The sequence below is a fragment of the Arthrobacter sp. NPDC093128 genome, assembly GCF_040683875.1.
In the GTDB taxonomy this organism is placed as follows: domain Bacteria; phylum Actinomycetota; class Actinomycetes; order Actinomycetales; family Micrococcaceae; genus Arthrobacter.
The window spans coordinates 168,921-399,606 of sequence record NZ_JBFBEY010000001.1 but is presented as its reverse complement, the minus strand read 5'-3'; the positions used below and the strand labels follow the sequence as shown (position 1 = coordinate 399,606).

Annotated in this window: 205 protein-coding genes, 3 tRNA genes, 1 pseudogene and 1 riboswitch (2 of these 210 only partly in view); of the genes and pseudogenes, 79 read left to right on the top strand and 130 right to left on the bottom strand. The window is 65.7% G+C overall.

Going from position 1 to position 230,686, the window contains the following annotated elements; translation table 11 throughout:
- On the top strand, positions 1–213 hold the final stretch of the coding sequence (locus tag AB0N24_RS01915) for an FAD-dependent oxidoreductase (RefSeq protein WP_364119646.1). 1,038 nt of this gene lie to the left of the window's left edge; 213 of the gene's 1,251 nt are visible here — the last part of the coding sequence; its start codon lies beyond the left edge, outside the window; it ends in the stop codon at positions 211–213.
- On the opposite strand, the gene AB0N24_RS01910 is transcribed toward AB0N24_RS01915, so the two are convergent.
- On the bottom strand, positions 192–1,421 hold the full coding sequence (locus AB0N24_RS01910) for a cysteine desulfurase family protein (protein WP_364119643.1): 1,230 nt from the start codon (positions 1,419–1,421) through the stop codon (positions 192–194). The genes AB0N24_RS01915 and AB0N24_RS01910 overlap by 22 nt on opposite strands.
- Positions 1,422–1,478: 57 nt before the next feature.
- Here AB0N24_RS01910 and AB0N24_RS01905 point away from each other — a divergent pair, with 57 nt between their 5' ends.
- Positions 1,479–2,357, top strand: coding sequence for a DMT family transporter (locus AB0N24_RS01905; RefSeq protein ID WP_364119640.1), 879 nt, complete (start codon positions 1,479–1,481; stop codon positions 2,355–2,357).
- On the opposite strand, the gene AB0N24_RS01900 is transcribed toward AB0N24_RS01905, so the two are convergent.
- Positions 2,344–3,006, bottom strand: coding sequence for a transcriptional regulator (locus AB0N24_RS01900; protein WP_364119637.1), 663 nt, complete (start codon positions 3,004–3,006; stop codon positions 2,344–2,346). The two genes, AB0N24_RS01905 and AB0N24_RS01900, sit on opposite strands and share 14 nt — an antisense overlap.
- A gap of 89 nt (positions 3,007–3,095) precedes the next feature.
- On the opposite strand from AB0N24_RS01900, the gene AB0N24_RS01895 reads away from it, so the two are divergent.
- Positions 3,096–3,518, top strand: coding sequence for a hypothetical protein (locus AB0N24_RS01895; protein WP_364119634.1), 423 nt, complete (start codon positions 3,096–3,098; stop codon positions 3,516–3,518).
- A 10-nt stretch (positions 3,519–3,528) separates the two neighbouring features.
- Here the strand turns inward: AB0N24_RS01895 and AB0N24_RS01890 are convergent, their stop codons facing one another.
- Together AB0N24_RS01890 and AB0N24_RS01885 are read right to left on the bottom strand one after the other, a co-directional pair.
- Positions 3,529–4,182 (bottom strand): hypothetical protein, encoded by a 654-nt coding sequence (locus tag AB0N24_RS01890; protein WP_364119631.1) that lies wholly within the window; start codon positions 4,180–4,182, stop codon positions 3,529–3,531.
- A gap of 160 nt (positions 4,183–4,342) precedes the next feature.
- Positions 4,343–5,104, bottom strand: a complete 762-nt coding sequence (locus tag AB0N24_RS01885; protein WP_364119628.1) for a diacylglycerol kinase family protein — start codon at positions 5,102–5,104, stop codon at positions 4,343–4,345.
- A gap of 123 nt (positions 5,105–5,227) precedes the next feature.
- Here AB0N24_RS01885 and AB0N24_RS01880 point away from each other — a divergent pair, with 123 nt between their 5' ends.
- The 4 genes from AB0N24_RS01880 (at position 5,228) to AB0N24_RS01865 (ending at position 8,438) form a co-directional block, all read left to right on the top strand.
- Positions 5,228–6,175: a J domain-containing protein gene (locus AB0N24_RS01880; protein ID WP_364119625.1), complete on the top strand. Its 948-nt coding sequence runs from the start codon at positions 5,228–5,230 to the stop codon at positions 6,173–6,175.
- Between the two features lie 48 nt (positions 6,176–6,223).
- On the top strand, positions 6,224–6,691 hold the full coding sequence (locus tag AB0N24_RS01875) for a tRNA (cytidine(34)-2'-O)-methyltransferase (protein WP_364119622.1): 468 nt from the start codon (positions 6,224–6,226) through the stop codon (positions 6,689–6,691).
- Positions 6,692–6,946: 255 nt separating this feature from the next.
- Entirely contained in the window at positions 6,947–7,552 is a 606-nt protein-coding gene (gene sigK / locus AB0N24_RS01870) for an ECF RNA polymerase sigma factor SigK (protein WP_364119619.1), read from the top strand.
- A 1-nt stretch (position 7,553) separates the two neighbouring features.
- Positions 7,554–8,438, top strand: coding sequence for an anti-sigma factor (locus AB0N24_RS01865; RefSeq protein WP_364119617.1), 885 nt, complete (start codon positions 7,554–7,556; stop codon positions 8,436–8,438).
- A gap of 140 nt (positions 8,439–8,578) precedes the next feature.
- Here the strand turns inward: AB0N24_RS01865 and AB0N24_RS01860 are convergent, their stop codons facing one another.
- The 6 genes from AB0N24_RS01860 to AB0N24_RS01835 all read right to left on the bottom strand — a co-directional run bounded on the left by AB0N24_RS01860 (position 8,579) and on the right by AB0N24_RS01835 (position 15,073).
- Positions 8,579–9,991 carry a gluconate:H+ symporter gene (locus AB0N24_RS01860; RefSeq protein WP_364119614.1) on the bottom strand — a complete coding sequence of 471 codons (1,413 nt, stop codon included), beginning with the start codon at positions 9,989–9,991 and terminating at the stop codon, positions 8,579–8,581.
- A 29-nt stretch (positions 9,992–10,020) separates the two neighbouring features.
- Entirely contained in the window at positions 10,021–10,554 is a 534-nt protein-coding gene (locus AB0N24_RS01855) for a gluconokinase (protein ID WP_364119611.1), read from the bottom strand.
- Between the two features lie 73 nt (positions 10,555–10,627).
- Positions 10,628–11,404 carry a PIG-L deacetylase family protein gene (locus tag AB0N24_RS01850; protein ID WP_364119608.1) on the bottom strand — a complete coding sequence of 259 codons (777 nt, stop codon included), beginning with the start codon at positions 11,402–11,404 and terminating at the stop codon, positions 10,628–10,630.
- A 4-nt stretch (positions 11,405–11,408) separates the two neighbouring features.
- Positions 11,409–12,362: an electron transfer flavoprotein subunit alpha/FixB family protein gene (locus AB0N24_RS01845; RefSeq protein ID WP_364119605.1), complete on the bottom strand. Its 954-nt coding sequence runs from the start codon at positions 12,360–12,362 to the stop codon at positions 11,409–11,411.
- 13 nt (positions 12,363–12,375) lie between these two features.
- Positions 12,376–13,176, bottom strand: a complete 801-nt coding sequence (locus AB0N24_RS01840) for an electron transfer flavoprotein subunit beta/FixA family protein (protein WP_364119602.1) — start codon at positions 13,174–13,176, stop codon at positions 12,376–12,378.
- 265 nt (positions 13,177–13,441) lie between these two features.
- On the bottom strand, positions 13,442–15,073 hold the full coding sequence (locus tag AB0N24_RS01835) for a trypsin-like peptidase domain-containing protein (RefSeq protein ID WP_364119600.1): 1,632 nt from the start codon (positions 15,071–15,073) through the stop codon (positions 13,442–13,444).
- 299 nt (positions 15,074–15,372) lie between these two features.
- Between AB0N24_RS01835 and AB0N24_RS01830 the strand changes: the two genes are divergently transcribed.
- Positions 15,373–17,439 (top strand): TPM domain-containing protein, encoded by a 2,067-nt coding sequence (locus AB0N24_RS01830; protein WP_364119597.1) that lies wholly within the window; start codon positions 15,373–15,375, stop codon positions 17,437–17,439.
- Between the two features lie 111 nt (positions 17,440–17,550).
- On the top strand, positions 17,551–18,339 hold the full coding sequence (locus AB0N24_RS01825; protein WP_364119594.1) for a PspA/IM30 family protein: 789 nt from the start codon (positions 17,551–17,553) through the stop codon (positions 18,337–18,339).
- 89 nt (positions 18,340–18,428) lie between these two features.
- Here AB0N24_RS01825 and AB0N24_RS01820 read toward each other — a convergent pair whose 3' ends face one another.
- A complete protein-coding gene (locus AB0N24_RS01820; protein ID WP_364119591.1) occupies positions 18,429–19,451 on the bottom strand; it encodes a hypothetical protein in 1,023 nt (340 codons plus the stop codon).
- Positions 19,435–19,668, bottom strand: coding sequence for a hypothetical protein (locus AB0N24_RS01815; protein ID WP_364119588.1), 234 nt, complete (start codon positions 19,666–19,668; stop codon positions 19,435–19,437). The genes AB0N24_RS01820 and AB0N24_RS01815 overlap by 17 nt, the downstream gene beginning before the upstream one ends.
- A gap of 211 nt (positions 19,669–19,879) precedes the next feature.
- On the opposite strand from AB0N24_RS01815, the gene AB0N24_RS01810 reads away from it, so the two are divergent.
- On the top strand, positions 19,880–21,304 hold the full coding sequence (locus AB0N24_RS01810) for a deoxyribodipyrimidine photo-lyase (protein ID WP_364119586.1): 1,425 nt from the start codon (positions 19,880–19,882) through the stop codon (positions 21,302–21,304).
- A 49-nt stretch (positions 21,305–21,353) separates the two neighbouring features.
- Here AB0N24_RS01810 and AB0N24_RS01805 read toward each other — a convergent pair whose 3' ends face one another.
- From AB0N24_RS01805 to AB0N24_RS01785, 5 genes are all read right to left on the bottom strand, one after another.
- Positions 21,354–22,292: a hypothetical protein gene (locus AB0N24_RS01805; protein ID WP_364119583.1), complete on the bottom strand. Its 939-nt coding sequence runs from the start codon at positions 22,290–22,292 to the stop codon at positions 21,354–21,356.
- 343 nt (positions 22,293–22,635) lie between these two features.
- Positions 22,636–22,712: transfer RNA gene (locus AB0N24_RS01800), tRNA-Met, on the bottom strand.
- 264 nt (positions 22,713–22,976) lie between these two features.
- Positions 22,977–23,050 (bottom strand) — tRNA-Met (locus AB0N24_RS01795).
- 228 nt (positions 23,051–23,278) lie between these two features.
- On the bottom strand, positions 23,279–26,296 hold the full coding sequence (locus AB0N24_RS01790; RefSeq protein WP_364119580.1) for a UPF0182 family protein: 3,018 nt from the start codon (positions 26,294–26,296) through the stop codon (positions 23,279–23,281).
- Positions 26,297–26,444: 148 nt separating this feature from the next.
- Positions 26,445–27,608 carry a S16 family serine protease gene (locus AB0N24_RS01785; protein WP_364119577.1) on the bottom strand — a complete coding sequence of 388 codons (1,164 nt, stop codon included), beginning with the start codon at positions 27,606–27,608 and terminating at the stop codon, positions 26,445–26,447.
- A gap of 220 nt (positions 27,609–27,828) precedes the next feature.
- Here AB0N24_RS01785 and AB0N24_RS01780 point away from each other — a divergent pair, with 220 nt between their 5' ends.
- A complete protein-coding gene (locus AB0N24_RS01780; protein WP_364119574.1) occupies positions 27,829–29,280 on the top strand; it encodes a zinc-dependent metalloprotease in 1,452 nt (483 codons plus the stop codon).
- Positions 29,281–29,417: 137 nt separating this feature from the next.
- Here the strand turns inward: AB0N24_RS01780 and AB0N24_RS01775 are convergent.
- From AB0N24_RS01775 to nudC, 3 genes and pseudogenes are all read right to left on the bottom strand, one after another.
- A pseudogene (locus tag AB0N24_RS01775) lies at positions 29,418–29,981 on the bottom strand (M48 family metallopeptidase); the annotation flags it as partial.
- Entirely contained in the window at positions 29,981–32,083 is a 2,103-nt protein-coding gene (locus AB0N24_RS01770; RefSeq protein ID WP_364119738.1) for an ATP-dependent DNA helicase UvrD2, read from the bottom strand. The gene AB0N24_RS01770 and the pseudogene AB0N24_RS01775, both read right to left, overlap by 1 nt.
- 134 nt (positions 32,084–32,217) lie before the next feature.
- Positions 32,218–33,195: an NAD(+) diphosphatase gene (nudC, locus tag AB0N24_RS01765; protein ID WP_364119571.1), complete on the bottom strand. Its 978-nt coding sequence runs from the start codon at positions 33,193–33,195 to the stop codon at positions 32,218–32,220.
- A gap of 290 nt (positions 33,196–33,485) precedes the next feature.
- On the opposite strand from nudC, the gene AB0N24_RS01760 reads away from it, so the two are divergent.
- Positions 33,486–34,820, top strand: coding sequence for a phosphotransferase (locus tag AB0N24_RS01760; RefSeq protein ID WP_364119568.1), 1,335 nt, complete (start codon positions 33,486–33,488; stop codon positions 34,818–34,820).
- On the opposite strand, the gene AB0N24_RS01755 is transcribed toward AB0N24_RS01760, so the two are convergent.
- The 3 genes from AB0N24_RS01755 to AB0N24_RS01745 all read right to left on the bottom strand — a co-directional run bounded on the left by AB0N24_RS01755 (position 34,792) and on the right by AB0N24_RS01745 (position 42,313).
- Entirely contained in the window at positions 34,792–38,463 is a 3,672-nt protein-coding gene (locus AB0N24_RS01755; RefSeq protein WP_364119565.1) for an ATP-dependent DNA helicase, read from the bottom strand. The genes AB0N24_RS01760 and AB0N24_RS01755 overlap by 29 nt on opposite strands.
- Positions 38,460–41,810 (bottom strand): ATP-dependent DNA helicase, encoded by a 3,351-nt coding sequence (locus AB0N24_RS01750; protein ID WP_364119735.1) that lies wholly within the window; start codon positions 41,808–41,810, stop codon positions 38,460–38,462. The genes AB0N24_RS01755 and AB0N24_RS01750 overlap by 4 nt, the downstream gene beginning before the upstream one ends.
- An 86-nt stretch (positions 41,811–41,896) precedes the next feature.
- Positions 41,897–42,313: an MGMT family protein gene (locus tag AB0N24_RS01745; protein ID WP_364119562.1), complete on the bottom strand. Its 417-nt coding sequence runs from the start codon at positions 42,311–42,313 to the stop codon at positions 41,897–41,899.
- A gap of 146 nt (positions 42,314–42,459) precedes the next feature.
- Here AB0N24_RS01745 and AB0N24_RS01740 point away from each other — a divergent pair, with 146 nt between their 5' ends.
- From AB0N24_RS01740 to AB0N24_RS01725, 4 genes are all read left to right on the top strand, one after another.
- Positions 42,460–43,221 (top strand): 3'-5' exonuclease, encoded by a 762-nt coding sequence (locus tag AB0N24_RS01740; RefSeq protein WP_181038737.1) that lies wholly within the window; start codon positions 42,460–42,462, stop codon positions 43,219–43,221.
- A 297-nt stretch (positions 43,222–43,518) separates the two neighbouring features.
- Positions 43,519–44,568 (top strand): ATP-binding cassette domain-containing protein, encoded by a 1,050-nt coding sequence (locus AB0N24_RS01735; RefSeq protein WP_364119558.1) that lies wholly within the window; start codon positions 43,519–43,521, stop codon positions 44,566–44,568.
- Positions 44,565–45,236 (top strand): methionine ABC transporter permease, encoded by a 672-nt coding sequence (locus tag AB0N24_RS01730; protein ID WP_104172205.1) that lies wholly within the window; start codon positions 44,565–44,567, stop codon positions 45,234–45,236. The genes AB0N24_RS01735 and AB0N24_RS01730 overlap by 4 nt, the downstream gene beginning before the upstream one ends.
- 144 nt (positions 45,237–45,380) lie before the next feature.
- Positions 45,381–46,223 carry a MetQ/NlpA family ABC transporter substrate-binding protein gene (locus tag AB0N24_RS01725; RefSeq protein ID WP_364119555.1) on the top strand — a complete coding sequence of 281 codons (843 nt, stop codon included), beginning with the start codon at positions 45,381–45,383 and terminating at the stop codon, positions 46,221–46,223.
- Between the two features lie 106 nt (positions 46,224–46,329).
- Here AB0N24_RS01725 and hemL read toward each other — a convergent pair whose 3' ends face one another.
- The 10 genes from hemL to hemE form a co-directional block, all read right to left on the bottom strand.
- A complete protein-coding gene (gene hemL, locus AB0N24_RS01720) occupies positions 46,330–47,670 on the bottom strand; it encodes a glutamate-1-semialdehyde 2,1-aminomutase (protein WP_364119552.1) in 1,341 nt (446 codons plus the stop codon).
- Positions 47,671–47,683: 13 nt separating this feature from the next.
- On the bottom strand, positions 47,684–48,841 hold the full coding sequence (locus AB0N24_RS01715) for an LLM class flavin-dependent oxidoreductase (protein WP_364119549.1): 1,158 nt from the start codon (positions 48,839–48,841) through the stop codon (positions 47,684–47,686).
- A complete protein-coding gene (gene hemB / locus AB0N24_RS01710) occupies positions 48,841–49,821 on the bottom strand; it encodes a porphobilinogen synthase (protein WP_364119546.1) in 981 nt (326 codons plus the stop codon). Before hemB ends, AB0N24_RS01715 begins: the two co-directional genes overlap by 1 nt.
- Positions 49,818–50,747, bottom strand: a complete 930-nt coding sequence (locus AB0N24_RS01705; RefSeq protein ID WP_364119543.1) for a uroporphyrinogen-III synthase — start codon at positions 50,745–50,747, stop codon at positions 49,818–49,820. The genes hemB and AB0N24_RS01705 overlap by 4 nt, the downstream gene beginning before the upstream one ends.
- Before the next feature lie 18 nt (positions 50,748–50,765).
- The gene (gene hemC / locus AB0N24_RS01700; RefSeq protein WP_364119540.1) at positions 50,766–51,764 is read right to left on the bottom strand and encodes a hydroxymethylbilane synthase; all 999 of its coding nucleotides are present in this window, start codon (positions 51,762–51,764) and stop codon (positions 50,766–50,768) included.
- Positions 51,761–53,038: a ferrochelatase gene (locus AB0N24_RS01695; RefSeq protein ID WP_364119537.1), complete on the bottom strand. Its 1,278-nt coding sequence runs from the start codon at positions 53,036–53,038 to the stop codon at positions 51,761–51,763. Before AB0N24_RS01695 ends, hemC begins: the two co-directional genes overlap by 4 nt.
- A complete protein-coding gene (gene hemQ, locus AB0N24_RS01690) occupies positions 53,035–53,736 on the bottom strand; it encodes a hydrogen peroxide-dependent heme synthase (protein ID WP_364119534.1) in 702 nt (233 codons plus the stop codon). The genes AB0N24_RS01695 and hemQ overlap by 4 nt, the downstream gene beginning before the upstream one ends.
- Positions 53,737–53,864: 128 nt before the next feature.
- Positions 53,865–54,638 (bottom strand): hypothetical protein, encoded by a 774-nt coding sequence (locus AB0N24_RS01685; RefSeq protein ID WP_364119531.1) that lies wholly within the window; start codon positions 54,636–54,638, stop codon positions 53,865–53,867.
- A 201-nt stretch (positions 54,639–54,839) separates the two neighbouring features.
- Positions 54,840–56,351, bottom strand: coding sequence for an FAD-dependent oxidoreductase (locus tag AB0N24_RS01680; protein ID WP_364119528.1), 1,512 nt, complete (start codon positions 56,349–56,351; stop codon positions 54,840–54,842).
- 4 nt (positions 56,352–56,355) lie between these two features.
- Complete coding sequence (hemE, locus tag AB0N24_RS01675; RefSeq protein WP_364119525.1) at positions 56,356–57,477, bottom strand: uroporphyrinogen decarboxylase; 1,122 nt, start codon at positions 57,475–57,477, stop codon at positions 56,356–56,358.
- A 158-nt stretch (positions 57,478–57,635) separates the two neighbouring features.
- Between hemE and AB0N24_RS01670 the strand changes: the two genes are divergently transcribed.
- Entirely contained in the window at positions 57,636–58,976 is a 1,341-nt protein-coding gene (locus tag AB0N24_RS01670; RefSeq protein WP_364119523.1) for a glutamyl-tRNA reductase, read from the top strand.
- A gap of 179 nt (positions 58,977–59,155) precedes the next feature.
- On the opposite strand, the gene moeB is transcribed toward AB0N24_RS01670, so the two are convergent.
- Positions 59,156–60,355, bottom strand: coding sequence for a molybdopterin-synthase adenylyltransferase MoeB (moeB, locus tag AB0N24_RS01665; RefSeq protein ID WP_364119520.1), 1,200 nt, complete (start codon positions 60,353–60,355; stop codon positions 59,156–59,158).
- Between the two features lie 84 nt (positions 60,356–60,439).
- On the opposite strand from moeB, the gene AB0N24_RS01660 reads away from it, so the two are divergent.
- From AB0N24_RS01660 to AB0N24_RS01650, 3 genes are read left to right on the top strand one after another with little or no spacing between them, the layout of a single operon-like run.
- On the top strand, positions 60,440–61,108 hold the full coding sequence (locus tag AB0N24_RS01660) for a TetR/AcrR family transcriptional regulator (RefSeq protein WP_104172191.1): 669 nt from the start codon (positions 60,440–60,442) through the stop codon (positions 61,106–61,108).
- Positions 61,109–61,159: 51 nt separating this feature from the next.
- Positions 61,160–61,384 carry a DUF3107 domain-containing protein gene (locus AB0N24_RS01655; RefSeq protein WP_104172190.1) on the top strand — a complete coding sequence of 75 codons (225 nt, stop codon included), beginning with the start codon at positions 61,160–61,162 and terminating at the stop codon, positions 61,382–61,384.
- A 47-nt stretch (positions 61,385–61,431) separates the two neighbouring features.
- On the top strand, positions 61,432–61,734 hold the full coding sequence (locus tag AB0N24_RS01650) for a hypothetical protein (protein WP_364119516.1): 303 nt from the start codon (positions 61,432–61,434) through the stop codon (positions 61,732–61,734).
- 25 nt (positions 61,735–61,759) lie between these two features.
- Here AB0N24_RS01650 and AB0N24_RS01645 read toward each other — a convergent pair whose 3' ends face one another.
- The 4 genes from AB0N24_RS01645 to thiO all read right to left on the bottom strand — a co-directional run bounded on the left by AB0N24_RS01645 (position 61,760) and on the right by thiO (position 64,816).
- Complete coding sequence (locus AB0N24_RS01645; RefSeq protein ID WP_364119514.1) at positions 61,760–62,425, bottom strand: 4a-hydroxytetrahydrobiopterin dehydratase; 666 nt, start codon at positions 62,423–62,425, stop codon at positions 61,760–61,762.
- 29 nt (positions 62,426–62,454) lie between these two features.
- Positions 62,455–63,270 (bottom strand): thiazole synthase, encoded by an 816-nt coding sequence (locus AB0N24_RS01640; RefSeq protein ID WP_364119512.1) that lies wholly within the window; start codon positions 63,268–63,270, stop codon positions 62,455–62,457.
- 5 nt (positions 63,271–63,275) lie between these two features.
- Positions 63,276–63,512 carry a sulfur carrier protein ThiS gene (thiS, locus tag AB0N24_RS01635; protein WP_104172186.1) on the bottom strand — a complete coding sequence of 79 codons (237 nt, stop codon included), beginning with the start codon at positions 63,510–63,512 and terminating at the stop codon, positions 63,276–63,278.
- Entirely contained in the window at positions 63,509–64,816 is a 1,308-nt protein-coding gene (thiO, locus tag AB0N24_RS01630; RefSeq protein ID WP_364119508.1) for a glycine oxidase ThiO, read from the bottom strand. Before thiO ends, thiS begins: the two co-directional genes overlap by 4 nt.
- A riboswitch (TPP riboswitch) is annotated at positions 64,803–64,922 on the bottom strand. (Overlaps the previous gene by 14 nt.)
- Before the next feature lie 26 nt (positions 64,923–64,948).
- On the opposite strand from thiO, the gene thiE reads away from it, so the two are divergent.
- Entirely contained in the window at positions 64,949–65,668 is a 720-nt protein-coding gene (gene thiE / locus AB0N24_RS01625) for a thiamine phosphate synthase (RefSeq protein ID WP_364119505.1), read from the top strand.
- Here thiE and AB0N24_RS01620 read toward each other — a convergent pair.
- Positions 65,665–66,339 (bottom strand): ferritin-like domain-containing protein, encoded by a 675-nt coding sequence (locus AB0N24_RS01620; RefSeq protein WP_364119502.1) that lies wholly within the window; start codon positions 66,337–66,339, stop codon positions 65,665–65,667. The genes thiE and AB0N24_RS01620 overlap by 4 nt on opposite strands.
- Positions 66,340–66,380: 41 nt before the next feature.
- Here AB0N24_RS01620 and AB0N24_RS01615 point away from each other — a divergent pair, with 41 nt between their 5' ends.
- From AB0N24_RS01615 to AB0N24_RS01605, 3 genes are all read left to right on the top strand, one after another.
- Positions 66,381–67,853, top strand: coding sequence for an RNB domain-containing ribonuclease (locus AB0N24_RS01615; RefSeq protein WP_364119499.1), 1,473 nt, complete (start codon positions 66,381–66,383; stop codon positions 67,851–67,853).
- 289 nt (positions 67,854–68,142) lie between these two features.
- Positions 68,143–69,873, top strand: a complete 1,731-nt coding sequence (locus AB0N24_RS01610; protein ID WP_364119496.1) for a DEAD/DEAH box helicase — start codon at positions 68,143–68,145, stop codon at positions 69,871–69,873.
- An 8-nt stretch (positions 69,874–69,881) separates the two neighbouring features.
- Entirely contained in the window at positions 69,882–70,754 is an 873-nt protein-coding gene (locus AB0N24_RS01605; RefSeq protein WP_364119493.1) for a site-specific DNA-methyltransferase, read from the top strand.
- 74 nt (positions 70,755–70,828) lie between these two features.
- On the opposite strand, the gene AB0N24_RS01600 is transcribed toward AB0N24_RS01605, so the two are convergent.
- Entirely contained in the window at positions 70,829–71,677 is an 849-nt protein-coding gene (locus AB0N24_RS01600) for a PHP domain-containing protein (RefSeq protein WP_364119491.1), read from the bottom strand.
- A gap of 29 nt (positions 71,678–71,706) precedes the next feature.
- Complete coding sequence (locus AB0N24_RS01595; RefSeq protein ID WP_364119488.1) at positions 71,707–72,132, bottom strand: ester cyclase; 426 nt, start codon at positions 72,130–72,132, stop codon at positions 71,707–71,709.
- 179 nt (positions 72,133–72,311) lie between these two features.
- Here AB0N24_RS01595 and AB0N24_RS01590 point away from each other — a divergent pair, with 179 nt between their 5' ends.
- Entirely contained in the window at positions 72,312–73,904 is a 1,593-nt protein-coding gene (locus AB0N24_RS01590; RefSeq protein WP_364119485.1) for an aminopeptidase P family protein, read from the top strand.
- Between the two features lie 61 nt (positions 73,905–73,965).
- Here AB0N24_RS01590 and AB0N24_RS01585 read toward each other — a convergent pair whose 3' ends face one another.
- Positions 73,966–74,850, bottom strand: a complete 885-nt coding sequence (locus AB0N24_RS01585) for a general stress protein (protein WP_364119483.1) — start codon at positions 74,848–74,850, stop codon at positions 73,966–73,968.
- A gap of 76 nt (positions 74,851–74,926) precedes the next feature.
- Here AB0N24_RS01585 and AB0N24_RS01580 point away from each other — a divergent pair, with 76 nt between their 5' ends.
- Genes AB0N24_RS01580 through AB0N24_RS01570 form a run of 3 tightly spaced genes read left to right on the top strand, consistent with a single transcriptional unit; the run spans position 74,927 to position 78,052 of the window.
- Positions 74,927–76,210: a CBS domain-containing protein gene (locus AB0N24_RS01580; RefSeq protein WP_364119480.1), complete on the top strand. Its 1,284-nt coding sequence runs from the start codon at positions 74,927–74,929 to the stop codon at positions 76,208–76,210.
- The gene (locus AB0N24_RS01575; RefSeq protein ID WP_104172175.1) at positions 76,191–76,913 is read left to right on the top strand and encodes a DUF1003 domain-containing protein; all 723 of its coding nucleotides are present in this window, start codon (positions 76,191–76,193) and stop codon (positions 76,911–76,913) included. Before AB0N24_RS01580 ends, AB0N24_RS01575 begins: the two co-directional genes overlap by 20 nt.
- A gap of 11 nt (positions 76,914–76,924) precedes the next feature.
- The gene (locus tag AB0N24_RS01570) at positions 76,925–78,052 is read left to right on the top strand and encodes an Mrp/NBP35 family ATP-binding protein (protein ID WP_364119477.1); all 1,128 of its coding nucleotides are present in this window, start codon (positions 76,925–76,927) and stop codon (positions 78,050–78,052) included.
- A 37-nt stretch (positions 78,053–78,089) separates the two neighbouring features.
- Here the strand turns inward: AB0N24_RS01570 and AB0N24_RS01565 are convergent, their stop codons facing one another.
- The 3 genes from AB0N24_RS01565 to sigE form a co-directional block, all read right to left on the bottom strand.
- Positions 78,090–78,491, bottom strand: a complete 402-nt coding sequence (locus AB0N24_RS01565) for a Sec-independent protein translocase TatB (protein ID WP_104172173.1) — start codon at positions 78,489–78,491, stop codon at positions 78,090–78,092.
- A gap of 81 nt (positions 78,492–78,572) precedes the next feature.
- Positions 78,573–79,706, bottom strand: coding sequence for an anti-sigma factor (locus tag AB0N24_RS01560; protein ID WP_364119473.1), 1,134 nt, complete (start codon positions 79,704–79,706; stop codon positions 78,573–78,575).
- A gap of 8 nt (positions 79,707–79,714) precedes the next feature.
- Positions 79,715–80,344 carry an RNA polymerase sigma factor SigE gene (sigE, locus tag AB0N24_RS01555; RefSeq protein ID WP_309975721.1) on the bottom strand — a complete coding sequence of 210 codons (630 nt, stop codon included), beginning with the start codon at positions 80,342–80,344 and terminating at the stop codon, positions 79,715–79,717.
- Positions 80,345–80,656: 312 nt separating this feature from the next.
- Here sigE and AB0N24_RS01550 point away from each other — a divergent pair, with 312 nt between their 5' ends.
- Complete coding sequence (locus tag AB0N24_RS01550; RefSeq protein ID WP_104172170.1) at positions 80,657–81,289, top strand: O-methyltransferase; 633 nt, start codon at positions 80,657–80,659, stop codon at positions 81,287–81,289.
- 52 nt (positions 81,290–81,341) lie between these two features.
- Here AB0N24_RS01550 and AB0N24_RS01545 read toward each other — a convergent pair whose 3' ends face one another.
- The 4 genes from AB0N24_RS01545 to AB0N24_RS01530 form a co-directional block, all read right to left on the bottom strand.
- Positions 81,342–81,509, bottom strand: coding sequence for a DUF3117 domain-containing protein (locus AB0N24_RS01545; RefSeq protein WP_009357720.1), 168 nt, complete (start codon positions 81,507–81,509; stop codon positions 81,342–81,344).
- Positions 81,510–81,752: 243 nt separating this feature from the next.
- Entirely contained in the window at positions 81,753–82,982 is a 1,230-nt protein-coding gene (locus AB0N24_RS01540; RefSeq protein ID WP_364119732.1) for a hypothetical protein, read from the bottom strand.
- Between the two features lie 50 nt (positions 82,983–83,032).
- Positions 83,033–83,392, bottom strand: a complete 360-nt coding sequence (locus AB0N24_RS01535) for a DivIVA domain-containing protein (protein WP_364119468.1) — start codon at positions 83,390–83,392, stop codon at positions 83,033–83,035.
- Positions 83,393–83,415: 23 nt separating this feature from the next.
- Positions 83,416–84,237: a TIGR00730 family Rossman fold protein gene (locus tag AB0N24_RS01530; protein ID WP_364119466.1), complete on the bottom strand. Its 822-nt coding sequence runs from the start codon at positions 84,235–84,237 to the stop codon at positions 83,416–83,418.
- 164 nt (positions 84,238–84,401) lie between these two features.
- Between AB0N24_RS01530 and AB0N24_RS01525 the strand changes: the two genes are divergently transcribed.
- The 4 genes from AB0N24_RS01525 (at position 84,402) to AB0N24_RS01510 (ending at position 87,717) form a co-directional block, all read left to right on the top strand.
- Entirely contained in the window at positions 84,402–85,157 is a 756-nt protein-coding gene (locus tag AB0N24_RS01525) for an amino acid ABC transporter ATP-binding protein (RefSeq protein WP_043429919.1), read from the top strand.
- Between the two features lie 70 nt (positions 85,158–85,227).
- A complete protein-coding gene (locus AB0N24_RS01520) occupies positions 85,228–86,115 on the top strand; it encodes a glutamate ABC transporter substrate-binding protein (protein ID WP_364119463.1) in 888 nt (295 codons plus the stop codon).
- A gap of 97 nt (positions 86,116–86,212) precedes the next feature.
- Complete coding sequence (locus AB0N24_RS01515; RefSeq protein WP_364119460.1) at positions 86,213–86,863, top strand: amino acid ABC transporter permease; 651 nt, start codon at positions 86,213–86,215, stop codon at positions 86,861–86,863.
- On the top strand, positions 86,860–87,717 hold the full coding sequence (locus AB0N24_RS01510) for an amino acid ABC transporter permease (protein WP_364119457.1): 858 nt from the start codon (positions 86,860–86,862) through the stop codon (positions 87,715–87,717). Before AB0N24_RS01515 ends, AB0N24_RS01510 begins: the two co-directional genes overlap by 4 nt.
- Positions 87,718–87,781: 64 nt before the next feature.
- Here AB0N24_RS01510 and dapE read toward each other — a convergent pair whose 3' ends face one another.
- The gene (gene dapE / locus AB0N24_RS01505; RefSeq protein WP_364119454.1) at positions 87,782–88,906 is read right to left on the bottom strand and encodes a succinyl-diaminopimelate desuccinylase; all 1,125 of its coding nucleotides are present in this window, start codon (positions 88,904–88,906) and stop codon (positions 87,782–87,784) included.
- Between the two features lie 50 nt (positions 88,907–88,956).
- Here dapE and dapD point away from each other — a divergent pair, with 50 nt between their 5' ends.
- A complete protein-coding gene (gene dapD / locus AB0N24_RS01500) occupies positions 88,957–89,988 on the top strand; it encodes a 2,3,4,5-tetrahydropyridine-2,6-dicarboxylate N-succinyltransferase (protein WP_364119451.1) in 1,032 nt (343 codons plus the stop codon).
- A gap of 56 nt (positions 89,989–90,044) precedes the next feature.
- Positions 90,045–90,896 carry a hypothetical protein gene (locus AB0N24_RS01495; protein ID WP_364119448.1) on the top strand — a complete coding sequence of 284 codons (852 nt, stop codon included), beginning with the start codon at positions 90,045–90,047 and terminating at the stop codon, positions 90,894–90,896.
- A 40-nt stretch (positions 90,897–90,936) separates the two neighbouring features.
- Here the strand turns inward: AB0N24_RS01495 and AB0N24_RS01490 are convergent, their stop codons facing one another.
- Entirely contained in the window at positions 90,937–91,548 is a 612-nt protein-coding gene (locus tag AB0N24_RS01490; RefSeq protein ID WP_364119445.1) for a hypothetical protein, read from the bottom strand.
- 58 nt (positions 91,549–91,606) lie between these two features.
- The gene (locus tag AB0N24_RS01485) at positions 91,607–92,242 is read right to left on the bottom strand and encodes a TetR family transcriptional regulator C-terminal domain-containing protein (protein WP_364119442.1); all 636 of its coding nucleotides are present in this window, start codon (positions 92,240–92,242) and stop codon (positions 91,607–91,609) included.
- Between the two features lie 81 nt (positions 92,243–92,323).
- On the opposite strand from AB0N24_RS01485, the gene galE reads away from it, so the two are divergent.
- Complete coding sequence (gene galE / locus AB0N24_RS01480) at positions 92,324–93,340, top strand: UDP-glucose 4-epimerase GalE (RefSeq protein ID WP_364119439.1); 1,017 nt, start codon at positions 92,324–92,326, stop codon at positions 93,338–93,340.
- Between the two features lie 55 nt (positions 93,341–93,395).
- Here the strand turns inward: galE and AB0N24_RS01475 are convergent, their stop codons facing one another.
- The 3 genes from AB0N24_RS01475 to fdxA all read right to left on the bottom strand — a co-directional run bounded on the left by AB0N24_RS01475 (position 93,396) and on the right by fdxA (position 96,424).
- Positions 93,396–94,679, bottom strand: a complete 1,284-nt coding sequence (locus tag AB0N24_RS01475; protein ID WP_104172158.1) for a citrate synthase — start codon at positions 94,677–94,679, stop codon at positions 93,396–93,398.
- A 259-nt stretch (positions 94,680–94,938) separates the two neighbouring features.
- On the bottom strand, positions 94,939–96,087 hold the full coding sequence (gene dapC, locus AB0N24_RS01470) for a succinyldiaminopimelate transaminase (protein ID WP_364119436.1): 1,149 nt from the start codon (positions 96,085–96,087) through the stop codon (positions 94,939–94,941).
- A 10-nt stretch (positions 96,088–96,097) separates the two neighbouring features.
- On the bottom strand, positions 96,098–96,424 hold the full coding sequence (fdxA, locus tag AB0N24_RS01465) for a ferredoxin (RefSeq protein WP_055796733.1): 327 nt from the start codon (positions 96,422–96,424) through the stop codon (positions 96,098–96,100).
- A 151-nt stretch (positions 96,425–96,575) separates the two neighbouring features.
- Between fdxA and AB0N24_RS01460 the strand changes: the two genes are divergently transcribed.
- Positions 96,576–96,821, top strand: coding sequence for a hypothetical protein (locus tag AB0N24_RS01460; RefSeq protein WP_364119432.1), 246 nt, complete (start codon positions 96,576–96,578; stop codon positions 96,819–96,821).
- Here the strand turns inward: AB0N24_RS01460 and AB0N24_RS01455 are convergent.
- Positions 96,818–98,137, bottom strand: a complete 1,320-nt coding sequence (locus tag AB0N24_RS01455; RefSeq protein WP_364119429.1) for an MFS transporter — start codon at positions 98,135–98,137, stop codon at positions 96,818–96,820. The two genes, AB0N24_RS01460 and AB0N24_RS01455, sit on opposite strands and share 4 nt — an antisense overlap.
- 61 nt (positions 98,138–98,198) lie before the next feature.
- On the opposite strand from AB0N24_RS01455, the gene AB0N24_RS01450 reads away from it, so the two are divergent.
- On the top strand, positions 98,199–98,708 hold the full coding sequence (locus tag AB0N24_RS01450) for a helix-turn-helix domain-containing protein (protein ID WP_364119426.1): 510 nt from the start codon (positions 98,199–98,201) through the stop codon (positions 98,706–98,708).
- 7 nt (positions 98,709–98,715) lie between these two features.
- Here the strand turns inward: AB0N24_RS01450 and AB0N24_RS01445 are convergent, their stop codons facing one another.
- Complete coding sequence (locus tag AB0N24_RS01445) at positions 98,716–99,084, bottom strand: hypothetical protein (RefSeq protein ID WP_364119423.1); 369 nt, start codon at positions 99,082–99,084, stop codon at positions 98,716–98,718.
- Positions 99,085–99,132: 48 nt separating this feature from the next.
- Positions 99,133–101,061: a translational GTPase TypA gene (gene typA, locus AB0N24_RS01440; protein WP_364119421.1), complete on the bottom strand. Its 1,929-nt coding sequence runs from the start codon at positions 101,059–101,061 to the stop codon at positions 99,133–99,135.
- A 275-nt stretch (positions 101,062–101,336) separates the two neighbouring features.
- On the opposite strand from typA, the gene AB0N24_RS01435 reads away from it, so the two are divergent.
- Positions 101,337–102,290 carry a GDSL-type esterase/lipase family protein gene (locus AB0N24_RS01435; protein WP_364119418.1) on the top strand — a complete coding sequence of 318 codons (954 nt, stop codon included), beginning with the start codon at positions 101,337–101,339 and terminating at the stop codon, positions 102,288–102,290.
- Positions 102,291–102,389: 99 nt separating this feature from the next.
- Here the strand turns inward: AB0N24_RS01435 and AB0N24_RS01430 are convergent, their stop codons facing one another.
- The 5 genes from AB0N24_RS01430 to AB0N24_RS01410 all read right to left on the bottom strand — a co-directional run bounded on the left by AB0N24_RS01430 (position 102,390) and on the right by AB0N24_RS01410 (position 109,880).
- The gene (locus AB0N24_RS01430) at positions 102,390–104,105 is read right to left on the bottom strand and encodes an ABC transporter ATP-binding protein (protein WP_364119415.1); all 1,716 of its coding nucleotides are present in this window, start codon (positions 104,103–104,105) and stop codon (positions 102,390–102,392) included.
- Positions 104,106–104,116: 11 nt separating this feature from the next.
- The gene (locus tag AB0N24_RS01425; RefSeq protein WP_364119412.1) at positions 104,117–105,067 is read right to left on the bottom strand and encodes an ABC transporter permease; all 951 of its coding nucleotides are present in this window, start codon (positions 105,065–105,067) and stop codon (positions 104,117–104,119) included.
- Positions 105,057–105,986, bottom strand: coding sequence for an ABC transporter permease (locus AB0N24_RS01420; protein ID WP_364119409.1), 930 nt, complete (start codon positions 105,984–105,986; stop codon positions 105,057–105,059). Before AB0N24_RS01420 ends, AB0N24_RS01425 begins: the two co-directional genes overlap by 11 nt.
- 133 nt (positions 105,987–106,119) lie before the next feature.
- Positions 106,120–107,805 (bottom strand): ABC transporter substrate-binding protein, encoded by a 1,686-nt coding sequence (locus AB0N24_RS01415; RefSeq protein ID WP_364119406.1) that lies wholly within the window; start codon positions 107,803–107,805, stop codon positions 106,120–106,122.
- 239 nt (positions 107,806–108,044) lie between these two features.
- Positions 108,045–109,880 carry an ABC transporter ATP-binding protein gene (locus AB0N24_RS01410; RefSeq protein WP_364119403.1) on the bottom strand — a complete coding sequence of 612 codons (1,836 nt, stop codon included), beginning with the start codon at positions 109,878–109,880 and terminating at the stop codon, positions 108,045–108,047.
- Between the two features lie 77 nt (positions 109,881–109,957).
- Between AB0N24_RS01410 and AB0N24_RS01405 the strand changes: the two genes are divergently transcribed.
- Entirely contained in the window at positions 109,958–110,587 is a 630-nt protein-coding gene (locus AB0N24_RS01405; RefSeq protein WP_364119400.1) for a PH domain-containing protein, read from the top strand.
- Between the two features lie 24 nt (positions 110,588–110,611).
- Here AB0N24_RS01405 and AB0N24_RS01400 read toward each other — a convergent pair whose 3' ends face one another.
- From AB0N24_RS01400 to ychF, 4 genes are all read right to left on the bottom strand, one after another.
- Positions 110,612–111,712: an ABC transporter permease gene (locus AB0N24_RS01400; RefSeq protein WP_364119397.1), complete on the bottom strand. Its 1,101-nt coding sequence runs from the start codon at positions 111,710–111,712 to the stop codon at positions 110,612–110,614.
- Complete coding sequence (locus AB0N24_RS01395) at positions 111,709–113,250, bottom strand: ABC transporter permease (protein WP_364119394.1); 1,542 nt, start codon at positions 113,248–113,250, stop codon at positions 111,709–111,711. Before AB0N24_RS01395 ends, AB0N24_RS01400 begins: the two co-directional genes overlap by 4 nt.
- 175 nt (positions 113,251–113,425) lie before the next feature.
- The gene (locus AB0N24_RS01390; protein WP_364119391.1) at positions 113,426–115,204 is read right to left on the bottom strand and encodes an ABC transporter family substrate-binding protein; all 1,779 of its coding nucleotides are present in this window, start codon (positions 115,202–115,204) and stop codon (positions 113,426–113,428) included.
- Between the two features lie 334 nt (positions 115,205–115,538).
- Entirely contained in the window at positions 115,539–116,624 is a 1,086-nt protein-coding gene (gene ychF, locus AB0N24_RS01385) for a redox-regulated ATPase YchF (RefSeq protein ID WP_364119388.1), read from the bottom strand.
- 102 nt (positions 116,625–116,726) lie between these two features.
- On the opposite strand from ychF, the gene AB0N24_RS01380 reads away from it, so the two are divergent.
- Positions 116,727–117,938 (top strand): DNA recombination protein RmuC, encoded by a 1,212-nt coding sequence (locus AB0N24_RS01380; RefSeq protein ID WP_364119384.1) that lies wholly within the window; start codon positions 116,727–116,729, stop codon positions 117,936–117,938.
- Positions 117,939–117,967: 29 nt separating this feature from the next.
- On the opposite strand, the gene AB0N24_RS01375 is transcribed toward AB0N24_RS01380, so the two are convergent.
- On the bottom strand, positions 117,968–119,047 hold the full coding sequence (locus tag AB0N24_RS01375; protein WP_364119382.1) for a 4-hydroxy-3-methylbut-2-enyl diphosphate reductase: 1,080 nt from the start codon (positions 119,045–119,047) through the stop codon (positions 117,968–117,970).
- A 9-nt stretch (positions 119,048–119,056) separates the two neighbouring features.
- Entirely contained in the window at positions 119,057–119,914 is an 858-nt protein-coding gene (locus tag AB0N24_RS01370) for a hypothetical protein (RefSeq protein WP_364119380.1), read from the bottom strand.
- A 184-nt stretch (positions 119,915–120,098) separates the two neighbouring features.
- On the opposite strand from AB0N24_RS01370, the gene xseA reads away from it, so the two are divergent.
- Positions 120,099–121,385, top strand: a complete 1,287-nt coding sequence (gene xseA, locus AB0N24_RS01365) for an exodeoxyribonuclease VII large subunit (protein ID WP_364119378.1) — start codon at positions 120,099–120,101, stop codon at positions 121,383–121,385.
- Between the two features lie 66 nt (positions 121,386–121,451).
- The gene (locus AB0N24_RS01360; RefSeq protein WP_104172140.1) at positions 121,452–121,682 is read left to right on the top strand and encodes an exodeoxyribonuclease VII small subunit; all 231 of its coding nucleotides are present in this window, start codon (positions 121,452–121,454) and stop codon (positions 121,680–121,682) included.
- 74 nt (positions 121,683–121,756) lie between these two features.
- Here AB0N24_RS01360 and AB0N24_RS01355 read toward each other — a convergent pair whose 3' ends face one another.
- The 7 genes from AB0N24_RS01355 to rsgA all read right to left on the bottom strand — a co-directional run bounded on the left by AB0N24_RS01355 (position 121,757) and on the right by rsgA (position 128,998).
- Positions 121,757–122,611: a polyphosphate kinase 2 family protein gene (locus AB0N24_RS01355; protein WP_364119375.1), complete on the bottom strand. Its 855-nt coding sequence runs from the start codon at positions 122,609–122,611 to the stop codon at positions 121,757–121,759.
- A 104-nt stretch (positions 122,612–122,715) separates the two neighbouring features.
- Entirely contained in the window at positions 122,716–123,936 is a 1,221-nt protein-coding gene (locus AB0N24_RS01350; RefSeq protein WP_104172138.1) for a pyridoxal phosphate-dependent aminotransferase, read from the bottom strand.
- A gap of 146 nt (positions 123,937–124,082) precedes the next feature.
- On the bottom strand, positions 124,083–125,039 hold the full coding sequence (locus tag AB0N24_RS01345; RefSeq protein WP_364119371.1) for an ABC transporter substrate-binding protein: 957 nt from the start codon (positions 125,037–125,039) through the stop codon (positions 124,083–124,085).
- On the bottom strand, positions 125,036–125,782 hold the full coding sequence (locus tag AB0N24_RS01340) for an ABC transporter permease (protein WP_104172136.1): 747 nt from the start codon (positions 125,780–125,782) through the stop codon (positions 125,036–125,038). Before AB0N24_RS01340 ends, AB0N24_RS01345 begins: the two co-directional genes overlap by 4 nt.
- Positions 125,779–126,489: an ABC transporter permease gene (locus AB0N24_RS01335; RefSeq protein WP_364119367.1), complete on the bottom strand. Its 711-nt coding sequence runs from the start codon at positions 126,487–126,489 to the stop codon at positions 125,779–125,781. The genes AB0N24_RS01340 and AB0N24_RS01335 overlap by 4 nt, the downstream gene beginning before the upstream one ends.
- On the bottom strand, positions 126,489–127,589 hold the full coding sequence (locus AB0N24_RS01330; RefSeq protein ID WP_364119364.1) for an ATP-binding cassette domain-containing protein: 1,101 nt from the start codon (positions 127,587–127,589) through the stop codon (positions 126,489–126,491). Before AB0N24_RS01330 ends, AB0N24_RS01335 begins: the two co-directional genes overlap by 1 nt.
- A gap of 233 nt (positions 127,590–127,822) precedes the next feature.
- Positions 127,823–128,998 carry a ribosome small subunit-dependent GTPase A gene (gene rsgA, locus AB0N24_RS01325; protein ID WP_364119361.1) on the bottom strand — a complete coding sequence of 392 codons (1,176 nt, stop codon included), beginning with the start codon at positions 128,996–128,998 and terminating at the stop codon, positions 127,823–127,825.
- Positions 128,999–129,369: 371 nt separating this feature from the next.
- Here rsgA and AB0N24_RS01320 point away from each other — a divergent pair, with 371 nt between their 5' ends.
- Positions 129,370–130,419 carry a pirin family protein gene (locus AB0N24_RS01320; RefSeq protein ID WP_364119358.1) on the top strand — a complete coding sequence of 350 codons (1,050 nt, stop codon included), beginning with the start codon at positions 129,370–129,372 and terminating at the stop codon, positions 130,417–130,419.
- A 4-nt stretch (positions 130,420–130,423) separates the two neighbouring features.
- Here AB0N24_RS01320 and AB0N24_RS01315 read toward each other — a convergent pair whose 3' ends face one another.
- Complete coding sequence (locus tag AB0N24_RS01315) at positions 130,424–131,323, bottom strand: BadF/BadG/BcrA/BcrD ATPase family protein (RefSeq protein WP_364119729.1); 900 nt, start codon at positions 131,321–131,323, stop codon at positions 130,424–130,426.
- Positions 131,324–131,434: 111 nt separating this feature from the next.
- Between AB0N24_RS01315 and AB0N24_RS01310 the strand changes: the two genes are divergently transcribed.
- Positions 131,435–132,484, top strand: coding sequence for a nitronate monooxygenase (locus AB0N24_RS01310; protein ID WP_364119355.1), 1,050 nt, complete (start codon positions 131,435–131,437; stop codon positions 132,482–132,484).
- 14 nt (positions 132,485–132,498) lie between these two features.
- Here AB0N24_RS01310 and AB0N24_RS01305 read toward each other — a convergent pair whose 3' ends face one another.
- On the bottom strand, positions 132,499–133,482 hold the full coding sequence (locus AB0N24_RS01305; RefSeq protein ID WP_364119352.1) for a LysR family transcriptional regulator: 984 nt from the start codon (positions 133,480–133,482) through the stop codon (positions 132,499–132,501).
- Positions 133,483–133,573: 91 nt separating this feature from the next.
- Between AB0N24_RS01305 and AB0N24_RS01300 the strand changes: the two genes are divergently transcribed.
- Positions 133,574–134,839, top strand: a complete 1,266-nt coding sequence (locus AB0N24_RS01300; RefSeq protein ID WP_364119349.1) for an MFS transporter — start codon at positions 133,574–133,576, stop codon at positions 134,837–134,839.
- A gap of 9 nt (positions 134,840–134,848) precedes the next feature.
- Here the strand turns inward: AB0N24_RS01300 and AB0N24_RS01295 are convergent, their stop codons facing one another.
- The gene (locus AB0N24_RS01295; protein ID WP_364119346.1) at positions 134,849–136,012 is read right to left on the bottom strand and encodes a PLP-dependent aspartate aminotransferase family protein; all 1,164 of its coding nucleotides are present in this window, start codon (positions 136,010–136,012) and stop codon (positions 134,849–134,851) included.
- 132 nt (positions 136,013–136,144) lie between these two features.
- On the opposite strand from AB0N24_RS01295, the gene AB0N24_RS01290 reads away from it, so the two are divergent.
- Positions 136,145–136,648: an Lrp/AsnC family transcriptional regulator gene (locus tag AB0N24_RS01290; RefSeq protein WP_104172127.1), complete on the top strand. Its 504-nt coding sequence runs from the start codon at positions 136,145–136,147 to the stop codon at positions 136,646–136,648.
- Between the two features lie 23 nt (positions 136,649–136,671).
- Here AB0N24_RS01290 and AB0N24_RS01285 read toward each other — a convergent pair whose 3' ends face one another.
- The 3 genes from AB0N24_RS01285 to AB0N24_RS01275 all read right to left on the bottom strand — a co-directional run bounded on the left by AB0N24_RS01285 (position 136,672) and on the right by AB0N24_RS01275 (position 139,129).
- Positions 136,672–136,911 carry a 2-nitropropane dioxygenase gene (locus AB0N24_RS01285; protein ID WP_364119343.1) on the bottom strand — a complete coding sequence of 80 codons (240 nt, stop codon included), beginning with the start codon at positions 136,909–136,911 and terminating at the stop codon, positions 136,672–136,674.
- On the bottom strand, positions 136,908–137,726 hold the full coding sequence (locus AB0N24_RS01280; protein ID WP_364119340.1) for a helix-turn-helix domain-containing protein: 819 nt from the start codon (positions 137,724–137,726) through the stop codon (positions 136,908–136,910). Before AB0N24_RS01280 ends, AB0N24_RS01285 begins: the two co-directional genes overlap by 4 nt.
- Before the next feature lie 161 nt (positions 137,727–137,887).
- Positions 137,888–139,129, bottom strand: coding sequence for an MFS transporter (locus tag AB0N24_RS01275; RefSeq protein ID WP_364119337.1), 1,242 nt, complete (start codon positions 139,127–139,129; stop codon positions 137,888–137,890).
- Positions 139,130–139,286: 157 nt separating this feature from the next.
- Between AB0N24_RS01275 and AB0N24_RS01270 the strand changes: the two genes are divergently transcribed.
- Genes AB0N24_RS01270 through AB0N24_RS01260 form a run of 3 tightly spaced genes read left to right on the top strand, consistent with a single transcriptional unit; the run spans position 139,287 to position 141,292 of the window.
- Positions 139,287–139,799, top strand: a complete 513-nt coding sequence (locus AB0N24_RS01270; protein ID WP_364119724.1) for an Lrp/AsnC family transcriptional regulator — start codon at positions 139,287–139,289, stop codon at positions 139,797–139,799.
- A 15-nt stretch (positions 139,800–139,814) separates the two neighbouring features.
- Complete coding sequence (corA, locus tag AB0N24_RS01265; protein ID WP_364119334.1) at positions 139,815–140,810, top strand: magnesium/cobalt transporter CorA; 996 nt, start codon at positions 139,815–139,817, stop codon at positions 140,808–140,810.
- An 11-nt stretch (positions 140,811–140,821) separates the two neighbouring features.
- Entirely contained in the window at positions 140,822–141,292 is a 471-nt protein-coding gene (locus AB0N24_RS01260; protein WP_364119331.1) for a hypothetical protein, read from the top strand.
- Here the strand turns inward: AB0N24_RS01260 and AB0N24_RS01255 are convergent.
- Entirely contained in the window at positions 141,289–143,949 is a 2,661-nt protein-coding gene (locus AB0N24_RS01255) for a PEP/pyruvate-binding domain-containing protein (RefSeq protein ID WP_364119328.1), read from the bottom strand. The genes AB0N24_RS01260 and AB0N24_RS01255 overlap by 4 nt on opposite strands.
- A 156-nt stretch (positions 143,950–144,105) precedes the next feature.
- On the opposite strand from AB0N24_RS01255, the gene AB0N24_RS01250 reads away from it, so the two are divergent.
- Positions 144,106–144,462: a hypothetical protein gene (locus AB0N24_RS01250; protein ID WP_364119325.1), complete on the top strand. Its 357-nt coding sequence runs from the start codon at positions 144,106–144,108 to the stop codon at positions 144,460–144,462.
- Here AB0N24_RS01250 and AB0N24_RS01245 read toward each other — a convergent pair.
- From AB0N24_RS01245 to galU, 7 genes are all read right to left on the bottom strand, one after another.
- Positions 144,437–145,276, bottom strand: a complete 840-nt coding sequence (locus AB0N24_RS01245; RefSeq protein WP_364119322.1) for a S1 family peptidase — start codon at positions 145,274–145,276, stop codon at positions 144,437–144,439. The genes AB0N24_RS01250 and AB0N24_RS01245 overlap by 26 nt on opposite strands.
- A 180-nt stretch (positions 145,277–145,456) precedes the next feature.
- Positions 145,457–147,049 carry an ABC-F family ATP-binding cassette domain-containing protein gene (locus AB0N24_RS01240; protein WP_364119319.1) on the bottom strand — a complete coding sequence of 531 codons (1,593 nt, stop codon included), beginning with the start codon at positions 147,047–147,049 and terminating at the stop codon, positions 145,457–145,459.
- 102 nt (positions 147,050–147,151) lie between these two features.
- Positions 147,152–147,224 (bottom strand) — tRNA-Ala (locus AB0N24_RS01235).
- 57 nt (positions 147,225–147,281) lie between these two features.
- A complete protein-coding gene (locus AB0N24_RS01230; RefSeq protein WP_364119316.1) occupies positions 147,282–148,082 on the bottom strand; it encodes an SDR family oxidoreductase in 801 nt (266 codons plus the stop codon).
- Between the two features lie 22 nt (positions 148,083–148,104).
- Positions 148,105–149,070, bottom strand: coding sequence for a hypothetical protein (locus AB0N24_RS01225; protein ID WP_364119314.1), 966 nt, complete (start codon positions 149,068–149,070; stop codon positions 148,105–148,107).
- Between the two features lie 166 nt (positions 149,071–149,236).
- The gene (locus AB0N24_RS01220; protein ID WP_364119312.1) at positions 149,237–149,854 is read right to left on the bottom strand and encodes a GNAT family protein; all 618 of its coding nucleotides are present in this window, start codon (positions 149,852–149,854) and stop codon (positions 149,237–149,239) included.
- A gap of 6 nt (positions 149,855–149,860) precedes the next feature.
- Positions 149,861–150,766 carry a UTP--glucose-1-phosphate uridylyltransferase GalU gene (gene galU, locus AB0N24_RS01215; protein WP_364119309.1) on the bottom strand — a complete coding sequence of 302 codons (906 nt, stop codon included), beginning with the start codon at positions 150,764–150,766 and terminating at the stop codon, positions 149,861–149,863.
- A 99-nt stretch (positions 150,767–150,865) separates the two neighbouring features.
- On the opposite strand from galU, the gene AB0N24_RS01210 reads away from it, so the two are divergent.
- From AB0N24_RS01210 to AB0N24_RS01200, 3 genes are all read left to right on the top strand, one after another.
- On the top strand, positions 150,866–151,462 hold the full coding sequence (locus AB0N24_RS01210; protein WP_364119306.1) for a 5-formyltetrahydrofolate cyclo-ligase: 597 nt from the start codon (positions 150,866–150,868) through the stop codon (positions 151,460–151,462).
- A 139-nt stretch (positions 151,463–151,601) separates the two neighbouring features.
- A complete protein-coding gene (locus tag AB0N24_RS01205; RefSeq protein WP_364119303.1) occupies positions 151,602–151,856 on the top strand; it encodes an FmdB family zinc ribbon protein in 255 nt (84 codons plus the stop codon).
- Between the two features lie 113 nt (positions 151,857–151,969).
- The gene (locus tag AB0N24_RS01200) at positions 151,970–152,698 is read left to right on the top strand and encodes an RcpC/CpaB family pilus assembly protein (protein ID WP_364119300.1); all 729 of its coding nucleotides are present in this window, start codon (positions 151,970–151,972) and stop codon (positions 152,696–152,698) included.
- Positions 152,699–152,736: 38 nt separating this feature from the next.
- On the opposite strand, the gene AB0N24_RS01195 is transcribed toward AB0N24_RS01200, so the two are convergent.
- The 7 genes from AB0N24_RS01195 to AB0N24_RS01165 all read right to left on the bottom strand — a co-directional run bounded on the left by AB0N24_RS01195 (position 152,737) and on the right by AB0N24_RS01165 (position 163,865).
- On the bottom strand, positions 152,737–156,972 hold the full coding sequence (locus AB0N24_RS01195; protein WP_364119297.1) for an AAA family ATPase: 4,236 nt from the start codon (positions 156,970–156,972) through the stop codon (positions 152,737–152,739).
- Between the two features lie 130 nt (positions 156,973–157,102).
- Positions 157,103–158,692 carry a glutamine-hydrolyzing GMP synthase gene (gene guaA, locus AB0N24_RS01190; protein WP_104172111.1) on the bottom strand — a complete coding sequence of 530 codons (1,590 nt, stop codon included), beginning with the start codon at positions 158,690–158,692 and terminating at the stop codon, positions 157,103–157,105.
- Between the two features lie 147 nt (positions 158,693–158,839).
- On the bottom strand, positions 158,840–159,352 hold the full coding sequence (locus tag AB0N24_RS01185; RefSeq protein ID WP_364119294.1) for a DUF3817 domain-containing protein: 513 nt from the start codon (positions 159,350–159,352) through the stop codon (positions 158,840–158,842).
- Entirely contained in the window at positions 159,349–160,245 is an 897-nt protein-coding gene (locus AB0N24_RS01180; RefSeq protein WP_364119291.1) for an SURF1 family protein, read from the bottom strand. The genes AB0N24_RS01185 and AB0N24_RS01180 overlap by 4 nt, the downstream gene beginning before the upstream one ends.
- Positions 160,246–160,325: 80 nt before the next feature.
- Positions 160,326–160,814, bottom strand: coding sequence for a PTS sugar transporter subunit IIA (locus tag AB0N24_RS01175; protein WP_104172108.1), 489 nt, complete (start codon positions 160,812–160,814; stop codon positions 160,326–160,328).
- A gap of 49 nt (positions 160,815–160,863) precedes the next feature.
- The gene (locus tag AB0N24_RS01170) at positions 160,864–162,615 is read right to left on the bottom strand and encodes a glycerol-3-phosphate dehydrogenase/oxidase (RefSeq protein WP_364119288.1); all 1,752 of its coding nucleotides are present in this window, start codon (positions 162,613–162,615) and stop codon (positions 160,864–160,866) included.
- A gap of 113 nt (positions 162,616–162,728) precedes the next feature.
- Positions 162,729–163,865: a GuaB3 family IMP dehydrogenase-related protein gene (locus AB0N24_RS01165; protein ID WP_043482875.1), complete on the bottom strand. Its 1,137-nt coding sequence runs from the start codon at positions 163,863–163,865 to the stop codon at positions 162,729–162,731.
- 269 nt (positions 163,866–164,134) lie between these two features.
- Between AB0N24_RS01165 and AB0N24_RS01160 the strand changes: the two genes are divergently transcribed.
- Together AB0N24_RS01160 and AB0N24_RS01155 are read left to right on the top strand one after the other, a co-directional pair.
- Positions 164,135–166,027: a S8 family serine peptidase gene (locus tag AB0N24_RS01160; protein WP_364119285.1), complete on the top strand. Its 1,893-nt coding sequence runs from the start codon at positions 164,135–164,137 to the stop codon at positions 166,025–166,027.
- A 169-nt stretch (positions 166,028–166,196) separates the two neighbouring features.
- The gene (locus tag AB0N24_RS01155) at positions 166,197–166,478 is read left to right on the top strand and encodes a hypothetical protein (RefSeq protein ID WP_364119282.1); all 282 of its coding nucleotides are present in this window, start codon (positions 166,197–166,199) and stop codon (positions 166,476–166,478) included.
- On the opposite strand, the gene AB0N24_RS01150 is transcribed toward AB0N24_RS01155, so the two are convergent.
- From AB0N24_RS01150 to AB0N24_RS01135, 4 genes are all read right to left on the bottom strand, one after another.
- Positions 166,475–168,322, bottom strand: a complete 1,848-nt coding sequence (locus tag AB0N24_RS01150) for an ABC transporter ATP-binding protein (protein ID WP_364119279.1) — start codon at positions 168,320–168,322, stop codon at positions 166,475–166,477. The genes AB0N24_RS01155 and AB0N24_RS01150 overlap by 4 nt on opposite strands.
- 230 nt (positions 168,323–168,552) lie before the next feature.
- Entirely contained in the window at positions 168,553–170,064 is a 1,512-nt protein-coding gene (gene guaB, locus AB0N24_RS01145) for an IMP dehydrogenase (protein WP_104172102.1), read from the bottom strand.
- 274 nt (positions 170,065–170,338) lie between these two features.
- A complete protein-coding gene (locus AB0N24_RS01140) occupies positions 170,339–172,396 on the bottom strand; it encodes an acyltransferase family protein (protein WP_364119276.1) in 2,058 nt (685 codons plus the stop codon).
- Entirely contained in the window at positions 172,393–174,468 is a 2,076-nt protein-coding gene (locus AB0N24_RS01135) for an acyltransferase family protein (protein ID WP_364119273.1), read from the bottom strand. Before AB0N24_RS01135 ends, AB0N24_RS01140 begins: the two co-directional genes overlap by 4 nt.
- Positions 174,469–174,680: 212 nt before the next feature.
- On the opposite strand from AB0N24_RS01135, the gene AB0N24_RS01130 reads away from it, so the two are divergent.
- The gene (locus AB0N24_RS01130) at positions 174,681–175,649 is read left to right on the top strand and encodes a DUF389 domain-containing protein (protein ID WP_364119271.1); all 969 of its coding nucleotides are present in this window, start codon (positions 174,681–174,683) and stop codon (positions 175,647–175,649) included.
- Here AB0N24_RS01130 and AB0N24_RS01125 read toward each other — a convergent pair.
- From AB0N24_RS01125 to AB0N24_RS01110, 4 genes are all read right to left on the bottom strand, one after another.
- Positions 175,646–176,725 carry an NAD(P)-binding domain-containing protein gene (locus AB0N24_RS01125; RefSeq protein ID WP_364119268.1) on the bottom strand — a complete coding sequence of 360 codons (1,080 nt, stop codon included), beginning with the start codon at positions 176,723–176,725 and terminating at the stop codon, positions 175,646–175,648. The two genes, AB0N24_RS01130 and AB0N24_RS01125, sit on opposite strands and share 4 nt — an antisense overlap.
- Entirely contained in the window at positions 176,722–177,069 is a 348-nt protein-coding gene (locus AB0N24_RS01120) for a hypothetical protein (RefSeq protein WP_364119265.1), read from the bottom strand. Before AB0N24_RS01120 ends, AB0N24_RS01125 begins: the two co-directional genes overlap by 4 nt.
- A gap of 178 nt (positions 177,070–177,247) precedes the next feature.
- Positions 177,248–178,882, bottom strand: a complete 1,635-nt coding sequence (locus tag AB0N24_RS01115; protein ID WP_364119262.1) for a response regulator transcription factor — start codon at positions 178,880–178,882, stop codon at positions 177,248–177,250.
- Between the two features lie 103 nt (positions 178,883–178,985).
- Positions 178,986–180,509 carry an ATP-dependent DNA ligase gene (locus AB0N24_RS01110; protein WP_364119259.1) on the bottom strand — a complete coding sequence of 508 codons (1,524 nt, stop codon included), beginning with the start codon at positions 180,507–180,509 and terminating at the stop codon, positions 178,986–178,988.
- 88 nt (positions 180,510–180,597) lie between these two features.
- On the opposite strand from AB0N24_RS01110, the gene AB0N24_RS01105 reads away from it, so the two are divergent.
- Together AB0N24_RS01105 and AB0N24_RS01100 are read left to right on the top strand one after the other, a co-directional pair.
- The gene (locus tag AB0N24_RS01105; RefSeq protein WP_364119256.1) at positions 180,598–181,200 is read left to right on the top strand and encodes a dihydrofolate reductase family protein; all 603 of its coding nucleotides are present in this window, start codon (positions 180,598–180,600) and stop codon (positions 181,198–181,200) included.
- Complete coding sequence (locus tag AB0N24_RS01100; RefSeq protein WP_364119253.1) at positions 181,200–181,799, top strand: dihydrofolate reductase family protein; 600 nt, start codon at positions 181,200–181,202, stop codon at positions 181,797–181,799. The genes AB0N24_RS01105 and AB0N24_RS01100 overlap by 1 nt, the downstream gene beginning before the upstream one ends.
- Positions 181,800–181,874: 75 nt before the next feature.
- Here AB0N24_RS01100 and groL read toward each other — a convergent pair whose 3' ends face one another.
- From groL to AB0N24_RS01085, 3 genes are all read right to left on the bottom strand, one after another.
- Positions 181,875–183,485 carry a chaperonin GroEL gene (gene groL, locus AB0N24_RS01095; RefSeq protein WP_104172096.1) on the bottom strand — a complete coding sequence of 537 codons (1,611 nt, stop codon included), beginning with the start codon at positions 183,483–183,485 and terminating at the stop codon, positions 181,875–181,877.
- 85 nt (positions 183,486–183,570) lie between these two features.
- Positions 183,571–183,864, bottom strand: coding sequence for a co-chaperone GroES (groES, locus tag AB0N24_RS01090; protein ID WP_003805290.1), 294 nt, complete (start codon positions 183,862–183,864; stop codon positions 183,571–183,573).
- A 207-nt stretch (positions 183,865–184,071) separates the two neighbouring features.
- Positions 184,072–184,458 (bottom strand): hypothetical protein, encoded by a 387-nt coding sequence (locus tag AB0N24_RS01085; RefSeq protein WP_364119249.1) that lies wholly within the window; start codon positions 184,456–184,458, stop codon positions 184,072–184,074.
- Positions 184,459–184,513: 55 nt separating this feature from the next.
- Between AB0N24_RS01085 and AB0N24_RS01080 the strand changes: the two genes are divergently transcribed.
- Entirely contained in the window at positions 184,514–185,749 is a 1,236-nt protein-coding gene (locus tag AB0N24_RS01080) for a class I SAM-dependent methyltransferase (protein WP_364119246.1), read from the top strand.
- A 63-nt stretch (positions 185,750–185,812) separates the two neighbouring features.
- Here the strand turns inward: AB0N24_RS01080 and AB0N24_RS01075 are convergent, their stop codons facing one another.
- Together AB0N24_RS01075 and AB0N24_RS01070 are read right to left on the bottom strand one after the other, a co-directional pair.
- Positions 185,813–186,643: a shikimate 5-dehydrogenase gene (locus AB0N24_RS01075; RefSeq protein WP_364119243.1), complete on the bottom strand. Its 831-nt coding sequence runs from the start codon at positions 186,641–186,643 to the stop codon at positions 185,813–185,815.
- Positions 186,644–186,747: 104 nt separating this feature from the next.
- Positions 186,748–188,178, bottom strand: a complete 1,431-nt coding sequence (locus AB0N24_RS01070) for a glycoside hydrolase family 3 N-terminal domain-containing protein (RefSeq protein ID WP_364119721.1) — start codon at positions 188,176–188,178, stop codon at positions 186,748–186,750.
- A 402-nt stretch (positions 188,179–188,580) separates the two neighbouring features.
- Between AB0N24_RS01070 and AB0N24_RS01065 the strand changes: the two genes are divergently transcribed.
- Positions 188,581–189,732, top strand: coding sequence for a glutamate--cysteine ligase (locus AB0N24_RS01065; protein ID WP_364119240.1), 1,152 nt, complete (start codon positions 188,581–188,583; stop codon positions 189,730–189,732).
- 69 nt (positions 189,733–189,801) lie between these two features.
- Here the strand turns inward: AB0N24_RS01065 and tsaD are convergent, their stop codons facing one another.
- Genes tsaD through AB0N24_RS01035 form a run of 6 tightly spaced genes read right to left on the bottom strand, consistent with a single transcriptional unit; the run spans position 189,802 to position 195,113 of the window.
- A complete protein-coding gene (gene tsaD, locus AB0N24_RS01060; RefSeq protein ID WP_364119237.1) occupies positions 189,802–190,926 on the bottom strand; it encodes a tRNA (adenosine(37)-N6)-threonylcarbamoyltransferase complex transferase subunit TsaD in 1,125 nt (374 codons plus the stop codon).
- On the bottom strand, positions 190,923–191,438 hold the full coding sequence (rimI, locus tag AB0N24_RS01055) for a ribosomal protein S18-alanine N-acetyltransferase (protein ID WP_364119718.1): 516 nt from the start codon (positions 191,436–191,438) through the stop codon (positions 190,923–190,925). The genes tsaD and rimI overlap by 4 nt, the downstream gene beginning before the upstream one ends.
- A 56-nt stretch (positions 191,439–191,494) precedes the next feature.
- Positions 191,495–192,166 carry a tRNA (adenosine(37)-N6)-threonylcarbamoyltransferase complex dimerization subunit type 1 TsaB gene (gene tsaB, locus AB0N24_RS01050; protein ID WP_364119234.1) on the bottom strand — a complete coding sequence of 224 codons (672 nt, stop codon included), beginning with the start codon at positions 192,164–192,166 and terminating at the stop codon, positions 191,495–191,497.
- Positions 192,166–192,759, bottom strand: coding sequence for a tRNA (adenosine(37)-N6)-threonylcarbamoyltransferase complex ATPase subunit type 1 TsaE (gene tsaE, locus AB0N24_RS01045; protein WP_364119232.1), 594 nt, complete (start codon positions 192,757–192,759; stop codon positions 192,166–192,168). The genes tsaB and tsaE overlap by 1 nt, the downstream gene beginning before the upstream one ends.
- Positions 192,756–193,979: an alanine racemase gene (gene alr, locus AB0N24_RS01040; RefSeq protein ID WP_364119229.1), complete on the bottom strand. Its 1,224-nt coding sequence runs from the start codon at positions 193,977–193,979 to the stop codon at positions 192,756–192,758. The genes tsaE and alr overlap by 4 nt, the downstream gene beginning before the upstream one ends.
- Positions 193,980–194,021: 42 nt before the next feature.
- A complete protein-coding gene (locus AB0N24_RS01035; protein ID WP_214953876.1) occupies positions 194,022–195,113 on the bottom strand; it encodes a PfkB family carbohydrate kinase in 1,092 nt (363 codons plus the stop codon).
- 92 nt (positions 195,114–195,205) lie between these two features.
- Here AB0N24_RS01035 and AB0N24_RS01030 point away from each other — a divergent pair, with 92 nt between their 5' ends.
- Entirely contained in the window at positions 195,206–196,639 is a 1,434-nt protein-coding gene (locus AB0N24_RS01030; protein ID WP_364119226.1) for a 6-phospho-beta-glucosidase, read from the top strand.
- A 30-nt stretch (positions 196,640–196,669) separates the two neighbouring features.
- Here AB0N24_RS01030 and AB0N24_RS01025 read toward each other — a convergent pair whose 3' ends face one another.
- Complete coding sequence (locus AB0N24_RS01025; RefSeq protein ID WP_364119223.1) at positions 196,670–197,206, bottom strand: GNAT family N-acetyltransferase; 537 nt, start codon at positions 197,204–197,206, stop codon at positions 196,670–196,672.
- 121 nt (positions 197,207–197,327) lie between these two features.
- Between AB0N24_RS01025 and mshA the strand changes: the two genes are divergently transcribed.
- The 3 genes from mshA (at position 197,328) to AB0N24_RS01010 (ending at position 201,462) form a co-directional block, all read left to right on the top strand.
- Positions 197,328–198,593, top strand: a complete 1,266-nt coding sequence (gene mshA, locus AB0N24_RS01020; RefSeq protein WP_364119220.1) for a D-inositol-3-phosphate glycosyltransferase — start codon at positions 197,328–197,330, stop codon at positions 198,591–198,593.
- Positions 198,594–198,658: 65 nt separating this feature from the next.
- Positions 198,659–200,356 carry a formate--tetrahydrofolate ligase gene (locus AB0N24_RS01015; protein ID WP_364119218.1) on the top strand — a complete coding sequence of 566 codons (1,698 nt, stop codon included), beginning with the start codon at positions 198,659–198,661 and terminating at the stop codon, positions 200,354–200,356.
- A gap of 146 nt (positions 200,357–200,502) precedes the next feature.
- Complete coding sequence (locus tag AB0N24_RS01010) at positions 200,503–201,462, top strand: hypothetical protein (RefSeq protein WP_364119215.1); 960 nt, start codon at positions 200,503–200,505, stop codon at positions 201,460–201,462.
- 45 nt (positions 201,463–201,507) lie between these two features.
- Here the strand turns inward: AB0N24_RS01010 and AB0N24_RS01005 are convergent, their stop codons facing one another.
- Positions 201,508–202,017 carry a DUF2306 domain-containing protein gene (locus AB0N24_RS01005; RefSeq protein ID WP_364119213.1) on the bottom strand — a complete coding sequence of 170 codons (510 nt, stop codon included), beginning with the start codon at positions 202,015–202,017 and terminating at the stop codon, positions 201,508–201,510.
- Between the two features lie 100 nt (positions 202,018–202,117).
- Here AB0N24_RS01005 and AB0N24_RS01000 point away from each other — a divergent pair, with 100 nt between their 5' ends.
- Positions 202,118–202,735 carry a MerR family transcriptional regulator gene (locus AB0N24_RS01000; protein WP_364119210.1) on the top strand — a complete coding sequence of 206 codons (618 nt, stop codon included), beginning with the start codon at positions 202,118–202,120 and terminating at the stop codon, positions 202,733–202,735.
- Between the two features lie 111 nt (positions 202,736–202,846).
- On the opposite strand, the gene AB0N24_RS00995 is transcribed toward AB0N24_RS01000, so the two are convergent.
- From AB0N24_RS00995 to glmS, 8 genes are all read right to left on the bottom strand, one after another.
- Positions 202,847–203,932 carry an inositol-3-phosphate synthase gene (locus AB0N24_RS00995; RefSeq protein WP_104172081.1) on the bottom strand — a complete coding sequence of 362 codons (1,086 nt, stop codon included), beginning with the start codon at positions 203,930–203,932 and terminating at the stop codon, positions 202,847–202,849.
- A gap of 200 nt (positions 203,933–204,132) precedes the next feature.
- Positions 204,133–205,170: an L-glyceraldehyde 3-phosphate reductase gene (gene mgrA, locus AB0N24_RS00990; protein ID WP_364119206.1), complete on the bottom strand. Its 1,038-nt coding sequence runs from the start codon at positions 205,168–205,170 to the stop codon at positions 204,133–204,135.
- A gap of 112 nt (positions 205,171–205,282) precedes the next feature.
- Entirely contained in the window at positions 205,283–207,037 is a 1,755-nt protein-coding gene (treZ, locus tag AB0N24_RS00985) for a malto-oligosyltrehalose trehalohydrolase (RefSeq protein WP_364119203.1), read from the bottom strand.
- Entirely contained in the window at positions 207,034–209,427 is a 2,394-nt protein-coding gene (gene treY / locus AB0N24_RS00980) for a malto-oligosyltrehalose synthase (RefSeq protein WP_364119200.1), read from the bottom strand. The genes treZ and treY overlap by 4 nt, the downstream gene beginning before the upstream one ends.
- Positions 209,424–211,697: a glycogen debranching protein GlgX gene (gene glgX, locus AB0N24_RS00975; RefSeq protein WP_364119197.1), complete on the bottom strand. Its 2,274-nt coding sequence runs from the start codon at positions 211,695–211,697 to the stop codon at positions 209,424–209,426. Before glgX ends, treY begins: the two co-directional genes overlap by 4 nt.
- Positions 211,698–211,785: 88 nt before the next feature.
- Complete coding sequence (locus AB0N24_RS00970; RefSeq protein ID WP_364119715.1) at positions 211,786–213,312, bottom strand: NAD(P)H-hydrate epimerase; 1,527 nt, start codon at positions 213,310–213,312, stop codon at positions 211,786–211,788.
- Positions 213,313–213,366: 54 nt separating this feature from the next.
- Positions 213,367–213,714, bottom strand: coding sequence for a holo-ACP synthase (locus tag AB0N24_RS00965; RefSeq protein ID WP_011692749.1), 348 nt, complete (start codon positions 213,712–213,714; stop codon positions 213,367–213,369).
- A gap of 5 nt (positions 213,715–213,719) precedes the next feature.
- Positions 213,720–215,612 (bottom strand): glutamine--fructose-6-phosphate transaminase (isomerizing), encoded by a 1,893-nt coding sequence (glmS, locus tag AB0N24_RS00960; RefSeq protein ID WP_364119194.1) that lies wholly within the window; start codon positions 215,610–215,612, stop codon positions 213,720–213,722.
- A 134-nt stretch (positions 215,613–215,746) separates the two neighbouring features.
- On the opposite strand from glmS, the gene coaA reads away from it, so the two are divergent.
- The 3 genes from coaA to mscL all read left to right on the top strand — a co-directional run bounded on the left by coaA (position 215,747) and on the right by mscL (position 218,123).
- Positions 215,747–216,712 (top strand): type I pantothenate kinase, encoded by a 966-nt coding sequence (coaA, locus tag AB0N24_RS00955; protein ID WP_364119192.1) that lies wholly within the window; start codon positions 215,747–215,749, stop codon positions 216,710–216,712.
- Between the two features lie 5 nt (positions 216,713–216,717).
- Entirely contained in the window at positions 216,718–217,635 is a 918-nt protein-coding gene (locus tag AB0N24_RS00950; RefSeq protein ID WP_364119189.1) for a M15 family metallopeptidase, read from the top strand.
- A gap of 89 nt (positions 217,636–217,724) precedes the next feature.
- A complete protein-coding gene (gene mscL / locus AB0N24_RS00945) occupies positions 217,725–218,123 on the top strand; it encodes a large conductance mechanosensitive channel protein MscL (protein WP_364119186.1) in 399 nt (132 codons plus the stop codon).
- Positions 218,124–218,231: 108 nt separating this feature from the next.
- On the opposite strand, the gene AB0N24_RS00940 is transcribed toward mscL, so the two are convergent.
- Positions 218,232–218,591 (bottom strand): hypothetical protein, encoded by a 360-nt coding sequence (locus AB0N24_RS00940; protein WP_364119183.1) that lies wholly within the window; start codon positions 218,589–218,591, stop codon positions 218,232–218,234.
- Positions 218,592–218,841: 250 nt separating this feature from the next.
- On the opposite strand from AB0N24_RS00940, the gene AB0N24_RS00935 reads away from it, so the two are divergent.
- Complete coding sequence (locus AB0N24_RS00935) at positions 218,842–219,987, top strand: hypothetical protein (RefSeq protein ID WP_364119180.1); 1,146 nt, start codon at positions 218,842–218,844, stop codon at positions 219,985–219,987.
- Positions 219,988–220,168: 181 nt separating this feature from the next.
- On the top strand, positions 220,169–220,456 hold the full coding sequence (locus AB0N24_RS00930) for a hypothetical protein (RefSeq protein ID WP_364119177.1): 288 nt from the start codon (positions 220,169–220,171) through the stop codon (positions 220,454–220,456).
- 124 nt (positions 220,457–220,580) lie between these two features.
- Here the strand turns inward: AB0N24_RS00930 and glmM are convergent, their stop codons facing one another.
- Positions 220,581–221,942, bottom strand: a complete 1,362-nt coding sequence (glmM, locus tag AB0N24_RS00925) for a phosphoglucosamine mutase (protein ID WP_364119175.1) — start codon at positions 221,940–221,942, stop codon at positions 220,581–220,583.
- Between the two features lie 193 nt (positions 221,943–222,135).
- Here glmM and AB0N24_RS00920 point away from each other — a divergent pair, with 193 nt between their 5' ends.
- The 3 genes from AB0N24_RS00920 (at position 222,136) to AB0N24_RS00910 (ending at position 227,187) form a co-directional block, all read left to right on the top strand.
- Positions 222,136–223,374, top strand: coding sequence for a bifunctional glycosyltransferase family 2/GtrA family protein (locus AB0N24_RS00920; protein ID WP_364119172.1), 1,239 nt, complete (start codon positions 222,136–222,138; stop codon positions 223,372–223,374).
- A gap of 224 nt (positions 223,375–223,598) precedes the next feature.
- Complete coding sequence (locus tag AB0N24_RS00915) at positions 223,599–225,251, top strand: glycosyltransferase family 39 protein (RefSeq protein WP_364119169.1); 1,653 nt, start codon at positions 223,599–223,601, stop codon at positions 225,249–225,251.
- Between the two features lie 127 nt (positions 225,252–225,378).
- Positions 225,379–227,187 carry a glycosyltransferase family 39 protein gene (locus tag AB0N24_RS00910; protein WP_364119166.1) on the top strand — a complete coding sequence of 603 codons (1,809 nt, stop codon included), beginning with the start codon at positions 225,379–225,381 and terminating at the stop codon, positions 227,185–227,187.
- Positions 227,188–227,297: 110 nt separating this feature from the next.
- Here AB0N24_RS00910 and rpsI read toward each other — a convergent pair whose 3' ends face one another.
- Both rpsI and rplM read right to left on the bottom strand, forming a co-directional pair.
- On the bottom strand, positions 227,298–227,804 hold the full coding sequence (gene rpsI / locus AB0N24_RS00905) for a 30S ribosomal protein S9 (RefSeq protein ID WP_104172070.1): 507 nt from the start codon (positions 227,802–227,804) through the stop codon (positions 227,298–227,300).
- A 38-nt stretch (positions 227,805–227,842) separates the two neighbouring features.
- Complete coding sequence (rplM, locus tag AB0N24_RS00900; protein ID WP_078027203.1) at positions 227,843–228,286, bottom strand: 50S ribosomal protein L13; 444 nt, start codon at positions 228,284–228,286, stop codon at positions 227,843–227,845.
- Positions 228,287–228,838: 552 nt separating this feature from the next.
- On the opposite strand from rplM, the gene AB0N24_RS00895 reads away from it, so the two are divergent.
- Positions 228,839–229,504: an A24 family peptidase gene (locus AB0N24_RS00895; protein ID WP_364119163.1), complete on the top strand. Its 666-nt coding sequence runs from the start codon at positions 228,839–228,841 to the stop codon at positions 229,502–229,504.
- A gap of 271 nt (positions 229,505–229,775) precedes the next feature.
- A complete protein-coding gene (locus AB0N24_RS00890) occupies positions 229,776–229,976 on the top strand; it encodes a Flp family type IVb pilin (protein ID WP_364119160.1) in 201 nt (66 codons plus the stop codon).
- Positions 229,977–230,007: 31 nt separating this feature from the next.
- On the top strand, positions 230,008–230,208 hold the full coding sequence (locus AB0N24_RS00885) for a Flp family type IVb pilin (protein ID WP_364119157.1): 201 nt from the start codon (positions 230,008–230,010) through the stop codon (positions 230,206–230,208).
- Positions 230,209–230,212: 4 nt separating this feature from the next.
- A complete protein-coding gene (locus AB0N24_RS00880; protein ID WP_364119155.1) occupies positions 230,213–230,686 on the top strand; it encodes a TadE family protein in 474 nt (157 codons plus the stop codon).
- On the top strand, positions 230,674–230,686 hold the beginning of the coding sequence (locus AB0N24_RS00875) for a TadE/TadG family type IV pilus assembly protein (RefSeq protein WP_364119152.1). 992 nt of this gene lie beyond the right edge of the window; only the first 13 of its 1,005 coding nucleotides appear in the window; the start codon lies at positions 230,674–230,676; its stop codon lies beyond the right edge, outside the window. Before AB0N24_RS00880 ends, AB0N24_RS00875 begins: the two co-directional genes overlap by 13 nt.

Genomic DNA, 230,686 nt, shown 5'->3' with positions numbered 1-230,686 from the left:
GCGGGCGCCGAACCGGTCATCCGGGGCTCACTGGCCAGCAAGGAATTCATCGCATTCTGGCAGCATGAGGGCCAGGTGGTCGCAGGCATGAACGTCAATGTTCCCCGCACGCAGAAAGCCATCAAGGCCCTGATCTCCAGCCGGGCGCCCATCCAGGCAAGCCGTTTGGCGGACCCCGCGGTCGCGCTGGATCAGCTCCTGGCGGACGACTGACGGGCCACCGTGGCGGCCGTCTGGATGGTCGATTCGTGGCCCGCCATCCCTGCCTGGCTGGCACGCTGATAGGCGCCCGGGAGCGCTGCCAGCAGGGCATCGACGTCGGCCTCCGTGGATGGGTGGCCCAGCGAGAAGCGCTGCGCACCCCGCGCCGTCGCCTCGTCCAGCCCCATGGCCAGCAGGACGTGCGAGGGCCGCGGAACACCGGCGGTGCAGGCGGAACCCGTGGACGATTCCACCCCGGCAAGGTCCAGCAGGAACAGCAGGGAATCGCCCTCGCAGCCCGGAAAGGTGAAGTGCGCGTTACCGGGCAGGCGGCCAACCCCGGGCGCGCCGCGGAGGACCGCCTGCGGGACGCATTCCTGCACACCGGCGATCAGCCTGTCCCTTAGCCCTGTTATGCGGGCTGACTCCCCCGGCAGGTCCTTCGTCACGGCTTCGGCCGCCGCGGCGAAGGCGGCAATCGATGCCGTGTCCAGGGTTCCGGACCTTACGTCGCGTTCCTGGCCTCCGCCGTGCTGCACCGGTGTCAGCTTCACAGACCGGCCCAGCAGCAGGGCACCCACACCCACCGGGCCGCCGATCTTGTGGCCGGAGATGGACATGGCATCCAGTCCGCTCGCCCGGAAGTCCACGGGAACGGACCCAAAGGCCTGGACGGCGTCTGAATGCACGGGAACGCCGACAGCATGGGCAGCCTCAACCACTTCCCGCACGGGCTGGATGGTGCCGACCTCATTATTGGCCCACATCACCGACACTAGGGCGATGGACTCCGGGTTCCGGCCAAGCTCGGACCGCAGCGCCGCCAGGTCCACGACGCCGCTGGAATCGACGGGCAGCCAGGAAACGTCCGCCTGCTCGTGCCGTTCCAGCCATTCAACGGTGTCCAGCACAGCGTGATGTTCGACGGCGGAGCAGAGGATCCGGGTGCGTGCCGGGTTTTCGGCGCGGCGGGCCCAGTACAGTCCTTTCACAGCCAGGTTGTCTGCCTCCGTGCCGCCCGAGGTGAAAATGACCTCTGACGGGTGGGCACCGGCAGCGGCGGCAATTGCCTCGCGGGCGTCCTCCACGGATCGTCGGGCGCGGCGCCCTGAGCCGTGCAGCGATGACGGGTTTCCGGTCCTGGCGAGCTCGCGGGTGAGTGCCGCCAGAGCCTCGGCGGCGATGGGCGTGGTGGCGGCATGATCGAGGTAAACGGACACAAGCCAATTCTAGCCGCGGCCACACAGCGGGTTCCGGCGCCGGTGTAGATTCAAGCGGTGAAAGCCTCGATTTACCTGGTGCTGGCCACCCTGTTCTGGTCCGGCAACTTTGTGGTTGGGCAGGCAGCCGTGAACACCATGACCCCGCTGGAACTCACGTTCTGGAGATGGGCGCTCGCTGCCCTGCCGCTCGTGGCGCTGGCGCACTTCGTAGAACGTCCGGACTGGCGTGCAGTCCTGGACCGCTGGCGCGTGCTGCTGCTCCTGAGCATGCTTGGCATGGGGGGCTACACCCTGCTCCTCTACACCGCCCTCCAACACACCTCGGCGCTGAACGCTTCACTGATCACTGCTGCCAATCCGGCGCTCATCGTGGTGATGGCGATCTTCTTCCTCGGTGAAAAGCCCGGCGCGCATGGCTGGCTGGGCATTGCCCTGGGTCTGGCCGGCGTCCTCCTGGTCCTGACACGCGGCGAGCTGCACCGCGCCTTCAGCATCACCTTCAATGCGGGCGAACTGCTGATGATCGGCGCGATTGTGGTGTGGGGCTTCTACACCATCGTTGCCCGCAGGCTGGGGCTTCCCGCAATTGCCGCCACGGCGGTGCAGGTGGTGATGGCCACTGCCATCCTCGCTCCGTTCGCCTTCGGCACGGGCGCGGAGTTCCCTGCGACGGCTGCAGAAGGATGGTCGCTCGCGTACATCGCCGTGTTCCCGTCCTTGGGGGCGTACCTTTTCTGGAACCTCGCGCTCAAGACAACGGCACCGGCCACGGCCGGAAACTACCTGAACCTCATGGTCGTCTTCACCGCGGCCATCACCGTCGTCATGGGGATTCCGGTCACCCTGCCCCAGGTCATCGGCGGCCTGCTGGTCATAGCGGGTGTCCTGATGGCCAGCCGGCCCAAAAAGCCGCAGGAAGTCAGGGCGGCGTAACCCTGGCGCAGCACTCACCAGGGACGTTGTTGCCCGCTATGCGGCCTTCCGCCAGGCCGCAGCCGGCAGCGGCGCCGCTCAGGAAGGCCCCGTTCATGGCGCAGACCACTTCCGAGTGGCTGTTCGCGAGCCGGTGGAACGGGCAGTTGCGGAGTGTGTATCCGCCGGCGCTGTCGGGCTCCGGCACATAGCCTTCCGCCGAGAGGAATTCCTCGAGGCTCCCGCTCCCTTCCGCCATTGCCAGGCCCTTAGCGTAGGAAGTGGCCAGGAGTGCGTCCCGGACGGGCTCTCCGGCGGCACTGGACTGTTCGATGGCCGTTGCCATCAGTTCGCCGGCGAGATCGTAGTTGCGGTCCGGCACGGAGGCGCCCACTTCGGGCTGCGCCGTCCGGTACATTTTCGCCGGCCGCCCCGAGCCGGGCCCGGCCTTGCCGCCGAGCTTGCGGAACTCAACGGTGAGGACGCCGTCCTGGACCATCCTGTCCAGATGGAACGACGCCGTGCTTCGCGGGATTCCAAGCGCGCCGGCAGCATCATCGCGCCCCACCGGGCGGGGCGATGAGGAGACGAAGCCGAACAGGTTCCGGCGGTTCTCATCGCCTAGGGAAGCCACGGCTGCGATCCGGCGGGCCCAGGGAAGTCTGCGCATGGAACACCCTAACTCTAAAAACAAGATTCATTGCTTAATTGCGAAATGCTTTCTAAAATTATGATACCTACTTTTAGAAGGAGTCCGTCATGAAATCCACCTCGGTCCTGAGTTCGCCCGGCCGCACGCTTGCTGGTGACCCGGGCCGCCAGGCCTTCCTGTTGCTGCGCACGGTCTTTACGGTCGCGCCGATCATTTTTGGCCTCGACAAGTTCACCAACCTGCTCGCCGACTGGACCACCTATTTGGCCCCGGTCGCAACGTCAGTGGTTCCGCTCCCGGCCCAGACCATCATGTACATCGTGGGCGTTGTGGAAGTGATCGCCGGCATCGCGGTGGCAGTCCGGCCGCGCTTCGGATCGATGCTGGTGGCCGTATGGCTGCTGGGCATCATCATCAACCTGCTGCTGCTGGGCAGTTTCTTCGACATCGCCCTTCGCGATTTTGGCCTGCTCGTGGGTGCGCTGGCCCTCAACCGCCTGTCACCGCGGAATTCCCGCCAGCCAAAATAGCGCGGTCGGTTCAGTTCGTCGGCGGAACAACAACCAGCCGCTCCGACACGTCCGCCCGGGCCGCGGCGAGCGCGGCCCGGTCCGGGCACGAGAGCGAAATGTAAATGGACGAACGCGCCTTGCCAAAGACCCTCGCCAGGACTGCGACCGACTTTGCGCCGGGCGCGGATCTGCTTTCGAAGGCCAGAACCTCGGCCTTGGGCCCCGGCTTGTCCGGTTCACCGCCCCAGCGCAGGGTGTCGGTTTTCAGGTAGCTGGGGAGGATCGTGGGATCCAGATATTTGAACAGCTCGACGGTGGAGGCCATGTCATCTCCGGGAACGGCAAGCGACCCCTGGTTGGAACGCACGCGGGCCGACACCACGCAGCCGTCGGCTTTGAGGTAACGGTTTTCCCCCGCCACGTTCTCCTTGACCGGCTTCCATCCCGGCGCCTCGCGGAGTCCGTCGGAGAGGCCGACGGCGGTCCCCGCGGCCAACGAGTCACCTGCGGTGAAGGGAAGGTCCTTGGCCGCTACTGCTGCCGCATCGTGGCCCGGAGTGATGGTGGGCGTTGCCAGCGTCGGGGTGGTCTGAATATCACGCGGGGCAGCCGGATCCGGGACGCCCACGCTGCATCCGGCCGAGCCGGCAACCGCCAGCGCCAGGGTGAGGGGCAGGGCCATCCGCCGCCGCACCGCGAAAACGGGTTGCCTTCGGTTTGCAGCGGGTCTTCTGCCAAGCGCTGTCACATTGCCCCCACATACCTTCTGCCGGCGGCACTCCCCCGGCCGGTCCTCCGCAAGAGTCTAGACGCTCAGCACGCCGCGCAGTGACATCAGGCATCTAAGCCAGCACCCGGATGGCGCCGGGCACCACCTCAACTGTCAGCGGCAGCGGCCCGACCCGTTCGCCGTCGGCATTAACAACAACGTTCGCGGCAGCGACGTCCACACGGCGCACCTGCCGGATATGCACCGCGCGGTGCCCGGTGTGGCGGCCGGAAAAGACCTTGGGGAAGACGGCCAGGAACTGTACGCGGGACAGTGGTTCGACGATGAACAGATCCAGGAATCCGTCGTCGAGCAGCGCGTCCGGGGTCACCTTCATGCCGCCGGCGATGGACTGCCCGTTCGCCACCGAAATGAGCATGGCCCCCTGCCGCCAGGTGTCGCCGTCGGCCGTTACCGTGTAATCGATGGCCCTGAACGTGGCGAGTTCACGGAGCATGGCAAGGTTGTACCTGCCCTTGCCGCGCGGCCAGCGCCAGGCGTTGGCGCGTTCGTTCACGGCGGCATCGAATCCGGCGGATACCACTCCGGCAAACCAGCGGGTTGTGCCGTTACCCGTGATGCGGCCCGCATCGATAAGGCGCCCGCCCGCCTTCAATGCCACCCATATCCGTTCGCAGGCGGCACGTGCATCCTTCAAGGGAAGGCCCAGCGCGCGGGCCATGTCGTTGCCCGTTCCGCTGCGAACAATGCCCAGCGGAACGCTTCCGTAAGGGGCACCTGGCCCGGCGAGTGCGTTGATGCCCAGATGGACCATGCCGTCACCGCCCACAACAACCAGAGAAGCCCGGGGGTTGATAGCAACGGCGATGATCATGCGCTGAATTATGCCAGCGGCAGGGAACCAGGACCGCGGGCACCGACGTTGAGTCTTCAGACGGTTAAACTGGGCGGACCGGACTGCCTGAGTGGACTGGAATCAACAAGAAAAAGGATCAGCTTGACCCAGGGCAGCAGCTCCCATTACCAGGTTCTTCGCCTTCCCGTGACGGCGACCGACAAAGAGATCAAGGTGGCCTACCGCAAGGCTGCCCGGCGGGCGCACCCCGACCACGGCGGAGACGCCGCCGTCTTCCGGCAGGTGACGCTGGCTTATGAGACCTTGATCGATCCAAAGCGTCGGGCAGCCTATGACCGCTCGTATGCGCACGGGTCCACGGGAGCGCCAACCTCTGAAAGCGCACATTTCGATGCGCCCGCAGCCGGGAGCCGCGCCTCGGCAACCGTCCACCGGACCAACACCCCGCGGAACACGGCTGGCGACCCGCCGGTGTACGTTCCGCCGTTCGATCACCCCGAGTCCGGCAGCGTCCCGCTGATTCCGGAGGAACTGGCCAGCCGCCAGGTCCATGGAATGCCGCGGAAACGCGGAATCTTCGGGGCGGAAGCCCGCATCCAGCGGGAGATGCGGACAGTCCAGCTGATCAGCCGGCAGGTCCTCCCGGCCATCCCCGCGGCCCGGCTGGTCAACGGGCTGCAGTCGCCCGCAGACAACAGCCATATCGACCACGCGTTGCTGTCCGGCTACCGGCTGGCGCTGATTGGATCCATGCTGTTGCCCAAGGGTGCCTACGCCTGGAACGGAAGCACGCTGACGCACGGAGGCCGGTCCATTGCGCCGCCGCAGCTGGCGCACATCGTGCGGCGCATGCAGGACATCTTCCCGGAACTCAACGTGACGGGCTGGACCGTCATCCATAGCCCTGATGGCAATCTCCATGAACCGGTAATCGACCACCACCGCCGCTCACCCCGCGGGGACGAAACCGTCCAGGTGGTGAACGGAGCCGGGCTGGTCCGCGGTCTCAAGGAATTCCTGAGCTCCGGGCCTGCGCCCAATACGGTGAACGTCCCGGCCCTGGCAAGACTGCTCCGCGGAATGCACTGACGGGCCGGCCGTGCGCAGGAGTGCACCGGCCTTGGCTAGGATGGGACGGTGTTCCGCATCCTCTTCCACACCCCTGAAATTCCCGGCAATACAGGCAACGCCATCCGGCTCGCTGCCATCACCGGCGCCGAACTGCATCTGGTGGAGCCATTGGGCTTTGATTTTTCCGACGCCAAGCTCCGCCGTGCAGGGCTGGACTACCACGACCTCGCCGTGGTGACGGTGCACAAGAGCATCGAGGCTGCCTGGGAGGCCCTGCAGCCCGAGCGCGTATATGCCTTCACGTCCGACGGCGAAATTTCCTACGCGGACATCAGCTACCTCCCCGGCGACGTCCTCCTCTTCGGCCCGGAATCTGTCGGACTTCCCGAGGATCTCAAGCATGACCCGCATGTGACGTCCCGCGTGCGGCTGCCAATGCTGCCGTCCCTGCGGTCCCTGAATCTTGCCAACGCTGCCTCCATCGCGGTTTTTGAAGCCTGGCGCCAGAACGGCTTTACCGGCGCCAAAATCTAGGGGCCGACACGCCCGAAGGCTTCCCGGGTGACCCGGACCGGGGCGCAATTAATGGACTTTCCCGCCCATCCGTCCCGCTATGCATTCCGAACTACCTGTAGAGGCTAATCCGGGCCCCCACAGGATCGCGAGGAGCGGCAGGTGACCACATTGCACGTCCGCAGGTTCCCCGCGAGGGAAGTCGCCGCGCACAGTGAGCCTCCCAGCGGCGCCGATTCCAATGGATCATCCCCCGCCGACTTATGCTTGAGAGTGATGGAAACCCCCAACGCCCCAAACCCAGAGGCTACCGCGTCCCCTGGCACCGCCGCCGACGTGAACCGGCGGCTCGGTGACCTGCTGGCACAAATCGCCACCGGGGACCAGGGTGCCTTCGCGGAGTTTTACGAACTGACTTCCCGGCGTGTCTTCGGAATGGCCCGACGCGTCCTGATCGACCCCGAGCTCAGCGAGGACGCCACCCAGGAAGTCTTTCTCCAGGTCTGGCAGAACGCGGCGAAGTTCAATCCGGAGGCTGGCAGCCCGCTGGCATGGCTCATGACCATTTCGCACCGGCGGGCAGTGGACAAGGTCCGCTCCTCGCAGTCATCAAACGACCGCGAGGCGAAATACGGCGCGAGCAGCCAGGAAATCGACCATGACTCCGTCTCGGACGAGGTCGGGAGCAGGCTGGAAGCCGAGGCCGTCGTCAGATGTCTGGACACGCTCACCGAGACGCAGCAGCAATCCGTCCGGCTGGCATACTACGGCGGGCTAACGTACCGCGAAGTCGCGGAGAAACTGGACGCCGCCGTGCCCACCATCAAGTCCCGCATCCGCGATGGACTGATCCGCTTGAAGACCTGTCTGGGGGTGAGTTGAGATGACCGACATGAACCAGCCGAACAACAGCTCCGCCGGAATGTTTGCCCACGATATCGCCACGGACCTGGCCTCCGGCCGGGCAGTGGAGCTGGCCGAACTGTATGCCCTGGACGCCGTGGGCCCCGCAGAGCGGGCAGCCATTGAGGAATACATCTCGGCCGCGCCCGGGCCGGAACGGAACGCGTTTGATGAACGCGTCCGCCGGGCACGGGAAACGCTGGCCGCCACCTTTACTGCGGAGGAGGAACCGCCCGCAGAGCTGTTCGACCGCATACTGGCCCAGCTGCCTGCGCAGCTTCCGGCCCAACCGGAAACGGCACAGCCGCGGACGGTTCCCGCTCCCGCTCCTGCCAGCCACGAGCGTCCCCTTGAATTGGGTAGGACTCCGGCGACCGATGAACTCGGTGCTGCCCGTCAGCGCCGTGAAGAACGACGCCGGGCACCCGGGCTCCGCAACTGGCTGGTGGCCGTGGCCGCCGCGGCTGTTATCGCGCTGGGCGGCGTGGGAGTCGGCGCCTATGTGGCCAACCAGAACGATCCGCTCAACCAGGTCCTCCAGGCCCAGGATGTCCGGCAGGCAACCGTTGAAGTGAGCGGCGGCGGTACGGCCACTGTCTCCATTTCCTCGTCCAAGGACGCTGTTGTGGTCAAGATGAACGGTGTCCCGGCCCCTCCCGCCGGCAAGGTGTACCAGATGTGGCTCATCCCCAAGGACGGTTCCGCTCCGGTTTCGCAGGGGCTCATGGATGCCGAAGCACTGTCCAAACCAGCTGTGGTTAAGGGCATTGGTTCGGCGGCGGCGCTGGGCATCACCGTTGAACCGGTGGGGGGCTCCGCTTCACCCACACTGCCGACAGTGGCCGCTGCCCCTCTGGGAGCGTAGCGGGGCCGCATGAATGCGGGCGACCCTCCGGCTGTCTTCTACGACAAAAGCCGCACAGGCCTGGCTCCCCACCTTTTCGAGGGGAGCCAGGCCTGTGCGGCTGCTCGGCTCACGCGAGCCGTCCTAAGGAAATTGCGCCGCTATATTATCAGCGACAGCAGCATCACGAAGCCGAAACCAACCACCGAGATCAGCGTCTCCATAACTGACCACGTCTTGAACGTCTGCCCAACGGTCAGACCGAAGAGCTCCTTGACCAGCCAGAAGCCGGCGTCGTTGACGTGGGAGAGGAAAAGCGAGCCCGCGCCAATGGCGAGCGCCAGCAGGGCCGCGTGGGTCGGGGTTAGCGAACTTGCCAGCGGAGCCACGATCCCGGCTGCCGTCACCGTCGCGACGGTGGCGGAGCCGGTGGCCAGCCGCAGCGCAACGGCCACGATGAAGCCCAGCACCAGGACCGACATGTTGGTTCCTTCGGCCCACTTCTTGACGGCGTCGCCGACGCCAGCCCCGATCAGGGTCTGCTTGAAGCCGCCACCGGCTCCCACGATCAGCAGGATTGCCGCGATGGGGCCAAGGCTGGCGCCGATCTTATGCGTAATCCTGGTGCCGGTGAACCCCACGGCGTACCCGAAGGTGACGATCGCCAGCAGCACGGCCAGGGTCATGGCAACAAGAGGCTGGCCAACGAAGTCAAAGAAGATCCGGACCGACGGTGCAGTCTTCGGGTCCGGCCAGATGATGTCCACCACGGCCTTGAGCAGCATCAGCACCGCCGGGAAGATGATGGTCAGCAGGGTGACGAGGAACGTGGGCTGGCGCTTGACGCCTTCCATGTCCGCACCGTGCTGGGTGTCGATGCCGCCGGCCACGGCGGGCGCACCCACCGGAACCCATTTGGCAGCCAGACGCGAGAACAGCGGCCCGCAGATGATGACCGTGGGGATGGCAACGAGGATGCCCAGCGCCAGGGTGGTGCCGAGCTCGGCCTTGACCGCGCTGATGGCAATCAGTGGTCCGGGGTGCGGCGGCACCAGTCCGTGCAGCACAGAGAGGCCGGCCAGGGCAGGAATGGCGATGCGCATCAGCGGCATCTTGGAACGCTGTGTGACGAGAACAATCACCGGCAGCAGCAGCACCAGTCCGATTTCGAAGAACATCGGCAGCCCGATGATCACCGCCACCAGCGTGACCGACCAGACCACCTTGTTGCCACTGGCCTTCTCCAGCAGGGTGTCCACCACGCGGTTGGCACCGCCGGAGTCTGCCAGAAGCTTGCCGAGCATCGCACCGAGGGCGATCAGCAGGCCGACCTCCTTCAGGACGCCGCCCACTCCGTCTTCGAAGTTGGTGATGACCTTGGCCAGTTCAACGCCGGACGCCAGGCCCACGAACGCGGAGCCGAGGACGAGCGCCAAGAAGGGGTGCAGCTTGAGTTTGGCGATCAGCACCACGATGAGTGCGATGCCGATTGCCGCAACCACCAAAAGCTGGGTGTCGTGGCCGGTCCAGCCCTCGACGGCAGCAGGCAGCTGCGTTGCTATCTGAGAATTCAATGTGTGTTCCTAAGTGCGGATAGCGGTATTCACGGCGTAGCGGCGTCTGCCGCTACCAAATGGAGCCGGTTGATTATTTCCTGGGCCTCTTCCGACGGCAGGGCCGAGACGCACAGGGAGATGAAGTTTTCGTCGTCGGTGGGCGCTTCCAATGCATCGAACTGCGATTCGAGCAGGGCCGGCGGCATGAAATGCCCGTGACGCGACGCCAAGCGGTCCGAGATCTTGTCCTTGCTTCCCTGCAGGAAGACAAACACCACGCCCTCGCCGCGGAGGACATCGCGGTACACCTTCTTCAGTGCAGAGCAGGTGATCACACCCGGCGTTCCGTCCTGGGTGTGAGCCCGAATCCATTCCGCTATGGTTTCGAGCCACGGCCACCTGTCCTCATCGGTCAGCGGCTCACCGGCCTGCATCTTGGCGACGTTCGACGCCGGGTGCAGGTCGTCGCCTTCCGCCATGTCCCATCCGAGTTTGCCGGCCACGAGGCCGGCCACAGTTGATTTTCCGGATCCTGAGACGCCCATGATCACCAGTACCGGTTGCTGCGCAGTCTTCGCCATCAAAGTCTGCCTTCCTGAATAAATATGATTTAAACAGAGGCCAGCTTATGACATGGGTTACACGCGGGCAACCCTAGAACCCGGCGATGGTCCCGGAACCGTTGATTGTGACGACATGAAACGCCTCGGCACTGCGCCCGTCGGCCAGCCCCGCCCGCGATCCGGTCGCCAGCATGAGGGCACGGACTGTGCGGTCCATGGCGTCCAGGTCCGGGTGCTGGCTGGCGTGCACATGGATGGCCGCCAGCTTTTCTCCCACATGCCCCGTGACGTCCACAAAATGGTTTTCCCGCTCCTCAGGACCGGCAAACAGCCATAGCCAGGGCAGCTTGTAGGCTTCAAGGCCCGCCTCGGCCAGGTCCGGATAGGCGAAGGGGTTTTCCAGGGCCGGGTAGACCGCCCGCGTGACGGCCTCGCCCACGGCGAGGTGGTCCGGGTGGCTCTTCTGGATGCGGTTCCAGTTACGCTCGGGATGCATGGAAAGCACGACGTCGGGACGGATCTCCCGGATCAGCTTCACCACTCCCCTCATCACCTCGTGCGTCGGCTCCAGGTAGCCGTCCCGCTCATGGAGATAGTGGATATCGGTGACCCCGACCAGCGCGGCGGCGCGGCGCTGTTCCTCCGCCCGCATCGCCACGATCTCGTCGCGCTGCCCCGGGTCGAAGCCGCCGGCGTCGCCATCGGTCATGATGCAGTAGCTGACTTCAACCCCTGCCGAGGTCCAGGCAGCGATCGTTCCGGCGGCGCCGAAGTCGATATCGTCCGGATGGGCGGTAAAACAAAGGACCCGCTCAACCCGGTGGTGGTCCGGGTTGAACGGGCTCTGCGCCGCAGCGTTGGTACTCAACTAATCAGCCTTTGCGTTTCTTGATCTCTTCGGTCGCCTGCGGAAGGACCTGGAAGAGGTCTCCGATAATGCCAAAGTCGGCGATCTCGAAGACCGGCGATTCGGCATCCTTGTTGACGGCAACAATGACCTTGGCGGTCTGCATGCCGGCTTTCTGCTGGATGGCGCCGGAGATGCCGGCCGAAATGTACAGCTGCGGGGAAACCGTCTTGCCGGTCTGGCCCACCTGCGCATCGTGGCCGATCCAGCCGGCGTCGGTCGCGGCGCGGGACGCACCGACGGCGGCACCGAGGGCGTCGGCGAGTTCCTCCACGGGACCGAAGTCGCCGTCGACGCCGCGGCCGCCTGCCACGACAATCCGGGCCTCGGTGAGGTCCGGACGGCCGCTGGCGGGCTTGTCCTTGCGGCCTATAATGCGGGCAGCGCCGGCTGAGGCGGATTCGGGAACCTCAACAGTGAGGACCTCCGGGCTCGCTGCCGCAGCCGCGGGCTCCGGTGTGACGCTGTTCGGCTTGACCGTCAGCACGGAGACCGCTGTAGTGGCCTTGGCCGTGGTGGTGTAGGAGCCCGCGAGCACCGACTTGTGGGCCGTGCCATCCGGGTCCACCGCCACGACGTCGGTGATGACGCCCGCGCCGAGCTTGATGCCCAGGCGGGCTGCGATCTCCTTGCCGTCGAACGAATTCTCGAGAAGCACTGTCGTGGCACCAGAGGCCGCGACTGCCCCGGCAAGGTAGGCGGCCTTAGGGCCGACAAGGTACGCGTCCAAGTCGTCGGACGACGGCCGGAAGATGGTGGTGGCGCCGTTGGCACCGAAGGCGCCGGCGACGTCGTCGTTCAGCGGGCCGTTGACGGCGACGGCCGTGTCACCGAGCGAACGGGCGATCGTCAGCAATTCCAGGCTGCTCTTTTTGAGGGCCTGGCCGGGGTTGTCAATGAATACAAGTACTTTTGCCATGTCTGGAATCCTCTTAGAGCAGCTTCTGGGCGGCCAGGAACTCGACCAGCTTGATGCCGGCGTCGCCTTCGTCGGTGATGATGGTGCCGGCGGTGCGCGGCGGGCGGGCGGCGGCCGTCTGCACTTCGGTCCAGGAACCGGACTTGCCCACCTGTGCGGGGTCAACGCCGATCTCCGCGAGCGTGAGGGTGGTGATGCTCTTGCGCTTTGCCGCGATGATTCCCTTGAAGTTGGGGAAGCGCGGCTCGTTGATCTGGTCGGTGACGGACACGACGGCCGGCAGCGTTGCCTCGATCGTGTCGTAGTGCGTGTCACTGTCGCGGCGGGCAATGACGCGGCCGCCGTCCACTTCCAGCTCGGAGGCGAACGTGACCTGCGGAAGGTCCAGCCGCTCGGCCAGCTGCGCAGGCACGAGGGAGGTCTCGCCATCGGTGGACGCCATGCCGGTGAGGACCAGGTCCACGGGGCTGTCCGCGCCAAGGTGGCGGACCGCTGCTGCCAGCGCAAAGGACGTCGCGGCCGCATCAGAACCGGCCAGCGCGTCGTCGCGGAGGTGGACGCCTTCGGTGGCGCCGATCTGGAGGGACTTCTTGATGGCGTTGACGGCGCCGGCGGGGCCCATGCTCAAGGCGATGACCTGGTTGCCGGCCTTTGCTCCGCCGCGGGCCTCTATCAGCTGCAGGGCAGCCTCCAGGGCGTATTCGTCCAGCTCGGACAGGATGCTATCGGCGCGGTCCGTGGTGTTGTCCTCGCCGCTGAGGTGACGGTCCAATTGCGCGTCCGGTACATGTTTGACCAGAACGATGATCTTCAATGTCTCTTCCACTTTCTGTACAGCAGCCTTCCATGCTTGTGGATAGCCAGCCGGGTGAGGTTATGGCCGCGGATCTCCCCCGGGGTGCGGGTAGAACCAAGCTAACCATATAGCGGGGCGGCGGTGCCGTCCCGTTAACGCCTGTGTCAGGCAGGGCGGAGGCTGCCGCTTGCACACAGCTGAGGCGGGGGCACCGTACCGGTGTCCCCGCCTCAGCCCTGCCGTCAATGCTTGCTTGTACCCTTGCCGGAATTGATCCCGGCGCCTACTGCTCGGCTGCCGCCCCGAGCGTCACATCCACTTGCTGTTCCTTGCCGCCACGCAGGATCGTGACTTTCACGGAGGCTCCTGCCGGCTGCTCCCGAACCGCTGCAGTCAGCTGGTTGGGATCGCTGATGGCAAGGTCGTTGAACTTCGTGACGACGTCGCCCACCTTGAGGCCGGCCTTGGCGGCAGCGGAACCGGACTCGACGGTAGCCACTTCGGCACCCACCGAGAACGACGAGTTTGAAGACGTGGACGACTTCGGCTTGACGCTGACTCCAAACTGGCCGTGCGTTGCCTTTCCGGTGTCAATGATCTCCTGGGCCACGCGCTTGGCGAGGTTGATGGGGACGCTGAAACCGACGCCGATGTTGCCGCTGGTGCTGGATTCACCGCCGGCTGAAGCGATGGCCACGTTGACACCAATGACCTCACCCTTGCTGTTGACCAGCGCACCGCCTGAGTTGCCGGGGTTGATGGCTGCATCGGTCTGGATCACGTTGAGCGAGATGGATCCCTGGTTCGAGGTGCTCTGGCTCTGGCCGCCGTCCGGCGGTGCGAACTGGAAGCCGCCTTCGCCGTCGCCTTGGGAGTCATCCGCGCCTTCCTTCGGCGCTGCCGATGAGGCAACGCTGATGGTCCGGTTCAGCGTGGAGACAATGCCGTCGGTGACTGTTCCCGTCAGGCCCAGCGGTGACCCGATGGCGATGGCGGTGTCCCCCACGTTGAGCTTGCCGGAGTCACCAAGCGTTGCCGGCGTCAGCCCGGAAGGATTGTCCACCTTGATGACTGCCAGGTCGCTGAGGGGGTCGGTGCCAACGATTTTTGCGGTGAGCACCCTGCCGTCGCTGGTCCGGACTTCGATGGCGGCGTTGGCCGATTTTCCGTCCAGGGTCACGACGTGCGTGTTGGTCAGGATGTGGCCATCGTCGTCGAGGATGATTCCCGATCCGGTGCCGCCGTCGCTTCCGCTGGTCGCTTTGATGGTCACCACACTCGGTGACGCCTTCAGCGAGGCTGCGGTGATGACATTTACGTCGTCCTTGTTGTTGACGATCACAGTGCCCGGCTGGCTGCCGGTGCTGCTGATGGCTGAGGCGGAGCCGTTGTTCAGGAAGGCATCGCTGGCAGCCACTACTCCGCCGCCCACGAGGCCAGCAGCCAGGATGCTGGCCACCAGGGTTCCCACACCGAAGGCGGCTTTGCGCTTGGGCGTGCTGGCGGGGTCGGAGGCGTACATGCTGCCCTGCTGATGCTGGCTGCCCTGGCCGGCGTAGGAGCCGCCGCCCGGGTACTGTCCATTGTGCTGGCCGTATCCGTGCTGGGCGGCAGGTCCGGCCTGCTGGCCGTAGAACGGCTGGTGGGGGGGATAGACGGGCCGCGGAGCGCCGTCGGCTTCCGGACGCGGCTGTCCCTCGCTGGCGTGCGCCGAACCGGGCTGCGGCTGGTCAATCCGGATGGTCGGGTTATCCTGGGCTGAGTCCCCGGCTGGCTGCGCCGCTGACTGGGGCTCCCGATGCCCCGCATCCAGCGGCTGCGTGTCCGCCTGAGGAGGCTGTGCCGGCCAGCCTTCCCGAGGCTTTTCCGGATCCCTTTTCTCAGGCGATGCACCCTGTGCTGGGTTCTCAGTCATTAGACTTCCTTTCATCCTTGTCTGCCTTTAACTATGGACCCTCTGACTGAAGCTAAAGCGGACGTTGGCTGGGAGGTTCCTGAACGCCGTGGGAATCCCCTTTTCGAGGGCCCGATTCACGGCTGTAGCGCTTTTCGCTGGTGGCATATTCGCCGTTGTGGACGGGCAATTAGGTGCACCATAGAATCAAATGGAATTGCCACAGCGACCTGCGGCTTTACACATGCGTGGGGGCGCTGCTGCATTCTGTGACGACTGGCTCGGCCCGAATCAGTCGCAGAAGTGCTGAAGGGTTGCACATGCGGTCTAAGTTCAAACGTCTCCTCGCCGTGATCGGCCTTGCCGGGTTGTTGGCGGTTCCCGCCACTGCCGCCTGGGCCGAAGACCCGGTGACCATCCCGTCCGGCCAAAACATTGTGGATAACGCCAATGTGCTGGGCGGCCGCAAGGCCGAAGTCCAGGAAGCAATCCAAAAGCTTCTCAAGGACGACAAGTACAACCTGTATGTGGTCACGGTAAAAAAGTTCGAAAACCCCACGGATCCCAAGGCATGGGCCCAAGAAGTGGCGAAGAGCAAGGGCATGGGTAAGGCCGACGTAATACTGGCGATGTCGGACGAGGGTAAGTACTACTTCGCGCCGAGTTCAACGAGTTCCATTGCCTCCAAAACGAGCAACATCTCTCAGAACGCCTTGGCGACGAACCTGGGCGCAGGGAAGCGCGATTTCGCCCAGGCTGCCATCGACACAGCATCGGCTGTCGGTGACGCCGCCGGCGGAGGCAGCGGTACCGTTTCCTCCGGTGACGGCGCAGGTGCTGCCGTCCTGGTGGGTGCAGGCGTCGTGGCCGCGGGCGGTGCGGGCGCTTACCTCTACTTCCGGAACCGCCGGAAGAAGGCGGCCATCGCCTCCAGCGCCAGCTACGGACCGCAGGGCGCAGAGCTGGACCCGCTGGCTTCGCTGAGTGTGGACGACCTGCGTAAGAAGAGCGGCTCGCTGCTTATTGAGGCCGATAACGCCATCAACTCGAGCGAGCAGGAACTCGGCTTCGCCCAGGCACAATACGGCGATGCCGCCGTCGGGAACTTCACGAAGGCCCTGCAGGAAGCCAAGGGCCACATGTCCGAGTCCTTCAAACTCCAGCAGCAGCTTGACGACCACATCCCTGACACCGAGGAACAACAGCGGAGCTGGCTTGGCGAGATCATCCGCCGTTCGGAAGCTGCCCTTGCCTCGCTCCAGGAGCAAAAGGCCGACTTCGATTCGCTCCGCGAGCTCGAAAAGAACGCACCCCAGGCCTTGGCCGCGGTGAACACCGGCGCGCAGGAAGCTGACGCGCGGATCGCGACTGCGGAACAGACCCTCATGACTCTGCGGGCCAAGTACGCGGACAGCGCCCTGGTCCAGGTCTCGGACAACATCGGCCAGGCCAAGGAGCGGCTCGCCTTTGTGCAGAACGCCACTTCAACGGCCCAGGACAAGCTGGCATCCGGAGAAAGCAGCCTGGCTGCCGTAGCCGTCCGTGCCGCCGAAGAAAGCCTGCACCAGACCAAGGTGCTGATCGACGCCATTGCGAAGGTCTCCGGAAGCCTGGATGAGGCCCGCAACAGCCTCGAAGCGGCAGTGGTTGACACCGCCCAGGACCTTGCACAGGCCAAGGCCATCATCCAGTCCGGCGCCCATCCGGAGCTGGCAGGACCAGTGGCCGGCGTGGAAGCTGCCCTGGCGCAGGTGAAGACGGAGATCCAGGGCGGAAAGATCGATCCGATCGCCACCCTGGAGCGGGTTGAGACGGTCCATCAGGCGCTGGACCAGTCCCTGTCCGGAATCCGCGACCAGCAGGAACAGGCCCGCCGCGCACAGGCGTCGCTGCAGCAGACCATTATGTCGGCCCAGGCACAGATCAGTGCCACCTCCGACTACATCACCGCGCGGCGCGGCGGGGTTGGGACCGAGGCGCGGACCCGGCTGGCCGAAGCCCAGCGGAACCTGGACTATGCCTTGTCCATATCCCGCAATGATCCGGTCACGGCGCTCACGTACGCCCAGCAGGCCCACGCCCTCGCGGCACAGGCAGCGCAGCTTGCCCAGGGGGACGTGGACAGCTTCGGCTACGCAAACCAGGGCTATGGCCGCGGAGGCGGCGGCATGTTCGGCGGCGGTGGGGGCGGCGGCCTCGGCGGCGCCATCCTGGGCGGCATCCTCATCAACTCCATCCTGAACGGCGGCAGCGGCGGCGGCTGGGGCGGCGGCCACAGCGACGGCGGCGGCTGGGGCGGCGACGGCGGAGGTGGCGGCGGCGGCGACTTCGGCGGCGGCGACTTCGGCGGCGGCGATTTCGGCGGCGGCGACTCCGGCAGCTTCTAGCTGATCCAAAGACTCGCGGCGGCCGGTCCCCACCGGCTGCCGGGTAGAAGCGGTACATCAACTGTTCACTGAATTCAGTGGCGACCACTGAGCAGGACGAAAGGTAACACCATGAAGCAGTCCATTTTCGGCCGCATGGCGCAGCTCGCGAAGGCGAACATCAACTCCCTGCTGGACCAGGCCGAAGACCCGCAGAAGATGCTGGACCAGATGGTCCGGGACTACACCAACAACATTGCCGAAGCAGAGTCCGCAGTGGCGCAGACCATCGGTAACCTGCGGATGCTCCAGGACGACTACAACGAGGACATCAAGAATGCCCACGACTGGGGCAACAAGGCCCTGGCAGCGTCCCGCAAGGCTGACGAGTACCGGAGCAGCGGCGATGCAGTCGACGCCCAGAAGTTCGACAACCTGGCCAAGGTCGCCATTCAGCGCCAGATGGCTGCCGAGAGCGAGGCCAAGGCTGCCGAGCCGAGCATCGCTTCGCAGAGCGAGGTTGTGGACAAGCTCAAGTCCGGCCTGGACCAGATGAAGGGCAAGCTCAACGAGCTGACCAGCAAGCGCAACGAACTCGTGGCGCGCTCCAAGACCGCCGCTGCCCAGTCGCAGGTGCACGACGCGCTCAAGAGCATTGACTTCATGGACCCCACCAGTGAGGTTGGCCGGTTCGAAGAGAAGATCCGCCGCGAAGAGGCCAAGGTCCGCGGCCAGCAGGAGCTTGCTGCTTCCAGCCTGGACGCCCAGTTCAACCAGCTTGAAGACCTCGGCGAACAGACCGAGATCGAAGCGCGGCTCGCTGCCCTGAAGTCCGGCGGCGCGAAGCCTGCGATCGGATCGTCGGCCTACTCCTCGGCTGCCGCCTCCACCGTTGAAGAAGCTGACTTCGACAAGCTGTAGGCTGCCGCTCCGGTTCGTGATCCGGACGTAAAAGGCCGGGGTCCCGCGTGGGACCCCGGCCTTTTTGATGCCGGGCCGTCGGAGGAGGGCTATCGCACAGTGACAGCCGGCTCGCCGGCTGCAGTCAGCCCGGTCCCTGCGCTGCAGCTCCCGGAACGGACGGCGCCGTCGTTGTAGACCTGGCGCAGGCAGTTACGGAGGGCCAGCTGGCCCCAATAGTTGGGATGCAGGGATTCCTGGATGTAGTAGTCGCTGAAGGCGGTACTGACAGTCCGGACCTCGTTGATCCACTCGCTGATGTCCGCGGCGCCCGTGCTTCGCCAGTCCGCCAGGGCGGTGCTGTCCAGCTTCTGCGTCGTGGCCGCGCACAGTTCATGGCCACTGAACAGCGAGGCCACATCCAGGGTGTGGATGCCGTCCACGCCGGAAGCGGCGATTCCGGCCGAAATGGTGGCGTTGATGGCGGGGACGGCGGTTCCCGAAGCCCAGTCCAGGTCTGCGTTCCAGAAACCGCAACCGTAAGTGCTTTGCCGGCTGAATCCGCTCTCGGGATAGGAAACGTCGGCGCTCCGGGGCAGGGGTGAAACGTAGTTTTGTACCACCATGCTGTATTCACCGGGCGCGTATCCGGCGGCAGTCATGGCCTTGGCCAAATTCGCGAGCGAGGTGCCGATCCGTGATGCCACGGCTGCGCGGTTCGTGTCCGAAAAGTTCGTGGCCACCGTCGCCGAGTCCTTGCAGTAGCTCGGGGACCACCACGGGCTGGTCATGAACTTGGAAACACATGTGGCGATGATGCCCGCAAACCCGAGATCGTTGCCGCCGACCGACACCACAACCATCCTCACCCGGTTGGCCGACGCGAAGTTCTGCAGCGCCAGCGCCTGGCCCATGTTTCCGGCAGCGTCGCTGTAGAAGTCCAGCCCAGGTTTGAAGTGCCCGGATGAGTTCCACGACGTGGCCGTCTTGGCGCCGGAACAGGACAGATTGAGCGCCCGGGCCTGCCCGATCCCAATCTCAGCAGAGGAAGAACGGTGGCAGCCGACAGTGCTCTCCGACTGACCGGCGTCAAGATACGCGGCGTCGCCCAGCGCGTCAGTTTGAGGGGTCACTCGAATTGCCCGCCCAGCGCCCCGCCTCCCCCGAAATATAGGAATCCCCTACGCTGACCACCCACCCGTCACCGGGAGGAGGAGCCGCGTGCACAGCTGGGGCGGTCAGGGCGGAAACGGTGATTGCGACAGCCAGAGCGGCGAAGAGCACCCGCCTGGCCGGGTGCCTGGGGACCGCCATCCGGGGCTGTCCGGCCGGTGCAAGGAATAGCTTCATTGGTCATCCTTTTCCCTGTCCGCGGCAACATTGCGGCGAACAGGTTGCCGGCGCCCGGCCGCCTCCAACCGGATGCCGTCATCAACAGGAAAAGGACCTGATCCGAAGGGAACCGTCCGTGCGGAGAATCCGCGCAGCGGACGGCGTGGAGCGAGTCTACGGCGAAGTTACCGGCCAGTAAATAGCGCTGCCCGGCGTGTACCGTGGAAGCATGCCTTCCACCATCGTCTGGCTTCGTGATGACCTCCGCCTGGATGACAATCCGGCCCTGGCCGATGCGGCAGCCCTGGGCCACGCCATGACTGTCGTCTATGTCCTGGATGAGGAGTCAGCCGGCGTGCGCCCCTTGGGCGGCGCCGCCAAGTGGTGGCTCCACCATTCCCTTGCCTCTCTGGCCAGTGACCTGGAAGCCGTAGGCTCCCGGCTGGTGCTGCGACGTGGGAGCGCCGCCGGCATCATCTGGGAGCTGGCAGCCGAAACCGGGGCCACGCATCTCCGGTGGAACCGCAGGTACGGCGGACCCGAACGCACCATCGATGCAGGGGTGAAGGGCTGGGCCGCAGATCACGGCCTGGATGCCGCGAGCTTCCAGGCCAGCCTCATGTTCGAGCCGTGGACTGTGCGCACCGGAGCGGGCGGACCGTACAAGGTATTCACGCCCTTCTGGCGCGCCTGCCTTGAGAGCGGCGAGCCGCGCATGCCCGCCGACGCCCCGGACAGGCTTCCGGCTCCGGGCCGCGACACCCGCGGTGCGTTGCCGGGCAGCGATGACCTGGAGGCCTGGGGGCTGCTCCCCCGCACCCCCGACTGGAGCGCAGGCCTCGCGGCAGTGTGGACCCCCGGTGAATCAGGCGCGCACGCACGCCTGCAGGACTTTGTGGACGGGCCCGTCGAGGACTATGGGACCGGTCGCGACACACCAGGACTCGAGGGCACCAGCCGCCTCTCACCCCACCTTCGCTTCGGTGAGATCAGTCCCTTCCGCGTCTGGCAGGCGCTCCGTGAGCGGTTCCCACGCCAGGCGCCTGCCGACGTCGGGATCTTCCGGTCCGAACTGGGTTGGCGGGAGTTCTGCTGGCAGCTGCTGTACGAGAACCCGGCGCTGGCCACCCGCAACTACCGTCCCGACTTCGACCGCTTCGAGTGGCAAACGCCGTCGGACGCAGAGCTGGCGGCCTGGCAGCAGGGCCGGACAGGCTATCCGCTGGTGGACGCTGGAATGCGTCAGCTGTGGCAGACGGGCTGGATGCACAACCGTGTCCGGATGGCGGCCGCATCGTTCCTGGTGAAGAACCTGCTGGCTGACTGGAGGCTGGGGGAAGCCTGGTTCTGGGACACGCTGGTGGACGCCGACGCAGCCAGCAATCCGGCCAACTGGCAATGGGTGGCCGGATCGGGAGCGGACGCCTCCCCCTACTTCCGGATCTTCAACCCTGTGACGCAAAGCAAGAAGTTCGATGCAGCGGGCCGGTACCTGCGGGATTTCATCCCGGAACTCGCGGACCTGAGCGACAAAGAGATCCACGAACCGTGGAAGGCGCCGGAACTGGCCGTCGGCTATCCGGAGCCTGTGGTGGGCCTGCCGGAGTCGCGTGAGCGGGCCCTGGAGACCTACCAGAGGCTCAAGGACAGTTGACCGGTGGCCCGAACCGCGGCCCGGACTGCCACGTGCGTCAGCGGGCCGGTCAGCGGCTGCTGACCTTGCCCATCAGGGAGGCAACGGGGCTCAGGAAGAGCGGCCGGGCCAGGAACCACGCCGCGACCATCGCTGCGACCGATGCTGCGAAGATGCCGAAGCCCACCCAGCTGACGTCGTCGCTACCGCCGTACATGTGGTTGAGGTTCCGCAGCGCACCGGTGGCCAGGACCAGGAACACGTGGACGACGACGAACGCAACAAAGTAGATCATCACCGGGAAGTGCACGGCGCGGGCTGCCTCGATCGGGTAAGCCTTGTTCAGCGCCTTGGCGTTCTTGGGCCAGGCCGACGACATCCGCAGGCCTGTGATGAATGCCAGGGGCGCGGCGATGAAGACGGTGACGAAATAGGTCAGCAGCTGGAGGGCGTTGTAGTTGACCCAGCCGTTCTCCGTGGGCCAGTTCAGCGACGCGTACTGCAGCGCGGCCGAGAGCGCGTTGGGGAAGACATCCCAGCTGGTGGGCACGATCCGAACCCACTGGCCGGTGGCGAACAGCAGGATGGCGAACACAATGCCGTTGAGGATCCACAATACGTCCAGGACGAGGTGGAACCACAGTGCCAGGCTGATTTTCGTCGGCGCATTCCTGGTCCGGATCAGGCCTTTGTTGTTCCGCGTCCAGTAGGCAGCGGGGCGGGTCTGCGTGCGCACCTGCCAGCCGGAACGGATGATCAGCAGCAAGAAGAAGCCGTTGAGGAAATGCTGCCAGCCCAGCCACGCGGGGAAGCCGACGGGAGCACCCTCGGGAAGCTCTGAGTGACCCGGATAGTCCGCCACGAAGTCTTGCACTCCGGCAAGCCCTGTGGCCCACTTCGCGAGCAGCACTACGAGAAGCAGGGCGACGAGCACAGCCGGTACTGCCCAATACAGTTTGGGCCACTTGCTCTTCGCAGTTCCGGACTTCTTCTTGGTTGGTAGTGACATCGAACAGCATTCCTCTCGAGAATGATCGACCAGTGACGTAGGCGGGTCCACCCCCGGCCGGGCTGCACCGGCGGGAGCGGCGGCTGGGTGAAGTGCGCCTTAATAGCTTGAATCATGAACGGCGGAAGAGCGAACCCGTGTGCGGCGGCGGTCATGCCCCGCAACATAAAAATCCGTTCCCTTGGAGACGACGGCCTGCCAATGCGGTGATCGTCGTTGAACAGCCACGTGGCACGGTAGGACGTTGCCTCCGCGAATGAGAATACTAGGAAATGCTAGTAGTTGGGGCCTCTGACAAAGAAAGAGGCCCTGACCGGCTTATTTCCCGGTCAGGGCCTCTCATTGGTTGCGGGGACAGGATTTGAACCTGTGACCTCTGGGTTATGAGCCCAGCGAGCTACCGAACTGCTCCACCCCGCGTCGCAAGATCAACACTACCGCACTTTCGCGGCCGCCCTGACCACGGCGCCTTCCGGGGCGCCGGAAGGGCCGCTAGAGGGGCCGTCGGAAGGGCCGCCGGAGGGCCCGGTGACGGGTTCTGCTGCCGGACGCAAACCCGCCCAACCCACCGTCGGACCGACCGGAAGGGCCGCCGGACCGCCATCCGCCCGCCCGGGCGACCCCAAAAACGACAAAGCAAAAGGCCCGGAACTCTCTTTCGAGAATTCCGGGCCTTTCCTTCAGTTGCGGGGACAGGATTTGAACCTGTGACCTCTGGGTTATGAGCCCAGCGAGCTACCGAACTGCTCCACCCCGCGTCGCAAGAACAACATTACCCGCCAGTGAACTTCAGGCCAAATCGAGGGGACGTGATCTGTGTCTCTGCGGCGCCGGGACCGCCAAAACACCCGTGGACCGGCGGGCGCAGGCAGGTGCGGGCGTCCCGGTTGCTGCGGCAACGGCAAAGGCCGGCCTCCCCCGTCCTTGCGGAAGCAGAAGCCGGCCTGTGCGGGGCTGGGCGGGCTAGCGCCAGCCACGCTGCGTGATCAGTTGTTCGGAGTGGGCGACGGCGTCGCGGCAGCTGACGGGTCAGCCGTGGGCGCCGGGGTGGCTCCCTGCGTCGGTGTTGCGCTGTCGGCGCCGAGCTTGGCTTCGGCGTCGATCGCCTTTTGCAGAGCGGCATTGAGCTTCTTTTGCTGCTCTCCGTAGGCTGCAAAGTCACCCTTGGCGAGGGCTTCCTGACCGGCCCGAATGGCTGCGTTCGCTTCTTCCAGCGCGGCCTTCAGTTCAGCCTTGGCATCCGTGCCGCCGGTGGCAGGAGGAGTGCCGCCGGTCGCGGGAGGGGGCGTCTGGCCATTGTTGTCCGAGTCCCCGGCTGATGCGCCCGAGTCACCGCCGAACAGCTGGTTCAATGCCTGGTCCAAGGTCGGCGCGAAGCCAATCTTGTCACCGAAGGCCACCAGGACGCGCTGCAGCGTGGGGTACGACGTTTCGCCCGTGGAGCGCAGGTAGACAGGTTGCACGTACAGCAGGCCACCACCCGCCGGGAGAGTCAGAAGGTTGCCGTTGAGCACGTCGGACGCGCCCTGCCGGAGCAGGTTCAAAGCCTGGGACACCGTGGGATCCGAGTTGAACTTGTTCTGGGCCTGGCCCGGGCCGGGAACCTGCGCTTCCGGTGGAATCTGCAGGAGCCTGAGCTGGCCATAGCTTTCGGCCTTGACACCCTTCTGGTTACCGGCGTCGGAATCCGCAGCGAGGAACCCGTAAAGCACGTTTCTGGCGGTTCCGTTGACCACCTGCGGAATGAACGAAGACGTGAGCTGGAAGGCAGGCTTGTCCTGGTCCGGCATCTTCAGCGACATGTAGAACGGAGGCTGCTTTACCGGCTCAGTGACTGTGGGATCATTCGGCACGGACCAGGCGTCATTGTTCGTGTAGAAGTTGTCCGCCTGGGTGACGTGGTACCGGCCCAGCAGTTCGCGCTGGACCTTGAACAGGTCCTCGGGGTAGCGGACGTGGCTCATGAGCGCGCCGGACATCTCCGAGTACGGCTTCAGGGAGGTCGGGAAGACCTTCTGCCATGCCTTTAGCACCGGGTCCTGGTCGTCCCACGCGTACAGCGTGACGGAGCCGTCGTAGGCGTCAACAGTTGCCTTGACGGAGTTACGGATGTAGTTCACCGAGCTGTTGGGCAGGGCAACGCTGCGCCCCGCCGTCGTCTGTGAATCCGCGGTGGCCGACGACAGCTGTTCCTGCTGCGAGTAGGGGTAATACTGGCTGGTGGTGTAGCCGTCCACAATCCATTTCACCCGGCCGTCAACGACTGCCGGGTAGGCGTTGCCGTCGACCGTGAGGTACGGGGCGACCTTTTCGACGCGGTCACGCGGGTTGCGGTCGTAGAGGATCTGCGAATCGGCGTTCACACCGTCGGACAGCAGGAGGTCGGAGGACTGGAACTTGATCGCGTAAAGGACCTTGTTGAAGAAGCTACCGACGTTCGGGCCACCGTTGCCGGTAAAGGTGTACTGGGTTTCGCCGTCGCCCTCCTTGCCGGCCGGGCGGTCCTGCTCGCGGTGGGGTGAACCGTCCGGGGCTCCGACAATCGAGTATTCAGGGGAATTCTCACCGAAGTAGACCCGGGGCTGATAAGTCGTATCGTTGCCGAGGACTCCGGTTGACGGAATGCCGGCCTGAAGGAACTCCGGCTTGCCGTCGGCGGTGAACTTGTTGCCCTTGGCGGCCACCACACCGTAACCGTGGGTGTAGACCACGTGCCGGTTCAGCCAGGACTGCTGGTTGGCGCTCAGGCCGTCGGGGTTCAGCTCACGGACGGCGATCACGGTGTCCTGGACCTTGCCGTCCACTTCGTACCGGTCGACGTTGAGCGCTTTCGGGAACTGGTAGTACGGCCGGTACTGCTCCAGCTGGGAGAACGCGTCCGAAATCAGGTTCGGGTCCAGGAGCCGGATATTGGCAGTGGTTTGTGCATCAGGAGCCAGTGCGCCGGTGGTGGCGGTAGTGGTGGCGTTATACCGCTTCTCCTGGATCTTATCCAGGCCATAGGCAGCACGGGTCATGCTGATGTTCCGCTCGATGAATGGCTTCTCAAGCGTCTGTTCCGACGGGCGCACCTGGAACTGCTGGATGACCCACGGATAGACACCGCCGGCAAGGATGGAGGTAATGACCAGCATTGCCGTGCCGATGACGGGCAGGCGCCACTTGCCAATCACGGCGGCGACGATGAACAGGATTGCGACCAGTGCGGCAGCCACGGCCAGGATGGACTTCGTAGGGATCACCGCGTTGACGTCGGTGTACAGCGCACCGGCCCAGCGTCCGCCGCTGTTCTGCACGGCCGAGTAGCGGTCCAGCCAGAAGTTCACGCCAAGCAGCAGCAGGAAGGCTGCGCCCGTCACGGCGAGGTGGATCTGTGCGGCCCGGCTGGTGAAGATGCCGCGCTCCATGATCCGGATGCTGCCGTACAGGTAATGCGTGAGGATTCCCGCGATGCCGGCGACCACCACCACGCTAATGAGGAAGCCCGTGACGAAGCCGAGGAACGGCAGGGTCATCAGGTAGAAGCTGATGTCGAGGTTGAACTGCGGATCGTTCTGGCCGAACGGCTCCTGGTTCAGGAAGAGCAGCACTTTCTGCCACTGGCTGGCGGCAGCGCTTCCGGCGAACAGGCCGAAGAGTATTGGCAGGCCGATCATGACCACCCGGCGGACGGGTTCCAGCTGCGCCTGGTAGCGGTTCAGGTTGTCCCTGATCTCCGAGTCCGGGGCGTAGACGGGACGCGCGTGGTAGGCGATCCGGATGGCATAGAACATCGCAGCGAACATGAGCGCGAAGGCGACCAGGAAGATGACGATCCTGGCCAGGTTTTCCGTGAGGAAGACTTCAAAGAACCCAAGCTGCTGGTACCAGAGAACATCGGTCCAAACATTGGCAAAGAAGATGAATCCGACCACAACCAGTGCTACGACGATCAACGTCGGCGTCAAGGCACCTCGCCTTGGCTGGGGTCTTCCGGGCGGAGTGGAGCTGGCGGGACGGGACAAACTCGGTACCTCATAGCTGGTCGTCAGTTACTGGTTTTGTCAAAACTCAGGGTGCGTGATGCTCGGACCGCCGGCGCACCCCGGACTTGAGGTGAACGACAGTCATTAGTGCCACGAGTGGCGGTGCTGCTTAGTTCCTGCAATTAGTCTAGTTGCTGGTGCACGTGGGAAGACCGGATGTGTCGCCGCCTGAACCGATCACCTTGACGGCTTCCCGGGCCTCGGCCAGGTTCTCGACTTTGACCACCCGAAGCCCGTCCGGGATGTGTCCCACCACTTCCGCGCAATTGGCAGCCGGGGCCAGGAACACCGTCGCGCCGTCCTCCTTTGCTCCGTACATCTTTTGCCCGATCCCGCCGATGGATCCCACGACGCCGTCGGGCGTGATGGTGCCGGTCCCGGCGATGTGTTTGCCGCCGGTCAGGTCCCCGGGCGTCACGGTGTCGACGATGCCGAGGGCGAACATCATGCCCGCGCTGGGGCCGCCCACCTTGTCGAGGGAAATCTTCACTTCAAAGGGGAATTTGAAGTCGTACTGCAGCAGCACCCCGAGAATGAACTTGCCTGCGGCGTTCTCGGTGGGGGTGATGGTCTCCGTGACGGGAGCGCCGTCCCGAGTGACGACGACGGTGGCGGGCTTTCCGTTTCCGGCTGCCAGTTCCTCCTGGACGACGCGGAGCGACGTCACGGGTTTGCCGTTCACGGTGGAAAACACATCGCCGGCCTGCAGCTTGCCGGCCGAGGCCGACTGGTCCGCAAGGTCCGCCACCAACAGCTTTTGTTCAAACGGAATGCCGAGTTCCTTCAGGGCGGAGGCCGTGGCGTTCTCCTGGGATGTGGTCATCGCCACTGCGCTCTCCTGCTGGGACTCCTCCTTCGTGACCCCTGTGGGAAAGATGAGCTCCTCCGGGTAGACGGCCTTTGACTTGTCCAGCCATGCTGAAAAGGCCTCGAACACGCTGACCGGGCCGTTGGGTCCGCCGTCGACATAGACGGTGGTGAGGTCAAGGTTCCCCTTGGCCGGAAACGTCTCGCGGCCCGTCACGCTGATGACCGGTTTGCCGTTGTCATTGGCCAGGGTATTAAAAGTGGGGCCGGGCGATTCCACAACATACGGCACGGGGAGGCTGGCGGCAGTGATACCCAGCGCGAGTGCCAACAACCCGGAGGCCACCATCGCCGGGTAGCGATTGTCGCGTGCTTTGGCACGACGGGACTTCGGCCGGCGGGAAAGCGTGCCGTGAGTGGTCCCGCCGTCGTGTTCCGAATCCGCGGGATCCCCGGGAACCTGGCCACCCTGAGTAATTGTCAATGAAGGACCTCTCCGCACCTGCGCCCGTGGACGCGGCACTGTGGCTGCGCCCGATCAGAATGCCGGCAGCCTGCAAATATTCCGATTACTAACACTACGCGTTTGAGCCGGCCCGTACGCTCTTTGCCCACAGCGAACGGGGCCGGATTCGGCAGACAGCCGCCGATGCCCCGGGGTACCGTGAAGGTGATCAACAGTCACACCGACGATCGGCGGGATCATGACCTCCAACCCACTCAATCCGTCCAATGGCGACGACGACACCCCGAAGGATCCGCTTGCGGAAATGCTTCAAAACCTCATGGGTGGCAAGGGCATGGGCAACATCGACCCCGCCGAACTGGCCAAGGCGGCCGGTCTTCCCGACGATCCGAATCTCCTGGCCCAGATGTTCTCGCAGGTCCAGGCCATGATGAGCGCATCCTCCGAGGGGCCCGTCAACTGGCAGCTTGCCCACGAGAACGCCCGCCGGGTGGCTGCCAGCGGATCCGACCCCTCGGTCACATCACAGCAGTCACGGGAAATCGATGAAGCATTGCGCCTCGCCGAGTTGTGGCTGGACCAGGTGACTGAGCTTCCCGCCACCGGCCTGATCGGCCGGGCCTGGTCCCGCGCGGAATGGGTCGAGGAAACGCTCGGGACGTGGAAGCGGCTCACCGAGCCGGTAGCCAACAGTATTGCCAATGCGCTGTCCACCGCCATGACCGAGCAGATGCCCGAGGAAATGAAGTCCATGATGGGCGGGGCGTCCTCCATGCTGCAGAACATGGGCGGGGCCATCTTCGGCATGCAGCTTGGCCAGGCCATTGGCGCCCTCTCCGCCGAAGTGGTCAGCTCAACAGACATCGGAGTGCCGCTGGCGGACCTGGAGATGGCCCTCCTGCCGGCCAACGTGGCCAAATTCGGTGAAGGCCTGAGCCTGCCCGAGAACGACATCCGGCTGTTCCTGGCTGTCCGGGAAGCTGCCCACGCACGGCTCTTCGTCCAGGTGCCCTGGCTCCGCGGGCACCTCCTGGGTGCCATCGAGGCCTATGCCCGGGGCATCCACATCGACACCTCCAAGATCGAGGAACTCGCCCGGGAGATCGATCCCAGCAACCCGGAAGGCATCCAGGAGGCGCTGTCCCAAGGCGTGTTCATGCCCCAGCGGACCCCGGCGCAGGACCAGGCACTGGAAAAACTCGAAACCGCGCTGGCCCTCGTGGAAGGCTGGGTGGACGAACTGACCGCGGCGGCCACCGAGAAGTTCCTGCCGTCCGCGTCTGCGCTGCGCGAGACGGTCCGGCGGCGCCGCGCCACCGGCGGCCCGGCCGAACATGCCTTCTCGTCCCTAGTGGGACTGGAGCTGCGTCCCCGGCGCCTCCGCGAAGCTGCCACCTTGTGGGCCTCCCTCAAGGAGGAGCGTGGCACCGAGGGCCGGGACGCCATCTGGCACCACCCGGACCTGCTGCCCACCGGCGAGGACCTGGACGATCCGCAGGGGTTCAGTGCACGCCGCAAGCTCGCCGAAGCGAGTGACACCGAGGTGGACGACGCCCTTCAGAAGCTGCTGAATGGCGGATTCGACGCACCGGCCAAGGACGACGACGCGGCGGGCAACGACGAAGATGCGTCAGGCAAGGACGACGAAGCCTCAGACAAGGACGACGACGGCGGGACGCCGAAGGCCTGACGCGCCGGCCAACCTGCGAACGAGCCAGGCATTGACGAAACCACGGTTTCGTCAATGCCTGGCTCTTCTGTACCTGGCGTCGCGTCCGGTTCGCACGTCAGGTCCGCATCGCCGCCTGGCGAGTCGGAGTCCGGTGCCATGCCCCGCGAGGTGGCGAACGCAACGCCTTCGAGGAAAGCCTTTGCCCGTTGCGTCTCGGGGTAGGCCTCCAGCAGACGCCAGAACGCGGCGTTGTGCCCGGCGACCAGCAAGTGCGCCAGCTCGTGGAGCAGCACGTAGTCGATGACCCACTGCGGCATGGTCCGCAGCTTGTCCGAGAGCCTGATGGTTCCGTCTGCCGGAGTAGCCGAACCCCAGCGGGAATTCTGGTTGCTGACCCAGCGCACGGACGACGGCGCGGACCGCCCGCCAAGGTACTTCGCCGAAAGCCCGGCTGCATGCGACGCGAGGGCTGCATCCGAGGCCGGGCGGCGACGTCCCGCCCCGCGCGAGCGCCGGGCCCCCTGCAGCCGGAGTTTCTCCAACATCCGGTGCACCCATTCACTTTCCTGCGCCTTGCTGAAATGCGCCGGGATGGCCACCACGGCTGTGCCGTTCTCCCAGAACGCTGCCACGGTCCGGCGGCGGCGCGCGGAACGCCGCACCACGACGGGTGCTCCGTCGGGAGTGGTCAGCGGAATCGCTTGCGCTCCCCCGGCCATCAGGCGCTGGTGCTTTCAGTGAGTACTTCAAGCACGGCTTCGCCATACTTTTCCAGCTTGGACGGGCCGATTCCGGCCAGCTGGGCCAGTTCTTCGAGGGTTGCGGGCCGCGCCTCCGCAATCGCCGTCAGGGTCGCATCGGTAAACACCACGAACGCCGGCACTTCGGCGGCCAGGGCCACGTCTTTCCGCCACTGGCGCAGCGCCTCGAACGTCTGTTCCTCGTAGCTCGGCGGGCATTGGCTGCAGCGGCCTACCTTCCGTTCGGCACCGGTGGACAGCATGCTTCCGCAGACCCGGCACATGGCAGGGGCGGCCGCCTTCCGCCGCGGGGCGGGGCCTTTGCCGCGCGCCGTCGAGCTGGCCACAGAGTCCGGCCGCAGGCCGTCCAGGAAACGCGAGGGCTTCCGGTTGGCCCTCCCGCCGGGGGTCCGGGCCAGGGACCAGGACAGTGAGAGGTGCTCGCGCGCCCTGGTGATGCCCACGTAGAGGAGCCGGCGTTCCTCGTCCACGTCCTCCGGGGAGTCGGCGAACGAGATCGGCATAAGGCCCTCGCAGAGCCCCACGAGGAAGACGGCATCCCATTCAAGGCCCTTGGCAGCATGCAAGGACGCCAGGGTAACGCCCTGCACGGTGGGGGCGTGCTGGGCCAGGGAACGTTCCTGCAGTTCGTTGACAAAGTCCGAGAGGGTGAACTGTGGCCCGCGGCTCAGCACCAGCTCATCTGCCAGCGCAACCAGCGCGGCCAGCGATTCCCAGCGCTCGCGCAGCGCCCCGCCGCTATGCGGGGCGGATTCGGTGTAGCCAAGGGACGCCACAATGTCCCGGACCAGTTGCCCGAGGGGATCGGGTGCCGAGGTTTCGGCGGCGGCCCGGGTGGCTGCCCGGAGCTGGAGGATTGCATCACGGACTTCCTTGCGGGCGAAGAACCGCTCTCCGCCGCGCAGCTGATAGCCGATCCCGGCCGAGGCCAGGGCCTGTTCATATGCCTCGGACTGTCCGTTGGTGCGGAACAGCACGGCGATCTCGCTAGCCGGTGTTCCGGCGTCGAGCAGTTCCCGGATCTTGATCGCTACGGTGGCTGCCTCGGCCTCATCGTCGGCGCATTCGGTGAACTGCGGCTGCGGTCCGGGCTGCCGTTGTGCGACCAGTTTGAGCGGCGCCGCCCATGCCGCGTCCGCGACCGGCCCTCCGCTGCGCCGTCCGGCGAGGAGGTCATTCGCGAGTTTGACCACCTGCGGCGTGGAGCGGTAGTCCCGGATCAGCTTGACGACATTGGCGCCGGGGTACATGGCCTTGAAACCCAGCAGGTGCTTCGGCGATGCACCGGTGAACGAGTAAATCGTCTGGCTGGCGTCACCCACGACGCATAGTTCATCGCGCCCGCCCAGCCAGAGTTCCAGGAGCCGCTGCTGCAGCGGCGAAACGTCCTGGTATTCGTCCACCACAAAGTGCCGGTACTGTTCGCGGACAGTGGCCGCCACTTTCGGGTCCTCCTGCAGGATCCCCACGGTGATCAGCAGGACGTCCTCGAAGTCGATGACGTTGCGGTCGGTTTTCACGTCCTCATAGGACTGGAACACCCGGGCCACGGCCGTGAGGTCGAATCCGCCGGGGTTGCCGCGGTCCTGGGCGTTCTCGAGGTAGTTCGCGGGCGTCAGCATGGATACCTTGGCCCACTCGATCTCCGAGGCGAGGTCCCTGATGGACGCGCGGTCCGTGCTGAGCCTCAGGCGCCGGGCAGCTTCGGCGATCATCTGCGCCTTGTGGTCGAGGAGGTTCGGCAGGGCGCCGCCGACGGCCTGTGGCCAGAAGAACTGAAGCTGCCGCAGGGCTGCGGCGTGGAAGGTCCGTGCCTGGACATTGCCGACGCCGAGGTCACGGAGCCGGCTCCGCATCTCGGCCGCGGCGCGGGAGGTGAAAGTCACGGCCAGCAGCCGCTGCGGACTGTAAACGCCTGAGTGAACGCCGTAGGCGATCCGGTGGGTGATGGCGCGCGTCTTGCCTGTGCCTGCACCGGCAAGCACGCACAGGGGCCCGTTCAGCGTGCTCGCTACTTCCCGCTGTTCGTCGTCCAGCCCGCCAAGAATGCGGTCTTCCAGGGACCGGTTGTCCGGCGAAGCGGAATCGGCGGGGGCACTGTCACCGGGGGCGGTGCGTTCAAAATTGTCAGTTGTCACTTGCTGCTCAGTCGATCGGTGGGGTCAGGTGGTGGGGTCCGCTGTGCGCGGGGAGGTCATTCGTTGGCGGGCCGGTCCTGGATGACGCCGCCGTACCAGTGCTCAATCAGTGACCGCGCAATGGAGAGCCGGCTGGAGATGACGATTTCCCCGCTCAGCACGGCGTCCTGGAGTTCCGCTCGGCTGAACCATCGCGCCCGGGTGACCTCCACGCCGTCGGGCGTTGCCTCGGTATCGGATGTCCTCGCCGTGAACCCGAGCATCAGGGAGGCCGGAAACGGCCACGACTGCGAACCAAGGTACTGGGTTGCCGTAATCCGGACCCCCACCTCTTCCTGGATCTCGCGGACGACGGCCTGCTCGAGCGACTCACCCGGTTCCACGAAACCGGCCAGTGTGGAGTAGTTCTTCGCATCGAGTGGCCCGCCGCCGCCCAGCAGCAGCCGGTCATCGGGGCCGACGACCGTCACGATGATGGCGGGGTCGGTCCGGGGATAATGTTCGGAGTTGTCCGCCGGACACCTGCGGACCCACCCGCCGGCCTCAACGAGCGTCGCCGCACCGCACCGGGGGCAGTGCACGTGGGTGGCGTGCCAGTTGGCGATCGCACTGGCCTCGACAAAGAGGGCCGTATCGGTGGCATTCAGGCGGGCAGCAACGTCGCGGAACCCCGTCCACACGGCGTCCGCGGGAATTCCGGCGATGCCGCGTTCAAACTGCTCCGCCCGGACCTCAAAAGGTTCTTCGAGGACAAAGAGGACGATGTCCGTACCTTCCTCCACGTCCGAGCTGCCCAGCGCGGAACCGAGGTAGATGATCATTGCCGGCGGCAGTCCGGCCTCGCCAAGGTTCTCCGCGAGGCCTGCGGCTTCCGTCAGCAGCAGGCTGTCGCCGCGCACGAGGGCCTGCCGGTGCGAGAGGACCATGGCCAGCGACCGTCCGGAACTGACAACGGATTCGACCATGCCCGGCTTCATCCGGGCGCCGGACCCTCGGTCAATCAGCGCGGGACGGACCGGAAGGACGGTGTCCATCAGGTGGTTTGCCGGGAGCCGCTTCAACGGGGCCCCACTGCCCGGGGCCGCACTTTCTGCCGCCTTATTTTGTTCTGCCCTATTTTGGGCTGCCGGGGACTCCGCAAGACTCATGTACCCACCGTACTGACTCCGGAAGACAATTGACATTTGCTCCGGCCGCCGCTGATGCCCCGGGAAGCCGTTCCCCGGCGTCGCCGGCACCGGAAATTGCAAGGTAAATCGTCCCGATCTGGAGACTCGCCGTAGTACATCGCCGTCTTGGGCGCCAGTCAATCTACCGTGGATGCGTGAGAAGAAAACCGATCGAACTGGCAGCTGTAGCAACTGCGGCAGTCCCCGGACTGACGCCCACCGCCGTGAGCTCGGCTCCCGACGATCCGGCGGACTTCGACTCGGCACTTCTCCTGGACTCCGAGGGCAAGCAGTGGCGGGTCCGTTCGCCCCGCCACGCGGAGGCAAGCGCCCGCCTGGAAACGGAGTTCATGGTCCTTCGTGCCTTTGCCCCGGGAGTCAGGGCCGAGCTGCCCTTCCTCATGCCCACAGTGGCAGGCACGGTGCGGCAGGGTGCACTCAGCACGTTCGTATACTCACACCTGGCGGGCACCACGCGCAGCGTCGAAGAGCTGACAGCCGGTTCGGAAGGACTGGCGAAGGAGATCGGCGCCGCTCTCGCGGCCATTCACGACCTGCCCCAGGCCCTCGTCAGCAATGCCGACCTCCCCAGCTACACCCCCAATGAGTTCCGGCAGCGGAGGCTCAACGAACTCGACCAGGCCGCGACCACCGGAAAGATCCCCCCTGTGCTGCTGCGCCGGTGGGAACATGCCCTGGAGGACGTCTCGCTGTGGCGCTTCAACCCCTGCGTTGTCCACGGCGACCTGCACGAGGACAACCTCCTGGTGGAGGGCGAACGGGTGACTGCCGTGACCGGGTGGACCGATTTGCGCATCGGGGATCCGGCCGACGACATGGCCTGGCTGGTCGCCTCCAACGAGCAAAGCTTCGTCGACTCGGTGCTCCGCCACTACACGGCGAGCCGCAGGGACGCGCCGGACGCCCATCTGCTGCGCCGCGCAGCCCTCTCCGCCGAATTTGCGCTGGCCCAGTACCTGGTGAAGGGCCTGGCTGCCGGGGACCAGGCAATGATCGCCGAAGCTGAAGACATGCTCGCCTCGCTGGCTGAAGACATCACGGAGCACGGCGGACAGCCCATCAGCGTGGAACCTTTGCCGCAAACTGTCCCGGCCGTGCACGTGGAACCGGTGCCGCAGGATGAAAACGCGGGTACCACCGGCGTGCCCTCTGCAGCGCTCGCCGCGGAGCAGATTTCGGGATTGTCCGGCGCCCCGTCGGCGGATGCCATGCCGTCGGTGCACGTGGCACCGATCCCGGTCGATGCCGTCCCGGCCCCGCCGAGCCGGGAGTCAGGGGCTCCGGGGAACGCTGAACGCGGCGCCCCGGCCGAAAGGCCCGACCAAGTCGATGCCGCCCAGGAGGCTGGCGCGGACAGCGGAACCGCCGACGCGGCTGACGGAGGTAACCGGATCACTCCCCCGGCCGCGCTTTCAGCCGATGACACGTCCACGGCGGCCCTCAAGATTGTGGACGCAAAGTCCCACTAGCCGACGCGGCTGCCTTGGCTATGGCGGTGGTTCCCGCAAGGGCCGCTGTCACGATGTCCTCCAGCTGCTCCGCCGTGCCAAGGTCGTGGGGGCGGACCACCTGGTTTTCACCGACGTAGTAGAACGCTGCCCGGACGTTGTCGAGCGGGACTCCCTTCAGCCTCGCCCAGGCAAGACGGTAGACCGCCAACTGGACGGCCTTCACCTTCAGCTGTCCCGCGGCGGGGCGGCGGCCGGTTTTCCAGTCCACCAGGTCCCAGCCGCCGTCGGCGTCCCGGAACACGGCATCGATCCGGCCGCGCACCACGACGTCACCGATGCGTGTCTCGACCGGAACCTCGACATGGGCCGGTGCACGGTGCGCCCACTCCGAGTTCCGGAATGTTTCCACCATCGAGTCCAGCCCGTAGGCCTCATCAATGTGGTCGTCCGAACCGGGGGCCTCGTCCAGCTCCAGCATGCCTGCGGTGCCGAAGTATTCCTCCACCCAGGCGTGGAATGCCGTGCCTTTGCGTGCCGACATCCCCGGCTCCCTGGGAACCGGCCGTCGCAGCCGCGCCAGCACGGATCCGGGATCGTCGCCCAGATCCACAAAGGTTGACGCGGAAATGTGGCCGGGCAGGTGGACATCCTGCACGGTGGCCCGCCGGAAGCGGCGTTCCAGCAGCAGGGCGGCTTCGTGGGCCCAATTGGCGGCGACGCTTCGGAGCTGCCGGGTTTCCTGCCCGGCGGCGGGCGCGTTGGCGTCCCCCGCGGCTTCCGTGGCACCCCCGGCTTCCGTGGCTTCCGTGGCTTCCGTGGCACCGGCGGCCAAGGTTCCGCGGACCCGCGCGGCAGCCAGTTCCATGGCTGCCCGCCGCCCCGGGACCAGCCTGAGCCTGGTCCCGGTGCGCGGATCGGCGGGCCCCTCCAGCGGGTCATACGGCCACAGGGCCAGTTCGAGGTCCTGGGTCAAAGGACTTTCGGCCGGCAGCGATGCCTCCTCCACTGAGGCGGCATGGACGACGGCGGCGAGCTCCTGCGGTTCTGCCACCGGCTCTTCGGCGGGCAGGGATTCCACGGGGCCTGTTGGGTCGGCACCCGGGTGACCGACCCCGGCGAGGGGCGCCAGCTCGGACAGGAACGGCGACATGTCCGCCATTCCGGCCCGGGATCCGACCCAGGCCGCGCTGGAGACCCACAGCACGAATTTCGCCCGGGTGTAGGCAACATAGGCGAGCCGGCGTTCCTCTGCCTCGCCGTGAGCCTGGACGTCCGCTTTGAAGTCCTTCTCCGCGTCCAGCCAGCCTTTTTGATCCGGTTGGTCCAGGTCCCACTGCGGCAGATCGGCGTGGTCCCCGCGCAGCGGCCAGGGCAGGGCTGCGCTGCCGCTGCTCCAGCGCGAATCACGGCTGCTCGGAAACGCGCCGGCGTTGAGCCCCGGAACGAACACAACATCCCACTCCAGGCCCTTGGACGCGTGCACGGTCAGCAGCTGGACGGCTTCATGGTTGACGTCCGGGGCGGCGACGTCCAGGCCGCCCTCCTCCGCGGCCGCAGCCTCCAGCCAGGCCAGGAAAGCCAGGACGTCAACACGGTGCGACGTGTGGAGGAACCCTGCCGCGGCATCCTGGAATGCATCCAGGTTCCTGCGGGCCTGATGGATGCTGATGCCGGGACGGGCCGCCACTTCGATGTCAAGGAGCATGGCCCGCTCCACTTCACCCAGCAGGGTGGTGAGGTCATCACCCATAAAACCCCGGAGCTGCCGGAGTTCTGACGAAAGGGCGTGCAGCCGGTTCAGCGCCTCCGTGCTCAGCGCGCGGCCGTGGGCCGACGTCCAGCCTTCCCGTGGCAGCCAGTCCAGGGCTTCCACCAGGCTCGGCGAATCGGTGATGTCGCTTTCGATAACGGCAGTGTCGGCGTCGTCGGCTTCATCCCCGTCCGCATCCGGACGGCCGCGGCGCCGTGCGAGGAATGAAGACCAGTCCCGGAAGGCCATGAGGTCAGCCGGACCTATTCGCCAGCGTGCCCCGGCCAGCAGCCGCATGAGGGAGTCCGAACGGCCCGGATCCGCCAGGACCCGCAGGGTCGCGACGAGATCCACGATCTCGGGGGTGTCCAGGAGGCCGCCCAGGCCCACAATCTCGTAGGGGATACCGCGTAGCTCGAACTCACGCCGGATGCATTCCATCTGTGCACGCCGGCGGCAGAGGACTGCCATGGCCGGAGGAATCCGGTCCTCGCCGGCGGTGTCCTCGAAGTCCGTGACACGGTAGCGCAAAACGTCCGACGCGATGGCTTTGGCTTCGTCCTCGTCCGTCGCGAAGCGCCCGATGACGACCTGCCCCTGGGCCGCTGCGGGGCTTGGCTGCAGCGGCGGGACCTCCACGGAATCACCTGACTCGCGCTCCCCCGCCGGACCGGTCCGGGCGGCAGCGGCGCTCAGCGGCGCTGAGATGACGTTGGCCGCGGACAGGATGTTCCGCCCGTTGCGCCAGGCAGTTGTCAGGTATGACGTTGGCGCCACCGCGAAAAGACCGCGGAACGGTCCTTCACCGTGCCCGGTTCCCGCCAGACCGGCATCCGCGGCGTCGGCCCCGCTCCCCGTCTCACCCACCAGGACCGGGAATTCCCGGACAAAGTGGAAGAGCTGGCCGGCAGAGGCACCCCGGAACCCGTAGATCGACTGGTTGGGATCGCCGACTGCCGTCACGGCGTGGCCGCCGCCGAAGAGCCTGGAGAACAGGACGAGCTGGGCATGCGAGGTGTCCTGGAATTCGTCCAGAAGCACCACCTTAAACCGCTGGCGTTCCACTTCGGCGGCCAACGGGATCTCGTTGGCAACCCGCGCGGCGAGGGCCACGAGGTCGCCGAAGTCCAGCGCGCCGCGGACCCGTTTGGCTTCCGAGTACCGGCCCACCATTTCGGCCACGCTGGCCCGCGTACGCAGCAGCGCGCCAAGTTCCCCTGCGGCCTGTGTCGGGTTCTTTTTGGCTCCGGCCATGTAGGGCAGGGCGTCAAATTCGGCGACGCGGTCCATCAGCCAGGCCTGCACCTCGCGAGGATCTCGCAGGTGTTCAGCGCACTCTCCGGCGAGCTGGATGACTGCTTTCACGAGGGTGGATTTGGCAGCGCGGAAGTGCTCGTATTCGCCGTCGAAGGCCTCCACGACTTCGCTGGCCAGCTGCCACGCCTGCGCTCCGCCCAGGAGCACAACATCACGTTCGACGCCGAGGCGGAGCCCGTAGTCGGACACGATGCCGCTGGCGTAGGAGTGATACGTGGAAACCTTGGGTTCCAAGGCATCCTCGCTGAGCAGGCCCGCCGGAAAAATCGTGTGGTGCGTGTCCTCCGCGGCAATGCGTTGGAGGGCCGCCAGTTTGGCCCGGATCCGGCTGGCCAGCTCACCGGCAGCCTTCCGCGTGAACGTGACACCCAGGACTTCTTCCGGCCGGACCCATCCGTTGGCAACGAGCCACACAACGCGGTCTGCCATCGTGGCGGTCTTCCCGGATCCTGCCCCGGCAATCACCAGCCGCGGAGTAAGCGGCGAGGAAATAATGGCGGACTGCTCAGCAGTGGGACTGTTGCGTTCGCCCAGCATGGCAGTCAGCTCTTCCGGGGAAAAACGGGGGGCCGGGACGTCGTGGGGCGTCGTCATTCGGTTACCTGCTTTCCGCGCGGACAAAGGGGACAGACCTCGGGCAGCCGGCAGCCATGGCCGCCGTGGCCTGACTTTGCCGGATCATGGCGCGCCTCGAAATGGCTGCCGGACATGAGCTGCGCGGCCTCGTCCACCATATCGAGCGCCCAGTTCCCGGAGCCGTCCAACGGCTCCTGGACCTGGATGCCGGGGCTCTTGTTGCTGGTGCCAAGCTGGGCCAATACAGCCCCTCCCGGCTGAACACCGCCGGCCGGTGTGCCCGTCTCAGTGAACCCGCCGGCCAGCACCGCGGCCTGATAGGCACCCAGCTGGGGGTGGCGGGACAGCTCGGCCTTGGACGGCTGGCGCTTGCCCGTTTTGATGTCCACGATCACGAGGCGTCCTTCGGAATCGATCTCCAGCCGGTCCACCTGTCCGCGGAGTACCGAAAACCTCACCGCGGGTTCAGCGTCAGCTCCTGCCGGCGCTTCCGTGCCGGGCTGCGGGTCATCGACGATGTCCGGCAGCTTCACTTCGAAGTCCCGTTCGACGCCGACAAGGCTCCTGCCTTCACTGCGCATGACGAGGATGTACTGGGCCAGCTTCCGGACCATGGCTTCGGCCCGCTGGAAATCCAGCTTGCCTTCCCAGTTGTCCTTCATGCCGAGCGTCGGCCACCGCCGGACGAGCTCTGCCACGTATTCCGCGCCCGAAGCATCCGGAAGGTCCTGGGCAATGGCGTGGACCAAGGTCCCCAGGCTCCTCGCGAAGTCGGTGGCCGCTTCCCCGCCGGCAGCCTGGATGAACCAATCTAGGGGCGACTTTTGGACGGTTTCCACCTTGGACGGTGAGACGAACACGGTCCCTCCGGGCGGCACAATCCGCTCCCCGGAAGAGAGCGGCGCAAGCCCCCACCATGAATCGGGATGGGCACCGGGTACGGATGGTTCGACTGCGGCGAGGCCGGCAAGCACACTGGCGGCTTCGACCGATTCGGCAGCGTACCTGCCGTCCAGCTGGGCGTACTGACGGAGTTCGGCCACGAGGGCGCGGAGTGTCAGCGGCCGTTCCACGGGGGTGAAACTCCGACAGTCCTGCCCGGGATGCAGCGGTGCAACGTAGTCGAGGAAAGAGGAGGGCTGCTCGTCCTCCGATGAAACGGCGGTGCAGATCAGTACTTCACAGGCCCGGGAGACAGCCGTGGAAAAGCTGCGGAGTTCGTCATAGCGGATCTCGCGCAACCTGCTGATCGGTCCAAGCTGCAGGGCGTGGTCCACGCCGTGCTCCACAGCGTCGGCGAACAGCGTGCTGCCGAGGAGCTCCCCCCGGAGCCTGGTGTTGGGCCAGACTCCTTCCTGCAACCCCGCAACAATGACAACGGGCCATTCGCGTCCTGCTGCACTCGCGGGCGTCATGAGTTCCACGGCGTCCTCCAGCTGTGCCCGGGCCGCGAGGGTGTCCATGGGCAGCTCCTGGCTGAGCAAATACTCAAGGAACTGGTCCGGCCCTGAACCCGGCAACTGGTCCACATAGCGTTCGGCCGTGTGGAACAGGGCCATCATGGCGTCCAGGTCGCGGTCTGCCCTGGCCCCCGACGTTCCACCTGCCAATGCCGCTTCAGTCCACCGCCCGGCCAGCCCCGTAGAGTTCCAGAGCGCCCACAGCACGGTTTCCGCGTTTCCGCCCGGTTCGCGCGCAGCCGCCTGCCCGGCCTGGATCATCCGGGCGACACGGCGGGCAGAGTGGCCCTCGATCCCCATGGTGGCCAGGGCGCCCGGCTCGAGCAGCGATTCGACGAGCAGGGCATCGCTGGTGCGGCCTCCGCCGCCGAGGATCTCCTCGCGGCGCAGCGACTGCCGCAGCCTGCGCAACTCGATGGACGTCGCTCCGCCGATTCGGGAGGTCAGCAGCGAGACTGCGGATTCCGGCGTCAGGACCGCAGGATCCAATGCCACGGCATAGGCGTCCAGCAAGGGCCGGACTGCCACTTCGTCGCGGACGGCCGATTCGGCCACCGGAACGCGCACGGGGATGCCGTGGCCGGCCAGGTGCCGCTGCAGCTGATTCAGCTGCCCGCCGTTCCGAACGATCACGGCGATGTCGCCAAGCTCCCGACCATGGTTCAGGTGCGCATCCAGAATGCGCTGCGCCACATACCGCAGTTCGTGGACCGGGGAGGGAAGGATGTGGCCCTCAACAATGCCCTCGTCGGCGGCATGGGTCCGAGCCGGTCCCCCTTCCGCTGAGTCTGCAGTTTCCAGCCGACGGGCTGACTGGCCGCCTGCCCGCTGCGAGATTCGTCCTGCAACGGACAGCCACGCCTCGGCAATGGCGGGACGATGGCGGTGGGTCACCCAGAGCGGCCGCTCCAGAACTGCGTCCTTAGCGTCCCCGTCGGCCCCGCCGGCGTCGGCGATGCCAGCAGGAGCAAGGAGGCGCGGCAACTCAGCCGTGAGATCGGGCCTGGCTCCGCGGAACCCCTGGACCACTGTGTCAGGCGACGACGTCACGTACACGTCCTTGCCCGCCGCGATGTCCGCCAGCAGCTCGAACACAGCCGGGTTGGCTTCCTGGATGTCGTCAACGAGGATCAGCTGCAGGCGGTCCCGCTCGGCGGCCAGGAATTCCGGGGCGTCCTGAAAGATCTGGCGGGCCGCCGTGATGATCCCGGCGGGGTCGAAAGCCTCCGGCATCCGCAGGTCCAGCACGTCCCGGTACTCGGCGTACAGCGCGGCGGCCGCAATCCAGTCCGGGCGGCTGCACTGCTGCGCCAACGCCACAAGGTCATCGGGTGTCCGGCCGGATTCGATGATCCGGTCAAAGAGCTGGCGTACCTCCTGGCGAAAACCGCGGGTTTCCAGCGCGGCCCCCAGATCATCCGGCCATGGCAGCTCCAGGCCCGGCAGGGCGTGGCCTTCGAGAAGTTCCTTGATAATGAGGTCCTGCTCGGGTCCCGAGAGAAGCCGCGGCGGCCGCGGCAGCGGCAGGATGCCTTCGGCCTTGGCCCGCCGGATCAGATCGAAGGCGTAGGAGGCCCAGGTGCGGGCCGGCGTGGTGCTGAGGCTCCTGTTGAGCCGGGCAGTGAAGCGGTCCCGGAGGGAATCGGCGGCAAGCCGGCTTGGCGCCAGGACCAGCATCCGTTCCGGATCCACGCCGTCACGCTCGGCCCTGCGTACGGCAGCTTCAATGAGCACGGTGGACTTCCCTGTCCCCGGGGCTCCGGGAACCAGGACGGGGCCGGATCCGTGCGGCACATCCACGGCCGCCTGCTGGTCCAGTGACAGTACCGGAACCACGCTGTGTACCTGCCGGGGAGGCAGGAGCCTGAGTCCGGCGGCTGATCCCGCCTGCCGTGCCGCTGTCAGCTGAGCTGTTTGCTGGAGTGGATGTTTGGCTGGCTGCCGGGCTGGTGGCTCGCCTGCCCGGATTCCGGAAGAGTCGAAGGTAACTGTCACACAGTCATTTCATCATCCGGGGCCGACATTTTATGGAGCCGCCGCTCCAGCCTCTCGGCGATTGCGTCGATGAGGTCAAAGTCACCGTCTTCGGGGGCCCAGCGGGCTGCCATAAGGTCCACGCGCCAACGTCCTTCGCCGGTCCGGAGGAAGTCCTGGTAGCGGCCAAGGAGCGGGGTCCCTTCGCGGACGTAGAACTGCAGGGCCTCGGCTTCGAGTCCCTGTGGTGCCTCGCCGTTCGCCCTCAATACGCGCCACCAAGGAACGCCGCTGCCATGGTGGCTCATCACGGACCCGACCTGCCGTGCTCCGCCGGAGCCGAGGAGCTCGGCGACATCGCCGTAGGCAACCGCGGCTCCCGGAGGGACGAGCTCAACCATGGCGAGCACCGCCTCGACATACTCCGTGCGCATGAATCCAGCTTAACGGTTCCCCCAGGATACCCGGGCGTCTGGGCGCCGGGGCCCGATAGCCGGCTGGGCCGCAGTCCCTGTGGGAGGCGGGCGGCACGCCAGCGGCCTGGCACAAAACTGTCTGTGGCAGCAGGTAGTTTTGAAACATGAGCTCCTCGATCACCAGCACCATCTCGAACACCAGCATCTCCAACACCACGGCCACCTGGGACAAACGGCCCCGGGCAGCCTTCGATCTGGAAACCACCGGCCGCAACTCGCGTGCCGCCCGGATCGTCACCGCGTCTGTCACTGTGGTGGATGCCGAGGGCAGTGTCGTCAAGGAGCACGAGTGGCTCGCGGATCCCGGAGTCGAGATCCCCGCGGAAGCCAGCGAAGTCCATGGCGTGACCACCGAAAAGGCAAGGCAGGAGGGCCGTCCGGCCGCGGAGGTCACCCGCGAACTGGCCGCGGTGCTGCAGGGCCTGTTCGACGACGGTGTTCCCGTGATCGCTTTCAATGCCAGCTATGACTTCACGGTGCTGGCCGCCGAGTCGGCCCGGTACGGCATTCCGCAGCTGAACCGCTTCCCGGTTCTGGATCCGTACATCATGAACAAGCAGGTGGACCGGTACCGCAAGGGCAAAAGGACGCTGACCGCCCTTTGCGAGGAGTACAACGTCAACCTCGATAACGCCCACACGTCCGCAGCGGACGCCCTCGCCACGCTCCGGATGCTGGACGCCATGGCCGGAAAGTTTCCCAAGCTCCGGATGCCTGCGGGCCAGCTGCACCAGCTGCAGGTCGGCTGGGCAGCAACCCAGGCCGCGGACTTCCAGACCTACCTCCGCAAGACCAAGCCCGCCGCCGTGATCGAAGGCGACTGGCCGGTGCTCCCGCCTGAGGACGCCAGCAGGGGCGACTTCTAGCCGCCCAACCCGCGGCAGGACCTCAGTGGGAATGGCCCCATTGCTTGGCACTCTGGGATGAGGATCACACGCTTCATGGGGCTCGCAGGATTCCAAGCCCGGCCAGCGCAATTTTCCATGTCGCCGTGAGACCGCACCAGCAACAACCCAGGTGAGCCCCACGGCAATATAGTGCAGCTATTCAGGCCTGACGCCGAACATTATGCGGAAGTGACTCCCCGCTGGCTTCGCTGACATAATTAAGTTCAAAAGCGTGCTTGTGCTATGCCCTGCCCGAGGCCAACTTCCTGAGGATAAATGATCACAGTTACTGACCTTCGAAAGGTCTACCGCCAGGGGAAAAAGGAAGTGGTGGCCCTCGACGGCGTCACCCTTTCCGTTCCCAAAGGTTCCATTCACGGAATCATTGGTCATTCCGGTGCCGGAAAATCAACCCTGGTACGTTGCCTCACGCTGCTCGATCGTCCGACAGCCGGGTCAGTCAGCATTGACGGCACCGAACTCAGCTCGGTCAGGGACTCCGAAATACGTGCGGCACGACGCCGCATCGGCATGGTTTTCCAGCATGCCAACCTCATGGACTCCCGCACTGCCGCGGGCAATGTGGCGCACCCCCTGGAGCTCGTCAAGACGCCGAAGGACAGGATCCGGTCCAAGGTTGCGGAACTGCTGTCCCTCGTGGGCCTCGAAGGGTTCGAAAACGCCTACCCTTCCCAGCTTTCCGGTGGCCAGCGCCAGCGTGTGGGCATTGCCCGCGCCCTGGCCGCCGACCCCGACGTCCTGCTGTGTGACGAACCCACTTCTGCCCTGGACCCGGCGACCACGGACGAAATCCTCGACCTCATCCAGGACCTCACCAGGCGCCTGCAGCTCACTGTGCTCATCATCACGCACGAGATGAACGTTGTTAAGCGTGTCTGCGACTCGGTATCGCTGCTGGCCAAGGGCCGCATCATCGAGCACGGGGCGCTGCAGGACGTGGCGGGCGACCTGGAGAGCAAACTGGCCAAAGCGCTCCTTCCGCTGCCGGCATCAGAGCCCCTGCATGGCGCACTCCAGGGCGGTCCCGTCCTGGAAATCCTGTTCGCCGGAGACAACGCCAAGGAACCTGTCCTTACCGGCGTTGCGCGGCACTTCGACATTGACCTCAATGTCCTGGCAGGCAGCGTCGAGACACTGGGCGGCCAGCAGTTCGGGCACCTGCGCGTCCAGCTCGCCGAGAATGCGGACTACGACGCCGTCCTCGCCTACCTCCACCAGCGAGGAATAGGCGCGAAGCTGGCCGAGACCAAATCAGCACCCGGCGATGCTGCTGAACTGAACGACGTGACGGGAAGGACCTCATGAACGACATCTTCAGCAACCCCGTCCTGGCCAAAGCCCTCCCCGAAGCAATCATTGAAACCCTGCAGATGGTCGGAATCTCGGCCTTCTTTACGGTGCTGGTGGGCCTGCCCCTCGGCGTTTTCCTGCACGTAACGGCTCCGGGCGGTCTCCGTCCAATGCCCGTCACCAACCGGATCATGAGCGACGTCATCGTCAACATCACCCGGTCCATCCCGTTCGCAATCCTGATGGTGGCGCTGATTCCGCTGGCCCGCCTGCTCACCGGCACGAGTCTCGGCCCTATCGCGGCGTCGGTCTCGCTGTCCATCGGCACCATCCCGTTCTTCGCCCGCCTGGTGGAAACCTGTCTCCGGGACGTCCATCACGGGAAGATCGACGCCGCCCAGGTCATGGGTTCCACCAAAATGCAGGTGATCAACAAAGTGATGCTGCGCGAATCGCTTCCCGCCCTCGTTGCGGCCACCACCACAACCGTGGTCACGCTGGTCGGATACTCGGCCATGGCGGGCCTGGTGGGCGGCGGAGGACTCGGGAAGCTCGCGTACAACTACGGCTTCCAGCGATTCGATGTCACGGTCATGATCGTCACCATCGTCTTGATCATCGTCCTTGTACAGGTCATCCAACTGGTGGGCGAATGGATCTCCCGCAGCCTGGACCACCGCTAAGCCAACCAACACCGATAGGCCGTCATCCAACGGCCCTCGGCAGTCTTCACCGCAGCAGGTAGCCGCCGGCTGCATCTATGCCGGAGACGGCGCCGGGCGCAAGCCCGGCGTCGAACTCCCAGCAATTCGAAAGGAACGCATCAGATGCGTAAATCACTCTCCCTTCTGGCCACCGGTATTGCCGCCGCACTGGCGCTGACGGCCTGCGGCGGTTCGTCCAGTCCCAGCGCCGACGTCAAGACCCTTGACCCCGCCAATCCCGTGACCCTGTCCGTCGGTGCCAGCCCGGTGCCGCAGGCAAAGATCCTGGAGTTCATCAACCAGGACCTCGCACCGAAGGCCGGCCTGAAGCTGGACATCAAGGAGATCGAGGACTACCAGACGCCGAACACCGCACTGAGCGACGGCTCGCTGGACACGAACTACTACCAGCACCTTCCCTGGTACGAAGACCAGGTGAAGACCAAGGGCTACAAGTTCGGCCACGGCGAAGGCATCCACATCGAGCCCTACGCCGCGTTCTCCGAGAAGATCAAGGACATCAAGGACGTTCAGGACGGCGCCAAGGTTGCCATCACGAACGACCCGTCCAACCAGGTCCGGGCGCTCAAGGTCCTCCAGGTGGCCGGGCTCGTGAAGGACATCAAGGACGATACCTCCGTGCTGACCCTCACCGACGAGCAGAACCCCAAGAAGCTCAAGTTCTCCGAAAACCAGCCCGAACTGCTGATCAACGACCTCAAGGACCCCTCGGTGGACCTTGCGCTGATCAACGGCAACTTCATCCTCAAGGCGGGCCTGAGCACCAAGGACGCCCTCGCTGTGGAGTCCGTGGAAAACAACCCGTACGCGAACTTCCTGGCCTGGCGCGAGGATTCCAAGGATGACGTCCGGATCAAGAAGCTCGACGAACTCCTGCACTCCCCCGAGGTCAAGGCCTTCATCGAAAAGGAATGGCCGAACGGTGACGTGACGGTGGCCTTCTAAGCCTTCCGCTACTCAGCACCAGCAGAAAATCCCCGTCTCCCGGACATTTCCCCTTCGCTTTTGGCGGGGATTCGTCCGGGAGGCGGGGATTTCTGTTGCGAGCCGTTTAGGCGGCGGGCACGGCTGCCGCGGCGGCGGCCCTGGCTGCGGCGGGAAGTGCGTCGAAGATCCGGTTCATGGCGGCGTCGTCGTGTGCTGCCGAGAGGAACCAGGCTTCAAAGACCGACGGCGGCAGGTAGACGCCGGAGTCCAGCATGGAGTGGAAGAACGGCGCGTAACGGAACACTTCCTGGCCCTGGGCATCCTCATAGTTGTGGACGCCGCGGGCCGAGGTGCCGAAGGCCACCGAGAACAGGTTGCCTGCCCGCTGGATGGAGTGGTCCACACCGGCTGCGTCCAGCGCCGAGGACAGCGCCGCGGACAACTCCAGCGAGCGGGCGTCGATGAACGAGTACACCTCGGGGGTGGCGTGGGTGAGGGTGGCGACGCCGGCAGCCATGGCCACCGGGTTTCCGGACAGCGTCCCCGCCTGGTAAACAGGGCCCAGCGGCGCCAGGTAGTCCATGATCTCGGCCCGGCCGCCGAGGGCCGCCGTCGGCATGCCGCCGCCGATCACTTTGCCGAACGTCAGCAGGTCCGGCGTCCACGGCTCGACGGCGTCTGCCGCGCCGCCGGTGAGGCCCCAGTAGCCGGAGTAGCCGGTGCGGAAGCCCGTGAGGACTTCGTCCACGATGAGCAGGGCGCCGTGTTCGCGGGTGATCCGCGAAAGGCCGGCATTGAAGCCCTCTCCGGGCGTGACAACACCCATGTTGGCCGGAGCCGCCTCCGTAATAACGGCGGCGATGTTGCTGCCGTGCGCGGCGAATGCGGCCTCGACCGCGGCGAGGTCGTTGTAGGGCAGCACCAGGGTCTCGGCGGCAGTGGCCGCTGTGACTCCGGCCGAACCGGGCAGGGCCAGCGTGGCCACGCCTGACCCGGCCGCGGCCAGGAGTCCGTCAAGGTGGCCGTGGTAGCAGCCGGCAAACTTGATGACCAGGTCGCGTCCGGTGAAGCCGCGGGCCAGGCGGATGGCGGTCATGGTGGCTTCGGTGCCCGTGGACACCATCCGGACGCGTTCGGCGGCAGGCACGCGTTCCTTGACGATCGCTGCCAGGTTGGCTTCGTCCGGCGTCGATGCGCCGAAGGAGAGTCCGCGGTCCACGGCGGCGTGGACTGCCTCGAGGACAGCCGGGTGGGCGTGGCCCAGCAGCGCGGGACCCCAGGAGCACACCAGGTCCACATACTCGGCGCCGTCGGCATCCGTCAGGTACGGGCCCTTGGCGGACACCATGAACCGCGGGGTCCCGCCAACGGAGCCGAAGGCCCGGACGGGTGAGTTGACGCCGCCCGGCATGAGCTGGCGTGCACGGTCGAAGAGTTCCTCATTGCGAGGAGAGCTGGAAGTCATGGGTCCTATTCTTTCAGTTTGCGGGATGGTGCCCGGACAGGAGCTCTGCCACCCGGGGTGCCACCACGGTGCCGAACAGTTCGATGCAGCGCATCATGGCGGCGTGCGGAAGCGTGCCGTTGCCGTACTTGAGGTCGAAGCGGTCGACCCCCAGGTTGCGTTTCAGCAGGACGATCTTCTGCGCCACGGTCTCGGGCGACCCCACATAGAGGGCCCCTTCCGGTCCGCACATGGCATCGAACTCCGCCCTGCTGGCCGGACCCCAGCCGCGCTCGGCTCCGATCCGGTTGCGCTGCGCCAGCCAGTGCGGGAAGAGCTCCTCGCGGGCGGCCTCGTCCGTGTCGGCGATGTGGCCCGGCGAATGGGTGGCGATCTGCTGCATCGGATGGCCGTATTTCGCCATCGCCTCGCGGTACAGGTTGACGAGCGCGGTGAAGGATCGGGGCTGGCCGCCGATGATGGCGAAGATGATCGGGTAGCCGTACTCGGCGCACCGGAGCACGGATTCCGGGGTGCCGCCAACTCCGATCCAGGTCGGCAGCAGGTGGTGCTCCAGAGGCGGATAGACGCTCAGTCCGCTGATGGGCGGGCGGGTCCGTCCTTCCCAATGGACCGGCTTCTGGGTGCGGACCTTGTCGAAGAGTTCCAGTTTTTCCTCGAACAGGACCTCGTAGTCCGCCAGGTCCAGGCCGAACAGCGGGAAGGATTCAATGAAGGAGCCGCGCCCCAGCATGACTTCGGCGCGGCCTTCAGAGATGGCATCAACAGTGGAAAAGCGCTGGAAGACGCGGACAGGGTCATCGGAGCTGAGCACGGTCACGGCGGATCCGAGCCTGATGTGCTTGGTCCTGGCCGCGGCGGCGGCCAGGAACACCTCGGGGGCCGAGACGGCGAAGTCCCGGCGGTGGTGCTCGCCTACGCCAAAGGAGTGGAGTCCGACGTCGTCCGCCAGCTCCGCCTGCTCCAGCAGCTGCCGCAGCACCTGCGCATGCGGCACCGGGTGCCCGTCCGGGTATACGCCGACGTCGCCGAAGGTGTTCAGGCCGAGCAGGACCTTCCCCGGCCCGACGGGCGCTGTGGGGCCGGCGCCCGGGGTGGCCACGGCGGCGGTGTCAGCTGCGGCCGCCGGGGCTGCCGAACTCCCGGTTCCCGGGAGGGACGCCCCGCTCATCATGACTCCTTCAGCCAGCCGGCCAGCTCGGACGCCCAGTAGGTCAGGACCATGTTGGCGCCGGCGCGCTTGATGCCCAGCACGGACTCGGTGATGGCCGCGCGGCGGTCGATCCACCCGTTGGCGGCAGCAGCCTCGATCATGGAGTACTCCCCCGAGATCTGGTAGGCGGCGACCGGAACGGTGCTCATTGCCGCGACGTCGGCGAGGATGTCGAGGTAGCTCATGGCGGGTTTGACCATCACCAGGTCCGCGCCTTCGGCCAGGTCCAGCTCCACCTCGAGGATGGCCTCCCGCCGGTTGGCGGCGTCCATCTGGTAGGTGCGGCGGTCTCCCTTGAGCTGCGAATCGACGGCTTCCCGGAACGGGCCATAGAAGGCTGACGCGTATTTGGCGGCGTAGGCCACCACGGCCGTGTTGGTGTGCCCCGCGTCTTCCAGCGCCTGCCGGATCACTCCGATCTGGCCGTCCATCATGCCGGACGGTCCAAGCATGTGCGCTCCCGCGTCCGCCTGTGCCACGGCCATCGCGGCGTAGATTTCCAGCGTTGCGTCGTTGTCCACGTACCCGTCGGCGTCGAGTACGCCGCAGTGCCCGTGGTCGGTGAATTCGTCCAGGCAGACGTCGCTCATGACCACGAGTTCGTCGCCCACTTCGTCGCGGACGTCTCGGATGGCCTTGTTGAGCACACCGTCGGGGTCCAGGGACGCGGTGCCGCGTGCATCGCGTTCGGCCGGAATGCCGAAGAGCATGATGCCGCCGACGCCCAGCTCCACGGCCTCGGCCGCCGCCCGCTTGAGGGAATCAGTGGTGTGCTGCACCACACCGGGCATGGAGGCGATCGGATTGGGTTCCGTGAGCCCCTCGCGGATGAAGGCGGGAAGGATCAGCTCCGGAGCCGCCAGCCGGTGTTCAGCAGTCATCCGGCGCATGGCCGGGGTGGTGCGGAGCCGGCGGGGGCGGTGGGTCGGGAAGCTCATGGTCTGTCCTTCACATAGTTCTCGGAGGCGGGCGGTGGTGATGCGGAATGTCCTGGAGCCAGCGCCTCAATGACGGCGGAGACCAGGCCGGACGTGGTGGGTTGTTCGGCGACGGCGGCAACCGGCAGTCCCAGCCGCTCCGCTTCCGCCGCCGTTGAACGCCCGATCGCCACGAACCGGCAGTCGCCCAGCGGCGAGAGGCCGGCGTGGATGCGCTGCGCGGCGCTGGGTGAAGCGGCGACGACGGCGTGGAGCCGTCCGGCGGCAAGCTCGGCTTTCGCTTCGGCTGGGGTGAGCACCCCAGCCCGCGGCGGCACACCGGGAGCGCCGCCGTCCGGACTGAAGCTGCGGGCGGGATCCGCCGGATAGTCCACGGTGTGGTAAGCGGTGACGGCCTGAACACTGGCGCCCAGCGACTCCAGCCCTTCGGCCAGCCTGCCGTCCGCGATGTCCGCCTGCGGCAGGAACACGCTGCCGTGGCCCTGCGGCCAGATGTCGAGGAGGCCTGCACCGGATTGGAGCCTGGCCGGGGCCAGGTCGACGGGGATTCCCCGTGCTTCCAGTTCACGGCGCGTGGCCGGACCGATCGTGGCGACCCGGACCGTGCCGGGCAGCCACTGGCTCAGCGTGACGCCCCGATCCCTGGCAAGTTCTTCGAGCGCCTGGAGGGTCGTTACGCTGCTGATGACCAGCCAGCTGTAGGCGCCCGCGCCCAGGGCGTCAAAGGCGACCTCCAGGGAATGCTGGTCGCGGGCCCGTTCGAAGTCGATGAGCGGAAGCAGCAGCGGTTCGGCCCCGGTTTCGCGCAACGCGGCGACCAGGGACGCGGCCCGGTCCGGGCTCCGCGTGACAAGGACGCGGGCGCCCTCAAGCACCCGGAGGCCCGTTTGGCCCTCCGTGCGGCGGGCGCTGCGCCGTCCCATCATGTGCCCGGGTCCGCCGGGTCAGGACGCGGCAAGGTCCGCGATGTCGGCGGCTCCGGCCGCCAGCAGCACCTCGGCCAGCTCGATGCCCAGCAGCGTGGCGCCCACCTCGGTGAGGCCGTCCGTGGCCCGTTTGTCGCGGACCGAGGCCTTGCCGTCAACGGCGCAGACCACGGCCTCCAGGTAGAGCATGCTTCCCTTGCGGAAGGCGTAGGCTCCCACCGGGGCGGCGCAGCCGGCCTCGAGTCGTGCCAGCAGCGCGCGCTCGGCTGTTACCGCCAGCCGGGTGTCCGTGTCGTCCAGGGCCGCGAGGGCCTGGGCCAGGGGCCCTTGGGAGCCCTCGGTGGATCCGGGCTTCCGCGGTGCGTCAGCGGTGCGGCACTCGATGGCGAGCGACCCTTGGCCGGCGGCCGGAAGCATCACGTCCGTTTCGAGGTATTCGCTGACGGCGTCCAGCCGGCTGATGCGTTCCAGGCCGGCGGCCGCCAGGACGACGGCGTCGAGGTCGCAGGATTTTCCTGCCACCACTGCATCGGTGGCATTGCCCGGCAGGCCGGGAACGCGGCCGAGGCGGGTGTCCACGTTGCCGCGGATGTCCACGATGTCCAGGTCCGGGCGGGCAGCCCGAAGCTGCGCTGCACGGCGCGGGGAGCCGGTTCCCACCCGGGCGCCCTGCGGGAGGTCGGCCAGCTTGAAGCCGTCGCGCGCGCAGAGCACGTCCCGGACGTCAACGCGCTTCGGCGTCGCTGCCAGGGTCAGTCCCGGCGCGGCTCCGGTGGGCAGGTCCTTCAGTGAGTGCACGGCAACATCGCACTGGTCACGCAGGAGGGCATCGCGCAGCGCCGCTACGAACACGCCCGTGCCGCCCATCTGCGACAGCGAGCCCGTCAGGACGTCGCCGTCGGTCCTGATGTGGACCAGTTCCACCGGGAAACCGCCGATTGCGGCAAGTTGGTCCGCTGTCTGCTGGGTCTGGGTGAGCGCCAGCTTGCTGGCGCGTGTCCCGATACGGACGGTCACAGGGCTTCCTGTCCCGCCGCCGGTGCAGCCGGGCCGGCCGGCGAGTCCGAGGCGTAATCGTCGTGGCCGGTGCCCACGGTGGTGTCGGCTCCCGCGATGGTGGGCTTCTCGCCCCGGAAGTTGGAGCAGCAGCCCGGACGGCAAACGTCGTACCAGGGGCCCAGGCCGGTCACGTGGGGCCGGTCCGCGATGTTGTTCGCGGCAGTGCGCTCACAGATCAGGTCCACAATGCCGCCCACGAACTTGCGGTGCGTGCCGGGGGTGGGGACCCGGGTTGCGGCGATGCCGAAGTTCCGGCAGGTCTCCAGCGCTTCGGTGTCCAGGTCCCAGACAACCTCCATGTGGTCGCTCACGAAGCCCAAGGGGACGATCACGATTCCCTTGATGACGCCCTGGCCGGCGAGTTCCTCGATGGCGTCGTTGATGTCCGGTTCGAGCCACGGAACGTGCGGCGCACCGGAGCGCGACTGGTACACAAGCGACCATGGTGCGGTCAGCCCGGATTCTTCCCCGACCCGGCGGATGACCTCGGCGCCGGTCGCCAGATGCTGGGCAACGTAGGCCGAATCTTCAGCGAACTGGCGCGGCTCACCCTCGGAGCGTCCGGCGGCTTCGGCGTCGCGCGTCGGAATGGAGTGTGTGGCGAACAGGATGTGGACCGGCGCGTCCGGTGTGCCTGCTGCGGCCAGCTGGGCGCGGACGTCGGCAAGCCCGGCGGCGGTGCCCTCCACGAAGGGCTCCACGAAGCCCGGGTGGTCGAAGTACTGGCGGACCTTGTCCACTTCCAGTTTCCCGTCCAGGCCGGTCTCGGCCAGTGCCAGGCCGATGTCTTCGCGGTACTGGCGGCAGCTGGAGTAGCAGGAGTATGCGCTCGTGGTGACCATCAGCACCTTGCGGTGGCCGGCGTCGTACACGTCCTGCAGGGTCTGCGGGATATACGGATCCCAGTTGCGGTTGCCCCAGAACACGGGGAGCCCTATGCCGCGGGCTGAGAGCTCCGCTTCGATTCCCGCCTTGAGGTCGCGGTTCTGCTGGTTGATGGGGCTGATGCCGCCGTTGGCGCGGTAGTGGTGCGAGACCTCTTCGAGCCGTTCGTCCGGAATTCCGCGTCCGCGGGTGACGTTGCGGAGGAACGGGATGACGTCGTCCTGGCCTTCGGGGCCGCCGAAGGAGGCGAGGAGGACGGCGTCGTACTCCTTCGGAGCCATCCGGCCGGCTTCGGTGACGGGGTTGACGGCCGTCACCTCTGAAGCCTGGGACTCAAGCGAACTCATGCAAGGACCTCGGCGATCTCGGCGGCGGTGACCCGCCGGCCGGTGTAGAACGGGATTTCTTCACGGACGTGGTGGCGGGCCTCGGTGGCGCGCAGGTGGCGCATCAGGTCTACGAGGTCCACCAGTTCGGGGGCCTCCAGGCCGAGGATCCACTCCCAGTCGCCCAGGGCGAATGAGGACACCGTGTTCGAGATGACCTGCGGGAATTCGCGGCCCAGCATGCCGTGGTCGCGAAGCATGGCGCCGCGCTCGGCGTCCGGCAGCAGGTACCACTCGTAGGAGCGCACGAACGGGTAGACGCAGAGCCATTCGGCGGGTTCCACGCCTCGGGAGAAAGCAGGCGTGTGGTTTTTCGCGAATTCCGCTTCGCGGTGCACACCCATGGCGGACCAGACGATTTCCGTGCCGGCAAAGAGCTTGCTGCGGCGAATGTCGCGGACCGCCTGCTGCAGGGCCTCGGGCTTGGGACCGTGGAGCCATACCATGATGTCCGCATCCGCACGCATGGCCGAGACGTCGTAGCTTCCCCGGAGGACCACGCCGGCCCCTGCCAGGCGGGCGATCAGCGCGTCGAAGTCCTCGGCAGCATCGGCGCTGCGCAGGACGTCGGCGGAGCGCTTGAACACGGTCCAGAGGGTGAAGAACTGCTCGGCTGATTCTTCGGTTTTAGTGACAGATTCGGCAGAAGTGTGGCTCATAGCTACCAGTCTGCCCCTTCCATGCAGCTAAGTCGAAACCGAGAACTTCTACAACGTGTAGAAGTGCTTAATTTCACATTACGCCCAAAACTGCGCTGCGCTCACCCGGTGATCGGCAGGCAACAACCTCAGGCCCGGCGCATCCGGACGTAGGCAACCCCCGCGGCGCAGGCCAGTGCCACGAGCCCGGCGCCCCACCACACCTGCGGCGACACGTCGCCCATGGGCGAAACGCTCACGGCAGAGCGCATGACCGGCGCGCTGGACACCCCGTAGCCGGGGCCGGACAACGGTATGACGCCCGCCGACGTCAGGGTGGCCATGTTGGTCGGACCGAACATCTTGGTGGTGTTCCAGGCGGACGCCGGAGCTGGAGAAGCGGGGCCGGTGGCCTTGCCGCCGGCCGGCAACTGTGATGCGCCGGCCGATCCCTGGGCGCCACCGGCTGTGCCCGGCGCAGTTGCTCCTGTTCCGGGGGCGGCCGGGGCCGCCGTGCCGGGAAGCGCTGGAGACGGTGCGGGAACCACTCCGGTAGCAGGCGCGGGCGAACCGGGCGTTTGGGTGGGATCGGTGGACGGAGCTGCCGCACCGCCCGTGGGGGACGGTGAAGGAGTTCCCGACGGCGACATGTTCCCCTCGGACGGCGACGGGGCAGGCGATGTCGGGGTGGTGGGTGAGGGCGAGGCCGGCTCGGTCGTCGGAGAGGGTGACGGGGCGGGCTGGGTCCGGTATCCGGGCCGCGTCGGCTTGCCGGTGCCGGGTTCGGGTTCGGGTTCGGGCGAGTCGGAAGGCTCAGGCTTCGGCCCCAGGACCACGGATGCCACGACGTCCAGCAAGGGAACACCCGCCTCCACGGAGGTGGTGGCGTCGGTGGTTGTGTCCGGAGCCGGAACTAGGGACACAGCATTGGATGCAGGAACACCTGCGGATAGGACTAGTACCGCTCCGAGCGCCGCTGCTGCCGTGCCGCGCCGAAGACCCCCATGGAAACCAGTCAGCGTTCGAGTTTCTTCGGACTTCTGATTGACCATAGTCATCGACACTAGCCAGAATTACGCGTCATTAGAAACTTGCGAAGAAGCCTTTCACGCGGTACTCGCGGGCTAATGAAGGAGGTCCTCCAACTGCCTTTTCGTGTCGGCCACGACGGCGGCCAGGCCGTTGCCCGCCAGCCAGCCGCCCACCATCACCAGGGTTCCTTCGCGGGCGCAGACCCGGCGGACATCGGCCACCCGCTGGCGGTGCCCCACGGCGGCGAAGGGAAGCGCCCCGCCCCAGCTGACGACGTCCCAGTCGAGCAGGTCATCGGCCGTGACAGGTACGGTCAGGAGCACCGACGCATCCCGTAAGGCGGCGTCAAGGAGCTGGCGGTCACCAGCACCTGCTCCGGCGTCAAATGGCAGTCGGGCATCCGCCCGGCGTGCGTCGGCTTTACCGGACGGCGTGACCTCACTCCGGCCGTACGACAACCGGACAATATGGGTGCCGGGCCCGGCCGCAGCCGCCAGCCAGTCCCATTTGGCGGTGGCATGGGTCAGCGCCTTGGCCTGCACGCCGGGAGTCTGCGGAGCCACCAGGATGCCCGTTCCCCGGGGCCGGCGGTCCAGTTCGGGAAGGTCAACAACAAGTGTCACAAGCTTTACATCCGGACCGGCGCCCGGCCGGTACGCTGCCAAGTCCGGTACTGCCTCCTGCATCAGCCCGACGGCGGACGGGCCGTCAAGAGCCACCACCAGCAGGCCGGCGTCATACGTCCCCTCCCCCGCTGAGACCCGCCAGCCGCCGGCCGTCCTGGCCACCGCGTCGGCGCGGGTATTGTCCAGCAGCCTCACGCCACGCTGACGAAGTTCGGCTACGAGGGCGGTGACCAGGGTGTGCATACCGCCCTGAAGGCCTGCGACGGCGGATCCTGCTTTGGCGTGTTGCGCTGCGGGCATGGTCCCACCGGCCGCGGGATCCTGCCTGGCCGTGCCGCCCCGCCGCTGGGCGGCGACAGCCGCTGCGAGGGAGCCGTGGGTCCGGATTCCGGCGCGGAGCCCGGGCGCCACCATGTCCACGTCGAGCAACGCGGGATCGGCCGAATGCACGCCTCCAACCACCGGCGCGACGAGGCGTTCCAGGACGCGGCGGCCCATCCGGGCGCGGACCAGGTCGGAGACGCTGGTGACCGCTGCACGGGTTCCCGTGGCGGCGGGCAGGAACCTGTCCAGGGAAGCACGGAGGGATCCTGCCAGCCCAAGGGTCCGGCGTACTTCGGGGTCCCACGGGTTGGCGGGTATGCCCAGAACGCCGGTCTTGGGGAGTTCCCGGGCGCCTTCGGGGAGCTGGACCCACGCGCCGCCCGGGTGGGGCGCCACGATGTTGCCGGCGACGCCGAGTTCGGCCGCGAGGTCTGCGACGGCGCTGGAGCGGGTCGCGAAGGATTCCGCCCCGCTGTCCAGTGTCAGGCCGCCCACCACATGACTGCCCACGCAGCCGCCCCAGGCGTCGCCGGCCTCCAGGACCGTGACGTCCCGGCCGGCCTTGGCAAGCTCCAGCGCCGCGAGCAGGCCCGAGATGCCGCCACCCACCACTACGGCCGTTTGTACGGACGGTTCCGGCGTGGCTGCGCTCACCGTATTACTCCGGGGAAATCGAATGAATAAGCTCGACGACGCGCGTCAGCACGGCGGGGTCGGTTTCCGGCGGCACGCCGTGGCCCAGGTTCAGGACGTGGCCGGGCGCAGCGGACCCTGCCCTGATGACCTCCCGGACGTGGGCTTCGAGGACCGCCCAGGGGGCGGACAGCAGCGCGGGATCGATGTTGCCCTGCAGCGGGACGGTGCCGCCCAGCCGGCGGTTGGCTTCGTCGAGGGGAAGCCGGTAGTCAACACCAACCACGTCGACGCCGACGTCGCGCATTGCCACCAGGAGCTCTGACGTGCCGGTACCAAAGTGGATCAACGGCGCACCAAGGTGCCGGACGTGGTCCAGGGCGCGCGCGGAGGCGGGGGCCACGAAGCGTTCGTAGTCGGCCAGCCCCAGTGAGCCTGCCCAGGAATCGAACAGCTGGCCGGCGGAGGCCCCGGCTTCCAGCTGGGCGCGCAGGAACATGCCCGAGGCGTCTGCAGCCCAGTTGGCCAGGGCGTTCCAGGTTTCGGGATCGGCGTGCATCATGGTCCGCGGGCCGAGGTGGTCGCGGGAGGGCTTGCCTTCCACCATGTACGCAGCCAGCGTGAACGGCGCTCCGGCGAACCCGATCAGGGGCGTCTTGCCAAGCTGGGCCACGGTGAGCCGGACGGCTTCGCGGATGGGCTCCAGCGCTTCCCAGGTCAGCTGCGGCAGCGCGGCGACATCCCCGGCGGTGCGGATGGGCTTGTCCAGGACCGGGCCCACGCCCGGAACGATGTCAACGCCCACACCGGCGAGCTTCAGCGGAATGACGATGTCCGAGAAGAAGATGGCGGCGTCAACGTCATGCCGGCGGACGGGCTGCAGCGTGATCTCCGAGGCAAGCTCGGGACGCAGGCACGAGTCCAGCATGGCTACGCCTTCGCGCACCTTCAGGTACTCCGGCAGGGAACGGCCGGCCTGGCGCATGAACCAGACGGGGCGGCGGGACGGCTTGCCGCCGCGGTAGGCCGTGATGAGCGGCGAATCAGCCGTGCGGCCGTCCATCAGCGGGTGCCCTGCATCCAGGGTGCCAGCGGAGAACGGGGCGGCGGATACCGTGCCGTCAGAGGTTGCAGCGCTTGAAGTCATGACTCCGATTGTCCCTAAATTCGCCTGCAAAAGATAACGACAGCCTGTCAGCCGGAGCCCGTCACGGCCGCCCGTGGCGGGAATCACAGGGCGCCGTGGTCTTTCCCACGGCGCATAGTTGTTCTACACCGCGACGAAAAAGCTATGATTGTGATGCTGTGGTTCTTTTCTCATTGGTGGCTACACACGCCGACATCGACCTCGAGACCGTTGCTCAACTGAGCACCGGCGCTTCCGAGCTGGCTACATCCGCACTCTCCGGGTCGCCGGCAGTGACGGGTGCGGTGGTGCTTGCCACCTGCAACCGCTTCGAAATTTACGGTGAAGCGTCCCATGCGGACGACGTGGAAGCGGCACGGGCCGCCCTCGTCGCCCAGATCAGCGAACGCAGCGGGCTCAACGAACAGCTCGTCTCCCGGTCCTTCAATACCCGCACCGGCGGCGAAGTCAGCCAGCACCTCTTCGCCGTGAGCTCGGGCCTGGATTCGGCCGTGGTGGGCGAACGCGAAATCGCCGGCCAGGTGCGACGCGCCCTCATCACCGCCCAGCACGAAGGTACTGCCAGCTCCGGCCTTATCCGGCTGTTCCAGGCCGCATCCAAGACCGCAAAGGATGTCGGGGCTCAGACAGCCCTCGGCTCACGCGGACTGTCGATTGTCTCGGTGGCCCTGGACCTCGCCACGGACCTGTCCGAAAACGCTGACTGGTCAACCAAGAAGGCCGTGGTGTTTGGCACCGGCGCCTACGCCGGCGCCACCATGTCCCTGCTCCGCGAACGCGGCTGCAAGGACATCTCCGTCTTTTCCTCCTCCGGACGCGCCGAAGGCTTTGTGGCCACCCGCGGTGGCAAGGCCCTCGACGCCGATTCGCTGCCCGCCGCCGTAGCCGCGGCGGATGTCATGATCGGGTGCAGCGGCTCCGATACCCGCGTCGAAGCGGACGAGCTCGCCCGGGTGCGGGCAGACTCACCGCAAACGCTGATCGCCATCGACCTGGCACTCACCCACGATTTCGATCCGGCTGTCGGCGAGCTCGACGGCGTCGAGCTGCTCACCCTCGAATCCGTGCGGCTCGCTGCTCCCCAGGAGCAGGCGGAATCACTGGCCCAGGCAAGCGGCATCGTCTCCGGCGCCGCCACAGCCTTCGAGCAGGAGCGCGAAGCGCGGTCCGTGGACTCGGCCATCGTTGCGCTGCGCCGCCACACCATGAACGTCCTGGACGCGGAAATGGAGAAGGTCCGGGCGCGCCACGGCTGCACGGCCGCCGCTGAGGAAGTCGAATTCGCACTGCGCAGGATGGTCAAGCAGCTCCTGCATGTCCCGACGGTCCGGGCCCGTGAACTCGCCTCCAACGGCCAGCAGGAACACTACATTGCCGCGCTGGAAGCGCTGTACGGCATTACCGTTGAGCAGCCTGCCGCCGCGCCGGCGGCAGAATGCCCGGTGGACCACGGCCAAGCAGGTCCGGCGTCCGCCGACGCCCGGCGGGAAACCGCCTGACCCGGGAAACCGCCTGACCCGCGGAGCGACGCCCTCTCACTTGTTGCAGGCTTCTACACGACGCTCTCTCACTTATTGCAGGTTTCTACGCGACGCTCTCTCACTTCGTTCAAGAGAGTGAGAGAGCGTCGTTGAAATACGGGCCAAAAAGTGAGAGAGCGTCGTGATAGGGCAACCGTCTAGTAGACCGGCTTCGCGGGTTCCACTTCCCGTACCCAGGCCAGGATGCCGCCGTCGAGATGGCTGACCCGCTGGTATCCCGCCTTGCGCGCTGCGGCCAGGACGGCTGCGGAACGTGTACCGGCCTTGCAGTGGAACACGATGTCCTTGTCCTGCGGCAGCTCGGCCCAGGCCTCCCCCGCGAGGATCCTGCCCTGCGGAATGAGGACCGAGCCGTCGATGCTGACGATATCGTGCTCGCCGGGCTCCCGGACGTCCACGAGGTCGAAGTCCTTCAGGCCGGCTTTTCGCGACGCCAGCATTGTGGCCAGCTGCGTCGCCGTGACGGTGTTTTCCTTGGCTGTGGCAGCCTCCGGAACGATCCCGCAAAATGCCTCGTAGTCGGTGAGTTCGGTGACGCGCTCAGCCTCCGGGTCCCGCGCCACCTTGATCTCGCGCCAGCTGCCGCCCAGGGCGTCAAAGAGCGCCACGCGGCCCAGGAGGGAACGCCCGACGCCGGTGATCAGCTTGACTGCCTCGGTCACCATGAGCGAGCCCACGGCAGCGCACAGCATCCCGAACACGCCGCCTTCGCCGCAGGACGGCACCGACCCGGCCGGCGGAGCCTCCGGGTAGAGGTCGCGGTAGGTAGGGCCGTGCTTTTCCCAGAAAACACTGACCTGGCCATCGAACCGGAAAATGGAGCCCCACACGTAGGGCTTTCCGAGGATGGCCGCGGCGTCGTTCACCAGGTAGCGGGTGGCGAAGTTGTCCGCGCCGTCGAGGATGATGTCGTAGCCGGCGAACAGCTCCAGTGCGTTGGAGGCGTCGAGCCTGACGTTGTGGAGCCACACGTCCACCAGGGGGTTCAGTGCAGCAATGGAGTCCCGGGCTGACTCGATCTTGGACCGGCCCACGTCCGCAACGCCGTGGATCACCTGGCGCTGCAGATTGCTCAGGTCGACGGCGTCGTCGTCGATGATTCCCAAGGTTCCCACCCCCGCAGCGGCAAGGTAGAGGAGGGCGGGCGAGCCCAGGCCGCCGGCCCCGATGACCAGGACCTTGGCGTTCTTGAGCCGGCGTTGGCCCAGCGTGCCGATTTCGGGAATGATGAGGTGGCGGGAATACCGCTCGACCTCTTCGGCAGTCAGTGCGTCGGCCGGTTCCACGAGCGGATCCAGGGTTGCAGGGACAGCAGTAGCGGTGAACATCGAAGCCATACTTCAATGTATGCCCGAAGATGCCGCCAGGTCATATTACCCGCGCGTAAAGTGTAGGTAACTGCAATGGAAAGAAGGCCAACAGTGGTTCATCAGGCACCGGTTGATCGGACACCGGCCGGGAAGGCAGCCGCGGGACAGACGCGGGCCGGCGGTGCGCGTTCGGCGAGGCTCCCGCGTGACGAACGCCGCGCCCAGCTGCTGGCGGCTGCCCAGGAAGTGTTCGTCGCCAACGGCTACCACGGCGCCGCCATGGACGAGATCGCGGAGACCGCCCACGTCAGCAAGCCGGTACTGTACCAGCATTTCCCCTCCAAGCGCGAGCTCTACCTCGCCCTCCTGGACAGCCATCTGAGCTCACTGACAGACCTGATGCTGGGTGCCCTGAGCTCGACCACGGACAATGACGAGCGCGTCCAGGCCGTCATGCGGGCCTACTACCGCTTTATTGCCAGCGACGACCAGGCCCACCGCCTGGTGTTCGAGTCGGACCTGATCAACGATCCCGACGTCAGTTCGCGCCTGGAAACGTTCAACAAGACATTTGCCGACGCCGTGGCCCGCGTGATCGCCGAAGACACCAAGCTGCCTCCCCTGGAGGCCCAGCTGCTGGGGCGCGGACTCGCCGGGATGGCGCAGGTCAGTGCACGGTACTGGCTCGAAACGGACGGAAACCTGGACCTCGATGTGGCCAGTGACCTGATCTATCGTTTAGCTTGGCGCGGAATCTCGCGCTTCCCCAAGGAAACCTAGACTACAAATAGAGAACACCTTTAGAACTTTGATTGGCTGGGAGGCCTCGCTGTGGAAGTAAAGATCGGCATTCAGAACATCGGCCGCGAAATTGTGCTGGAATCGGCTCAGGATGCTGACGCTGTGGCAAAGCTCGTCGGGGAATCCATCGCCAAGGGCGCCGAACTTCGCCTGACTGACGAAAAGGGCCGTGTGGTCATCATTCCCGCCAACGTCCTGGGCTACGTTGAAATCGGGGCAGAGGAAGCCCGCCGCGTCGGTTTCGGCCAGCTCTAGGCTGCCGCTTCACTTGTCCCCCCGCTCTGCAGCAAGGAGTTCACCGAATGCTTTCCCTGGTAATCGTGGCCCTGGTCACCGTGGCCGCAGGCTTTGTTGTCTGGGCCAACGACCGGCGGCACGCCAAGTACGGCATCGCCCTGCCGGCGGGAGTGGCTACCGCCGTGGGGATGCTGAGCTGGATCATCTTCATTGCCGCAGGGCTTGGCTACCAGCCCGGCCTGACGTGGATTCCGTGGGTGCTGCCGATGGTCCTGGGCACCGGGGCGGCACTCGGCGCCGCGGTGTACCTGGGCCGGAAGCGCGCCCTGCACGACACCAGGCAGCTGACGGCCGCGCTGCGGCTCTAGGGCCGGGGTCCGGAGCCGGCGCAGGCTACAGGTCCGGTTCGTGGCCTTCCTCGGTGCACAGGCACAGCCGGTTTCCCTGCGCATCCGTGACCACCACCCAGTTGGGTGCGTGGTCACGGTTCATTAAGGCTCCGGTCGCCGCAGTTTTCTCCAGTGCCGGGCCGGATTCCGCCTTGCTTCGGTGGATGTCCAGATGGAAGCGGTTCGCGTTGGGGGCGGCGGTTTCCTGGAACCAGAGCCCTGGCCCGCGGCCGTACGGGTCGGCGAGGTCCCCGTACCTGCCTTTCCGGTAACCAAGGGCGGTCCGCCAGACTTCCGAAATCTCGCCCGGGCTGGCAGTGTCGATGACGATCTCCACTGTCCGGTACAGCCCCGGTTCCGCGGCGGCCCCGGCAGCAGCGGCCGCCTGGCTGACCGCTGCTGCGGCGGCCACGTCACGCTGCGTCACCTCGGTGCCGGCGTCATGGGACGTGAAGCGGATGAAGACCCTGTTGTAGCGCCAGTCCAGGTCCGGGTGGTGGTTCTGTTCCTCGGCCAGGCGTCCGACGGCGGCGATCAGCTCCAGCGCACCGGCCGCCGTCGGCGTTTTGTAGACGGTCACGAGGCCGCCCAGCCGGTACCTCCAGTCGGGAAGGTCCGCCAGCGCGGCGTCAATCTGGGGTCGGGTAAGAACGTCTTCCTTGCCGGTCACCGTTGGCTCCCTTGGATGGTCTGGGACTACTAGAGGAACTCCGCCCGGCCTTCCATGGCCGACGACGCCAGAGCGTGCTCGCGGCGCGGAATCCGGCCGGCCGCTTTCGCCAGCCTACCGGCGATGACCGCGTGTTTGAAGGCCTCCCCCATCATCGCCGGGTTCTGCGCCCGGGTCACCGCTGTGGCCAGCAGGACGGCGTCGCAGCCGAGTTCCATGGCGAGCGCCGCATCGGAGGCGGTACCGATGCCGGCGTCCAGCACCACGGGAACGGATGCCCGGGAAACTATGAGTTCGATGTTGTGCGGGTTCAGGATGCCCAGGCCGGTACCGATGGGTGAGCCGAGCGGCATCACCGCGGTGGCGCCGAGGTTCTCCAGCCGTAGCGCCAGCACGGGGTCGTCGTTGGTGTAGGCGAACACCTTGAACCCGCGGTTGACGAGTTGCTCCGTGGCGTCCACGAGCTCCACGGCGTCCGGCAGGAGCGTGTGTTCGTCGGCAATCACTTCCAGCTTGACCCAGTCCGTTTCCATCGCCTCCCGCGCCAGTTCCGCCGTCATGACTGCGTCCCTGGCCGTGAAACACCCGGCGGTGTTGGGCAGGACCCGGATGTTGTGGTCCACCAGGAGCTGGAACAGCGAGCCTGTTTCGGCCGGCGAATAGCGGCGCATGGCCACCGTGGTCAGCTCCGTGCCGGACGCGATCAGCGCCGCACCCAGCCCGTCCAGGCTGGGCGCACCGCCGGTGCCCATGATCAGCCGCGACCCCAGCGGAACACCGTCCACAATGAAGGGGTCCGCCGCCTGTTGTGCCTGTGCCGCGCCGGCAACCGTGGTTCCTGCCATGATGCTCAACCTCCCTGTACCGCTGTAACGAGTTCGACGTCGTCGCCCTCGGCGAGCGCCGTGACGTACCACTGGCTGCGCGGCACTACCTCGGAGTTCCTCGCAACCGCCACTCCCAGTTTCTGGCCGTCGGCAGCCTGCCCGTTGGGGGCGAGGTTCCTGCCGGTGACCTGGCTGATGAGGGTGGTGACGGACGCGCCGTCGTCGACCGCGTGGACCGTGCCGTTCAGTTTGATGTTCATGCTGTTTCCTTGTTCGGGTCAATTGTGACTGTGGTTGCGGACGGTGCCGGAAACCGGGAGAACCGGTCGGGCCGGAACGGCGTCCAGCGCGGGTCGGCGTTGCCGTCCATCAGCTGCCTGCAGATGGCAGCCGCCGCGGGCGTCAGCAGGACGCCGTGACGGAAGAATCCGGTGGCAATGATCAGCCCCTCAATGTCCCGGCCGGTGCGGGCGTCCGCGACCCGCCCCAGCAGCGGCGCGTTGTCCGGCGTTCCCGGACGGGCCCTCGCGGTGGCTTCCAGGAGCTCCAGTTCAGCGACGGCCGGCACCAGCACCTGCGCGTCGCGCAGCAGCTGGTAGACGCCGCCGGCGGAAACGGCGGCCTCGGCAGGTGCCGCCGGTTCAGTGCCGGTGCCTTCAACGTCAGCAGCGGCGAGGGCGTCTTCACGCTGAGTCGCCCCGATCACCACCGTTCCGTCCTGCCGGGGAACGATATAGACGGGGATTCCGTGGACCATGCCGCGGACCGTTGATGTCACCAGCGGCTGCAGGTATGCGGGCACACGCAGGCGCAGGATGTCGCCGTACACCGGGCGGAGCGGCAGCCTCAGGCCTGGGGGCAGCCCGCCGAGGGCCGCAGACCCCAGCCCGTTGGCAACGATGGTCTCCCCGGCGTGCACGGTGCCTCCCCCGGCCAGGCTGACCCCGCTGACCTGCCCGTCCTCCCGGAGCAGGCCGGCGGCCCGCTCATGCACGGCGGAACCTGCCAGGGACTCCGCAATCAGGGCGAGGAGCCGGCGGGGGTCCACCTGGTGGTCGGCCGGAATGTCGAAGGCGCAGGAGATCCCGGGGCTCAGCAGCGGTTCGCGGGCCCGTGCTTCCCTGACTGTAAGAGGTTCCACTGTGAGGCCGCTTGCCTGCTGGACTCCCCGCAGGTCGGCGAGCGCCCTGCGGTCGGCGGCGTCGGCCCCTACGGCGAGGGTCGACGTCGTGAGGTAGCCGGTGCCGGGGGCTCCGGCGCCGGTATCCTCCGCCTCGAGGCCTGCGGCGAAGGCGGGCCACAGCCCCGAGGAGTGGAGCATGAGTTCCAGGAGCTGTTCCTCCTGGTAGTGGAGTTCGCTCACTGGCGCCAGCATGCCGGCGGCGGCCCAACTGGCGCCAGTCCCCGGTGCGTCGTCGATGAGCACCACGGACCTGCCGGACTGCCGGGCTTCCCACGCGATGCCGTGGCCGATGACCCCTCCGCCTATGACGGCGACGTCGGCGCTGATTTCCCGGGCGCGCGCGGCGGGGCGGCCTGCTGCGGGTTGCGGGTTCATTGTCATCCTTCCCTACGCCGGTACTAACCGGATCAGGTCAAGCGGTCGGCTCTGACGCCCTCTCAGCCCTGCAGCTTTGTGACAGCTGCAGCGGGCTCCCGCGGTACCACCCCAGTTTAGAGGAACTAGGCTGGTGCCATGACCGAGCACGCCGTCCTCACCAGCGCCCGCCTGTACCTCTGCACCGATGCCCGCACCGAGCGGGGCGATTTCGAAGACTTCGTCGATGCCGCCTATGCCGGCGGCGTTGACATCATCCAGCTCCGGGACAAGAACCTGGAGGCCGCCGAAGAGCTCGAGCTGCTTGAAGTGCTGGAGGCTGCGGCCCGCCGCCACGGCCGGCTCTGGTCGGTCAACGACCGCGCCGACATCGCTTCGCTCGCCGCTGCCCCGGTTCTCCACATCGGGCAGAAGGACCTTCCCCTGGCTTCGGCCCGGAAATTCCTCGGCGATGACGCCGTGATCGGCCTGTCAACCCACAGCCCGGAACAGATCGACGCCGCCATCGCCGCGTCTGCCGGTCCCGGCGGACTGGACTACTTCTGCGTGGGGCCGGTGTGGGCCACTCCCACCAAGCCGGGCCGGGCCGCCGTCGGCCTCGACCTGGTCCGCTACGCGGCCGGCGCCAGCGGCAAAACATCAGGCAAAACAGCTGACAGCGCGGTTGAAGGGACCGCTGGCGGTTCCCCGCAGCCGTGGTTCGCCATCGGCGGCATTGACCTGGGCAACGTTGAACAAGTGGTGGCTGCCGGAGCGCAGCGCATCGTAGTGGTCCGCGCCATTACCGAGGCCGACGACCCGGCCGCAGCGGCCAAGTCGCTGTTGGCGGCACTCGACGCCGGCCAGCAGTACAGCTAGCCGGTCAGGCCGAGTTGCGTCATACGCCGTGAATGGTTCCGCGCCAGGCCGGAGATCAGCCCGCTGACCAGCTCTTTCGCCGCGGCGTTGTCCTCGCCGCCGATCAGGCTTGCCAGGAAGGCGTGCTCGTAACTGACGCGCTGTGCCTGGGTCAATGCTTCGCCCAGCAGCCGCCTGCCCCAGAGCGCAAGTCTCGACGCGAGCCTGGGGTCATCGGCCAGGGCGCTTTTGAGCCGTTCGCGGAGGACCTCGGTCGTCTCTTCGGAGTCCTGGATCTGTTCGATGAGTTCGCGCGTGGCGGCATCCACATACTGCGAGATGGCCCGGTAAAAGTCGGCTGAGACCGTGTCGATGACGTACGCCTTCATCAGAGATTCGAACCAGTCCGCCGGTCGTGTCCGCGAGTGGAAGTAGTCCACGGCAGCCTGGAACGGCAGCATGGCGTCCTCGGCGTCGATGTTCATACTGGCCAGCCGGGAGCTCACCAGCTCGTAGTGCCGGAACTCCACCACGGCAATCCTGCCAAGCACGGCACGGTCGTGGAGGGTGGGCGAATACCGCGCGTCCGCAGAGAATCTCTCGAAGGCAGACAGCTCCCCGTAGGCCATCATTCCGAACAGGTCCGCGACGAAGCGGTTGTAACGAGCGGTGTCAGCCGGGGATGAGCTCATCAGTCAAGACTAATGGCGCAAATCGAGCTAACCTGATTTTCGTGTCACATCATCGCCTGTCTCCAAGTGTCCACGAGCAGACCAACCGTCTGGCCGAGGCGCTGCACGCGCTCCGGACGGAGTTGGAGCTTCCCGGCCCCTTCCCTGATGATGCCCTTCAGGATGCGCTTGCGGCCATTGCAGAGCACAAGATGCCTGACTTCGACCTCACGGACGTGGAATTCGTGACCATCGATCCCCCTTCCTCGACGGACCTGGACCAGGCCCTGTTCATTGAACGGTCCGGCGGTGGCTACAAGGTCCTCTATGCCATCGCCGATGTGCCATCCTTCGTGCAGCCAGGCGGGGCACTCGACGCAGAAACCCGCCGCCGCGGGCAGACCTTCTACGCCCCCGACGGGCGGATCCCGCTCCATCCGGAAATCATCAGCGAGAGTGCCGGCAGCCTGCTGGCCGGCCAATTGTGCTCCGCGTTCGTCTGGGAGTTCGAGCTGGATCAGGCGGCGCATGTGCAGTCCGTGCTGGTGCGCCGGGCCAGGATCCGGAGCCGGGCCAAACTCAGTTATAGGGACGTCCAGGAGGACCTCGATTCGGGCGGGGCCGGCCCGGTCCTGCAGCTCCTCAAGGAGGTGGGGCTCAAACGCGTGGAACTGGAGAGGCTGCGCGGCGGCGCCAGCCTGAACATGCCGGACCAGGAAATCCAGCAACTGCCCGACGGCGGCTACCGCATCGTCGCGGCGCCGTCCCTCCCCGTGGAGGACTGGAACGCCCAGATTTCCCTGATGACCGGCGTGGCCGCCGCGGACCTGATGCTCGAAGGCAAGGTGGGCATCCTGCGTACCATGCCGGCGCCGGACGAGCGTTCCCTCCTGCATTTCAAGCGGCAAACGCACGCACTGGGGAAGCCCTGGGACGGCCAGGCCAGCTACGGCGAGTACCTCCGGTCCCTGGATCCCACCGACCCGCGGCAACTGGCCATCATGCACTCTGCCGGCATGCTGTTCCGGGGCGCAGGCTACACACCCTTTGACGGCACGGTTCCGGAGGATGCCATCCAGTCGGCCATCGGGGCGGCGTACGCGCACACCACGGCCCCGCTGCGCCGGCTGATCGACCGTTTTGTCCTGGTGATCTGTGAAGCGCTGAGCAACCGCACGGCTGTTCCCGGCTGGGCCCGGGAGGCACTCCCCTCCCTGCCGGAGATCATGGCCGCCTCGGATCAGATGGCAGCGCGGATGGAACGCCTGGCCCTCGACACGGTGGAGGCGGCCCTGCTCATCAACCACGTCGGGCAGGAGTTCGACGCGGTGGTCATCTCGGGGTCGAAACCGGGCAAGCCGAACGGCAACGGCGGCAACGGGAACGGCAACGGACCGTCGGGCATCATCCAGATCGCCGACCCCGCAGTGACGGCCAGGTGCCCCGGCGAGCTCGAATCCGGCACCACGGTGCGGGTCAGGCTCCTCTCTTCGGACATCGCCACGCGGGAGATCAAGCTGGAGCTGGTGGACTGACTTGCGCGGCGTGCACGGGGCGTCAGTCGGGGATGGTTGCGCTGAACAGCTAGACTGAAAGGGTAGTAATGGATGCCCGGTCGTTGATTTCATTGATTTTCGAATTCAACAAGCCCGCCCCTACGCGATCTTGAGTTCCACCCGTTGGTCCCCAGTGCCAGCATTTAGATAGCCCGCGATCGGCTTCCACTGGATTTGCTTGCGCGCCCGAGCGTGCTCCGGAACGGCCTTTCAGCCGGCCCCGTTGAGCAGGCAGCGCCAATGCCCAAATGAATAAGGAAACTCCCCTGTGAGCGAACTGCACACGCACCAACTTCTGATCGACGACTCCGGAATAGAGTCGATCGAGCCGGAAGAGACCATCATCTCGGACGAAAAACCTCATGAGATCGAGGAGAAGTCCTTCGCCGACTTCAACGTCCGCGCCGACATCGTGGAATCCCTGGCCGACGCCGGGATCACCCACCCCTTCCCGATCCAGGCGATGACCCTGCCGGTGGCCCTTGCCGGCCACGACATCATCGGCCAGGCCAAGACCGGCACAGGCAAGACCCTGGGCTTCGGCATCCCCGCGCTGCAGCGAATCGTGGGCCGCGACGACCCCGGCTTCGACAAGCTGGCAGTCCCGGGCGCACCGCAGGCACTCGTGATTGTGCCAACCCGTGAACTGGCCGTCCAGGTGGCCAAGGACCTGGAGAACGCCGCCAAGAAGCGCAACGCCCGCGTCGCCACGATTTACGGCGGCCGCGCCTATGAGCCCCAGGTGGATGCCCTGCAGAAGGGCGTCGAGGTTGTTGTCGGTACGCCCGGCCGCCTGATCGACCTGTACAAGCAGAAGCACCTGAGCCTGAAGAACGTCAAGATCGTCATCCTCGACGAGGCCGACGAAATGCTGGACCTCGGTTTCCTGCCCGATGTCGAGACGCTGATCGCCGGAACACCGGCCGTCCGCCAGACCCTGCTGTTCTCCGCAACGATGCCCGGCCCGGTCATCGCCATGGCCCGGCGCTACATGACCCAGCCCACGCACATCCGTGCGGCCGACCCGGACGACGAGGGCCTCACGAAGCGGGACATCCGCCAGCTCATCTACCGCGCGCACAGCATGGACAAGATCGAGGTCGTATCGCGCATCCTGCAGGCCCGCGGCCGCGGACGGACCATCATCTTCACCAAGACCAAGCGCACCGCCGCCAAGGTGTCCGAGGAACTGGTGGATCGCGGCTTCGCTGCGGCCGCCATCCACGGCGACCTCGGCCAGGGTGCCCGCGAGCAGGCCCTCCGGGCCTTCCGCAACAACAAGGTTGATGTCCTGGTGGCCACGGACGTCGCGGCCCGCGGCATCGACGTGGACGACGTGACGCACGTGATCAACTACCAGTGCGTCGAAGACGAGAAGATCTACCTGCACCGCGTTGGGCGCACCGGACGCGCCGGCAACAAGGGCACAGCCGTCACGTTCGTTGACTGGGACGACATGCCGCGCTGGGGCCTGATCAACAAGGCCCTCGGCCTGAGCGTGCCCGAGCCCGTGGAAACCTACTCCTCCTCGCCGCACCTGTTCGAAGAGCTGGACATCCCCGAAGGCACCAAGGGCCGGCTGCCCCGCGACAAGCGGGTGCTGGCCGGTGTCGATGCCGAGGTCCTGGAGGATCTGGGCGAGACCGGCAAGAAGCCCGGGCGCGGCGGCGCTAGGGACAGCGGCCGCGACAACGCAAAGGACGGCGCCCGCGGAGCCGGACGGGACAGCGGACGCACAGGCGGACGCGATACCCGCCGCAGCGGCAGCGAGGCCGGCGGACGCTCAGGGGACCGCCGTCGTCGTACTTCCGACAGCAGCACCGCAGCCGCTCCGGCAGCCGAGGCAGCACCCGCGGTCGCGTCGGCTTCCGCGCCGGCCGAGGTGGACCGCGCCACCCGCGCCCGCCGCCGCACGCGCACCCGCCGCCGCAACGGCGAAGTGGTGGCCGGCGGAAACGCAGCGCAGGACGGCGCGCAACGTGGCAACACCGAGGCCTAAACCCCTCAATGACTGACACCGTCTGGGCGCCGGACGGCAGCAACCTGGTGGTACACGCGGACAACGCGGAGTACCTGCCAACGCTGCCGGACGGCGCCTTCACACTCATTTACGTCGACCCGCCCTTTAACACGGGCCGCTCCCAGCGCCGCCAGCAGACAACCATGGTGCGCAACGCGGACGGCGACGGCGACCGCGTGGGCTTCAAGGGCCGCTCCTACGACACGATCAAGGGCGCCCTGCACAGCTACGACGACGCGTTCAGCGACTACTGGTCCTTCCTGGAACCAAGGCTCGTGGAAGCCTGGCGGCTGCTCGCCGACGACGGCACCCTGTACCTCCACTTGGACTACCGGGAAGTGCACTACGCCAAGGTGATGCTGGATGCCATCTTTGGCCGCGAGTGCTTCCTGAACGAAATCATCTGGGCCTACGATTACGGCGCCCGCGCCAAGTTCCGCTGGCCCACCAAGCACGACAATATCCTCGTGTACGTCAAGAACCCGGCCAAGTACCACTTCGACAGCGCCGAAGTGGACCGCGAGCCGTACATGGCCCCCGGCCTGGTGACTCCCGAAAAGAGGGAACTGGGCAAGCTGCCCACGGACGTCTGGTGGCACACCATCGTCTCCCCCACCGGCAAGGAGAAGACCGGCTACCCGACGCAGAAGCCCGAGGGCCTGATCCGCCGCGTGGTGGCCGCCTCAAGCCGCCCGGGTGACTGGTGCCTGGACTTCTTCGCCGGATCCGGCACGCTCGGAGCCGTCGCCGCCAAGCTTGGCCGGAAATTCGTGTGCGTGGACCAGAACCAGCCGGCCATCGACGTCATGGCGGGCCGCCTCGCCACGCACGCGACATTCACGTCGTTCCCGCCCAACTAGGTAGCAGCAGGTGTCGTTTTGGCCGCCCAAAACGACACCTGCTGCTACGTGCTTAGGGTAAGGACCCGAAGAGTTCACGGACGCACGACGGCGGTGCCGGTCGCCTGCTCTTCGATCCTCGCCAGGACATCCGGGGTGGTCAGGTTCTCGCCCAGCAGGTTCGGCTTGCCCGTCCCGTGGTAGTCCGAGGATCCCGTCACCAGCAGGCCGTGCTCCTCGGCCAGCGCACGCAGGTAAGCCCGTCCGTCTTCAGGGTTGTCGCGGTGTTCGACCTCCAGGCCTGCCAGGCCGGCGTCGATCATTTCCAGGTAGGTCCGCCTGCCCACCACACGGCCGCGCGCGGACGCCACCGGGTGGGCGAACACCGGCACGCCGCCCGCCGCCCGGACAAGTGCCACGGCCACGGCCGGATCCGGAGCATAGTGCTGAACGAAGTACCGGGAATGGGACGTCAGGATGGACGCGAAGGCCTCGGTCCGGTCCGCCACCACGCCTGCCGCCACCAGGGCGTCGGCAATATGCGGCCGGCCCAGCGTTGCGCCCGGTGCCACGTGGTGGATGACATCGTCCCAGCTCAGCGGGTAGTCCTCGGCAAGGAGCGTGACCATGCGTTCAGCCCGGGTGAGCCGCGCGTCCTTGGCCTTGGTGATCTCCTCCAGCAGGCCCGGGTGTGCGGGGTCGTGGAGGTAGCTGAGGAGGTGGACGCTGATGCCCTCATCGGTCCGGCAGGAAATCTCCATGCCCGGCACGAGGGCGACGCCTTCCGCGCGGGCCGCCAGGGAGGCCTCGGCCCAGCCGTCGGTGGAATCGTGGTCGGTCAGTGCCACCACGTCAAGGCCTGCCGCCGCCGCGGCTGCCATCACCGTTGCGGGCGCCTCCGTGCCGTCGGAAACATTCGAGTGGGCATGCAGATCAATCCTCACTTGCCCAGCCTAATAGATGGGTGCCTCAGTCATCCTCCGGGTAACTGAATTACGCCGAGCTGCTGCATGAGGGCCAGATCGTCCCTGCTGGACCAGTGCTCTACGATCCGCCCCTGCTCTATCCGGTGCACGGCCACGGCGGCCTCGCGCAACTTGGCACCTGTGGCGGGCAGGGGCCCCGGGAGCTCGGCCTCGTGGGTTCCGTACGCCGTCAGCCGGGTTACCACCTTGTCGCCCTCGGCGATTTGGTCCTCGATTTCGTGCCGTCCGGGAGTCGCTGTCCAGAAAATCCGGAAGGCCGCCTTCAAGCCCTCCCGCCCACCCGGCATGCCTGGAAACGGGGGGTTGTGGTCAAGATAATCCTCCGCAACCAACTCGTCCATCGCGTCGATGTTTCCGGCGTCGATTTCTTCGTAGAAGCGTCTGATAAGCGCCTTATTGTCGTCCGTTTCCATGGCCGTCTTTCCGGTTGTTCACGGGCGCCCGTCCCATTAGCGGACAATTCCCCGTGGGTGCACATCGTAGACCCAAACACGGCCACACGGGAGACCACCCGTTAAGGCCCGTACCCACGGTCTGGAGTGACCGTTCCCACCGTTGGCCTAAGCCGCTCCGCTGGTGAGACTATGGGACGGTGAACGATGCAGATAACGCCTACAACGGCGAAATTACCTCAAACCAGCCCCTCGAAGAGCGCGTCAACAACCGCTCGCAGCGGCCCAGTTCCGACGCCTTCAAGGCCTTTATGGCCAGCAATTGGGCGCCGTCGGCAGAAGAGCTCCCCGATCGGGACGCCGTCGCCGACCACGCCGCCAAACGACGTCGCACCATTTCAGGCCTGTTCAAAGGCGAACGCCTGGTGGTCCCCGCGGGGCCGCTGAAGGTCCGCTCCAACGACTGCGACTACCGCTTCCGCCCCCACTCCGGATTCGCGCACCTGACCGGCCTGGGCCTGGACCACGAGCCGGACGCCGTGCTCATCCTGGAACCAGTGGAAGAAGGAAAGGGCGACGACGGCGGGAACCACCGCGCCACGCTCTACTTCCGTCCCCTGGCCGGCCGGGACACCGAGCAGTTCTACGCCGACTCCCGCTCCGGCGAATTCTGGATCGGTCCGCGGCCCAGGCTCGCGGAATTCGAACGGAGGCTGGGGCTCGCCACGGCGCACATCGACGAACTTGAACTCGCCATCACCAAGAATGTGGGCGCCCCCGAAATCGGCGGCATCTCCGTCCGGCTGGTGCGCAAGGTGGACGAAAACATCGACGCCCTCGTGGACACTGCCCGGTACAACACGGCCAAGGACCCGGACAACCTGGACCTGGGCGTGCTCGACGCCCTCGACGAGAAACTCACGGAAGCCCTCTCCGAGCTCCGCCTGCTTAAGGACCAGTGGGAGGTCGAGCAGATGCAGATCGCCGTGGCTGCCACGGTGGAAGGGTTCACCGAAGTGGTCAAGGCCCTTCCGCGCGCCCTGACGCACCAGCGCGGCGAACGCGTGGTCGAAGGCGCGTTCTTCGCCCGTGCCCGGGAAGAAGGCAACGAGCTGGGGTATGACACCATCGCGGCCTCCGGCAACAACGCCACGGTGCTGCACTGGACCCGGAACACGGGTAAGGTCAACGCCGGTGAACTGCTGCTGCTGGACGCGGGCGTTGAAGCTGATTCCCTGTACACCGCCGACGTCACCCGTACGCTGCCGGCCAACGGGACCTTCACCGACGTCCAGCGGAAGGTCTACGAAGCTGTCCTGGACGCTGCGGACGCCGGCTTCGCCGCGGCCCTGCCGGGCACCAAGTTCCGGGACATCCACACGGCCGCCACCACCGTCCTGGCTGAGCGCCTGGCCGAATGGGGCCTGCTGCCGGTGTCCGTCGAGGAGGCCATCAGCCCCGAGGGCCAGCAGCACCGACGCTGGATGCCCCACGGCACCAGCCACCACCTGGGCCTCGACGTGCACGACTGCGCCCAGGCCAAGCGCGAGCTCTACCTGGACGGTGTCCTCACGCCTGGCATGGTGTTCACGATCGAGCCCGGTCTGTACTTCAAGAACGAAGACCTCGCGATTCCCGCGGAGTACCGCGGCATCGGCGTGCGGATCGAGGACGACATCCTGATGACTGCAGACGGTCCGGTCAACCTCAGTGCGGCCCTCCCCCGCAAGGCCGACGACGTCGAGTCCTGGATGGCGGGCATCTACCAGGAAACCGACCAGCAGCAGCCCTAAGGCCTACGCAAATGGCCTCCGCCCGGATCTTGTCCGGACGGAGGCCATATGTGTCCCCGGGCTACTTCTGCGTGTCGCCCTCGGACGGCCCCTGCTTGGGGCTTTCCTCCTGTTTGGGCGCATCGGTTACGCGGACACCGTACTGCGGCCTGCCGTCGGGCAGGTCCGGGTAACGGACGGGGGGCGTGGGAGCCGCGCGGTGTTGGGGGTGTTCCTCGGCAGCAGCCTGCGGTCCGGCACCCGGGGCTCCGGCTGCGTGGGCGCCGGTGGACGGCTGGTTCCCGGTTTCCGGCGTCCTCTGGCCGTAGGGATCGTTCCAGCCGGCGGGCCGCTGGGGCCCTGTTCCCTGCTGCGGCCCATGCTGTTGTCCGGGCTGCTGGAACGGCTGGTTCTGGTTGTCCCGCTGGCCGTACGCTGCGGCCCCGGTGGACGCATCCGAAGTGGTCATGGGCAGCTGCTGCAGCATGCGCCGCGCCTCATGGGAAGCCTCAAAGGCCACCACGACGTCGTAGTTGGTGGCCACCACCTGGCTGGTTGAGGTGAAGTCGCGCTTCCCGCGCTGCATTGCGTAGGTCACGATGCCAAAGAGCATAAAGAACGCCGCACCCATGAGCACCGAGGTCACAATCGAGAAGTAGCCGCCGGTGGGCGAGAAGAATGACAGCATGACGCCCACGAACAAGCCAAACCACATACCGCTTAGTGCGCCCGACAACGCCACCCGGGGGTAGCTCAGGCGGCCGGTGACGCGCTCCACCATCTTCAGGTCGTTACCCACGATGGACACCAGCTGGACTGGAAACTGCTGGTCCGCAAGGTAATCCACCGCCTTTTGGGCATCCAGGTAGGAGGTATACGAACCGACGGTGTCCCCGGACGGAACCGTGCGGAATTCGTCCGGCCCGTTTGGGACACCGGCCTTGGGAGCACCAAAAATGTTTGACATACATCCATTCTTGCCCATCCGGCTGTACGCAGGCTGAAATTCAGCTAAAAGAGAGCAGACTCGGTAGCCTGTACACGTGAGCACAAATCTTTCGCGGGTGTTTGTTGCGCGCCTTCTCGGACTGGATGTCTTCGACCCCCTGGGCGACCGGCTCGGCAGGCTGCGCGATGTTGTCGTGCTCTCCCGCGGAACCCGTGGCGCCCCACACGTGGTGGGCATCGTGGTGGAAGTACCCGGCAAGAAGCGCGTCTTCGTGCCGATGACCCGAATCACCTCGATCGACCAGACCCAGATCATCTGCACGGGCCTGGTCAATCTGCGCCGTTTCGAACAGCGCGGCGCGGAAACCCTCGTGGTGGCTGAGATGTTCGACCGCCGCGTGACCCTCGCCGACGGCAGCGGCGACGCCACCATCGAGGACATCGCCATGGACCGGCACCGTTCCGGCGACTGGTTCGTCAGCAAGCTGTTCGTGCGCCGCGGACACTCCCTCTCGCCGCTGAGCCGGCTCCGCCGCAACGAGACCATGATCATCGACTGGGCCGACGCGCAGCAGGGTGCCAGGACGGAGCCCCAGGCCGCCACCCAGTTCGTCGCGACACACGAGGGCCTGAAACCGGCCGACTTCGCCGAAGCCCTCCAGGAGATGAGCGACAAGCGCCGCTTCGAGGTGGCCAGCGAACTCCAGGACGAACGGCTCGCCGACGTCCTTCAGGAGATGCCCGAAGGCGACCAGGTGGAGATCCTCTCCGCCCTCGACGTTAACCGCGCCGCCGACGTCCTTGAAGAGATGGACCCGGACGACGCCGCTGACCTCCTTGCCGAACTTCCCTCGGCCCAGGCGGAGGAACTGTTGCAGCTGATGGAGCCCGAAGGTGCCGAGGATGTCCGGCGCCTCCTCGAGTACGACGAGGACACCGCCGGCGGCCTCATGACGCCTGTTCCGGTGATCCTCCCGCCCGAGGCCACCGTGGCCGAGGCCCTGGCCCACGTCCGCCGCGAGGAACTCTCGCCGGCCCTGGCGTCGTCGATCTTCATTGCCCGGCCCCCGCTGGAGACGCCCACCGGACGGTTCCTGGGTGTGGTCCACATCCAGCAGCTCCTGCGCTTTCCTCCGCCCGAACCACTGGGCAACCTCGTGGACAAGACCCTCGAACCTGTCTCCGACCAGGCACACATCAGCGAGGTGGCACGGACCCTGGCCACCTACAACCTGAACTCACTTCCTGTGGTCAACGCCGACGGACGCCTTGTGGGGGCGGTGACCGTTGATGACGTGCTGGATCACCTGTTGCCCGATGACTGGCGCGCCCACGAGGACGACGCCCCGATAAGGAAGCTTGGAGGCCGCATTGGCTGAGAACACCTCCGCACGAAGCTCCAACACCAGGCCGGGCAGCAAGGCCGCGGGCAAAGGCAGCCTCGACACGCCCCTGAGCGGACGCCAGCGCATTCTTCCCAAGTTCTCGCCCAATCCCGATGCGTTCGGCCATGCCACGGAAGGCTTTGCCCGTTTTATGGGCACGCCGACCTTCCTGGTCTACATGACGATCTTCTGCGTCTTCTGGCTGGTCTGGAACACCTTCGCGCCCGAGGAATGGCAGTTCGACTCGCAGGCCCTGGGCTACACGCTGCTGACCCTGATGCTGTCCCTCCAGGCTTCCTATGCGGCCCCGCTGCTGCTGCTCGCACAGAACCGCCAGGACGACCGCGACCGTGTGTCCCTCCAGCAGGACCGGCAGCGCGCCGAACGCAACCTCTCCGACACCGAGTACCTCACCAGGGAGCTGGCCTCCCTCCGCATCGCGCTCCGCGAGGTCGCCACCCGCGACTACGTCCGCGCGGAGCTCCGCAGCCTCCTCGAGGACATGCTGGAGGCGCAGGAGGAACTCCGCACCCATGATCCGTCCGGCGCCGGCAGCCACGAGTCGCCCAAGGACAAAGTCAAAGAGAAGCTGAAGGAACGCCGCGACAAGCAGCGCAATCCGCGCACCCAGCAGATCCCCAAGGTCAAGCCGGACAAGCCCGGTTATCCCGCGCACCTCAATTCCCCCGAAAGCTGAGCACTGACTGCATGAGCACCCCCCTGGCCCAGGCAGTGGACGCTGCACTGGCCACTGTCATCGACCCCGAACTGCGGCGCCCCATCACCGAACTAGGCATGGTGGAGTCCGTGGAAATCGCCGACGACGGCCTGGTCCGGCTCGTGGTGCTGCTCACCATCGCCGGCTGTCCGCTGCGCGGCACCATCACCGCGGACTCCGAGGCGGCGCTGTCGGCCGTGCCGGGCGTAACGGGCGTCGACGTCGAGCTGAAGGTCATGACGCAGGAGCAGCGCGATGCACTGAAGGAGCAGCTTCGCGGACCTGGAGGACAGCGGGGAATCCCGTTCAACCAGCCCGGCTCCCTCACGAAGGTGTTCGCGGTGGCCAGCGGCAAAGGCGGGGTGGGCAAGTCCTCGGTCACGGTGAACCTCGCCTGCGCCATGGCCGCCCAGGGCCTGCGCGTCGGCATTATCGACGCTGACGTGTACGGATTCTCCGTGCCGGCACTGATGGGCATCGACCAGTCCCCCACCCGCGTGGACGACATGATCCTGCCGCCGGTCGCTTACGGGGTGAAGGTCATTTCCATCGGAATGTTCGTCAAGGGCAATCAGCCGGTGGCCTGGCGCGGGCCCATGCTGCACCGTGCCCTGGAGCAGTTCCTCACCGACGTCTACTTCGGCGACCTGGACGCCCTGTTCCTGGACCTGCCTCCGGGAACCGGGGACATCGCCATCTCCGTGGCACAGCTGCTTCCGAAGGCCGAGATCCTGGTGGTGACCACCCCGCAGACGGCGGCCGCTGACGTCGCCGAACGTGCCGGCGCCATTGCCACCCAGACGGGGCAGTCCGTTGCGGGCATCGTGGAGAACATGTCCTACCTTGAAATGCCCGACGGCGGCAGGATGGAACTGTTCGGCAGCGGCGGCGGGACTGTCCTCGCCGAGCGGCTGAGCGCGACCGTGGGCGCGGAGGTCCCGCTGCTGGGCCAGATTCCCCTGGACATCCTGCTGCGCGAGGGCGGCGACGCGGGCGAACCGATTGTGCTCGGCCGGCCGGAGACTCCGGCGGCGAAGGCACTGACGGGGATTGCGGGGATGCTGGCGGCAAGGCCCCGCGGTTTGACGGGGATGAAACTGGGCCTCCAACCGCGGTGATTGTTGCGCGCGTGACTGGGGCAGTCCAAATCCCGGCTTAGGTGGCCTCGGAGTCGAAGGGAGCCCGCTCGCCGTCGGCCAGCCGCTCGATGACGCGTGCCGGACGTTCTTCGGCGTAGGACGCGGCGGAGGCTGCGGCTACTGCCGCAACCGCTGCGGGGGCACCGGCGCTGACGGGCTTGGTGTCGTCGTCGAGCAGCGCTTCCTTGATGATCCGGCGGGGATCGTACTGGCGCGGGTCGTATTTCTTCCAGTCAACATCGTCGATGTCGATGCCGACTTCGTCCTTGATCTGTTCCCGCGCGCCGGATGCCATCCGGCGGACTTCCTTCACCAGGTTCGCCAGTTTCTGGGTGTATTCGGGCAGCCGGCTGGGGCCGATCACCAGGACGCCGATGATCAGCAGAAGGAGAAACTCCGGGCCGTTGATTCCAAACACTTTAGGAAGATTACCCTCTCCGGCAGTCTGGTGACGATTCGGACGCGGACCGCAGGGCGCACGCTACGAAGGACGGACGGCTCACGGTGTAAAAAGCTCCATGATGCGCCCCAGTCCGCGCTGCAGCCGCGCAGGCAGTGCCTCGGGCGCGGCCGCGGCAACCTGGTCCGTTCCGGGACCGGCCGGTCCGCGGTCAAGGCTGGGCGCGGCCGTCGCGGAGACCGAGCCGATCAGCTCCGCAACCCCGTCGTCGGCCGCCTCCGCGGGGAGATCCGAGATATAGGTGAACGTCACATCGGAGGCCTGATAGATGGCCTTCCACGGGGCGGATGCGTTGATCCACAACAGCCCGCCGGCAGGCACGCCGCTTTCCGGCGCGGGCACGAACCCGTCTTCGGCGGCAGGACGGCCCGTCAGGATGTTCGTGGGAGAGGAGGCCGCTGCCGCAGACGGCAAACCATCCGCCGGGCGGACCTGCGGGTGCTGTTCCAACACGGTGGCGAAGTGCTTGCCGTCCGTTAGCCTCAGCTCCAGGACGCCCTGCCCTGAGACGGCTTCACGCCGCGCCCAGAGCACGTGGAACCCCATTGCCTGGAGCTCCGGGCAGGACCATCCCCGCGCCCGGAGGCTTTGGAGTTCCGCGGACGTCAGCATGCCTGCCGTCCCCAGCGGCGCGACACTTCCCGAACCGGCACTACCTGAGCCGGTGTCGGGGGAAACGTCGTCCGGGGAAACAGAGCCGGGAGAAGCGGCACCACCGGGCGGGATGACGCCATCCGACGACTGAAGCCCGAAAGTGGCCGCCTGCTGCTGGAACGACTCTGCGGAAACACCTGCTGCCACGGGCCTGGGGTCGCCGGCCAGGAAGTAGGCGGCCCCGGCGACCACGCCTGCCGCCGCCACGGCTCCGCCTGCTGCGAGGCCCAGCACCTTTACGGCCGGCGAGGCAGGAACGGGCGGCCGCGCAGCCGGGGAAGCAGACGCCATGGCGAGGTGCTGCGTCCGGGCCAGCAGCCTGGCCGTCAGGTCGTCGCTGGCGGCAGGGATCGCCGCGCGCCGCATGCGCTCAAGGTATTGGCGTTCACGCCACAGAAGGGACGCGCATTCGGGGCACGATTCCATGTGTTTCGCGCTGCGTCCGCGCTTGCCCCATGGCAGGAATCCGCGCGAACAGTTGCCTCCAAGGCCACGCAGCAGGTTTCTCAGCTGACCCATGGAGCCGATCAGAGGATGCCGGCGATGCGCGGCATCTTGAGCCGCGGCTTGAGGGACTGCCTGGTCCGGGGATCACGGTGGGCCAGCTTCTCCCGGAGCATCGTGCGGCCGCGGTGGATGCGGGACCTCACGGTTCCGAGTTTGACACCCAGGGCCTCGGCGACCTCGTCGTAGGACAGGCCCTCCAGATCACAGAGGACGACGGCGGCGCGGAAGTCCGGCGGCAGTTCCTCCAGGGCGGCCTGCACGTCAAGGTCCAGGTTGTTGAATTCGAAGCTCTGTTCCGGGCCGGGTTCGCGGCCGGGCAACCGGGATTCGGCGTCGTCAGCGAGGGCATCAAAACGGATGCGGCTCTTGCGCCGGGCCTGGTCCAGGAAGAGGTTGGTGGTGATCCTGTGGAGCCAGCCGTCCAGCGTGCCGGGCTTGAAGTTCTCCAGTGACCGGAAGACGCGGACGAACACCTCTTGGGTGAGGTCCTCGGCGTCGTACTTGTTGCCGGTCAGGCGGTAGGCAAGCCGGTAGACCTTGGCGGAGTGGTTTGTAACCACTTCTTCCCATGTTGGCCTGACCCACTCGGCTTCCGGCTGTGCGACTGGATCTTCAATTGCCGGGACAGGTGCCACAACTGATGCTGACATCGTCCACTCCCCTCGTGGATGGTACAAACGCCTGGGCGGTTCTGGCACCAGTCGGACTGACACCAGTGCTTCGGCGCCGATCACCTCCTGGATGAGCGGATAACCATCATTTCAAAGTTGGCTGGGAATTTCCTGACTTTCGCCGGGCTTCAGCCTTGGGCGGAAACAAACGCGCCCCGGGATGTGAATCGTGGTCCCGATCACATCCGCGGCTAGCCACAGCCTGCCGCGCCGTCACCTCCGGTGCGGGCACCGCCGGACACAGTACGCTGTTAGAAACAATCCCCCCTGCCGCCCAGAAAGCGAATCCTCATGAGCGCCGATAAGTCCACGAGCTGGTCCTATGCAGAAGATCTGCCTGCCGAGGATGAAGTCCTGTTGCATGCTCGCGAACGCTCCTTTGAGCTCGGTGTGACTCCGGTGGGACCGGGGGTTGGAGCGGTCCTGACGGTACTGGCGGCGGCCTCCAAGGCGCAGACGGCCGTGGAAATCGGCACCGGGGCGGGCGTGTCCGGCGTCTGCCTGCTTCGCGGGCTCGGCCCCCAGGCGGTGCTGACCACCATCGACGTCGACGTGGAACATCTGCGGGCTGCGAGGGAGGCCTTCCAGGAAGCGGGAAGCCCCGCCAACCGTACCCGCACCATTTCCGGCCGGGCCGGAGACGTCCTGCCGCGCCTGACGGACAGCGCCTATGACCTGGTGTTCATCGACGCGGACAAGCCGAACATTCCGGGGTACGTGGAGCAGGCTATCCGGCTGCTGAAGTCCGGCGGTCTCCTGATCATCAACGACGCACTGGACAAGGACCGGGTGGCCAACCCGGCAGCCCGGGATTCCACCACCGCGGTTCTTCGCCAGGTGGGCAAGTCAATCCGCGACGACGATCGCCTGGCCTCGGCCATGCTCCCCACCGGCGACGGACTCCTAGTAGCGGTCAAGAAATAAGGAAGGGCCCGCAGCCTTTGAACTTCCGGCTGCGGGCCCTTCCCCACCAAAACTATTCGGTAACGCCGACGAGGCATTCCTTTAGGTTTGCCGCCTCTGCTGCGTTAAGTTCGACCACAAGCCGCCCCCCGCCTTCGAGCGGCACACGCATGATCAAGCTGCGGCCCTCTTTGGTTACTTCCATAGGGCCGTCGCCGGTGCGTGGTTTCATAGCCGCCATGAGGAAAATCCCCTCCAATAGTCCCAGGACCTACCAGCCCGGGCGGGCTGTGGCCGCGTCGTCAAACAAGCCGCCTTGGCGGCCTAGCAGCGGCCGCCATGGCTGAACAGTTCTGAATGCAATGGTCAATGCAATTTGTTCATGCTTAACCCCTATTATCCTGTAATTACCCACCTGTAGCTAATTGATGGACTTTCTTCATCGCTTGGAAAATTGTGGCCGCCGTCATAGCGGCCGTTCGGCTCACGGCGGATAGTCTCCCCCGCCGGGCAGCTGCGCCCAGGCCCACAGCCACACGATCCAGACGATCTGGAGCAGCACGAACATGGTGACCACCGCCCCGCGGTAGGCCCGCGAACGGGACAGCAGGGCCGCACTCAGCGCCAGCGGAAACAGCGGCAACAGCATCCGGAACGTGCTGGTCTGGGGGTGCAGGAACACCAGCAGGTACCCCATGTAGCAGACGCACCAGAGCCGCAGTTCGGCCCCGAGCGCCACCACCGGCGGGGACGTCATCAGAAGCCCGAAGAGGGCCACAAACACAAACGGCGCAAGGATTCCCAGCATTGGGCCAAAAAGCTGGATCCCGGTATCGAACCACGGTTTGAAAGGCACCAGGTCGTGGCCGCGCCAGACGGTTTCGGTCTTGGTATAGGCTGCGGGGTCCCCGGTCACCGCCCATGCGATGGCAGGCCACATCAGGGCGCTGAGTCCGCTGACTGCTGCCAATGCTGCCAGGGAAAGAAGCTCACGTCCGTTGTGGGGCAGCGGGCCGGTGTTGTCCGGGCCGGATCGGGTCCGCTGCCACATGCGGTAGGCGAGCAGCCCTCCGGCCATGGCGGCGAACGGCACCCCCGTTGGCCTGGAGAGACACATCAGCACAACGACAGGCATGGCCCACAGATACCGCCGCTGCATCACGAGCAGCAGGGCCGACGCCAGCAGCAGGAGGTTGAGGGATTCGGCATAAGGCACCTGGAGCACCGCCGCCACGGGGAAGGCGGAAAAGAAGGCCACCGCCCACATCGCCGTGCGGTGGCCGGCCTTCTGCCGGAAGAGGCAGTACACCACCAGGGCTGCGCCCAGCCCCGCCGCCATCGCGATGAAGGTGAGGGCCAGTGCGGGGTCCAGCCCCGTCATGGCCGACAGCGCCCTGCCCAACATCGGGAACAGCGCGTAGAACGCCCAGGCGTTCTCCTGGACGTTGCCGCTTTCGTCCACCGGCAGTTGGCTGGGGTACCCGTTCCGGAGTACTTCGCCGTACCAGCGGGCATCCCAGATGTTGATGAAGTTCCAGTAATCCGGCTTGGCGGGAAACCAGGGATTGACCCCCTGGTGAAGGGCAGCCGCCATGAATATGCAGGCGCTGACAATCCGCGCAGCGGCGTAGACGCAGGCCGCCTGCGCCCACCAAGGCCACGTACCCGAACGGGCGGCAATGGACGCGACACTTCTCCGCACAAGGCCGTTCAGCGCCGGGTAGCTCCCGGGCGCCTCCTGCCCGGCGGAAGTGTCCGGTCGGCTCAAGGCCCGCTCTCCCCAGGCTGCGCCGGTGCATGGAGCTCCGCGCGCAGCCGTTCAATTTCGCGGTCCTTGGCAGCAATCTGATCACGGAGTTCGTCCAGCACCTGGTCAACCTGGTCCATGCGGTAACCCCGGAGCCCAAGGGCAAAACGGACCCGGTCGACGTCGGCGGGCAGGGCTTCAGCGGGAAGAAGCACCGGAGGCAGCGAGGCGACAGGTTCGTCGAATCCGTCCAAAAGCGCGGAGCTGCCGCGCCGCCGACGCCGAAAAAGACCCGACGCGAAATCGGCTCCGAAGAAAAGTGCGGCACCGATCAGCGCGATGGCAAGGAAAATCAGGAAGAAACTCACAGGATCCATCGTGCCAGACGTCGGCGCAGCCGCTATTCAGGGCGCTGGTTGCCGTTCGGCCCGCCGTTGCTGCTGCTGGTTCCCGGCGCCGGACGGATTGCGCCATGGATGACGAGGTCCACCGCATGCGCAGGCTCGTCAACGACCTGAATGAGCCCAAGGTCCTTCTCGGAAATCATGCCGTCTTCCACCAGCGTGCCCCTGATCCACTCGAGCATCGGTCCCCAGAAGGCGGTGCCCAGCAGCACGATGGGGAAAGAGGTGACCTTGCGGGTCTGCACCAGCACCATGGCCTCGAAGAGTTCGTCCAGGGTTCCCAGCCCGCCCGGCAGCACAATGAACCCCTGCGCATATTTCACGAACATGGTCTTGCGCGCAAAGAAGTAGCGGAAGTTGATGCCTAGGTCCACCCACTGGTTGAGGCCCTGCTCGAACGGCAGCTCGATGCCGAGCCCCACAGACACTCCGTTGCCCTGGACGGCACCCTTGTTCGCGGCCTCCATCGAGCCCGGCCCGCCGCCGGTAATAACGGCAACCCCGGCCTCAGCGAGTTTGCGGCCCACCTCGACGCCCAGCTCGTAGTAGGCGGAGCCGGGCTTGGTGCGGGCGGAGCCGAAAACGCTGACGGCCGGCCCGAGGTCGGCGAGGGCCCCGAAACCTTCCACGAACTCGCTCTGGATCCTGAGCACCCGCCACGGATCAGTGTGGACAAACTGACCTGGCCCCTTGGTATCCAGCAGGTGCTGGTCCGACATCTCCACGGCCGCCTGTTTACGGCGAAGCTCCAGCGGACCCTTGTGACGGGCGGCAATGGGAGGTACTGGAGTGGGAGAAGACTGCGGATCGGTACTCATCCACCAAGGCTAGCGCGCTTCTCCAAGCCCGTCTGTCCGGCAGGTCCGAACCCATGGCAGCCAGCCGTCAAGCCGCTGACCAGCAGGTATCTCTTGAATTACGATCTGTAGGAACTTGGAGTGATTACCGTCATATCTCGCTAATGTTCGCTAGATTCTCTCTTATGACTACTCAAGTGCCCGGCGATGCTCTCGTCTCCCTGAAAGCCGTGAATAAGCACTACGGCCAGCTGCACGTACTCAAGGACATCAACCTGAACGTCCGCAAGGGCGAAGTTGTTGTGGTCATCGGACCGTCAGGTTCCGGTAAGTCCACACTCTGCCGGGCCATCAACCGCCTGGAAACCATCGATGACGGCAAGATCGCCATCGACGGCAAGGAACTCCCGGAGGAAGGCAAGGAACTCGCCAAGCTGCGCGCCGACGTCGGAATGGTCTTCCAGTCCTTCAACCTCTTCGCGCACAAGACCATCCTGGAGAACGTCACCCTGGGCCCGATCAAGGTCAAGGGTGTGCCCAAGGCGCAGGCCGATAAGGATGCCATGGCCCTCCTGGAACGCGTCGGCGTCGGACACCAGGCCCCCAAGCTTCCGGCGCAGCTCTCCGGCGGCCAGCAGCAGCGTGTGGCGATCGCCCGGGCGCTGGCCATGAAGCCGAAGGTCATGCTCTTTGACGAGCCCACCTCGGCCCTTGACCCGGAAATGATCAACGAAGTCCTTGACGTCATGATCCAGTTGGCCAAGGAAGGGATGACCATGATCGTGGTCACCCATGAGATGGGCTTCGCCCGCAAAGCCGCCGACCGCGTGGTGTTCATGGCCGACGGCCAGATCGTCGAGGACGCGACGCCTGAGGAATTCTTCACGAACCCGCAGAGCAACCGTGCCAAGGACTTCCTCTCCAAGCTCCTCACTCACTGATTCCCCGGGATCGCTCCCACTCAGTTCGCACCCAGGCCACCACAGTGGCCGCCCAATGAAAGGTAATGTCATGAAGGCATTTTTGACACGACGGAAGTCCTTTGTGGTTGCAGCCTCAGCAGCCCTCGCCCTGACACTTAGCGCTTGCGGCGGCAGCGGCACCGGCACCACCAGCGACCCCACCGTCGCCCAGAAGCCCACCTTCGCAGCCGGCAGCACCATGGAAAAGCTCGCCTCCGCGGGATCCATCAAAATCGGCACGAAGTACGACCAGCCGCTGTTCGGCCAGGTTGGCCTGGACGGCAAACCGATCGGCTTTGACGTCGAAATAGGCAAGCTGATTGCCGCCAAGCTGGGGATCGCAGCGGACAAGATCGAGTGGTCGGAGACCGTCTCGGCCAACCGCGAACCGTTCATCGAACAGGGCAAGGTGGATCTGGTTATCGCCACGTACACCATTAACGACAAACGCAAGCAGGTCGTCAGCTTCGCCGGGCCCTATTACGAGGCCGGCCAGGCTTTGATGGTCAACAAGGACAACGACTCCATCAAGAAGCCCGAAGACGTCAAGGGCAAGAAGGTCTGCTCCGTGACCGGTTCCACCCCCGCAGCCACCATCGTGGAAAAGTACGGAGCAGAACTCGTTCCCGCCGCTACGTACTCCGCCTGCCTCGAGCCGCTGCGCAACAAGCAGGTCGAAGCCGTGACCACGGACAACGTGATCCTCGCCGGTTTCGTGGACAAGGAACCTGACGCCTTCAAGCTGGCCTCGGACGAAACCTTCACCAAGGAGCCCTACGGCATCGGCCTGAAGAAGGACGACACCGTGTTCCGCAACTGGATCAACGACCAGCTGGAGGAGTTCGGCAAGGACGGGTCCTACAAGAAGGCCTGGGAAGCAACCGCCGGCTCCGTCATCAAGACTGCCCCGGAACTTCCGGCCATCAACCGTTACTAGGTAGCAACGGCGGCTTCCGGGGGAATTCGTTGCACGCATTTCCGCGGAAGCCGCCACCCTGCTTTTTGACCCCCTATGCCTAGAGCCGAAGGATCCCATGGAAGTCATCATTGAAAACCTCCCTCTTTATTGGGAAGGCCTTCTCCGCACCCTTTTCCTGTCCGTCGTCTCCGGGATCATCGCCCTCATCCTCGGAACACTGCTGGCAGCAGCCCGTGTCTCCCCCGTTGCGGCCCTTCGGGGATTCAGCACCGTCTACGTGGAAATCCTCCGGAATACCCCACTGACGATTGCCTTCTTTTTTGCGGCTATCGTCCTGCCCCGCCTCGGCGTGACATTCCAGCAGTTCGAGGTTGCAGCGATCATCGCCCTCAGCGCCTACACAGCGGCCTTCATCGCCGAAGCAGTCCGCTCAGGCGTTAACAGCGTCCCTCTTGGCCAGGCGGAGGCCGCCCGCAGTATCGGCATGAATTTCGGCCAGGTCCTGAACCTCATCATCCTTCCGCAGGCGCTGCGGACCGTTATCCCGCCATTGATCAACATCCTGATCGCCCTCGTCAAGAACTCCTCCGTCGCCGGCGCGTTCTTTGTACTGGAACTGTTCGGCTACGGCCGCCAAATGGCCAACGCCAACGGTGACCAGGTCATGGCAGTACTGCTGGGCGTTGCGTTCTTCTATCTGCTCCTCACCATTCCGCTGGGCATCGTTGCCAGCACGGTGGAACGAAAGGTGGCGATTGCCCGATGACTTCAGTCCTCTACGACGTTCCCGGCCCCAAAGCGCGCCGGGTCTCACTGATCGGTTCCGTGGTTGGAACCGTGCTGATCCTGGGCCTCCTGGCATGGATCGTCATGACTCTCGCCCAGCAGGGCATTTTTGAAGGCCGCCGCTGGGCCATCTTCACCCGGGGCGACGTCTGGATGCTGCTTGGAAATGGCCTCGGCGCCACGCTAACCGCCGCCGCCCTAGCCGCAGTGATCGCGTTCCCCCTCGGCCTGATGTTCTGCCTGCTGCGCATCTCGCTGATCGCCTGGATCCGGGTTCCGGCCCGCGTGGTCCTGGAATTCCTCCGCGGCATGCCGGTTGTCCTGATGATGCTTTTCGTTCTGCTGGTATTCGGGACGAGTTCCTTCGTCGCGGTGGTGACGGGGCTTGTCCTCTACAACACCGCTATCTTCGCGGAGATCATCCGGGCCGGCATCCAATCACTGCCGAAGGGACAGCGGGAGGCCGGCCTGACCATCGGCCTGACCAGTTTCCAGTCCCGGATGCTCGTCGAACTGCCGCAGGCTGTCCGCCGCATGATGCCGTCGCTGGTTGCCCAACTGGTGGTGCTCCTGAAGGACACCTCGCTGGGCTACATCGTGGCGTACGGCGAACTTCTGCGCGCGGTGCAGGTGATGGCGGACTTCCTGGGTAACGCGTTCCTGTTCCCCATCTTCTTTGTGGCTGCCGCCATCTACATTGTGATCAACATCTGCGTTTCCCGGCTCGCAATCTGGATCGAACGGCGCGGCTCCAACAAAACCGCCGGTGGCGTGGCCAAGGCGCCAACCGCCGTCGTTGCACCGGAACTGCCGGAAGTACGGGAACCCAAATAGCAGCATCCACCAGACAAGCAAGAGGGTCCGCAGCCTGCAGGCTGCGGACCCTCTTGTTTGGGGGCTAGGCCGAAAGCCAGGTCCGCAGCGCCCGGAGGCATTCGCGGACGGCTTCCGCGTCCACATGTTCGTTGTCCTTGTGCGCCAGCAGCGGGTCACCGGGGCCGAAATTCACGGCGGGAATTCCCAGTTCACTGAAACGCGCGACGTCGGTCCAGCCGTATTTGGGCTTGGGCTCAGCTCCGACCGCGGCCACGAAGGACGCGGCGGCAGGGTGGTTGAGCCCCGGCCGCGCGCCAGCGGCGGCGTCCGTGCGGACGACGTCGAAGCCTTCCAGGAGTGCACGGACGTGTGCTTCCGCCTGGTCAGGCGTCTTGTCCGGGGCGAAGCGGTAGTTGATCTCCACCACGCACCGGTCCGGAATGACGTTACCCGCCGTGCCGCCGTTGATCTTCACAGCGTTGAGGCTTTCGCGGTAGTCCAGGCCGTCCACGTTGATGGTCTGCGGTTCGTAGGCTGCCAGCCGGGCAAGGATGGGTGCCGCCGCGTGGATGGCGTTGCTGCCCATCCACGCACGCGCGGAGTGCGCGGCCTCGCCCACCGTGGTGGCCTCAAAACGGCTGGTGCCATTGCAGCCACCCTCGACGGTGCCATGGGTCGGCTCCAGCAGAATTGCGAAGTCGCCGTGGAGCAATCCGCCGTGGTTTCGTACCAGCCGTCCAAGCCCGCTCTTGACCGCTTCCACTTCCTCGTGGTCGTAGAACACAAAGGTGACGTCCTTGCTGGGTTCCGCGCCGCCGTCGAACATCGACGCCGCCAGCGCCAACTGCACCGCGACGCCGCCTTTCATGTCCGTGGTGCCGCGGCCATACAGCAGCCCTTCCCCCGGTGCGCCGGACGGCCAGAAGGAGGGGACGGTGCCGAGGGACCCTTCGGTGGTCGGCAGGGGCACCGTATCCAGGTGTCCGGCCAGGATGACCCGCTCCTGCCGCCCCAGGGCGGTACGGGCAATGATTGAATCGCCGTCGCGGACGACGTCAAGCTGCGGAATCCTCCGCAGCGCATGTTCGACGGCGTCGGCCAGCTCCGTCTCATTGCCCGAGACACTGTTGATGTCGATGAGCGCAGCGGTGAGGAGGGCAACGTCCTGGCGGAGGTCCAGGTGGGCGGAGGCGGTTTGAGCAGTCACGATCACAGTCTAGTTCGAGTCCTGCTCCCGCCTCTCGATAGACTGGAGCCATGACTGAAACCGCTGCTGCTTCCGCCGTGCCCGCTGACAATTCCGCATCCGCCGACGCCCGCTCCGCCTATGGCTACGGTGTGGCCACCATATCCACCCGCAATGGCGAGGCCACGGTGCTGGATGTCTGGTTCCCCGCGCCGTCCCTTGGAACCGCGGCGGACAGCCTCCGGGACGTCGGGAACGCGGATCCGGTGCTGGCCGAGATCGCCGCAGCCGGCACCGACGCGGACCGCGGCACCGAACAGCAGGTCGTTTTCGTCCAGGTGCACCTGGACGAGGCTCCCGCCGACACCGCCGATGCCTACCTCCGCCTGCACCTGCTCTCGCACCGCCTGGTCCAGCCCAACACCATCAACCTGGACGGCATCTTCGGAAAGCTCCCCAACGTCGTCTGGACGAACTTCGGCCCGGCTGCTGTCGAGGGCTTCGAACTGACCCGGGCCAAGCTGCGCCGGCGCGGTGCCGTGACTGTCTACGGCGTGGACAAGTTCCCGCGCATGGTGGACTACGTGGTGCCCGCGGGCGTCCGCATCGCCGACGCCGACCGCGTCCGGCTCGGTGCGCACCTGGCCGAAGGCACCACGGTGATGCACGAGGGCTTCGTCAACTTCAACGCCGGAACCCTGGGAACATCCATGGTCGAAGGCCGCATCTCGGCCGGCGTTGTGGCCGGCGACGGCACGGACGTCGGCGGCGGCGCGTCGATCATGGGCACCCTGTCCGGCGGCGGCAAGGAAAAGGTCTCCCTGGGCGAACGCGTGCTGCTGGGCGCCAACTCCGGCGTCGGAATCAGCATCGGTGATGACTCGGTGGTGGAGGCCGGACTGTACGTCACGGCCGGAACCCGTGTCCGCTTGGTCGGCCCGAAGGATGCCGACGGCGAGGACACCACCAAGGTGGTCAAGGCCGTGGAGCTCTCCGGGGTTCCCAACCTCCTGTTCCGCCGCAATTCCACGAGCGGAGCCGTCGAGGTGCTCCCCCGCAAGGGCCAGACCGTTGAACTCAATGAGGCACTCCACGCCAACTGATTACGCCTGCCCGCAGATGTTCAACCGGCCCGTCGAGGGCCTGAGGGAGTAGCCCCGTGTCACGGAAACGTGGCCTGCGCCGCCTGCTAGTGCTGGGGTTGGCCCTGGCCCTGGTTGTCGGCGGGATCTACACGGCAGTGGCTTTTATCCAGCGATCGGAAACGCTCGTTGCCGAAATGTGCACTGCCGCTGTAGGTTCCGCAAAGGCCGAACTGGCAACCGACCAGGCGGCAAACGCCGCCCTGATCACCGCCGTCGCGGTGCGCCGGGGGCTGCCGCCGCGCGCGGCGAGCATCGCCCTGGCCACCGCCATGCAGGAGTCGAAGCTGCGCAACATCGAACACGGCGACCACGCCGGGCCGGATTCCCGGGGACTGTTCCAGCAGCGGCCATCACAGGGCTGGGGCACCGAGGAACAGGTGATGGACCCCTACTATGCGACCGGCGCGTTCTACGACGCCCTGGTGAAGATCCCCGGGTACGAGTCCCTGGAAATCACGGCCGCCGCCCAGCAGGTCCAGCGCTCGGCCTACCCGCAGGCCTATGCACAGCACGAGGACATGGGCCGGGCGTTTGCCTCCGCCCTGACCGGGCAGTCCACGGAAGCGTTGGACTGCACGCTCAAGTCACCGGAAGGGCCCGGCGACGCCCAGTCTGTCGTTGGCGAACTGACAGCAGCCTTCGGGAATGTCCCGGCGACCGCGGACGGCAGCACGATCGTGCTGGACGTGAGCGGCAGCCAGGCCTGGGCCGTTGGGCAGTGGGCGGTGGCGAACGCGAAATCCCTGTCCGTGACGGAGGTCGACGTCGGAGAACTCAGCTGGGACCGGAAGTCACGGAACGGCTGGCAGGCTTCCGACGGGCAACCGGGCCAGGTCACGGTGACGGTCGCAGCCGGGACTCCCTGACCGGGCTGACTGACGGGGCTGTCCCTGCTGCAGTCGGTGCTCAGACGAGCAGTTCCACCACCGGCTGGACGTAGCTCCGGAACACCTCCGGCTGGGTCAGGAGTTCATTGCTCATGATGATCTTGTCCGGCTCCAGGTACCAGGCCCGCGGTTCCGTCAGCGGGAGTTCGATAATCGTGAGCGTGAAATCCCGCGAGCTCCGGCCCACTTCAAGCAGTCTGTCCTCCACCATGTCGCCGAGAAGCTGCGGGGCGCCGCTGGCCTCGCGTTCGGCTTCCATGGCTGCGTATTCGGAGCGGCGCTCCCTTGCCCAGGTCAGGGCAGAACCGAAGTGCGCCTGCAGTACACGGCGCAGGGCCGGCGAGTTGCCAAATGCGTCAAACCCGGGAGGGGCCACTTCGGGGGCCATTTGGGGATGCGCCTTGAGCAGCTGCTCCCACCAGGCCTCCCACTCGGTCTTCAGGGCGCTGATCCCGCCTACTTCGGACGTGAGATTGGCGTGGTCCACCGGACGGATCTTCGGCGCCATGTGGCAAAGCGCCGGACGCCCCGCACTGTCGAGTCCGGCGGCGTCGCGAACGTACAGTGCAATGAGCATCGGACCCGAGGTGTCCATAGTGATTCGCCAGCCAGGACCGCCTGTGTGGTGCATCCGAATGGCCTCCCTTGGCTTGTTTACTGTCTCAGTGTATTCCTGATGACTACCGACGTTAATGGGCGGCTGGAGACTCGACAAGGCTCTGCAGGTGGGATGCCAGCACGTCCCGGCACATTTCCGCGGTCATCCATTCCGGCTGCAGCAGGGCGTGCATCGTCAGGCCGTCCAGTGTGGCGAGCAGCCGCTCCGCTTCCGTGACCAGGAACTGGTGACCGTCGTCGTCCAGTTCCCCGGGCGCCCGAAGTTCCATGATGAGCCACCCCACAACGGCGGCTACGGCCCGGTGGCTGCGGTCAGCCTCGGCGGCCAGAAAGGGCCTGATCCTTGCCGCGTTCTTGAACGCCATCCAGACACAAGCGTCCACGGCACGTTCCTCGTCGAGCGGCAGGAACTGGCCCAGCAGTGTTAACACTCCTTCACTGTGCTCCGCCGTACCCGGGGCCAGGTGCATGAGGTCCTCCCGGGCTGCGTCCAGCCGGGCGGTGATCCGGTCCACCACAACACCGAAGGAGTGGGCAAGGAGTTCGTCGCTGCTGGCGAAATAGTGGCGGACGGAACCCACCGCAAGTCCGGCCTCATCAGCGACCTCACGCAGGGAGGCCCGTTCCAGCCCGTCCGCGGCGATGATCCTGAAGACTGCTTCAACAACTTCCTGTCGCCGGACTGCGGCATCAACGATTTTAGGCACCCCTATTATTTAGCACAGTTGTGCCGCCAAGGCGTGGGCAACACGGGCAGCAGGCTGGCCAATTGGGATAGCGTTGGGCCCATGAGAATTCTCGTCACGGGCGGCACCGGGTATATCGGGTCGCACACAGTATTGTCCCTGCAGGAAGCCGGCCATGACGTGGTGGTCATCGACAATCTGGTCAACTCGAGCGAGGAGTCGCTGCGCCGCGTGGCCGAGCTCAGCGGCAAGGAGGCGGCGTTCCACAACGTTGACCTCGTGGACGAGCCGGCCGTCGACGCCGTCTTTGCCCAGGACCGGATCGACGCAGTGATCCACTTCGCAGGCCTGAAAGCTGTGGGTGAATCGGTCCGGGAGCCGCTGAAGTACTACTACAACAACCTCGTCGGCACGCTGAACCTGATCCGCGTCATGGACAAACATGACGTCCGCTCCCTCGTGTTCAGCTCCTCGGCAACCGTGTACGGCGAGCATAACCCCATCCCGTATGTGGAAAAGATGGAGATCGGCGCCAACAACCCCTACGGCCGGACCAAGGAACAGATCGAGGACATCCTTTCAGACCTCGGCGCCGCGGACAGCCGGTGGCACATCGCCCTCCTGCGCTACTTCAACCCGGTGGGCGCACACCCGTCCGGCCGGATCGGCGAAGACCCCCAGGGCATCCCCAACAACCTCGTCCCGTTCATTGCCCAGGTAGCCGTAGGCCGCCGGGACAAGCTCATGGTGTTCGGCGGCGACTATGACACCCCGGACGGCACCTGCCTCCGCGACTACATCCACGTCGTGGACCTTGCTGAAGGCCACGTGGCAGCCCTTAACCACGTAGCTGACCGTACCGGTGTCTTCCGCTGGAATCTGGGCTCCGGCAAAGGGTCCTCCGTGCTGGAGGTGCTGCGTTCCTTTGAAAAGGCCGTGGGACACAAACTCCCCTACGAGATCACCGGCCGCCGTGCAGGCGACCTCCCGGCGTTCTGGGCCGATGCCACCTCCGCCCTGGCCGACCTTAGCTGGTCGACCACCAAGACCGTGGACCAGATGTGCGAGGACCACTGGCGCTGGCAGAAGAACAACCCCCTGGGCTACACCTCTTCCTAGCATCGAAAAAGCGGCCGCCCGCCTCTCGCGAGGTGGGCGGCCGCCGTCGTTGTTCCTAGCTGACCGGGTAGTTGCGCTCCGGCTCTCCGGTGTACAGCTGGCGCGGGCGGCCGATCTTGGTGTTGGGGTCGCTGATCATTTCGCGCCACTGGGCAATCCAGCCCGGCAGGCGGCCGATCGCGAAGAGCACGGTGAACATCTTCTCCGGGAAACCCATGGCCTTGTAGATCAGGCCGGTGTAGAAGTCGACGTTCGGGTAGAGCTTGCGCTGGATGAAGTAGTCATCATTCAGGGCCTTCTCTTCAAGGCGCAGCGCGATGTCCAGGAGCTCGTCGTTGCCGCCGAGCTTGGTAAGGATCTCGTGCGCCGTGTCCTTGACGATCCTGGCCCGTGGATCGTAGTTCTTGTAGACGCGGTGTCCGAAGCCCATGAGGCGGACGCCGTCCTCCTTGTTCTTGACCTTCTCCATGTAGTCCTCGGGCTTGGTGCCGTCGGCCTGGATCTGGCGCAGCATCTTGAGCACGGCCTCGTTGGCGCCGCCGTGGGCGGGGCCGAAGAGGGCGTTGATGCCGGCGGACACGGAGGCGAAGAGGTTGGCGTTCGACGAGCCGACCAGCCGGACCGTGGAGGTCGAGCAGTTCTGCTCGTGGTCGGCGTGCAGGATGAGGAGCAGGTCCAGCGCCTTGGCGACGATCGGATCTACCTCGTACTGCTCGGCAGGAAGGCCGAAGCTCAGGCGCAGGAAGTTCTCCACGAGGTTGTGGGAGTTGTCCGGGTAAAGCATCGGCTGGCCAATGCTCTTCTTCAGGGCGTAGGCGGCGATGACCGGCATCTTGGCCAGCAGCCTGTAGGTGGAGACCTCCACCTGCTCGGCGTTGAACGGGTCCAGCGAGTCCTGGTAGAACGTGGAGAGAGCGGACACTGCCGAGGACAGCACCGGCATGGGGTGCGCGTCCCGCGGGAAGCCGCTGAAGAAGCCCTTGAGCTCTTCGTGCAGCAGGGTGTGGTGGCGGATCCGCTGGTCAAAGGCTTCCAGCTCGGTGGGGCTCGGCAGGTTGCCGTAGATGAGCAGGTAAGAGACTTCCAGGAAGCTCGAGTGCTGGGCGAGCTGCTCGATCGGGTAGCCGCGGTAGCGCAGGATCCCGGCATCGCCGTCGATGTAGGTGATTGCGGACGTCGTGGCCGCGGTGTTCATGAAACCGGGGTCAAAAGCAACGGCACCGGTCTGCTTCAGCAGCTTGGAAACGTCGTAGCCTTCGTTTCCTTCTACAACCTGGATGCGCGGGAGTTCGAGCTCGCCGCCGGCATGGCGCAGGGTTGCGCTGGTGGTCTCAGTCATGGAGTCTCCTCATGAGGCGTCAGGGCCTCTCTGTAGAAAGCTTGATCCAACATCTGGTGAAGCCGCCCGAGGAGCCTGTATCGACAGGGATTCCAACGGCCGGGCTACCTTCTTGTAGAAAGCCACCATTGATAGTCAGTTAAAAAGTACCGCTCCTTGGCAAGGTGGCACTAATCCTCTAGTGCCAAAATGCCCCAAAAACGCCCCACTTGTGTCGCGTGTCACACCATTGTTACGGACCTGCGCCTGCTTCGTGCGGCTACGCGCCGATAGTCAGCCGCTCCACTGCCGAATCGATCCGTTCGTCCGCGGCCGTCAGCGCAACGCGAATGAACCCGTTGCCTGCATCACCGTAGAAAACGCCGGGGCCCACCACGATGCCGATCTCGGCGAGCCTGCCCACGGTGTCCCAGGTGGCTTCACCGGCAGTGCACCACAGGTAAAGCCCGGCCTGCGATTCGTGAATGGTCAGCCCGAATGCCTCGAGTGCCGGCACGATCCGTTCCCGCCGGCCGCGGTACAGGTCCTTCTGCGCCTGGACGTGGGCGTCGTCGCCAAGCGCCACCCGCATGGCTTCCTGGACCGGGTAGGGAACAATCATGCCCGCATGCTTGCGGCTGTTCACCAGGTTGGCCATGAGCTCCGGGTCACCCGCCACAAAGGCCGCACGGTACCCTGCAAGGTTCGACTGCTTGCTGAGTGAGTACACAGCCAGCAGCCCCTCGTGGGAACCCTCGGAAACGCGCGGGTCCAGGATGCTGGGCACGGGCTGGCCGCCCCGCTGGACGTCCCATTCCCCCCAGCCAAGCTCCGCGTAGCATTCGTCGGATGCCACCACGGCGCCGAGGGCGCGGGCCTGGTCCACTATCCGCTTCAGGGATGCGGCGTCGCGGACGCTTCCGGTGGGGTTGGCCGGCGAGTTGACCCACACCAGCCGGACACGCTGCCGTGTTGCGTCGTCCAGTTCGTTCAGGTCGTCAGCGGCGATCTGTTCGGCTCCCGCGAACGTCGCCCCGATGTCGTAGGTGGGGTAGGCAACTGTGGGACGGACGACGACGTCGCCCGGTTTGAGCCCCAAAAGGAACGGCAGCCACGCCACAAGTTCCTTGGAACCGACCGTGGGCATCACATGCTGCGGGTCCACCCCGGGAACGCCGCGGCGGCGGCCGAACCACTCGGCGATGGCCGCGCGGAGTGCCGGCGTACCGTGCACTGTGGGGTATCCGGGGGCGTCTGCTGCCTTCTGGAGCGCCTCCTGGACCAGAGGGGGTGTGTGATCCACCGGTGTGCCGATGGAGAGGTTAACCGCCCCGCCGGGGTGCTCTGCCGCCCTGGCAAGATAGGGCGCCATGGCCTCCCACGGGTAGTCGGGCAGGCTGAGGCCGAAGCTGCGTACCGCCGAAGTCACGCCAGGCGCCTCAGTGGTCCTGGTTCTGGGGCGGCAAGGCAGCAATCATCGGGTGGTCGGTGTGGGTGTTGCCGACCTTCGCGGCACCGCCCGGCGATCCAAGGTCGTCAAAGAATTCGACGTTCGCCTTGTAGTAGTCGGCCCACTCATCCGGGGTGTCGTCCTCGTAGTAAATGGCCTCAACAGGGCAGACGGGCTCGCAGGCACCGCAGTCGACGCACTCGTCCGGGTGGATGTAGAGGGACCGCTCACCCTCGTAGATGCAATCGACGGGGCATTCTTCAATACATGCCTTGTCCTTGACATCTACACACGGCTGCGCGATTACGTACGTCACGTCCCTTGCCTCTCCACGTTGGTTCCGGCACCTGCCGGTTATCACTCCCGGCCTGAGCGCCGGACTGCTGACTTCTGAGCCTATTATCTAACAGCCTGTTCCCGCGAACCTAGCGGCGCGTCATACAAGCCCCGAGTCCTAGTATGAAGTGGTGAATTCGCAGATCCCTACTCCCCGGCAGTTCCTTGAAGGCGCCTCCCTCGGCACGCGGGTGGTGGTGCGGTACAGGATATCGGATGGCCTGACGGATGCGCTGGGCGATCTGGTGGCGATCAGCGATACCGACTGCACGGTCCGCACGCGGCGGGCCGCCGTCGTTATTCCGTTGGCACTGGTGGTGGCAGCGAAGCCGGTGCCACCGGCGCCGGCGAGGCGCGCCACGCGGACGGTTCCCTAGGAACTGCCCGTCCCCACGCTGTCCGGGAGCTTGCGCATTCCGGGGAAGGCAGAGAACAGCACGGGCGCCACGGAGAGCAGGCTCAACGCCACGCCAAGCCACATGGCTGGCACAAGGCCCAGTTCTCCCCCAAGGTAGCCTGCGGCCAGCGCCGCGAGCGGCATCACTCCCCAGACGACGAACCTGATTGAGGCGTTCATCCTGCCGAGCAGCCGCGGCGGGCACAGGCGCTGGCGCATGGTGAGCTGCATGATGTTGTACAGGAGCACACCGAAGGCGAAGCCGAATTCGGAAACAGTCAGGAGCACCAGCGACACGGCACGGTCCGCCTGAAGCGCAGCAACGGGAACCAGGCCCAGGAAGAGCGAGCTGACCAGGGCGCCCGCCGGAATGACCGTCCCCTCGCCGATCCGCCGGGCGATCCACGGTGCTGCCACCGCGCCCAGGAGCCCGCCGGCCGCCCCGACCGACATGATGATCCCCATGCCCTGCGGACCCAGGCCCAGGTCCCGGAGCACCAGGACGGGCAGCAGGGTGAAGACCAGTGTGCCGGCGAAATTCCCGCCGCCGGTGCACAGCACGATGCGCCTCATGAGGGGATGCGCTGCCACGAACGCCAGGCCATCCCTGATCTCGGCTCCCAGGGAGTTCCTGCCCGCCGCAGTGAGCCGCTTTTCACCGTCCCGCGTGCGTCCCAGGAAGACGGCCGACAGCAGGTAGCCCAGGGATTCGCCAATGAACAGCAGCGGCGCCGTCAGCACCGTCAGGAGCGCTCCGCCGGCGGCAGGTCCGCCGATCCGGGCGAGCTGGGCCGTTGCCTCCAGCTTGGAGTTCGCCTCCCCCACTTTGCCGGGAGCAACCAGCAACGGAACGAAGCTCTGGTAGGAAACATCAAAGAAGACGGTGGCCACTCCCACCACCGCTGAAATCACGTAGAGGTGCCAGATCTGCAGGGAACCGGCCCACCACAGGAGCGGGACCGCCGCCATGGCGGTCATCCGGACCAGGTCCGCGGCGATCATGGTCCGGCGTTTCAGCCAGCGGTCCACCCAGGCGCCGGCGGGCAGCCCCACCATCAGGAAGGCGGCGAGTCCGGCCGCGTTGAGGATGCCCACCTCGAATTCAGTGGCCCCCAACAGCGTCACCGCCAGCACGGGAAAGGCCAGCTGGCCCAGTTGGGCGCCGAGCTGGCTCAGGGCCTGCGCGGTCCAGAAGCCGGCAAAGTTCCGGTCCCGCCACAGTGATGCCGGCGGCTCGTTGCCCGCAGCCGTTCCGGCAGCGGGATCGCCAGCATGTTCGGCGGGTTGGGCGGTCACGGCGCCCAGTCTGGCAGGAGTGATTGGTATGTGTCAATCACTTGTTGGCTACACTTTCCTTATGAATCGGCCGGGGCAGGACTCTGATGCGGACGCTGTAGCCAAGGGCCGCGCCCTGAGTTCCCCGTTGCGGCTGCGGATCCTGCGGCTGTGCCTGCACCAGTCACGGACCAACAAGGAAATCGCCGAACTCCTGGACCTCAATCCGGCGTCGAGCCTGCATCACGTCCGGACACTCGTGCGGACCGGATTCCTCGTCGCGGAAGAGCGCCGAAAAGGTAACCGGGGCGCAGTCGAGGTGCCGTACATAGCAAGCCGCAAGTCCTGGCAGACGCCCGTGGACAACGTGGCGCCGGTCCTGATCGAGACGTTCCTGCAGGAGACCAGGGACCTCCCGCCGGAGGACATCGAAGTCTGGCGGCTCGGCGTGAAATTCAATGCCGCCCGGCGCGAGGAAATGCTCGGCAAGCTGCGGGCGGTCATTGAGGAATATGTCCAGCTCCCGGCGGACGACGACGGCGAGGCCACCTCGCTGATGATCGCCCACCACCGGGACCCCACGGCGGGCTGACACGCCGTCAGGCCTGCGGCTGCGTGTGCGGCTGCCGGTAGCGCCGGCACCAGGCGAGCATGAGCACCGATGTGCCGGCGATGCCGTAGATCCAGATATTCCCGGAAATGTCGGCGGCGATGAGCCGCTTGCCGGGCTCCAGCATCGACCACCAGCCCGCCAGCATATAGCACAGCATCCCGCACGCCGCCGTCGGGATCAGGGACCTGAAGGCCGCCCCGAGCAGCAGCTGGACGGAGCCGAGCAGGACCAGGGCTGCCACTGCACCCCAGGGAAGTATGACACCGGTCAGCATCCACTCCTGGCGGTGCAGCGCCGTCCCTGCGGTGGCGACAAAAAGAGCTGCCGGCACAGCGGCGGCAATGCCGCCTGCCATGCCGGCAGCTCTATTGTTCACGAGGGTGATGACCGGAACGTGCCCGGATCAGACCTTAGCGCGGGCGCGGTTGGCCTTGGCCCGCTCGTTGGTGTCCAGGATGAGCTTACGGATGCGGATGGACTCCGGGGTAACCTCGACGCACTCGTCTTCGCGGGCGAATTCGAGGGATTCTTCGAGGGTCAGGTCGCGCGGCGGCGTCAGGTTCTCGAAGGTGTCGGAGGAAGCGGCACGCATGTTGGTGAGCTTCTTTTCCTTGGTGATGTTGACGTCCATGTCGTCGGCGCGGGAGTTCTCGCCAACGATCATGCCCTCGTAGACCTCGGAGGTCGGCTTCACGAAGAAGGAGCCGCGTTCCTGCAGGTTGATCATGGCAAACGGCGTCACAACACCGGCGCGGTCGGCGATCATCGAACCGTTGGTGCGGTATTCGATCGGGCCGGCCCAGGGCTCGTAGCCCTCGGAGATCGAGGCCGCGATACCGGCGCCGCGGGTGTCCGTGAGGAACTTGGTGCGGAAACCGATCAGGCCACGGGCCGGAACGATGAACTCCATGCGGCACCAGCCGGTGCCGTGGTTGGCCATGTTGGTCATGCGGCCCTTGCGGGCAGCCATGAGCTGGGTGACGGCGCCGAGGTACTCTTCCGGCACGTCGATGGTCATGTGTTCCATCGGCTCGTGGATCTTGCCGTCGACGGTCTTGGTGACAACCTGCGGCTTGCCGACGGTCAGCTCGAAGCCTTCGCGGCGCATCTGCTCAACCAGGATGGCCAGCGCGAGCTCGCCACGGCCCTGGACTTCCCAGGCGTCGGGACGCTCGGTGGGAAGAACCTTGATGGAGACGTTACCGATCAGTTCCTTGTCCAGGCGGTCCTTCACCTGGCGGGCGGTAACCTTGGCGCCCTTGACCTTGCCAGCCAGCGGCGAGGTGTTGATACCGATGGTCATGGAGATCGCGGGATCGTCCACGGTGATCAGCGGCAGCGGCTGCGGGTTCTCGGCGTCGGTCAGGGTCTCACCGATGGTGATCTCCTCGATGCCGGCGACGGCGACAATCTCGCCCGGGCCTGCGGACTCGGTGGGGACGCGGTCAAGTGCCTTCGTGGCCAGCAGTTCGGTGATCTTGACGTTCTTCAGCTCGCCGTTGGCACGTGCCCAAGCGACGGTCTGGCCCTTGCGCAGGGTGCCATTGTAGATGCGGAGCAGAGCCAGGCGGCCCAGGAACGGTGAGGCGTCCAGGTTGGTGACGTGCGCCTGCAGGACACCGTTCGGGTTGTACGTCGGTGCCGGGATGTGCTCGATGATGGTCTTGAACAGCGGCTCAAGGTCCTCGTTCTCCGGAGCGGTGCCGTCAGCCGGCTGCTCGAGGGAGGCGCGGCCAACCTTGGCTGCTGCGTAGACGACCGGAACTTCGAGGATCTTGTCCAGGTCGAGGTCCGGAACTTCGTCGGCGAGGTCGGAGGCCAGGCCCAGGAGCAGGTCCATAGACTCGTGGACAACTTCGTCGATCCGCGCATCGGGGCGGTCGGTCTTGTTGACCAGCAGGATCACCGGCAGGTGCGCGGCAAGGGCCTTGCGAAGCACGAAACGGGTCTGCGGCAGCGGACCCTCGGAGGCATCGACGAGGAGCACCACGCCGTCAACCATGGACAGGCCGCGCTCCACCTCGCCACCGAAGTCGGCGTGGCCCGGGGTGTCGATCACATTGATCGTGATGGTCTCGCCGTTGGAGGACGGTCCGTTGTAGGCCACCGTGGTGTTCTTGGCCAGGATGGTGATACCTTTTTCGCGTTCCAGGTCACCGGAGTCCATGACGCGGTCTTCGAGGTGGTTGTGCTCGGCAAAGGAGTTGGTCTGCTTGAGCATGGCGTCGACCAGGGTGGTCTTGCCGTGGTCAACGTGGGCCACGATCGCGACGTTGCGCAGGTCACTGCGCGATGCAGTGGCTACCGCGGTGTTGGTGGTGGTTTCAGACATGCGTTATTGCTCGATTCAGTGGTGAAGTCAGCTGTGGTATCGCGACATTTCCAACCGGAACGCACGACGGACGAGACCCTTTGGCACAGGGCGCCTTCTACCAGTCTAAGCGCTAGGTCATTTATTGGCCTAAAAACCAGAAACTGGCCCGGTTCCGGCCCCGTTACAGGATCGTCACCGGAATGGGACGAATCGTGCCTAAAGTTACTGGATATTCCTGGTGGGATGCCCCATTATTACGGTGATAACAGCAAAGAAAAGCCCGGAGACCACAGATGCGCAATGCCTCGGCTCTGACCCGCTTCGTCGCACCTATGATCGCCGTCGGCGTTCTGATGGCCGGCTGCGGGCAGGCACCACAAACACCAGACGCTGCCACGGGATCCACAGTTCCCGCCGCAAGCGCCCAGGCATCACAGCCGTCCGCCGAGGCAGTTTCCCCCAAGGCAGCGGCCGCCCCCCGGAAATCAGAGGCCGCCCCCGTGGCCGCGGCGCCGGGCGAACCGGTTGCTGCCGGTTCAGCGGGTAAGGCACAGCTGGCCACGGAGCCGGATCCGTCCACCATGGCGCCCGGGTCCGTTTACAGGAACCCCGCAAACGGCCGGAACGAAGTCATTGTGGCCAACATCAGGCGGACCGCCGTCCTGATAGGCGATTCCCAGTCCGAACCGGAAGCCGGCTGGCCCCGCCAGGGACTGGCCGCCATCGGCTACAACGTCTTCTTCTGCGGCCGCGGCGGCACCGGGTTTGTTGCCTCGAACGGCAAGACCGGCAACTACATCGATGCCCTGCAGCGCGGCGACTGGCAGCTCCCCTACGGTTCACCGGCGCTCGTGGTCATCCAGGGCGGCGGGAACGATGCCGCACGCGGAGCCACTGACGCCCAGATCGTGGCCAACGCCGAACGCCTGATCTCGTCGCTGAAGCAGCGCTATCCGGGGGCCAAGTTCGCCATGATCGGCACCCTGGCCCGCGGCATCAATTACGGTGGCGGCCGCCGGTCGCAGGTGGATGCCTTGCTCGGCACGGTGGCGGCCAAGCACTCGATTCCCTTTGTCAGCGTGGGTGACTGGCTGACGAAGTACAACCTGGCCAAGGAACTGGCGGACGGCGTGCACATGAACAACGTCGGCCACAAGGCACTGGGTGGCCTGCTGGCCACCAGGCTGCAGGAACTGGGGCTACACGCTCCGCCTGAGCTGGCCACGTCGGCGTTGCCGCTCGGTTGAGCAGGGCCTCCCGACTTTAGCGACTGTCCACGTATTAAAAGGAGCCGGTGCCCGCCCCCTGCAGGGGTGGGCACCGGCTCCCTTGGTTAAGCAGCTGCCTTAGGCGACTTCGGGCGGCAGCATCAGCCGCGCGCCCGGAATGGCGTGGAGCAGTGCCTTCGTGTAGTCCCGCTGCGGATCATCGAAGACGTCATCCGTTGAACCGGTCTCAACCAGCTTGCCCTTTTCCATGACGCACACGTGGTCCGCGATCTGGCGGACCACGGCAAGGTCGTGGGTAATGAACAGGTAGGTCAGGCCCAGCCGCGACTGCAGGTCTGCGAGCAGGTTCAGCACCTGCGCCTGGACCAGCACGTCGAGGGCGGAGACCGCCTCGTCGCAGATGATCACTTCCGGATCGAGTGCCAGTGCACGCGCGATGGCCACGCGCTGCCGCTGGCCGCCGGAGAGTTCATTCGGGTACCGCTGCATGGTGGACTGCGGCAGCGCCACCTGGTCCAGGAGCTCGCGGACCTTCTTCTCGCGGCTGGCCTTGTCCCCGATTTTGTGGGTCCGCAGCGGTTCCTCGATGGTCCGGAAGATGTTGTACATCGGGTCCAGGGAGCCGTAGGGATCCTGGAAGATCGGCTGCACGCGGCGGCGGAAGGCGAAGATCTCCTTGTTGTTCAGGGTGGAGGTATCCACTCCGTCGAACACGATCTTGCCGGAGGTGGGCTTCTGCAGGTTCAGCACCATCTGGGCCACGGTGGACTTGCCGGAACCCGACTCCCCCACGATCGCCGTCGTGGTGCCGCGCTTGACGCTGAAGGAAACGTCGTCGACGGCGGTGAAGTCGGTCGACTTGCCGAAGCCGGAGCGCAACTTGAACACCTTGCGGAGGTTCTGGATCTGCAGCACGTCTTCGGTCATGGTCGGCTCGACGACGACCGGCTCGCCCTGAGCGAGCAGCTCGTCCGATTCGACACCGAGCTCCTTGGCCACCTGGATGCGCCGAGACGCCAGTGATGGTGCCGAGGCGACGAGGCGCTGCGTGTATGGGTGCTGCGGGTTCTGCAGCAGCTCCAGCGACGGCCCGGCCTCCACCACGTTGCCGCGGTACATCACCACAACCTTGTCCGCGCGTTCTGCTGCGAGGCCCAGGTCGTGGGTGATGAGGAGCACTGACGTGCCCAGTTCCGAGGTCATCGTTTCGAGGTGGTCGAGGATCTGGCGCTGGACGGTGACGTCCAGCGCGGAAGTGGGCTCGTCGGCGATGAGCAGCCTCGGCTGGCAGGACAGTCCGATGGCGATCAGCGCGCGCTGGCGCATGCCGCCGGAAAACTCGTGCGGGTACTGCTTTGCCCGGCGTTCGGCGTCGGGAAGGCCCGCCTGGGAGAGAACCTTCGCTACGTCGGCCGGTCCGCTGGGACGGCCGTTGGCGCGCAGCGTTTCCTTGACCTGGTAGCCGATCTTCCAGACCGGGTTGAGGTTTGACATCGGGTCCTGCGGGACCATGCCGATGGTGTTTCCGCGCAGCTCGATCATGCGCTTTTCCGAGGCATGGGAAATGTCCTCGCCGTCGAGCAGGATCTGCCCGCCGGAAACCCGGCCGTTGCCGGGCAGCAGTCCGATGGCGGCCAGCGCCGTCGTCGACTTTCCGGAGCCCGACTCCCCCACAATCGCGACGGTTTCACCGGGCATGATGGTCAGGTGGGCGTTCCGGACGGCCTGGACCTCACCGGAACCGGTTTTGAAGGAAATGGCGAGGTCGCGGATTTCCAGGAGCGGCTTGTCGGCCAGCGCGGCCTCCCTGATTCTGACATCGGAAGTTGTCATGATTGCCTCGTTCATCGTTGACGGCTCTTCGGGTCGAGGGCGTCACGCAGTGCGTCGCCGAGCATGATAAAGCTCAGGACGGTGACGGACAGCGCCATGGCCGGGTACAGCAGGATGGCCGGGTTCGTGCGGACGGACGACCTGGCGGCGGCGATGTCGTTGCCCCAGGACATGATGCTGCCGGGCAGCCCGATGCCGATGAAGGACAGCGTGGCTTCCGCCACGATGAAGACGCCGAGTTCCATGGTGGCCAGGACGATGATCGGCGCGAGGGCATTCGGCAGCACGTGCCGGACCAGTGAGCCGATGCGCGAGACGCCCAGCGAGCGGGCAGCGGTGACGAAGTCGGCGTTGCGCACTTCAATCACGGCGCCGCGGGTGATGCGCGCCATCTGCGGCCAGCCCAGTGCCACGAGGATCAGGACCACCGTCCAGACGCCGCGGTTGTCACGCATGAACGGAAGCTGCGAGACCACCAGTGCGCCCAGGACAAGCGGGAGGGCGAAGAAGATGTCGCCGAGACGGGCAATCACGGCATCGAGCCAGCCGCCGTAGAAGCCCGCGAGGGCGCCGAGGGTGACCCCGATGATAACGACGAAAAGCACGGAGAAGACGCCCACCATCAGCGACGCCTGGGTGCCGTGGATGATACGGGAGTAAACATCGCAGCCCTGGAAGGTGAAGCCGAGCGGGTGCCCCGCTCCGGGAGCTCCGTCGGAGTTCGCCAACTGGCAGTTGTTGTTGGGCTCCACTTGGGTGAACAGGCCCGGGAAGAGCGCCACCAGGATGATCAGCGCGATCATCACAGCGGAAATGATGAACAGCGGACGACGGCGGAGCTTGCGCCAGGCGTCCGCCCAGAGGCTCAGCGGTGCCTGGTCTACTTTGAGCGAGTCCGTTGCGAGCAGAGGGGTCTCCTCCACGGGGGCAACGAAGTGCTCGATATCGCGATTAGTTTTCATAACGGATCCTTGGATCAAGCCAGGCGTACAGCAAATCGACCAACAGGTTGGCAATGACGAAGACGAGCACCAGGACGCTGACAATCGCGACCACGGTGGGGCCCTCGCTGCGGATGACGGCCTGGAACAGCTTTTGGCCGACGCCCGGGACGTTGAAGATGCTCTCCGTGACAATGGCGCCGCCCATCAGGCCGCCGAGGCTGGCGCCCAGGTAGGTGATGACCGGAATCATTGAGTTGCGCAGGATGTGCGTGACCACAACGCGCGGCCGTGACAGGCCCTTCGCGGTGGCCGTGCGCACGTAGTCGGCGTTCATGTTTTCGATAACCGAGGCACGCGTGAGCCGCAGGACGTAGGCGAAGGAAACCAGTCCCAGCACCGTGGCAGGAAGGATCAGGTTGCCCCAGTCCGCGGTGGCGCCGACAGTCGGCTTGGCCCAGCCGAGCTGAACACCCACCAGCAACTGCAGGACGAAGCCGAGCACAAAGGTAGGGATGGCGATGACCACCAGGGACGCGATAAGCACCGTCGCATCGAACACCTTGCCCTTGCGGAGTCCGGCGACGAGGCCGAAGGTCACGCCGAAGACAGTCTGGATAATGAGGGCTTCGACGGCCAGCATGACGGTGACGGGGAAGATCCGGCCCAGGGACGCCGCGATGGGCTGGCCGGTGAAATCGACGCCGAGGTTGAAGGTGAACAGGTTCTTGAGGAAGAGCCCGTACTGCACCCAGAACGGCTGGTCGAGGTTGTACTGCTGGCGGAGCTGCGCGATGACGGCTTCGCTGGGGGGACGGTCGCCGAACAGCGCGCGGATGGGGTCACCCGGAAGGGCGAAGACCATGAAGTAGACGAGCAGCGTGGTTCCGATGAAGACCGGAATGATCTGCAAAAGGCGCCGGAGAATGTACTGGATCACAGCAACGTCTCCTGAGCGTTTGTGGGGCTAAGGGGGTTCATGTAGGACAGCTTTCGTGCCGGTTCCAAGGCTATGGGGGCCCGGCTTATGGCCGAACCCCCACTAGCTTTTTGGCGTGGATTTGTTCCGAGGACTACTTGGCGGTGATGGCCCAGTACTGCAGGACGCCGTTCCAGCCTGAGTCGACGTTGCTGACGTTCTGGCTCCAGACGGCCTGGCGTGCCTGATACCACAAGGGCAGGTTGGGGAGATCCTGGAAGAGGATCTCCTGGGCCTGGGTGAACTTCTTGTTGGCGTCATCCGTGGACTTCGCGGCCAGGCCTGCGGTGAGCAGCTTGTCGAACTCAGGGTTCGTGTAGGCCTCGTAGTTGGCGCTGGCCCCAGTCTTCAGGACGGGCCCCAGGAAGTTGAACAGCGACGGGTAGTCTGCTTGCCAGCCCGCTCGGGTCAGACCCGGCAGGTTCTTGGCGGTGCGCAGCTTCAGGATCTCGGCGAACTTGGCGAAGGGCTGGCCTTCGGCCTTGATGCCCAGGTTGTTCTTGAAGTTGTTGGCAACGGCGTCGATCCATTCCTTGTTGCCGCCGTCGGTGTTGTAGGCAAGCTGCAGGGTCTTGTCAGCCGGCCACGGGCTGATGGCATCCGCCTTCGTCCAAAGCTCCTTGGCCTTGGTGGCGTCAAACTTGAGGACATCTGAGCCTGCAATATTGTCGTTGTAGCCGTCAACGGCCGGGGACGTGAAGTCCTTCGCCGGGATGCGGGTGCCGGAGAAGATGACCTTGGTGATCTCTTCGCGGTTGATGGCCATGGAGAGGGCCTGGCGGCGGAACTTGCCCGCTTCGCCCTGGAACTCGGGCAGGTAGCCCGGGATGTTCAGGGTGGCGTTGCCTGCATACGGCTTGTTGAGGTGGTTCTCAGGGAAGTCAGTGGTGTAGGTCTTGAGGGCGTCCGTCGGTAGAACGTCCGTGACGTCGAGGTTGTTGGCCTGGATGTCCGTGTAGGCCGGAGCCGGATCGGTGTAGAACTTGAAGGTCACGCCGCCGTTCTTCGCGGCACGCGGACCGGCGTAGTCGGCGTTCTTGACCAGTTCGATCTGGCTGTCGTGCTGCCAGGCGCCTTCCTTGGCCATCTTGTACGGACCGTTGCCGATCGGGTTCTCGCCGAACTTCTTCTTGTCCTTGATGGCGTCCGCGGGCAACGGCATGAAGGCCGAGTAGCCCAGGCGCAGCGGCCAGTCAGCCTCGGGCTGGGTCAGCTTGACGGTGATGGTGGAATCGTCCTTGAGAACCAGGCCCGAGAGAGTCTGCGCGGTGGGGGCCGGGACGTCAATGTCCTTGCCGTCCGCACCCTTCTCGGTCTTGGTGGCACTGACGGCGTCGTAGCCCTCGATGGATTCGAAGAAGCTGCTGTTGTTCTGGGCGTTGGTGCTCAGCGCGGCGAAATTCCAGGCATCAACGAAGCTCTTGGCCGTGACGGCCTCGCCGTTGGTGAACTTGCTGCCTGACTTCACCTTGATGGTGTAGTTCTGGCCGTCCGCGGATTCGATGGACTCGGCCAGCGCGTTGACCGACTTGCCGCTGGGGTCGTAGCTGCGCAGGCCCTCGAACAGGAGCTCAACCACGCGGCCACCATAGACTTCGCTGGTGTCGGCGGGCATCAGGGGGTGCTGCGGTTCATTGCTGTACGCGGTGATGACCTTGTTGGGGTCGCCGGCAGGCTGGCTGCCACCGTCAGTGGCGCCGGCGCCGGCGCCGCATCCGGTCAGGGCGAGGGCTGCGATGGCAACCATGCCCAGTGCTTTGGAAGTGCGCGAAAAACGCATTCCGCCTCCTATGAGTTGTGGGAGTTGAGTAGGGAAATTCGTGTTTTCCCTGCAGGCCCAGGCACAGAGGTGTCCTGTGACGTGGCATACATAAGTGAGTAGCCTAACCGCACCCTGTCCAAATAATGGAACTCTGTTGCCAAACTGTAACCGGGTCACAATTTGACCATTCGAGTCAACTCAGGCGTATTTCAAGTCACATGTTACTCACTGGTATGCTCTCCGTGATGTGACGGACGCTACTCCACTCCACTCGCCAGCAACTGTGCCCGCAACTCCCTGCGCTCACGCTGTTTTTCGGGGTCCGGCAGGGGCACCGCAGCAAGGAGGCGCTGCGTGTAGGGCTCCTGCGGGTTGCGCAGGATCTGGTCCCGGGAGCCCTGCTCCACGATCCTGCCCCGCTGCATCACGCAAATCCGGTCGGCCAGCACGTCGACCACTGCCAGGTCGTGTGTCACGAACAGGCAGGCAAAGCCGAGGTCCCTCTGGAGGTTCTGGAACAGTTCAAGCACTTTTGCCTGCACGGACACGTCCAGTGCCGACGTCGGTTCGTCCGCCACCATCAGCTTCGGTTTGAGCGACAGTGCCCGCGCGATGCCCACGCGCTGCTTCTGCCCGCCGGACAGCTCATGCGGGTAGCGGTTGCGGTAACTCCTCGGCAGCTCAACCTGGTCGAGGAGGGCTTCGATCCGTTTCTGCAGCCCGCTTCCCTTGGCCTCACCGGCAAGGAACATGGGTTCGCCGATGCTCTCGCCGATCGGAAGGCGGGGATTCAACGACGACGACGGGTCCTGGAACACCATGCCGATGTGGCGCCGGACCTGGTGCAGTTGCTTCCCGTTCTTTTTGGCGGCGGAAATGTCCTGGCCCACCACCCGCATGGTGCCGGCTGCGACAGGAAGCAGCCCCACGGCGGCCCTGCCGATGGTGGTCTTGCCCGAGCCTGATTCGCCCACGAGACCCACCACTTGGCCGGGGTAGATCACGAGGTTTGCACCCTCCACGGCCCTGAAGGCCGGTACGCGGCCCTGTTTGGGGTATTCGATGGCCACATCCGTAAGTTCCAGGACCGGCTCGCCCTGGGGCCGTTCCGCGGCCGCAGCAGCCAGCGCCGCGGCGTTCTCACGCTCGCGGCGGACCAGGTCATCGCGGTCCACTGACTCCAGTTCAGCGTGTGTGGCGGCAGCCAGCGCGGCGGTGACATCCACCTCGGCGCCCTGGTCCGCACCGCCCTGGCCGAGGTGCGGCACTGCGGCCAGCAGTGCCTGGGTGTATTCATGCCGGGGGTTGCGGAAGACCTGCTCGGCCGTTCCAGTTTCAACAATCAGCCCCCGCCGCATGACGGCGATCCGGTCTGCCAGGTCCGCCACCACGCCCATGTCATGGGTGATGAGCACAATGGCGCTGTCCAGCTTGTTCCGCAGGTTGCGCATGAGATCCAGGATCTCGGCCTGGACGGTGACGTCCAGGGCCGTCGTGGGCTCATCGGCAATCAGCAGTTTGGGATCACAGGACAGCGACTGCGCGATCATGGCCCGTTGCCGCTGGCCGCCCGAAAGCTGGTGGGGGTAGGACTTGAACGCCTTCTCCGGGTCCGGCAGTTCCACCAGTTCCAGCATGCGCAGGGCACGTTCCCTGGCCTGGTCCGGTGAAACCTCATTGTGCAGCCGGACCGTCTCAACGATCTGTGCCCCGACCGTGTACACGGGATTGAGGGCGGTCATGGGCTCCTGGAAGATCACGGCCACATCCTTGCCGCGCACCTCCCGGATGTTGGCGGCATTGGCGCCGAGGAGCTCCTTGCCGGAGAGGCGGACGCTGCCCGATACCCGGCTGTTGCTGGGCAGGAGGCCCAGCAGGGCCATGGAACTGGCGCTCTTGCCGGAGCCGGACTCCCCCACGATGGCAAGGACTTCCCCCGCCCGCACCTCATAATTCAGGCCGATAGCGGCGGGCACCCATTTTTTGTCCACGCCGAAGTCGACGCTGAGATCGCGGACCTCGAGGACTATTTCTCCCTTGGCGGGCTCCTGCGCCGGGGAGGTGCCCTGGTTCGGGGTGATGTTGTCAGTCATGACGGGTTCCCTTCCGCCCAAGCCACGACAGCACCGGAGATTAGTGCTGTGGCCTGGAATCCTGAATTATTGGGGGCATGAGCAGTGTGCCGCACGCCGGAAATGTTGAAGTCTTCAAAGCCCGCACGAACAAATGGTTCGCCTGGCTGTCCTGGCTGGTCGCCGCCGTCGGCCTTGTTGTCACTGCTGCGGCCGGCGGGCCGGCAGCGCTGCTGGGTACGGGTCCGCTGCTGCTGATCGGTTTTCTCGGCTGGCTGCTGTTCTGGATGCCCTCCGTGGTGGTGCACGACGGCGGCATCACCCTGGAGAATCCGTTCCGCTCCATTGACGTCCCCTGGGCAGCCCTGGTGAACGTCGATACCCGGTTTGCCCTGACGCTGGTCACACCGGCCAGGAGCTACGCCTCCTGGGCCGCCCCGGCGCCGGGCATCTGGGGCGGCCGGAACGCCCGCCCCGAGGATCTCAAGGGCCTGCCTTCCGCGACCTACGGACCCGGACAGTCCGTGCGCCCGGGTGACCTGAAAACCACTGACTCCGGCCAGGCAGCCCGGCTGGTTCGCGGCCGGTGGGAAGAGCTGGTCGAAGCCGGCACCCTGGACGCCGGAAATGCCGAGACCACGGCCGTCAGCGTGACATTTCGCTGGACCGCGATCGCCACCACCGTGGTGCTCCTTGCCGCCAGCTACTGGGGCGTCACAGTTCCGTAGGGCGGATGCCCGGACAGCCCGCATTCAGTCGCCCGCAGACCCGTCGGCTGCAGCAGCCCTTGCCTTCTCCGGCGCTCCGGCAGGCTTGGCGTCTTTGGCCTTTTTGGCGTTGAACTTCTTCTGCCTCGGATCGAACGCGTCCCGAAGTCCGTCGCCGATGAAGTTGATACTGAGGCAGATCAGCACAATGAAGAGGCCCGGGAACCAGAACAGCCATGGCCGGGTGGAGAACGCTTCCTGGTTCTGCGAGATAAGCAGGCCCAACGAGGTGTCCGGGGACTTCACGCCGACGCCGAGGTAGCTCAGTGCAGTTTCCAGGAGGATGGCAGCGGACATGGTCAGGGTCACGTTGACGATCAGGACGCCGATGGCATTGGGCAGGATGTGCTTGAAAATGATCCGTGCATTGCTGGCCCCGGAGATACGTGCTGCGTCGACAAACTCCCGTTCACGAAGGGTGAGGAACTCCCCGCGCATCAGCCGCGCCAGGCCGACCCAGCTGACCAGGCCCAGGAAGATGCCCAGGATCAGGATGCCGTTGCTGGCCGCGAAGCCCGAAAACCAGCCGCCCTGGTCCCTGCGGTTGACGGACTGGGCCACCACGGCGGCAAGCAGCAGCACCGGGATGATGATGATGACGTCCGTGATCCGCATCAGGACTGCTTCCACCCAGCCCCGGAAGTACCCGGACAGGCCGCCGATGACAGTGCCCAGCAGGCCGGCGATGGCCCCGATCAGGATCATGATGGTGATGGACTGCTGGGCTCCGCGCATGGTCATGGCGAAGAGGTCCCGGCCGATCCGGTCCTGCCCGAAGGGGTGTTCGCCCCAGGCCGGCAGCCACAGGGATGCCGTCGGAACCCCGTCGTTGACCAGCGGCGACACATCCAGGTGGTCGTATTTCCACCACCCCGGAATGCCTGCCCAGCCGACCGAGGTGAAGGCCAGCAGGAAGATGAAGACAAAGATGAAAAGGCCGGCAATGGCCCCGCTGTGGCCCAGGAACCGTTTGCGGACAATCTGCCCCTGGCTCAGCCCCTTCGCTTCCGGTTCGAAGGACACTCCCGGCGGCCGGGGGTGTGAGTGCTCGGCGAGGAATTCTTCCTGCTGGGTTGGCTGGCTCATGCCTTAATCCTTACGCGGGGATCGAGTGCGGAGTACGCAAGGTCTGCTATCAGGTTGAACACCATCGCGGTCACTGCCACACAGACGAAGACGCCCATCACGGGGTTCGGGTCAGTGTGCACGATGCCGTCCAGGAAGAGGAACCCCATTCCCCGCACCGAGAACACCGTCTCCGTAATGACGGCACCGCCGATGAGCGCCCCGATATCGAAGGCCACGATGGTGGCGATGGGAATCAGCGCGTTGCGGAACGCGTGGCCCATCACCACGGACCGCTCGGAGAGTCCCTTGGCGCGGGCTGTCCTGATGTAGTCCATGTTCATGATTTCCAGCATGGACGACCTGGTGAACCGCGTGTAGCTTGCCAACGAAACAAGGATGAGGGCCATGGTCGGAAGAATCAGGTGCGTGAAGGTGTCCAGGCTCAGGACCCAGAAGTCGCCCTGGATGTTCGGGGTGCCGGCACCGATCGTGGCGATCGGCCTCCCCCGGACCCTGCTGTTGTTGAAGTAGTTGGGCCAGGCCTGCATGAAGCGGTCCATCAGGATGAGTCCGCCCACGAGGAAGGATGTTATCCCGGCGGCGCGCATCGACTGGCCGCGATCGTATCCGCCCATGAGGTAGCCCGTTGCCACGCCCACACCGATTGTGGCGATGCCCAGCAGGACTATCATGAGCGCCGTCGCCTCGTTCAGGAGCGGCTGGACCGCGAAGTAGGCAACCACTCCAAGTGCCACCACGATCAGCGCGGACTGCAGGGCACGCTTGTTCTTGAGCCCGGCCACGAGGACTGTCACGGCGAAGGCGAGGCCCACCCCTGCAATCGCAATGACCACCGGGCCAAGTCCGGGGTTCCGGAACCACTGCACAACGGAGAAGTAGATCAGGATAAGGCTGGCCGCGAGGAAAACGATGCCGCCTGAAACGAGCCGGCGGCGGGCCGCTCCACCGACGGCAACTGCAACGATCACGCCCGCTATGGCACCTATCCCCAGGGCCGCAGGCAGCGGTATTTCGGGATTGCGGAGGAAATCGTTGAAGCCGATGGCACCGTATTCCTTCAGCAGCACGGCAACCCAGAAGATGGGGAGCGAGAAGAACAGGAACGCCATGAACGTCACGCCATAGTCGAGGGCGCTGTACTGCCGAAGGGCCGTGATGATGCCGAGGGCAATGCCGATCAGGATGGCCAGGACGGTGGCGCCGGTGACGAGCGTCAGGGTCTGGACCAGCGCGAAGCCGAGGGCCTCCGTTATTGGCTGCCCGGCGATGTTCTTGCCGAGGTCGCACGAGCCGCCGAAGGGAACCAGGCATTTAGCCGCTCCGCCAAGCCATTTGAAGTACCGGAGGGGGGCCGGAGTGTCCAGGTCAAGCAGCTGGCTGCGCGAGTCCATGAGCTGTTGTTTGTTGGCGGCACTGCTGGCACGGAATTCCTCCAGTGGATCTCCGGACGACGCTGTCAGGAGGTACACGAGGAATGATGCCCCGAGAAGTATGAGTGCGGCAGTAATAAGCCGCCGGACGATGTACGTCACCATGGTGGTAAGCCTCGATATCCGGGCCGGGATCTGACCGGGCCCATCGCAGAAACAGTCCGGCTTGCCGAGTGAGGTGGGCGGAAAGCCGGCGAATGCCGGTGGTGCCAGCGAAGGCGCCGGGACACTACTGCTGTCCCGGCGCCTTCACCTGCTGTTCGGTTGCTGAGCGGGGGCTTTACTTCTCAGCCCACTCCCAGAAGTTCCACCAGACACCCGTCTGGTTCGGCATGAACTTCACACCGGTGATGCGGTCGCTGTACGCGTCCACGCCTACGGACTGGAAGAGCGGAAGACCATAAGCGGAATCCCAGATCTTCTTGTCGATCTGCGTAATCAGCTCATCCTGCTTGCTGCGGTCGGTGGTGACGATCAGCTCGTCCATCAGCTTGTCGGCTTCAGGATCGCTGAACACGTTGAAGTTGGAACCGTTGCCGCTGCGGAAGATCTGCGGCACGCCGGATACGCCGACGCCCGGGTTTATCCAGCCGAAGATCGTGGCGTCGTAGCTGCCGTCGCCCAGGGCCTTGCCCCAGTCAGAAGCGCCCAGGCCGCCGTCAACGATCTTGAACCCGGCCTGGGTGGCCGACTCGCGGATCAGGGAGAAGGCATCAACACGGTTGGGGTTGTCCTTGTTGTACATGATGCGGATCTCGGGGGTCTTGCCGGCGAGAAGAGCCTTGGCGCCGTCAATGTCCACGTCCTGGTAGGCCGAAGAGCCGTTGTTCTTGGCAGACTCCTCGTAGGCAGCCTGGGCCGGAACGAACAGCTGGGAGTCGAGCGGCTTGGCTTCCGGATCGAGCTTCTTCACGATCTTGTCCACGATGTCCTTGCGCGGGACGGTCTTCATGAACGCCTCGCGGACGCTCTTTTCAGCCAGCGGACCCGAGAAGTTCAGATCGATGTGGTCGTAGGAGAGCTGGTTGCCCTGTTCCACGGTCACGCCCTGGCTTTCGAGTGCCTTGAGCTGCTCGATGGTGTCGGCGGAGGCCTGCGGGGCGATGATGTCCGCTTCGCCGTTCTTCAATGCCTGCACCTGCGCCGGAGCGGAGCCGATGTAGCGGACCGTGATTTCGTCCAGGCTCGCTTCCGGGCCCCAGTTGTAATCCTTGTTGCGGACCATGGTCAGCGACTGGTCCTGCGTGACGCTCTTGACAATGTACGGGCCGTTGGAGAGGTAGAGGCTGGGGTCCGACGGCAGGGTCTTGGTGTCGAACCCGGTGTTCCAGAAGTCAGCCATGGCCTTCAGCTTCGCATCGGCCGGCTTCGGGGCCTTGGCGTCGCCCTTGGGCTTTTCCTTGAGGTAGTCCACCAGTGCCTTGGCGTCGGTGAGGCCTGCCTTCTTGGCCATCACGTGGGCCGCGACGTCAATGCCCGGACCGCCCAGGACGGTTTCCCAGTCAGCAAACGGCTTGGTGTACTTGATCGTCATCGTGCGGTTGTCGTCGCCGAGTTCGGGGAAATCGGTGAGCTTGAGGCCGGTGGGGTCACCAGCGTAGGAGAAGTACTGCGTGCCCGTCTTCGCCTCTGAGTCGGCGTCGTCGTAGTAACCGGAGAACGCTGCCCACTGCAGCAGGAGGTCGGCTGCCGTGACGGGGGTTCCGTCGGACCACTTCACGCCCTCGTTGACGGTGTACTTGACCGTCAGCGGGTCATCGGAAGTCTTTTCCATCTTGCCGAACTTCTCGTTGCGGACAACGTTCAGCTGATTGTCGATGTAGTAGAAACCCGAGTGGGTGGCATAGCTGATCTTCGAGTTGATGTCAGTGTTGCCGTCGGCAGTGTTCGGGTTGAACGTGTTGAAAGCGTTCACCTCGACCACCGTGGCTGAGCCACCCTGTTTGCCGGCAGTAGCGCTAGACGGGGTTGTCCCGCCGCTGTTGCCGGCGCAGGCGCTGAGAGCAAGCGCGGCAGCTGCCGCGACGCCTACCGCTTTGGAAATACGACCGAAGCGCATTCCGCCTCCTATGTTTCTGTGGTTTGAAAAGACCGCCGCTGTAGGCGTCGGCCAGACCGCCCATTCCCCCAGTGAGAATGTGGCTGGCCTCACATGAGCAGTAGCCTAAACCCGAAAGGTGCGCCGGTGGGACCAAAGTTGCCCATGAGTAAAGGTTGTTACCGAGCTGCAACAATGGGCAAGCAGTGCCACTTTAAATCGTTGGAGAACCTTGATGCGCAAAAGGCAGGGCGGAAGCGGGTCCAATCACAGCAAAAGCCCCGATCCAAGGGAATCGGGGCTTTTGCTGTTAATGCTCAATCACTGACTGTGCCAGTGTTCCTGGTGTGCGCCGCTAGACGTTGAAGCGGAACTCCACGACGTCGCCGTCGGACATCACGTATTCCTTGCCTTCGATGCGGACCTTGCCGCGGGCCTTCGCCTCGGCCATGGAGCCGGCCTCGATGAGGTCGTCGAAGGAGACAACTTCGGCCTTGATGAAGCCGCGCTGGAAGTCGGAGTGGATCACGCCGGCGGCCTGCGGTGCGGTGTCGCCCTGGTGGATGGTCCAGGCGCGCGTTTCCTTGGGCCCTGCCGTCAGGTAGGTCTGCAGTCCCAGGGTGTGGAAGCCGACGCGGGCCAGCTGGTCGAGGCCGGATTCGTCCTGGCCGTTCATCTCCAGCATCTCGCGGGCCTCTTCCTCATCCAGCTCGACGAGGTCGGACTCGAGCTTGGCGTCGAGGAAGATGGCGTCCGCCGGGGCAACCATGGCCCGCAGTTCGTCCTGCTTCTCCGGACTGCCCAGAATGCCTTCGTCCGCGTTGAAGACGTAGATGAAGGGCTTGGCGGTCAGGAGGCTGAGCTCCTTGAGGTGCTCCATCTCCAGTTTGTCGCTCTTGATCGAGGCGAAAATGGTGTCGCCACGTTCCAGCACAGCCTGGGCCGCCTTGATGGCAGCCAGCTCGGCAGCTTCCCGCTTCTTGATCTTGACTTCTTTTTCGATCCGGGGAATCGCATTTTCGATGGTCTGAAGGTCGGCCAGGATCAGCTCGGTGTTGATGGTCTCCATATCCGAGCTGGGATCCACCTTGCCGTCGACGTGGATCACGTCGGGGTCGTCGAACACACGGACAACCTGGGCGATGGCCTCGGCCTCGCGGATGTTGGCAAGGAACTTGTTGCCCAGGCCTTCGCCCTCCGACGCACCTTTCACGATCCCGGCGATGTCCACGAAGGACACCGGGGCGGGCAGCAGCCGCTGGGATCCAAAGATGGCCGCCAGCTTCGCCAGGCGGGGATCCGGCAGGTTCACGACGCCGACATTCGGCTCGATGGTGGCGAACGGATAGTTCGCGGCCAGCACCTGATTGCGGGTCAGTGCGTTGAAAAGAGTTGATTTGCCGACGTTGGGCAGTCCGACGATGCCAATAGTAAGAGCCACGAGCATTGATTCTACCGGTAATCGGTCCGGAACCCTGCGGCCGCCCCCTGCCGTGCGTGCGCCTGCGCCAAAAATGTCAGGGGCGCGTGCCAAAGTGAACCCATGGACGCTTTTGCACTGATACTTGCCCTACTGATGCTGATTCTCGGAGCCTTGATCGGCGCCGCCTTCACCTACGTGGTGTTCCGGCGGCGGAACGTTGCCCTGGAGCAGGATTTCGACGGCGTCTCGGCCCGTCTTTCGGAGGTCAGCGCCCAGTTCGCGGCAGCCGACGCCGAGCGTCGCCTTTTGTCGGCACAGAACAGGGAGCTCGGCGAGTCACGCAACCAGGACGGCAGCGTCCTCCGGGCCCTGGCTCCCGTGGCGGAGAAGCTTACGGCGGTCCAGCAGCAGGTCTCCCTGCTCGAACGTGACCGGCTGGAGCAGTACGGACAGCTCGCACAGCAACTGCAGGAAGCCCGCCTCTCCGACGAACAGCTCCTTCGCTCAACCCATGCCCTCGAGTCCGCCCTGCGGTCCAACAGCGCCCGCGGCCAGTGGGGTGAGGTCCAGCTGCGGCGTGTGGTGGAAGCAGCCGGCATGCTCCGCCACGTGGATTTCCATGAGCAGCACCACAGCGCCGCGGCGGGGAACGCCCTGCGGCCCGACCTCGTGGTCCAGCTCCCGGGCGAGAAGCAGCTTGTGGTCGACGCCAAGGTGCCGCTGGCCTCCTACCTTGAAGCCCAGGACCTGGGGCCTTCCTCGGGACAGCAACAGCACGGGAACGCGCTCAACGGACAAAGTGCGCTGCTGGCAGCACACGCAAAGGCATTGAAATCCCATGTGGACGCCCTGAGCAACAAGAAGTACTGGGATATCCCGGGCAATTCACCCGAACTCGTGATCTGCTTCCTGCCGGCGGAATCCATCCTGGCCGCCGCCCTGGCCGCCGATCCCGGCCTCCTGGACTATGCCCTGAACAAGAACGTGGTGCTCGCTTCCCCCGGCACCCTGCTGGCCGTACTGAAGTCGGTGGCGTTCACCTGGCGCCAGGACGTGCTGACGGACAGTGCCCGGGAGCTGTTTGAGCTGGCCCGGCAGCTCTACGAGCGCATGGGAACGCTCGGCGACAACGTGACCAAGCTGGGGTCTTCCCTCAAGACTTCCGTTGACCGCTACAACTCGATGGTCGGGACGCTCGAAGCACGCGTCCTGCCCACGGCCCGAAAGCTCAACGCCCTTGAAGCCGAGGGGCTGACCACTCCGCCCGCCATCGAAGTGACCCCGCGCTCAGTGGCCGCCCCCGAACTCCAGTCGGAGGAATCAGCCGCGTAGTCGCGCCAGGGAAAAGGACCCCGCAGGGCTCAGGCCCGCGCCTTGTTTCCGCCCAGGGCGCGGGTCACGTCTCCGGATTTCTTCAGCGTCGCCCGGAGCTCCTTGGGCAGGGAGAAGAGCAGGTCTTCCTCCGCTGTGACCACTTCCTCCACGGCTCCGTAGCCGTAGTCCGCGAGGAGCCGAAGCACGTCCTTGACCAGCACTTCCGGAACGGATGCACCGGAGGTGACCCCAACAGTGGCGACGCCTTCGAACCAGGCCTCGTCCACTTCGTTGGCGAAGTCAACGCGGTAGGAGGCTTTTGCGCCGTATTCCAGGGCAACCTCCACAAGGCGGACGGAGTTGGAGGAGTTGGCGGAGCCCACCACGATGACCAGGTCGGCCTGCGGGGAAATCTTCTTGATGGCCACCTGGCGGTTGGTGGTGGCGTAGCAGATGTCGTCGCTGGGCGGATCCTGCAGCGTCGGGAAACGCTCTTTCAGCAGCCGGACCGTTTCCATCGTTTCATCCACGCTCAGTGTGGTCTGCGAAAGCCAGATGACCTTTTCCGGGTCCCGGACCGTCACTTTACCTACCTCGTGCGGGCCGTTGATGATCTGGATGTGCTCGGGGGCTTCACCGGCCGTTCCCTCAACTTCCTCGTGGCCGTCGTGGCCGATCAGGAGGATGTCGAAGTCGTCCTTGGCAAAGCGGACAGCCTCCCGGTGCACCTTGGTCACCAGGGGGCATGTGGCGTCGATGGTGCGAAGGCCACGGTCCTCGGCCGACTGCACTACCGCGGGCGATACGCCGTGGGCCGAAAAAATCACCAGGGCGCCTTCGGGGACCTCGTCCGTCTCGTCAACGAAGATGGCACCCTGCTCCTCTAGGGAGCTGACCACGTGAACGTTGTGGACAATCTGCTTGCGGACGTAAACCGGCGGACCGTAGTGTTCCAGCGCCTTCTCAACGGCAATAACGGCACGGTCCACTCCGGCGCAGTAGCCGCGGGGAGCCGCGAGCAGAACCTTTTTGGGGCCTGACACCGGAGCCGCTGCCAGTACGTCCTCAGGCGAACGGCGCCTCCGCGGAATTGAAGGCATGGGGATGGAAACAGCTGAGGTGGTCATTGTTCAATGCTACCGGGAACGCAGGGCGCGGCCGGCGCCGGCAACAACGCGGAAAATGACACCGGCCACGATGAGGACCGCCCCGGCAATAAGCGTCGCCAGGATCCACTGCCCGAACCGGTCGGAGGACGCGGCGACGAATTCGCTTTTGAAGATGTCCGCCACCTCGTTCCCGCTGGCTGTTCCGGCAGCCGCGAGGCCGGCTGCGTCCGCTCCCAGTTTCCAGACCGCCGCCAGCACCAGCGCTCCGGCCCCCGCCCCCACCAGCACGGTCCAGCGCCGGCGTGCGGCAATCAGGCCAAGCAGCAAGGCGATTGCCGATCCCGCGGCCAACGCATAACCCATGGGCGCGTAGGCCGACACCTGGTCCACGAGTTGCCGCTGGCTTGGCTGCCCAATATCGATCAGCGTCTGTTCCGGCGCCTCCACCGGCACTTTGGTTGCGTCCGAAATCTGCTGGGTCAGCAGGCCCACCAGGGGTGCCACATCCAGGGTGAGGGTCGTGGACGGTTCAGCCTCCGACGGGGCGGTTCCGGAAGCCGTGAAGTTGAGGCGGTGGCTCTTCCTCAGCGTTTCCTCCCACGCCGCGGGGTAGCCGGGAAGCGTTGTCAGGGATTTGGCGGCTGAATCCAGGATCGGCTGCACCAGTTCCGCGAACGGTTCAGGAATCTGGCCGGTCGGATCGATGCTGCCAACCGCGGCGGATGCCAGCCTTTGTTGGAAGACAGTGTCCTTGCCCAGCGGAGCGGCGAGGGAGACAAAGCCGTCCTCCTGCACAATGTTCCGGTCCACCCAGATGGCGGGAACGGCGGCGGCGGCCAGCAGCAGTCCAAGGATGACGGCGGCAGCTGAGACAAAAGTGCGCAAGGGATTCCTAGGTTTGGTTGGCGGTACTGCCATCCTAGGGGTGCCGGCGGGGAAGCAAAAATGTCGGCGGACAGTGGTAGAGCTATGGATAGAGTTGATTCGGTTTGATGCCGTTCCGTTTTGATGCACTGCCACCCGCAAAGGATTCCCATGCCCAAGGCTCCCACCCCGTCACGGTCCGCCCGTGGCTGACAACATGCCCGCGGCAACCACGGTTCCTGCGACGGCTGCCGAAACCAGCCCGGACAACCCTTGGCCCTTGCAGCTTCTGTCCCAAAAACTCAAAGCCCACATCGACCGGACCCCCTCGGCATGGGTCGAAGGCCAGGTCATCGAGCTGAACCGCCGCGGCGGCAGTGCCTTCATGACGCTCCGGGATGTTGACGCCGAAATCTCCCTACCGGCGTCCATCTGGTCGAATGTCCTGGACCGCCAGGAGGTTCCCCTGGAGCGGGGCTCCAGGGTGGTGGCACTCCTGAAGGCAGAGTTCTGGCTCAAGACCGGACGCATCAACATGTCGGTGAAGGACATCCGTCCGGTAGGGCTCGGAGACCTGCTGGCGCGGATCGAACGGCTCCGCCACGCGCTTTCCATGGAAGGCCTTTTTGCGGATTCCCGGAAGAAACGCCTGCCGCTCCTCCCCCACAGGATCGGACTCATCACCGGACGCGACTCCGATGCCAAAAAGGACGTGCTTCGCAACGCCGCGCTCCGGTGGCCGGCCGTCGAATTCGACGTCCGGGAAGTGGCGGTGCAGGGAAATACCGCTGTGTCCCAGATCATTGGCGCGCTGCGCGAACTCGATGCGGATCCCCACGTTGACGTCATCGTCATCGCCCGCGGCGGCGGCGCTTTGGAGGACCTGCTCCCCTTCAGCAACGAGGACCTGATCAGGGCAGTGTCCGGCGCGTCCACACCCGTGGTCAGCGCGATCGGGCACGAGGCGGACCGGCCCATCCTCGACGACGTCGCCGACCTCCGGGCCTCCACGCCCACGGATGCCGCAAAGAGGATCGTTCCCGACGTCGCGGAAGAACTCACCAGGGTTCGGCAGGCCCGCGACCAGCTCAGGCGCGGCGTGACGCGGCTGGTGGAACGCGAATCCGACCGGATGGCCTCCCTGCATTCGCGGCCTGTCCTGGCTGCGCCGGAAGTCATGGTCAGCTCCCGGGCCGAAGACGTTGCACGACTCAGCAGCCGCTCACGCGCCGCCATCAGCACCGCAGTGCTGAGGGCCGCCGACCAGGTCGTCCACCTCCGCAACCAGGTGCGCTCCCTCTCGCCGCAGCAAACGCTGGACCGCGGCTACGCCGTGGTGCAGGTGGCCGGCGCAGACCAGGCAGCGGATACCCGGAAGGCCGTCGTGCGGCACCCGTCGCAGGCACCGGGGGGCTCCGAGCTTTTCGTACGCGTTGCAGGCGGCAGTTTTTCGGCCCGGTCCACCGGCGGCCACCAGATTTCCGACAACTGAATCAGCGCGGTGCCGGACAAACACCGGAACCGCCCAGTCCATTTACCACCAGCAGGGAGCAGCACATTGGCAGCAGAACAGAAACCGAACGCGGACATCGAAGGACTGAGCTACGAGGAGGCCCGCGAACAGCTCGTGGCGGTGGTGGGCAAGCTCGAGGCCGGCGGCGCCAGCCTGGAGGACTCACTCGCGTTGTGGGAGAGGGGTGAAGCGTTGGCCAAGCGCTGCGAGGAATGGCTCGAAGGCGCCCGCAAACGGCTGGCCGCGGCCAGGAACCAGGCCGGGCCGGAGTCTTAGTCCGCCCCGGCCCTTAGGCCGCCCGGGTCCCGGGCCGCCCGGGTCCCGGGCCGCCCGGGTCCCGGGCCGCCGGATCAGGACCTTTCCACCATGCTGCGCTCCAAAGCAACATCGAACTCGGCGGCGGGCCAATCCAGATGGAGGTCTTCCATGGCGTGCAGGAGCAGCTGCTGCACGGCGATGCGCGCGTACCATTTCTTGTTAGCGGGGACCACGTGCCAGGGCGCCACCTCAGTGTGCGTCTTGTCAAAGGCCACCTGGTATGCGGCCATGTAGTCGTCCCAGAAAGCGCGCTCCTTCAAGTCGCCGCTGCTGTACTTCCAGTGCTTCGAGGGATCATCCAGCCGCGCGAGCAGCCGGGCCTTCTGTTCATCCCGGCTGATGTTCAGCATCACTTTGACGATCCGCGTACCGGAGGCCGTCAGTCTGGCTTCAAATTCGTTGATCGCGGTGTAGCGCCGCTCCAACTCTTCCGGGGAAGCCCAGCCGCGGACCCGGTGGATGAGCACATCCTCGTAGTGGGACCGGTCGAAGACACCCACCATCCCGGCCGCGGGGACTTCCTTCTCGATCCGCCAGAGGAAGTCGTAGGCTTTTTCCTCGTCGGTGGGCGCCTTGAACGCCTTGAGCTGCACACCCTGCGGGTCCATGGCACCCACAACGTGGGCCACGATGCCGCCTTTGCCCGCGGTGTCCATGGCCTGGAGGATCAGCAGGATGCGCTTGCTGCCGCCGAACTTGGCTTCGGCGAACAGCTTCTCCTGCAGCATCGCAAGTTTGCCGTCGAGTTCGGCAAGGAGTGCGTGCCCGTCCGCTTTGCCGCCCGGATATCCCGGTGTGGAATCAGGGTTCACATCCGCGAGCTTGAAGCCGTCACCCGCGGCGAGGGTCCCTGACGGGGATTTCTTGAACATTTCGATGCCTGCCATGAGTAGCCTTCCGCCGATGTGCCGCCAGTCCGGAACGCCGCCTCGTGCGGTTCCCTCCGGCTGCCGCCGCCCGGGATCCACCGGGCGGCGTTGCTGCCATCAGGCTAGTTCCCCTGGTACCGGCTCAGGAAGTCCCCCATGCGGCCAATTGCCTCTTCGATGTCCTTCACGTTGGGCAGGGTGACCATCCGGAAGTGGTCCGGCCGGACCCAGTTGAAGGCACGCCCGTGGGAAACGAGGATCTTCTGATCGCGGAGCAGGTCCAGGACGAACTTTTCGTCGTCGCGGATGTGGAAGACCTCGGGGTCCAGTTTGGGGAAAAGGTAGAGCGCTCCCCTGGCCTGCTGTGTGCTAACGCCGGGGATGGCGTTAAGCAGGTCATAGGCCTTGTTCCGCTGTTCCAGCAGGCGTCCGCCGGGCAGGATCAGGTCGTTGATGCTCTGGTATCCACCCAATGCCGTCTGGATGGCATGCTGCGCCGGCACGTTGGCGCAGAGGCGCATGTTAGCCAGCAGGCTGATGCCTTCGAGGTAGTCTGCGGCGTCCTTCTTCGGCCCGGAAATCGCCATCCAGCCGGCCCGGTACCCGCACACCCGGTAGGCCTTGGACAGCCCGCTGAAGGTCAGGCACAGGACGTCGTCGCCGGTGAGTCCGGCAAGGTTTACGTGGACGGCGTCCTCGTAGAGGATCTTCTCGTAGATTTCGTCCGCGAAAAGCACCAGCCCGTGCTTTTCGGCGAGGGCCACGATCTTCTTCAGTGTCTCTTCGGGATACACCGCACCGGTGGGGTTGTTCGGGTTGATTACCACGATTCCCTTGGTACGCGGGGTGATCTTGGATTCGAGGTCCTCCAGGTCCGGCTGCCAGCCGGACTCCTCATCGCAGAGGTAGTGCACAGGCCGCCCGCTTGCGAGGGCCACGGAGGCGGTCCACAGCGGATAGTCCGGCGTGGGGATAAGGACCTCATCGCCGTCGTCGAGGAGCGCCATGAGCGACATGGTGATGAGTTCACTGACGCCGTTGCCGAGGTAGATGTCATCCACGTGGATGTTCTGGATACCGCGGGTCTGGTAGTACTGCGACACGGCGGTCCGGGCGGAAAATATGCCGCGGGAATCACTGTAGCCCTGGGCATGCGGCAGGTGGCGGATCATGTCCACCAAAATGGCGTCCGGCGCTTCAAAACCAAACGGGGCCGGGTTTCCGATATTCAGTTTGAGGATGCGGTGACCCTCTGCCTCCATCTGCTGGGCGGCCTGAAGAATCGGTCCACGGATGTCGTAGAGGACATTATGAAGCTTGGTGGACTGCTTGAATTCTGCCATCCATCAAATATGCCATATGGCGGATGTACTTCAGCTGAGACTTGACTCACACGGGAGCGGCGCAGTGGCGCTTCGGCCAGCAGCCGAAGAAAACGACGACGGCGCCCGCCGGACCGTGAAGTCCGGAAGACGCCGTCGGGCTCTGGCTACTTAACCAGGCCCTTGTCCTTGAGCCAGGCCGCTGCTGCGTCCTTCGGGTTCTGCTTCTGCGTGCCGCTGACGGCGCGGTTGAGGTTGATCAGGTCTTCCGTGGTGAGGATCTTGGACACGGAGTTGAGCGCTTCCTTGGCCTTGTCCGTCATCTTGGCCTTGTTGTACAGCGGCAGGACCTGCTGGGCGATGAAGTTGTTCTTGGGGTCCTCCAGGACCACCAGGTCATTGTCGGCGATGGCGGGCGTCGTGGTGTAGATGTCCGCGACCTGCACCTGGTCCTCGAGCAGCGCTTTCACGGTGATGGGGCCGCCGCCGTCGCTGAACGGTTCCAGCTTCTTGGGCTCGCAGCTGTAGTTCTTCTTCAGGCCGGGCAGGCCGTATGCGCGCTCGGCGAAGGTAGCCGGGGCGCCGACCACCAGCTCGCTGCAGACCTTGGCGAGGTCTTCGATGGACTTGAGCTGGTACTTTTCCGCCGTCGCCTTGGTCACCACCATGGCGTCCTTGTCCTCGGCCTTGGAAGCCTCCAGCACGGCCAGTCCCTCGGGCAGCTTGGCCGGGAGCGCCTTGTAGATGTCGTCCGCCGACACCTCGGTGGCTTCCTTGTCCACATGCAGCAGAAGGTTGCCGCTGTAGTCGGGGATGACGTCCACGGACCCGTCCTGGACAGCCTTGAAGTACACCTCGCGGGACCCGATGTTGGGCTTGGTGCTTGCAGTCACGCCGGCCGCGTTCAGGGCACCCGCGTAGACCTCTGCAATGATCTGGCTTTCCGGGAAGTCGGCGGAACCGATCACCAGCGCCGAACCTGATCCCGAGCCGCCCGTGGCGGGCGCGCTTCCCAGGGGGTCCGACCCTCCGCCGCACGCGGACAGCGTCAGGGCAAGCCCGACGCCGGCGGCCAGACCGCCGAATGCGCGCAGGCCCAGGACTCTAGAGTGGGTTTCCTTCATGACGTACCTCCTTGAAGAACAGGCTCCGCGGACACGGGGTCTGTGAGATCAACCGGTGCCTGCTGGCTCCGGTCTGGCGTGGCAGAAACTCTCCTGGACAGGAACAGCCTCTGGAAAACGGCGAGAATCAGGTCAACGGCAATGGCCAGGCCGGCTATCAGGAGCGAACCGCCCAGCATTTGCGGAAAATCGGACAACACCAGGCCATCGAAAAGATACCGGCCCAGCCCGCCCAGATTGATGTACGCAACTACCGAAACGGTGGCGATCACCTGCAGCACGCCGGTCCGGAATCCTCCGAACATCACCGTCAGGGCATTGGGGACTTCCGCCCGGAACAGCACCTGCAGTTCAGTCATGCCCATGGCGCGGGCGGCGTCCACCACGTTCCGGTCCACGCTGGCAATCCCCGCATAGGTGCCGGCGAGCAGCGGAGGCACCGTGAGAATCACGAGGGCCCAGATCGGAGGCATCAGTCCGATGCCGGCCAGGAGGACGAAGAGAGTCAGCAGGCCAAGGGTGGGCAGTGCCCGTAGCGCGCCGGCCAACGCAACAACCGCCACCCGGCCGCGGCCGGTGTGGCCGACATAGAGGCCGATTGGGACGGCGATGGCCGTGGCGATCAGCATCACGAGGCCCGTGTACTGCAGGTGCTCTGCCAGCCGGACGGGAATTCCCGTGCTACCGGCCCAGTTCAGGGGGTCCCCCAGCCAGGCAAAGGTGTCCGTAAAGACATTGCTCATGCGGAGGCACCGCCTGTCCGGACATCGGACAACCGCTCCGCCGCCGAGGCAAGACCGGCCTTGTCCGTTCTTGCTGCGGCCCTGGTCCACGGCGTCAGGAGCCGTTCCAGAAGCACGAGCACCGCATCCATCACCAGTGCCAGAACCAAAATGGCAATGATTCCGACCACCACCTCGGTGATGAAGCCCCGTTGGAGGCCGGAGGTGAACAGCATCCCCAGGTTCCCGATGCCCAGCAGGGCGGCCACGCTCACCAGCGAGATGTTGCTGACCGACACCACACGCAACCCGGCGAACAGCACCGGCAGGGACAGCGGAAGATCGATCTGGACGAAACGCGCACCGGGCTTGAAGCCCATGGCAACGGCCGCCTGGCGAAGGTCGTCATCCACCGAGTCGAAAGCGTCGAGGGCGGCCCGCACCAGGAGGGCCACCGCGTAGATCGTGAGTGCCACAATCACGTTGACCGGATCCAGGACCCTGGTCCCCAGGATTGAGGGCAGGATGATGAACAAGGCGAGGGACGGCACCGTATAGAGCAGGGACGTAGCCGTGACCACCACAGAGTGCAGGGTCCTGTTTCGCCGGGCGAACTGGGCGAGCGGAATCGAGAGCAGCAAACCAAAGACCATGGGCAGGATGGCCAGCACCAGGTGCTGGCCGGCGAGTTCGAACACCCGCCCGCTGTTGGCCAGGAACCATTCCATCAGAGGGCACCCTGCCGGACCAGCCGGGCCGATTCAATGACCGCCAGCACCTCATCCGCTTTGAGGACGCCGGCAAGCCGGCCGTCTGCGTCCACGGCAACGCCCAGCCCCGAGGGCGAGGAGAGCGCCGCGTCCAGGGCCCGGCGAAGGGTCTCTCCTTTCCGGAAGAGCGATCCACCGGGGATGAGCCCTGGTCCCGCGCCCGGGCTGGTCCAGCCCAGCGGGCGGGAATCCGCGTCCACCACGAGCAGCCAGTCGTCCGCGGCAGAACCTGCCGCGACGGCCGCCAGGTCACTTTGGCTGACGGTGGGGACCTCGTGGAGGGTGACGGCGTCGGACGGGCTGAACGCCAGGTGGCGGAACCCCCGGTCCTTGCCCACGAAGGACGCCACGAAGTCGTTGGCCGGGGCGCGCAGGATTTCCTCCGGTGTGGCGTACTGCGCCAGCTTGCCGCCGGTGGCGAAGACAGCGACCTTGTCCCCCAGGACCGTGGCTTCGTCGATGTCATGGGTGACGAAAACGATGGTCTTGGCCAGGTCCCGCTGCAGCCTGAGCAGCTCCTGCTGCAGTTCGTCGCGAACGACCGGATCCACGGCACTGAAGGGTTCGTCCATCAGCAGTACGGGCGGATCTGCGGCGAGGGCGCGTGCCACGCCCACGCGCTGCTGCTGGCCGCCGGACAGCTGGGAGGGGTAGCGCTTGCCGAGCACCGAAGCGAGCCCGACGACGTCGAGCAGTTCCTGGGCGCGCTGGCGTGCCTCCGCTTTGGAGACCCCGTTCAGCCGCGGGACGGTGGCGATGTTGTCCAGCACCGAACGGTGCGGCATCAGTCCCGAGGACTGCATGACATACCCCATGGACCGGCGCAGCTGCGCCGCGGGCACGGACGTCACGTCCTTGCCGCCCACCGTGATGGTGCCGGAAGTGGGCTCCACCATGCGGTTGATCATCCGCAGGGAAGTGGTCTTCCCGCAACCGGACGGACCAACAAAAACCGTAATGGAGCCTTTGTCGATGGACATGGTCAGGTTGTCAACGGCCGGCTGCCCGCTCTGGTACTGCTTGGTGACGCTCTGGAATTCGATCATGGCTTCAGCCATTTCCCGGCTTACCTAACTGTTGGCGGCAACATCGGACGGAAAAGCCAGAAGATCATAAGCTCACTGATTTTCGGCTGTAAAGCAGGTATTACACAGCGTAACCAGCGGCCCCGCCAAAGTCAGCGGTGCCGCGGTTACCGTAAGCATTCGGTGACCTGCGCCTTTTGGATGGGTGGCGGTGCCGGACGTGTCATCCTGAGCAGTCCGGCACCGCTGCCCCTCCTGGAGGCACGTCACCTGCGCTTGCGTTTACCCCGTTTTCCGTCCCCGCCGGCGCGGTCACCTGCCGCGTCCTGCCCGTACCGCTCGGCCGCCCGCTGGCTCTTGCCGGCCACTACCACCTTCTGGTGCCATTCCCGCTGGTAGGCCCTCCGGGCTGCCACGTCATGCCGGCGGTTCAGGGCCGCAAGCTCACGTTGGAGCTTGAGGTAGCTCTCCCACCGGCGCATTTCCAGGGTGCCGTCGGCGAGCGCGCCCTGGATAGCGCAGCCGGGTTCCCGGTCGTGCGCACAGTCGGCGAAGCGGCACTGGCCGAACAGCTCCTCCAGGTCACCGAACATCTCCCCCATCCCGTCGTCCGCATCGAAGAGCCCGAACCCGCGCACTCCGGGGGTGTCCATGAGCACGGCTCCCCCGGGCAGCGGAATGAGCTCACGGGCCGTAGTGGTGTGCCTGCCCTTGCCGTCGCCCGCACGCACCGGCCCGACCTCCTGCAGGCGGTGCCCGGCCAGGGCGTTGATCAGCGTGGACTTCCCGGCGCCGGAGGGCCCCAGTAGGACAAGCGTCGCGCCGGCCGGGACGTGTCCGAGCAGTTCGTCAAGGCCATCGACATATTCCGCCGAAGTGGTGACCACATCAACGCCGGCGGCCTGCAGGATGACCTTTCCGACGACGTCGTCAGCGATGTCGGCAAGATCGGCCTTGGTGATGATCACCAGCGGAGTGGCCCCCGAATCCCATGCCGCCACGAGCGTCCGCTCCAGCCGGTTGTGGGTGAGCGGCCGGTCTACCGGGACCACCACCCCGACTACATCCACGTTTGCCCCCAGGACCTGGGCTTCCGAGGACGCCTCAAAGGCCCGCTTGCGGCTCAGCGCCGATTGCCGCGGCAACACGCTGATGACAGCGGGTTCCCCTACGGCGTTGGTACCGAGCCAGACCCAGTCCCCTGTGGCAGGAACGTCGCCATGGCTCGGATAGGGCAGATGCCAGTGCTCCGCCGCCCCCGCGACCAGGACCCTGTTCCGGTCGACACGGATCACCCTCCCGGGACTCTCTCCGCCCGGCACGGGATGGGCCTCAAAGAGCGCTGCCGTTGAGGAGGTGAAGCCGAACTGTACGGGTCCGGCCAACGCAGGATGCCCGTGAGGTGGAGTTGAACTGTTGGTTGCTGAAAAATCTGCGGTCATCACATGACCGGAAGTTGTATTCAATGGAGAACCTCTGATGAGGCCCCGTTGCATGGACTCCGCTGTTTGAGCCGGCCAGCGCGATTTCTGCGTGGCGATTCAGGCCCGGTGGTTCCGGTGGATGCGGGTCACGACATGCGATGGTCCGGGGCAGGATTAATGACTTTGCTGAGGCGCTTGGCGCGCAGGAATATTGCAGTCATCGTCTCCACCTCCCCTGGTTCACGGCCACGACTTCGACGTGGGACCGTCCGCTTCACCGGTCCTAGGGGCCGGCGGCTTTTCAAGGGTAAGCCGTCCGGCCCCGGCTTGGCTAGGGGTCATGGGCGGGGCCACTGCCGGTATCCGGGCGTTCGGCCTAGAGTTGGTCTGTGACGAACCTTGAAGTGAGCCCCAGGGAAGAACTGTGCCCGCCCGGACAACCCGGAGGGTACGCCGGAAACGGCCCGTGCCTGCAGTTGTGGCCGGCACGGGAGGTCCCGCTAGGAGGAGTCCGGGCCATGAACGTCCTGCGGACGCTTCCGCAACGTGGCCTCCCCACCGTCGGCGCCTGGTGCTTCTTGGACAGCTTCGGTCCGGACCGGGTGGCCATGTCCGTGCTGCCGCATCCGCACACCGGACTGCAGACAGTGACCTGGCCGCTCGCCGGCAACATCAGGCACCGCGACAGCGTGGGCAGCGACGTGATCGTGCGCCCGGGCGAGCTCAACATCATGACTGCTGGCCGCGGCGTCTCCCACTCCGAGTTCGCCGTGTTGCCGCACCAACAGCACCAACAGCAAGATCAGCACGACGCCGGACCGGAGCTTCCGCTGCAGCGCGGCCTTCAGCTGTGGGTCGCACTGCCGGACGGAGAACGCCACCGGGCCCCGGCATTCGAGCAGCACCGCGACCTGCCGGAAGTTGCCGGAGCCGGCTTCACCGCCACTGTGATGGTGGGAAGCTTCGCCGGAACGACTTCACCGGCCACCATGTACTCGCCGATTGTCGGAGCAGACATCAGCTGCAGCGGCCCCGTCGCGCTGCCTCTTGACCCGGAGTTTGAGCATGCGGTGCTGGTGCTCGACGGCGGGATTGCCATCGACGGCCAGGACGTTCCGCCGGGTCCGCTGGGCTACCTCGGTACGGGCCGCCAACTGCTCGAACTGGACGCGCTTCCTGACACGCGCTTCATCCTGCTCGGCGGGGAACCGTTCCAGGAAGAGCTCCTGATGTGGTGGAATTTCGTGGGCCGGACCCACGATGAGGTGGCAGAGGCCCGCCAGGACTGGGAAGCCCAGGCCGGCCTTCCGGATCCGGACGCCGAGGCATCGCGCTTTGGCCTGGTCCGGGGCCACGGCCCGGACGCGGGAGCCGAGGCCGGGCGCATCCCTGCTCCGGCGCTTCCCGGCGTCCGGCTCCGCCCGCGCACGCGTTCCTGACGGTTTAGCCCTGCTCGGCCACCAGCTGCAGGACGCCGAAGACGGGGTCCTGCTCCAGCACACGGACATCCGTCACGCCTTCGGCGGCAAGGCTGCGCCTGAAGGATTCCTGCAGGCGTGGCACGTTCATGCCGAGGCCGCCACCGAGGATCACCGGCCCCTTGATCCCCAGCTTCGTCAATGCCTGCGCGGTCAGGCCCGCCAGGTCCCGGCCCGCCTGCTCAACCAGCGCCCGGCTGGCTTCGTGACCCGCGTCCGCGGCCTCGACCACAAACCGGGCCTGCTGCGCCCAGAAGCGGCGCCCGGTCTCCGGCGAGTGGAACAGGGCAATGAGCTTGTTGGGGTCCTCGACGTGGCAGGACTGAAGCAGCGCAGTGGTGAGTTCGTCCGGCTCCAACCCCTGGTTCATCCGGCGCAGGCTGTGGCGGACAGCTTCGCGGCCCAGCCAATAGCCGCTGCCCTCGTCCCCGAGCAGGTATCCCCAGCCGCCCGCGCGCGCCTCCTCGCCGTGCTCGTTCTTGCCCCAGGCCGCGGAGCCAGTGCCGGCGATAACGGCCACGCCCGTGCTCGCCCCGCCGGCCGCCAGCAAGAGCCGCGAGTCGTGGACCACCGTGATTTTCGCTGCGGGCACATGGGGAGCGATCAGCGCCGCGAGCGCCGCTGCGTCCTCGTCCGTGTCGATTCCGCCGGCTCCGGCGTAGACGCGGGCAACCGTGCCTCCGCCGATCCGGGCAAAGAGCTCGGACAGGTGCCGGGCTGCCTCCTCGCGGCTGACGTTTTGCACGTTTGAACTGCCGACGCTCTCATCGGCGACGGGCTGCCCGTTTTCGAAGCGGACACCGCGTGTCTTGGTACCTCCGATGTCCAGGCCGATCACGGCGCCGGCCGGCACACCTGCCTGCATAACGGGCGGCGCGGCGTGGGCCCCGACGGTGGAAGGAACAGAATCCGTTGCCGGCGGGTTGTCAGAATTAGTCACGTGAACAGACTACTGAGTCGCTACAGGGAGCATGGAATGACAGGCGCCATATTCGGTACAAGAATCATCGCGGCTCCCATGGCCGGGGGCACATCAACATCCCGGTTCGTGCAGGCAGTGCACCACGCCGGCGGCGTGGGTTTCCTTGCCGCGGGCTATAAGGGCGTGGCGGCCATGGAGGCCGAGATACACGAGGTCCGCTCCGCCGGCGCCCGATTCGGCATGAACCTCTTCGTGCCCGACCGGGCCCAGCTGAACCCGCCGGCCCCCGTCAGGGCAGCCCTGGAGGACTACCGGCGGAGCCTTGAGCCGGACGCCCGGCGCTACGGGGTGTCGCTCCCCGAACTGCGGCTCGACGACGATGACGAGTGGCAGGGCAAGGTCGATTCCCTGCTGGCGGACCCGGTGGAATTTGTCAGCTTCACTTTCGGGCTGCCGAAGCAGGACGAAGTGCGTGCGTTCAAGCGGGCCGGCTCCATGGTCATTGCCACAGTCACCAGCAAGGCCGAAGCCCTGCTGGCCGTCGAGCGGGGAGTTGACGTCGTGGCCGTCCAGCACGGGAGCGCAGGCGGACACAGCGGTGCTTTCCTGGCGGCCGGCAGCGCAGCCGCCTCCCCCGCCCACCGCACGACGGCGGACCTGGTCGCGGAGGTGCGGACCGCCGTCGGCGTTCCCCTGGTTGCGGCCGGCGGGATCATGGATTCCGCGGGCATCGACGCCGTGCTGGCCGCCGGCGCAGCGGCAGCCCAGCTGGGCACGGCGTTTGTCCGCAGCGATGAAAGCGGCGCGAGGCAACTGCACAAGGACGCCCTTGCCAGCCCCGTTTTCACGGAGACACGCCTGACGCGTGCCTTCACCGGCCGGCAGGCGCGGGCCCTGGTCAATTCCTTCGCCAGGGACCATGAGGATGCACCGGAGGGGTATCCGGCAATCCATCACCTCACCGCCCCGATACGCGCAGCGGCCGCGGCGGCCGGCGATGCGGAGCGGTTGAATCTCTGGGCGGGAACCGGGTGGCGGCAGGCGGCGGCGGGACCGGTCTCGGCCATCATGGCCGGGCTGCTGGCCGGGTCCGAACTTTCCTGATCCGCAGGGCGGCGTCAGCCTTCCGAACGTGACCGGACCAGTCCGGCCAGCAGCGCCGGCCCCTCGGTCACCACCAGCTCGCGGAACAGCCTGACCTGGTGCGGCTCGCCCTCGGGGCCGCCGCGGCGCTCCCGCCATGCGAGGCCGATTTCACGGAATGCCAGGTCCGATTCCAGCGGCACCTCCACCCAGCCCAGGTGGCCGGTGTCCGGTGTCACCGCCCGGCCGGGAGCCAGTCCGCCGGGCGGAAGGATGCTGACGCCGAGCCCGGCGGAAACGAGGCCGCGGACGGTGTGGGAATCCTGGCTTTCGAAGGCGATCCGCGGGCGGAGGCCAGCCTCGCGGAACAGCGCGTCCGTCAGCGAGCGCAGGCCGTATCCGGGTCCCATCGCCACAAATGGATCCTGCCTGATGTCCGCCATCCGCGCGCTCTTCCGGCCGGCAAGGCGATGTTCGTGGTGCACCACCAGCCGCAGGGGTTCCCGGTACAGGGCGGCTGAGCCGATGCTCCGGCCCGCCGGCGCGACGGGCGCGGTCAGGGCCAGGTCAGCGGTTCCCGCCGCGAGTTCGGCCAGGCACGCGTCCCGGGCACCCTGGCTGAGGTCGAAAGCGGTCTGCGGATGGCGACTGCGGAAGACGCTGATCAGCAGGGGCAGCGTCGCCTCCCCAAAGGTGTGCTGGAACGCCACGGCGATCCTGCCGCGCACCACCTCGGATTCGTGCCGCACCAGATCCAGCCCCGTCCGGAACTCGTTGAGCGCCGAGTCGATGTACGGCAGCAGCGCCTTGGCCGCCGGAGTCAGCCGGACTCCCCTGCCGTCCCGGATCAGCAGGTCAGTGCCCACGACGGCGCTGGCGCGGGCAAGCGCCCGGCTGACCGTGGACTGGGGTATGCCCAGCAATTCCGCTGTTTCCGTGACGTGCTGTGTCCGCCCGAGCTCGGACAGGACGGGAAGCAAAGGCAGCAGCTGCACCAGCTGTTTGTGATCGATGTCCATCGCACCTCCCGCGAGATTGATCCGATACAGACATCTATTCTATGTAAATCATGCATTGGAAGCATGCCTTTCGAGCATCTACGCTGGCTTTATGCCCCTGCTGTCAACGCACAACCCGCCGAAACCAGAGCCGTGGGACGGCCACCCGAAGGGCTCGGCGGCGTACGGAAGGCTTCTCGCGGGGCTGGCGTTCGCCGGCGTGGCAACGTTCGCGCAGCTCTACTCCACCCAGGCCGTGCTGCCCATCATGGCAACCGACCTTCAGATCACGGCGGCCGAAGCTGCCCTCACCATCTCCCTCGCGACTGTGGGACTCGCCGTCACAGTCATCCCGTGGTCCTTCCTCGCAGACAGGATCGGCCGGGTCAGGGCCATGACCCTGGGCATCCTGGCTGCGACCGCCCTGGGCCTTCTGGCGCCGCTGGCCGCCACTTTTCCCATCCTCCTGGGCGTCAGACTGCTCGAGGGCATGGCGCTGGGCGGGATTCCGGCGATCGCCATTGCCTACCTGAACGAGGAGGTCCACAAGGCGCACGCCGCGCTGGCCGCAGGGACCTACGTCGCGGGCACCACCCTGGGCGGGCTCGCGGGGCGGCTTGTTGCCGGTCCTGTGGGGGAACTGTGGGGATGGCGGGCAGCAACATTGGCCGTTTCGCTGCTGGCCGCCGCTGCCGCCGTCCTTTTCCTGCTCCTGGTACCCAAGGCCCGCGGCTTCACCCCCGCACGGGCCAGCGGCTTCCGCGGCGGGGCCAGGACTCTCGCGGGCCATCTCAGCAATCCCCGCCTGCTGGCCCTCTATGTACAGGCGTTCCTGCTGATGGGCGGCTTCGTGGCCGTCTACAACTACCTCGGCTTCCGCCTCTCCGGGGACCCGTTCGGGCTGCCTGCCACCCTGATCAGCCTCATCTTCTTGGCCTACCTGTCCGGGACCGTGACCTCCCGGCTGGCAGGCGGACTCACGCTGAAGTTCGGGCGGCGGACCATCCTGCTGGCCGGCATTCTGCTGATGGTCCTGGGCCTCGCGCTGACACTGACGCAGTTGCTGGTGCTGATCCTGGCAGGGCTGCTGATCTTCACCGGGGGGTTCTTCGCAGCGCACAGCATCGGGGCCGGCTGGACCGGAGGAATCGCCACCACGGGCAGGGCGCAGGCCGCCTCCCTGTACAACCTCGCCTACTACCTCGGCTCCAGCGTCATCGGGTGGGCGGGCGGCCTGGTCTTCCAGTCGTTCGGCTGGACGGCGCTTGCCCTGGCGGTGATCGGGCTGGGATGTACGACGGCGGTAATCACCGCCGTCGTACATCCCGCGTCGGGTGACGGGCATACGAAACGTGCCGGCCTAAAGCAGCCAGCCTGAGCGGTCCAGTTAGCGGGTTCGCTCGATCGCCTGCACCAGGTCCGCCACGATGTCTGCGGCGTCTTCCAATCCGACAGACAGCCTCAGCAGCCGGGCATGGGGCTTTGCCTCGGCGGCGACGGGCCGGTGGGTCAGCCCCGCCGGGTGCTGGATGAGGGTGTCGATGCCGCCGAGGGAAACGGCGTGCGTGATCATCCTGACCTCGGCCGGAATCCTCTCGGCGTGCTCCGCACTGGAGAGTTCAAAGGCCATCAGCGAACCCGGGCCGGACATCTGGGTGCCCACGAGCCCCAGCGGATCGCACTCCGGGAGCCCCGGGTAGTGGACAGCCTTCACCAGCCCGTGGCCGGCGAGCGCGGCAGCGACCTTGTGCGCGGTTGCCTGCTGCGCCCGGACGCGCACCGGGAGCGTGGCCAGGCCGCGGTGGAGCAGGTAGGCCGGCCACGGTGTCAGGATGCCGCCGGTCACGGCACGGACCTGGCGGAGCCTGGTGGCCCACTCCGGTGACGTGGCCACCACCCCGCCCATTGCGTCCCCGTGGCCGCCGAGGAACTTGGTGGCACTGTGCAGCACCAGCGTGGCGCCATGGCTGAGCGGCTGCTGGAGCACGGGGCTGGCGAACGTGTTGTCGACCAGGAGCGGGACGCCGTCGGCGTCGGCGGCCAGCCGGGCGATGTCCACGAGCTCCAGGCTGGGGTTGGCGGGTGTCTCCACAACCACCAGCCCGGTATCCGGACGCAGCGCGGCGCGTACGCCGTCCGGCGTCGCAAAGGTCACCTCGGTGCCCAGGACGCCCGAGGCGAGGACGTGGTCGCTCCCGCCATACAGCGGACGGACCGCCACCACATGCTTCTTGCCGGCCGCCACCGTTGCGAGCAGGACCGCCGAAAGGGCTGCCATGCCGGTGGCGAACGCGACGGCCTCGGGCGCGCCCTCCAGGACGGCCACACCTTGTTCGAAGCGGGCAACTGTGGGGTTCCACAGGCGCTGGTAGACGGTGCTCTGGCCTTCCAGATGCACCCCGCCGGTGGCCATTTGTTCGTAGGCCTGGCCGCCGTGGTGCACTGACGGAAGCGGTGCCGTGGTGGACAGGTCAATCGGCACGGCATGGACACCCTGCTCGGTGAGGCCGCTGCGGCCTGCGTGGACAGCCAGTGAATCGAGAGATAGCACGGGACTCCTTTGAATTATTCGCCATTGAATCCGGCAAGTATCTGGCAATAATTCGGAGTTTCACAGGGCATACGAATGGAACTGTCGGAAAGTGGAGTTTATGATGAACTCATAACACTTTGAGGAGGCCCTGTGAGCAGCGGTGCGAAGAATATTCGGCTCGGAGCGGGAACCGAACCGCTGGACGCCATTGATGAGCGGCTGCTGGCCGCCCTGGTGGAAGACGCCCGGATTTCGAACAAGCAGTTGGCCGAGCTCGTGGGCATAGCCCCGTCCACCGCACTGATGCGTACCCGGGCACTGTCGGAACGCGGGATCATACAGGGGTTCGAGGCGAAACTGAGCCTGTCCGCCATCGGCCGTTCGGTCCAGGCACTCATCGCGGTCAGGCTCCGCGCCCACGACCGCGAACAGATCGACCGGTTTACGTCCCGCGTGCCCAGGCTTCCGGCCGTGCTTTCCACGTTCCACACATCCGGCTCGGTGGATTACCTGCTGCACATCGCCGTGGCGACCACCGAGGACCTGCGCGACTGGGTCCTGGACAACCTGGCAACTGATCCCGTGGTGGGCCACACCGAGACCACGCTGGTGTTCGACCACATCCAGGGCAACCACGGGCCGCTGCCCGACTAAGTTTCCTGGGTGCCACCGGCCCACTAGTGCCAGATATAGAGCCCTGAATGCGCGGCGCCCATAATGTCGGTCCGCAGCACGTCCAGCTGCTCGCGGCGGAGCGTTGCGGCGCGTTCACGTTGGGCCCAGTCGGAGAGAATGACACGCCGGTGTTCGGCCCAACGGACCAGGGCGGAGCCCAGTCCGGCCGCGGCCGACTCGACGACGGTCGGGCGGCGGTAAGGGCTGCAGGCCGCCGAACCGGCGGCGGAGACTGTGCTCATGGCACTTTCCTTTCAGGACTTCCTGGTTGTGCGTTCTCTGGTTGTGCGTTCCGCGGTTGGATCGTCCGCGATGTGCGGCCCCGGCCGCCCGCCGATGCGGGAACACCAAGGATGGGGAAGGCGTTCAGGTGGATCTGCACCGGGCGGGCGCCTTCCTGCTCGCCTTCGCTCCTGATGTCCTCCAGCAGGCGGTGGCCGTAGGCCTCCAAGGCGTGTGTGTACCTCGCCAGCTGGTCCGCAGTCAGGCGTGCATTCGCGGTGCTGATGAGGGCCGCATGGAGCCATTCGGCGTCAAGGCTTTCGCTGCCGTGCGCCATGAAGTCCGCCAGCACGGCCTGCCTGCTGTGTTCAAACTCGCGGGTGACCAGCCGGGAGGCTTCCTCCGTTGCCGGCGACGTTGCCAGCTCCGGGGACGTGATCTGGATGGCGCCGCGGGGGCGTTCCCACCAGCGCTCCCGCGCTGTGCCCTTGCCTTCCACTTCCCTGACGAAGTCGTGCTTGGCCAGCTGGCGAAGGTGGTAGCTCGTGGAACCGCTGGATTCGTTGAGCAGTTCGCCCAGGCTGCAGGCCGTCTGCGCCCCGTAGCGCGAGAGCATCTCGAGGATCTGAACGCGCAACGGGTGCGCGAGCGCCTTGAGTGACACGGTGTCCACCCGGCGGACAGGGAATGGCTGATCCTCCCCCGCCGGGGGGCCGGCGTCAGCCGAACCGGCTGCCGCGGCGAGGCCTGTTTCCCCGGCACCGGCAACTTCCCCAGAGTGGGCTGCTTCGGCGGCGTGGGCTGTGGGGGACGCCATTTCCGGTGAACTGTTCATGCCTCAAAAATACTCTTGCAAAGAAACCTTTGCAAGCATTTCTTTGCAACACTTTGTTTGCAACAGTTTCTTTGCACGCCGGCGACTGTCGAAGCCCCGGAGGGCTCCGGGAGCGCGCTAAGTGCGGTCCCCGGTCCCGGCTTTGGTACGGACTACTCCGCTCAGGCCGGCCGGCGGACGGCGGCAGCCAGCGTCACGGCGGCCAGGGCGAAGGCCAGGAGTGCGCACAGCACCACAAAGCCCGCTACCGCCGCCTGCAGGCCGTATGCTGCTGTTGCCATGCCCAGCCCGATTACGGGGAGGGCACTGCCGAGGTAGGTGATCACATAGACGGTGCTGATAATTTGTGCGTGCCTCGAGGCCTCCACTTTTCCTGCCACGTCGTTGAACACGGTCCGGAAGGACACGCCCTGGCCCACGCCAGCAGCCAGGCTTGCCGCGATGAGCAGCCAGGGGCTGCTCCATGCCGCGGCCGCTGCAATCAGGAGCACCGACACGCCAAGTACGGCCAGGCCCGCGGGCACCACGAACTTCCCGCGGACTGCCAGCAGTTGGCTGAGAGCTGAAGCGCCGAGCGTCAATCCGGCGAGGACGCCGATGAGCGGGCGGGAATCGGCGTCGACGACCTGGGCAAAGTAGCCCGGAGCGAGCGAGAGGCAGAAGCCGAAAACGGTGAAACTGAGGAACCCGACGGCCGAGGCCAGCCAGAAGGCGCCGCGGGCCTCGCTCGAAACGGACGGACGGCGCGGTGCCAGCACTTTGAGCGGCTGCGGGCCCGCGACGGACGTGATGGCCGGCCGCGCCTTAAGCAGGTAGAGCGGGACGAGCATGGCGATGAGGACCAGCGAGTGAAGGTAGTACGGCGTGGAGGTTGGGCCCGGCAGGAGGGACAGGATTCCGCCAATGGCCGGCCCGGCGGCCACTCCCCCGGCGGATGCCAGCAGGGTGAATCGTGAGGCCCAGTCGGGACGGGTGGGCAGCAGCTCGCGCAGGGCGGCGGAACTGGCGCCGGTGGCCAGCGCCACGGCGATGCCCTGGAGGGCGCGCCCGGCGGAAAGCATCGCGAGGCTGTGGGCATTGGCGAACACCATGCCGCCCGCCAGTCCCACGACCACGGCCAGGAGCAGTGCCGCCCGGCGGCCGATGTGATCGGACCAATGCCCGGCAAGCATCAGCGTGGACACGAGGGCCAGCACATACACCGAGAACGCCACCGTGATGCCGAATGATCCGATGCCAAGGTTCGCCTGAAGCAGCGGGTACAGCGGGGTTGCGAGGTTCGCGCCGACGAGCAGCGTGAAGATCACAACGCCCGCCATGACGAGCCGTGCCGTGGTGGAAGCGTCCCATGCCCAGCCTCCGGCGGTGGCCGGACGCATGCGGAGTTCGCTGAAGACAGTCATGTGCGTGCCTTTGCGTGCAGTGCCGGCCTGACCGTTCCTTGTGGGAACAGACGCGGTCCGGGCGAAACATTGATACCTAAAGAATGGGGCAACTCTGATCTTGAATACCAAAATTCATGCCAAGATTGATCAAAACAGTCAATGATGCCTGCCGATGATGAACCGGAGTGATGATTTGAACAGCCTGGACAGTACGGACCTGAAGATCCTGCTGGAACTGATCCGCGATCCGCGGGTCCAGATCGGCGAGCTCAGCGATTCGCTGGGCATCGCCCGCAATACGGCCCAGTCCCGGATCCGCCGGATGCTGCGCTCCGGCCTGCTGCACGACGGCGGACGGGAGATCGACCTCGAGGCGGTGGGGTACGACGTCGTCGCCTTCGTGACGATCGAAGTCAGCCATCGGGAACTCGACGGCGTGGTGGGCGCCTTGCGCCTGATTCCGCAGGTCCTGGAAGTCCACGAGATTTCGGGGCGGGGCGACGTCTGGTGCCGGGTGGTGGCTACGGATACCCATAACCTGCAGACGGCGCTGCGCTCGATCCTCAGGATCAAGGGCGTGATCCGGACGGAGACTGTCCTCGCGCTGCACACGCACATCCCCTACCGCACGGAGCCGCTCATCAGCAGGCTCGCCCAGAGCGCCGCGCCCGCCATGCGCGCCAAGTGACTGGGATAATGGCGCGTGACCATCATCGACAACGCCGTGTACGTGAACGGCCGCCGCACCGCCGAGCCGCACAATCTTGAGCAGACCTTCGAGACGCTGGCGGACCACGGCGGCATGGCATGGATCGGGCTCTACCGGCCCACGGAGGCTGAAATGTCCGCCGTGGCCAAGGAGTTCGGTCTGCACGGGCTCGCGGTGGAGGATGCCATCTCGGCTCACCAGCGCCCCAAGCTGGAACGCTATGACGACGTCCTCTTCACGGTTCTCCGCCCTGCCAGGTACCTCGACGCCACGGAAACGGTCGAGTTCGGCGAACTCCACATTTTTACCGGCAAGAACTTCGTGGTCACCGTCCGGCACGCTGAGACCGCCGGCGTGGCCCGCGTACGGCAACGCTTGGAGGAGCGCCCGGAACTCCTGAAGCACGGGCCGGAAGCGGTGCTCTACGCCCTGATGGACCAGGTGGTGGACGACTACGTGCCCGTTGTGGCGGGCCTGGAAAATGACATCGATGAAATCGAGGACCAGCTGTTCAGCGGCGATTCCGCTGTTTCCCGGCGGATCTATGAACTGGCCCGGGAAGTGATCCAGTTCCAGCGGGCCATCCACCCGCTGCCTGCGATGATGCAGCTGCTCAAACGCGGGTTCGACAAGTACGAGGTGGACACCGACCTGCAGCACCACCTCCGAGACGTGGAGGACCACGTGGAGCGGCTGGTCTCCCGGGCGGACTCCTTCCGCGACATCCTGCAGAATGCGCTCACCCTGGACGGCACGCTGACCGCCAACCGGCAGAACGAGGCGAGCGCCGAGCAGAACGAGCAGGTCAAGAAGATCTCGTCGTGGGCGGCAATCTTCTTCGCCCCGTCCTTCGTGGCGGGCGTCTACGGCATGAATTTCGACCATATGCCCGAACTCCACTGGACGCTCGGCTATCCCCTTGCGATCGCCATGATGGCCGGGACCGCTGCGCTGATGTACACCATTTTCAAACGGAAGGGCTGGCTCTAGGAGCCGCCGGCATGACCGATCCATTGGCCGGCAGCCCGCAGTCCGCCTTCCGGCCGGGGCGGATCATCATCCCCGGCACCGCCCGGCAGCTGGGCACGGTCGGGCTGTTCGTCCCGGCACCGGGCCAGCGCCGCGTCGTGGAGGTGGCTGGCAGGACCCTCGACGTGAAAAGCGCCGAAGGGAGCCTCCTGTGGATCGGCTTCCGCGAGCTCACCGGGGCGGCTGCCCGGGACGTGGCGGCCCTGGCCCCACGGTACGGGGAGTGGGTAGTTGACGGCATCCCGGCACCGGCCGATCCCGTTGGCGGTGCGCAGGAGTGGCAGAAGTTCCTGGACATTGTGGACCTGTTGTTTGCTGCGGACGTCACCCTGTTCCTGATCGGCGCGGCGCTCCCGGAGTTCAGCGCTGACAGCCCGTTGTCCCTGCTTCTCCGCGTGGAATCGGACGAGGAACTCCAAACCGGGCATTCGTCCGGAAGCTAGGCCGTCCCGGGCTGCACCAATGTCACGGTGCCGGCGTCGCCGTCGACCTCTATCTGCTGGCCGCTCGTGATCCGGCGGGTCGCCACCCCGGTGCCGAGCACCGCGGGGATGCCGTACTCCCTGGCCACGATGGAGCTGTGGCTCAGCGGGCCGCCCACATCCGTGACCACGGCCGAGGCCATGGCGAACAGCGGGGTCCACGCCGGAGTGGTGATGCGGGCCACCAGCACCTCCCCCGGCTGCATCCGGGCGAAGTCTTCGGGGCCGGCCAGCACCCGGGCCGGAGCGCTGACCCGGCCTTGGCTGGCACCCACACCCTTGATCGTGTTCCCCTGCTGGTCCTGGGACCCCTCCGGCATCATCCCGGCCAAGGACCGCTGCAGCCACCGGATTTCGGGCAGCATCTGCGGGGCTGCGGCCCGGCGCTGGCCCCGCCAGCGCATCCGGCGTTCCCCGACCGCATCCGCCAGCACCGGCTGCTCGGCGCCGGTAATGGCCGCCGGGCCGCTGGGGCCGGCAAGACCGAATCCGACGGCGCTGCTGACTTCCTGGTATCGGAGCCAGAACACGTCATCGGGTTCCGCGATGAGTCCGGCAGCGACCAGCCGCCGTCCCAGTTCACGCAGCATCCGCCGCATCAGCGGCCAGCCGAGTCCGACGTCGGCGAGCGCATCTTCTCGGATCGGTGCCGACCCCTGCGCCCACCGGAGCAGCCGCGCGAAGGCGGCCCGGCGCGCGGGGTGCAGCCGGGCCAGTATCCGATTCGTGCTGTCCTCACGGCGGGCGGCCGCGAGCTCCCGTCTCCGGTGCGGATCGTTGCCCTGGCCGCGGAGGTAGAACTTCAGCGTATCCAGCAGCGGGGAGGGGTCATCGGCCGGCACAGGATTGATGAAATCCAGGTTATAGACCGTGTGGCCGAAGCGGTCCAGGTGGAGCTGGAACCGGTGTTCCCACTGCTGCCAGAGACCTGCATCCATCCCGGCAGGAGGCGCCCCTGACAGTTGTGCCGTGGCGAGGGATGTCGTCGGCATTCCCAGAATCGCGACTGCGAGCCCCGGGACTCCGCGGGACCACTCGGCGAGGTCGTAGAGGGCCGCTTCAGCCCGGATGGGTTCGCTCTCGTAGCCCAGCAGGAACGTCTGGGCCGGCGGATCGTCGTCCCCCCGGACGAACCTGTCGTAGAACTTCTGGAGGGCGAGTTCGCTGGACGAGGCGATCGGAATGATGGACTGGACGGCCGTGTAGTACACCGTCCCGGCATCAAGCAGCGCTGACACGCCCTCCAGCAGCTCCTGCCCGGTGAGCTCCGTGACGGGCTTCGCCGACCAGTATTCCACCACGTGCACGTAGCGCGGATGGGAATAGTCCCGCCAGCCCGGGATTCCCATGTGGGCTTCCCCCCGGATCAGGGCGCGGACGGCGGCCGGCAGCTTCCCCATCATCCGCCACAATCCGGACGTGCGGTAGTAGTAATAGGCGTAGCCGTTGATGGCGGGCAGGCCCAGATCGCCGTCCCGGAGGCTGCTCTTGCCAAACGCTTCGTCCAGCAGGGCATTCAGCGACCGCGACACTGAGCCGTCAATCAGGTCCGCGAACAACGGCGAAAGCGGATCGGGAAGCTGTTCCACGATGCTCGCCCGGAAGTAGAGCCCCTTCGGGTAGGGCACGCTCCAGTCGGTCGGCGTTTCACCCGCGGGCTCGGGCAGCGCCGTGATGGGCCGCGACTGGAGGATGAAGAATTCGCCGTCCGACCGTGCCCACTCAATGTCCTGCGGGGAACCGAGGTGCTGTGCGATCCGTGTTCCGTAGCCGGCCAGTACGGACGCGCCGGCGTCGTCCAGCACGGGCTGAAGACGGCGGGACGCAGGCACCGGTTCCTCGCGCGTACCCCGGTCCGCATAGACCGTCATGGTTTCCTTATCGGCCGTCCGCCGGGACACCACGCGGCCTGTCGGGGCGTCTATGACGACGTCATCGGTGGACACGGCGCCGCTGACCACGGATTCGCCCAGGCCCCATGCAGCGCCGATCACGATCTGGTCGCGGCGTCCGGTGGCAGGGTTGGCAGTGAACAGGACTCCCGCCGCGTCTGCAGCCACCATTTGCTGGACCACCACCGCCAGCCGGACGTCCTCCGGCCGGATGCCCTCCCGGGCGCGGTAGGCCATCGCCCGGGCGGTCCAGAGGGACGCCCAGCAGCTGATGACCGCCACTGTGAGGGCATCACTGCCGCGCACGTTGAGGTACGTATCCTGCTGGCCCGCGAAACTGGCCGAGGCGAGGTCCTCGGCGGTGGCGGAGGACCGGACGGCCACAGCGGCTTCGCCGCCCTCGCCGGCCTCCAGCTGGTGGTAGGCGTCGCGGAGCTCGGCCGCCAACACCGCGGGCATTACTCCGCCGGTAAAGAGCCCGCGGATGCGCCCGGAGGCCTCCTCATAGTCCCGGGTGGTGGCGGAAGGAGGCAAGGCGGCTTCCGCCTGAATGCGCTCGGTCAGCCCATTGTCCCGGACATACAGCTCGTAGGCCGCTGTGTTCAGCAGGAATCCGCGGGGCACCGGCAGGCCGGCGCGCACCAGCTCGCCCAGCCCGGCACCCTTGCCGCCCACCACCGCGACGTCGTCGCGGCCAACCGCGCTGAAATCATTGACATAGCCCATGAGCGAGCGGCCTCCTGTCCGGCCGGGGCTACCCTGTTGCCCCGGATTCACAACATCTTGGCACGAGCGGTGCCATCAGGCCATGGCAGGCAATGCCGATGTTGGTCCTGGTCCGGGGTCTTCCCCTGCCCGGCCCCAGTCCCTAGTGTGGGTCCCATGGCTGACGCTTTTTCCTCCCTCGTGGAGACGTTCAAGAACGTGGGTGTATCGAGGGCTTACGGGGCTCCCGTACAGATCGGCGGCGAGGAACTGGTTCCCGTGGCGCTGGTTTCCTTCGGTTTCGGCGGCGGCGGTGACGCCGGGTCCAACGGCACAGCCGGGGCCGCGGAGGGCGGCGGCGGCGGGGGCTTCGTGCTCCCGCTGGGCGTTTACACCAGCAACGGGCCGGGCCGGGTGGTGTTCCGGGCCAACACGCTTATGGTCCTTGCGGGACTGGTCCCGGTGGTGTGTGCGGTGGGGATGGCCATCCGGGGGGTACTCAAAACCGTCAGCGCAAACCGGCGGCAGCCTTGATCCAGTCCAGTTCGTAGGGCACCGAGGCCGACAGGTTCAGGTAGGCGGGGGCCGGCGGCAGTTCGAGGGCATTCGTAACCCCCACCAGCTTCTGTTCTCCGTGATCGGACCAGATGACCGGTCCGCCGCTGTCGCCGCGGTTCGCTGAGGTGTAGGGCGAATATGTACAGAACTGCCAGGGTCCCGAGATGTCCGGGCATGCCCCGGCGGGAACCGTGGTGAGTTCGGTTTCGATAAGTCGGCGCGCAGCGTTGCAGGGTTCCGCAGCGTTGAATGGATCCCCCGTGCATCCGTATCCCGCCACCGTCACACCGGCCCCGACCGGCGCCGGTGTGGACGCCAATTCGATGGTCGGCTCGGAAACGGCCGACTGCAGGAAGAGCAGCGCCATGTCGTCCTTGATCAGTGCCGGGTCGTAGTGCGGGCTGGGCACGGCCGTTGCCACCCCCACCGTGTACTGGTCGCCTTTTTGGCCATAGTGGAACGTCACATCGATTGCGGAGGGGCTGCGGCCGTTGTTGCGGATGCAGTGTGCCGCCGTGACGACGGTGTCCTCCTTGATCAGGGACCCGGTGCAGGATGCAATGCCTTCCGGATAAGCCAGCTGCACCCGGACCGCCCACGCGTAGTCGTCCGAATCCGCCCTGCTGCCATTGAACACTGCAAACGCGGGCGTGGCAGTTGCGGCCGTGAGTGCTGCGGTGATGATCGCCGACAGCAGCTGCGTCACGAAGCGCCGGCGCCGGTGTCCGGGGTGTGCCGGGATCGTGTCATTAATGCGGGGTGGAATCTGCGTGAGGTTGCCGTTGCGCATGAGGTTTGCTCCTCATCATTGCCTGGAGATATATCGCGGATGTGGTGAAGGAACCATCTCGAACCTCAGGTTCCCGGAGATCACACATCTGCCCCCAGTCGCAGCACCATAACTCTGCCCCTCCGTTCAGGCGGGCGTCAAGGGTAAGAGGACCCGGGCGCGGGCGCCAGGCAGGGACGCCTACGCGGCGCGCACCTCGACCTCGCCGGGCAGCGCCGTGTCAGCACCGAAAACGAGGTATCGGTTGGCGATCTTCTCGCTGAAGAACCGGTCGTGGCTGACCACCACCACGGCTCCGGGGAAATGCAGGAGCGCCCGCTCCATGACCTGGGTGCTGGACAGGTCCAGGTGGTTGGTGGGCTCATCCAGCAGCAGGACTGAGGCGCCGGACAGCAGGCACTGGGCCATGGCGACGCGCGCCTTTTGCCCGCCGGAGAGGTTTCCGATTTTCTGTTTGAGGTCCGCCTCGGAGAACTGGAACATCGCCAGGAACCGGTTGACTGATTTCTTGGTGGCGCTGAAGGCCAGGCTGTCCGGGAGCGCGTTGACGGCATGCGACACGGTGTCGGCGTCGTCGAGTTCCTCGAGCATCCGGTTGTAGGACACGAAGCCGGGGCCCTTGGCCCAGGAGACGACGCCGGTGTCCGCCTGTTCCTCGCCGGTCAGCACCTTCAGGAGGGTTGACTTGCCGCTGCCGTTGGAGCCCAGGACCACGATCCGGTTGCCGCGCCTGATCTCGAAGCCCAGGCCGGAGAAGAGTGCCTTGTCGCCGTAGGACTTGCCCAGCCCCTCCACGCGGCAGAGGACGTCCTTGACATGCAGGCCGCCGTAGATCTCGGTGACGATCTGGTCCACGGGACGGCGCGTGCGGGACTTCTTGATTTTCGCCAGCTGGTTGCCCAGCCCGCGGCTGGCGGCTTTGGCGGCCTCGCGGCGGTCGGCGATGCCCTCGGCCTCGAACGCCAACAGCTCTGATTCGTGCACAAACTGCTGCTCAAGGGTCTTGAGGCGGAATTGTTTTTGCATGATGTATTCGCCGAAGTTGCCCGGGTACTCGTGCAGGTGGAAGTTTTCCACTTCGATAATCCGGGTGACCACGGCGTCGAGGAACTTCCGGTCGTGCGAGACGATGATCGCCGCGCCCTTGAAATCCCGGAACCAGCCCTCGAGCCATTCGACGCCGGCCACGTCCAGGAAGTTGGTGGGCTCGTCCAACAGCAGGACATCGGGATCCTCCAGGAGGATCTTCGCCAGGGCGGCACGGTTGCGCCAGCCGCCGGACAGCTCGTCGATGGCGCAGAGCCGGTGGGCGTCGCTGAACCCCAGGGTCGTCAGGACCTTGTCTATGCGCCGCGGGTAGTCCCAGCCGTCCAGGCGGTCCATATCCTCGAACAGTTCGGCTTGGCGGGAGATCAGCCGGTCGAGTTCTGCCGTGGCGGGATCCCCTGCGATGGCCGCATCGATGGAGGCCAGTTCGGATTCGATGGCCTTGATCTCCACGAACAGCCCGTCCAGGACGTCGGTAATGGTTGACTCCCCGTTCAGTTCGGAGAACTGCGAAAAGTAACCCACTGTGGTTCCCTGTTCGACAGTGACGGTTCCGGATTCGGGCGTGATCCGGTCAAGGATCAGCTGGAGCATGGTGGTCTTGCCGGACCCGTTCTTGCCGATGAGCCCCACCCTGTCGCCCGGTTCCAGGCGGAAGTACGCCTCGCGCAGGATCTGGGTATTGTCGAATCGCACGCTGACGTCGTGCAGCCGGATAAGGCTCATTGCTGTCCTCTCGAGGGGGTGGTGCGTGGGCGGGCAGGGCCGGCCCGGCAAACAGAAAGCTCCCTCACCCAGCGCAGGCGCCGGATCAGGGAGCTGATTCTGTGGAGCTAAGGGGATTCGAACCCCTGACCTCTTCGATGCGAACGAAGCGCTCTACCAACTGAGCTATAGCCCCGGGCCGCCGCCGTTCCTTGGGATGTTTCCCAGGAACAGGCAAACCGGTGTCCCTAGGCTACAAACTATCTGCCTGCTTCGCCAGCCAGCTCCCGAATGTCTCGCGTCCGTAGCGCTGCTCCGGGATCAGGTTCCGGCCCTCCAGCAGGAATTTTCCCACGGCACCCGGAAGGGGCAGATGCACGGGCCGGGCCCGGGAGCCGGTGTGGCGCATCCAGGTTTCGGCCAAATCCCCCATACCGATGACTTCGGGTCCGCCCACGGTCCGGAGCCTGTGGAGTTCCTGCGCGGGCTCCTCGAGGGCTGCGTCGAGCAGTGCGGTAGCCACTTCAGCCGGAGCGATGGTCTGGAAGTGTACGCCGTTGAGCACTGGAATGAGCCCAACTTTGGCGCCGGCAGCGAAGAGCCGCACCGGCAGGCTGTGAAACTGGGTCGTGCGCACGGTGAGTGTCTCCATGGGGGACCCCGCGTAGACATCCTCCTTGTCCGCCTTGGACCGGTAGAACCGCAGCGGCACCTGGTCACAATTGATGATGGAAAGCAGGACGGCCTTGCGGACACCGGCGGCGTGCGCCGCCCGGAGGAGTCGGGCGCCGCCGTCGGCAAAGTTCCTGAGGGCCCTGCCCGACTTCCCTTCCAGGCAATCAATCACGACGGCGGCACCGGCCAGCGCGGCCGACAGCCCGTTCCCGGTGGTGACGTCTGCCCGGAAGTAGGTGGCGCCGTCGTTATCCACTGGACTGCCGGAAGCCGGCGGGTTACGGCTGATAACGGAAACCTCGTGGCCCCGCGTCAGCGCTTGTCGGACCACCGCGCGGCCAACCTGTCCGGTGCCGCCGGCAACACAGATGTGAGTCATGCTCCGAGGCTAAAGTTCACGCTCAGGCGCGGCGGCGCTGCAGGACGTCGTCCAGGTTGCTCAAGGCACTCTGCGCCTTGGTCAGGGGCTTGGCCGAGGCGGCGCCGGCAACCGGAGCCGCCGCCGGCCCCTGCTTGAGGGACGGCTTCCCGGCGGCCTTCGGGGCTTCGGGCAGGTCAAGCGGCTCAGGGGCTGCACGTTCGGCTTTGGCAGCTTCGACGTAGGTGGGTTTGGGAACGTCAACCGGCTCCCAGCTGGATTCAGTGCTGACAGCAGATCCCGGTGCGGTGGCGGTCCGCAGGGCAGTATCGCCCGAGGCCTTGGCCTCGGCGAGGGCGGCTTCACGCAGTTCCAGGGCCGTCAGCGGCTTTATTTTGGGCTTGTTGCCCGCCTCAGCGTCGAAAAGCTGGCTTTCCGGGGCGTCCACGGCCGGTTCCCGGGTGGGACGCGGGACAGCAGCGCGCATCTGGCGCTCCGGGGCAGTCATTGCCGCACGGAAGGCCGCATTCATCCTGACGCGCCGGTCCCGCACCGCCAGCCGCCGAAGCGACGCCACCGCCACGACAGCCGTCAGGAGGGACACGACAGGCAGCCACGACCAACCAATCCCGAACATGAGGAGGACACCCGATACGATCCCGGTCAGCAGGGACACGAGCGCCATGAGCGCGATCGCACATCGTCCGTAACGGATCCTAAGTACACCCGGACGCGCCTTCGCCGGCCCCGGGCCGGCGGCGGGGGTCAGGGATCCCAGGGCGGATCCGGTGGCCTGCTTGGTTTCCATTGATTTCTCCTGCTGGGCGGCCATTTTCATGACGTTTCCGGCTTGGGGGGTTGCGGGTTCAGCGAAGTTAAGTTCGGGCATCAGCTCGACGGCGGGCTGCAGCTGATGCCGGCGGTTCCGGAGTACATACGGGGCCACCCAAACAATCCAGAGCACGACAGCGACCACAAGGATCACTGAGCTGCTAAGGGGGAAGTCCACAATCAAAACCGTATGAGCATTTCGCCCCCCGCACTCGCATTACCTCCGGTGTGTCGCGGGGCAGGTGGCAAATCAATGGATTTATGACGAAGGACACAGCAGCCGACCGTCAGGGCAGCCGCAGGAAGGGCAGCGGGAGCGCGTCAGGACGGGCGGCAAAAAGGGGTCAGGACGGGCGGTTTCTCAACCATCTGGCCAGCAACCCTTCGGGAATTTCCTCGGCGGTGAGGGCGAAGGACCGGTGGTCTGCCCATTCCCCGTTGATGTGCAGAAACCGTGGCCGGTAGCCTTCGTCGCGGAAACCAAGTTTCTCCACCACCCTCAGGCTGGGTGCGTTTTCGGGCCGGATGTTGATTTCCATCCGGTGCAGCCCGAGCGTGCCGAAGCAGTGATCAGTCACCATGGCCACAGCCGTGGGCGCAATCCCCCGGCCGGCACACGACCTGTCCACCCAGTAGCCCAGCGTTGCCATCATCGCCGATCCCCAGATGATGGAGGACACCGTCAGTTGCCCAACAATAACGGGATTGCGCTGGCCCGGCGTCCGCTCGGTAATCACAAACGGCAATGCGGTTGCCTGGGCCGCCTGCGCGTTGAGGGACCTGACCATCTGCCGGTAGTCGGGAAGCGCCCCGCCGGGAGCCGGGTTGGACGCCTCCCAGGGAGCCAGCCATTCGGAATTGCGGGACCGGACCGCCATCCATTCCTTACGGTCGCGGTACCGGATGGGCCGCAGCACAAGGTCGCCGCACTCCAGCGTCACCGGCCAGATGCTGCCCCGCATGGGCCGTTACTTGACCAGCGAGGCAGTGAATTCGGGCAGCCATTCGCGCAGCCCGGGGCCGAGGTCATCGCTGTCGCAGGCGAGCTGGACGCAGGCCTTGAGGTAGCTGAGCTTGTCACCGGTGTCATAGCGGCGGCCGCGGAACACAACGCCGTAGACGCCGTAGCCCTCACCGGTTCCCGCAGCAAGTTCCTGGAGTGCATCGGTGAGCTGGATTTCCCCGCCCCTGCCCGGTTTGGTGCGTTCGAGGACGTCGAAGACGGCGGGGTGGAGGACGTACCGGCCGATCACGGCCAGGTTCGACGGCGCTTCATCGACGTCGGGCTTTTCCACGAGCTTCCTGATCCGCACGAAGCCGTTCATGTCGGTTTCGTCGATGTCGGCGCAGCCGTAGGCGCTGATCTGGGAAGGTTCGACCTCGATGAGCGCAACCACGGAGCCGCCGGTCTTGGCCTGGACCTCGATCATGGTGCTCAGCAGTTCGTCCCGGGCGTCGATGAGGTCATCGCCCAGCAGTACGGCGAAAGGCTCATAGCCTACGTGCTGCTTGGCCCGCAGCACTGCGTGGCCAAGGCCCATGGGGTCGCCCTGGCGGACGTAATGGATGTCGCCGAGGTTGCTGGCGGCCTGGATGGATTCGAGCTTGGTGGTGTCGCCCTTGGCTTCCAGCATCGACTCCAGTGAGGGAACCCGGTCGAAGTGGTCTTCCAGGGCGCGCTTGTTCCGGCCGGTGATCATGAGGATGTCGTTGAGGCCAACGTTGACCGCTTCCTCCACGACATACTGGATCGCGGGCTTGTCCACTACGGGCAGCATTTCCTTGGGCATGGCCTTGGTGGCCGGGAGGAACCTGGTGCCGAGACCCGCAGCAGGAATGACAGCCTTGCGGACGGAAGTATTGGTGGTAGTCACTGGACTAATCTAACGTCAGGGACCAAACATTGGGTAATTGCACGGACCGCCCGGTTTCGCCCCGCACTGAGGCCTCCGGGCATGGAAGGACAGCCGCTGATGCCATCGAAAGAAGAGATCCGCTCCGCCCACAGAACCGAACGTGCCGCTGCCTCCGCCGCCGGGCTGGAAGCCGCCGGCGCCGGTATCGCCCGCCACGGACTCCAGTGGGCCACCATGGTTGCGGCAGGTGAGCGCAGCATTTTTGCCGCGTACCTGGGAGTGGGATTCGAACCCCCGACCCTCCCGCTCATCGCCGCGCTTCACGGGACCGGGCACAGGGTGCTGTTGCCGGTCTGCGGGCCGTCGCTCACCCTTACCTGGGTTTACTGGACTCCGACGACCGAATTTGTGCGCAGCAGTTACGCGCCCATCGAGGAACCCGTCGGAGAGCATCACGGCATTGAGGTTATGCGGGACGTCGCCGGGATCTTCGTCCCCGCCACCGCCGTGGACCTGTCGGGTAACAGGATCGGCCAGGGCGGCGGCTACTACGACAAGTTCCTGGCGGGGCTCGAGGCAGAGGGACTGCCGGTGCCTGCGGCAGCTGTGGTCTACGACAGCGAAGTCCTTCAGGCCGGCAGCATCGCTGCAGAGTCCTATGACCGCCGGGTCCCTGTTGCAGTCACCCCGTCAGGCCTCACACAGCTGATGTAATGCTCCGATCCCGCTGATGATAGAATTGGCACTCAGGCCCTGCGACTGCTAAGGGACGGGACCCGCCGATGGAAATATCGGCGGTGGACCGCGCCAGGCAGCACGGGACCTGTTCGTTTGTCCCAGAGGAGGATTTCCAGTGCCCACGTATGCATATGCCTGCAAGGACTGCAGCCACGCCTTCGAGATCGTGCAGTCGTTCACCGACAGCTCCCTCACGTCCTGCCCCGAGTGCGAGGGGACGCTCCGCAAGAAGTTCAACAGCGTCGGCGTCGTTTTCAAGGGCTCAGGATTTTACCGGACCGACTCCCGCGACACCAAGGGCAGCAGCGTCTCGCCCGCCCCGGCGGCGGCTCCCGCACCGGCCGCCGCCGCAGCCGCAGCCGCCAGCTGACGGAACCGCCCGACTCCCTGCCGGAACCTAGCGGCCCCGACCGCAACAACGGGTTGTCCACATAGGACTTCATCAGGCTGTCCGCACCACGCGGGCCCTTCTAGCGTGTCGGTATGCGATCCACCCTCCGCACCAACGGATTTTCCTCACGCCGGCACGGCTTTCGGTCAGGACGCTCTGGCCGCCCAGGGCCATCTGCCAGGCGTCGCCTCGCTGCCTGGCTCAACCGCAACCGCAGGCTCGCCGTCGCGCTCCTGCTGTGCGCCGCCGCCGGCATCGCCGTCCAGCAACTGACACCGGTGCCCGCCCACACAGTGACCGCCATGGCCTCAGCCAGGGACCTTCCTGTCGGAGCAACCCTCTCCGGCAATGAGGTGGTGGCCGTCAGGGTACCGCCCGGGATGATTCCCGCCGGCGCCTTCACTGACGCCGCCGCGATCCAGGGCAAACAGCTCGCGGCCCCGCTGCGAAAAGGCCAGCTGATCTCCGACACCCAGTTACTTGGACCTGGGCTGCTGACGGGCACCGCACCGGGCTCGGCGGCGGTGCCCCTGAGGATGGCGGATCCGTCGTCCATCCAGTTGGTGGCACCCGGCCAGCTGGTCAACATCGTCATGACCAACGGCACCGACTACGGCCAGGCGGCGGAATCGGAGGTGCTGGCGGCCTCTGTCCCGGTCCTGTGGACCTCCGGACAGGGCGGACAGACCGGTCAGTGGCTGGGCACGGCAGAAACCGAGGGGCTCATGGTGGTCGCCGCGGATCCTGACCAGGCCCGCCGACTTGCCGGCGCCTCAACGCAGGGCAAACTCTTCTTCGTGCTCGTGGGAGCGCCGGGTTAGCCGGTCAACGGCCGGACCGCTCCCCAGGAGCACGCCCGTCAGCCCCAGTGCGGCGGTTTCTGCTCCTGGAGCCATGCATCGTGGTCGTAATCCGAGGCGTGATCGCCCCAGCGCTTCGGATCGTCTTCAGCGGCCTTGTTCGGCAGCACTCCGGCCGGCACGCCGGCACCCGCGGTCTGGCGGCTCCGGTTGGCCTCGTCGGCACTCGAGCCGCGGACGCCGCCCTGGTTACCCGCTTCACTGCTGTTCGTCTCCATGCCGTCTTCCTTGCTGTACTCCACTGAACCGGGTCCGGCACTGATGGGCTCATCCCCGCCGGCGCCGCCCTGTTCCAAGGGTACCGAGGGATTGCCCATCGATGCCACGCTCCCGGTCCCGCTGCGGTCCTCGTCGCGAGGACCGGTCCCGGATGCGTCCGCCCGGGAGGCCTCGCTGCCACGCTCGACGCTGGTGAGCGTCAGATTGTCCACATCGTCCTCGAAAAACCCCTGCGAAGCGGGTGCAAATCCGGTGACTGCCGGCTTCTCCAGCCCCAAGTAGCCGCCGATCCGGTCGGCACAAGCAGAAGGGTCAGTGAACACTTCGATGGTCCAGAGAGGCATGTAACGCCAGCCCAGCCGTTCCAGCAGCTGCGGACGCAGCCTGCTCCGTTCCCGCACGCTCATGCGCCGGTATTGCTCCGTGCCGTCGGACTCAATGGCCACAGGCCTTGGGATTTCAGCATCATCCTGACCGATGGAATTTACCGGGTCCGCGGCCGCAGCCACGTCAATAACACCGTCGTACTGGTGCCAGACCCTGGCGCCGCGGGCACGCAGCCTGTCGCCCAGGTCGGCCACGAGGGGGTCGGCACCCAGTGCCTGTTCGCTCGCTGCTGCACGGGACGCAGGGGTCCCGAGATCAGTGTTGCCGGCAATCTCACGGTCAAGGAGTTCATAAAAGTCGACGGCGCCGTGGCTGAGGCGGCTGACGTCCAGGTCTTCCGGTTTGAAGCAGCTGAGTACGTGCAGGGAACGCCGGGCACGGGTCATGGCCAGCGCGAATTTCTCCCTCCCGCCTTCGGCGGACAACGGACCGAAATTGTGCAGCGCGCGGCCATGCGGCGTGCGGCCATACCCGGGGGAAAAGATCACGTGGTCGCGGACCAGGCCCTGGGCGCGTTCCAAATCCACCACACGGAAGGATTCGGCTCCGGCCGTGAAGAAACTTGCCAGCAGCGGGTAGTTGGGCAGCTGCAGCCGGATGGCCTCACCGATCCTGGCGGCGTGGCGGAGACTCGCCGTAACCACGGCGAGCGAGGTCCGGGGCCGCAGCCGGGCATGCTCGAACACGAGGCCAACCACCCGGTTTACCTCGGCGACCGCCGATTCCACACCTTCCTGGTCAGCGCTCGGAAGGCCGGTGCCGTCCGGCAAGTACTCCACCAGCAGGGCCCGGTCCAGTCCGGTGGCTGTCTGTCCCTCGGGAAGCCTGCGCAGGCGGCCGTCGTAGAAACTCTTGCTCAGCTGCAGCACGAGGTCTTCGTCGACTGCCCGGTACACGGAAGTCAGCCTCCGAGTGGGCAGCACTGCGGACAACGCGGTGTACGCACTCTCAACGCTCTGGTGGGCGGTCTCGCCCGCAGCGAGCCGCTCGACGCCCACGGTGAAAGTGCGGGGGCTTGCGATCTTGTCGTCGCCGAACGCGATGACCTGCCTTGCCCGGGCGATCGCCGGAAGGACGGCCTGCAGGGACGTCGCTTCAGCATCGAGGATAACCACGGCGTCGAACTTCTGCTCTGCGGGCAGCAATCCCGTCATGAGGTAGGGGCTGACGGACCACACCGGCACCAGCATGGGAACCAGCGCGGGGGCCTGTGCCGTGAGGGCGGCCAGGGTGACCCGGCCGTCCTTCAGGAGACTGCGAAGCAGGTCGGCCTGGCGGGGGTTTTCGCCGATGCCGGCGCGCCAGCGCTCGGCGAGGGCCCACCGCAGCCGTGCCGCCCCGCTGGCGATGTGCGCATTGTCCGCCAAACGGTACTCGGCTTCGAGCTGCCGGAGGGCGTCGCCGTCGGACATTGCCAGGTAGTCATCGCCGCTGATCATCGCTTCCAGGGCGGACTGCCACCAGGCGAGTTCCAGCTCCGACGCGACGGACTCCGCGGGTACTTCGCGGTCAGCCAGGTCGGCGAGCAGTTCCCCGAGCCCGTGCTCACGCATGTTCTCAATGAGCAGCGTCCGCTCCGGGAGCGTCTTGAGCGTCCTGGTGTCCGCCACCAGCCGCTCCAGGCGCCCCATCAGTTCTTCATACGGTGTGTGCTGGAGGTCGCCGCCGGCGGCCGTGTACTTCACGGCCGCACCCAGCTGGACCAGTTCACGCTCAAGGCTGCGGTACATCACGTTCACTTCGCCCAGGCCGGACGGCACTGCAGGGTGCCGCTGCGTGGTCGCGTAACCCGCCCAAAGCGCCCTCTGCTCCTGGACCAGCACCAGTGAGCTGTGGAGGTCGGAAATGTGCACGCCGGGACGGACGTATTCCTTGGCGACACGGCGCAGCCGCGAACGCTGCATGGACGGCATCTCGATGTTCCGCTCACGACGCCACGGGGACGTGGCGGTCGCGGAGATGAGGTCGTGGACCGGCCTGTCAAAGATATCCGGAGTGAATTTGTCCAGGCTCTCCCGAACGGCCATCAGCAGCTCCAGCTGCGCGCCCCACTCCGCGAAGGTGGCACCGAGGCGGATCTGGGCGTGCTCTGCCACCTCGTTCATGTGGTTGCGGAGCACCGGCAGGTTCTTCTCAACCGAGCGCGCAACCTCCTGCGCCTCTTCGGTTTCCTTGCGGGTCAGGAGCCGTGCGCCGTGCCAGGGGCTGGTGGTGGACGCCCGGCTGAAGCTGCCGAGTTCGGCGGCCCGGTGCAGGCGGCCAGCCAGTTCCTCACGGTCGCGGATGTTGTCCAGGACGCTCCGCTTCAGCCGCACGGTCGTGGCGGGAGCCGGCTGGATGGACGTCAGCTCAGCCAGCGACTGCATGGCCTGATAAGGCGAGCACCCCCACCGCTGGCGGACGTTGTGCAAGGATGCCACGTGGTCCATGAGCGCGTGCCGGTGCTCGGCCAGTGTCGTGTGCAGGTTTTCGAGCTGGGGCTGAAGTGACTTCTCATTCCGCACAATGGCACGCACCAGCTGCCCCTTGAGCTGGAGGGGCGACGCCGTTCCGGACAGCGCAAACAGGATGGATTCCAGGCCGAGCGTCTCCAGCTGGCCGGCAATCTCGCTGAGGCTGGCACGGCGGTCGCCCACCACCAGGACGGTCTTGCCTTCGTCCACCAGCGCGCCGATGGTGTTGATGGCGGTCTGGGTCTGGCCCGTTCCCGGCGGGCTGCTGACAACGAGGGAGTCGCCGGCGCGCACGGCGTCCACCACATACTGCTGGTCGGCGTCGGCGTCGAGCAGCAGAAGCTCGTCGGCCGGATCCCGCTGGTCGATGTCCTGGAAGCGGTCTTCCGCCAGTTCGGCAACCTCCACGGCCTCCCCGGCGGCGGCGCGGGCCAGGGCTGCCACTACGGCATTGTTCTGGTTGATCCACGGGTCGTCGAGGTTCCCGGAAAGGTCCGCAAACGTTGAAACGAGCAGATTGTGCTCCACATCGGCCCCGTGAATGGGTTTGATGAGGGTGCCCAGGCGGTCCAAGACGGGCAGGGGATCGAACCGGGCCGTGCTGTAGGCCATACGGGTCACGGCGTTGACGTCGAACACGATGCCGTGGATGCTCTTCAGGTGCCGGATGAGAGCCGGGTTGATGTGGGCCTGCTCAGTCAGCTGGAGCTCGTAGTCGTCCTCGCCCGGGCGGACGGTCAGGGAAATCGCGGTGAGCATCACCGGCGCAGACACCCGCTGAGGCTTTCCGCCGACGGCCGATGTCCAGGACACCGTCCCGGCCGAAAAGTAGCCTGCATCGATGCCGCGGTCGTTCCCGAGCTCGAAAATCTTGGAGCGGAGGTTGCGCGAAGCCCTCGCGGCGACAACGTACTGATCGTGGTCCCGGATCAGCGTGGACAGGCGCGTACGCCGTCCCGCCATGAGCTGGGCCAAACCGGACGGATGGGCATGCGTGAGGTCGATGGACCCTTCCGGCGTCTTAGTGAAGCGCAGCATCGTGTCTGCTCCGGTGACCGGCTTAAGCCCCGACAGCCACTTCTTGAGCTCCTCGGAGCCCTCTGTGAGGCCTTGACCAACTGACACTACTGCCTTCTTTTCTGCGCTTGCACGTGACGCCCTGGACCATACCGGCATACTTTCGAGCGTAGCCCGAATCGGGGCCCAGTGAGAGCCCGCAACACTGGGACAGGGCAAAATTGCGCCGGATTTAGCGTGAATAAAGCAAAGTGGCCGGTCTCATTGCTGAGACCGGCCACTCAAAGTGCTATTCCCACTCGATGGTTCCCGGCGGCTTGCTGGTCACGTCCAGCACCACGCGGTTGACGCCTTCCACTTCGTTGGTGATGCGGTTGGAGATTTTCGCCAGCAGGTCGTACGGAAGCCGTGACCAGTCGGCGGTCATGGCATCCTCGGACGACACGGGACGAAGCACGATCGGGTGGCCGTAGGTGCGGCCGTCGCCCATAACGCCAACGCTGCGGACGTCGGCCAGCAGGACAACCGGCATCTGCCACACTTCGTTGTCCAGCCCGGCGGCGGTCAGCTCGGCACGGGCAATCGCATCGGCCTTGCGGAGCAGGTCCAGACGTTCCTTGGTCACTTCGCCGACGATGCGGATGCCGAGACCCGGACCCGGGAACGGCTGGCGGCCGACGATTTCCTGCGGCAGTCCCAGCTGGGCACCGACAGCGCGGACCTCGTCCTTGAACAGCGCACGAAGGGGCTCGACGAGCTCGAACTGCAGGTCTTCCGGCAGGCCGCCCACGTTGTGGTGGCTCTTGATGTTGGCTGCACCTTCGCCGCCGCCGGATTCGACGACGTCCGGGTACAGCGTTCCCTGCACCAGGAACTTGATCTTTTCGCCGTGCGCAGCAGCCTCGGCAATGATGGCCAGTTCGGCTTCCTCGAACGCACGGATGAACTCGCGGCCGATGATCTTGCGCTTGGTCTCGGGATCGCTGACCCCGGCAAGGGCTGCCTGGAAACGTTCCTGCTCGTTGGCGACGTAGAGCTTGACGCCCGTGGCGGCTACGAAGTCACGTTCCACCTGTTCGGCTTCGCCTTCGCGCAGCAGGCCGTGGTCAACGAACACACAGGTCAGCTGGTCGCCGACGGCGCGCTGGACCAGGGCTGCGGCAACTGCGGAATCGACGCCGCCGGAGAGGCCGCAGATGACCCGGGCATCACCGATCTGCTTGCGGATACGGTCAACCTGTTCCTCGAGGATGTTCCCCGTGGTCCAGTTCGGCTCAAGCTTGGCGCCCTTGAACAGGAAGTTCTCGAGGACCTGCTGGCCGTAGGCCGAGTGCTTCACCTCCGGGTGCCACTGCACGCCGTACAGGCACTTCTCTTCGTTGGCGAATGCCGCCACTTCAGCGCCCGCGGTCGTCGCCAGCACTTCAAAGCCTTCCGGCGCCTCGTGCACGGAGTCGCCGTGGCTCATCCAGGTTGTCTGGTGCTGCGGCATCCCCTCAAGGACGGAGCGGCCCTCGCCGAGGATGGTGGTCTGCGTTGAGCCGTACTCGCGCAGGCCTGTCTTGTCCACTTTCCCGCCGAGTGCGTTGGCCATGGCCTGGAAGCCGTAGCAGATGCCGAAGACAGGGATCCCGGCTTCGAACAGGTCGGCACCAACACTCGGTGCACCTTCCGCGTACACGCTGGAGGGGCCACCCGAAAGGATGATGGCGGCGGGATTTTTGGCCAGCAGCTGCTCGGTGCTGTAGGTATGCGGAACCACTTCCGAATACACATTTGCTTCCCGGACGCGGCGGGCAATCAGCTGCGCGTACTGGGCACCGTAGTCAACAACCAGCACCGGCTTCTGGGAAGTCTGGGATGCAGTGGGAGTAGTCACCGTCCTAGACTACTTGGGCGCTTGCCGAGTCGCACGTTGAGACGGCCGTCCGCGGCCTGAATCGGCCCCGGGCGTTAGCGATCTCACACCTACGCCTGTGCAGGCATCGTGCGGGCAACGCCTGAACGCCGGCAGGACCGGGTTCGGTCAGTAGCGCTTGGACGCCTGCGGATTCGCAGCGAGTTCGGCTTCCACCTCGGCGTGGAACTTCTTCTCCACGATGAACGACAGAAACGGAATCACGCCGCCCAGTGCCAAAAGGATCAGTTTCGCGAACGGCCACCGCATCAGCGACCACAGGCGGAAGTTGGACATCAGGTACACAACGTACATCCAGCCGTGGACAATCAGAACGGCCACCGAGAGGTTCGCTCCCCCGAGCACGCCCTGCGGCTCGGCGTCGGCGAACCCGAAGCCGAACGGCTGTCCGGTCACCGCGTTGGTTCCTCCTGAGAACAGGTACTGGCCGAAGGCGTACCGCGCAACCAGTTCGGCGCAGAGCAGGAGGAGCATCGCACCGGTCAGGTATGCCATGACTTTATAGAACTTCAGTGCGGACCGGATCTGGGCTTCCGTCCCGCCGAACCGACGCTTTTTCACGGTGCCTGATCCGCTGGTCTTGGGCTGCTGGGGCTGGATGGCCGGCTTGGGATCGATCATGGCTGTACCTTTTGTTCAGATGTGCTGGATTTTTCTGACGGGTTGGCTTGCTGTGCTGACTGCGGTGCTTCTTCGGTGTGCTGGTGGTGTTCGTCGTGTTCGTCGTGTTCGTCGTCGAGCTCGTCCTCGAGGTCGCGGCGGTAGTCATCCTTCACCATGCGCCACCAGATGAACAGGGCGAAGCCGGCAAACACGATCCATTCCACGGAGTAGAACAGGTTGAGCCAGTTCACTTGCTGTGGCGGCGGCTGCGGGCTGATGCGCAGGGGCTTCAGCTCGCCGCTGACGGCCGAGGCGCTGACGTCGGTGCCACCGACGACCTCTGACGTGGCCGCCACAAACCCCGGATAGCTGCTGATGTCCCAGACATTGATGAGTTCGGCCACGGATACGGCGGTGGCGCGTCCGGGTTCCGGGGCGGTGTTCGGCATCGGGGCCTCGGACGGCAGGAGCCGTCCGGTCAGTTCAATAGTGCCCGACGGCGGCCGGCTCGCGTCCGCGGGATCGGCCACCCACCCGCGGGCCACCGGGATCCAGGTCCCGGGTGACGCAGCAACACCGCTCAGCGCAGGGGCATCCTGGACCGAAAAGGCCGACACCACCCAGTATCCGGTAGCGCCGTCGTGGAGCCGGCCCGGCACCAGTACCTGTTTGTCGGGATCGTAGGACCCTGTGGCCGCAACCATTTGGTCGGCAGCGGAGCCGTGAAAGAAATCACCCGGCTGCAGCACCGAAACAAGGGGCTTGGTGTCTTCGGTCCCGGTCGAAACCGGGGCCTCAGGCTGGGTTGATCGGCCGAATTGCCACTGGCTGAGCAGCACAAAAACCCCGGAAATGACGATCGCAAAGACCAGGCCTGCGATCCAGCGGGGTTTGAGGGCAGTTTTCAACACACATTAACCGTACTTCGTCCTCGTGTAGAACAACGAACCGCAGTTAGCGCGAACGCTAATGCCGGGCAGCCGGATCCCTTTTAGTGGTCGAAGAACACCAGGCTTGAGTTGATGAGCTCGGCGATGACTTCGGCATCGTAAGCGCGGCGCAGGGATTCCCGGAATGATTCCTTTGACAGCGAGCGGGCAAGCGTCGCGAGAACCTCAAGGTGGTCGGAGAACGAACTTGCCGGCGTCGCGATCAGCAGGATCACGGTTGCCGGTCCGTCCGTCGCACCGAAGTCCAGGGCCCTGCCGTACTTGGTGACCCCAACGGCGATGGAGGTCCGGGACACGAACTCGCTGCGGGCATGCGGCAGTCCGACTCCGCCCGGCAGCCCGGTGGCGAGCTGGTGCTCACGGGCATTGACGTGCTTCAGGAAGCCTTCCAGGTCCGTTACGCGCCCCGCGGCATAGAGCCGTTCCGCGAGCTGGGTTGCCGCGTCCGCCTTGTCAGCGGCATCAAGCTCGAGAATCACCATGTCCGGTGTGGTGAGTTCGGCATCGTACCGGTCCAGTGGTTCCGCCAAGAGGTGTCCCTTCAGTGAGGCAGGAGGCGCGCGTCAGTCATCCACCTTGTCACCGCAACGGGACGATGTCCTCGACGCCCAGGCGCGCGGCGTCGGCAGATTCATCGTCAGGCTGCTCCTGGCTGAGCCGTTCGGCTTCCACCCGGGCAAGGTAATGCTTGATTTCGCTTTCGCGCTGCGCATCGCTCCAGCCAAGAATTTCTCCCATCAGCTTAGCGACAACCGGGACAGCGGACACACCCCGGTCCCACGACTCTATGGAAATACGGGTTCTGCGCGTCAACACGTCGTGCACGTGACGGGCCCCCTCATGCGTGGCCGCATAGACGGCTTCGGCCTGGAGGTAGTCGTCGGCGCCCGGCAACGGCTCGGCCAGTGCCGGGTTTTCCTTGATGAGCGCCAGGACCTCGGTGGCCATGGAACCGTACCGGTTGAGCAGGTGTTCAATCCGGGCCACGTGCACGCCCGACTCCTCGGCAGTCCGGTTCCGGCGGTTCCAGGCCGCCTTGAAGCCGTTGGCTCCGAGCAGCGGGATGGAATCGGTGCAGCTCGGCGGCACGCGTTCGTCCATGCTCCGGGTGGCCTCATCGACGGCATCCTTGGCCATGACGCGATAGGTGGTCCACTTTCCGCCGGCCACCACCACGAGGCCCGGCACCGGGTGGGCCACCACATGCTCGCGGGAAAGCTTGGCGGTTGAGTCGTTCTCGCCCGCCAGGAGCGGACGCAGCCCGGCGTAGACGCCTTCCACGTCTTCCCTGGTCAGGGGCCGCTTGAGCACTTTGTTGACGTGCTCAAGGATGTAGTCGATGTCCTTGCTGGACGCGGCCGGGTGGGCTTTGTCCAGGTGCCAGTCAGTGTCGGTGGTGCCGATGATCCAGTGCCGGCCCCAAGGGATAACGAAGAGCACGGACTTCTCGGTCCGGAGGATCAGTCCGACGGTTGACTGGAAGCGGTCGCGCGGCACTACGAGGTGGATGCCCTTGGAAGCACGCACCTTCAGCTGCCCTCGGTCCGTCACCATGGCCTGGGTTTCGTCGGTCCACACGCCCGTTGCGTTGATGACCTGCTTGGCGCGGATGCTGAAGGTGGAGCCGTCCTCGCGGTTGACCACCTTGGCGCCCACCACGCGCTCGCCTTCGCGCAGGAAATCGACCACCGCCGTCTGGTTGACGGCGTGGGCGCCGTAGTACGCGGCGGTGCGGACCAGGTTGGCCACATACTTGGCGTCGTCCACCTGCCCGTCGTAGTACCTGATGGAACCGACGAAGGCGTCATCCTTCAGGCTCGGCGCGGCGCGCAGGGTGCCGCGCCGGCTCAGGTGCTTGTGGAACGGCACGCCCCGTTTGTGCCCGCCGGAAATGGACATGACGTCGTACAGGGCAATGCCGGCGCCGATGTAGGGCCGTTCGAAGAAAGGCTTTGTCAGCGGGTAGAGGAACGGTACGGGCCGGGCGAGGTGTGGAGCGATCTCGGACAGCAGCAGCCCGCGTTCATGCAACGCTTCCTTGACGAGCCCGAAGTCGAGCATTTCGAGGTAGCGCAGTCCGCCGTGAATGAGTTTGGAGGAACGCGATGACGTGCCTGCGGCCCAGTCGCTGGCCTCCACGATGCCGACACTCAGGCCCCGCGTGACGGCATCGAGGGCAGCGCCTGTGCCGACGATGCCACCACCGACGATGAGGATGTCGAGTTCCTTGCCCGGCTCCATTGTCGCCTTGAGCGCCGCAAGCGATGCTTCCCTGGCGGCCGGGCCGAGGGCCCCCTGTGGAGAGGACGAACCACTGGAAGAACTGAACATTTCAAGCCTCCATCCGCATCAAACCTCGTAGTTCACAGACTACTTCCTAGGCATGCGGATGGGCAGGGCTCATTTGCAGCCGGTCCCGGGCAGCCCGGGACCGGCATGAGCCGTCAGTTTCCGGAGTACGGGGACACGACGACGTCGACCCGCTGGAATTCCTTCAGGTCCGAATAGCCGGTAGTCGCCATGGAGCGGCGGAGGGCGCCGATCAGGTTCGACGTTCCGTTGGTGTGGTGGCCGGGGCCGAAGAGGACTTCCTCGAGCGGGCCCACCGTGCCGACGTTGACCCTGTCGCCGCGCGGGAGTTCCAGGTGGTGGGCCTCCTGGCCCCAGTGCCAGCCCTTGCCCGGCGCTTCTTCCGCCCTGGCCAGTGCACTGCCGAGCATCACGGCGTCTGCGCCCATGGCGATGGCCTTGACGATGTCACCGGAGGAGCCCATGCCGCCGTCGGCAATCACGTGAACGTAACGGCCGCCGGACTCGTCCATGTAATCGCGGCGGGCCGCGGCGACGTCGGAAATTGCCGATGCCATGGGCGAGTGGATGCCGAGGGCACGCCGAGTTGTGGTGGTGGCGCCGCCGCCGAAGCCCACCAGAACACCGGCAGCGCCGGTGCGCATGAGGTGCAGGGCGGGGGTGTAGCCGGCAGCGCCGCCCACAATCACGGGGACGTCCAGCTCGTAGATGAACTGCTTCAGGTTGAGCGGCTCGTGGTCCTTGGACACGTGCTCGGCCGAGACGGTGGTTCCCCTGATGACGAAGATGTCCACACCGGCGGCCACGACGGTCTTGTAGTGCTCCTGGGTGCGCTGCGGGGTGAGCGAGCCGGCGACGGTCACGCCTGCGGCCCGGATTTCGGCCAGGCGGGACGTAATCAGTTCCGGCTGGATGGGTGCCTGGTAGAGCTCCTGCATGCGCCGGGTGACGGCGGGGCTGTTGGTTTCGTCCTCCAGCGCTCCGATCTGGTCGAGCACGGACTGCGGGTCCTCGTACCGCGTCCAGAGACCCTCCAGGTCCAGCACACCCAGTCCGCCGAGGCGGCCCAGGGCAATGGCGGTCTCGGGCGACATCGCCGAGTCCATGGGCGCGGCGATTACAGGCATGTCGAACTTGTAGGCATCTATCTGCCACGAGACCGAAACGTCCTTGGGATCACGCGTCCGACGGTTGGGGACGATCGCGATGTCATCCAGGGAGTAGGCACGACGCCCACGCTTGCCACGGCCAATCTCAATCTCATAAGTCACGTGACCACTTTACTTGACCACGCGGGATACGGCGGGGCGACTCCCCCGAGCCCACGCGGAAAACTGATAGTCAACCCTTTATTGACATGATTTGTCAACCATTTACAAGTTATGAAAATACCTTTACGTTTACTCTCGGTTACCACCTGATACACCACGTGACCATCCATCACTCCATCATCAGGGCCACCCATATGCCCGATCCGAGAAAGAAGATCCTTTTGAGAAGAGCACGAAGTGCATCAATCAGGCGCCGCCGCGTATTGGCCATGTCTCTCGCCGCAGCAGTCGGCACCCTGGCCTTCGCCAGTTCACCGGTCTTCGCCACCACCGAAGCCGGGGACGCGGTAGCCGGCGGCCGCGCCGCTGCAGGGCAGAATGCCACTGCACCCACGGTGCAGGATGTGACCGCCGGCGAGGCCTATACCAAGTTCATCGTGGACTACAAGGAGAGCGCGGCCAACGCCACAGCGAACGGCCGTGCCAACGCATGGGGCAAGGCGGCCAAGGAACAGGGTGTGGCCGTGAAGGAAGTCCGCACCCTGGCCACCGGGGGAACGCTGATTGAGGCGGATCGGGCCCTTTCCGGCCAGGCTGCCGAGGACTTCATGACTGAAATTGCAGCGTCCGGGTCGGTAGAGTCCGTCGAACCTGACGCCCGCATGACCGTGGCACTTACGCCGAACGACCCGCGCTTCGGCGAACAGTGGGATTTCACAGCCACGAACGGCATGCGGATCCCCGGCGCGTGGGACGTCGCCACCGGTGCCGGCGTCACCGTGGCCGTCATCGATACAGGCATCACGGCCCACGCCGACCTCGACGCGAACGTGCTGCCCGGTTATGACTTCGTCTCGGACGCCACTGCCGCACGCGACGGCAACGGCCGTGACGCCAATGCGCAGGACCAGGGCGACTGGTACGCCGCCGGCGAGTGCGGCCAGGCCACGGCCGGCAACAGTTCCTGGCACGGCACACACGTCGCGGGAACGATTGCAGCCGTCACCGGGAACGCCACCGGAGTGGCGGGCGTCGCTCCCAACGCCAAAGTGGTGCCGGTCCGCGTCCTCGCCAAGTGCGGCGGCTCACTGTCCGACATCGCCGATGCCATCATCTGGTCAGCCGGCGGGACCGTCGCGGGCATCCCGGCCAACGCCAATCCCGCCAAGGTCATCAACATGAGCCTGGGCGGATCAGGCGCCTGCGGCAGCACCTATCAGGCAGCCATCGATTCCGCGGTTTCCCGCGGCACCACAGTGGTTGTCGCGGCCGGCAACAGCAATCAGGACGCTTCCGGGTTCCGCCCGGCAAACTGCGGCAGCGTGGTCAGCGTGGCTGCCGGCAATCCCAGCGGCAGCCTCTCCTACTACTCCAACTTCGGCGCCACCGTTGACCTGACGGCTCCCGGCGGCGACACCAGGGTGGCCGGCGGCGGAATCCTCTCCACCATCAACACGGGCACCACCACACCGGCTTCGGCAGGCTACGCAAACTACCAGGGCACGTCCATGGCGGCCCCGCACGTGGCCGGCCTGGCGGCACTGATGAAATCCAAGACGTCCTCGCTCACGCCGGCCCAGGTTGAATCCACACTCAAGCAGGGCACACGGGCCATGCCGGGCGGCTGCACCACAGGCTGCGGCACGGGACTCTCGGACGCCACCAAGACCATGGGCCTGCTGGGCGGGACCACTCCCCCGCCGTCAGGCAATCTCCTGCTGAACCCGGGTTTCGAAGAGGGAGCGGTTTCCTGGACGTCCGATCACGCCGACACGTTTGAGACCGGCACCAATGCCCGGACGGGTACCCGTTTCGCCGGCCTCAACGGCTGGGGCCAGGCTACGTCCTACAAGCTCGACCAGGCTTTTGCAGTCCCCTCCGCCGTGTCCGCCGCGTCGCTGTCCTTCTACCTGAAGGTGCAGTCTGACGAAACCACTGCCAGCTCCGCCTACGACACCCTCAAAGTCCAGGTGATCAGCGGTGGCACCACCACCACGCTGGCAACGTACTCCAACCTCAACGAGTCCACCGGCTACGTCCAGAAGCAGCTGGACCTTTCCGCTTACAAGGGCCAGAGCGTGACCGTGCGCTTCTTGGGCGTCGAGGATTCATCGCTGTCGACGTACTTCTTCCTCGATGACACAGCTGTGAGCACTTCCTAGTTCCTGGCTGGGCGAAATCCGGGAAACGCCGGCCGCGCAGGGTGCGCGGCCGGCGTTTCCCTGCCCGCCGGGTGGCGGCCCATCGCCGTCGGCGCAGGCGCGGGGACCTGTCCCCATCGCGGGGTCCGGCTTCAGCCGTGGCCCAGGCTCGGCCCGCGGCGGCCTCGGGATGGTGTCCGGACTGGCCGCCGTCCTGGGCCGGATCCTGGCCACGGCCTTGCCGGGGACCGCTTCCCGGGGAAGCACTACGCTCATCGTGGTGATCGGCGCCTATCTCCTCGTAGTGATTCTCCTGGGGACCTGCATCTTCGTCCCGTCGGTGGTATTGGGCCGGGCCCGTCAGTCCTTCCGACGAAGGGTCCAGGCGAACCCTGTTCTCCGCACGGCGGTGGAAGACGATCTGGCCACGTGGCGCGACCCTCACGGCACCGCGAGTTATGGCCCGCTCTAAGCGTCGAGGCTCAGCTGGGATTCGAACATCCGGAAGTAGCGGCCGCCCAGTGCCACCAGCTCCTTGTGGGTCCCCTGTTCCACAATCTGCCCGTCTTCGAGCATGTAGACAATGTCGGCCTTCTCTATCGTTGCGAGCCGGTGGCTGATGGCAATGATGGTGCTGCTGCGGTCCGCGAAAAGCCGGGTGAAGATCCTGTGTTCGGCCAGCGCATCAATGGCAGACGTCGGCTCGTCCATCACCATGAAGGTGGCGTTCCGGTAGAAATTCCGGGCCATCGCGAGCCGCTGCCACTGGCCGCCGCTGAGTCCGCTGCCCTTGCGGCCGCGCGGATCCTCCATCCAGTTGCTGACGTGGTTGTCGAGGCCGTTGGGCAGCTTGTTGATGAACTCGAGGGCCTCGGCATCGGAGGCCGACCGGCGGATCCGCTCATCGTCACGCGGCGAATCGACATCGCCAAAAAGAATGTTTTCCGCGGCCGTGGCGAACTCATATTTGAGGAATTCCTGGCTCAGCACCGCCAGCTGGCGGTGCCAGGACTTGACGTCGACGGCGGCGAGGTCGACGCCGTCGAGCATCACCTGCCCGGAATCGGGGTGGTAGAGCCCCGCGAGAATTCGGATCAGCGTGGACTTCCCGGCGCCGTTCTCCCCCACGATGGCGATGTGCTGGCCCTCGCGGATGGTCATGGTGATCCCGCGGATCACCTCGATGTCGCTGCCGGTATACGTAAAACGGATATCCCGCAGCTCCACAGTCTTCGGAGCCTGCAGCAGCGGCGGCGAATGCTCCGAGTGAACCGGCATTGCCATAAATAGCTCGTAGTCCTTGAGGTTCGCCAGGTCCTCGTCGATGGAGCTGAGCGAAGAGACCAGGTTGTTGGCCGTGGACAGCGCCCTGCTGACGATCTGTTGGACGTACAGGAACTGCCCCACAGGCTGCGCGCGGGCGATGATCTGGCCCACCACCCAGATCAGCGAAACGACCTCGGCGCCGTACTGCAGGGCGTCCGCCGCGAGTTGCTTGGGGATATAGCGCTTTTGGAAATCCAGCCGCCTTTTCTCATCGGCGTCCCTGAGACGGGAGCGCAGCTCCATGAGATGTCCGACGATCCCGTACAGGCGCATCTCGGCAATGTGCTGCGGACGCAGCAGGTTGGTCTCGATCATCCGCCGCTGGCGGCGTGAATCGACCTGCGTGTTCCAGTGGGCAATCTGTTCCCGGGAAAGCTTGAACTGCAGGTACACGCTGGGGACGATGGCCACCAGGACGATCACGGCGATCCACCAGCTCACCAGCAGGAGCGCCCCGACCGCCAGGATCACGGAAACCAGTTGCGTGAAGATCGCGGCGATCCTGTCCAGGACCCTGGCATAGGAATCGGAGAACCTCTTGGCGCGGTCGTAGAGGTCCACCGTCTCCTTGTCGTCGTAGCGCCAGAATTCGAGGGCGAGGAAGCGCTCATACATCTGGTCGCCGACAATCGCCCCCACCTTGAAGCTCATGAGCTGCTGGATGTAGCGGTCCACGCTGCTGAAGGCACCCCAGAACAGGCCCAGGGCGGCCGTGATGATGACGTAGATGATGGCCTGCTGGCCCGCTGCGGCATCACCGGAATAGGCGGCGGCCAGGGCGGTGGTGGTCAGCGCGGCAAAGTAGGTGGTGACCAGGGGCAGCAGCGCCGAGATCAGCGAGCCGACCACCTTCATCACGACGGCGGCCGGCGAGGCACGGAAGCTGACCCGCAACACCTGTGCCACTGCCCGGGCGTAGGGCCTCACAGCGAGTTTTCGCTTGGGATCCCGCGTGGGGCTCAGTTCTGCGGGATGGCGTGGTTCTGGCATGACTACAGCCTAGTTCCGCACGCAGAAAGGGTGGTGCGGCTAGTACTTTCGCCGTACTCGTATCCGGGAAGATCAAAACACGCGCTGAAGCCTGCCACCCGCAGGGTCTCAGTTGCCACGCATCCCCCATGCAGTCACCGCGGAATCCCCCGCGGTCACTGCCGACGATACAGGCGCAGACACAAGCGGGCCATGGGGACAGTTCCCCATGGCCCGCCTGAACAGTGTTCTTAGCGTGAACCGTAGTTCGGAGCTTCCACCGTCATCTGGATGTCGTGCGGGTGCGATTCCTTGAGGCCGGCCGGCGTGATGCGGACGAACTTGCCGCGTGCCTTCAGCTCGGCCACGGTCGGAGCGCCGGTGTAGAACATGGTCTGGCGGAGGCCGCCGACCAGCTGGTAGGCAACTGAAGCCAGCGGGCCGCGGTAGGCCACGCGGCCTTCGATGCCTTCCGGGATCAGCTTGTCGTCGCCGGACACGTCAGCCTGGAAGTAGCGGTCCTTGGAGTAGGACGTGTTCTTGCCGCGCGTCTGCATGGCCCCGAGGGATCCCATGCCGCGGTAGCTCTTGAACTGCTTGCCATTGACGAAGATGAGCTCGCCGGGTGATTCGTCACAGCCGGCCAGCAGGGATCCGAGCATCACGGTATCGGCGCCGGCAACCAGCGCCTTGCCGATGTCGCCCGAGTACTGGAGGCCGCCGTCGGCAATCAGCGGAACGCCGGCCGGGATGGCCGCCTTCGCGGACTCGTAAATGGCGGTGATCTGCGGGACGCCCACACCGGCCACAACGCGGGTGGTGCAGATGGAGCCCGGGCCCACGCCCACCTTGATGCCGTCGGCACCGGCGTCGATCAGCGCCTGCGCACCTTCGCGGGTGGCGGCCTGGCCGCCGATGATGTCCACGTGCGCCGCCACGGGGTCGGACTTCAGGCGGCGGATCATGTCCAGCACACCCTGGGAGTGCCCGTTGGCGGTGTCCACGAACAGGGCATCCACACCGGCGTCGATGAGGGCCATGGCACGTTCCCAGCCGTCACCGAAGAAGCCGATGGCGGCGCCGACGCGCAGCCGGCCTTCGTCGTCCTTTGTGGCCAGCGGGTACTGCTCGGCCTTGGTGAAGTCCTTGGTGGTGATGAGGCCCTTGAGCCGGCCCTGCTCGTCAACGAGGGGAAGTTTTTCAATCTTGTTGGTGGCCAGCTTGTGCGAGGCTTCCTCGCGGCTGATGCCGACGTGCCCGGTGACCAGGGGCATCTTGGTCATGACGTCGCTGACCAGGCGGATCGGGAAATCCGCTTCCGGCACGAAGCGGGTGTCGCGGTTGGTGACGATGCCCAGCAGCCGCATGCCCTCGTCCACGACGGGCAGGCCGGAGACGCGGTAGTGCGAGCAGATCTCGTCCAGCTCGGCCAGCGTCGCTTCCGGCCCGATGGTCAGCGGGTTGGTGATCATCCCGGACTCGCTGCGCTTGACGCGGTCAACCTGGTCGGCCTGGTCCTGGATGGACAGGTTGCGGTGGACCACGCCGAGGCCGCCCTGGCGGGCCATGGCGATGGCCATCCGGGACTCCGTGACGGTGTCCATGGCTGCGGAGAGCAGCGGTGTCTGGACGGAGATGCGCTTGGAAATGCGCGAGGACGTGTCGGCCTCTGACGGGATGACGTTGGTGTGTCCGGGCAGGAGCAGGACGTCGTCGTAGGTCAGGCCGATGAAGCCGAACGGGTTGTGTTCGGGCTGGGTCATGAGTGCGCCTCTTACCTTAATTTCTGGGGTTCACGGGTAGGGGTTGCAGCTGATGACCAGCCCGTCATTACGGGACTGGCCTGTGCAGAATTTCGTGCGGGGGTTGCTACGTTCGTGCGGAAGTATTGAATAAATTCTAGAACCTCGGCGCCGATCCCCATATTCCGCGGCGGTAATGTGAGGAACCGCACCCGCCGGCCCCGGCCCGGCCGGCTGCCACCGGCCAGGCCCGGCCCACGCTCCGGTCCCACGCACCGGCGCGGTGCCCGCCGGCTCAGGTCCAGCCGGTGGCGGCGAGCAGCCGCTGCTCGAACATGGGAATCATGCTCTGCACGTACGTCTTGGTCAGATGGTTGTCATCCTTGTAGACGTAGACATTGCCCACCACGGCCGGACAAATGCCGTCCGCACAGATAAAGTCGCTCAGGTCCATCAGGTGGAGGCCGTCCACCTTGCCGCGGTATTCGTCCAGCGGCGACGAGCCGGCAAGCGATTCACTGAGCGGCGGATTGCACTCCTCCGCGGCGGCGCCCCTCTTTTGCACGCACTCCGGCATGTTGAAACCGAAGCGCGGGTTGTCCCGGACCCCCACGACGTCCATGCCGGCGTCGGTGAACGGCTTGATGCCATCAAGGTAACCCGGAACTTCGGTTTCGAAAGGTGCCTCAACGTGCGTCATTGACGCAACGGTGAACACCGCGTCCGGCTTGTGCTCGAGTACATAATCCGCGCTGGCCTTGTTGAAGGCATTGCACTCCGCGTCCCGCTCGGCCGACTCCGCACCGAAGCGGCAGCTGCCTTTCAGGAGCGTGACCACTTCCCAGCCGTGCTCCTTGGCGATGGGGCCCAGGGCGGCCATGTACTGCTGCGCGTGCGAATCGCCAAGCACTACGATCCGTTTGGTGACAACTTCGGGCTTGCTGTTCTGCAGGCAGCCGGACAGCAGCGGATCACTGGGCACGTTGCCGTCCGTGCACAGCCCGTCGATATCCGCCCATTCATCCTTCATGGCAGCCGGCGCCGGGATGATCTTCGCTTCCGGCGTCGGCTTGCCCGCGTTTTCCGGGGCCAGGGCTGCGGCGCCGGGAGTCAGCTCCCTGGGCTGCGCGGCGGCGGCGGCTTCCTCGGCAGTCAGGTTGGTCTGCCACAGGGACACCGGCCCGGCGAGCAGCGCGCCGCAGGCCACAATCACGACGGCGTTGCGCCAGATCCGCCGCTGCGGCCAGTGCCATTCACGCAGGGGCTTCTCCACAAAGCGGGTGGTGAGGACGGCCATCACCACGGAAGCGGCCACGATGGCGAGGCCCTGGACGAGGTTGGGCGACACAATTCCGGTGCCGGCGAGGGCAAGCACCAGCAGCGGCCAATGCCAGAGGTACAGCGCGTAGGAATTGTCGCCGAGGGACACGAGCGGTTTCCAGCTCAGCAGGCGGTCGGCACCGAAGCGGCTGCCGCTCTGGCCGGCCACGATGATCGCGGCGGCAGCCAAGGTGGGCCACAGCGCCACGAACCCGGGAAAGGACCGGTCCACGGTCAGCAGCAGGCCGCAGGAGACCATGGCCGCGACGCCTGTCCAGCCCAGGATGACCCGGACGATTTTTCCGGGCTTCAGGTAGGGCAGGGCCAACGCGAGGAGTGAGCCCAGTGCGAATTCCCACAGCCTGGTCCGGGTGTCGAAGTAGGCGTAGGCCTGGTTCGTGGCCGTCTGGTCAATGGAGTAGGCAAGCGATACGGCAAAGATCGCCCCGAAGGCAACGGCCAGGAGCAGGCGGTAGCTGACGGCCGGCCGTCGGAGGAGCCGGTGCAGCACGGCCACTCCCGCAAACACGAGCGGCCACAGAATGAAGACCTGCCCCTGAATGGACAGCGACCAGAAATGCTGGAGCGGGCTCGCGCCCGAGTGGTCCTGGGCGTAATAGTCAACGGCGGAGTCGGCCAGCAGCCAGTTCTGCTGGTAGAGCAGGGAGGCCCAGGCCTCGTCCAGGACGTCCGGCCAGCGGCTCTGGGGCAGAATGGCCCACGTCCCGATGAGGACTCCCAGGATAACCACGACGGCGGCCGGCAGCAGCCGCTTGAAGAGGTGCAGCCAGTGGCTGACTAGCTTGAGGGGGCTGCCGCTTTCCACCTTGCGAACGAACGAGAGCGTAAGCAGGAAAGCCGAGATGAGCAGGAAGATGTCCACGCCCCCGGATACCCGGCCCAGCCAGACGTGGTAGGTGACCACCATCAGCACGGCGAGGGCCCGAAGGCCCTGGACCTCCGGGCGGTACTCCTTCCTGGCCGCCTTGCCGCCACTGGCTTTGTTAGTTTCCGTCAGTGTTTGCGCCGTCATTGTTCCTTCCAGCCGGTTGCCGCCAACAGCCGATCCCCGAACGCGGATGACATGCTGGCGACGTACGTGCGGCTGAGGTGGTTGTTGTCCAAATAGACAAAGGTGTTTCCGACGACTCCCGGGCAATTGGTGCCGTCACAGATCAGGTCGGTCATGTCCATAAAGGTCATGCCGCGGACTTTTCCCTCCAGTGGTGCAAACGGACTCTCGGTGGCCAGCAAGTTGGCCTGGGCCGGCCGGCAATCCGGGTTGTCTTTGCCTTTCGTCACCACACAGTCGGCCATGTTGAAGTCGAACCGTGGATTGTCCCGGATGGCAACAACGTCGATGCCTTGGCCCGTCCATGTTGTGGCCAGTTCCTCGAGCCCGGGGGTCAGTACTTCGGCGGGGGACGAAGGCGCCGCTGCGGTCCCGACCAGCATGATGGCGTCGGGAGGGTTCTTGGCAATCTGCTCCTGCACCGCATCGTTGTAGGTGGCGCAGTCCGGGTTAATTGCACGGAATTCATCTGTCGATGGCTGGACCTGGCATCCGCCCTTGAGCATTGCATAGACGGTCCAATCCTTTTGCTCCCCGACGGCTGCGATGGCTGCGAGCCACTGCTGCGCGTGTGAATCGCCCAGAACCAGAACGGATTTCGATGAGTCGTCGGATTCCCGGCTCTGGCTGCATGTGTTCCGGACTGCATCGTCGGCAGGCTCCAGCGCACCCGTGCAGGGGCCGGAGAGAGTTGCCCAGTCCACGGGCAACTGCTCCGCGGCCGGCAGTATCGCGGCGTCGCTGTCGCTCTTGTCAACAAATCCGGGGAGCAGCGCCTGGGCGCCCGGGTTGTTCCGCTGGGCAGCGGCCTGCGCCGCCTCGGCCGCGAAATGCTGCTGCATCTGGACTCCGGTCAGGGGGACCACAACGATGAGCAGGCACGCGGCCACCGAGACAGCTGCGCGACGGCGGTTGACCTCGGGCCATTTCCACTCGCGCCACGGCTTCTCAACAAAGCGGGTGGTGAGGTACGCCAGGCCCATCGACACAACGATGATGACGGCACCGGACAGGGGTCCGGCGTGGTCGCGTCCCGTTGCGGCGAGGGCGATGACCAGGACGGGCCAATGCCACAGGTACAGGGCGTAGGAGTTGTCCCCGAGCCGGACCAGCGGGCCGGTGCTGAGGATCCTGTCCACACCGAACCGGCTTCCGGTTTGTCCTGCGGCGATAACGCTGGCCGCCGCAAGCGTTGGCCAGAGCGCTGCAACACCAGGGAAGGCCGCCTGGACGTTGAGCAGGATTCCGCAGCTGAGCATGGCCAGAATGCCCACCCAGCCCAGGATGATGCGTCCCGTCCGGGGAATGCGAAGGCCGGGCAGAATCAGCGCCACTAGGGTACCGAGCGCGAATTCCCACAGGCGCGCACCGGTGTCGAAGTAGGCCTGCGCCTGGTTGGTGATGGTGAAGATGATCGAGTAGGTGAGGGACACCAGGAAGACCCCGGCGAAGATGTAGCAGAGCAGGATGCGGTAGTGCAGCCGGAACCGTTTGGCGAGGAGTGCGGCGCCGGCAAACGCCAGCGGCCAAAGAATGAAGACCTGGCCCTGGATGGACAGGGACCAGAAGTGCTGGAATGGGCTGGCAAGGCTGTGGTCGGTCGCGTAGTAGTCGACGGCACGCGCCTGGAGCAACGCGTTTTCATAGTAGAGGAGGGACGCCCAGGCCTGGTCCACGATGTCCAGCCAGCGGGTGCGCGGCAGGAGAACGTAGCTCGCCGCCAAGGTGGCGGTTATGGCGGTGACGGCCGCCGGCAAAAGGCGCCGGAAAAGGTGCAGCCAGTGCTTGAGCAAGGCCATCGGCCGGCCCTGCTCGTACTTGCCTACGAACTGCAGCGTCATGAGGAAGGCAGAGATGAGCAGGAACACGTCAACGCCGCCCGACACCCGCCCAAACCAGACGTGGTAGCTGACCACCATCAGTACGGCCAGGGAACGCAGTCCCTGGATTTCGGGCCGGAACTTTGATTTTCGGTTCGGCTCAACGCCGGCGCCATTGCGGCGCGGCGAGGCTAGGGCTCTCGCTACAGACATAGAAAAACCCCTCAAGCGGATAGACAAAGCATCCATGTTACCGAATCGTAATGTTCATCGCCAATCGCCGGCGCAGCGAAGGAGCCCCGCCTCCCATTAAGTCACTTCAAGCTGGGAGTTTCCAGAGCAATGCTCCGGCCGACGGCCGGTCCGGAAACTAGGCTGGTGCGAGGCCGGACCGTGAAGCCGGCAAACACTGAGGAGTGGCCAACGTGATCGTTCAGGTGCGCATCTGCATACCCGCGGAGCTCTCGGACCTTGTGGTGGAAAGCTGCACCCAGCAAACCGGGACGGCGGAAATGGCCGTCCACAAAGGTGCGTCCATCCAGCCGCCCGGCGATGTGGTGGTGGTCCACGTCGCCAGGGAATCGGTGGAGGAGCTGCTCGAAAAGCTGCATGTCCTGAGGGTTCAGGAGCTGGGTTCCATTTCCATCTCCATGCCGGAGCTGGTGCTTTCCCGGCGTGCCGACCACGCCGAGGCCGCAGCACCCGGAGACGGGGCCGACGCCATGATCTGGGACGAAGTGACCCGCCAGACGGGCGAGGATGCGCGCCTCACGTGGAGCTACCTGGCGTTCCTTGTCCTGGCTACCCAGCTGGCCGCCATCGGCATCGTCACAAATTCGACCATCGCCATTGTCGGGGCCATGGCCGTCGGGCCGGAGTTCGGGCCGCTCGCAGCCCTGGCCGTCGCGCTGGCCCAGCGCAAATGGAAACTGGGACGGAGTGCCGCCCTCGCGTTGGGTGTCGGCTTCCCGGTAGCCATGCTCCTGGCGGCCTTGTCCGCCTGGCTTTCGGTGCCGCTGGGGCTTTTTCCCGCCAATGCCCTCGACACCGGGTCCGCCGTCGAGTTCATCTACCATCCCGGCCCCTACTCGCTGATCGTTGCCGTACTGGCCGGCGCCGCCGGAATGCTCTCTCTGATCAGCCGCCGCTCGGCCGCCCTCGTCGGAGTCTTCATCTCCGTAACCACCGTTCCGGCTGCAGGCTTCGTGGCAGTTGCGCTCGTCCTGGGCGAATACCAGAAAGCGGCAGGATCGGCCATTCAGCTGCTGCTGAACCTGGTGGGAATCGTGGCTTCGGCTCTGGCCGTGCTGATTTTCTATCGCGTGATCACCCGGCGGCTGCCCGAGAACATGGCCCGACGGCTAAGGAACCAGGCCCTGCGTGCCCGCGGCTAGCCGGCGGCCGGGATCTTCCCGGCCAGGTATCGCGCATCGCGGCAGGCCCCGGGGAGGGTGGCCGATGCTGCAGCGTACATGAATTCCTGGCCCAGGAAGAACAGCCCCGGCGTTCCCGCCGCAACGCCACGCTGCTGCGGCGGCAGCGCGCCGCCGTCGAGCATTGCCGGATCAATCCAGCCGAAGTCATCTCTGAACCCCGTGCACCAGATCACGTTGGACACTTCCTGCCGCGTTCCATCGGCCAGGACCGGCATCCCGTCCCGCACCCCGGTGACCCGCGGCACAAGCTTCACGCCGGCGTCGGCCAGATCCTTGGACTTGGTGCGGATCAAGGGTGCGGCGTGGGTTTTGAACGTGGGTGCCACTTTGCGTCCGATCGGTGTGTTGAGGGTGAGGATGTGCAGGCCCAGGAAGCGCACCACGGGCAGGACGTAGCGTGCCGCCGTCCGGCCGTGCCTGACCGGAAGCTCGCCGCCGGGCTTGCCTGCCACGGTGGTGGGATGGGTCAGGCTGACTTCGATGCCGATCTCCGCTCCGGAGTTCCCGAGCCCCACCACCAGGACCGGGCCCGGCTGCAGCTGTTCCGGGTTGAGGTAGTCGCTGGAGTGCAATTGGACGACGGCGGGGTCCAACTCCGCGGCGAACGCGGGCGTTTTTGGTGCCTGGCTGCAGCCGGTGGCGACGACGACGTTGCGCGCCTCCCAGCGCTGGCCGTCGGCGGCTGCGACGAAACGGTCCCCTTCCCGCCACAGCCGCTCAACCCTGACACCGTTCAGGACGGGCAGATCCAAGCGGGCCGCGTACCCCTCAAGGTAGCCGGCGACCTCGTCCTTCGTGGGGAAGGACAGCGGATCACCGGGGAACGGCACCCCCGGCAGTCCGTCGTACTTGGCCGGGGTAAAGACCCGGAGCGAATCCCACCGCAGGCGCCAGGCGTCGCCGGTGCGCGGGTTCGCGTCCAGGATGAGGAATTTCCGTTGCTGCTCCTTCAGGTAGTGGCCGATGGCCAGGCCCGACTGCCCTCCGCCAATGACCAGCGTGTCCAGCGTGCCGGTTGAATGCTTGGTGTTCATGATTGCGCTCCTTGATGACGTGTGGTGATATCCATGGCTGAACCTTCTGGCTTGCCGCCCTGCATGCTGCCCGTTGCGTCGTGTCCGGCTTCCCGGTAGCGCAGCCACCAGGCCAGCATCAGCGCGGACGCGAAGACGTAGGCGAGGTGGAGGGCCCAGATGGGGCCGGCCGGAAGGTTGAAGACATACAGGGAATGCACGATGTTGGCCACGTTGCTCAGGACCAGGTTGCCCAGGCTGTAGGAGGCGAGGTCCCGGGTGCGGGCTGCCTTGATCAGCATCGGCAGCATTCCCGCGGCGAACAGCACCGTCGAAAGGGTGCCGGCAAGGACTGGAAGGTTCATGTTTTGAGGCTACGGGCGGGGGCCTCCGGCCCGCGTCGGCCAAATCATGCAATTATGCAGCAGCGGCCGATGGGTAATTTTGTGCAGTCCCCCCGAGTTTTTGTCCAGATACCGCGAGCAAAACGCCGCTTTGGGCACGTTATCTGGACAAAAACTCGGGGTGAGGGTTTGCGGAGGGTCATCCGGCGAGCCCGTGCTCGAAGGCGTACCTGGTGGCCGCCGCCCGTGAGGACAGCTCCAGCTTCAGGAAGATGTTGCTGATGTGCCGGGCCACGGTTTTTTCGCTGAGATACAGCTCTGCGGCGATGGCACGATTTCCCTGGCCCGAGGCCACGAGCCGCAGCACTTCGGTTTCCCGCGGGGACAGCGGTCCCTTGGCGCCGCTGTCTCCTTCGCGCGTCAGGGCGGCTGCCCAGGCGGCAGCGGGCGCTGCGCCCAGTTCCAGTAATTCCGCCTGCGCCGCTTCAAAGTCCATCAGGGCCGACGTTTCATCGCCGAGGGCGCGGCACGCAGAGCCGATCAGCACGCGGCAGCGGGCGGCCTCATAGGGAACGCCGAGTTCACGCCACAACCGCCAGGCCTCCCGCAAGGATTGCGTCGCTTCCGCGGCATCGCCTGTTGCGAGACGGAGAGCGCCCACCGCCTGGCCGGCAAAGGCACGGACCATGGAGGTAGGGCATTCGCGGGCAAGGGCCTCCAGCTCCTGAACGCCTCGCCGCGCGGCTTCCGGATCGGAGGCAGCCAGTTCGATCTCCACCAGTGCCGGCAGCATGTTCCGGCGGGTAGCGAGGTCGGCCGCGTCAGCCGCCCGCCGGATCATCGCTTGGGCCTGCTGCGCATTTCCCCTAGCCAGCCAAAGGAGTGCCAGGCCCGGCTGCGGCTCGTAGCCGGTCCGGGATGCCTGCTGGTAGGACGCTTCGGCGTCGTCCAGTTTTCCACTCAGCCGTTCCACTTCGCCCTGCTGGTAGTAGGCGCCGTAGAGTGCTTGCGGGTCTCCCTTGACGGAGAGTCCCTGCGCTGCCCCGGCTGCCATCAGCGCCTCGTCCCACGCCCCATGGAGCGTAAAGAGTTCGGCGCGGTGTACCTGGCACTGGCCGCTGAAGGACACCATGTCAGGGCCTGCACTGCACCAGCGGTCCAGGGCCGCCGTCCATTCCAGCGCCCTCTCCAGGTCGAAGGCCAGGTGGCAGTTGCCGATGACTGCGCAATAGATAATCCCTGACGGAATCGCCGAGAGCTCACCGGCCGTCACGGCCACCATCACCTCGTCGAACATCTTGAGCCCTTTGTCAGGATGGCCAAGCATCAGGGTGGCCTGGCCCGTGCCGAGGAGGCCCAGCGCAGACAGGTCCTTGTCGTGGAAACGCTGGCCGAATGCTGCCACGCGGGAGAAAGCTTGCAGGGCGCCCGCCGGATCACCGCCGTAAAGTTTGCCCAAGCCCTCCGGGAGGAGCAGGAGGCCCTGCACGGCGCCAGGCTCGGCCATTTCATCCACGAGGCGCCGGCCGCGGGCAAACCACCCTCCGGCCCTGGCCTGTTCGCCGAAGAACATCAGTTGCATGCCCATCCAACCCGCGCAACGTGCGGCGCTTTCGACGTCGCCCATCACCAGGTACTCCTCGTGGGCGCGGGTCAGGGTGTCAATCCCCGTGGCGGACCTGCCCGTCAGGATCTCGGCGGTAGCCAGCCGTTCAAGGTCGGCAGCCGGCAGCCCGCCACGCTCGTCTGCGTCGCGGAAGCGCTCATGGGCTTCGGTCCAGCGATGATCCTGAAATGCGGAACGGCCCCGGTCTATGTCCGTCTCAGCTGACATGCTGGCCTCCCGATACCACCCGCGCCCAGCCGGTTAAGCGCCACGGTACGCCCGCCGGAGAACCGGCACAAGCGGAGCGTAGCTGCCTTCCGGCACGCATCCGCTACGAACGCAGCAGCGCGCGAAGTGTCTGGATGGTGTCTGCCTCTGCCGCCGTCTTGTCGTCGCGGTAGCGCTTGACGCGTGCGAACCGAAGGGCAATGCCCCCCGGATAGCGCGGGGAGTTCTGCACGCCGTCAATGGCTATTTCGACGACGGTGATGGGCTCCAGCCAGACGGTCCCCGGAGTGCGCCGCACCTCAAGTTCCTGGAACCTCCCGGTCTGCCACCGCAGCAGCGCGTCGGTGAGGCCCTTGAAGGTCTTGCCCACCATCACATAGCCGCCGGGTTCGCCGAACTCACCGGCCGGGTCCAGGGCTCCGAGGTGCAGGTTCGACAACAGCCCCGTGCGCCGTCCTGACCCCCACTCGCAGGCAAGCACCACCAGGTCATAGGTGAGCACGGGTTTCACCTTGACCCAGTTGGAACCGCGCCGGCCGGCCGCGTAGGCCGATCCGACCGCCTTGATCACCACTCCCTCGTGCCCCGCATCGAGCGCATCGCGCGACACTCTTTCAGCCACGTCCGGATCCGCCGTGATCTCCCCCGGGATCCGGTGCCCCGGGGCGATACGTTCCAGCACGCCGATGCGCGTGGACAGCGGCTCGTCGAGGAGGTCCCGGCCGTCAAGGTGCAGCACGTCGAAGAACCATGGATGCAGCACGGTGGTGCGTGCCGCATCCGCCCCGAACCGGGACATGGTTTCCTGGAAGGGCCGCGGGCCGCCGTCCTCATCGAGGGCGAGGGTCTCGCCGTCGAGGATCACATCGTGCACTGGAAGGCTGCGCACTACTTCCACCACCTCGGGCAGCCGGTGGGTCACCTCGGCAAGCGTGCGGGTAAAGATGCGTACTTCGTCGCCGGCGCGGTGCACCTGGATGCGGGCGCCGTCGAGCTTGTATTCCACGGACGCCTCCCCCGTGATCTCCAGCGCCGCGCTGGTGCTTGCCGCGGTTGACGCGAGCATGGGCTGCACCGGACGGCCCACGACGAGGCCCACGGCGTCCAGCTCTGCGGCCGTGCCCGTGATGGCCAGCAAGGCGGTTCCGCCGAGGTCGCCGGAGAGCATCGCGGCGCGGCGCACGGCCCCGACGGGCCGATCGGCGGCGCGGGCGATGGCATCCGTCAGCACCCCCTCCAGCGCACCGGTTCGCAGTTCGCCGAGCAGCACGCCGGCGATGAATGCCTGTTCGCGCTCAGTGGCGGCGGCAGTGAGCAACTTAAGAGCCGCGGCTCGCTCGGCGGCCGAACCGGCGCCTGCCGTGCCGAGCAGCCGATCCAGCGCAGCGTCGAGGTCCGCGACCGTAAGGCTCGGCTCGGCGGCCGGCTCCCCCATGGCTGCTGCCATACCGCGCCAACCGACCCCCACCCGGCCCTGCCGCGGCCTGGCGATGAGCAGGCCGACGGCCGTTGCGATGTCTGCGGGCTCGAGCCGGCGCAGCAGGCCGGCCAATGCATCGACCTTCGCGAGCCGTGAGCGGGTGGACGCGACGGCATCCGTGGTCCTCACGAGCTCCCCGAGCAGCATGGGACCAGTCTGCCACGCCTGGCGGCGCCGAACACTGATCCGGCCGCCGGCTCTGGACAGTGCCGGAACACGGTTCGAGAATGAACGCATGGGAATCATCGTCGCGAACCTGTTCATCACCCTCGACGGCGTCTACCAGGGGCCCGGCGGCCGCGAAGAGGACACTGAGGGTGGCTTCGCTTTCGGGGGCTGGCAGGCGCCGGTATCCGACAACGAGGCTGAGGCGGCCATCGAGTCCGAGATCAGCAACATCGATGCCCTGCTGCTCGGACGAAAGACCTACGACATCTTCGCTGCATACTGGCCCCACCAGTCCGACGACATCGGCGGCACGCTCAACCGGGTACCGAAATTTGTGGTCTCCAGCAGCCTGACTGATCCCGGCTGGGCCGGCACTACTGTGCTGCCGGATGCCGCCTCCGCAGGACGGCTTCGCGAGGAGTACGGCCAGGTGCACATGTTCGGCAGCGGCGTCCTCATTCGCTCACTGCTGGCGGCGGAGGTGATCGACCGCCTCCACTTCTGGCTCTATCCGGTCACCCTGGGCCAGGGCAAGCGCCTGTTCGACGCCGGCACAATTCCCGCCACGTTCCGCCTCACCGAGCCGGCGCGCACCTTCCCGAAGGGAGCGGTTTCGCTGATCTACGAGCGTGCGGGCGACGTGGAAACGCAGGAAATGGGGGCCACGTAATGGGCAAGGTCATCGCAGCCATCACCACGTCGGTTGACGGCTACATCACCGGCCCCGAGGACGGGCCCGAGTACGGCCTGGGCAAGGGCGGAGAGCGCCTGCACTACTGGGTGATGGGTGGTCCATGGACCTACGACGGCGGACACCACTTCGCGATGAACGGCCCCGACAAGGATTTCTACGACGAGCTCGAAGCGGGCATGGGTGCCGGCATCGTCGGCCGCGGCATGTATGACGCCGCAGGGGCGTGGGGAGGGACGAACCCGTTCCCCGGCCCGCTGTTCGTGCTCACACACCGCCTGCAGGACCAGCCGGAGGGCGCATCCGGTTTTACCTTCGTGTCCGGGCTCGACGAAGCCCTGGTGCAGGCAACCGGGGTAGCCGGAGGCAAAGACGTGTCGATCGGCGGCGGCGCAGATGTGATCCGGCAGGCGCTGGCCGCCGGCCGGGTGGATGAACTGGTGCTGTCGACGGCACCGGTGATCCTTGGCTCCGGCAAACGTCTTTTCGACGGCTTCGATCATGACGTCGACCTCGAAATCGTCAAGGCTGTCAGCTCGACGTTCGCCACGCACGTGCGCTACGCGGTCAAAAGGTAGCGACGTCCCGCACACCCGGGACGCAAAGAACCGGCCCAGCAACGCTGGACCGGTTCTTGCGGAGTTGGCTACAAGCTAGTGCTGGTGGCCTGCGTGCTCGTCCTCGTCGGCCGGCTTTTCGACAACGAGGGTCTCGGTGGTGAGAACCAGCGCTGCGATGGAGGCGGCGTTGCGGAGGGCTGCGCGCGTCACCTTGACGGGGTCGATGACTCCGGCAGCGATGAGGTCTTCGTATTCGCCGGTCTTGGCGTTGAAGCCATGGTGGATGGCGGATTCCGCGACCTTGGCAGCGACGACATAGCCGTCAAAGCCGGCGTTCTGGGCGATCCAGCGCACGGGCTGGACCAGTGCGCGGCGCACGATGCCCACAGCTGCTGCTGCATCACCTTCGAGCGCCGTGACGGCAGGGTCCTCGTCCAGTGCCTTCAGGGCGTGGATGAGGGCGGAACCGCCACCGGCAACGATGCCTTCTTCGAGGGCAGCGCGGGTGGAGGACACGGCGTCCTCGATGCGGTGCTTCTTTTCCTTCAGCTCAACCTCGGTGGCTGCGCCGACCTTGATCACACCGATGCCGCCGGCCAGCTTGGCCAGGCGCTCCTGCAGCTTTTCCTTGTCCCAGTCGGAGTCGGTGCGGGTCAGCTCGGCGCGCAGCTGGGCAACCCGTGCTGCAACGTCCTCTGCCGATCCGGCACCATCAACGATGGTGGTGTTGTCCTTGGTGACCGTGATCCGGCGGGCCGTACCCAGCACCTCAAGGCCAACGGAGTCCAGGCTGAGGCCCAGTTCCGGGGAGACAACCTGTGCACCGGTGAGGGTGGCGATGTCCTGCAGCATTGCCTTGCGGCGGTCACCGAAGCCCGGAGCCTTGACGGCAACGACGTTCAGGGTGCCGCGGATGCGGTTGACGATCAGCGTGGACAGTGCCTCGCCGTCGACGTCTTCGGCAATGATGAACAGCGGCTTGGAGCTCTGCAACGCCTTCTCCAGCAGCGGCAGGAAGTCCTGCACCGAGGAGATCTTGCCCTGGTTGATCAGGATGAGGGCGTCTTCAAGGACAGCTTCCTGGCGTTCCGCGTCGGTGACGAAGTACGGGGACAGGTAGCCCTTGTCGAACTGCATGCCCTCGGTGAGGACCAGTTCGGTCTGCGTGGTGGAGGATTCCTCGATGGTGATCACACCATCCTTGCCGACCTTGCCGAAAGCCTCGGCCAGGAGCTCGCCGATCTCGTCGCTCTGTGCCGAAATGGCGGCGACGTTGGCGACCTGGGTGCCTTCGACCGGGCGGGCGTTCTCGAGCAGGCGGGCAGCAACGGCTTCCACTGAAACCTCGATGCCGCGCTTGATCTGGCCCGGAGCGGCGCCAGCCGCAACGTTGCGCAGGCCTTCCTTGACCAGTGCCTGTGCCAGGACGGTGGCCGTGGTGGTGCCGTCACCGGCAACATCGTTGGTCTTGGTGGCTACTTCCTTGGCCAGCTGTGCGCCAAGGTTTTCGAACGGGTCATCCAGTTCGACTTCACGGGCGATGGTCACGCCGTCGTTCGTGATGGTGGGAGCGCCCCACTTCTTGTCCAGCACGACGTTGCGGCCGCGCGGGCCGAGCGTCACCTTGACCGTGTTGGCGAGCTTGTCGATGCCGGCTTCAAGCGACCGGCGGGCAGCGTCGTTAAACGCAAGCTGCTTTGCCATGGTTTTGTCCTTTCAAGACAGAAACCCCGCGCAGCTGATCTGTCAGACATGCATCAGACTGATCGGCGGCGCGGGGGTCCAAGAGTTACTTTACGACGATCGCCAGAACGTCGCGGGCGGACAGCACGAGGTACTCGGTGCCGCCGGTCTTGACTTCGGTTCCGCCGTACTTGGAGTAGATAACAACGTCGCCGACGGCTACGTCGACCGGAACACGGTTGCCGTCCTCGAAGCGGCCGGGGCCTACTGCGACAACTTCGCCTTCCTGCGGCTTCTCCTGCGCGGAGTCCGGGATAACCAGGCCGGAAGCCGTGGTCTGCTCGGCTTCGAGCGGGCGGACAACAATACGATCCTCAAGAGGCTTAATAGAGACCGACACTCGGACCTCTCCTTCTACGTCAGTAAATTCATGGACTGGAAAACTGTTGCGCCTCGGCATGCAAACCGTCGTCGCGGTGCCGGCAGCAGCGTGGCTGGCAGTTCTCCATGTGTTAGCACCCTCCTAGGGAGAGTGCTAATGATGACTCTATGTAAGTGGTTAGCACTCGGTCAAGGCGAGTGCCAGAATTTCGTCCCCGGTGAACGCTTAGCGCCCTGCCAGGTCCTCAAAGTCGACGTCGTCGCCGTCGTCCGTGTCGTCGTCTTCCGTAACGTTGCGGTTCCGGTAAAGCACGACGGCGGCGGCGAGCGCCGTGACCACCGAGGCAATCAGGAACACCAGTCCGCCCGTGCGGACGGCAGTGTACGACTCGCGGATCTGCCGTGCCTCGTCGGTGGCGTCCTGGATGTTCTTGCCGCCCACCGAGTACACGGTCGCGTTGAAGGAATCCAGGATGAAGATGATCACCAGGAGCGCCAGGCAGAGCACGGCGATGGCGGAACCGGCGATCAGCGCCGGCCTGGCGTACTTCGCAAGGCCCTTTTGTTGGTGGTGGTCATTACTCTCCGGCTGCGGCCCTGCACTGTCTTCCATGCTTCCCACACTATCCGCACCGTGCGTGTCCGCCGCCTCGATTAGGCTTGATGACATGGCTGACGCACCGCAGGACCTGATCGCCCCGCTCCTGACCAGCGAAGGCTGGGAGCTGTTGGCCTCGCTGGGGCCGTACCGGGAGGACGATGCGTTCCGGCTCAATGAATCACTCCGGAAGGCCGGCCACTCCCCCGCCCTGGTGTCGGCGGTCCTCACCCAGTCCCGGCTGCGGACCAAGGCTGAAGCCAAGTTCGGCGAATTTGCCCGCCAGATGATTTTCACGCAGGCGGGGCTGGAGCAGGCCACGCGGCTCAACGTGGCGGCCAGGCACGCGGAACGGTTCGCGACCGCCGGAATTGAGCATGTGGCCGATCTCGGCTGCGGGCTCGGTGCCGATTCCATGGCCTTGGCCTCGATGGACATCAGGGTCACCGCCGTGGAAATGGACGAGACCACTGCCGCCTGCGCCACCATGAACCTGATTCCCTTCCCGCACGCCAGCGTGGTTCACTCCGATGCCACCTCCGTTCCCCTCGACGGCGTGGACGGCGTCTGGCTGGATCCGGCCCGCCGCACCACCTCCAGTTCCGGGACGCGGCGAATCTGGGATCCGGAGGAATTCTCCCCGCCGCTGTCCTTTGTGGAATCCCTTGCAGGGTCGGGACGGGCAGTGGGCGTGAAGATGGGACCGGGCATTCCGCATGATTCCGTCCCGGCGGGCTGCGAGGCGCAGTGGGTTTCCGTGGGCGGCGACGTCACCGAGGTGACTTTGTGGTTCAACGCGGTCAGCCGGCCGGGCATCCGGCGGGCGGCGCTTCTCCTCGGCCCGCAGGGCGCCGCGGAAATCACCAGTGCAGAAGAGTTCGACGCCGGCCCCGTCGCCCCTGTGGGCCCGGTGGAGGGCTACCTCTACGAGCCTGACGGCGCCGTCATCCGGGCCGGCCTCGTGGCGGACGTCGCGGCCCGGCTCGGCGGCCACCTCGTGGACGAACACATCGCCTACATCTGCGCGCCCGAGCTCCTGGATACGCCGTTCGCCAGGGCCTACAAGGTCCTGGAGGTCATGCCCTTCAACGTCAAGGCCCTCAAGGCCTGGGTGAAGCAGCACAACATCGGCGTGCTGGACATCAAGAAACGGGGCACCTCGGTCACCCCGGAGGAACTCCGCAAGCAGCTTCTCGCCGGGGGCGGCAAGGGGTCCAAAGGCAAAAAGACGGCCACCCTGGTCCTCACCAGGATCGGCGAGGACCGGGTGGCCATCTCGGTGGAGCCGGTACAGCCCGGCGCCTAGCCCGCTGCCGGGCCTTCACCGTTGCCGGCGCCTAGCCCGCTGCCTGCTGCCGGGCCTTCTCTGCTACTGCGCCCGCATGAAGTCTTCCGCCGCCCGGACCTGCTCGTCGGTGGGCCGGACACCGGTGTACAGCACGAACTGCTCCAGGGCCTGGATGGTGGCTACTTGTGCTCCGGTGATGACCGTCTTGCCGGCAGCACGGGCCGCCCTGATGAGGGGCGTCTCGGCGGGCAGCGCAACGACGTCGAACACCACCTGCGCGGCGTCCACCGCCTCCGGCGGGAAGGACAGCGAATTGACATCCGGACCGCCGGCCATCCCCACCGGGGTCACGTTGATGATCATGTCCGCCGTGCCGCCCGCATCCGCCGCGGGAAGCTCTGGGCTCCACTTGAACCCGTAGAGGTCCGCGAGCGGTTTACCGGATGATTCGTTGCGGGCGATGATGGTGACGTGCCGGAACCCTGCGTCGCGGAGGGCGGCGGCGGTGGCTTTGGCCATGCCGCCGGAACCCTTGAGCAGCACCGAGTAGTGGGCGGGCACGGCGTTGCGCTGCAGCAGCTGCTCGATCGCCGTGTAGTCGGTGTTGTAGGCCGTGAGGCGGCCGCCGTCGTTCACGATCGTGTTCACCGAGTCGATCGCTTTGGCCGAGGGGTCCATGACGTCAACCAGCGCAATGACGTCTTCCTTATACGGCATGGACACAGCGCAGCCCCGGATGCCCAGGCCCCTGACGCCGGCGATGGCCTGCGCCAGGTCCGTGGGCGCGAAGGCCTTGTAGATCCAGTTCAGGCCCAGCTGCTCATACAGATGGTTGTGGAAACGGGTTCCGTTGTTGCTCGGCCGGGCCGAGAGGGAGATGCACAGGGTCATGTCTTTATTCAGAATTGGCACGTGGTCCATTAAACGCCCGGCAGCCGCAGATCCCCCTTAAGGACAGGGCAGGCCGCGAACTAAGACGGACCGGCCGGCACTATTACGCAGCCGGGCAGCGGCGCTCAGCAACCGCTGCCGGGGGCGAAGGGCCCGACGGCGACAGGCAGCTTTCCGGGGGCGGTCGCCTTTCCCGCCAGGACGGCGGCCAGGGCGTTGAAGGCTTCCTGGCTTCGCCCGTACAGCGCCACCTTGGCCGGCGCTGCCGAACCCGCCAGTGACCACGGCGCATCAAGAGCCACCGCAACATCGCCTTGGGCCGGCGGCTCTTCGTAGCCGATCAGGGTCACGAGGGGGCCTGCGCCGACGGTGATACCGGCCGCACGCGCCGCTTGGACAAAACGTGCCCGGTCCTGTTCACTTCCCCCGGCCAGCCGGACGCTGCCGGGCACCATCGCACCGCGGCACGGTCCGGCAAGGACGGTGACTGCCGCCGCGGAAACACGCTGGGAGAGTCCGGAACCGCTGCCCGGCGCGGCGCCCTGCGGGGCAGGGGTCCGGGCGCGCCACATCATCATCGTCACCACCCGCTGGGCCGCCTCCTCCAGGCGCGGCAGAGGCAGCGTGCCCGATTTGACGGCACTGACCACTGCCGCGTGGGCCGCTGCCACGTCCCCGGGCATCAGCAGCAGGTCCGCACCCGCGGCCAGCGCCCGCGGTGCGGCTGATTCATCGGGGAACTGCTTTTGCACCGCGCCCATGTTGAGCGCGTCCGTCACGGCAACGCCCTTGAAGCCCATGCCGCGCAGGGCCGCGTAGCTCGGTTTGGACAGCGACGCCGGAATTCCCGGTTCCAACGCCGGGACGGAAATGTGGCCGGTCATAATCATGGGCAGGCCGGCATCGATCGCGGCCTGGAACGGTTTCCAGTCCTTCGCCCGGAGCTGCTCCACGGTGGCCTTCTGCACGGGCAGGCTCTCATGCGAATCGACGGCTACGGAACCGTGCCCGGGAAAGTGCTTGGCCGTGGGCAGGAGTCCGGCCGAGAGCATCCCCTGGGCAAAGCCGACGCCAAGGCTGGCCGCCGCGTCCGCGTTCCCGGACATTGACCTGGCGCCGATGGTGGGATCCTGCGGCCCGGCGGTGACATCAGTGGCAGGCGCGAAGTCCGCGTTGAAACCCAGCCCGGCCAGCTCGGAAGCCAACGCCTTGCCGGCATCGGTTGCCAGCGCGGGGTTGCCTGCGGCGCCGTAGCTCATGGGAGCCGGCCATTCCGTCAAGGGAGCTCGGAGCCTGGCCACCACGCCGCCCTCCTGGTCCACCCCCATGATGGCCGGCCAGGTGCGTCCGTCCGCCTCGGCCGCTTTCTGCAGGCGGGCCAGTCCGGCCGCCATGGCGGCGGTGTCCACAGTGCCGTCGGCAGCGCGCGGCACGTTATCGCCCATGACGATTGATCCGCCAAGGTGCAGCCGTTCCATGGTGGCCGCGTGGGCAGCGAAGTCGGTGCCGGCGAAGAACGGCATCAGCACCTGTCCGGCCTTCTGTTCAACGCTCATTTTCGCGACGGCGGTGCGCGCCGCGTCTTCATCCTTCTGCTGCGGGCCCCAGCCCAGTTGCCGCTCCCCCGGGGCGGGTGTGGAAGCTTTCGGGGTTGCCGGGCGGCCCGAAACAACGGGTCCGGAGCGGGAGGCGCTCCCCGACGGCGTTGCCGACGAAGTGTCCGGCGACGTTCCGGAACCGGACGGAGCGGGCACACCGGTGCAGGAGACGGATGCCAGCACTGCCGCCGTCACCGCCAGAGTGGCTGCTGTTTTGGCCACTGTGTTCCTGTGAGCACTTTCACTGCGTCCCTGAGTCCAAGCCATCACCTCGATGCTACCCCTGCACTAGACTTGAACCACCCGTTGCCCGCCCGCAGGCGGCTTCGTCAGGTGACGGCGGAACAGTGAAGGGACCACATGAAGATTGATTTCGCTTCATCCAGGCAATCAACTCTTGGTGTGGAATGGGAGCTGGCCCTGGTCAACGCGCAGACGGGCGAACTGGCCTCGGTGGCCAACGAGGTGCTCCGCGGCGTGGCGGCCAATCACCCTGAGCTCAACGAGGACGATGAACACCCCCACATCAAGCAGGAACTCCTGCTGAACACCGTGGAACTCGTCACCGGCATCTGCGAAACAGTGGCCCAGGCCAAAGCCGACCTCAGCAGTTCCTTGGCAGCAGTCCGGGAAGTCACCGACCCCATGGGCGTCGAAGTCTTCTGCGCCGGAAGCCACCCATTCAGCCCTCCCCAGCTGCAGCCGGTGACGGACAAGGCCCGCTACGCCAAGCTGATCGACCGCACCCAGTGGTGGGGCCGCCAGATGGTCATTTACGGAGTCCACGTGCACGTGGGCCTGGACAGCCGGGACAAGGTCCTGCCGGTCCTGGACGGCCTGGTGAACTACTTCCCGCACTTCCAGGCGCTGTCCGCGTCCAGCCCGTTCTGGGGCGGCGAGGACACCGGCTATGCGTCCCACCGTGCCCTGATGTTCCAGCAGCTTCCCACTGCCGGCCTGCCATTCCAGTTCTCCACCTGGGCAGAGTACGAGTCCTACGTCGAGGACATGTTCACCACCGGAGTGATCGACACCATCTCCGAGATCCGCTGGGACATCCGCCCGGTCCCCAACCTCGGCACCATCGAGATGCGCATCTGCGACGGCCTGGCCACCCTGGAGGAGGTCGGCGCCATCGCAGCCCTGACCCAGTGCCTGGTGGACGAATTCTCCACCACGCTGGACAACGGCGGGACGATTCCCACCATGCCGCCCTGGCATGTTCAGGAGAACAAATGGCGCGCAGCCCGGTACGGCCTCGAGGCGATCATCATCCTCGATGCCCAGGGCAACGAGAAGCTGGTCACCGAGCACCTGCTTGAAACCCTGAACCGGCTCGAACCCGTGGCCGCGAAACTCGGCTGCTCGGACGAACTCGCCGACGTCGAAAAGATCATCAGCCGTGGAGCCGGCTACCAGCGGCAGCGCCGGGTGGCCGCGGAGCACGGCGGCAACCTCCAGGCCGTGGTGCTCGACCTCGTCGGGCAGATGCGGAACGGCCCCACCGCCTGAGGCGCAGCGCCTCCATTCGACCCTGAGGCGGCGCCGCGAAGCAGCGCCGCGCTCCGGCCTTGCCCGGGGCTACGCCGAAACCGTGGTGACCGGCATGGACGAATCCGGGGCGAAGCCGATCCCGCTGGGGTCGATACCCGCCATGACCAACTGGGCCCCCAGGGCGGCCACCATGGCACCGTTGTCAGTGCACAGCGCGAGAGGCGGAACGGTCAGCCTGATCCCGGCCGCGCTGCACCGCTGTTCGGTGAGCTGCCGCAGCCGCGAATTCGCCGCCACGCCGCCACCCAACAGGAGTTCGGTAATGCCGTTTTCCTTGCAGGCGAGCACCGCCTTGGACGTGATGACGTCCACCACTGCCTCCTGGAAGGCAGCCGCGATGTCCGCGACCGGCACCTCTTCCCCGCGGGCTTCGAACTGTTCCACGCAGCGGGCGACGGCGGTCTTCAGTCCGCTGAAGGACCAGTCGTAGCGGTGGGGGCCGGGTTCCTCCGCGCTGCCCATGTACTTGGGCTGCGTCAGTCCGCGCGGGAACCTGATGGCTTTCGCGTTGCCGGTCCGGGCGAGCTTGTCGATGGCCGGCCCGCCCGGATAGCCGAGCCCCAGGAGGCGTGCCACCTTGTCGTAGGCTTCCCCGGCAGCGTCGTCGATCGTGGACCCCAGGAGCTCGACGTCGTCCGTGATGCTCCTGATCCGGAGGATTTCGGTGTGCCCGCCGGAGACCAGCAGGGCGCCCAGGTTCTCCGGCAGCGCGTTGGCCGGCGACGCGTTCTCCGGCGACGAACCGGTGAACGGGCGCGTACCGCCGTCGTCCGGCTGCAGCAGTCCAACGCCGACGTGCGCCACCAGGTGGTTGATGGCATACAGGGGCTTGCCCGTGGCCACGGCGAGCGCCTTGGCGGCGCAGACGCCCACCATCAGGGCCCCTGCCAGCCCCGGCCCGGAGGTGACGGCGATCGCGTCGACGTCGTCGAGGGTTACGCCGGCGTCCGCCAGGGCCTCCTGCAGCGTGGGCACGAAGGCGTCCAGATGCGCACGGGACGCGATCTCGGGGATGACGCCGCCAAACCGTACATGCTCATCCATGGAGGACGAGACCGTGTTGCTGAGCAGGGCGGTTCCGCGAACGATACCCACGCCCGTTTCATCGCAGGAGGACTCGATCCCCAGGACAAGGGGCTGCGTTCGGTTCATGGTGTGTCTGCCTCCGTTGCCGCCAAGTGGTCGGTGGTCGCCTGCGTGCTCCCTTGTCGGGATGCCAGGCCGGACGCAGGGCTGGAGTCCTGCAGCTGGAGCCGCATGATCAGGGCATCAACGCCGTCCCGGTAGTACCTCGGCCGGACGTGGATCTGTTCGAAGCCGAAGCGCCGGTAGAGGCCCTGGGCGCGGGGGTTGTCCGCCCGGACTTCCAGCAGCACGTCCGCCGCGCTGCGCCGCGCGCTTTCCGCTATGAGCTCGGTCAGCAGGGCCGAGCCGATGCCCTTGCCCTCGCATTCGGGTACCACCGCGATGGTCTGCACGTCCGCAATCGGCTCGATGCACATCAGCCCGGCATAGCCCACAATCTCACCGGCAACCTCGGCCACGACGTAATGGCGGGTCTGGGCCTGCGCCAGTTCGTCATGGAACATCCGGAGCGGCCACGCATCCACGGGGAAGAGCCTGCGTTCGAGCATGTGCACGACGGGGATGTCCGCCCCGGACATGGCGCGCAGCGTCACCCCGCCCGGGGCGGTGCCGGATGCGCCGCCAGCGATGCCGTTCACAGTGCACGCTTCCGGGGCCCGGGCACCTGGGCGTCGGACTCGCGGAGATACAGCGGCGTGGAGTCCAGCAGCTGCTCCCCCGCGGCGAGCCTGGCCAGCGCGAACTGCCCCAGGTAGAGCGCATCGGGCTGTTCGGAACTGAAATCCGGATCGGCGCGGAGGACGTCCTCGTAGATGCCCGCGCCGGCACCGTAAGCCGGGAGGTCGGGCAGGCCGGCCGCGAACCCCACGTGCGGTCCGTCCACCAGGCGGGGCAGCTGGCCGTCAGCGAGGGAGTAGCGGGCCCAGTACACCTCTTTGCGCCGGGCGTCGGTTGCCACCAGGAACTCCGGCACGGCGGACGTGGATTCCGCCACTTCCAGTGCCATGGCGTCCAGGCTCATCAGGCCGTACAGGGGTTTGTCCCACACGTAGGCCAGGGTCCGTGCGGTGGCGATCCCGGACCGCAGTCCGGTGAACGGCCCCGGGCCCACGCCGGTCACGATCGCGTCGATGTCCGGGCCGGTGATCCCCGCGTCGGCCAGGAGGGCGTCGATGCCGGGGGCCAGCACTTCGGCGTGGCTGCGGGTGTCCTCGGTGGAGAAACTCGCCAGCACTCCTTCGGGCGCATCGTCCGAAACCAGCGCCGCGCTGGCCACGGCTGAAGTGTCGATGGCAAGGATGAGCATCAGGAGTTCCCTTTCAAGGCGGCAGGCAGCAAGGGCTGCTCAGCCCAGCGCGGGCCGAAGCCGCGGATCACGATGGTGCGGGGCTCGTCGTCGTCGTCCGTGTCGAAGTCCAGCACGCCGTCAGCAGCGCCGTCCGCGCCGTCCGGGGTGGTGGTAAGCGGTAGGGCGGCGCCCAGCGGCCGGTGCAGTTCGACGTCGAGCAGGCTGTCGCTGAGGTGTTCCACCCGGCCCCGGCCCCACTCCACCACCGTTACGGTGCTGTCCATGGTGTTTTCCAGGTCGATGTCATCGATTTCCGCCGCGGACTCCAGCCGGTAGGCGTCCACGTGCACCAGGTCGGGTCCGCCGGGACGCGGCCCGTCCGGAAGGCTGGGGTGGATGCGGACCAGGACAAACGTGGGGGAAATGATGCCGGCCCGCACGCCCAGGCCTTCGCCGAGGCCCTGGGTGAAGGTGGTCTTGCCGGCTCCGAGCTCGCCCGTCAGGATAACCAGGTCGCCCGCCTCGAGGACGGCGCCGAGGGCCGCCGCGAGGGCATGGGTTTCCCCGGCGCTCTGCACTGTCAGGGACAGTTCCCACCGCGGATCGCTCATCGGGCCCCGCCCTGCCCCTCAGCCTGGCCTTCGTTGATGTAGTGCCGCGGAACACGCGGGCTGATCCGGGTCACGATCTCGTAGTTGATGGTGCCGGCCGCCCGGGCCCAGTCGTCCGCCGTCGGCCCGCCGTCGGCGCCGTCGCCGAACAGGACCGCTTCGGCTCCCAGCACGCTGGCTCCGCCGGACGCCACACCGCGGGATCCGAGGTCGATCACCATCTGGTCCATGGCGATCCTGCCCACCACCGGGTAGTTGCGGCCCTCCACACGTACAGGCCCGCCCGTGGCCACCCGCGGCACGCCGTCGGCGTAGCCCATCGGGATCAGCGCCAGGGTACTGGCGCCGACGGTGTGATAGTTGAGCCCGTAGGAGACACCCTGGCCGGCCGGGACGTCCTTGCAGTGCGACACCTTGGTGCGGACGGTCATCGCAGGGCGGAGTCCCAGCTCGGCCGGGGTCTGGCCCTCAAAGGGTGAGAGACCGTAGATCCCGAGGCCCACGCGGACCATATCGAAGTGCGTGTCCGGGCGGGAAAGCGTGGCTGGGGTGTTGGCCAGGTGCCGGACTTCGGGGTCCACCCCGGCGTCCTCGGCGATTGCCAGGACTTCGCGGAAGGCCTTCAGCTGCTCGTCCGTTTCCGGGCGGTGCGGTTCGTCCGCCACGGCAAGGTGGGAGAAGATTCCCACCACGCGGAGCAGGCCCTCGTCCTGGTACTCCATTGCCTCGCCCACCAGGCTGTCCCACGCCTCCAGCGTTGCGCCGTTGCGGCCCAGGCCGGTGTCCACTTTCAGGTGGACGCGCGCGGGGCGTTCCTGCTCCCGGGCGGCCAGGACGATCTTGTCCAGTTCCCAGCCGGAGCAGCCGATGTCGATTCCGGCGGCAACAGCGGCACTGAAGTTGCTCTCCGGGGTGTGCAGCCAGGCCAGGAGGGGGGCCTCGATGCCCGCAGCGCGCAGGGCCAGCGCCTCGGAAATATGCGCTACACCAAGCCAGCGAGCCCCTGCCTCGAGGACTGCCCGGGCCACGGGAACGGCACCGTGCCCGTAGGCATCCGCCTTCACCACGGCCATGACCTTGGCCGGCGACGCCACCGCCGCCACGTGGCGGACGTTGTGCCGGATGGCGTCCAGGTCGATTACTGCTGAGCGTTCATTGGCGGGGCCGGATGTGGAGTCCGGGACGGGCCGGACGTCGCCGCCTGCTGCTGGGTAAGTCACCTTAGTGATTCTAGTGGCGGCGGGCCGGGCGGCTTAATTGGCCTAGGCGTCGGAGAGGTGGGCGATTGTGGCAGTGGCCCGGCGCAGCGCCTGCGGGGGTACATCGCGCACGATCTCCTCCAGGAAGCTGAAGCGCCGCAGCCACTGGCTGCTTTGCCGTTCAGGCCTTGCGTTGGCCCGCTTCCACCAGTCGGCGATGTCGCCCCAGCCTGGCGCGGCAAGGGAACCGCCCACTTCCTGGACCGCCAGGGACGCGCACAGGTTCGCGAACCGGAGCCGGTCCGCCAGCGGCCAGCGCGCCAGGCTGCCCACGATGAACGCCGCGCCGAAGCAGTCCCCGGCCCCGGTGGGGTCATAGGCCGAGACGGGCAGCGACGGCACCCATTCCTCCTCCCCCGTTTCGGAGTCCACGGCCATGGCGCCCTGCGGTCCCAGGGTCACCACCGCCACGGGAACCCGGTCGGCGAGCGCATACAGTGCCGCCCACGGCGTGTCCCTGCCGGTGAAGGCCATGGCCTCGCGCTGGTTGGGCATAAAGGCATGGAAATACTGCAGGTTGTCCAGCCGGGTGGAGGACCATTTGCCGGTGGCGTCCCAGCCGACGTCGCCGAAAAGCTTGACCCCGGCGCTGTGGGCGGCGACGGCCCACGGGGCGAGTTCCTCGTCCAGGTCCGCGACGGCGGCGAGCGCCGCAGGCGGCTCCCCGATCAGCTCCGACGAGGTGACCGGGGCAGGGTGCCCGTGCGTCACCATGGAGCGGTCGTGCTGGACGCTGAGGGATACCGTCACCGGCGAGTGCCAGCCGGGGACACGTTTGGAGAGGGACAGGTCAACATGTTCCTGTGCAGCCAGGATCTTCCAGTTGTAGTCGCCGTAACCGTCGTCACCGAAGGCAGCCGCGAGCCCGGTCCGCAACCCCAGGCGCGCGGCGGCGATGGCCTGGTTGGCCACCCCGCCCGGGCAGCTGCCCATGCCCTCGCTCCAGATCTCCGTGCCCGGCTCCGGCGCGTGGGGCAGCCCGGTGAAGATGATGTCCTGGAAAACCGTCCCGGTCAGGAGCAGATCGAAGCTTCCGTCCGTTGGCGTGCGGACGTGGGAGAGAGGGTCGAACCGGCGCCCTGGTATCGCGTCCATGTTCGGCACACTACGCCCTCGCGCTTGCCCTGCAAAGTGCCGCGCCGGACGGGACCGGGCCCGCGCGGCCTGCCCGGAATAGACTGCGTGTTATGCGGCTCATGATTGCCGGTGGCGGCGGGTTCCGGGTCCCGCTCGTATACCGGGCGCTCTCCTCCGGCCCCTTCGCGGGGCTGGTGCGCGAGCTTGTCCTGTTCGACGTCGACCCCCTGCGGCTCGCCGCGATCAAGGCCGTGCTGTCGTCGATCGGTGCTGGCGCTGCCGGCGCCGGCGCGGCCGGTTCAGGCGCTGCCGGGCCCGGCCCCGCCGTCAGGACAACCACGTCCCTGGCAGACGGGCTCGACGGCACGGACATGGTGTTCGCGGCCATCCGCCCCGGCGGAACCGCGGGCCGGATCGCCGACGAACGCGTGGCCCTCGGCTTGGGCCTCCTGGGCCAGGAAACCACGGGCGCCGGCGGAATCTCCTACGCCCTGCGGTCCATTCCCGGGATGCTGGAGCTGGCCCGTGAGATGAAGCGGCGCTGCCCGGAGGCCTGGCTGGTCAACTTCACCAACCCGGCCGGAATGGTGACGGAGGCGCTGGTCCCCGTGCTGGGCACCAGGGTGATCGGCATCTGCGATTCGGCGGGAGCCCTGGTCCACCGGGCGGCCCGCGCGGCGGGCGCTCCGCTGCCCGAGGGAAAGCTCGACGGCGTGGGCTACTACGGGCTCAACCACCTGGGCTGGCTGTACCGGCTGGAGTCAGGCGGTAAGGACCTGCTGCCCGGGTTACTGGCGGACGCGCAGGCCCTGTCCGGTTTCGAGGAGGGCCGGCTCTTTCCGCAGCCTTTCCTCCAGTCCCTGGGCTGCCTGCCCAACGAGTACCTGTACTACTACTACGACACGGGGCGGGCCGTCGGTGCCATCCGCGCCATGGCGCAGACCCGGGGCGAGTCGATCCACGAGCAGCAGTCCGGGCTGTACCCGGCGCTTGCCGCGGCCGGTCCGCGGGCCTATGACCTCTGGGACGCTGGCCGCCGGTCCCGCGAGGAAGGCTACCTGGCCGAGGCGCGTGCCAGCGGCGAACAGCGGGACGAGGACGACCTCGCCGGCGGCGGGTACGAACGCGTTGCCCTCGGCGTGATGCGTGCCCTGTCCGGGGGCGCTTCCGGCGGGGCTGCCGGCGGTGCACCGGGCCGGGTGTCCGGCGGGGGTGCCGAGCTCATCCTGAACACCCCCAACGCCGGTGCGGTTCCGGGCCTGCCGGCGGACGCCGTCGTCGAGGTCCCCTGCGTGGTGACCCCCGACGGCGCGGTGCCGCTGCCGCAGGACCGGCCGGCCGAGGCGCAACTTGCCCTCATGCAGCGGGTCAAGGAGGTGGAGCGGCTGACGGTGTCTGCGGCGGCGCACGGCCGCCGTGACGACGCCGTCCGGGCCTTCGCGCTCCACCCGCTCATCGGTTCGGACAAGCTCGCCGTCGAACTGCTCGCCGGCTACGAAGCGGCGTTTCCGGCGCTCGGGCTGCTGTGGCGCGGCGGGGATTAGGCGCCGCAGTGCGGATTGGACCCGCAGTACCTACAGCTTCCGGTACATCAGGTGCAGCCCCACATAGCCCAGCGTCGGGTGGTTGAAGGCCTCCGGGATGGTGGCCAGGACCTCGAACCCCATGGCCTGCCAGGCGGCCACCGCGCGGACGTTGCTCTCCACCACGGCGTTGAACTGCATGGCACGGAAGCCTGCCGCCCGGGCCGCGTCCAGCGAGTAGGCGCAGAGCGCCCTGGCCAGCCCCTTGCCGCCGTGCTCGGGGTGGACCATGTAGCCGGCGTTGGCAACGTGGCTGCCTCCCCCGCCCTGGTTGGCATGCAGTTCGCCCGTCCCCAGCACCTGACCGTCGCGGACGGCCACGAATGCCTGGCCGGGGGCGTCCTTGAACCAGCGGGCCCGGGCGTCGTCCTCCGTGGTGCCGCGGTCCCAGGTGAAGGTGTCGCCGGCCCTGATGACGGGTTCCAGGATGGCCCACATGCCGGGCCAGTCCGCGGCTGTAGCGGGACGGATTTCGATGCCAGCCGCGTGCTTGTTTGACCCTGCGGTTGCGTCTGCGGTTGCGCTCACAACCGCCACGTTAGCAGGAGGGCCGCGGACGCTGAGCGCAGGACGCCGGGCGCTGTGAAGGACGGGTCGGTACAGGAGTACTGTTTTATCGGATGCAGTTCCGCCAGTTGAAGGGAGAGCCGTGACTCTGATCCGCCGTGTCGCATTCCTTTCGCTGCACACCTCGCCCATGGAACAGCCCGGTTCCGGTGACGCCGGCGGCATGAACGTCTACGTGCGGGGGCTGGCCTCGGCGCTCGCCGCAACCGGCGTGGAAGTGGAGATCTTCACGCGGTCAACGTCCTCGGAACAACCCGCCGTCGAGCACCCGGACCCCGGCGTGTGCGTCCACAACGTGATCTCCGGCCCGCCGCGGAAGCTGCCCAAAGAGGAACTTCCGGGACTGCTGCACAGCATGGTGGCAGAGATTGAGCGCATCCGGCAGCGTCAGCCGCACGGCCGCTACGACGTCATCCATTCGCATTACTGGGTTTCCGGGGTGGCCGGCCTGGAGCTTTCCAACCTCTGGGGCGTGCCGCTGGTGCACACGATGCACACGATGGCCAAGGTCAAGAACCTCCTCCTGCACTCCGGCGAGAAGCCCGAACCGCGGCGGCGGGAGGACGGCGAACACCGGATTGTGGACGGCGCAGCGCGGCTGATCGCGAACACCCCGGCCGAGGCCGCCGAGCTCGTCTCGCACTACAACGCCGACTTCGACCAAATCGACGTTGCTCCCCCGGGCGTGGACCTGACCGTGTTCAGCCCGGCGTTCCGGACCCGTTCCCGGGCACAGCTCGGAGTGCCAAACGGCAAATTCCATCTGCTGTTCGCCGGCCGGATCCAGCGGCTCAAAGGCCCGCAGATCCTCATCCAGGCAGCCGCTCTGCTCCGCTCGCGCCGTCCGGAGATCGACCTCCAGCTGACCATCCTCGGCGCCCTCAGCGGGGCCAAGGACTTCGACCTCAAGTCGCTGATCCACGCTGCCGGAATGGACGACGTCGTCACCCACCATCCGCCGGTCAACGCACCGGAGCTGGCCGCCTGGTTCCGCTCCGCCGACGTTGTGGTGATGCCGTCCTACAGCGAATCCTTCGGGCTGGTGGCGCTGGAGGCCCAGGCCTGCGGGACACCCGTGGTTGCCACCCGGGTTGGCGGACTCTCCAGGGCCATTTTCGACGGACGGACCGGCCTGCTGGTGGACGGGCACAAGGCCGCGGACTGGGCGGATGTCTTCGAGGCGCTCTACGACGATCCCGCCACACGCGAGGACATGGGGCGGGCTGCAGCGCTGCACGCCCAGAACTTCGGCTGGCAGCGGACCGCCGCCATCACGCTGGAAAGCTACCACGCCGCCGTCGACCAGTACGTTGATAGTCACAGAGTTCCGGTGGGCCACACGCCCTAAGCCGGGTAGCGCCGGGCGGGAACCCCCGAACGGCTTTCCCTGAAGCCACGAACTGAAGGACAAGGATGTCTGACACCAACGCCATGAGTGACCTCGAAATCGCCCAACGGGCCACCATGCGGCCCATCGGGGAGATCGCCGCCGCGGCGGGCATCAATGCCGACGCCCTGGAACTCTATGGCCGGTACAAGGCAAAGATCGACCCGGCGAAGCTCACGGACCCGGCCGGTGCGCCTGCCCGCCGGCCTGGCAGGGTGGTGCTCGTCTCGGCCATGTCCCCCACGCCGGCAGGAGAAGGGAAATCCACCACAACGGTGGGCCTGGCGGATTCGCTGGCCCGGGCGGGGCAGAAGGTGATGATTGCGCTGCGCGAGCCGTCCCTGGGTCCCATCCTCGGCATGAAGGGCGGCGCCGCTGGCGGAGGGTTTTCCCAGGTACTGCCCATGGATGAGATCAACCTGCATTTCACCGGCGACTTCCACGCCATCACCTCCGCGAACAACGCGCTCATGGCATTGGTGGACAACCATATTTTCCAGGGCAACGAACTCAACATCGATCCCCGCCGGATGACCTTCAAGCGGGTGCTGGACATGAACGACCGCTCGCTCCGCGAAGTGGTGATCGGTCTCGGCGGGCCTGTCCAGGGCGTTCCGCGTCAGGACAGTTTCGACATCACCGCGGCGTCCGAGATTATGGCGGTCTTCTGCCTTGCCACGGACATTGCCGACCTCCGTGCCAGGCTTGGCCGCATCACCTTCGGCTACACCTATGACCGTGAGCCCGTGACGGTGGCCGACCTGGGGGTCCAGGGCGCGCTGACCATGCTGCTCCGGGATGCCATCAAGCCCAACCTCGTGCAGACCATCGCCGGCACCCCGGCGCTGGTGCACGGCGGGCCCTTCGCCAACATCGCGCACGGCTGCAATTCGCTGGTCGCCACCCAGACGGCCCGCCGGCTGGCGGACATCGTGGTCACCGAGGCCGGTTTCGGCGCGGACCTCGGGGCCGAAAAGTTCATGGACATCAAGGCGAGGGTGGCGGACGTGGCACCGTCCGCCGTCGTGCTCGTAGCCACCGTGCGGGCGCTGAAGATGCACGGAGGGGTGGCCAAGGACCGGCTGAAGGAGCCCAACGTGGAGGCCCTTGCAACCGGCGTGGCCAACCTCCGGCGGCACATCCGCAACGTGGAGAAGTTCGGGATCACCCCGGTGGTGGCCGTCAACAAGTTCGCCACGGACACGCAGGAAGAGCTCGACTGGCTACTGGAGTGGTGTGCCGGCGAGGGCGTGCAGGCTGCTGTGGCCGATGTCTGGGGCCGCGGCGGCGGCGGGGACGGCGGCGACGACCTCGCCGCCAAGGTGCTCGCAGCACTCGACGCTCCGCACAGCTTCCGCCACCTGTATCCGCTCGAACTCTCTGTGGAAGACAAGATCCGGACCATCGTGCAGGAAATCTACGGGGCCGACGGCGTGGACTTCTCCGTCCCTGCCCTCAAACGCCTGGCCGACATCGAGAAGAACGGCTGGGCCGGTTTGCCGGTATGCATGGCCAAGACGCAGTACTCATTCAGCGACGACGCCGCCAAACTGGGCGCGCCCAAAGGCTTCACGGTCCACGTCCGCGACCTCATCCCGAAGACGGGCGCAGGGTTCATCGTCGCGCTGACGGGCGCGGTGATGACAATGCCCGGCCTGCCCAAGGTTCCCGCGGCCATGCGGATGGACGTGGACGACGCCGGCAGGCCCGTGGGCCTCTTCTAGACGCTCTCTCACTTCCTGCCGCCTTTCCCCGACGCTCTCTCACTTCCTGCACCCTTTTCCCCGACGCTCTCTCACTTCCGGTGCGCCCAAGAGCTGCCTGTGGATATCTTCTGCGGCGTCATCGAGTTTCGGGTCACAATGCCAGCATGGAAAAGTGCAACGATCTGCCCGGGCTGCTGGCGACTGCTCCGTTCACCTTGGATTCGGCGCGATCCTCAGGAGTCTCCACGGACCGGCTGCGGCGAAAAGACGTGGTCCATGTTGGACGCGGACTCTACCGTCCCTCGGACTGGAGCTTTGAACTGGAAGGCGCGGCACGGGCGCTATCTGCCGCATCGCCCGGCGCCTGGATCTCACACGTCACCGCAGCACGGCTTCGATGCCAGCTGTTGCCGCCCTGGCTGGCGGACTCGACGGAGCTCCATCTGAGCAAGCCCAGGTCCCTACCCTCGGTGCGCCGCAAGGGCGTAGTTGGCCATACGCTTTTTGCCCGCGACGATGAGGTTGAATCGATCGACGGCATCCGCGTCAGCACCCGATCGCGGACGTGGCTGGACCTGGCGCGGCAGCTGTCGATACGTGACCTCGTATGCATGGGCGATCAGCTCATCCGCATTCCGCGAGTGGACTTCGAGGGCCGGACGCAGCCCTACGACACCTTGGACGGGCTCCGGTCCCTGGTCGGCCGCCATCCAAACCTGCAGGGCATTGTCCGCGCCAGGGAAGCCCTGGACCTGATGCGCGTCGGGGCGGACTCCGCGCCCGAATCTCTGCTCCGCTTGGCGATGGCCGATGCCGGCCTGCCTGAACCGGATCTCCAGCTGGCATTGCGGGACACTGACGCCATGTCCCCGAGCGCCGATCTCGGTTACCGTCACCGGCGGATCGCCATCCAGTACGACGGCGAGCATCACCTTCTTGACGCCCAATCCCTTAGTGACAGGCGGAGAAACAAGGCGTTCGAATCGGCAGGTTGGACAGTCCTGATATTCGACAAGGGCGATCACGCTGACGGCTTCCAACGTGCCATCGGGAAGATCAAGCGGACGCTGCGCACGGCGTGGCTGGATCATCCCCAGTCATCCGGCTTCGCCGACGCGGGGTGAGAGAGCGTCCCGCCAAAACCCACCAAAAGTGAGAGAGGGTCGGCCCTAAACACGCAGAAAGTGAGAGAGCGTCTGGTCCTTTGAACCGCCCGATGCGACCGTGCGGCCGCCACGCTTGAGCGAAACGAACACCACCACAACGCTGAGCGCCACCAGTCCGGCGACGTATGCCGCGGTGGCCGGATCCTCGGCGAGGAGCTGCGGAATGGCCCGGCCCGGCACGGCAACGGCAAAGACGAACGCCACGGCTATGCCGATGTAGCTGCCGATCATGTTCCCCAGGTGCGACGGGATGTTGCGGCGGATGGCGCTGACAAGGCCAAGTGTGACCGTCACGATGGTGAAGGCGGACAGCCCGTGCAGCCAGGTGAAATGCCCGGCCGTCACGATCCAGAAACTGCTGAAGCAGACGTAGTACATGGCTGCAACCCACAGGTAACCCATGGTGCGGTGGATGCGGTCACGGCGTCGGCGAAGGATTTGGAAGGGGCCGATCGCGAGCACGAACAGTGCGGCGATCACGTGGCTGACAAGCAGTACATTCCAGTGCTCCATAGTTTTAGGATAGAGCCACTATCCAAGGCATGTACATCAGGATAGTTGGCGCCGGATCCGCTATCCAACGGATCCGGACCTCTGCGGAAAAGAGGGCAGCGTGCAGCTCAAGGAGCTAAGCGGGCAATCGGGAGTATCGGCCGCCAGCATCAAGTACTACCTGCGCGAGGGCCTGTTGCCGGCCGGCGGGACCGTCCACGCAACCCGCGCGGAGTATTCCGCCAGGCACGTCGAGCGTCTGAAATTGATCCAGGCCCTCCGCCGGATAGTCGGGCTGAACATCGAGCAGATCCGCGGCCTCCTCAAAATGGCCGACGACGGCGCCCCGCGCCTTGCGCTCCTGGCGGCGGTTCAGCACGTGGTGCTTCACCTCGAAAGCGCCACCAGCGGCGACGTCCCCACACCGGTGGCTGACGCCGTCGTGCGTCTCCGGAACTGGCCCAATTACCCAAGCGACGCCCGAAACGCTTTGAACGCCCATCTGGAACTGATGGAAAGCCTCAACATCACGGTGTCCGGCGAACTCCTGGACACCTACAGCAAGGCCATGGATGACGTCGCCGGGCTGGATATTGCTGCCACGACCGCTCCGGAGAGCGTCGACCAACTGATTCTCACCGCGGCCGTGGGCATGCACATGCACAGCCAGCTGCTGCTGAAGCTCCTCGCCCTGGCCCAGGCCAGCCACGCCATCCGGCGCTACGAACACGGCGCTTAAGCCACAACGCTCCCCCACCAAAGTGAGAGAGCGTCGTGCGAAATCCCGCAGAAAGTGAGAGAGCGTCCCAGGAATTCGTGCAGGATGTGAGAGAGCGTCGTGGAAGAGGGCTCAGCGCTCCAGGTCTCCGCGGATGAAGGCCTCAACCTTGTCACGGGCGAGGTCGTCGTTGAACTGCTCCGGCGGGGACTTCATGAAGTAGCTGGAAGCGGAGAGCAGCGGGCCGCCGATGCCGCGGTCCAGGCCGATCTTGGCGGCGCGGATGGCGTCGATGATCACGCCGGCGGAGTTGGGTGAGTCCCATACCTCCAGCTTGTATTCGAGCGACACCGGCGCGTCGCCGAAGTTGCGGCCTTCGAGGCGGACGAAGGCCCACTTGCGGTCGTCGAGCCACTGGACGTAGTCGGACGGGCCGATGTGGACGTCCTTGGCGGCCAGTTCGGCTTCGACGTTGGAGGTGACGGCCTGGGTCTTGGAGATCTTCTTGGACTCGAGGCGGTCGCGTTCCAGCATGTTCTTGAAGTCCATGTTGCCGCCGACGTTGAGCTGGTACGTGCGGTCCAGCGTGACGCCGCGGTCTTCGAAGAGCTTGGCCATGACGCGGTGCGTGATGGTGGCACCGATCTGGCTCTTGATGTCGTCGCCCACGATCGGCACGCCGGCGGCGGTGAACTTGTCCGCCCACGCCTTGGTGCCCGCGATGAAGACCGGCAGGGCGTTGACGAAGGCCACACCGGCGTCGATAGCGGCCTGGGCGTAGAACTCGGCGGCTTCCTGCGACCCGACGGGCAGGTAGCAGACCATAACGTCAACCTTGGCGTCCTTGAGGGCCTGGACAACGTCGACCGGCTCTGCCGGGGACTGCTCGATGGTTTCGAGGTAGTACTTGCCGAGGCCGTCCAGGGTGTGGCCACGCTGGACGGTGACACCGGTGGGCGGAACGTCGGCAATTTTGATGGTGTTGTTTTCGCTGGCCAGGATGGCGTCGGCCAGGTCAACGCCGACCTTCTTGCCGTCGACATCGAAGGCTGCAACGAACTGGACATCGTTGACGTGGTACTTGCCGAACTCCACGTGCATCAGACCGGGAATCGTTGCCTGGGGGTCGGCATCCCGGTAGTAATGGACACCCTGGACCAGGGATGCGGCGCAGTTACCCACACCGACAATGGCAACACGAATCGGATTTGAAGACACGGAACTCCTTTGAGAACAAACTTCACGTACCCGGCGCGGCCGCACTCTGATGTGCGGCGGCGGCTGATGGGCACAGCGCCATGGGGCGCCCTTGCATTCTAACTAACACCGCCGGGGCCGGAGATGTTCCCGGCCCCGGCCATCCGTCAGGGACAGTTCTGTTACGCGCGCTGTTTTACGCGCGCCCTGCTACGCGTTGGCTACTTCTGCGCCCAGAGGTTGATATCGGATTCGACGGCGAACTCGTCGATCGCCGTCAGCTCCTCCTGCGAGAACGCCAGGTTGTTGATGGCGGACAGCGTGTCTTCCAACTGCGTGACGCTGGACGCCCCCACCAGTGCGGACGTGACGGGTGTGCCCCTGGGCTGGTCGCGGAGGATCCAGGCGATGGCCATCTGTGCCAGCGACTGCCCGCGGTCCATGGCGATTTTGTTGAGTCCGCGGACCCGGTCCAGCTTGTCCTCGGTCAGTGCCGATTCGGACAGGAACCGTTCCTTCGCTGCACGTGAATCGGCCGGGATGCCGTTCAGGTAGCGGTCCGTCAGCATGCCCTGCGCCAGCGGGGAGAACGCGATGGAACCGGCGCCCACCTCTTCGAGCGCCTCATACAGGTTCGGCGTCCCGTTCTCGGTCCAGCGGTTCAGCATGGAATAGCTGGGCTGGTGGATGAGCAGCGGGGTGCCGAGTTCCTTCAGGATCCGGGCTGCCTGGACGGTCTGCTCGGGCGTGTAGGAGGAGATGCCCGCGTACAGCGCCTTGCCTGAACGCACGGCATAGTCCAGTGCCCCCATGGTTTCCTCCATGGGCGTCTCCGGATCCGGGCGGTGGCTGTAGAAGATGTCCACGTAGTCCAGGCCCATGCGCTGCAGGGACTGGTCCAGGCTGGAGATCAGGGACTTGCGGGAGCCCCACTCGCCGTACGGGCCGGGCCACATGTAGTAGCCGGCCTTGGTGGAGATGACGAGCTCGTCACGGTACGGCTTGAAGTCGTCCTGCAGGTGGCGGCCGAAGTTGGTTTCGGCGGAGCCGTCCGGCGGGCCGTAGTTGTTGGCAAGGTCGAAGTGCGTGACGCCCAGGTCGAAGGCGCGGCGGAGGATGGCGCGCTGCTCATCAAACCGCTTGTCGTCGCCGAAGTTGTGCCAGAGCCCAAGGGAGATGGCCGGAAGTTTCAGGCCGCTGCGTCCGACGCGGCGGTAGGGCATGGATTCATAGCGGTTGTCCGCTGCCGAATAAGTCATACTATCTATCCTGCCAGCTGTGACGCAGGCTACAGCCAACAAGTCCGTTGTTACGCCGCGGGCAGACACAAACAGCCCGCGGCGTAACAGGTGACGCAAACAAAACCGGCGGCTAGGCCCGCAGAATGGCCGCGCTCCAGGGCGCCAGCAGTAGCGAAGCGCCATCCGGCCGTGTTGCCTCATCGGTGGAGACCAGCAAGGTTCCTCCGGCGTCGTCGAGCTTGGCCGCCTGCTCCGAGAAGTTCAGCACCACGTGCACGTCTCCGCGCCGGAACCGGAGCCAGCCCTCCTCTTCGCTGTAGTCCACCGCGGTGTCCGTGAACCCCAGGCCTGCCAGTTCCGGAGTGCTGCGCCGCAGCGCGGTCAGCGAGCGGTAGAGGTCCAGGAGGCGGGCATGGTCGCCCTCCGCGGCCTCGTCCCAGTTCAGTTTTGAACGCCGGAAGGTTTCCGGGTCCTGCGGGTCGGGCACGACGGCGGGATCCCACCCCATGCGCTCGAACTCCTTGATGCGGCCTTCCGCCGTCGCCTTGCCCAGCTCAGGCTCCGGGTGGGAGGTGAAGAACTGCCAGGGCGTGGTGGCGCCGTACTCCTCCCCCATAAAGAGCATGGGGGTGAACGGGGACGTCAGCGTGAGGACCGCCGCCAGGGCCAGCTGCCCGTAGGACAGCGACTGGGACAGCCTGTCGCCGGTGGCGCGGTTGCCGATCTGGTCGTGGTTCTGGCTGCACACCACCAGTGCGGCAGGATGCACCAGCCCGGTGTTGATGGGCCGTCCATGGTGCCGGCCGCGGAAGCTGGAGTAGCTGCCGTCGTGGAAGAAGCCGGTGCGCAGGACCTTGGCCAGGGCGCCCAGCGAGTCGAAGTCGCTGTAGTAACCCTCCGTCTCCCCGCTGATGTTCACGTGGACGGCGTGGTGGAAGTCGTCGCTCCACTGCCCTTCCAGACCGTACCCGTTGACGTCCCGGGGGTACAGCAGGCGGGGGTTGTTGAGGTCCGACTCGGCGATCATGCTGACCGGTCGGCCGGTTTCGGCGGACACGGCATCGCCGAGGGCACCGAAGTCCTCCAGGAGATGGACGGCGCGCTCGTCCTTGAAGGCGTGCACGGCGTCGATCCGCAGCCCGTCCACGTGGTAGTCGCGAAGCCACATGGCCGCGTTGTCGAGGATGTAGCGGCGGACCTCGTCGGACCCGCCTCCGTCCAGGTTGACCGAGTCGCCCCAGGTGTTCCCCTCCCCCGACTTCAGGTAGGGCCCGAAGCGCGGCAGATAGTTGCCGCTGGGGCCGAGGTGGTTGTACACCACGTCCTGGATGACGCCCAAACCCGCGGCGTGCGCGGCGTCCACGAAGCGCTGGTAGGCGGCAGGTCCGCCGTAGCCCTCATGGACGGTGTACCAGAGGACGCCGTCGTAGCCCCAGTTGTGGGTGCCGTTGAAGCCGTTGACGGGCAGCAGTTCCACAAAGTCGACGCCGAGCTCCTTGAGGTAGCCCAGCTTTCCGGCCGCGGCCTCAAGGGTGCCCTCGGGGGTGAAGGTGCCGATGTGCAGCTCGTAGATGACGGCGCCCTGCAGCTCCCGGCCCGGCCAGTTCCCGTCGGCCCATTCATGAGCGGACGGGTCAAAGGTGCGGGACAGGGAGTGGACGCCTGCCGGCTGCCGCCGCGACCGGGGATCCGGCAACGGAGTGGTGTCGGTCCCCGGCAGGTAGCCGTAATCGACGTCGCCGTCGGCGGGGGCAGCCGGAGCTGTCCACCAGCCCCCGCCGCGTTGGCGCATCGGATATTCGGAGCCGCCCGCCAGCAGGGTGATGGCGCTGACGTCGGGTGCCCAGATATCGAAGCGTTGTGTTGCGCTTGCAGTCGTCGTCATCCGTCGTTCTCCGATCGTTCGGAAGTGGCAGAGGTGGCAGGAACGAGCAGGGCAACGGGGTACCTGGCCAGGACGTCCGCGACGGACACCTGCCCGGGCCCGAAGCTGTTTCCTGTGAGTTCGTCGGTCATTGCGGCAGGCAGGGTAACGGTGGTGTCCTGCCAGCCGCCGGCCTGTTCCAGCCGGCGCGGCAGCCGGGTGGCCAGCGTGACGGCACCGGCCGAGGCGGGTACGGTGGCGGTTTCCGCGCCAGCGGAACCCGTTCCGCGGCTGAAGGCCACCAGGTGCTCCGCTGCCGGGCCGGCCGCGGGCACTGCCGCGTAGCCGGTGAAGAGTTCCGGCCGGTCGCGCCGGAGCCGGAGCGCCCGCGAGGCCACCAGCAGCTTGGCGGCGTCATCCTGGTACGACGCCGGACGCTCGCCGGCGTCGAGTGCCGCCAGTGCCCGTTGCCTCGCGGCAAAGTCGACGGTGCGCCGGTTGTCCGGATCAGTGAGGGAACGGTCCCAGAACTCGGTGCCCTGGTAGACGTCCGGCACCCCGGGCATGGTCAGCTGCACCAGTTTCGCGGACAGCGCGTTCGCCGCGCCGTATGGCTCCAGGAGGGCCACGAAGGACTCCAGTTCCGCGCGGACCTCCGGGTTATCGAAGACCGAGTCGACGGCGGCGGCCAGCTTCTGCTCGAACGCTTCGTCCGGGTCAAGCCAGTCGGTCGAATTCCCGGCCTCGCGGGCTGCCTTGGTGGCGTACTGCTGCAGGCGTTCCCGGGAGGCGGGCCAGGCACCGGCGATGGCCTGCCACAGCAGGCTGGAGAGCGGCCCGTCAGGCAGCGGGGACAGTTCCTGCAGCCTGGTCAGTACCTTGTCCCACTCCGCGACGAACTCGGAAATCACCGAAATCCGGGCGCGTGTGTCCTCGCTGCGTTTGGTGTCGTGCGTGCTCAGCGTTGTCATGGACAGCGGAAGTTCGGCTTCGCGCCGTTGCATCCGGCGGTGGAATTCCGCCGGAGCGAGGGCGAACTCGGTGGGATCGGCGCCCACCTCGGTCAGGGTCCCCAGACGGGTGTAGCGGAAGAAGGCGGTGTCCTCCACCCCTTTGGCCATCACCATGCCTGACGTCTGCTGGAACCGCTGCGCCAGCGCCGAACCGGAGTCCAGCAGCAGCGGCTGCAGCAGTTCCACCGCCTGTGCCAGGTCGGGCCGGTTCCGCGCAGCCAGGCTGCAGGCCTCCTTCAGGACGTCCTCCCCGAACGGAAGGTAGGTCCGGTACACCGGAAAGGCAGCGATGATCTCTGAGATCGCATCGGCAGCCAGTTCGGTATTCACTGCCGTCCCGGCAAGCTCGGCGCCCGCCGGAATCAGCCGTCCCAGCCGCAGGATCTCCGAGTGCAGGATGCCGTCGGTGATCCTGCGTTTGGTCGCGCGGATCATCTCTTCGTAGTCGGCGGGCTCGCCGCCCCGGAGCCTTCCGTCGAGCTGGTCCAGGGCCGTCTGCGCCTCGGCGTCGACGAAGAGCCGGTCCACGTCCGCCAGTGCGTCGTAGCCGGTGGTCCCTTCGCATTCGAACGAGGCGGGAAGTTCCTCCCCGGGTTCGAGGATCTTCTCGATCAGCAAGTAGCTGCCGCCGGTCGCTTCGCGGAGCCGCCGGAGGTAGCCCTCAGGGTCCGCCAGCCCGTCCGGGTGGTCGATCCGGAGACCGTCCGCCAGCCCCTCGCGGAACCAGCGCACCACTTCCTCGTGCGCCTCGTCGAACACCCGGGGAACTTCCACCCGGACGCCGGCCAGCGTATTGACGGCGAAAAAGCGGCGGTAGTTGAGCTCGTTGTCCGCACGGCGCCAGCCTACGAGTTCGTAGTTCTGGCGGGCGTGGACGTCGCGCGGGTCATCCCCTTCGGAGTAGCTGCCGTCCGCCAGCGGGAACCGGTGGTCGTAGTAGCGGAGTTCACCGTCGCGGATTTCCAGCTTGTCGAGGTCGTCATCGCTGCCCAGCACAGGCAGCCGTACGCGGCCGCCGGCGAAGTCCCAGTCGACGTCGAACGCTTCGGCGTAACGGGACTGTTTGCCTTCCTTGAGGAGGGACCACCACCAGGGGTTCTGGTAGGGCGACGCCACCCCCACATGGTTGGGCACAATGTCCACGAGCACGCCCATGCCGGCGTCCCGGGCTGCCCGGGACACCGCCTTCAGCCCTTCCGGGCCGCCGCGGTCGGGGTCGACCGTGGACGGGTCGGTGACGTCGTAGCCGTGGTCGGATCCCTTTTCCGCCGTCAGAATCGGCGAAAGGTAGATCCAGTCCACGCCCAGCGACTTCAGGTAGGGCACCGTGGCGGCAGCGTCCTGGAGCGTGAACGAAGGGCGGATCTGGAGCCGGTAAGTGGAAACGGGCGTCTTCATGACTTCGACTTTTTCGGCTTCGGCTTTGGCTTCGACTTCATGACCTTGGCCGAGGTTGCCCTGTCCGGGACCACCGGGCTGGTCAGCGATGCCGCGTCGCTGGTGGTGGTCTGCGACAACGCCGCGAGCGAGGCAGCCACAGAGTGGTCGGGTTCGACTTCGGGCGTGCTGTGTGCGCGGAGCACAACGAGCGACTTGGCGTCCACGGCCAGGACACCGCCAGCCGCAACCGGGTCGGTATCGGCATTGTGCCCCGCGGTGTCGATGATAACGTCCCAGGCCGGGGCGTGTTCGTCGGATGGCAGGGTGAACTTCACTTCTTCGACGTTCGCATTGAAGTACAGCACGAAGTTGACGTCGGTGATCCGCCGGCCCCGCTCGTCCAGGCCTTGGATTCCATCACCGTTGAGGAATACGCCGATGGACCGGCCCAGGCCGCTGTCCCAGTCATCGGGCTTCATCGTGGAACCGTCAACGTCCAGCCATTCGATGTCCGGAAGCCTCTCTCCCTCGCCGCGGAGCACCGGCCTGCCGTCGAAGAATTTGCTGCGGCGGAACGTGGGGTGCCTGTGCCGGAGTGCGTTGACGGCGGCCGTGAACTCGATGAGCGGCTGGTCCACGTTGTCCCAGTTGATCCAGGTCAGTTCGGAGTCCTGGCAGTAGCCGTTGTTGTTGCCCTGCTGGGTGCGGCCCAGTTCGTCGCCGTGAAGCAGCATGGGCACACCCTGCGAGAGCAGCAGTGAGGCGATGAAGTTGCGCTGCTGCCGGGCGCGGAGCCCGAGGACCTTGGGGTCGTCGGTGGGGCCTTCGGCGCCGCAGTTCCAGGAACGGTTGTGCGATTCGCCGTCGTTGTTGCCCTCGCCGTTGGCCTCGTTGTGCTTCTCGTTGTAGGACACCAGGTCAGACAGGGTGAACCCGTCGTGGGCGGTGACGAAGTTGATCGAGGCGACCGGCCGGCGGCCGGAGTGCTCGTAGAGGTCGGCGGAGCCGGTGATCCTGGAGGCGAATTCGCCCAAGGTGGACGGTTCTCCCCGCCAGAAGTCGCGGACTGTGTCGCGGTACTTTCCGTTCCATTCCGTCCACTGCGGCGGGAAGTTGCCCACCTGGTAGCCGCCGGGGCCCACGTCCCACGGCTCGGCGATCAGCTTGACCTGGGAAACCACCGGGTCCTGCTGGATGAGTTCGAAGAAGGTGGACAGCTTGTCAACGTCGTAGAACTCACGGGCCAGGGTGGAGGCGAGGTCGAACCGGAAGCCGTCCACGTGCATTTCGGTGACCCAGTAGCGCAGGGAATCCATGAGCAGCTGCAGGGAGTGGGGGTGCCGGACATTGAGCGAATTGCCGGTGCCCGTGTAGTCCATGTAGTGCTTTTCGTCGCCGTCCATGAGCCGGTAGTAGGCGGCGTTGTCGATGCCCTTGAAGGACAGCGTGGGGCCCAGGTGGTTGCCTTCGGCGGTGTGGTTGTAGACGACGTCGAGGATCACTTCGATGCCTGCCTGGTGCAGCGAGCGGACCATGGCCTTGAAGTCCTGCACCTGCTGACCGGTGTCACCGGTGGAGCTGTAGCTGTTGTGCGGGGCGAAGAAGCCGATGGTGTTGTAGCCCCAGTAGTTGTTCAGGCCCTTGTCTTCCAGGATGCCGTCATTGACGAACTGGTGCACGGGCATGAGCTCGATCGCGGTGACGCCCAGCTTCTGCAGGTGGGCGATGACCGAGGGGTGGGCAACGCCGGCGTAGGTGCCGCGCTGGTCCTCCGGAACCTCGGGGTGCAGCTGGGTCAGGCCTTTGACGTGGGCCTCGTAGATCACGGACTTGTGGTATGGGATGCGGGGCAGGTGGTCGCCGTCCCAGTCGAAGAACGGGTTGATCACCACGCCCATCATCATGTGCGGGGCGGAGTCGGCATCGTTGCGGGAATCGGGATCACCCATGTTGTAGGAGAACAGCGCCGGGTCCCAGTCGATCTTGCCGTGCACAGCCTTCGCATACGGGTCCATCAAAAGTTTGTTCGGGTTGAACCGGTTCCCGGAGTCGGGGTCGTACGGTCCGTGGACGCGGTACCCGTATTTCTGTCCCGGCTGGATGTGGGGCAGATAGCAGTGCCATACGTAGCCGTCTACTTCGAGGACCTCGATGCGGGTCTCCGCACCTTCGTCATCGAAGAGGCACAGTTCAACCTTTTCCGCCCTCTCGCTGAACAGCGCAAAGTTCGTGCCAGTGCCGTTAAAGGTGGCTCCTAGCGGGTATGCCGATCCGGGCCAGACTTCCATGTGTACTCCTCGTGCGAACGAACAAATCTTAGACAGACTACTAGTAAGTAGGATTACTATTATGGCTCCTGCGCTATGCGCCCTATGGTTACAGCGTCCGCATCACCTCGGGCACGTGGTTGGCGATCGCGCCTGCGGTCACGGGACCGCCGGCGGAAGCAAGGGTTCCGGCCCTGCCGTGCAGGCTTGCTGCCATGGCGCCGATGGCCGCCCAGCGCTCGTCCGGATCGATGCCACGCGCAGTGAAGCGTCCGACGTCGGAACCCAGTTGCGCCATCAGCGCACCGATGATTCCGGCCAGGACGTCCCCGCTGCCGGCTGTGGCAAGCCAGGGTGTGCCGTCCGCCTGGCTGTAGAAGTCCTGGAAAGGCGAAGCCACCAGCGTGGTGGCACCCTTCAACAGGATCGTGGCCTCGGTCAGCCCCGCGGCCTGGCGCACGGCGGCAAGCGTGGCGGCCTCAACGGCGGACCGGTCCAGCTCCTGTCCAAGGCGCCCCAGTAGGGCTGCCAGTTCGCCCGCGTGGGGTGTCAGGACAACCTGCGGGGCCAGCACATCGGGAAGTGCCGGCAAGGCGCCGGCGTCGGCAATGGTCGGCAGGCCCGAATCGGCGGCGTCACGCGCACGCTGCAGCTGCTGCTCATCGGCCTCATCCAGGCCGCAACCCACCAGCCAGGCCTGGACGTGGGCATCAGCCACGGTCCCGGTGCCGCAGACCACTTCCGGGCAGGCCTGGCGGACCAGGTCAGCGACTTCCGGCGGTCCGAGGTAGCGCACCATGCCCACACCCGCGGCCAGTGCCCCCCGGCAGGCAAGCACGGCTGCGCCGGGATACGTGGCTGAGCCCGCAACAACGCCGAGCACCCCGCGGGAGTATTTGTGCGCGCGCCTGGCCGGCCGGGGCAGCAGGGCGCCCAGGTCCCCGGCTTCGAGCCGCCGCAGCGCCGGCCACGGGAGCCGCTCTTCGATGCCGATGGGGATGACCAGCACCCGCCCGGAATAGTCCGCACCGGGATCGGAAAGCAGCCCAACTTTTGCGGCACCGAAGGTCACCGTGACGTCCGCGGGAAGGACCGGGTCATGGGCCTCGCCGGTGTCGGCGTCCACACCGCTGGGAATATCGCAGGCCACCACGAAGCCGTGGTTCGCGGTCCGCAGCTTCCCAATGAGGGACGCTGCTGCCCCGCGCAGTCCGCCCCGTGCGTCGGTCCCAAGCACCGCGTCAATCACGACGTCGGCACGGGCGGTCGCCGCTGCCAGCTCACCGGCGTTGTGGTCGGTGAGCGTCAGGACGCGGCCGCCGGCCCGCTCAAAGGCGGCAAGGCCTTCCGGGTGGGCCTCCCCTGCCGTGAGCACCGCCGTCGTACGCATTCCGCGGCCGGCCAGGAAAGCGGCGGCGAACAGCCCGTCTCCGCCGTTGTTGCCCTTGCCCGCCAGGACCGCAACACTCGCCCCGTAGCGGCGGATGCCGCGCACGGCGAGTTCCCGCACCACGGCGTTGGCCAGCCCGTAGGCGGCCCGCTGCATAAGGACAGCGCCCGTGCCAGCGCCCAGGCTTGCCTGGACAAAGCGCTGTTCGGCCTCCCGTATTTGGGTTCCGGTGTAGGCGCTGATCATGTTCAGTCCAATCGGTGCTGGGTCCACGGCGGGGCTGTCAGGTGAAAGGCCGCGTCAGCCCTCCGCGAGGACGGTCGCCGTGGCGATACCGCCGTCGTGGCTCATCGACAGGTGCCAGCGCTTGACGCCCTTGGACTCGGCGACGGCCAGCACGGTGCCTTTGACCTGGATGGTGGGGCCGTTCTGGTCCAGTCCGATCCAGCAGTCCTGCCAGTTCATCCCGGCGGGAGCGCCCAGGACCTTCGCCACAGCTTCCTTGGCCGCAAAGCGCGCGGCCAGGGAGCGCGTGTTCAGCTCACGCTCGGCCGGGACGAACAGCCTGTCGCGGAGCCCGGGGGTCCGTTCGAGCTGCCTGCCGAACCGTTCAATGTCTACGACGTCTACGCCAATGCCAACAATCATGCGGCTTATTCTACGGTCACGCTCTTGGCCAGGTTGCGTGGCTGGTCCACGTCGTACCCCTTGGCCGTGGCGAGTTCGAGGGCGAAGATCTGCAGCGGCACGGTGGCCAGCAGGGGTGCCAGGAGCGTGGGGGTCTCCGGGATGTAGAAGACGTGCTCGGCGTAGGCCTTGACCGCTTCGTCGCCTTCCTCAGCGATGACGATGGTCTTCGCGCCGCGGGCCCGGACCTCCTGGATGTTGGAGACCACCTTGGCGTGCAGCGAGTTCCGGCCGCGCGGAGAGGGAACCACCACGAACACCGGCTGGCCCTCCTCGATCAGGGCGATGGGGCCGTGCTTGAGCTCGCCGGCGGCAAAGCCCTCGGCGTGGATGTAGGCCAGTTCCTTGAGCTTGAGCGCACCTTCCATGGCCACCGGGAAGCCGACGTGGCGGCCCAGGAACAGCACGGACTTTGCGTCCTTCATGGACCGGGCCAGTTCCTTGATCTCGTCCGCGTGGTCCAGGACCTGCTGGATCTTCGCCGGGACCTTGGCGAGGTCGGCCAGGATGTCCTTGATCTCGCCCTGGAACTTGTTGCCGCGCAGTTGTGCCAAATACAGGCCCAGCAGGTAGGCGGCGGTGATCTGGGCCAGGAAAGCCTTGGTGGACGCGACGGCGATCTCCGGACCGGCGTGGGTGTACAGCACGGCGTCGGATTCACGCGGGATGGTGGAGCCGTTGGTGTTGCAGATGGAGAGGGTCTTGGCGCCCTGTTCCTTGGCGTACCGGACGGCCATCAGGGTGTCCATGGTCTCGCCGGACTGGGAGATGGACACAATCAGTGTGTTCTCGTCCACGATCGGGTCCCGGTAGCGGAACTCGTGGGAGAGCTCCACCTCGGTGGCGATCCGGCACCAGTGCTCGATGGCGTACTTGGCCACCTGGCCCGAGTACGCGGAGGTGCCGCAGGCGAGCACGATGATCTTGTTGATCTTTTTCAGGTGCTCGGGGTCGATGCGCATTTCATCGAGGGTCAGCTTGCCGTCCAGGTCCGAGCGTCCCAGCAGGGTGTTGGCGACGGCGTCGGGCTGGTCGTGGATTTCCTTTTCCATGAAGGACGGGTAGCCGCCCTTTTCGGCAGAGGCCGGGTCCCAGTCAACGTGGTATTCCTTGCCCTGGGCCGGGGCGCCGAAGAAGTCGGTGATTTCCACGGTGTCCGCGGTGATGGTCACGATCTGGTCCTGGCCCAGTTCCACGGCGCGGCGGGTGTAGTCGATGAAGCCGGAGACGTCCGAGCCGAGGAAGTTCTCGCCCTCGCCCAGGCCCACCACGAGCGGTGAGTTGCGCCGGGCGGCGACGACGACGTCGGGCTGGTCCGCGTGCACGGCCAGCAGGGTAAAGGCGCCTTCCAGGCGCTGGCAGGCAAGCTGCATGGCCTTGGTCAGGCCGCCGTTGGAGGCGTCGCCGCCCAGCTTGTTCCGGAAGATGTCGCCCAGGAGCACGGCGGCCACCTCGGTGTCCGTCTCGGACGCGAACGTGGCGCCGCCCTGGAGCAGCTCGAGCTTGAGCTCGGCGAAGTTTTCGATGATGCCGTTGTGGATCAGGGCCAGCTTGCCGCCGTCGGCCAGGTGCGGGTGCGCGTTCTGGTCGGTCGGGCCGCCATGGGTGGCCCAGCGGGTGTGGCCGATTCCGGTGACGGAATCCGGCAACGGCCGCTCCTCCAGTTCGGTGAGCAGATTGCTCAGTTTCCCGGACTTCTTGCGGGACGAAATGGTCCCGTCCGCCACCACGGCGACGCCCGCGGAATCATATCCCCGGTACTCCAGACGGCGGAGTCCCTCAAGGACAACGTCCAACGCGCCGTGGCCAACATTTACCCGGCCAGACGAATGGCCTACGTATCCTACGATTCCACACATAGAGGCAAGCTTATATGGCAGAGCGGGCCGCCGCCGTCGAACGTGGCCTCCTTGACGGGCCGCAAGCCGTCCTTTACCGCGCTTAGGGCGCCATCCATTTCGCTCTCAGCGTCGCGCGGGGCAGAATCTCTTAGGTGACTTTGCAACGCAATGAAGCGAACGGAGAGGGAGTCTCCCCGTTCGTGGAGCTGGACAGGCAGACCTGGTCCCGGCTCGCAGCCCAGATGGAACAGCCCCTGAATGAAGAGGACGTGTTCCGTCTCCGAGGGCTCGGCGATCCGCTGGACATGAAGGAAGTCCGCGAAGTCTATCTGCCGCTCTCCCGGCTGCTTCACCTCTACGTGGAGGCAGCCGGCCAGCTGCACGCCGCCACCACCACGTTCCTTGGCGAACAGACGCAGCGCACACCCTTTGTGATCGGCGTGGCCGGCTCCGTGGCCGTGGGCAAGTCCACCATCGCCCGCGTGCTCCGCGAGATGCTCCGCCGCTGGCCTGGCACTCCCAACGTGGAGCTCATCACCACGGACGGGTTCCTGTATCCGTTGGCCGAGCTCACGCGCCGGCACCTGCTGGAGCGCAAGGGTTTCCCGGAGTCCTATGACCGCCGCGCGCTCCTCCGCTTTGTCAGTGAGATCAAGGGCGGCGCGGAAGAGGTGCGTGCCCCCTGGTACTCCCACGTCACGTACGACATCGTGCCCGGCAAGGAAGTGGTGGTCCGCCGGCCGGACGTGCTGATCGTGGAGGGCCTGAACGTCCTGGCTCCCGCCCGCCCCAGGCAAGACGGCAAGCAGGGCTTGGCGCTGAGCGACTTCTTCGACTTCTCCATTTACGTAGACGCGAAGACTTCCTATATCGAGGAATGGTACGTGGACCGCTTCCGCAAGCTGCGCACCACCGCGTTCGCCCAGCCGGAATCCTACTTCCACCGCTATGCGACGCTGTCCGACGACGAAGCCGAAACCACTGCCCGCGACATCTGGAAACGCATCAACGAGCCCAACCTGGAGGACAACGTCCTCCCCACGCGTGGCCGGGCGCAGCTGGTACTCACCAAGGAAGCAGACCATTCCATCCGCCGCATGCTGCTGCGGAAGGTCTAGCACACATGTGCCACAACTGTGCTGCAACGGCGGGACCGGCTTTGGGCGTTGGGACTGTGCCGAGCAGGAGGTCCGTCGCCAAGCTTCTGGCGCTTGGCGCCGGGCTGACTGCCCTGGCAGCGTGCACGCCCGACGGCGGGACCCAGCCGCCGTCGTCGTCCTCCCCGTCCGGAACCCCCGCCTCGCCGGCGTCAACGACGCCGTCAGCAGGGCCGGAGACGTCCACTGCTGCCGCCACAGAACCGGGGACAGTAGCGGCGCCCGCGCCGGCAACCACGTCCGCGCCGACGCCCACCTCGCCTGCGGCGGGGCTGGCGAAGCAGCATTCCCTGACGGATCCGGCCAGCCCGTGGCTGGTGGTCAACAAGCACCGCCCGCTCTCCCCCGCCGATTACGTGCCGGCGGACCTTGTCCAGCCGAACGTTGCGCTGGCAGTTTCCGGCGAAGCGGCACAGCTGAACAGCACGACGGCGATTGCCGCGGAACAATTGTTCGCCGCGGCCGCGCGGGACGGCGTGACCATGACGCTGGCCAGCGGCTACCGTTCCTACGGCACGCAGGTGGCGACGTACAACAGCTATGTTGCGTCCCGGGGCCAGGCCGAGGCGGACACGGCCTCGGCCAGGCCGGGATTCTCGGAGCACCAGACCGGCTGGTCCTTTGACATCGGCGACGGCGGCGGGGCCTGCGGCTTCCAGCCGTGCTTCGCCGATCAGCCGGCCGCGGTGTGGGCCAAGGCCAACGGGCACCGCTTCGGCTTCGTGGTCCGGTACCCGTGGATGTTCCACGAGACAACGGGCTACTACTACGAGTCCTGGCACCTGCGCTTCATCGGGGTGGAGGCCGCGGCGGACATGGCCAACCGCGGAATCGCCACACTGGAGGAGTACTTCGGGCTGGAAGCGGCACCGGGGTATTTGTAGGGCGCCTGACCTAGCGTGACCCGCGACACACCCCGCGAGATTACCTGGGTGTCACACCATGTTTACGGGGCTGCACTAGCTTGGGAGCTATGTTGACCGGATTCAAGAATTTCATCATGAAGGGCAACGTCGTAGACCTTGCCGTCGCCGTGGTCATGGGTGCCGCCTTCGGCGCCGTCGTGACCTCTATCGTTGAAGGCTTGCTGACTCCGCTGATCGGCCGCCTGTTCAGTGCCAAGGGCATTGCAGAGATGCAGTGGGAGGGATTCATGTATGGGTCCGTCATCTCCTCCATCATTTCGTTCCTGCTGGTGGCCGCCGCCATCTACTTCGTGGTCATCGTGCCGATGAACCACATGATCGAACGCCGCAACCGCCGGCTCGGTATTGGTACCGAAGTCAAGGAAGAGGCCGCCGAAGACCCCCAGATCGCACTCCTCACGGAAATCCGGGACGAGCTCAGGAACGGCAGCCGCCGGGCGGAGTAGGCGAAACATTTGACGAGGTGGCGCAGATACACTCCTATGCGGCCAGGCTGATTATCAGCCGTCCCCGCCGTTCATATGCGATCCAGGGGCGCATCTGCCCGGCTAAGGCTAAAGCACTATTCGGGGCACGTCTTCCAAGGCAAAATCTACAGGCGGAGTGGTCACAAGTGCCGCGATCTCCTGGGCTTGGAGTTCTGCCACAAGGATGCGAAGCATCCCCTCCCCCATGCCTTTCGGGAGTTCACCTTTGGTGTCAGTCAAAATCATCGGACCCAAATCGGTCAAGTGGACGTCCGAGACGTAGTTGGGCATGTACTGGGGGCATTCCCCAGTCATCTCTTCGCGAGTCAATTCTTTGCCATTCTGATCCACAGTACAAAAGCGGACGGCGGCCGCTCGCAGCGCTTCGGCCGCCTTCTCCGGGGCATCGGACACGACAAGAAACCCGGAGAGGTTCCCATCCGTCACCCAGACCTTCCTCGTATTTCTCGCCCTGTTTCTCGAAGATGTCAGGCTCGACAGTTACCTTTGCAGCAATGCCACAGTTCATTCTGCTCTCCTAGCACACCGCGAACTTCCTCGTTCGCGTGCGGGGGAGTATGGGTGACCGAACGGGCCGCTTCCTGGGCCCGGCCCGGTCCCGTGGTCACACAGTGCCGTCCCATTGACACGGCATTCACAACCACCCAATGATTGCGAAATGGGGGAATCCACAAGCATGAAGCGAGCCGACGTTGTCCCGTCCACACGGCGAATCCCTGTCTACGTTATGTGGGTCATTGGCGCTGTCGCGTTAGGAGCCCGACTCGCGCTGTTTCCATACGCCAGCGAAGATGCCACATTCTTCCTGTTGCCATGGATGTCGGAGTTCCGGGAGAACGGTGCCGCTGCCTTAGGCGGAGAGTTCTCCAACTACAACTTTCCTTACCTGTTTTTGATGTTCCTCGGGAGCTTGCTGCCCTTGGAACCGCTGTTCGCCATCAAGCTTGTTTCCTTGGTCGGGGACTGTGCCCTCGCCCTATCGGTAGGAGCCGTTGTCCAGCAACTCCGGCCTGCCAGGCTACTACCCACAACTGCAGCCCTGCTCACACTTTTCTTGCCAACCGTGCTGCTCAACGCCAGCATGTGGGGCCAATGCGATTCCATTTATACGTCGTTCCTTCTGCTGTCCCTGAGGAGCATCCTGAAGGATGACGGCCGAGGTTCCTGGCTGTGGTGGGCCGTTGCGGTCTCGTTCAAGCTACAGGCAATCTTTTTCCTGCCGGCCCTGGTGCTCATTTCTTTCCGGAGTCGCTACAGCCTGGCGCTGCCTCTCCAGGCGGCTGGCGTGTGGGTGCTACTCAGCACTCCTCCTGTGCTTTTCGGCCGTTCGCTAGCCAGCACCTTAAGTGTCTATATCAACCAGACCCAAGAGAATCGCCTAGTGGCTGGGGCCGCCAACATCTATACTTGGTTCCCTACAGCTTCCGCCACCGAGGGCAGACTGCCGGCGATCGTGGTCTGCGGTGCTGTACTTTTGTTGGCGTCTTACGCGTACTGGCGGGGGCCGGATTCCGCTGACCGGCGTGTTCTTTTGACCGTTACGGTGCTGGCTGTTTGCCCACTGTTGCTTCCCCAAATGCACGATCGCTATTTCTTTGCCGCAGAAGTTATGTCTCTGCTTCTCATAGGACACAAGAAGCTGTTCATCGTTCCATTGCTATTTGCTTCAACCGGTCTTGCCGTTTATTGCCTGTATTTCTCTAGCAATCAATACCTTTGGCCGCTTTGGCTTGCGTCTTTGGTCCAATGCTTCGCGGTTGGAGCGCTCCTCCGCACGATCTCTCAGAAAGATTTTCTGCTGGTGGCGGATGGTCCGGCATAGGAGGCCGCGGGAATGATCGCGGATCGGGCGCGTCGGCTGGACTCGTGAGCCACAATGAACGCGGGAGGCCCAGACCAATGCGGTCCGAGCCTTCGACGTGTCCGGAGGCCGCGCTGTCGTAATGCCCCGGTAAAATTACGCGGGAAACATTCTGCCATTCGGCGGGATGGCAGGGGACGCAGTGCGTATCCGGAGCACTTCACGCATTGAGATTGAGTTCAGACTTCCAGTTCGCCTTCGCCCGTCGACGGAGGACTCGTTCCTCGTCGCAGAATTCGACCAGTTCCAGCGCGGATGGGCATTCACGGACTCAGCCATCTCCGTCTGTGCCCAAGCGATGGCTGACAACAAATCCGTGGACGACGTCCTTGCCCAGATCAGGAACCACATCGACTTCCTCTGGAACGTGAACCCGGCGCTCCCGTTCGAGCTGCTGCCGGATGAACCCGAGAAAGACTCTGAGGCTTAGCCCCAAAACAGGGGCGGCCCGGACGACTAGGAGACTGCTGAAATAGTCGCAGGTCGGGCGCGTCGCGCTGGCGTCGTCCTTTATGCCGTTGTCATCTTGCTACGCCAATAAGAACACACACGCCCTAGTCGGTGACGAGGTCCAGCGCAAGTTCCGTGCGGACCACCTGGGCGAGGCGTTCGGCGATTGATTCAGCGGTTGCCTCGTCGCCCGCTTCAACCATGACCCGCACAACTGGCTCCGTACCCGACGGGCGCAGCAGGACGCGTCCGGTATCGCCGAGTTCTGCTTCAGCTGCGGCCACGGCCACGGCGAGGGCTTCGGTGCTACGGACGCGGGTGCGGTCAACGCCGCGGACGTTGATGAGGACTTGCGGGAGCTTGGTCATCACGGTGGCCAGCTCTTTCAGCGAGCGGCCCGTGAGCGCCACCTGCGCTGCTAGCTGCAGGCCGGTCAGGAGGCCGTCGCCCGTGGTAGCGTGATCGGCGAAGATAACGTGTCCGGACTGTTCGCCGCCGAGGTTGAACCCGCCGTCGCGCATTTCCTCAAGCACGTAGCGGTCCCCCACGGCAGTTTCGCGGATGCTGATGCCCGCATTGCGGAGGGCGATCTTCAAACCGAGGTTGCTCATGACGGTGGCCACCAGGACGTTGTCCTTCAGCTTGCCGGACTCTTTCAACGCCACGGCGAGGATGGCCATGATCTGGTCGCCGTCCACCTCGTTGCCTTCGTGGTCGATGGCCAGGCAGCGGTCGGCGTCGCCGTCGTGCGCAATGCCCAGGTCTGCGCCATGCTCAACCACGGCACGCTGAAGGGCGCCGAGGTGGGTTGAGCCTACGCCGTCATTGATGTTCAGCCCGTCGGGCTCCGCGCCGATGACCACGATCTCAGCCCCGGCGTCGTTGAAGAGCTGCGGGGAACAGCCGCTGGCGGCGCCGTGGGCGCAGTCGAGGACGATCTTCAGCCCGTCGAGGCGGTGCGGGAGGGTACCCAGCAGGTGGACGATGTAGCGGTCCTCGGCGTCGGAGAAGGTCTGGATGCGGCCTACGTCGCTTCCTGTGGGGCGGAACGCGTCCTTGCCCATCTGTTCCTCGATGGCGTCCTCAACTTCGTCAGGCAGCTTCTGGCCGCCTTTGGCGAAGAACTTGATGCCGTTGTCCGGAGCAGGGTTGTGGGAGGCGGAGATCATCACGCCGAAATCTGCCTTGAGGTCGGCAACCAGGTACGCGGCTGCCGGGGTGGGAAGCACGCCGGCGTCATAGACGTCGATGCCTGAACTGGAGAGTCCCGCCGAGACGGCCGCGGAGATGAACTCACCGCTGGCTCGCGGATCGCGGGCCACCACGGCGCGCGGCCGGGCACCGTTCGTAGTGCGCTGGTGGCCGAGTACGACGGCGGCCGCTTGCGCCAGCTGCATTGCCAGCTCTGCTGTGAGCAGGCCGTTTGCCAGGCCCCGGACACCATCTGTTCCAAATAATCTAGACATCGGGTCAAGTTTAGACGATGGAGCAGCCGCGGACAGGCGGTGGCACGCCTGGCTAGTTGAGCAGCCTCCGAGGGAGGGTAGTACGCGACGCGGGGCGGCCACTCGCTTTCGACTACTTGGATATGACTCGTTTGTACTCGTCTTTCCCAAAAACCCTCGCCACGCCTATATTCGTCTCTCTACTATTCGAGGCATGACACCTAGCTCTGGGGGCTTGGCGCTCGAAATCGTTGTACCGGTCTTTAACGAAGAGTCGGTGCTCGAACAAAGCATCATAAAGCTCGCAAAATACTTAACGCAGGAAATGCCTTCAACGTGGCAAATTACCATTGCGGACAATGCCAGCACTGATAACACCGCTGCCATTGCCTCGCGGTTAGCGGATCAATTGCCCAACGTTGTATATCGCAGACTTCAGGTCAAAGGCCGGGGTTATGCGCTGAGGGACGCGTGGGGGGCCTCGTCCGCCAAGGTTCTTGCCTACCTCGATGTCGACCTCTCGACGGACCTGGCAGCTTTGCCACCACTCGTAGCACCTCTCTTGTCCGGCCATTCGGATGTCTCCATCGGCACCAGGCTGGGAGCAACCTCTCGGGTGAGCCGAGGCCCAAAGCGCGAATTCATATCCCGGTCCTATAACTTCCTGCTGAGACGGACCATGCAAGTGAAGTTCTCGGACGCGCAATGCGGATTCAAGGCTATCCGCGCTGACGTGGCCAAGAAGCTCCTCCCGCTGGTCGAGGACAACAGTTGGTTCTTCGACACCGAACTGCTGATCATCGCTGAGCGCTCAGGGCTACGGATCCATGAAATACCTGTGGATTGGGTTGATGATCCGGATAGCAGAGTCGACATCAAACAGACGGCTCTTGATGACCTCCGAGGCATGATCCGAGTGGGAAGCGCACTCATGAAAGGGTCACTTCCCGTTCAGGCGATCTACGCGGAACTCGGACGCAGGCCGTTTGTGCCGCCAAGACGGCCCAGCTTCTTTGGCCAGGTTCTTCGATTTGGCCTTGTCGGCGCGGCTTCCACGGTTGCTTTCGCGTTGCTCTACCTCGTTCTTCAGGGACCGATGGGAGCACAGCAGGCGAACTTCATGTCTCTGTTCCTGACAGCAGTCGGCAATACGGCGGCCAACCGCCGGTTTACCTTCGGGATACGGGGTCCGGGCAGATTCCTAACGCAACAAGTCCAAGGGCTAGTTGTTTTCCTTCTGGCCTGGGGAATTACGTCGTCGTCGCTAGCGATTCTTCATGGCGTCTACATCGACGCCGCGCCCAGCCATGAGCTCATCGTTCTAACCGTGGCCAATATTCTGGCCACCCTGATGAGATTCGTGTTGCTCCGGCTCTGGGTGTTCCGGTCTCGACGTAGGGGCGATCAAGGCACGGTCCTACCATTGCGCCCCACCCGGGCCAGGGCGTTTTGACCGCCCTCACTGAGAAGTATGTTGGCCGTAATCCGGTTGGTTCCGAGCGGACTGACCGAACATGGGAGACTCTCAGTCTTGGCGCTCTCCTGGTAGGCACTGCTTTCCTTTTCATTTGGGGACTTGACCGCAACGGTTGGGCGAATCCGTACTACTCGGCAGCGGCACAAGCCGGTTCGGTTGACTGGAAAGCATTCTTCTTCGGGTCCACGGACGCTGGAAATATGATCACGATCGACAAGCCACCACTAAGCATTTGGTTTATGTCACTATCAGTGCGGGTATTCGGGCTAAATAGCTGGAGCATCCTAGTTCCGCAAGCCCTGATGGGCGTGGCGACCACTTGGCTAATTTACGCAATCATCCGGCGCAGCCATCCCGCCATTCCGGCGCTTTTCGGCGCTATGGTGTACGCGTCCACTCCAGTTGTCGTTCTGATGTCCCGCTTCAATAATCCTGAACCCCTGATGGGCCTCCTTATGGTGGCTTCCGTGTACTTCACCATTTGTGCTCTCGACGACGGACGGTGGAGATGGTACTTGCTTGCTGGCGCTGCCCTTGGCTTGGGTTTCATGGCAAAGCAGATACAGGCGTTCCTGGTCGTGCCAGCTCTCGTCGTCGCAGTGATCCTGGTAGGAGCAGGTCCGCTCGGGCAACGACTTCGAAGGCTCCTGGGAGCCTTGGGGGCACTTGCCCTCAGTGGCGGTTGGTGGGTGGCTGTAGTAGAAGGGCTGCCGGCAGCGGATCGTCCTTGGATAGGTGGTTCATCCGCAAATAGCGTTCTTGAGTTGACGATGGACTATAACGGCCTGGCAAGATTCATACACCTGCCAGTTACCTCTGGAGGCGCTATGGCCGGAGCCGATGCTCAGGAGGCTGCACCATACGATGGCGGCATTGCCAGATTGTTCAACGGCAATTTTGCACCGGAGGCCGGATGGCTGTTGTTCCCCGCCGCCGCCGTGCTCCTTATTCTGGCTGTCCTTCCCTATCTGCTTGCCACCCGCCCCGCTGTCCGCGGCTTGGCGATCATTTCGGGGATCTGGTTCTTCACAACGTTTCTGGTGCTCAGTTTCATGGGGACTATGATCCATTCCTACTACACGTACTCATTAGGCGCGCCGGTAGCTTTGTTACTCCCCCTTGGCCTCTACTGTCTTTGGAGAAACCGGGAGCGCCTGGCTGTTCGGCTCATAGGTGCATCGATTGTCGCTACGTCCGCATATATGGCAATTCGCGTGACCCAATACAGTGACGAATGGCCATCGGCTCTTGCCCCGGCAATAGCCTGTAGCGGTGCGGCCGCGGTTATCGGTTGGGTCTTCAGCAAGCGCCAGTGGCAGTCACGCGTGACTGTCGGCCTTCTGGGGGTCACAATAATCGCCGGCCCTCTGGCCTCCGACTTCCATACCACTTCGACCGCCCAAAAAGGAACTAATCCCATATCGGGACCAATCGCCAACAATCCAGCGGCCATATCCCGTCATCTCCAGGACATCCAACTTGGTAGTCCGAAATGGGCGCAGCAGGTTGCCTATGGGGCCTCTCCAACACCACAAGTAGTTTCATTGCTTGAGGACACCAGAGAGACATGGGCGGCAGCGACCTTTTCTGCGCAGAACGCTGCGCTCTACCAGCTGTCGTCCCAGCGGCCGGTCATGGCCATTGGAGGATGGCTAGGAACGGATCCTGCTCCCGATCTGCAGCGTTTCAAAATGCTTGTCATGCAGGGGTCGATCCGCTATTTCATCTCCCAACCTGACTTAGTGGAGACAAAGACGGTTGGCCCAAACACATTGGAGATCTCAGCGTGGGTCAAAGCCAATTTCAAGGAGCATACAGTCGATGGCGTCCGAATCTATGATCTCCGCCAATAGCGCCCGCACTACAACGGCCGACTCTCCGGTCCGTGCCCGATCATCGCTCGTGAACCGCTCCCGGTCCTGGGCCCTGAGATTATTACGAGGACCGCAGAAGCAGCCTGCGTGGGAACGCCCGACACTATTGATTCTCTTGCTGTCGAACGCGGCGTTGAACTTCTCTAACCTGCAACTCAACGGCTGGGCAAATTCCTTTTATTCAGCCGCGGTGCAGGCCGGAACTATGGACTCGAAAGCTTTCTTCTTCGGCTCATCGGACTGGGGTAACTCCATTACCGTAGACAAACCGCCCTTGAGTCTCTGGATCATGGGAGTCTCGGTACGGCTGTTTGGCCTGTCCCCTGAAGCAATGCTGGCACCGCAGGCCGCCATGGGGCTACTAACCACGCTGGTCATCTACCTGCTAGTCAGACGGCATTTCACCGGAACCGCAGCTTTGGTAGCCGCTGCTGTTTTCGCCACAACGCCGATCATCACTTTGATGTCACGGTACAACAATCCGGATCCACTCATGCTCCTCCTCATGACGGCTAGCGCATACCTCGTGGTGCGGGCTGTAGAGACGGGCCGCACTGGCTTCTTCGTTGCAGCAGGTGCAGCGATCGGGCTAGCCTTCATGACGAAGCAGCTCCAAGGTCTCTTGAGCCTGCCTGCACTCGCAAGCAGCTTCCTTTGCTTTAGCGGGCTACCTTGGTCAAAGCGTTTGAGGGCCGCCATCGCCGGGTTGGGAGCAATGGTTGTCACCGGCGGACTGTGGATGACGATCGTGGATCTAGTTCCCCCGGGATCCCGGCCGTACGTAGGCGGTTCATCGGGCAATAGCGTTCTCCAGCTGACTCTTGGCTACAACGGCATTGACCGGATCATCTCCAAGGAGAAAGATCCCCTGGCCGTCATGGTGCCGGAACAATTTCGCTCTGTGGAGAGCGATGCCGGCTTCCTGCGGTTGCTCAATACCAACTACTCACAGGAATCGGCGTGGCTGCTGATCGCGGCTCTGCTTGGAGCCGTGCTCGTGATTCTCTCTTGGAAACACGTCGCCTCATCTCGTGGCGCCCGCGCACTGATTCTTATAAGCCTGGTGTGGTTCGTAACAGCGTATGTTGTGCTCAGCTTTATGGGCGACCAGATTCACACGTACTACACTGCAGCCTTAGCCCCTCCCCTTGCGCTCACTGCCGGCCTCGTGACGGAGACAATTGCACGCCGCCGTACGGCAAAGTACAGGGTGATGTCGTCATTGATCGCCCTAACGGGCGTCTTGACCTCCTGGCTGATTCTTAATGGGCTGGAGCGCTGGCCATCGTGGTCACCGACGGCAGTGCTATGTATCGGTGTGATAAGTGTGTCCATCTATTCAGTGCGGGCTCCGTGGCCGATCCTGGAACGCATGGCTGGCATGGCCATCATAGGCGTGCTGCTGCTTGGACCTACTGTCACCTCCATCTATAACGTTAATGTGCCTCATAATGGCTCCAACCCGGTATCCGGGGTGCTGACCAAGAACCAAGGCAGCATTAGCCATTTTCTCGATCAACTCAAGCACAACGATCCGGCTTGGGCGCATGACATTGCCTTCGGCCGTGAACCCAGCCGGGCACTCACACAACTTTTCTCGGAGGCGGATGACTGCACGTGGGCTGGCGCCACATATGCGTCGCAAACGGCTGCGCGCTTGCAGCTTGCGGCGGGGCGGCCCATCATGCCAATCGGCGGATTTGCGGGAACCGATCCGTCGCCTACCCTCGAGGAGTTCCAAATGAGGGCAGCTGACGGAGAAGTCTGCTACTTCATTCAGCAAGAAAGCTATTTGGCCGTGCAGTCGACGCAAACGAGCGCCACAAAGATTTCAAACTGGGTCCAAGCCAACTACTTGGCAGAGACGGTTGATGGCACGACGATCTATAACCTCAATCCGACTAAAACAAAGTAGTCGTCAGAGGTTGTCGCAGAATCGTTCAAATACTCCCAAACAGCGGAAGCCCGCCCCGCCAATGGCGGGACGGGCTTCCGAGAAGCGTCAAAGACGCTTCTAAGCGGATTTTAGCGCTTGGAGTACTGCTGAGCCTTACGGGCCTTCTTGAGACCAGCCTTCTTACGCTCGATGACGCGTGCGTCACGGCGGAGGTAGCCGGCCTTCTTCAGGGTGGCGCGGTTGTTCTCGGTGTCGATCTCGTTCAATGAACGGGCGATGCCGAGGCGCAGGGCACCGGCCTGGCCGGAAATGCCACCACCGTGGATGCGGGCGAAGACGTCGTAGGCGCCATCCAGATCAAGGATCTTGAACGGCTCGTTGACATCCTGCTGGTGCAGCTTGTTCGGGAAGTAGTTGGCCAGCTCGCGGCCGTTGATGATCCACTTGCCGGTACCGGGCACGATGCGAACACGTGCCACGGCTTCTTTACGACGGCCAACTGCGGCGCCGGCAACGGTCAGTGCCGGGCGTTCCTTCTTGGGCGCTTCTGCTTCCGCAGGACCGCTTTCCGAGGTGTAGCTGGTCAGGGTTTCCTCAGCCGCAACGGCTTCGGTGGTCTCTTCGTTCTGAGCCACGGTTCTCCTTGTATAGATAAGTTGTTTGGTGGCCAGGACTACTGGGCGACCTGGGAAATTTCGAAAGTCTTGGGCTGCTGGGCGGCGTGCGGGTGCTCTGCACCGCGGTAAACCTTCAGCTTGCCCAGCTGCTGTGCAGCGAGGGAGTTCTTGGGGAGCATGCCCTTGATGGCCTTCTCCACGGCGCGGACCGGGTTGGATTCCAGCAGCTCCGCGTAGGTGACGGAGGTCAGGCCGCCCGGGTAACCGGAGTGCCGGTAGGCGCGCTTCTGCTCGAGCTTGGCGCCAGTGAGGGCAACCTTCTCAGCGTTGATGATGATGACGAAGTCGCCCATGTCCATGTGGGGAGCAAAGGTGGCCTTGTGCTTGCCGCGCAGCAGGATTGCGGTCTGGCTGGCAAGACGACCAAGGACAACGTCGGTGGCGTCAATGACGTGCCACTGGCGGTTGATATCGCCGGGCTTCGGGGTGTACGTACGCACGGTGTTTGCCTCGTTCTTGTTCTGGCGTTCTTGTTTAGGTGTCACGTAAGCGTGTGCACCTACTATCTATGCGCTACCGGAACAGAGGTGAGGGCTCTATGAATCCAGTGGTCCCGGAGTCTCGAATGTGCCCGAGGAGTAGTTATCCTGCAACCGGATTCTCAGCGGGCACGCATCATCGAGAAAGGACACGCACAACGACTATCAAGAATAGCGGGTATAGAGGCCGCTGGTCAAAATAGGGTCTCGGCAGCTAACTATGCCCGGCCCGGCAGGAGGCGGCCTACGGACCTGACACGATGCCCGCACTCGCCGGGTGCTAAACAGTACTCGGGCTCTGTCTCGGCCGTTGTTGGCCCCAGTCTGAGTGAGCTCGCGCCGATACCTCGACACGACCCTAAACATGGTCACCGAGAAACATCCGGGCGGCTCCAAGGAGTCAACGAATCACTATTGCCCGAAGGTCTTGGAACGAGGCAACAGGCATAGGCTCTAAGTAGCCTGCCTGCGCGGTCCTGACGCTCGGCGGTCCGACTAGTCCCAGGAGTCTCAGTGTCCCTCTTTGCTGACGCCGGATCTATCCCGCCGCTGCTCATCGCGGCAGTTGGAGTCCTTGGTGTTGCGATAGGTCTGGTCGCCGAGTGGGTCGTCGTGCGAACTCATCCGCGGCTGGGAGGGCCACCGGCCAAGTGGGTAAGAATTACGACGGCATTAGCCACGGGAGCTCTCTCGGCCCTTCTCGCCCTGCGATTTGGAATTGCATGGCAATTGCCAGGTTTCTTGGTGCTAGCGGCGCTCGGAATTCAGCTTTCACGAATTGATATTGCGCACAAACTCCTGCCAAACAGGATCGTTTTATCCCTCCTCTTGGCCGGCGCGGCCCTTCTCTCAGTCTCGGCAGCACTTACGCCAGGCTGGGGCGATCTTCTCCGCTCCGTCATTTCGGCTGCGATTCTGTTCATTGTCTACCTGGTTCTGGCGATTATTTCGCCCAACGGCATCGGAATGGGCGACGTTAAGCTGGCTGCGCCACTAGGCCTGTACTTGGGCTACTTGGGCTGGGGACAACTGTTCTATGGCGGAGCCTTAGGGTTCGTCTTGGGCGGCCTGGCAACGTTTGTCCTCCTGCGTATTAAAACCAAGGAAACATTGAGTGAAGTGGCCTACGGACCCTCGATGCTGGTCTCCTGCTTCGTCGTAGTTCTGACGCTTCCGTAACAGCAAGCTCATAGTTCACAGGGCTCACGCAGGCACGCCTGCACAACAGCTCTCTAAGTACCGTGCAACAGCTCTCTCCAGAAACGTGAGTACTCTTCTGTGTGCACTAGGTAGCACGGCAAACAACTCTTACAAAAGTCGAGTACAGGTACGCATTGTCGCGCCGTAATTCACCGTGCCAATGTTGTCTCAGCGGAACTCCTGACTCTTAGCAAAAGGGGGGAAACGGAATTCCGTAATCCAATTCAAAACTCTGGAAAAGGAAATTCAAATGTCTTCTCTCATGGTCTCAATGATCGCTTTTGTCGCCGGCGTGAAGGATCGCTTCACTTCCGAAAAGGGTGCTACGGCAACTGAATACTCGCTGCTGGTTGGTCTCATCGCTCTCGTGATCGTCGCCGGCGTTACTCTCTTCGGCGGGAACCTCAACACCTTCTTCAGCAGCCTGGCCGGCAAAGTCGGGGCCTGGTAACCCGAAACAACGTTGGAAAGGTCTCACCAACATGTTCAATTTCAAATCAGCATTGCACCAGTTCGCGGTTGTAGTCCGAGCAACCTTCTCAAGCGAAAAGGGTGCGACAGCTACGGAGTACTCGCTGCTAGTGGGTCTCATCGCACTGGTGATCGTCGCAGGAGTCACGCTTTTCGGCGGGAATCTCAACACGTTCTTCAGCAGCCTTGGCACTACGGTAGGCACCTGGTAGCTCAGTGCCACTCGGTGTGCCGCGCTACCAGCGCGGCACACCGCTCGTATTTACGCTGCAACTATCCATAGGGGATCCGTTGAAACGCAGCCCAAAAGAATCTAGGAACCGCGAGCGCGGTGCGGTGGCCGTCGAATTCGCACTCGTTGCTCCGTTACTCATCGCGCTGATCATTGCTGTCGTCGAATTCTCCAACGCTTACAACGTCCAGGTTTCTGTGACTCAGGCGTCAAGGGAAGCCGCTCGGACAATGGCGATCACAAAAGACACTACGAAGGCAACTGCCGCCGGCAAGGCCGGAGCGCCATCAATCAATACCGGCCTGCTGACATTTGACTATTCGGCAGCAGCCTGTTCCTCAGCAACCCCCACTCCGACCTCGGTTGTGACGGTCACCTACACCGGCACATCGCTGACGGGATTCTTCGGGTCCTCTCTCATCCTCAAAGGCAAAGGAGCCATGCAATGTGGCGGCTAA

Coding starts and splice junctions, on each gene's coding strand:
- AB0N24_RS01155 (WP_364119282.1), top strand. CDS start 166,197: ATGGTGTCCGGACTGGCCGCCGTCCTGGGCCGGATCCTGGCCACGGCC.
- moeB (WP_364119520.1), bottom strand. CDS start 60,355: ATGGCTTCGATGTTCACCGCTACTGCTGTCCCTGCAACCCTGGATCCG.
- AB0N24_RS01035 (WP_214953876.1), bottom strand. CDS start 195,113: ATGGACGCGATACCAGGGCGCCGGTTCGACCCTCTCTCCCACGTCCGC.
- treZ (WP_364119203.1), bottom strand. CDS start 207,037: ATGACGACGACTGCAAGCGCAACACAACGCTTCGATATCTGGGCACCC.
- AB0N24_RS01755 (WP_364119565.1), bottom strand. CDS start 38,463: ATGACGACGCCCCACGACGTCCCGGCCCCCCGTTTTTCCCCGGAAGAG.
- AB0N24_RS01120 (WP_364119265.1), bottom strand. CDS start 177,069: ATGAACCTTCCAGTCCTTGCCGGCACCCTTTCGACGGTGCTGTTCGCC.
- AB0N24_RS00920 (WP_364119172.1), top strand. CDS start 222,136: ATGACACCTAGCTCTGGGGGCTTGGCGCTCGAAATCGTTGTACCGGTC.
- sigK (WP_364119619.1), top strand. CDS start 6,947: ATGGAAACCCCCAACGCCCCAAACCCAGAGGCTACCGCGTCCCCTGGC.
- hemQ (WP_364119534.1), bottom strand. CDS start 53,736: ATGAGCCACACTTCTGCCGAATCTGTCACTAAAACCGAAGAATCAGCC.
- AB0N24_RS01115 (WP_364119262.1), bottom strand. CDS start 178,882: ATGTCAGCTGAGACGGACATAGACCGGGGCCGTTCCGCATTTCAGGAT.
- AB0N24_RS01620 (WP_364119502.1), bottom strand. CDS start 66,339: ATGAGCTCATCCCCGGCTGACACCGCTCGTTACAACCGCTTCGTCGCG.
- AB0N24_RS00965 (WP_011692749.1), bottom strand. CDS start 213,714: ATGATTGTTGGCATTGGCGTAGACGTCGTAGACATTGAACGGTTCGGC.
- AB0N24_RS01895 (WP_364119634.1), top strand. CDS start 3,096: ATGAAATCCACCTCGGTCCTGAGTTCGCCCGGCCGCACGCTTGCTGGT.
- AB0N24_RS01125 (WP_364119268.1), bottom strand. CDS start 176,725: ATGAACACCAAGCATTCAACCGGCACGCTGGACACGCTGGTCATTGGC.
- AB0N24_RS01065 (WP_364119240.1), top strand. CDS start 188,581: ATGAAGATTGATTTCGCTTCATCCAGGCAATCAACTCTTGGTGTGGAA.
- AB0N24_RS00935 (WP_364119180.1), top strand. CDS start 218,842: ATGAAGCGAGCCGACGTTGTCCCGTCCACACGGCGAATCCCTGTCTAC.
- AB0N24_RS01390 (WP_364119391.1), bottom strand. CDS start 115,204: ATGCGCTTCGGTCGTATTTCCAAAGCGGTAGGCGTCGCGGCAGCTGCC.
- AB0N24_RS01015 (WP_364119218.1), top strand. CDS start 198,659: ATGTCTGACACCAACGCCATGAGTGACCTCGAAATCGCCCAACGGGCC.
- AB0N24_RS01135 (WP_364119273.1), bottom strand. CDS start 174,468: ATGTCTGTAGCGAGAGCCCTAGCCTCGCCGCGCCGCAATGGCGCCGGC.
- AB0N24_RS01030 (WP_364119226.1), top strand. CDS start 195,206: ATGCGGCTCATGATTGCCGGTGGCGGCGGGTTCCGGGTCCCGCTCGTA.
- rsgA (WP_364119361.1), bottom strand. CDS start 128,998: ATGACCGCAGATTTTTCAGCAACCAACAGTTCAACTCCACCTCACGGG.
- AB0N24_RS01355 (WP_364119375.1), bottom strand. CDS start 122,611: ATGGCAGGCATCGAAATGTTCAAGAAATCCCCGTCAGGGACCCTCGCC.
- hemE (WP_364119525.1), bottom strand. CDS start 57,477: ATGACTTCAAGCGCTGCAACCTCTGACGGCACGGTATCCGCCGCCCCG.
- mgrA (WP_364119206.1), bottom strand. CDS start 205,170: ATGACTTATTCGGCAGCGGACAACCGCTATGAATCCATGCCCTACCGC.
- glmM (WP_364119175.1), bottom strand. CDS start 221,942: ATGTCTAGATTATTTGGAACAGATGGTGTCCGGGGCCTGGCAAACGGC.
- AB0N24_RS01740 (WP_181038737.1), top strand. CDS start 42,460: ATGAGCTCCTCGATCACCAGCACCATCTCGAACACCAGCATCTCCAAC.
- AB0N24_RS01195 (WP_364119297.1), bottom strand. CDS start 156,972: ATGCCGGTATGGTCCAGGGCGTCACGTGCAAGCGCAGAAAAGAAGGCA.
- AB0N24_RS01475 (WP_104172158.1), bottom strand. CDS start 94,679: ATGACTGAGACCACCAGCGCAACCCTGCGCCATGCCGGCGGCGAGCTC.
- AB0N24_RS01730 (WP_104172205.1), top strand. CDS start 44,565: ATGAACGACATCTTCAGCAACCCCGTCCTGGCCAAAGCCCTCCCCGAA.
- AB0N24_RS00950 (WP_364119189.1), top strand. CDS start 216,718: ATGTGCCACAACTGTGCTGCAACGGCGGGACCGGCTTTGGGCGTTGGG.
- AB0N24_RS01595 (WP_364119488.1), bottom strand. CDS start 72,132: ATGGAAACGGACGACAATAAGGCGCTTATCAGACGCTTCTACGAAGAA.
- AB0N24_RS01010 (WP_364119215.1), top strand. CDS start 200,503: ATGGAAAAGTGCAACGATCTGCCCGGGCTGCTGGCGACTGCTCCGTTC.
- AB0N24_RS01520 (WP_364119463.1), top strand. CDS start 85,228: ATGAAGGCATTTTTGACACGACGGAAGTCCTTTGTGGTTGCAGCCTCA.
- AB0N24_RS01150 (WP_364119279.1), bottom strand. CDS start 168,322: ATGCCAGAACCACGCCATCCCGCAGAACTGAGCCCCACGCGGGATCCC.
- AB0N24_RS01005 (WP_364119213.1), bottom strand. CDS start 202,017: ATGGAGCACTGGAATGTACTGCTTGTCAGCCACGTGATCGCCGCACTG.
- AB0N24_RS01250 (WP_364119325.1), top strand. CDS start 144,106: ATGGCTGACGCTTTTTCCTCCCTCGTGGAGACGTTCAAGAACGTGGGT.
- AB0N24_RS01245 (WP_364119322.1), bottom strand. CDS start 145,276: ATGCGCAACGGCAACCTCACGCAGATTCCACCCCGCATTAATGACACG.
- AB0N24_RS01745 (WP_364119562.1), bottom strand. CDS start 42,313: ATGCGCACGGAGTATGTCGAGGCGGTGCTCGCCATGGTTGAGCTCGTC.
- AB0N24_RS01640 (WP_364119512.1), bottom strand. CDS start 63,270: ATGGCAGGAACCACGGTTGCCGGCGCGGCACAGGCACAACAGGCGGCG.
- AB0N24_RS01425 (WP_364119412.1), bottom strand. CDS start 105,067: ATGAAAACTAATCGCGATATCGAGCACTTCGTTGCCCCCGTGGAGGAG.
- tsaB (WP_364119234.1), bottom strand. CDS start 192,166: ATGCTCATCCTTGCCATCGACACTTCAGCCGTGGCCAGCGCGGCGCTG.
- AB0N24_RS01705 (WP_364119543.1), bottom strand. CDS start 50,747: ATGATGGGACGGCGCAGCGCCCGCCGCACGGAGGGCCAAACGGGCCTC.
- AB0N24_RS01430 (WP_364119415.1), bottom strand. CDS start 104,105: ATGACAACTTCCGATGTCAGAATCAGGGAGGCCGCGCTGGCCGACAAG.
- AB0N24_RS00915 (WP_364119169.1), top strand. CDS start 223,599: ATGATCACGATCGACAAGCCACCACTAAGCATTTGGTTTATGTCACTA.
- AB0N24_RS01530 (WP_364119466.1), bottom strand. CDS start 84,237: ATGAGTACCGATCCGCAGTCTTCTCCCACTCCAGTACCTCCCATTGCC.
- AB0N24_RS01315 (WP_364119729.1), bottom strand. CDS start 131,323: ATGCAGGCAGGTGTGCCGGCCGGCGCCGTGATCGGCCTGGACATCGGA.
- AB0N24_RS00970 (WP_364119715.1), bottom strand. CDS start 213,312: ATGATCAGCGCCTACACCGGAACCCAAATACGGGAGGCCGAACAGCGC.
- AB0N24_RS01345 (WP_364119371.1), bottom strand. CDS start 125,039: ATGAAGGAAACCCACTCTAGAGTCCTGGGCCTGCGCGCATTCGGCGGT.
- AB0N24_RS01140 (WP_364119276.1), bottom strand. CDS start 172,396: ATGACGGCGCAAACACTGACGGAAACTAACAAAGCCAGTGGCGGCAAG.
- AB0N24_RS01695 (WP_364119537.1), bottom strand. CDS start 53,038: ATGAGTTCGCTTGAGTCCCAGGCTTCAGAGGTGACGGCCGTCAACCCC.
- AB0N24_RS01185 (WP_364119294.1), bottom strand. CDS start 159,352: ATGATCGATCCCAAGCCGGCCATCCAGCCCCAGCAGCCCAAGACCAGC.
- AB0N24_RS01855 (WP_364119611.1), bottom strand. CDS start 10,554: ATGGCGAAGACTGCGCAGCAACCGGTACTGGTGATCATGGGCGTCTCA.
- mscL (WP_364119186.1), top strand. CDS start 217,725: ATGTTGACCGGATTCAAGAATTTCATCATGAAGGGCAACGTCGTAGAC.
- AB0N24_RS01200 (WP_364119300.1), top strand. CDS start 151,970: ATGCGATCCACCCTCCGCACCAACGGATTTTCCTCACGCCGGCACGGC.
- AB0N24_RS01810 (WP_364119586.1), top strand. CDS start 19,880: ATGCCTTCCACCATCGTCTGGCTTCGTGATGACCTCCGCCTGGATGAC.
- AB0N24_RS01085 (WP_364119249.1), bottom strand. CDS start 184,458: ATGGAAGACAGTGCAGGGCCGCAGCCGGAGAGTAATGACCACCACCAA.
- AB0N24_RS01405 (WP_364119400.1), top strand. CDS start 109,958: ATGAGCAGTGTGCCGCACGCCGGAAATGTTGAAGTCTTCAAAGCCCGC.
- hemL (WP_364119552.1), bottom strand. CDS start 47,670: ATGACTTCCAGCTCTCCTCGCAATGAGGAACTCTTCGACCGTGCACGC.
- AB0N24_RS01435 (WP_364119418.1), top strand. CDS start 101,337: ATGCGCAATGCCTCGGCTCTGACCCGCTTCGTCGCACCTATGATCGCC.
- AB0N24_RS01560 (WP_364119473.1), bottom strand. CDS start 79,706: ATGGGTCAGCTGAGAAACCTGCTGCGTGGCCTTGGAGGCAACTGTTCG.
- AB0N24_RS01585 (WP_364119483.1), bottom strand. CDS start 74,850: ATGTCAAACATTTTTGGTGCTCCCAAGGCCGGTGTCCCAAACGGGCCG.
- hemB (WP_364119546.1), bottom strand. CDS start 49,821: ATGAGCTTCCCGACCCACCGCCCCCGCCGGCTCCGCACCACCCCGGCC.
- AB0N24_RS01335 (WP_364119367.1), bottom strand. CDS start 126,489: ATGGAATGGTTCCTGGCCAACAGCGGGCGGGTGTTCGAACTCGCCGGC.
- glgX (WP_364119197.1), bottom strand. CDS start 211,697: ATGGAAGTCTGGCCCGGATCGGCATACCCGCTAGGAGCCACCTTTAAC.
- AB0N24_RS01845 (WP_364119605.1), bottom strand. CDS start 12,362: ATGGCAAAAGTACTTGTATTCATTGACAACCCCGGCCAGGCCCTCAAA.
- AB0N24_RS01885 (WP_364119628.1), bottom strand. CDS start 5,104: ATGATCATCGCCGTTGCTATCAACCCCCGGGCTTCTCTGGTTGTTGTG.
- tsaD (WP_364119237.1), bottom strand. CDS start 190,926: ATGAACCGAACGCAGCCCCTTGTCCTGGGGATCGAGTCCTCCTGCGAT.
- AB0N24_RS01210 (WP_364119306.1), top strand. CDS start 150,866: ATGCCATCGAAAGAAGAGATCCGCTCCGCCCACAGAACCGAACGTGCC.
- AB0N24_RS01240 (WP_364119319.1), bottom strand. CDS start 147,049: ATGAGCCTTATCCGGCTGCACGACGTCAGCGTGCGATTCGACAATACC.
- AB0N24_RS01350 (WP_104172138.1), bottom strand. CDS start 123,936: ATGGCAGAATTCAAGCAGTCCACCAAGCTTCATAATGTCCTCTACGAC.
- AB0N24_RS01170 (WP_364119288.1), bottom strand. CDS start 162,615: ATGTTCAGTTCTTCCAGTGGTTCGTCCTCTCCACAGGGGGCCCTCGGC.
- thiS (WP_104172186.1), bottom strand. CDS start 63,512: ATGAACATCAAACTGAACGGCACGGTCCACGCGGTCGACGACGGCGCG.
- AB0N24_RS01285 (WP_364119343.1), bottom strand. CDS start 136,911: ATGAGCACAGTCTCCGCCGCCGGTTCGGCGGCCTGCAGCCCTTACCGC.
- AB0N24_RS01545 (WP_009357720.1), bottom strand. CDS start 81,509: ATGGCGGCTATGAAACCACGCACCGGCGACGGCCCTATGGAAGTAACC.
- AB0N24_RS01825 (WP_364119594.1), top strand. CDS start 17,551: ATGAAGCAGTCCATTTTCGGCCGCATGGCGCAGCTCGCGAAGGCGAAC.
- thiO (WP_364119508.1), bottom strand. CDS start 64,816: ATGACAATGAACCCGCAACCCGCAGCAGGCCGCCCCGCCGCGCGCGCC.
- AB0N24_RS01340 (WP_104172136.1), bottom strand. CDS start 125,782: ATGAGCAATGTCTTTACGGACACCTTTGCCTGGCTGGGGGACCCCCTG.
- AB0N24_RS01835 (WP_364119600.1), bottom strand. CDS start 15,073: ATGACTGAGAACCCAGCACAGGGTGCATCGCCTGAGAAAAGGGATCCG.
- AB0N24_RS01275 (WP_364119337.1), bottom strand. CDS start 139,129: ATGACTGTCTTCAGCGAACTCCGCATGCGTCCGGCCACCGCCGGAGGC.
- AB0N24_RS01805 (WP_364119583.1), bottom strand. CDS start 22,292: ATGTCACTACCAACCAAGAAGAAGTCCGGAACTGCGAAGAGCAAGTGG.
- AB0N24_RS01900 (WP_364119637.1), bottom strand. CDS start 3,006: ATGCGCAGACTTCCCTGGGCCCGCCGGATCGCAGCCGTGGCTTCCCTA.
- AB0N24_RS01415 (WP_364119406.1), bottom strand. CDS start 107,805: ATGCGTTTTTCGCGCACTTCCAAAGCACTGGGCATGGTTGCCATCGCA.
- AB0N24_RS01300 (WP_364119349.1), top strand. CDS start 133,574: ATGCCCCTGCTGTCAACGCACAACCCGCCGAAACCAGAGCCGTGGGAC.
- AB0N24_RS01450 (WP_364119426.1), top strand. CDS start 98,199: ATGAATCGGCCGGGGCAGGACTCTGATGCGGACGCTGTAGCCAAGGGC.
- AB0N24_RS01260 (WP_364119331.1), top strand. CDS start 140,822: ATGACCGATCCATTGGCCGGCAGCCCGCAGTCCGCCTTCCGGCCGGGG.
- AB0N24_RS01515 (WP_364119460.1), top strand. CDS start 86,213: ATGGAAGTCATCATTGAAAACCTCCCTCTTTATTGGGAAGGCCTTCTC.
- AB0N24_RS01070 (WP_364119721.1), bottom strand. CDS start 188,178: ATGAGCGTTGAACAGAAGGCCGGACAGGTGCTGATGCCGTTCTTCGCC.
- AB0N24_RS01110 (WP_364119259.1), bottom strand. CDS start 180,509: ATGCTGCTCGGGGAGCTCGTGAGGACCACGGATGCCGTCGCGTCCACC.
- AB0N24_RS01270 (WP_364119724.1), top strand. CDS start 139,287: ATGAACCGGAGTGATGATTTGAACAGCCTGGACAGTACGGACCTGAAG.
- AB0N24_RS01735 (WP_364119558.1), top strand. CDS start 43,519: ATGATCACAGTTACTGACCTTCGAAAGGTCTACCGCCAGGGGAAAAAG.
- AB0N24_RS01100 (WP_364119253.1), top strand. CDS start 181,200: ATGGGCAAGGTCATCGCAGCCATCACCACGTCGGTTGACGGCTACATC.
- AB0N24_RS00885 (WP_364119157.1), top strand. CDS start 230,008: ATGTTCAATTTCAAATCAGCATTGCACCAGTTCGCGGTTGTAGTCCGA.
- rimI (WP_364119718.1), bottom strand. CDS start 191,438: ATGTCCGGGGCGGACATCCCCGTCGTGCACATGCTCGAACGCAGGCTC.
- typA (WP_364119421.1), bottom strand. CDS start 101,061: ATGTCTGAAACCACCACCAACACCGCGGTAGCCACTGCATCGCGCAGT.
- AB0N24_RS01305 (WP_364119352.1), bottom strand. CDS start 133,482: ATGGACATCGATCACAAACAGCTGGTGCAGCTGCTGCCTTTGCTTCCC.
- AB0N24_RS01650 (WP_364119516.1), top strand. CDS start 61,432: ATGCTTTCCCTGGTAATCGTGGCCCTGGTCACCGTGGCCGCAGGCTTT.
- AB0N24_RS01380 (WP_364119384.1), top strand. CDS start 116,727: ATGGACGCTTTTGCACTGATACTTGCCCTACTGATGCTGATTCTCGGA.
- AB0N24_RS01525 (WP_043429919.1), top strand. CDS start 84,402: ATGACTACTCAAGTGCCCGGCGATGCTCTCGTCTCCCTGAAAGCCGTG.
- tsaE (WP_364119232.1), bottom strand. CDS start 192,759: ATGAGCGATCCGCGGTGGGAACTGTCCCTGACAGTGCAGAGCGCCGGG.
- AB0N24_RS01400 (WP_364119397.1), bottom strand. CDS start 111,712: ATGAGCCAGCCAACCCAGCAGGAAGAATTCCTCGCCGAGCACTCACAC.
- AB0N24_RS01890 (WP_364119631.1), bottom strand. CDS start 4,182: ATGGCCCTGCCCCTCACCCTGGCGCTGGCGGTTGCCGGCTCGGCCGGA.
- dapD (WP_364119451.1), top strand. CDS start 88,957: ATGACTGAAACCGCTGCTGCTTCCGCCGTGCCCGCTGACAATTCCGCA.
- AB0N24_RS01395 (WP_364119394.1), bottom strand. CDS start 113,250: ATGGTGACGTACATCGTCCGGCGGCTTATTACTGCCGCACTCATACTT.
- AB0N24_RS01830 (WP_364119597.1), top strand. CDS start 15,373: ATGCGGTCTAAGTTCAAACGTCTCCTCGCCGTGATCGGCCTTGCCGGG.
- sigE (WP_309975721.1), bottom strand. CDS start 80,344: ATGTCAGCATCAGTTGTGGCACCTGTCCCGGCAATTGAAGATCCAGTC.
- nudC (WP_364119571.1), bottom strand. CDS start 33,195: ATGGACACCGTCCTTCCGGTCCGTCCCGCGCTGATTGACCGAGGGTCC.
- AB0N24_RS01570 (WP_364119477.1), top strand. CDS start 76,925: ATGAGCACCCCCCTGGCCCAGGCAGTGGACGCTGCACTGGCCACTGTC.
- AB0N24_RS01410 (WP_364119403.1), bottom strand. CDS start 109,880: ATGACTGACAACATCACCCCGAACCAGGGCACCTCCCCGGCGCAGGAG.
- AB0N24_RS01255 (WP_364119328.1), bottom strand. CDS start 143,949: ATGGGCTATGTCAATGATTTCAGCGCGGTTGGCCGCGACGACGTCGCG.
- glmS (WP_364119194.1), bottom strand. CDS start 215,612: ATGTGTGGAATCGTAGGATACGTAGGCCATTCGTCTGGCCGGGTAAAT.
- AB0N24_RS01780 (WP_364119574.1), top strand. CDS start 27,829: ATGACCTCCAACCCACTCAATCCGTCCAATGGCGACGACGACACCCCG.
- AB0N24_RS01865 (WP_364119617.1), top strand. CDS start 7,554: ATGACCGACATGAACCAGCCGAACAACAGCTCCGCCGGAATGTTTGCC.
- AB0N24_RS01605 (WP_364119493.1), top strand. CDS start 69,882: ATGACTGACACCGTCTGGGCGCCGGACGGCAGCAACCTGGTGGTACAC.
- AB0N24_RS01550 (WP_104172170.1), top strand. CDS start 80,657: ATGAGCGCCGATAAGTCCACGAGCTGGTCCTATGCAGAAGATCTGCCT.
- groL (WP_104172096.1), bottom strand. CDS start 183,485: ATGGCAAAGCAGCTTGCGTTTAACGACGCTGCCCGCCGGTCGCTTGAA.
- AB0N24_RS01490 (WP_364119445.1), bottom strand. CDS start 91,548: ATGCACCACACAGGCGGTCCTGGCTGGCGAATCACTATGGACACCTCG.
- AB0N24_RS01330 (WP_364119364.1), bottom strand. CDS start 127,589: ATGGCTGAAGCCATGATCGAATTCCAGAGCGTCACCAAGCAGTACCAG.
- AB0N24_RS01535 (WP_364119468.1), bottom strand. CDS start 83,392: ATGGATCCTGTGAGTTTCTTCCTGATTTTCCTTGCCATCGCGCTGATC.
- AB0N24_RS01445 (WP_364119423.1), bottom strand. CDS start 99,084: ATGGCAGGCGGCATTGCCGCCGCTGTGCCGGCAGCTCTTTTTGTCGCC.
- galE (WP_364119439.1), top strand. CDS start 92,324: ATGAGAATTCTCGTCACGGGCGGCACCGGGTATATCGGGTCGCACACA.
- AB0N24_RS01725 (WP_364119555.1), top strand. CDS start 45,381: ATGCGTAAATCACTCTCCCTTCTGGCCACCGGTATTGCCGCCGCACTG.
- AB0N24_RS01815 (WP_364119588.1), bottom strand. CDS start 19,668: ATGAAGCTATTCCTTGCACCGGCCGGACAGCCCCGGATGGCGGTCCCC.
- AB0N24_RS01510 (WP_364119457.1), top strand. CDS start 86,860: ATGACTTCAGTCCTCTACGACGTTCCCGGCCCCAAAGCGCGCCGGGTC.
- guaB (WP_104172102.1), bottom strand. CDS start 170,064: ATGACCCAGCCCGAACACAACCCGTTCGGCTTCATCGGCCTGACCTAC.
- AB0N24_RS01105 (WP_364119256.1), top strand. CDS start 180,598: ATGGGAATCATCGTCGCGAACCTGTTCATCACCCTCGACGGCGTCTAC.
- AB0N24_RS01310 (WP_364119355.1), top strand. CDS start 131,435: ATGACAGGCGCCATATTCGGTACAAGAATCATCGCGGCTCCCATGGCC.
- AB0N24_RS01280 (WP_364119340.1), bottom strand. CDS start 137,726: ATGAACAGTTCACCGGAAATGGCGTCCCCCACAGCCCACGCCGCCGAA.
- AB0N24_RS01220 (WP_364119312.1), bottom strand. CDS start 149,854: ATGCGGGGCAGCATCTGGCCGGTGACGCTGGAGTGCGGCGACCTTGTG.
- AB0N24_RS01375 (WP_364119382.1), bottom strand. CDS start 119,047: ATGACCACCTCAGCTGTTTCCATCCCCATGCCTTCAATTCCGCGGAGG.
- AB0N24_RS01080 (WP_364119246.1), top strand. CDS start 184,514: ATGGCTGACGCACCGCAGGACCTGATCGCCCCGCTCCTGACCAGCGAA.
- thiE (WP_364119505.1), top strand. CDS start 64,949: ATGACCGAGCACGCCGTCCTCACCAGCGCCCGCCTGTACCTCTGCACC.
- AB0N24_RS00890 (WP_364119160.1), top strand. CDS start 229,776: ATGTCTTCTCTCATGGTCTCAATGATCGCTTTTGTCGCCGGCGTGAAG.
- AB0N24_RS01160 (WP_364119285.1), top strand. CDS start 164,135: ATGTCTCTCGCCGCAGCAGTCGGCACCCTGGCCTTCGCCAGTTCACCG.
- AB0N24_RS01230 (WP_364119316.1), bottom strand. CDS start 148,082: ATGACTCACATCTGTGTTGCCGGCGGCACCGGACAGGTTGGCCGCGCG.
- AB0N24_RS01715 (WP_364119549.1), bottom strand. CDS start 48,841: ATGAGCGGGGCGTCCCTCCCGGGAACCGGGAGTTCGGCAGCCCCGGCG.
- treY (WP_364119200.1), bottom strand. CDS start 209,427: ATGAAGACGCCCGTTTCCACTTACCGGCTCCAGATCCGCCCTTCGTTC.